At 68.9% G+C, this 208,937-nt stretch carries 197 protein-coding genes, 1 tRNA gene and 1 riboswitch (1 of these 199 only partly in view); of the genes, 83 read left to right on the top strand and 115 right to left on the bottom strand.

Annotated features, from left to right (window positions below):
* A protein-coding gene (locus tag ACLJK8_RS02010; protein WP_413148330.1) for an ABC transporter ATP-binding protein crosses the window boundary here: on the bottom strand, nucleotides 1-408 show its beginning. The gene continues 1,434 nt to the left of window position 1, outside the view; 408 of the gene's 1,842 nt are visible here — the first part of the coding sequence; its start codon is at nucleotides 406-408; its stop codon lies beyond the left edge, outside the window.
* 332 nt (nucleotides 409-740) lie between these two features.
* On the opposite strand from ACLJK8_RS02010, the gene hemF reads away from it, so the two are divergent.
* On the top strand, nucleotides 741-1,667 hold the full coding sequence (hemF, locus tag ACLJK8_RS02015; protein WP_413148524.1) for an oxygen-dependent coproporphyrinogen oxidase: 927 nt from the start codon (nucleotides 741-743) through the stop codon (nucleotides 1,665-1,667).
* A 38-nt stretch (nucleotides 1,668-1,705) separates the two neighbouring features.
* Here hemF and ACLJK8_RS02020 read toward each other — a convergent pair whose 3' ends face one another.
* Nucleotides 1,706-2,839, bottom strand: coding sequence for a CCA tRNA nucleotidyltransferase (locus ACLJK8_RS02020; RefSeq protein ID WP_413148525.1), 1,134 nt, complete (start codon nucleotides 2,837-2,839; stop codon nucleotides 1,706-1,708).
* 86 nt (nucleotides 2,840-2,925) lie between these two features.
* Nucleotides 2,926-3,573 (bottom strand): NUDIX hydrolase, encoded by a 648-nt coding sequence (locus tag ACLJK8_RS02025; protein ID WP_413148331.1) that lies wholly within the window; start codon nucleotides 3,571-3,573, stop codon nucleotides 2,926-2,928.
* 249 nt (nucleotides 3,574-3,822) lie between these two features.
* Between ACLJK8_RS02025 and glyA the strand changes: the two genes are divergently transcribed.
* Nucleotides 3,823-5,118: a serine hydroxymethyltransferase gene (gene glyA, locus ACLJK8_RS02030; RefSeq protein ID WP_413148332.1), complete on the top strand. Its 1,296-nt coding sequence runs from the start codon at nucleotides 3,823-3,825 to the stop codon at nucleotides 5,116-5,118.
* Nucleotides 5,118-6,485, top strand: a complete 1,368-nt coding sequence (locus ACLJK8_RS02035) for an alginate lyase family protein (protein WP_413148333.1) — start codon at nucleotides 5,118-5,120, stop codon at nucleotides 6,483-6,485. The genes glyA and ACLJK8_RS02035 overlap by 1 nt, the downstream gene beginning before the upstream one ends.
* Nucleotides 6,486-6,627: 142 nt before the next feature.
* Here the strand turns inward: ACLJK8_RS02035 and ACLJK8_RS02040 are convergent, their stop codons facing one another.
* On the bottom strand, nucleotides 6,628-8,664 hold the full coding sequence (locus ACLJK8_RS02040) for a PHA/PHB synthase family protein (protein WP_413148334.1): 2,037 nt from the start codon (nucleotides 8,662-8,664) through the stop codon (nucleotides 6,628-6,630).
* 112 nt (nucleotides 8,665-8,776) lie between these two features.
* Between ACLJK8_RS02040 and ACLJK8_RS02045 the strand changes: the two genes are divergently transcribed.
* Nucleotides 8,777-9,274: a hypothetical protein gene (locus ACLJK8_RS02045; protein ID WP_413148335.1), complete on the top strand. Its 498-nt coding sequence runs from the start codon at nucleotides 8,777-8,779 to the stop codon at nucleotides 9,272-9,274.
* A gap of 22 nt (nucleotides 9,275-9,296) precedes the next feature.
* Nucleotides 9,297-10,493, top strand: coding sequence for a multidrug effflux MFS transporter (locus tag ACLJK8_RS02050; RefSeq protein ID WP_413148336.1), 1,197 nt, complete (start codon nucleotides 9,297-9,299; stop codon nucleotides 10,491-10,493).
* Between the two features lie 35 nt (nucleotides 10,494-10,528).
* On the opposite strand, the gene ACLJK8_RS02055 is transcribed toward ACLJK8_RS02050, so the two are convergent.
* Both ACLJK8_RS02055 and ACLJK8_RS02060 read right to left on the bottom strand, forming a co-directional pair.
* Nucleotides 10,529-10,837, bottom strand: coding sequence for an antibiotic biosynthesis monooxygenase family protein (locus tag ACLJK8_RS02055; RefSeq protein WP_413148337.1), 309 nt, complete (start codon nucleotides 10,835-10,837; stop codon nucleotides 10,529-10,531).
* 139 nt (nucleotides 10,838-10,976) lie between these two features.
* Nucleotides 10,977-11,717: a DUF1013 domain-containing protein gene (locus ACLJK8_RS02060; protein WP_413148338.1), complete on the bottom strand. Its 741-nt coding sequence runs from the start codon at nucleotides 11,715-11,717 to the stop codon at nucleotides 10,977-10,979.
* 118 nt (nucleotides 11,718-11,835) lie between these two features.
* On the opposite strand from ACLJK8_RS02060, the gene ACLJK8_RS02065 reads away from it, so the two are divergent.
* Both ACLJK8_RS02065 and ACLJK8_RS02070 read left to right on the top strand, forming a co-directional pair.
* A complete protein-coding gene (locus ACLJK8_RS02065; RefSeq protein WP_413148339.1) occupies nucleotides 11,836-12,501 on the top strand; it encodes a ribonuclease T2 family protein in 666 nt (221 codons plus the stop codon).
* A gap of 217 nt (nucleotides 12,502-12,718) precedes the next feature.
* On the top strand, nucleotides 12,719-14,872 hold the full coding sequence (locus ACLJK8_RS02070) for a TonB-dependent receptor domain-containing protein (RefSeq protein WP_413148340.1): 2,154 nt from the start codon (nucleotides 12,719-12,721) through the stop codon (nucleotides 14,870-14,872).
* 53 nt (nucleotides 14,873-14,925) lie between these two features.
* On the opposite strand, the gene ACLJK8_RS02075 is transcribed toward ACLJK8_RS02070, so the two are convergent.
* Nucleotides 14,926-15,906, bottom strand: coding sequence for an NAD(P)H-quinone oxidoreductase (locus ACLJK8_RS02075; protein WP_413148341.1), 981 nt, complete (start codon nucleotides 15,904-15,906; stop codon nucleotides 14,926-14,928).
* Between the two features lie 168 nt (nucleotides 15,907-16,074).
* On the bottom strand, nucleotides 16,075-16,917 hold the full coding sequence (locus ACLJK8_RS02080; protein ID WP_413148342.1) for a COQ9 family protein: 843 nt from the start codon (nucleotides 16,915-16,917) through the stop codon (nucleotides 16,075-16,077).
* 134 nt (nucleotides 16,918-17,051) lie between these two features.
* Between ACLJK8_RS02080 and rpsU the strand changes: the two genes are divergently transcribed.
* Complete coding sequence (rpsU, locus tag ACLJK8_RS02085) at nucleotides 17,052-17,258, top strand: 30S ribosomal protein S21 (protein ID WP_140453348.1); 207 nt, start codon at nucleotides 17,052-17,054, stop codon at nucleotides 17,256-17,258.
* Nucleotides 17,259-17,457: 199 nt separating this feature from the next.
* Here rpsU and ACLJK8_RS02090 read toward each other — a convergent pair whose 3' ends face one another.
* Both ACLJK8_RS02090 and ACLJK8_RS02095 read right to left on the bottom strand, forming a co-directional pair.
* Nucleotides 17,458-18,072 carry a hypothetical protein gene (locus ACLJK8_RS02090; protein ID WP_413148344.1) on the bottom strand — a complete coding sequence of 205 codons (615 nt, stop codon included), beginning with the start codon at nucleotides 18,070-18,072 and terminating at the stop codon, nucleotides 17,458-17,460.
* A 25-nt stretch (nucleotides 18,073-18,097) separates the two neighbouring features.
* Nucleotides 18,098-18,250, bottom strand: a complete 153-nt coding sequence (locus tag ACLJK8_RS02095; protein WP_413148345.1) for an aa3-type cytochrome c oxidase subunit IV — start codon at nucleotides 18,248-18,250, stop codon at nucleotides 18,098-18,100.
* Between the two features lie 238 nt (nucleotides 18,251-18,488).
* Between ACLJK8_RS02095 and ACLJK8_RS02100 the strand changes: the two genes are divergently transcribed.
* Nucleotides 18,489-19,472 carry an L-threonylcarbamoyladenylate synthase gene (locus ACLJK8_RS02100; RefSeq protein WP_413148346.1) on the top strand — a complete coding sequence of 328 codons (984 nt, stop codon included), beginning with the start codon at nucleotides 18,489-18,491 and terminating at the stop codon, nucleotides 19,470-19,472.
* 70 nt (nucleotides 19,473-19,542) lie between these two features.
* On the opposite strand, the gene ACLJK8_RS02105 is transcribed toward ACLJK8_RS02100, so the two are convergent.
* The gene (locus tag ACLJK8_RS02105) at nucleotides 19,543-20,115 is read right to left on the bottom strand and encodes a YqgE/AlgH family protein (protein ID WP_413148347.1); all 573 of its coding nucleotides are present in this window, start codon (nucleotides 20,113-20,115) and stop codon (nucleotides 19,543-19,545) included.
* A 160-nt stretch (nucleotides 20,116-20,275) separates the two neighbouring features.
* Between ACLJK8_RS02105 and ACLJK8_RS02110 the strand changes: the two genes are divergently transcribed.
* The 6 genes from ACLJK8_RS02110 (at nucleotide 20,276) to ACLJK8_RS02135 (ending at nucleotide 26,377) form a co-directional block, all read left to right on the top strand.
* Complete coding sequence (locus tag ACLJK8_RS02110; RefSeq protein ID WP_413148348.1) at nucleotides 20,276-21,157, top strand: protein-disulfide reductase DsbD domain-containing protein; 882 nt, start codon at nucleotides 20,276-20,278, stop codon at nucleotides 21,155-21,157.
* A 121-nt stretch (nucleotides 21,158-21,278) separates the two neighbouring features.
* Entirely contained in the window at nucleotides 21,279-21,779 is a 501-nt protein-coding gene (locus ACLJK8_RS02115) for an N-acetyltransferase family protein (protein ID WP_413148349.1), read from the top strand.
* 114 nt (nucleotides 21,780-21,893) lie between these two features.
* Complete coding sequence (locus ACLJK8_RS02120) at nucleotides 21,894-22,904, top strand: TRAP transporter substrate-binding protein (RefSeq protein WP_413148350.1); 1,011 nt, start codon at nucleotides 21,894-21,896, stop codon at nucleotides 22,902-22,904.
* A 58-nt stretch (nucleotides 22,905-22,962) separates the two neighbouring features.
* Nucleotides 22,963-23,595, top strand: coding sequence for a TRAP transporter small permease (locus ACLJK8_RS02125; protein ID WP_413148351.1), 633 nt, complete (start codon nucleotides 22,963-22,965; stop codon nucleotides 23,593-23,595).
* Nucleotides 23,592-24,917: a TRAP transporter large permease gene (locus tag ACLJK8_RS02130; protein WP_413148352.1), complete on the top strand. Its 1,326-nt coding sequence runs from the start codon at nucleotides 23,592-23,594 to the stop codon at nucleotides 24,915-24,917. Before ACLJK8_RS02125 ends, ACLJK8_RS02130 begins: the two co-directional genes overlap by 4 nt.
* A gap of 53 nt (nucleotides 24,918-24,970) precedes the next feature.
* A complete protein-coding gene (locus ACLJK8_RS02135; protein ID WP_413148353.1) occupies nucleotides 24,971-26,377 on the top strand; it encodes a hypothetical protein in 1,407 nt (468 codons plus the stop codon).
* Here ACLJK8_RS02135 and ACLJK8_RS02140 read toward each other — a convergent pair whose 3' ends face one another.
* Nucleotides 26,378-28,588, bottom strand: a complete 2,211-nt coding sequence (locus ACLJK8_RS02140; protein ID WP_413148354.1) for a cyanophycinase — start codon at nucleotides 28,586-28,588, stop codon at nucleotides 26,378-26,380.
* 13 nt (nucleotides 28,589-28,601) lie between these two features.
* Complete coding sequence (gene cphA, locus ACLJK8_RS02145) at nucleotides 28,602-31,343, bottom strand: cyanophycin synthetase (protein ID WP_413148355.1); 2,742 nt, start codon at nucleotides 31,341-31,343, stop codon at nucleotides 28,602-28,604.
* A gap of 94 nt (nucleotides 31,344-31,437) precedes the next feature.
* Here cphA and ACLJK8_RS02150 point away from each other — a divergent pair, with 94 nt between their 5' ends.
* The gene (locus tag ACLJK8_RS02150) at nucleotides 31,438-32,604 is read left to right on the top strand and encodes a succinylglutamate desuccinylase/aspartoacylase family protein (protein WP_413148356.1); all 1,167 of its coding nucleotides are present in this window, start codon (nucleotides 31,438-31,440) and stop codon (nucleotides 32,602-32,604) included.
* A gap of 18 nt (nucleotides 32,605-32,622) precedes the next feature.
* On the opposite strand, the gene ACLJK8_RS02155 is transcribed toward ACLJK8_RS02150, so the two are convergent.
* Nucleotides 32,623-33,051 (bottom strand): Lrp/AsnC family transcriptional regulator, encoded by a 429-nt coding sequence (locus ACLJK8_RS02155; RefSeq protein ID WP_413148357.1) that lies wholly within the window; start codon nucleotides 33,049-33,051, stop codon nucleotides 32,623-32,625.
* 138 nt (nucleotides 33,052-33,189) lie between these two features.
* Between ACLJK8_RS02155 and rocF the strand changes: the two genes are divergently transcribed.
* On the top strand, nucleotides 33,190-34,212 hold the full coding sequence (gene rocF, locus ACLJK8_RS02160) for an arginase (protein ID WP_413148358.1): 1,023 nt from the start codon (nucleotides 33,190-33,192) through the stop codon (nucleotides 34,210-34,212).
* Entirely contained in the window at nucleotides 34,209-35,426 is a 1,218-nt protein-coding gene (rocD, locus tag ACLJK8_RS02165) for an ornithine--oxo-acid transaminase (protein ID WP_413148359.1), read from the top strand. The genes rocF and rocD overlap by 4 nt, the downstream gene beginning before the upstream one ends.
* Nucleotides 35,427-35,572: 146 nt before the next feature.
* On the opposite strand, the gene ACLJK8_RS02170 is transcribed toward rocD, so the two are convergent.
* The 6 genes from ACLJK8_RS02170 to ACLJK8_RS02195 form a co-directional block, all read right to left on the bottom strand.
* Entirely contained in the window at nucleotides 35,573-36,370 is a 798-nt protein-coding gene (locus ACLJK8_RS02170; RefSeq protein WP_413148360.1) for an amino acid ABC transporter ATP-binding protein, read from the bottom strand.
* Nucleotides 36,367-37,032, bottom strand: a complete 666-nt coding sequence (locus ACLJK8_RS02175; RefSeq protein ID WP_413148361.1) for an amino acid ABC transporter permease — start codon at nucleotides 37,030-37,032, stop codon at nucleotides 36,367-36,369. The genes ACLJK8_RS02170 and ACLJK8_RS02175 overlap by 4 nt, the downstream gene beginning before the upstream one ends.
* The gene (locus ACLJK8_RS02180) at nucleotides 37,029-37,670 is read right to left on the bottom strand and encodes an amino acid ABC transporter permease (protein ID WP_413148362.1); all 642 of its coding nucleotides are present in this window, start codon (nucleotides 37,668-37,670) and stop codon (nucleotides 37,029-37,031) included. The genes ACLJK8_RS02175 and ACLJK8_RS02180 overlap by 4 nt, the downstream gene beginning before the upstream one ends.
* 38 nt (nucleotides 37,671-37,708) lie before the next feature.
* Nucleotides 37,709-38,530 (bottom strand): transporter substrate-binding domain-containing protein, encoded by an 822-nt coding sequence (locus ACLJK8_RS02185; RefSeq protein ID WP_413148363.1) that lies wholly within the window; start codon nucleotides 38,528-38,530, stop codon nucleotides 37,709-37,711.
* Nucleotides 38,531-38,708: 178 nt separating this feature from the next.
* Nucleotides 38,709-41,447, bottom strand: coding sequence for a bifunctional lysylphosphatidylglycerol flippase/synthetase MprF (gene mprF, locus ACLJK8_RS02190; protein ID WP_413148364.1), 2,739 nt, complete (start codon nucleotides 41,445-41,447; stop codon nucleotides 38,709-38,711).
* Nucleotides 41,448-41,613: 166 nt separating this feature from the next.
* Nucleotides 41,614-42,315 carry a DUF1045 domain-containing protein gene (locus ACLJK8_RS02195; protein WP_413148365.1) on the bottom strand — a complete coding sequence of 234 codons (702 nt, stop codon included), beginning with the start codon at nucleotides 42,313-42,315 and terminating at the stop codon, nucleotides 41,614-41,616.
* Between the two features lie 34 nt (nucleotides 42,316-42,349).
* On the opposite strand from ACLJK8_RS02195, the gene ACLJK8_RS02200 reads away from it, so the two are divergent.
* The 3 genes from ACLJK8_RS02200 (at nucleotide 42,350) to ACLJK8_RS02210 (ending at nucleotide 44,861) form a co-directional block, all read left to right on the top strand.
* Nucleotides 42,350-43,534, top strand: coding sequence for an alpha-D-ribose 1-methylphosphonate 5-triphosphate diphosphatase (locus tag ACLJK8_RS02200; RefSeq protein WP_413148366.1), 1,185 nt, complete (start codon nucleotides 42,350-42,352; stop codon nucleotides 43,532-43,534).
* A gap of 102 nt (nucleotides 43,535-43,636) precedes the next feature.
* A complete protein-coding gene (rlmJ, locus tag ACLJK8_RS02205; RefSeq protein ID WP_413148367.1) occupies nucleotides 43,637-44,410 on the top strand; it encodes a 23S rRNA (adenine(2030)-N(6))-methyltransferase RlmJ in 774 nt (257 codons plus the stop codon).
* Between the two features lie 82 nt (nucleotides 44,411-44,492).
* Nucleotides 44,493-44,861, top strand: a complete 369-nt coding sequence (locus ACLJK8_RS02210; protein WP_413148369.1) for a VanZ family protein — start codon at nucleotides 44,493-44,495, stop codon at nucleotides 44,859-44,861.
* A 24-nt stretch (nucleotides 44,862-44,885) separates the two neighbouring features.
* On the opposite strand, the gene ACLJK8_RS02215 is transcribed toward ACLJK8_RS02210, so the two are convergent.
* The 6 genes from ACLJK8_RS02215 to ACLJK8_RS02240 all read right to left on the bottom strand — a co-directional run bounded on the left by ACLJK8_RS02215 (nucleotide 44,886) and on the right by ACLJK8_RS02240 (nucleotide 50,178).
* Nucleotides 44,886-45,707: an ABC transporter permease gene (locus ACLJK8_RS02215; RefSeq protein ID WP_413148370.1), complete on the bottom strand. Its 822-nt coding sequence runs from the start codon at nucleotides 45,705-45,707 to the stop codon at nucleotides 44,886-44,888.
* Nucleotides 45,704-46,471, bottom strand: coding sequence for an ABC transporter ATP-binding protein (locus tag ACLJK8_RS02220; RefSeq protein ID WP_413148371.1), 768 nt, complete (start codon nucleotides 46,469-46,471; stop codon nucleotides 45,704-45,706). The genes ACLJK8_RS02215 and ACLJK8_RS02220 overlap by 4 nt, the downstream gene beginning before the upstream one ends.
* 117 nt (nucleotides 46,472-46,588) lie before the next feature.
* Nucleotides 46,589-47,056 carry a hypothetical protein gene (locus ACLJK8_RS02225; protein WP_413148372.1) on the bottom strand — a complete coding sequence of 156 codons (468 nt, stop codon included), beginning with the start codon at nucleotides 47,054-47,056 and terminating at the stop codon, nucleotides 46,589-46,591.
* A 59-nt stretch (nucleotides 47,057-47,115) separates the two neighbouring features.
* On the bottom strand, nucleotides 47,116-48,084 hold the full coding sequence (locus ACLJK8_RS02230) for a YVTN family beta-propeller repeat protein (RefSeq protein WP_413148373.1): 969 nt from the start codon (nucleotides 48,082-48,084) through the stop codon (nucleotides 47,116-47,118).
* A gap of 17 nt (nucleotides 48,085-48,101) precedes the next feature.
* Entirely contained in the window at nucleotides 48,102-49,334 is a 1,233-nt protein-coding gene (locus ACLJK8_RS02235; RefSeq protein ID WP_413148374.1) for an ABC transporter substrate-binding protein, read from the bottom strand.
* Between the two features lie 382 nt (nucleotides 49,335-49,716).
* Entirely contained in the window at nucleotides 49,717-50,178 is a 462-nt protein-coding gene (locus ACLJK8_RS02240; protein WP_413148375.1) for a DUF1178 family protein, read from the bottom strand.
* Nucleotides 50,179-50,326: 148 nt separating this feature from the next.
* On the opposite strand from ACLJK8_RS02240, the gene ACLJK8_RS02245 reads away from it, so the two are divergent.
* The 3 genes from ACLJK8_RS02245 to phoB all read left to right on the top strand — a co-directional run bounded on the left by ACLJK8_RS02245 (nucleotide 50,327) and on the right by phoB (nucleotide 53,294).
* Nucleotides 50,327-51,685, top strand: coding sequence for a sensor histidine kinase (locus tag ACLJK8_RS02245; protein WP_413148376.1), 1,359 nt, complete (start codon nucleotides 50,327-50,329; stop codon nucleotides 51,683-51,685).
* 180 nt (nucleotides 51,686-51,865) lie between these two features.
* The gene (phoU, locus tag ACLJK8_RS02250; RefSeq protein WP_413148377.1) at nucleotides 51,866-52,567 is read left to right on the top strand and encodes a phosphate signaling complex protein PhoU; all 702 of its coding nucleotides are present in this window, start codon (nucleotides 51,866-51,868) and stop codon (nucleotides 52,565-52,567) included.
* Nucleotides 52,568-52,598: 31 nt separating this feature from the next.
* A complete protein-coding gene (gene phoB, locus ACLJK8_RS02255; RefSeq protein ID WP_413148378.1) occupies nucleotides 52,599-53,294 on the top strand; it encodes a phosphate regulon transcriptional regulator PhoB in 696 nt (231 codons plus the stop codon).
* 83 nt (nucleotides 53,295-53,377) lie between these two features.
* Here the strand turns inward: phoB and gfa are convergent, their stop codons facing one another.
* The 4 genes from gfa to ACLJK8_RS02275 all read right to left on the bottom strand — a co-directional run bounded on the left by gfa (nucleotide 53,378) and on the right by ACLJK8_RS02275 (nucleotide 58,228).
* The gene (gfa, locus tag ACLJK8_RS02260) at nucleotides 53,378-54,019 is read right to left on the bottom strand and encodes an S-(hydroxymethyl)glutathione synthase (protein WP_413148379.1); all 642 of its coding nucleotides are present in this window, start codon (nucleotides 54,017-54,019) and stop codon (nucleotides 53,378-53,380) included.
* Between the two features lie 97 nt (nucleotides 54,020-54,116).
* Nucleotides 54,117-56,339 carry a PAS-domain containing protein gene (locus ACLJK8_RS02265; RefSeq protein WP_413148380.1) on the bottom strand — a complete coding sequence of 741 codons (2,223 nt, stop codon included), beginning with the start codon at nucleotides 56,337-56,339 and terminating at the stop codon, nucleotides 54,117-54,119.
* Entirely contained in the window at nucleotides 56,339-57,517 is a 1,179-nt protein-coding gene (locus tag ACLJK8_RS02270) for an FIST N-terminal domain-containing protein (RefSeq protein WP_413148381.1), read from the bottom strand. The genes ACLJK8_RS02265 and ACLJK8_RS02270 overlap by 1 nt, the downstream gene beginning before the upstream one ends.
* Before the next feature lie 9 nt (nucleotides 57,518-57,526).
* Entirely contained in the window at nucleotides 57,527-58,228 is a 702-nt protein-coding gene (locus ACLJK8_RS02275; RefSeq protein ID WP_413148382.1) for a response regulator, read from the bottom strand.
* Between the two features lie 352 nt (nucleotides 58,229-58,580).
* Here ACLJK8_RS02275 and ACLJK8_RS02280 point away from each other — a divergent pair, with 352 nt between their 5' ends.
* Together ACLJK8_RS02280 and ACLJK8_RS02285 are read left to right on the top strand one after the other, a co-directional pair.
* Entirely contained in the window at nucleotides 58,581-59,429 is an 849-nt protein-coding gene (locus ACLJK8_RS02280) for a hypothetical protein (RefSeq protein WP_413148383.1), read from the top strand.
* A gap of 1 nt (nucleotide 59,430) precedes the next feature.
* Nucleotides 59,431-59,826 carry a hypothetical protein gene (locus ACLJK8_RS02285; protein ID WP_413148384.1) on the top strand — a complete coding sequence of 132 codons (396 nt, stop codon included), beginning with the start codon at nucleotides 59,431-59,433 and terminating at the stop codon, nucleotides 59,824-59,826.
* Nucleotides 59,827-59,926: 100 nt separating this feature from the next.
* Here the strand turns inward: ACLJK8_RS02285 and ACLJK8_RS02290 are convergent, their stop codons facing one another.
* Entirely contained in the window at nucleotides 59,927-60,808 is an 882-nt protein-coding gene (locus ACLJK8_RS02290) for a quinoprotein dehydrogenase-associated SoxYZ-like carrier (protein ID WP_413148385.1), read from the bottom strand.
* Nucleotides 60,809-60,945: 137 nt separating this feature from the next.
* Here ACLJK8_RS02290 and ACLJK8_RS02295 point away from each other — a divergent pair, with 137 nt between their 5' ends.
* Both ACLJK8_RS02295 and ACLJK8_RS02300 read left to right on the top strand, forming a co-directional pair.
* Nucleotides 60,946-61,962 carry a quinoprotein relay system zinc metallohydrolase 2 gene (locus tag ACLJK8_RS02295; protein ID WP_413148386.1) on the top strand — a complete coding sequence of 339 codons (1,017 nt, stop codon included), beginning with the start codon at nucleotides 60,946-60,948 and terminating at the stop codon, nucleotides 61,960-61,962.
* A 138-nt stretch (nucleotides 61,963-62,100) separates the two neighbouring features.
* Nucleotides 62,101-62,370 (top strand): hypothetical protein, encoded by a 270-nt coding sequence (locus ACLJK8_RS02300; RefSeq protein ID WP_413148387.1) that lies wholly within the window; start codon nucleotides 62,101-62,103, stop codon nucleotides 62,368-62,370.
* A gap of 22 nt (nucleotides 62,371-62,392) precedes the next feature.
* On the opposite strand, the gene ACLJK8_RS02305 is transcribed toward ACLJK8_RS02300, so the two are convergent.
* On the bottom strand, nucleotides 62,393-63,025 hold the full coding sequence (locus ACLJK8_RS02305) for a hypothetical protein (RefSeq protein ID WP_413148388.1): 633 nt from the start codon (nucleotides 63,023-63,025) through the stop codon (nucleotides 62,393-62,395).
* A gap of 163 nt (nucleotides 63,026-63,188) precedes the next feature.
* On the opposite strand from ACLJK8_RS02305, the gene ACLJK8_RS02310 reads away from it, so the two are divergent.
* From ACLJK8_RS02310 to ACLJK8_RS02355, 10 genes are all read left to right on the top strand, one after another.
* Nucleotides 63,189-63,392 carry a hypothetical protein gene (locus ACLJK8_RS02310; protein WP_413148389.1) on the top strand — a complete coding sequence of 68 codons (204 nt, stop codon included), beginning with the start codon at nucleotides 63,189-63,191 and terminating at the stop codon, nucleotides 63,390-63,392.
* A 181-nt stretch (nucleotides 63,393-63,573) separates the two neighbouring features.
* The gene (locus tag ACLJK8_RS02315) at nucleotides 63,574-64,704 is read left to right on the top strand and encodes an S-(hydroxymethyl)glutathione dehydrogenase/class III alcohol dehydrogenase (RefSeq protein WP_413148390.1); all 1,131 of its coding nucleotides are present in this window, start codon (nucleotides 63,574-63,576) and stop codon (nucleotides 64,702-64,704) included.
* A 499-nt stretch (nucleotides 64,705-65,203) separates the two neighbouring features.
* Nucleotides 65,204-67,009 (top strand): methanol/ethanol family PQQ-dependent dehydrogenase, encoded by a 1,806-nt coding sequence (locus ACLJK8_RS02320; RefSeq protein ID WP_413148391.1) that lies wholly within the window; start codon nucleotides 65,204-65,206, stop codon nucleotides 67,007-67,009.
* Between the two features lie 189 nt (nucleotides 67,010-67,198).
* Nucleotides 67,199-67,741 carry a c-type cytochrome, methanol metabolism-related gene (locus ACLJK8_RS02325; protein ID WP_413148392.1) on the top strand — a complete coding sequence of 181 codons (543 nt, stop codon included), beginning with the start codon at nucleotides 67,199-67,201 and terminating at the stop codon, nucleotides 67,739-67,741.
* Nucleotides 67,725-68,594, top strand: coding sequence for a substrate-binding domain-containing protein (locus tag ACLJK8_RS02330; RefSeq protein ID WP_413148393.1), 870 nt, complete (start codon nucleotides 67,725-67,727; stop codon nucleotides 68,592-68,594). Before ACLJK8_RS02325 ends, ACLJK8_RS02330 begins: the two co-directional genes overlap by 17 nt.
* Before the next feature lie 194 nt (nucleotides 68,595-68,788).
* A complete protein-coding gene (locus ACLJK8_RS02335; protein WP_413148394.1) occupies nucleotides 68,789-69,538 on the top strand; it encodes a hypothetical protein in 750 nt (249 codons plus the stop codon).
* 158 nt (nucleotides 69,539-69,696) lie between these two features.
* Nucleotides 69,697-71,079, top strand: a complete 1,383-nt coding sequence (locus ACLJK8_RS02340) for an aminotransferase (protein ID WP_413148395.1) — start codon at nucleotides 69,697-69,699, stop codon at nucleotides 71,077-71,079.
* 61 nt (nucleotides 71,080-71,140) lie between these two features.
* On the top strand, nucleotides 71,141-72,064 hold the full coding sequence (locus ACLJK8_RS02345; protein WP_413148396.1) for a DMT family transporter: 924 nt from the start codon (nucleotides 71,141-71,143) through the stop codon (nucleotides 72,062-72,064).
* Nucleotides 72,065-72,169: 105 nt separating this feature from the next.
* Nucleotides 72,170-72,514, top strand: a complete 345-nt coding sequence (locus tag ACLJK8_RS02350; protein ID WP_413148397.1) for a DUF952 domain-containing protein — start codon at nucleotides 72,170-72,172, stop codon at nucleotides 72,512-72,514.
* A 4-nt stretch (nucleotides 72,515-72,518) separates the two neighbouring features.
* Nucleotides 72,519-73,586, top strand: coding sequence for a quinone-dependent dihydroorotate dehydrogenase (locus ACLJK8_RS02355; protein WP_413148398.1), 1,068 nt, complete (start codon nucleotides 72,519-72,521; stop codon nucleotides 73,584-73,586).
* Between the two features lie 28 nt (nucleotides 73,587-73,614).
* On the opposite strand, the gene ACLJK8_RS02360 is transcribed toward ACLJK8_RS02355, so the two are convergent.
* From ACLJK8_RS02360 to ACLJK8_RS02370, 3 genes are read right to left on the bottom strand one after another with little or no spacing between them, the layout of a single operon-like run.
* Nucleotides 73,615-74,943 (bottom strand): MATE family efflux transporter, encoded by a 1,329-nt coding sequence (locus ACLJK8_RS02360; RefSeq protein ID WP_413148399.1) that lies wholly within the window; start codon nucleotides 74,941-74,943, stop codon nucleotides 73,615-73,617.
* Entirely contained in the window at nucleotides 74,940-75,512 is a 573-nt protein-coding gene (locus tag ACLJK8_RS02365; RefSeq protein WP_413148400.1) for a PaaI family thioesterase, read from the bottom strand. Before ACLJK8_RS02365 ends, ACLJK8_RS02360 begins: the two co-directional genes overlap by 4 nt.
* Nucleotides 75,509-75,961: a PaaI family thioesterase gene (locus ACLJK8_RS02370; protein WP_413148401.1), complete on the bottom strand. Its 453-nt coding sequence runs from the start codon at nucleotides 75,959-75,961 to the stop codon at nucleotides 75,509-75,511. Before ACLJK8_RS02370 ends, ACLJK8_RS02365 begins: the two co-directional genes overlap by 4 nt.
* 181 nt (nucleotides 75,962-76,142) lie before the next feature.
* Here ACLJK8_RS02370 and ACLJK8_RS02375 point away from each other — a divergent pair, with 181 nt between their 5' ends.
* The 5 genes from ACLJK8_RS02375 (at nucleotide 76,143) to ACLJK8_RS02395 (ending at nucleotide 82,555) form a co-directional block, all read left to right on the top strand.
* Nucleotides 76,143-76,559, top strand: a complete 417-nt coding sequence (locus tag ACLJK8_RS02375) for a MerR family transcriptional regulator (protein ID WP_413148402.1) — start codon at nucleotides 76,143-76,145, stop codon at nucleotides 76,557-76,559.
* A 13-nt stretch (nucleotides 76,560-76,572) separates the two neighbouring features.
* The gene (locus tag ACLJK8_RS02380) at nucleotides 76,573-78,333 is read left to right on the top strand and encodes an acyl-CoA dehydrogenase (protein WP_413148526.1); all 1,761 of its coding nucleotides are present in this window, start codon (nucleotides 76,573-76,575) and stop codon (nucleotides 78,331-78,333) included.
* Between the two features lie 35 nt (nucleotides 78,334-78,368).
* Entirely contained in the window at nucleotides 78,369-79,016 is a 648-nt protein-coding gene (locus ACLJK8_RS02385) for a glutathione S-transferase family protein (RefSeq protein WP_413148403.1), read from the top strand.
* A gap of 27 nt (nucleotides 79,017-79,043) precedes the next feature.
* On the top strand, nucleotides 79,044-80,252 hold the full coding sequence (locus ACLJK8_RS02390; protein ID WP_413148404.1) for an acetyl-CoA C-acetyltransferase: 1,209 nt from the start codon (nucleotides 79,044-79,046) through the stop codon (nucleotides 80,250-80,252).
* 98 nt (nucleotides 80,253-80,350) lie between these two features.
* Entirely contained in the window at nucleotides 80,351-82,555 is a 2,205-nt protein-coding gene (locus ACLJK8_RS02395) for a 3-hydroxyacyl-CoA dehydrogenase NAD-binding domain-containing protein (RefSeq protein ID WP_413148405.1), read from the top strand.
* Here ACLJK8_RS02395 and ACLJK8_RS02400 read toward each other — a convergent pair.
* A complete protein-coding gene (locus ACLJK8_RS02400; RefSeq protein ID WP_413148406.1) occupies nucleotides 82,528-83,619 on the bottom strand; it encodes an acyltransferase in 1,092 nt (363 codons plus the stop codon). The two genes, ACLJK8_RS02395 and ACLJK8_RS02400, sit on opposite strands and share 28 nt — an antisense overlap.
* A gap of 161 nt (nucleotides 83,620-83,780) precedes the next feature.
* On the opposite strand from ACLJK8_RS02400, the gene ACLJK8_RS02405 reads away from it, so the two are divergent.
* Entirely contained in the window at nucleotides 83,781-84,689 is a 909-nt protein-coding gene (locus tag ACLJK8_RS02405) for a hypothetical protein (protein ID WP_413148407.1), read from the top strand.
* 61 nt (nucleotides 84,690-84,750) lie between these two features.
* Here ACLJK8_RS02405 and ACLJK8_RS02410 read toward each other — a convergent pair whose 3' ends face one another.
* The 8 genes from ACLJK8_RS02410 to ACLJK8_RS02445 form a co-directional block, all read right to left on the bottom strand.
* Nucleotides 84,751-85,431 carry an ABC transporter ATP-binding protein gene (locus ACLJK8_RS02410; protein WP_413148408.1) on the bottom strand — a complete coding sequence of 227 codons (681 nt, stop codon included), beginning with the start codon at nucleotides 85,429-85,431 and terminating at the stop codon, nucleotides 84,751-84,753.
* The gene (locus ACLJK8_RS02415; RefSeq protein ID WP_413148409.1) at nucleotides 85,424-86,722 is read right to left on the bottom strand and encodes a lipoprotein-releasing ABC transporter permease subunit; all 1,299 of its coding nucleotides are present in this window, start codon (nucleotides 86,720-86,722) and stop codon (nucleotides 85,424-85,426) included. Before ACLJK8_RS02415 ends, ACLJK8_RS02410 begins: the two co-directional genes overlap by 8 nt.
* A 165-nt stretch (nucleotides 86,723-86,887) precedes the next feature.
* On the bottom strand, nucleotides 86,888-88,225 hold the full coding sequence (gene proS, locus ACLJK8_RS02420; RefSeq protein WP_413148410.1) for a proline--tRNA ligase: 1,338 nt from the start codon (nucleotides 88,223-88,225) through the stop codon (nucleotides 86,888-86,890).
* Between the two features lie 313 nt (nucleotides 88,226-88,538).
* Entirely contained in the window at nucleotides 88,539-90,065 is a 1,527-nt protein-coding gene (locus tag ACLJK8_RS02425) for an exopolyphosphatase (RefSeq protein WP_413148411.1), read from the bottom strand.
* Between the two features lie 75 nt (nucleotides 90,066-90,140).
* Nucleotides 90,141-92,327, bottom strand: a complete 2,187-nt coding sequence (locus tag ACLJK8_RS02430) for an RNA degradosome polyphosphate kinase (RefSeq protein ID WP_413148527.1) — start codon at nucleotides 92,325-92,327, stop codon at nucleotides 90,141-90,143.
* Between the two features lie 103 nt (nucleotides 92,328-92,430).
* A complete protein-coding gene (locus tag ACLJK8_RS02435; RefSeq protein ID WP_413148412.1) occupies nucleotides 92,431-93,129 on the bottom strand; it encodes an HdaA/DnaA family protein in 699 nt (232 codons plus the stop codon).
* Nucleotides 93,130-93,132: 3 nt separating this feature from the next.
* Complete coding sequence (locus ACLJK8_RS02440) at nucleotides 93,133-94,227, bottom strand: AI-2E family transporter (protein ID WP_413148413.1); 1,095 nt, start codon at nucleotides 94,225-94,227, stop codon at nucleotides 93,133-93,135.
* Nucleotides 94,228-94,365: 138 nt separating this feature from the next.
* Nucleotides 94,366-95,130 carry an NAD kinase gene (locus tag ACLJK8_RS02445; protein WP_413148414.1) on the bottom strand — a complete coding sequence of 255 codons (765 nt, stop codon included), beginning with the start codon at nucleotides 95,128-95,130 and terminating at the stop codon, nucleotides 94,366-94,368.
* Nucleotides 95,131-95,529: 399 nt separating this feature from the next.
* On the opposite strand from ACLJK8_RS02445, the gene mbhE reads away from it, so the two are divergent.
* The 8 genes from mbhE to ACLJK8_RS02485 all read left to right on the top strand — a co-directional run bounded on the left by mbhE (nucleotide 95,530) and on the right by ACLJK8_RS02485 (nucleotide 103,563).
* Nucleotides 95,530-97,770 carry a hydrogen gas-evolving membrane-bound hydrogenase subunit E gene (mbhE, locus tag ACLJK8_RS02450; protein ID WP_413148415.1) on the top strand — a complete coding sequence of 747 codons (2,241 nt, stop codon included), beginning with the start codon at nucleotides 95,530-95,532 and terminating at the stop codon, nucleotides 97,768-97,770.
* Entirely contained in the window at nucleotides 97,767-98,267 is a 501-nt protein-coding gene (locus ACLJK8_RS02455) for an MnhB domain-containing protein (RefSeq protein ID WP_413148416.1), read from the top strand. Before mbhE ends, ACLJK8_RS02455 begins: the two co-directional genes overlap by 4 nt.
* Nucleotides 98,267-98,614 (top strand): NADH-quinone oxidoreductase subunit K, encoded by a 348-nt coding sequence (locus ACLJK8_RS02460; protein WP_413148417.1) that lies wholly within the window; start codon nucleotides 98,267-98,269, stop codon nucleotides 98,612-98,614. The genes ACLJK8_RS02455 and ACLJK8_RS02460 overlap by 1 nt, the downstream gene beginning before the upstream one ends.
* Nucleotides 98,614-100,110 carry a proton-conducting transporter membrane subunit gene (locus ACLJK8_RS02465; protein ID WP_413148418.1) on the top strand — a complete coding sequence of 499 codons (1,497 nt, stop codon included), beginning with the start codon at nucleotides 98,614-98,616 and terminating at the stop codon, nucleotides 100,108-100,110. The genes ACLJK8_RS02460 and ACLJK8_RS02465 overlap by 1 nt, the downstream gene beginning before the upstream one ends.
* Nucleotides 100,107-100,448 carry a Na+/H+ antiporter subunit E gene (locus ACLJK8_RS02470; RefSeq protein WP_413148419.1) on the top strand — a complete coding sequence of 114 codons (342 nt, stop codon included), beginning with the start codon at nucleotides 100,107-100,109 and terminating at the stop codon, nucleotides 100,446-100,448. Before ACLJK8_RS02465 ends, ACLJK8_RS02470 begins: the two co-directional genes overlap by 4 nt.
* Nucleotides 100,445-100,831, top strand: coding sequence for a monovalent cation/H+ antiporter complex subunit F (locus ACLJK8_RS02475; protein WP_413148420.1), 387 nt, complete (start codon nucleotides 100,445-100,447; stop codon nucleotides 100,829-100,831). Before ACLJK8_RS02470 ends, ACLJK8_RS02475 begins: the two co-directional genes overlap by 4 nt.
* Nucleotides 100,831-101,160 carry a monovalent cation/H(+) antiporter subunit G gene (mnhG, locus tag ACLJK8_RS02480; RefSeq protein ID WP_413148421.1) on the top strand — a complete coding sequence of 110 codons (330 nt, stop codon included), beginning with the start codon at nucleotides 100,831-100,833 and terminating at the stop codon, nucleotides 101,158-101,160. The genes ACLJK8_RS02475 and mnhG overlap by 1 nt, the downstream gene beginning before the upstream one ends.
* 156 nt (nucleotides 101,161-101,316) lie before the next feature.
* A complete protein-coding gene (locus ACLJK8_RS02485; RefSeq protein WP_413148422.1) occupies nucleotides 101,317-103,563 on the top strand; it encodes a TonB-dependent siderophore receptor in 2,247 nt (748 codons plus the stop codon).
* 41 nt (nucleotides 103,564-103,604) lie between these two features.
* On the opposite strand, the gene ACLJK8_RS02490 is transcribed toward ACLJK8_RS02485, so the two are convergent.
* From ACLJK8_RS02490 to htpX, 11 genes are all read right to left on the bottom strand, one after another.
* Nucleotides 103,605-104,921 carry a DUF3422 family protein gene (locus ACLJK8_RS02490; RefSeq protein WP_413148423.1) on the bottom strand — a complete coding sequence of 439 codons (1,317 nt, stop codon included), beginning with the start codon at nucleotides 104,919-104,921 and terminating at the stop codon, nucleotides 103,605-103,607.
* 84 nt (nucleotides 104,922-105,005) lie between these two features.
* Nucleotides 105,006-106,163 (bottom strand): DNA recombination protein RmuC, encoded by a 1,158-nt coding sequence (locus ACLJK8_RS02495; protein ID WP_413148424.1) that lies wholly within the window; start codon nucleotides 106,161-106,163, stop codon nucleotides 105,006-105,008.
* A complete protein-coding gene (gene mutL / locus ACLJK8_RS02500) occupies nucleotides 106,160-108,064 on the bottom strand; it encodes a DNA mismatch repair endonuclease MutL (RefSeq protein WP_413148425.1) in 1,905 nt (634 codons plus the stop codon). Before mutL ends, ACLJK8_RS02495 begins: the two co-directional genes overlap by 4 nt.
* A 66-nt stretch (nucleotides 108,065-108,130) precedes the next feature.
* The gene (locus tag ACLJK8_RS02505) at nucleotides 108,131-109,474 is read right to left on the bottom strand and encodes a M16 family metallopeptidase (RefSeq protein ID WP_413148426.1); all 1,344 of its coding nucleotides are present in this window, start codon (nucleotides 109,472-109,474) and stop codon (nucleotides 108,131-108,133) included.
* Entirely contained in the window at nucleotides 109,471-110,976 is a 1,506-nt protein-coding gene (locus ACLJK8_RS02510) for a M16 family metallopeptidase (RefSeq protein WP_413148528.1), read from the bottom strand. The genes ACLJK8_RS02505 and ACLJK8_RS02510 overlap by 4 nt, the downstream gene beginning before the upstream one ends.
* 104 nt (nucleotides 110,977-111,080) lie before the next feature.
* Nucleotides 111,081-111,593 (bottom strand): DUF3035 domain-containing protein, encoded by a 513-nt coding sequence (locus ACLJK8_RS02515; protein WP_413148427.1) that lies wholly within the window; start codon nucleotides 111,591-111,593, stop codon nucleotides 111,081-111,083.
* A 56-nt stretch (nucleotides 111,594-111,649) separates the two neighbouring features.
* Nucleotides 111,650-112,165: a signal peptidase II gene (gene lspA, locus ACLJK8_RS02520; protein WP_413148428.1), complete on the bottom strand. Its 516-nt coding sequence runs from the start codon at nucleotides 112,163-112,165 to the stop codon at nucleotides 111,650-111,652.
* An 8-nt stretch (nucleotides 112,166-112,173) separates the two neighbouring features.
* Nucleotides 112,174-113,787, bottom strand: coding sequence for a bifunctional phosphoribosylaminoimidazolecarboxamide formyltransferase/IMP cyclohydrolase (purH, locus tag ACLJK8_RS02525; protein ID WP_413148429.1), 1,614 nt, complete (start codon nucleotides 113,785-113,787; stop codon nucleotides 112,174-112,176).
* A gap of 71 nt (nucleotides 113,788-113,858) precedes the next feature.
* Complete coding sequence (locus tag ACLJK8_RS02530) at nucleotides 113,859-115,595, bottom strand: heparinase II/III family protein (protein WP_413148430.1); 1,737 nt, start codon at nucleotides 115,593-115,595, stop codon at nucleotides 113,859-113,861.
* Between the two features lie 93 nt (nucleotides 115,596-115,688).
* On the bottom strand, nucleotides 115,689-117,050 hold the full coding sequence (locus ACLJK8_RS02535) for an RsmB/NOP family class I SAM-dependent RNA methyltransferase (RefSeq protein ID WP_413148431.1): 1,362 nt from the start codon (nucleotides 117,048-117,050) through the stop codon (nucleotides 115,689-115,691).
* Nucleotides 117,051-117,133: 83 nt separating this feature from the next.
* Nucleotides 117,134-118,078: a zinc metalloprotease HtpX gene (htpX, locus tag ACLJK8_RS02540; protein ID WP_413148432.1), complete on the bottom strand. Its 945-nt coding sequence runs from the start codon at nucleotides 118,076-118,078 to the stop codon at nucleotides 117,134-117,136.
* A 79-nt stretch (nucleotides 118,079-118,157) separates the two neighbouring features.
* Here htpX and ACLJK8_RS02545 point away from each other — a divergent pair, with 79 nt between their 5' ends.
* Together ACLJK8_RS02545 and ACLJK8_RS02550 are read left to right on the top strand one after the other, a co-directional pair.
* Nucleotides 118,158-118,370 (top strand): DUF1674 domain-containing protein, encoded by a 213-nt coding sequence (locus tag ACLJK8_RS02545; protein ID WP_413148433.1) that lies wholly within the window; start codon nucleotides 118,158-118,160, stop codon nucleotides 118,368-118,370.
* A gap of 4 nt (nucleotides 118,371-118,374) precedes the next feature.
* Entirely contained in the window at nucleotides 118,375-119,193 is an 819-nt protein-coding gene (locus tag ACLJK8_RS02550) for a glycosyl transferase (protein ID WP_413148434.1), read from the top strand.
* Nucleotides 119,194-119,226: 33 nt separating this feature from the next.
* Here ACLJK8_RS02550 and polA read toward each other — a convergent pair whose 3' ends face one another.
* The 5 genes from polA to ACLJK8_RS02575 form a co-directional block, all read right to left on the bottom strand.
* A complete protein-coding gene (gene polA, locus ACLJK8_RS02555; protein WP_413148435.1) occupies nucleotides 119,227-122,091 on the bottom strand; it encodes a DNA polymerase I in 2,865 nt (954 codons plus the stop codon).
* The gene (locus tag ACLJK8_RS02560; protein WP_413148436.1) at nucleotides 122,075-122,260 is read right to left on the bottom strand and encodes a zinc-finger domain-containing protein; all 186 of its coding nucleotides are present in this window, start codon (nucleotides 122,258-122,260) and stop codon (nucleotides 122,075-122,077) included. Before ACLJK8_RS02560 ends, polA begins: the two co-directional genes overlap by 17 nt.
* A 119-nt stretch (nucleotides 122,261-122,379) precedes the next feature.
* Nucleotides 122,380-122,793, bottom strand: a complete 414-nt coding sequence (locus ACLJK8_RS02565; RefSeq protein ID WP_413148437.1) for a VOC family protein — start codon at nucleotides 122,791-122,793, stop codon at nucleotides 122,380-122,382.
* A 43-nt stretch (nucleotides 122,794-122,836) separates the two neighbouring features.
* Nucleotides 122,837-124,156 (bottom strand): metalloregulator ArsR/SmtB family transcription factor, encoded by a 1,320-nt coding sequence (locus tag ACLJK8_RS02570; protein WP_413148438.1) that lies wholly within the window; start codon nucleotides 124,154-124,156, stop codon nucleotides 122,837-122,839.
* A 391-nt stretch (nucleotides 124,157-124,547) separates the two neighbouring features.
* Entirely contained in the window at nucleotides 124,548-124,934 is a 387-nt protein-coding gene (locus ACLJK8_RS02575) for an HIT domain-containing protein (protein ID WP_413148439.1), read from the bottom strand.
* A 185-nt stretch (nucleotides 124,935-125,119) separates the two neighbouring features.
* On the opposite strand from ACLJK8_RS02575, the gene ACLJK8_RS02580 reads away from it, so the two are divergent.
* Nucleotides 125,120-125,650 carry an isochorismatase family protein gene (locus ACLJK8_RS02580; protein WP_413148440.1) on the top strand — a complete coding sequence of 177 codons (531 nt, stop codon included), beginning with the start codon at nucleotides 125,120-125,122 and terminating at the stop codon, nucleotides 125,648-125,650.
* A 30-nt stretch (nucleotides 125,651-125,680) separates the two neighbouring features.
* A complete protein-coding gene (locus tag ACLJK8_RS02585; RefSeq protein WP_413148441.1) occupies nucleotides 125,681-126,073 on the top strand; it encodes a GFA family protein in 393 nt (130 codons plus the stop codon).
* Nucleotides 126,074-126,107: 34 nt separating this feature from the next.
* On the opposite strand, the gene ACLJK8_RS02590 is transcribed toward ACLJK8_RS02585, so the two are convergent.
* Nucleotides 126,108-127,103, bottom strand: a complete 996-nt coding sequence (locus tag ACLJK8_RS02590) for an adenosine kinase (RefSeq protein ID WP_413148442.1) — start codon at nucleotides 127,101-127,103, stop codon at nucleotides 126,108-126,110.
* Nucleotides 127,100-127,744 (bottom strand): endonuclease III, encoded by a 645-nt coding sequence (gene nth / locus ACLJK8_RS02595; RefSeq protein WP_413148443.1) that lies wholly within the window; start codon nucleotides 127,742-127,744, stop codon nucleotides 127,100-127,102. Before nth ends, ACLJK8_RS02590 begins: the two co-directional genes overlap by 4 nt.
* 273 nt (nucleotides 127,745-128,017) lie before the next feature.
* On the opposite strand from nth, the gene ACLJK8_RS02600 reads away from it, so the two are divergent.
* Entirely contained in the window at nucleotides 128,018-128,641 is a 624-nt protein-coding gene (locus ACLJK8_RS02600) for a methylated-DNA--[protein]-cysteine S-methyltransferase (RefSeq protein WP_413148444.1), read from the top strand.
* 4 nt (nucleotides 128,642-128,645) lie between these two features.
* Here the strand turns inward: ACLJK8_RS02600 and ACLJK8_RS02605 are convergent, their stop codons facing one another.
* From ACLJK8_RS02605 to ACLJK8_RS02645, 9 genes are all read right to left on the bottom strand, one after another.
* Entirely contained in the window at nucleotides 128,646-128,963 is a 318-nt protein-coding gene (locus ACLJK8_RS02605; RefSeq protein WP_413148445.1) for a TraR/DksA family transcriptional regulator, read from the bottom strand.
* Nucleotides 128,964-129,020: 57 nt separating this feature from the next.
* Nucleotides 129,021-129,854, bottom strand: a complete 834-nt coding sequence (gene thiD / locus ACLJK8_RS02610) for a bifunctional hydroxymethylpyrimidine kinase/phosphomethylpyrimidine kinase (RefSeq protein WP_413148446.1) — start codon at nucleotides 129,852-129,854, stop codon at nucleotides 129,021-129,023.
* Nucleotide 129,855: 1 nt separating this feature from the next.
* The gene (gene thiE / locus ACLJK8_RS02615; RefSeq protein ID WP_413148447.1) at nucleotides 129,856-130,518 is read right to left on the bottom strand and encodes a thiamine phosphate synthase; all 663 of its coding nucleotides are present in this window, start codon (nucleotides 130,516-130,518) and stop codon (nucleotides 129,856-129,858) included.
* Nucleotides 130,515-131,315, bottom strand: coding sequence for a hydroxyethylthiazole kinase (gene thiM, locus ACLJK8_RS02620; protein ID WP_413148448.1), 801 nt, complete (start codon nucleotides 131,313-131,315; stop codon nucleotides 130,515-130,517). The genes thiE and thiM overlap by 4 nt, the downstream gene beginning before the upstream one ends.
* Before the next feature lie 54 nt (nucleotides 131,316-131,369).
* Nucleotides 131,370-131,468: riboswitch (TPP riboswitch) on the bottom strand.
* Nucleotides 131,469-131,601: 133 nt separating this feature from the next.
* Nucleotides 131,602-132,093, bottom strand: coding sequence for an ATP F0F1 synthase subunit B (locus ACLJK8_RS02625; RefSeq protein ID WP_413148449.1), 492 nt, complete (start codon nucleotides 132,091-132,093; stop codon nucleotides 131,602-131,604).
* Nucleotides 132,094-132,097: 4 nt separating this feature from the next.
* Entirely contained in the window at nucleotides 132,098-132,634 is a 537-nt protein-coding gene (locus ACLJK8_RS02630) for a F0F1 ATP synthase subunit B' (RefSeq protein ID WP_413148450.1), read from the bottom strand.
* Between the two features lie 68 nt (nucleotides 132,635-132,702).
* Nucleotides 132,703-132,939 carry a F0F1 ATP synthase subunit C gene (locus ACLJK8_RS02635; protein ID WP_413148451.1) on the bottom strand — a complete coding sequence of 79 codons (237 nt, stop codon included), beginning with the start codon at nucleotides 132,937-132,939 and terminating at the stop codon, nucleotides 132,703-132,705.
* A gap of 84 nt (nucleotides 132,940-133,023) precedes the next feature.
* Nucleotides 133,024-133,776: a F0F1 ATP synthase subunit A gene (locus ACLJK8_RS02640; protein WP_413148452.1), complete on the bottom strand. Its 753-nt coding sequence runs from the start codon at nucleotides 133,774-133,776 to the stop codon at nucleotides 133,024-133,026.
* A gap of 48 nt (nucleotides 133,777-133,824) precedes the next feature.
* On the bottom strand, nucleotides 133,825-134,184 hold the full coding sequence (locus ACLJK8_RS02645; RefSeq protein ID WP_413148453.1) for an AtpZ/AtpI family protein: 360 nt from the start codon (nucleotides 134,182-134,184) through the stop codon (nucleotides 133,825-133,827).
* A 254-nt stretch (nucleotides 134,185-134,438) separates the two neighbouring features.
* Between ACLJK8_RS02645 and ACLJK8_RS02650 the strand changes: the two genes are divergently transcribed.
* Nucleotides 134,439-134,831: an ArsR/SmtB family transcription factor gene (locus ACLJK8_RS02650; protein WP_413148454.1), complete on the top strand. Its 393-nt coding sequence runs from the start codon at nucleotides 134,439-134,441 to the stop codon at nucleotides 134,829-134,831.
* Nucleotides 134,832-134,939: 108 nt separating this feature from the next.
* Here the strand turns inward: ACLJK8_RS02650 and ACLJK8_RS02655 are convergent, their stop codons facing one another.
* Nucleotides 134,940-135,632 carry a L,D-transpeptidase gene (locus tag ACLJK8_RS02655; RefSeq protein WP_413148455.1) on the bottom strand — a complete coding sequence of 231 codons (693 nt, stop codon included), beginning with the start codon at nucleotides 135,630-135,632 and terminating at the stop codon, nucleotides 134,940-134,942.
* A 119-nt stretch (nucleotides 135,633-135,751) separates the two neighbouring features.
* Nucleotides 135,752-136,720, bottom strand: coding sequence for a Gfo/Idh/MocA family protein (locus tag ACLJK8_RS02660; protein WP_413148456.1), 969 nt, complete (start codon nucleotides 136,718-136,720; stop codon nucleotides 135,752-135,754).
* A 145-nt stretch (nucleotides 136,721-136,865) separates the two neighbouring features.
* Here ACLJK8_RS02660 and ACLJK8_RS02665 point away from each other — a divergent pair, with 145 nt between their 5' ends.
* Nucleotides 136,866-137,459 (top strand): hypothetical protein, encoded by a 594-nt coding sequence (locus ACLJK8_RS02665; protein WP_413148457.1) that lies wholly within the window; start codon nucleotides 136,866-136,868, stop codon nucleotides 137,457-137,459.
* 50 nt (nucleotides 137,460-137,509) lie between these two features.
* Here the strand turns inward: ACLJK8_RS02665 and rpoH are convergent, their stop codons facing one another.
* Nucleotides 137,510-138,406, bottom strand: a complete 897-nt coding sequence (rpoH, locus tag ACLJK8_RS02670; RefSeq protein ID WP_413148458.1) for an RNA polymerase sigma factor RpoH — start codon at nucleotides 138,404-138,406, stop codon at nucleotides 137,510-137,512.
* A gap of 69 nt (nucleotides 138,407-138,475) precedes the next feature.
* Nucleotides 138,476-139,519: an RluA family pseudouridine synthase gene (locus ACLJK8_RS02675; RefSeq protein ID WP_413148459.1), complete on the bottom strand. Its 1,044-nt coding sequence runs from the start codon at nucleotides 139,517-139,519 to the stop codon at nucleotides 138,476-138,478.
* Between ACLJK8_RS02675 and ACLJK8_RS02680 the strand changes: the two genes are divergently transcribed.
* The 3 genes from ACLJK8_RS02680 to rpoD all read left to right on the top strand — a co-directional run bounded on the left by ACLJK8_RS02680 (nucleotide 139,518) and on the right by rpoD (nucleotide 144,273).
* The gene (locus tag ACLJK8_RS02680) at nucleotides 139,518-139,847 is read left to right on the top strand and encodes a DUF6476 family protein (protein WP_413148460.1); all 330 of its coding nucleotides are present in this window, start codon (nucleotides 139,518-139,520) and stop codon (nucleotides 139,845-139,847) included. The two genes, ACLJK8_RS02675 and ACLJK8_RS02680, sit on opposite strands and share 2 nt — an antisense overlap.
* 157 nt (nucleotides 139,848-140,004) lie before the next feature.
* Nucleotides 140,005-142,050: a DNA primase gene (gene dnaG, locus ACLJK8_RS02685; RefSeq protein WP_413148461.1), complete on the top strand. Its 2,046-nt coding sequence runs from the start codon at nucleotides 140,005-140,007 to the stop codon at nucleotides 142,048-142,050.
* 111 nt (nucleotides 142,051-142,161) lie between these two features.
* Entirely contained in the window at nucleotides 142,162-144,273 is a 2,112-nt protein-coding gene (gene rpoD / locus ACLJK8_RS02690) for an RNA polymerase sigma factor RpoD (RefSeq protein ID WP_413148462.1), read from the top strand.
* Here rpoD and ACLJK8_RS02695 read toward each other — a convergent pair whose 3' ends face one another.
* Nucleotides 144,274-144,585 (bottom strand): hypothetical protein, encoded by a 312-nt coding sequence (locus ACLJK8_RS02695; RefSeq protein ID WP_413148463.1) that lies wholly within the window; start codon nucleotides 144,583-144,585, stop codon nucleotides 144,274-144,276.
* Nucleotides 144,582-145,256: a hypothetical protein gene (locus ACLJK8_RS02700; RefSeq protein ID WP_413148464.1), complete on the bottom strand. Its 675-nt coding sequence runs from the start codon at nucleotides 145,254-145,256 to the stop codon at nucleotides 144,582-144,584. Before ACLJK8_RS02700 ends, ACLJK8_RS02695 begins: the two co-directional genes overlap by 4 nt.
* 280 nt (nucleotides 145,257-145,536) lie before the next feature.
* Between ACLJK8_RS02700 and sseA the strand changes: the two genes are divergently transcribed.
* From sseA to ACLJK8_RS02715, 3 genes are read left to right on the top strand one after another with little or no spacing between them, the layout of a single operon-like run.
* The gene (sseA, locus tag ACLJK8_RS02705) at nucleotides 145,537-146,388 is read left to right on the top strand and encodes a 3-mercaptopyruvate sulfurtransferase (protein WP_413148465.1); all 852 of its coding nucleotides are present in this window, start codon (nucleotides 145,537-145,539) and stop codon (nucleotides 146,386-146,388) included.
* Nucleotides 146,389-146,391: 3 nt separating this feature from the next.
* Entirely contained in the window at nucleotides 146,392-146,937 is a 546-nt protein-coding gene (locus tag ACLJK8_RS02710; RefSeq protein ID WP_413148466.1) for a GNAT family N-acetyltransferase, read from the top strand.
* Nucleotides 146,938-146,974: 37 nt separating this feature from the next.
* A complete protein-coding gene (locus ACLJK8_RS02715; protein ID WP_413148467.1) occupies nucleotides 146,975-148,156 on the top strand; it encodes an aromatic amino acid transaminase in 1,182 nt (393 codons plus the stop codon).
* 28 nt (nucleotides 148,157-148,184) lie between these two features.
* Here ACLJK8_RS02715 and ACLJK8_RS02720 read toward each other — a convergent pair whose 3' ends face one another.
* Nucleotides 148,185-149,036: a helix-turn-helix domain-containing protein gene (locus ACLJK8_RS02720; RefSeq protein WP_413148529.1), complete on the bottom strand. Its 852-nt coding sequence runs from the start codon at nucleotides 149,034-149,036 to the stop codon at nucleotides 148,185-148,187.
* Nucleotides 149,037-149,167: 131 nt separating this feature from the next.
* Between ACLJK8_RS02720 and ACLJK8_RS02725 the strand changes: the two genes are divergently transcribed.
* Nucleotides 149,168-149,599 carry a DUF1330 domain-containing protein gene (locus tag ACLJK8_RS02725; protein WP_413148468.1) on the top strand — a complete coding sequence of 144 codons (432 nt, stop codon included), beginning with the start codon at nucleotides 149,168-149,170 and terminating at the stop codon, nucleotides 149,597-149,599.
* Between the two features lie 233 nt (nucleotides 149,600-149,832).
* On the opposite strand, the gene ACLJK8_RS02730 is transcribed toward ACLJK8_RS02725, so the two are convergent.
* Nucleotides 149,833-150,039 carry a cold-shock protein gene (locus tag ACLJK8_RS02730; RefSeq protein WP_413148470.1) on the bottom strand — a complete coding sequence of 69 codons (207 nt, stop codon included), beginning with the start codon at nucleotides 150,037-150,039 and terminating at the stop codon, nucleotides 149,833-149,835.
* Nucleotides 150,040-150,241: 202 nt separating this feature from the next.
* Nucleotides 150,242-151,057: a 4-hydroxy-tetrahydrodipicolinate reductase gene (dapB, locus tag ACLJK8_RS02735; RefSeq protein ID WP_413148471.1), complete on the bottom strand. Its 816-nt coding sequence runs from the start codon at nucleotides 151,055-151,057 to the stop codon at nucleotides 150,242-150,244.
* Between the two features lie 100 nt (nucleotides 151,058-151,157).
* Here dapB and rbfA point away from each other — a divergent pair, with 100 nt between their 5' ends.
* The 3 genes from rbfA to ACLJK8_RS02750 are packed head-to-tail and all read left to right on the top strand — an operon-like array spanning nucleotide 151,158 to nucleotide 154,254.
* A complete protein-coding gene (rbfA, locus tag ACLJK8_RS02740) occupies nucleotides 151,158-151,562 on the top strand; it encodes a 30S ribosome-binding factor RbfA (RefSeq protein WP_413148472.1) in 405 nt (134 codons plus the stop codon).
* 17 nt (nucleotides 151,563-151,579) lie between these two features.
* The gene (gene truB / locus ACLJK8_RS02745; protein WP_413148473.1) at nucleotides 151,580-152,494 is read left to right on the top strand and encodes a tRNA pseudouridine(55) synthase TruB; all 915 of its coding nucleotides are present in this window, start codon (nucleotides 151,580-151,582) and stop codon (nucleotides 152,492-152,494) included.
* Between the two features lie 50 nt (nucleotides 152,495-152,544).
* Nucleotides 152,545-154,254 carry a phospholipase D family protein gene (locus ACLJK8_RS02750; protein ID WP_413148474.1) on the top strand — a complete coding sequence of 570 codons (1,710 nt, stop codon included), beginning with the start codon at nucleotides 152,545-152,547 and terminating at the stop codon, nucleotides 154,252-154,254.
* A gap of 32 nt (nucleotides 154,255-154,286) precedes the next feature.
* Here the strand turns inward: ACLJK8_RS02750 and map are convergent, their stop codons facing one another.
* Nucleotides 154,287-155,108 carry a type I methionyl aminopeptidase gene (gene map, locus ACLJK8_RS02755; RefSeq protein ID WP_413148475.1) on the bottom strand — a complete coding sequence of 274 codons (822 nt, stop codon included), beginning with the start codon at nucleotides 155,106-155,108 and terminating at the stop codon, nucleotides 154,287-154,289.
* 346 nt (nucleotides 155,109-155,454) lie between these two features.
* On the opposite strand from map, the gene ACLJK8_RS02760 reads away from it, so the two are divergent.
* Nucleotides 155,455-156,171: a competence/damage-inducible protein A gene (locus tag ACLJK8_RS02760; protein ID WP_413148530.1), complete on the top strand. Its 717-nt coding sequence runs from the start codon at nucleotides 155,455-155,457 to the stop codon at nucleotides 156,169-156,171.
* A 142-nt stretch (nucleotides 156,172-156,313) separates the two neighbouring features.
* A tRNA-Leu gene (locus tag ACLJK8_RS02765) sits at nucleotides 156,314-156,399 on the top strand.
* Nucleotides 156,400-156,405: 6 nt separating this feature from the next.
* On the opposite strand, the gene ACLJK8_RS02770 is transcribed toward ACLJK8_RS02765, so the two are convergent.
* The 3 genes from ACLJK8_RS02770 to ACLJK8_RS02780 form a co-directional block, all read right to left on the bottom strand.
* Entirely contained in the window at nucleotides 156,406-157,821 is a 1,416-nt protein-coding gene (locus ACLJK8_RS02770; protein WP_413148476.1) for an MFS transporter, read from the bottom strand.
* A 178-nt stretch (nucleotides 157,822-157,999) separates the two neighbouring features.
* Nucleotides 158,000-159,604, bottom strand: coding sequence for a cisplatin damage response ATP-dependent DNA ligase (locus ACLJK8_RS02775; RefSeq protein ID WP_413148477.1), 1,605 nt, complete (start codon nucleotides 159,602-159,604; stop codon nucleotides 158,000-158,002).
* On the bottom strand, nucleotides 159,604-160,620 hold the full coding sequence (locus tag ACLJK8_RS02780) for a ligase-associated DNA damage response exonuclease (RefSeq protein WP_413148478.1): 1,017 nt from the start codon (nucleotides 160,618-160,620) through the stop codon (nucleotides 159,604-159,606). The genes ACLJK8_RS02775 and ACLJK8_RS02780 overlap by 1 nt, the downstream gene beginning before the upstream one ends.
* A gap of 236 nt (nucleotides 160,621-160,856) precedes the next feature.
* Here ACLJK8_RS02780 and ACLJK8_RS02785 point away from each other — a divergent pair, with 236 nt between their 5' ends.
* Nucleotides 160,857-163,310 carry an EAL domain-containing protein gene (locus ACLJK8_RS02785; protein WP_413148479.1) on the top strand — a complete coding sequence of 818 codons (2,454 nt, stop codon included), beginning with the start codon at nucleotides 160,857-160,859 and terminating at the stop codon, nucleotides 163,308-163,310.
* A gap of 112 nt (nucleotides 163,311-163,422) precedes the next feature.
* Here the strand turns inward: ACLJK8_RS02785 and ACLJK8_RS02790 are convergent, their stop codons facing one another.
* The 7 genes from ACLJK8_RS02790 to ACLJK8_RS02820 form a co-directional block, all read right to left on the bottom strand.
* On the bottom strand, nucleotides 163,423-163,614 hold the full coding sequence (locus ACLJK8_RS02790; RefSeq protein WP_413148480.1) for a CsbD family protein: 192 nt from the start codon (nucleotides 163,612-163,614) through the stop codon (nucleotides 163,423-163,425).
* Between the two features lie 91 nt (nucleotides 163,615-163,705).
* Nucleotides 163,706-166,780: an efflux RND transporter permease subunit gene (locus ACLJK8_RS02795; RefSeq protein ID WP_413148481.1), complete on the bottom strand. Its 3,075-nt coding sequence runs from the start codon at nucleotides 166,778-166,780 to the stop codon at nucleotides 163,706-163,708.
* 10 nt (nucleotides 166,781-166,790) lie between these two features.
* Nucleotides 166,791-167,909: an efflux RND transporter periplasmic adaptor subunit gene (locus tag ACLJK8_RS02800; protein ID WP_413148482.1), complete on the bottom strand. Its 1,119-nt coding sequence runs from the start codon at nucleotides 167,907-167,909 to the stop codon at nucleotides 166,791-166,793.
* A 224-nt stretch (nucleotides 167,910-168,133) separates the two neighbouring features.
* On the bottom strand, nucleotides 168,134-168,559 hold the full coding sequence (locus ACLJK8_RS02805) for a MarR family winged helix-turn-helix transcriptional regulator (RefSeq protein ID WP_413148483.1): 426 nt from the start codon (nucleotides 168,557-168,559) through the stop codon (nucleotides 168,134-168,136).
* A 44-nt stretch (nucleotides 168,560-168,603) separates the two neighbouring features.
* Entirely contained in the window at nucleotides 168,604-169,482 is an 879-nt protein-coding gene (locus ACLJK8_RS02810; protein WP_413148484.1) for a carbon-nitrogen hydrolase family protein, read from the bottom strand.
* A gap of 9 nt (nucleotides 169,483-169,491) precedes the next feature.
* The gene (grxC, locus tag ACLJK8_RS02815) at nucleotides 169,492-169,752 is read right to left on the bottom strand and encodes a glutaredoxin 3 (protein ID WP_413148485.1); all 261 of its coding nucleotides are present in this window, start codon (nucleotides 169,750-169,752) and stop codon (nucleotides 169,492-169,494) included.
* A 37-nt stretch (nucleotides 169,753-169,789) separates the two neighbouring features.
* Nucleotides 169,790-170,623, bottom strand: a complete 834-nt coding sequence (locus ACLJK8_RS02820) for a ComF family protein (RefSeq protein ID WP_413148486.1) — start codon at nucleotides 170,621-170,623, stop codon at nucleotides 169,790-169,792.
* A gap of 49 nt (nucleotides 170,624-170,672) precedes the next feature.
* Here ACLJK8_RS02820 and ACLJK8_RS02825 point away from each other — a divergent pair, with 49 nt between their 5' ends.
* Nucleotides 170,673-171,605, top strand: coding sequence for a methyltransferase domain-containing protein (locus ACLJK8_RS02825; RefSeq protein ID WP_413148487.1), 933 nt, complete (start codon nucleotides 170,673-170,675; stop codon nucleotides 171,603-171,605).
* Nucleotides 171,602-172,675: a ferrochelatase gene (gene hemH / locus ACLJK8_RS02830; RefSeq protein WP_413148488.1), complete on the top strand. Its 1,074-nt coding sequence runs from the start codon at nucleotides 171,602-171,604 to the stop codon at nucleotides 172,673-172,675. The genes ACLJK8_RS02825 and hemH overlap by 4 nt, the downstream gene beginning before the upstream one ends.
* Nucleotides 172,676-172,850: 175 nt before the next feature.
* Here the strand turns inward: hemH and ACLJK8_RS02835 are convergent, their stop codons facing one another.
* From ACLJK8_RS02835 to ACLJK8_RS02850, 4 genes are all read right to left on the bottom strand, one after another.
* Nucleotides 172,851-173,048 carry a hypothetical protein gene (locus tag ACLJK8_RS02835; protein ID WP_413148489.1) on the bottom strand — a complete coding sequence of 66 codons (198 nt, stop codon included), beginning with the start codon at nucleotides 173,046-173,048 and terminating at the stop codon, nucleotides 172,851-172,853.
* A gap of 101 nt (nucleotides 173,049-173,149) precedes the next feature.
* Nucleotides 173,150-173,587 carry an 8-oxo-dGTP diphosphatase MutT gene (gene mutT, locus ACLJK8_RS02840; protein WP_413148490.1) on the bottom strand — a complete coding sequence of 146 codons (438 nt, stop codon included), beginning with the start codon at nucleotides 173,585-173,587 and terminating at the stop codon, nucleotides 173,150-173,152.
* Nucleotides 173,584-174,930 carry a bifunctional glutamate N-acetyltransferase/amino-acid acetyltransferase ArgJ gene (argJ, locus tag ACLJK8_RS02845; protein ID WP_413148491.1) on the bottom strand — a complete coding sequence of 449 codons (1,347 nt, stop codon included), beginning with the start codon at nucleotides 174,928-174,930 and terminating at the stop codon, nucleotides 173,584-173,586. Before argJ ends, mutT begins: the two co-directional genes overlap by 4 nt.
* A 71-nt stretch (nucleotides 174,931-175,001) precedes the next feature.
* The gene (locus ACLJK8_RS02850) at nucleotides 175,002-175,913 is read right to left on the bottom strand and encodes a peptidylprolyl isomerase (protein ID WP_413148492.1); all 912 of its coding nucleotides are present in this window, start codon (nucleotides 175,911-175,913) and stop codon (nucleotides 175,002-175,004) included.
* Nucleotides 175,914-176,235: 322 nt separating this feature from the next.
* Here ACLJK8_RS02850 and secA point away from each other — a divergent pair, with 322 nt between their 5' ends.
* The 7 genes from secA to ACLJK8_RS02885 all read left to right on the top strand — a co-directional run bounded on the left by secA (nucleotide 176,236) and on the right by ACLJK8_RS02885 (nucleotide 183,770).
* Complete coding sequence (gene secA / locus ACLJK8_RS02855) at nucleotides 176,236-179,055, top strand: preprotein translocase subunit SecA (RefSeq protein WP_413148493.1); 2,820 nt, start codon at nucleotides 176,236-176,238, stop codon at nucleotides 179,053-179,055.
* Nucleotides 179,056-179,149: 94 nt separating this feature from the next.
* A complete protein-coding gene (locus ACLJK8_RS02860) occupies nucleotides 179,150-179,728 on the top strand; it encodes an HD domain-containing protein (protein WP_413148494.1) in 579 nt (192 codons plus the stop codon).
* On the top strand, nucleotides 179,725-180,150 hold the full coding sequence (locus tag ACLJK8_RS02865) for a DUF1810 domain-containing protein (RefSeq protein WP_413148495.1): 426 nt from the start codon (nucleotides 179,725-179,727) through the stop codon (nucleotides 180,148-180,150). The genes ACLJK8_RS02860 and ACLJK8_RS02865 overlap by 4 nt, the downstream gene beginning before the upstream one ends.
* 215 nt (nucleotides 180,151-180,365) lie before the next feature.
* On the top strand, nucleotides 180,366-181,271 hold the full coding sequence (locus tag ACLJK8_RS02870) for a glycosyltransferase family 2 protein (protein ID WP_413148496.1): 906 nt from the start codon (nucleotides 180,366-180,368) through the stop codon (nucleotides 181,269-181,271).
* A gap of 69 nt (nucleotides 181,272-181,340) precedes the next feature.
* Nucleotides 181,341-182,327: an ABC transporter substrate-binding protein gene (locus ACLJK8_RS02875; protein WP_413148497.1), complete on the top strand. Its 987-nt coding sequence runs from the start codon at nucleotides 181,341-181,343 to the stop codon at nucleotides 182,325-182,327.
* A 103-nt stretch (nucleotides 182,328-182,430) separates the two neighbouring features.
* On the top strand, nucleotides 182,431-183,147 hold the full coding sequence (locus ACLJK8_RS02880) for an ABC transporter permease (RefSeq protein ID WP_413148531.1): 717 nt from the start codon (nucleotides 182,431-182,433) through the stop codon (nucleotides 183,145-183,147).
* Nucleotides 183,132-183,770, top strand: coding sequence for an ATP-binding cassette domain-containing protein (locus tag ACLJK8_RS02885; RefSeq protein ID WP_413148498.1), 639 nt, complete (start codon nucleotides 183,132-183,134; stop codon nucleotides 183,768-183,770). The genes ACLJK8_RS02880 and ACLJK8_RS02885 overlap by 16 nt, the downstream gene beginning before the upstream one ends.
* Before the next feature lie 10 nt (nucleotides 183,771-183,780).
* Here ACLJK8_RS02885 and ACLJK8_RS02890 read toward each other — a convergent pair whose 3' ends face one another.
* From ACLJK8_RS02890 to ACLJK8_RS02955, 14 genes are all read right to left on the bottom strand, one after another.
* Nucleotides 183,781-184,482: an RluA family pseudouridine synthase gene (locus tag ACLJK8_RS02890; protein ID WP_413148499.1), complete on the bottom strand. Its 702-nt coding sequence runs from the start codon at nucleotides 184,480-184,482 to the stop codon at nucleotides 183,781-183,783.
* Complete coding sequence (locus ACLJK8_RS02895; RefSeq protein WP_413148500.1) at nucleotides 184,457-185,554, bottom strand: choloylglycine hydrolase family protein; 1,098 nt, start codon at nucleotides 185,552-185,554, stop codon at nucleotides 184,457-184,459. Before ACLJK8_RS02895 ends, ACLJK8_RS02890 begins: the two co-directional genes overlap by 26 nt.
* A 62-nt stretch (nucleotides 185,555-185,616) precedes the next feature.
* Nucleotides 185,617-187,218 (bottom strand): glucose-6-phosphate isomerase, encoded by a 1,602-nt coding sequence (gene pgi, locus ACLJK8_RS02900; protein WP_413148501.1) that lies wholly within the window; start codon nucleotides 187,216-187,218, stop codon nucleotides 185,617-185,619.
* Nucleotides 187,219-187,225: 7 nt separating this feature from the next.
* Complete coding sequence (gene eda, locus ACLJK8_RS02905) at nucleotides 187,226-187,870, bottom strand: bifunctional 4-hydroxy-2-oxoglutarate aldolase/2-dehydro-3-deoxy-phosphogluconate aldolase (protein ID WP_413148502.1); 645 nt, start codon at nucleotides 187,868-187,870, stop codon at nucleotides 187,226-187,228.
* Nucleotides 187,871-187,884: 14 nt separating this feature from the next.
* Complete coding sequence (locus ACLJK8_RS02910) at nucleotides 187,885-188,535, bottom strand: pyridoxamine 5'-phosphate oxidase family protein (RefSeq protein WP_413148503.1); 651 nt, start codon at nucleotides 188,533-188,535, stop codon at nucleotides 187,885-187,887.
* Nucleotides 188,536-188,548: 13 nt separating this feature from the next.
* The gene (gene edd, locus ACLJK8_RS02915; protein ID WP_413148504.1) at nucleotides 188,549-190,357 is read right to left on the bottom strand and encodes a phosphogluconate dehydratase; all 1,809 of its coding nucleotides are present in this window, start codon (nucleotides 190,355-190,357) and stop codon (nucleotides 188,549-188,551) included.
* Nucleotides 190,358-190,452: 95 nt separating this feature from the next.
* Nucleotides 190,453-191,142, bottom strand: a complete 690-nt coding sequence (gene pgl / locus ACLJK8_RS02920; RefSeq protein WP_413148505.1) for a 6-phosphogluconolactonase — start codon at nucleotides 191,140-191,142, stop codon at nucleotides 190,453-190,455.
* Nucleotides 191,139-192,596, bottom strand: a complete 1,458-nt coding sequence (zwf, locus tag ACLJK8_RS02925) for a glucose-6-phosphate dehydrogenase (protein WP_413148506.1) — start codon at nucleotides 192,594-192,596, stop codon at nucleotides 191,139-191,141. The genes pgl and zwf overlap by 4 nt, the downstream gene beginning before the upstream one ends.
* 7 nt (nucleotides 192,597-192,603) lie before the next feature.
* Complete coding sequence (locus ACLJK8_RS02930) at nucleotides 192,604-193,554, bottom strand: carbohydrate kinase family protein (protein ID WP_413148507.1); 951 nt, start codon at nucleotides 193,552-193,554, stop codon at nucleotides 192,604-192,606.
* Between the two features lie 111 nt (nucleotides 193,555-193,665).
* Entirely contained in the window at nucleotides 193,666-194,757 is a 1,092-nt protein-coding gene (locus ACLJK8_RS02935; RefSeq protein ID WP_413148508.1) for an ABC transporter ATP-binding protein, read from the bottom strand.
* Between the two features lie 13 nt (nucleotides 194,758-194,770).
* On the bottom strand, nucleotides 194,771-196,432 hold the full coding sequence (locus ACLJK8_RS02940; protein ID WP_413148509.1) for an alpha-amylase family glycosyl hydrolase: 1,662 nt from the start codon (nucleotides 196,430-196,432) through the stop codon (nucleotides 194,771-194,773).
* A gap of 5 nt (nucleotides 196,433-196,437) precedes the next feature.
* Nucleotides 196,438-197,589 carry a carbohydrate ABC transporter permease gene (locus ACLJK8_RS02945; protein WP_413148510.1) on the bottom strand — a complete coding sequence of 384 codons (1,152 nt, stop codon included), beginning with the start codon at nucleotides 197,587-197,589 and terminating at the stop codon, nucleotides 196,438-196,440.
* A 1-nt stretch (nucleotide 197,590) separates the two neighbouring features.
* Nucleotides 197,591-198,601 (bottom strand): carbohydrate ABC transporter permease, encoded by a 1,011-nt coding sequence (locus tag ACLJK8_RS02950; RefSeq protein ID WP_413148511.1) that lies wholly within the window; start codon nucleotides 198,599-198,601, stop codon nucleotides 197,591-197,593.
* A 71-nt stretch (nucleotides 198,602-198,672) separates the two neighbouring features.
* A complete protein-coding gene (locus tag ACLJK8_RS02955; protein WP_413148512.1) occupies nucleotides 198,673-200,046 on the bottom strand; it encodes an ABC transporter substrate-binding protein in 1,374 nt (457 codons plus the stop codon).
* Nucleotides 200,047-200,269: 223 nt separating this feature from the next.
* On the opposite strand from ACLJK8_RS02955, the gene ACLJK8_RS02960 reads away from it, so the two are divergent.
* Entirely contained in the window at nucleotides 200,270-201,289 is a 1,020-nt protein-coding gene (locus tag ACLJK8_RS02960) for a substrate-binding domain-containing protein (protein WP_413148513.1), read from the top strand.
* A gap of 51 nt (nucleotides 201,290-201,340) precedes the next feature.
* Here ACLJK8_RS02960 and uppS read toward each other — a convergent pair whose 3' ends face one another.
* The 4 genes from uppS to ACLJK8_RS02980 form a co-directional block, all read right to left on the bottom strand.
* The gene (gene uppS, locus ACLJK8_RS02965) at nucleotides 201,341-202,075 is read right to left on the bottom strand and encodes a polyprenyl diphosphate synthase (RefSeq protein ID WP_413148514.1); all 735 of its coding nucleotides are present in this window, start codon (nucleotides 202,073-202,075) and stop codon (nucleotides 201,341-201,343) included.
* Between the two features lie 85 nt (nucleotides 202,076-202,160).
* On the bottom strand, nucleotides 202,161-203,267 hold the full coding sequence (locus tag ACLJK8_RS02970) for an MraY family glycosyltransferase (protein ID WP_413148515.1): 1,107 nt from the start codon (nucleotides 203,265-203,267) through the stop codon (nucleotides 202,161-202,163).
* Nucleotides 203,268-203,590: 323 nt separating this feature from the next.
* On the bottom strand, nucleotides 203,591-203,773 hold the full coding sequence (locus tag ACLJK8_RS02975) for a hypothetical protein (protein ID WP_413148516.1): 183 nt from the start codon (nucleotides 203,771-203,773) through the stop codon (nucleotides 203,591-203,593).
* 146 nt (nucleotides 203,774-203,919) lie between these two features.
* The gene (locus ACLJK8_RS02980; RefSeq protein ID WP_413148517.1) at nucleotides 203,920-204,216 is read right to left on the bottom strand and encodes an I78 family peptidase inhibitor; all 297 of its coding nucleotides are present in this window, start codon (nucleotides 204,214-204,216) and stop codon (nucleotides 203,920-203,922) included.
* A gap of 297 nt (nucleotides 204,217-204,513) precedes the next feature.
* Here ACLJK8_RS02980 and ACLJK8_RS02985 point away from each other — a divergent pair, with 297 nt between their 5' ends.
* Nucleotides 204,514-206,349 carry a response regulator gene (locus ACLJK8_RS02985; protein WP_413148519.1) on the top strand — a complete coding sequence of 612 codons (1,836 nt, stop codon included), beginning with the start codon at nucleotides 204,514-204,516 and terminating at the stop codon, nucleotides 206,347-206,349.
* 6 nt (nucleotides 206,350-206,355) lie between these two features.
* On the opposite strand, the gene ACLJK8_RS02990 is transcribed toward ACLJK8_RS02985, so the two are convergent.
* Both ACLJK8_RS02990 and ACLJK8_RS02995 read right to left on the bottom strand, forming a co-directional pair.
* Nucleotides 206,356-208,203 (bottom strand): alpha/beta fold hydrolase, encoded by a 1,848-nt coding sequence (locus tag ACLJK8_RS02990; RefSeq protein WP_413148520.1) that lies wholly within the window; start codon nucleotides 208,201-208,203, stop codon nucleotides 206,356-206,358.
* Nucleotides 208,204-208,719: 516 nt separating this feature from the next.
* Nucleotides 208,720-208,937, bottom strand: a 218-nt coding sequence (locus tag ACLJK8_RS02995) for an AMP-binding enzyme (protein ID WP_413148521.1), incomplete at its 5' end; no start/stop codon positions are given.

Consider the following 208,937-nt stretch of genomic DNA (forward strand, 5'->3'; position numbering starts at 1 on the left):
GTTCTGGAACCAGCCGACGGACTGGCGCAGCACATGGCGATGCGAGCGCCAGCGGGCGAGCGCGTCGACGTTCGGCATCAGCGCCTGGTTCAGCATGGCCGAGCCGAGCGTCTGGACGACCGGCTTGACGAAGAGAAGCAGCGCGGCGGCGAGGACGAATTCGACGCCATGCCGCGCCCAGACCTCGGCGGGCGCCCCCGAGCCCAGGAGATCGACGATGCGTCCAGCGTACCAGATCAACACGACCTCGCCGGTCCCGACGATGAGCACGGTCAGAAGCGTCCAGAGAATCGCGCTCCGCGCCGGGCGCAGGTACTCGGCGAGGAAGGGCCACAGCCGGTCAGGGGGCGCCGCGTCGCGGTCATAGGGCGCGTAGGGGTCGACCAGCGACTCGAAGAAACGGAACATGGGATGGCCTTCGGAGAAAACTTGCGGACGAGAATGGAGGCTGCGGGCCAGACGCCCGGTTTCGGGCGGCGGTCAGGCGCGCGCTGGGGTCCCGAAACGTTCCATCGTCATCTCCCTTGAAGGTCGGCGGTCTTTTACCGCGATCGCGCCGGAATGTCACGCCCCGATGCGTGCCCGATGACGCGCGGATTGATCGGGAATTGATCGGGCGCAAGGCGGGACGCCGGCGCTTCGCTCAGACCGGCCGCGCGACGCCTCCGAGGTGGTCGCGGCTGGACAGGAGCGCGAAGATGCCGGTAACGGAACGGCGGAAAGACTGGGACGAGGGTGCGATGGTCGGACGGGTGGAAGCTGAGACGGGCTCCGAAGCGGCGGCCGAGGCGCGCAAGGCGCGGGCGAGCGCCTGGTTCACGGAACTGCGCGACCGGATCTGCGCGGCCTTCGAGGCGCTCGAGGACGCGCAGGACGCGGGTCCTTTCGCCGATCTGCCGCCCGGCCGTTTCGAGCGCAAGGAGACGCGGCGCCGCGCTTCGGTCGAGGGCGAGGACGCGGGCGGCGGTGTCATGTCGGTGATGCGCGGGGGCCGGGTCTTCGAGAAGGTCGGCGTCAATATCTCGACCGTCCACGGCACGCTGGAGCCGATGGCGCGGAAGCACCTGACCGCGCGCAAGGAGATCCCCGGTCTCGACGAGGACCCGCGGTTCTGGGCGAGCGGCATCAGCCTCGTCGCGCACATGCGCTCTCCCCTGACGCCAGCGGTCCACATGAACACGCGCATGTTCTGGACCCCCGCGGGAAGCTGGTTCGGCGGCGGCGCTGATCTCAATCCGATGATCGAGGTGGCCGAGGACACCGCCTTCTTCCACGCGAGGATGCGCGAGGCCTGCGACGCGCATGATCCGGGCTATTACCCGCGGTTCAAGGCATGGGCGGACGAGTATTTCATGATCCGGCACTGGAACGAGCCGAGGGGCGTCGGCGGGATCTTCTACGACGATCTCGCGACTGGCGACTGGGAGGCCGATTTCGCCTTCACCCAGGATGTCGGCCGCGCCTTCCTCGCCGCCTTCCCCGCGCTCACCGAACGGCACATGCGCGAGCCCTGGACCGAGGAGCAGCGCGAGATCCAGCTTGTGAAACGCGGACGCTACGCGGAGTTCAACCTCGTCTACGACCGGGGCACCCAGTTCGGCCTCAGGACCGGCCACAATCCCGAAGCGGTGCTGATGTCACTGCCCCCGGTTGCCAAATGGCCCTGAGACGCGGGGCCAAGGGGGTTGACGCGGGTTGACCGGGGCTAATCGCCGGTTCCCGGCGCCTCGGCCCCGCCAAGTTGGCCAAGCAGTTCCTCCCGCGTCAGCGCGAAGTCCGACGCGATCCACGCGTGCTCAAGGCCGCGCAATGCCGCGCCGAGCGCCGGGCCCTGGAGGTCGAGATCGGCCGCGGCGACCGGAAGGCGCGCCGCGGCGCCCCGCGCGATCTCGGCGGAGAGACCCAGGTCCGGCGGCGCGCCGAGGCTCGCCGCGCGAATGAGCCCGGCGTCGAGCGCGGCTCGCGGCCCGAGGCGATAGGCAGCCTCCGCCGGCGCGGCCATGCCGAGCGCCGCCCGGATCGCCCGGAGATGCCGCGTCTCCGCCTTGGAGAGCCTCAGCCGGTCCCCCCAATCCTCTGCTTCGCCCAACGCCGCGAGCCGCCGCGTCCAATCCGGCGCGACGCCGGCGAGATCCTCCACCGTGACGAGCGGACCGAGCAGGCGCGGGTCGGCGCCGGGCAGGATGCGGGCGAGAATCCCGCTCGCCGCCATCGCCGCCACCGCCATCCCCGGCTCCGGAGCGGCGAGGAGCTTGCGCGTCTCCGCCCCGATCCGCTCGCGCGACAGGCCGTCGAGCCCCTCCTGCCCGGCCGCGCAGGCCGCCAGCCCCTCGGCGTCGAGCCCGCCGTCGGGATCGGCGTACCAGGCATGGAAGCGGAAGAAGCGCAGGATGCGCAGGTAATCCTCGGCGATGCGCCGCTCCGGATCGCCGACGAACCGGAGCCGCCGCGCCGCGAGATCGGCGATCCCCTGGCCGAGCGGATCGAGCACTTCGCCGGAGTCATCGGCGTAGAGGGCGTTCATCGTGAAGTCGCGCCGCGCGGCGTCCTCGGCGATCGACTCGGAGAAGGCGACGACCGCGTGGCGGCCGAAGGTCTCCACATCACGGCGGAAGGTCGTCACCTCATAGGGCGCGCCACGCAGGACCAGCGTCACCGTGCCATGGTCGATGCCGCTCGGCACCGCCTTGATCCGGTTCGCCTCGGCGAGTTCCAGCACACGCTCCGGCCGCGCGTCGGTCGCGATGTCGATATCCGTCGCCGCCGCGCCGATCAGCGCGTTGCGCACGCAGCCGCCGACGAAATAGGCCCGATGCCCGGCGCTGGCGAGCAGCGCCATGATCTTCGGGCCGCCGCCGCCGATCAGCCAGTCCGCCGCGACGCGCGTCCCCGGTGGCGCCCCCGCTCCCGTCGCCTCGGTCGCCCTCACGGCGCCCCGATCAGGTCGCCAAGCGTGATCAGCATCCGCGCCGTCGCCCCCCAGATGTAGTAGGGACCATAGGGGATCGCCACATAAATTCGCTCATGGCCCGACCAGACGCGGCGTTGCGTCCTTCGGTGCGCCGGATCGACGAGGAAGGCCAGCGGCACCTCGAAGACCTCCTCCACCTCGGACGGATCGATCCGGGGCTCGAATCCCGGGGCGACCAGCCCGACGAAGGGGGTGACGGAGAAACGCGTCACCGTCTCGTGCCGGTCGAAACAGCCGAGCACGCTCACCGACGCCGGGTCGAGCCCGATCTCCTCCCGCGCCTCGCGGAGCGCCGCGTGAAGCGGCGTCGGATCGCCGGGGTCCTGCTTGCCGCCCGGGAAGGCGATCTGGCCCGGATGATGCCTGAGCCGCGCCGCGCGCCGGGTCAGCACGACGCTGAGTTCCGCGCCGCGCTCGACCAGGGGCACCAGCACGGAGGCGGCGCTGAGCCGCCACGGCCCCGGCGGGCGCATGCCCGGATTGAGGTCGAAATCCGACGTGCCCGCGAACGCGCGGCCCGCGGGCGGACGAAGCGCCGCCGAGACGCGGGCGATGTTGAGCCGATGCTGGTCCATGCGATGACTGTCGAAATGCTTCGCCAAGAGGATGGTGTCCCGCCAACGGCGGTGCAACCCCCGCCCGCGCGGAATCCGCCCGGAGACCCCGCGCGAGACCCCGCGTCTGGGGCCCGCCGCGCCCGCGCCGCCCCTGCGCGAAATCCTGTCGCGAACGACGCGGCGGAGGGTGTAGTGTCGTACTAAAGCCGAGGGACGTTTTGCCGGGTTTCGCGCGATCCTTGATCGCGCTATCACCCGGGCAAGCCCGAACCCTCATGGCCCGGAGACCCGCCCGTGAAAGACACTCAGACCGACAGCGGCTTTTTCACCGAGAACCTCGGCTCACGCGATCCGGAGCTCGCCCAGGCGATCGGCAACGAGCTGACCCGCCAGCGCGACGAGATCGAACTCATCGCCTCGGAGAACATCGTGAGCCTCGCCGTCCTGCAGGCGCAGGGCTCGGTGATGACGAACAAATACGCCGAGGGCTATCCCGGACGGCGCTACTACGGCGGTTGCCAGTATGTCGATGTCGCCGAGGAACTCGCGATCGAGCGGGCGAAACGGCTCTTCGGCGCGGCCTATGCCAATGTCCAGGCCAATTCCGGCAGCCAGGCGAACCAGTCGGTGTTCCTGGCGCTGCTCAAGCCCGGCGACACCTTCCTCGCGATGGATCTCGCCTCGGGCGGCCACCTGACCCACGGCGCGAAGCCCAACATGTCGGGCAAGTGGTTCAAGGCGGTGCATTACGGCGTGCGCCAGCAGGACAGCCAGCTCGACTACGACCAGATGGAAGAACTCGCCCGGGAGCACAGGCCGAAGCTCATCATCGCCGGCGGCTCGGCGATCCCCCGCCAGATCGATTTCGCCCGCTTCCGCCAGGTGGCCGACGAGATCGGCGCCTTTCTCATGGTGGACATGGCGCATTTCGCGGGCCTCGTCGCGGGCGGCCAGCATCCGAACCCGATCGAGCACGCCCATGTCGTGACGACGACGACGCACAAGACCCTGCGCGGCCCTCGGGGCGGCATGGTGCTGACCAATGACGAGGCGATCGCGAAGAAGATCAACTCGGCGATCTTCCCCGGCCTGCAGGGCGGGCCGCTCATGCATGTGATCTCCGGCAAGGCGGTGGCCTTCGGCGAGGCGCTGCGCCCCGAGTTCTCGGAATACGCCGCGAGCGTGGTCGCCAATGCCAGGACGCTCGCCGAGACGCTGATGAAGGGCGGGCTCGACATCGTGACGGGCGGCACCGACACGCATCTGATGCTGGTTGACCTCCGGCCGAAGAACGTGACCGGTAAGGACGCGGAGACCGCGCTCGGCCGGGCGCATATCACCTGCAACAAGAACGGCATCCCCTTCGATCCGCAGCCGCCGACCGTGACCTCGGGCGTCCGCCTCGGCACGCCCGCCGGCACGACCCGCGGCTTCGGCGAGGCCGAGTTCCGCGAGATCGGCGAATTGATCGTCGAAGTGCTGGACGGGCTGGCGAAGAACGGCATCGACGGCAATGGCGAGGTGGAACAGAGCGTGAAGGCGCGGGTCCAGGCGCTCTGCGACCGTTTCCCGCTCTACCCGGGGCTCTGATGGGCCGGGCGCGCGACCCGCGCCCGAAACGCCCCGCGCGGCGGTTCGCCGCGCGGGCAGGCAGGGTGATCGGCACGACGATCTGCACGGCGCTTCTCGTCGCCCTGACCGCCGCGTCCGGCGGCGCGCTGGCGCAGGAGGCGCCGGACGCCGCGATGCCGAAGGCGATCAAGCGCTACACCGACACCCGCGCCGATTGTTTCCTGCCCGACGAGCGGCAGGATTACGACGAATGGATCGACCAGTTCCGCGAGACCATACCCGGCTGCGAGATCGGCGTGATCCCGCCGCAGCGCACGATCCAGTCCTACCGCGTCTACAAGCGGGGCTCGAACCGGGTCATCGACTGCTCGACGCTGCGCAAGAACGAATTCGGCACGCGCTTCCTCGACACCTATCTCGAGGAGGTCGTGTCGCGGAGCGAGGCGGCCGCCGACTCGCCCAAGGCGGCGGCCTGCGCCGCCAACATGCTCCACGCCTGGGCGGGCGCGGATGCGATGACGCGGCTCGGCGACGATGGCAACACGAACCAGAGTCAGCACAAGATCAGCTGGACGCTCGGCGGGCTGTCGGCGGCCTATTTCGCGCATCCCGAGGTGCGCGAGGCCGCGAGGGAGATCGCCACGGAGAACGGGACGGCCGATGACGAGATCATCGCCTGGTTCCGTGAGCTGACAGGCCCGGTCTCGGCGATGATCGACCGGGAGCGCAAGGCCAAGAACGAGGACAATCTCCAGTACTGGCGCGGCTATGCGATCCTGCCCACGGCCTTCATGGCCGAGGACGCGGAGCTGATGGCGCAGAGCCGCCGCGTCTTCGACGCCGCGCTCGACCAGGTGACGATGGGCTCGAAGGACCCGAGGAACGACGGCTTCCTGCCGCTCGAGATGGAGCGGGGCGACCGGTCGCTGCACTACCAGACCTATGCGAGCATGCCCGTTCTCGCCATGGCGATGATGTCCAAGGCGCGGGGCTGCGGCTTTCTCGAAAGCGACGCGCAGCGGGAACGCCTGACGCTGATGCTCAGCCGGGCGCTGGAGGGGCGCGCGCAGCCCCGGATCGTCGCCCGCCAGGTCGCGCGGTATTCGAAGAACGGCAAGGCGGTCGAACAGAAGAAGACCTCGACGGTGCGCGACGCCGCGCAGCTCATCTATCTCGCCTATCAGATCGACCCGGCGCTCTACGAGGCGGTCGATGCCAACCTCGCCGCCTTCATCGGCGAGCCCGCCCCGGTCTACAAACCCTCCGTTGGCCAGAAGGCGAGCTATGACCGGCTTGGCGGCGACTACCGGGCTCTGGCCAAGGCGGCGAAGCGCGACGGACCGCCACCGGCGCCACTCGCGGCGGTCTGCGAGGCCGGGGGCTGATCGGGCCGCGGGCTAAGGGCACCGGCCTGATGACCCCGGATCGGGACCCCGGAACCGAAAGCGCGGCGGGTGCGCTCGCGTGCAGATCCCGCCCCACTCTCAGCCCGATTGTCAGCACAGCCTGATATGGGCTCGGCGGAGCTTACTGGTCCTTGTCCGGCGCTTTCGCGCCGCGCCGCGCCCGAACGGTCCCAGCCGCGGATCTCGCAGCGGACTTCGGTCCAGGTTTGGCGGCCTTGGCGTCGGGCTTGGCGGCGGGTTTGGCGGCGGGTTTGGCCTCGGCCTTGACCTCGGGTTTGGCGGCCGGCTTGATCTCGGCCCCGACCTCCGCCCCCGCTTCCACCCTGCCCCCGGCCGCCTCGTCGTCGGCCTTGTCGAAGCGATGCTTCACGTAGCTGCCGGGAGCGGGTTCGACCACGCCATGCACCGCGCCGGGCTCCCGGGCCGGGACCATGCCACCCGAATGCTTCCCGAGCCAGGCGTCCCAGTCCACCCACCAACTGCCGGGCGTTTCCTCGGCGGCGGGCAGCCAGTTGTCGAGTTCCGCCCCGCTCATGTCAGGGTTGGTCCAGAACTGGTACTTGCCGAGCGCCGGCGGGTTGACCACGCCCGCGATATGGCCCGAGCCGGAAAGGACGAAGCGGAGGTCGGCCCCGGTCATTTCCTTCGCGCCGCGATAGACGGATGCCGCCGGCGCGATGTGATCCTCGCGCGTCGCCACGTGATAGACCGGCCCCTTGATGTCGGAAAGCGTCACCGGCACGCCGCGCACGCTGAAGGCGCCCTGCGCGAGCGCGTTCCGGACGTAGAACTGCTGCAGATAGAAGCCGTGCACCTTCGCCGGCATCGCGGTCGAATCCGCGTTCCAGTAGAGCAGGTCGAACGGAAACGGCTCCTTGCCGAGCATGTAGTTCGAGACGACATAGCCCCAGATCAGGTCATTGGCGCGCAGCATGTTGAACGCCTGCGCCATCTTGTCGGCGGGCATGTAGCCCTTGTGCATGTCCTCGTCGATCAGGCCGATCGTCTGCTCGTCGACGAGGATCTGCAATTCGCCGGCGTCCTCGAAATCGAGCTGGGCGGTGAAGAAGGTCGCCGAGGCGACGCGCTTGTCGCCGGTCTTGCCCATATAGGCGAGCATCGTGCCCGCGAGCGTGCCGCCGACGCAGTAGGAGGCGATGTTGAGGCTCTCCTGCCCGGTCTCCCGCAGCGCCTCGTCGATCGCCGCCGACATGCCGTTGAACATGTAGCTGTCCCAGGTCTCGCCGCCGTGCCGTTCGTCGGGGTTCACCCAGGAAATCATGAAGACGGTATGCCCCTGTTCCGTCAGCCATTTGACCAGGCTCTTCTTCGGATTGAGGTCCAGGACGTAGAACTTGTTGATCCAGGGCGGCACGATCAGGAGCGGCTTGGCGCGGACCTGCTCGGTCGTCGGCGCGTATTGTATGAGCTGAAGGATCTGGTTCTGCCAGATCACCGATCCGGGCGAGACGGCGGTGTTGCGCCCGACCTCGAAGGCGTCCATGTCGGTCTGGCGGATCAGGAGCTTGCCCTTCCCGCGCTCCAGATCCTCGAGCATCATCCGGAGCCCCCGGACCAGGTTGTCGCCCTTCTCGTTGAGCGTCGCCTCGAGCACTTCCGGGTTGAGCGCGAAGAAATTCGCCGGGTTCATCGCCTCGGCGAACTGGCGGGTGTAGAAGGTCGCCTTCTTGCGCTCCTTCGGGCTCATCTCGCCGACCGTCCCGACGGTGTCCTGAACGAAGCCCGAGGTCAGCAGATATGATTGCTTCAGATAGTCGAAGACCGCGTTCTCGCTCCAGTCCTTGTGGGCGAAGCGCTTGTCGGCCTTCATCATGTGCGGCAGGTCGATCTTCTCCGGCACGTCCTTCGCACCGAGCCAGCGCAGCATCGAATGCTGCCAGAGCGCGCTCTGCGCCGACCAGTATTCGAGCGTCTTGTCCGCGACCTGTTTGGGGTTGTCCCAGATCTGCCGGTAAAGCTCGGCGAAGGTCGGAAAGGTGTTGAGCGGGTCGATGTGGCGCGGCGCGCCTTCCTGCATCTGCGCTTCCAGGAATTTCTGCCAGATCTGACCCGAGATGTCGAAGACCTCGGCCATGTTCTGCGCGACATGCTGCCCCTGCTCGGCGAGCGTCTGATCGTCCTTGGCATCCGCGGGCATTGGTTTCCCCTTCTGGCATGATCCGGCGAGCTTGCCGCCCGGCTTCGGCATCGATAGTCTGCGCCGCCGATACTACTGGCACCGCCATGGGCGCGCCAGCGACGAAACACCAATGCGCGGGACCGACATGCCATCCTCCGGCACCCTTCCGGGCCGGTTTTCTCCCGGCTCCCGGCCCGGCCGCGGACGGACCCGTCCCGGCCCGGCCGGCCTCGCGGCGGTCGTCATCGCGGGTTGCCTCTCGGGGCTGCTCGCGGGCTGCGAGGCCCCGCCCGAGGCGCGGTTTCCGATCTCCGAGAAAGCGGCGGCGCTTCCGCATCCCGAGCTTGGCGAGACGGCGCGCTTCGGCCGTGTCGCCGAGCAATCGGGCACCACCGCGGAGAGCATCGACGCCGAGCGGGCCGCTCTCGCCGCGCGGGCGGAGAGCCTGCGTGCCCGGGCCGCCGAGCTTTCCGGCCCGATCATCGACGAGGAGAACCTCGCGCGACTGGCGACCGCGCGCGACGAAGGCATCGCGCCCCCGACGCCGTCCGAGGCGGCCCCATCCGAGCCAGCCGCGTCCGATCCACCGCCAGCCGAGCCCCTATCAGCCGAACCGCCAGCCGAATAACTCCCCAGCCGACAGGTTTCCGATGCTCTCCGATTTCGCCAAGAATGCGATCATCCTCGGCCTGCTCGGCGCCGTCGGCCCGTTCGCGATCGACATGTATCTCCCGGCGATGCCGACGATCGCCGCCGATCTCGGCACGACGACGGCGGCGACGCAGATGACGCTGATGGTCTTCTTCCTCGCCTTCGGCCTCTGCCAGCTGATCTACGGACCGGTCTCCGACATGACGGGCCGCCGCCCGCCGCTGCTCTTCGGGCTGGTGCTCTTCGGCTTCGCCTCGCTGGCCTGCGCGGTCGCGCCCTCGATCGAATGGCTGATCCTCGCGCGCTTCCTGCAGGGCGTCGGCGCCTCGGCGGTGATGGTGATCCCGCGCGCGATCATCCGCGACCGCTACCGCGGGATCGAGGCGACGCGGATGATGGCGCTCGTCATGCTGGTGATCAGCATCGGGCCGATGCTGGCGCCGCTGATGGGCAGCCTGCTGATTCTCGCCTTCGGCTGGCGCTCGGTCTTTCTCGGCATCCTCGCGGCCGGGCTCGTCAGCCTCTATCTGGTGATCTTCGTCCTGAAGGAGACGCATCCGAGCGAGAAGCGCGTGGCGCTCAGCTTCGCCGCCCTCAGGGCCGGTTTCGGCACGCTGATCCGCGATCCGGTCTTCATCGGCCTCAGCTGCATCGGCGGGCTCGGCATGGCGAGCTTCTTCGCCTTCCTCGCCGCGTCCTCCTTCCTCTACATCGAGCGTTTCGGACTGACGCCGCTCCAGTACAGCATCGCCTTCTCGACGAACGCGATCGGCTTCTTCGCCGCCTCGCAGTTCGCGGCGCGGCTCGGCGCGCGGCATGGCCCGGTCAAGGTGGTGAAGACCGCCGTCGCGGGCTACGCGGTGGCCATGCTGGCGCTGCTCGCGATCACGCTCGCCGGCGTCGACAGCCTGCCGGTGCTGATGGCGCTGCTGTTCGGCGGCTTCGCCTTCCTCGGCCTGGTGATCCCGACCGCGATGATCCTCGCGCTCGAGGAACATGGCGAGATCGCGGGCATCGCCTCGGCGCTCGGGGGTACGTTGCAGATGGTGCTGGGCGCGCTCTCGATCGTGGTGGTGAGCGCGCTCTCGAACGGCACGGCGCTGCCGATGGTTGGAACGATCGCCGGTTGCGCCACGATCGCCTTCATCCTGTCGCGAACCACCCTGCGCCGCCTCGGCACCGGCGCGGTCCTTTAAAGCGGCGCCCCGCCGAGCCGGCGATCAGGGAGCCGTCAGGACTCCATCACCGTCTCGAACCCCTCGAACCGGGGCCCGCCGACATAGAGCGGCTTGCGCTCGCCCGCGCCGGCATGGGCGTGGCGGAACTGCTCGGAGCGGGTCCAGGCCTCGAAGGCGGCGCGGTCCTCCCAGAAGGAATGCGAGATATAGAGCGTATGCTCCTCCGTGCTCGGCCCCTTCAGGAGCCGGAAGCTCCTGAACCCCGGCACCTCGTGAAGCCGGCTGTCGCGGTTGCGCCAGGCGTCCTCGAAGGCCGCCTCGGAGCCCGGGACGATCCGGAACCGGTTCATTGCCACGAACATGCTTCACCTCCTGACTTGACCCGCGCCCCTCCGCGGGGCGTCGCGCCCCGCACCATCGCCAAGCCGGGCCGTCGCCGCAACCCCGACGAAAAAGCCCCGCGCGACGCGGGGCTCTTCGGTGGATGCGCGGCGAGTGGGCTCAATCCTCGTCGTCATCCTCGGCGGGGGCGAGCCCCGCGAACAGGCTCTCGGCATCGGCCTTGGCATCCTCGCGCGTGCGCTCGCCGCCGCCGCCGATCTTGAAGTTCTCAAGCCCGGAGATGTTGGAGGGAATCCGCGTGTCCGCGTCCTGGCTGAGCGATTCCTGGGTCGAGACCAGCTTCATGCGCTCTGCGTCGGTCATCACCTCGTCCTTGCCCTGCTTCGCCACGGCCTTGGCGACCGCGATGTCGAGCTCGGACTGCTTGCACATGCCGAGCGCCACCGGATCGACCGGCGAGATATTGGCGATGTTCCAGTGCGTGCGCTCGCGGATCGACTCGATCGTCGGCTTGGTCGTGCCGACCAGCTTCGCGATCTGCCCATCCGAAAGCTCGGGGTGGAACTTGACGAGCCAGGCGATCGCCGCCGGCCGGTCCTGCCGCTTCGAGAGCGGGGTGTAGCGCGGACCCTTGCGCTTCTGCTCGCCCTCCGCGGCCGGGTTGCGCCAGAGCCTGAGGGTCGCACGCGGGTCCTTCTCGCAGCGTGCGATCTCCTCGGCGGTCAGCTGCCGGTTGGCGATCGGATCGAAACCCTTGATCCCCTGAGCCACCTCGCCATCGGCGATACCGTTGACCTCAAGCTCGTGAAGGCCGCAGAATTCGGCGATCTGCCGGAAGGTGAGCGTGGTGTTCTCCACCAGCCAGACGGCGGTCGCGCGTTGCATCAATGGAAGCGCCATGAGCCGAATCTCCTCCTGTCGAACAAAACTCTCCCCGAGCCGAAAACTCGGGGGTGCCGGAGCACGCGAAACGGTCTTCGTGGGGAATGCGCCTCGCTATATAGGGGTTGTCTCGCGAATGATAAAGGGGCTTCGCAGGCCAGCCGCGTCGAACCTGCTCGCGGGGCTTCTGATCGCGGGCGCGATGACGGCCCCGGCCGGGCCCGCGCGGGCGCAACCAGCCGGCGATTTCGACTATTACGTGCTCGCCCTCAGCTGGAGCCCGACCTGGTGCGCGAACGAGGTCGCCGCCGGCGATCCGCCGGAGCAGTGCGCCCCGGAGCGTAAGCTCGGCTTCACCCTGCACGGGCTCTGGCCGCAATACGCGGACGGCGGCTGGCCGGAATACTGCGACACCCATGCGCGAGACCCGTCCCGGGGCCAGTCCGCGGCGATGAGCGACATCATGGGCTCTCGGGGACTGGCCTGGTATCAGTGGAAGAAGCACGGGCGCTGTTCCGGCCTCGCGGCGGATGACTACTACGGCCTGTCGCGGCGCGCCTTCGAGCGGATCAGCCTGCCCGAGATCGGCGGCGAGATGCTGGCCAATGTGATCGAATTCGACTTCATCGCGCAGAACCCCTGGCTCCAGCCCGACGACCTGATCGTGACCTGCGCCGACGGCAAGCTTCGCGAGGTGCGGATCTGCCTGTCGCGCGATCTCGAGCCCCAGGCCTGCGCGCGCGACGTTCAGGAGGACGGCTGCCGGGGCGACCGCCCGCTGACCATCCCGCCGATCCCCTGATCCCGACCCCCGCGGCGATGCGTCGCCATCGCGCCGGTTCCGGCGGCCGGTCCCGTGCGCGGCCGGTAGCCATCCTGCCCATGATGCGTCGGTACAACAGTCCGAACCGTTTCGTCTCGATTTAAGTTGACTGTTTCAGTCATGAATCGCTAACGGGATCTGGTACCCACCCGGTCGCGGTCGCCGCCGCGCCCTCCCCTGAAAGGACTTCCCCCCCATGAGAGGAGACCACGGTCCCCGACTTCGCGATCTTCTGGGAGCCAGCCTTCTAGCCACCGGATATCTGTCCATTCCCGCCCACGGGCAGGATATCCCGCTCGAGACCACCCCGCTCGAGACCGCCCCCGTCGCGGACGAGACCTTCGTGCTCGACGAGATGGTCGTCACCGCTTCCGGCTACCAGCAGACCGTCACCGAGGCTCCCGCGAGCATCTCGGTGATCCCCCGCGAGGAACTGGAGACCGGCTCCTTCCGCGACCTGACCGACGCGGTGCGCCGCGCGCAGGGCGTAACCGTGACAGGAGTTGCGAACGAGAGCGACATCCTGATCCGCGGTCTGCCGGGCAGCTACACGCTGATCCTGGTCGACGGCGTTCGCCAGGGCACGCGCGAATCGCGTACCAACGGCAGCGCCGGCGTCGAGCAGCGGCTGATCCCGCCGCTCGAAGCCATCGAGCGCATCGAGGTTCTGCGCGGCCCGGCATCCACCCTCTACGGCTCCGACGCCGTGGGCGGCGTCATCAACATCATCACCCGCAAGGTGGCGGAAGAACCGGTCTATTCGCTGACCTTCGAACAGACCTTCCAGGAAGATCGCGACTACGGCGACACCACCATCGGGCGGGTCTACGCCTCGGTTCCGCTCGTCGGAGACAGGCTCGGCCTGCAGGTCTGGGGCAGCGCGCTCGGCCGCGACGAGGACGAGATCCTCGACGGCACCGCCGACCGCGAGGATTACGACATCGGCGGCCGATTGACCTGGGCGCCGAACGCGGAGAACGCCTTCATGCTCGACGCCGGCATCTCCCGGCTGCGGAACGAGTACAATCCCGGCGCCAGCCTCGACGAAACCTCGGGGCAAAGCACGAGCCACAACGAGCGCGACTACTTCCGGCTGAGCCACGAAGGTACCTATTCCTGGGGCCAGACCTTCCTCTCGGCGCAGACCGAAACCGGCGAGCGCACCAACTACGCCGAGGAAGTCCCGGGCGCTGGCCTCGTCGAGAACCTCCGCAGCCCCGAGGTCCGCAACAACGTCTTCGACGCGCGCACGGTGATCCCGCTCTCCTTCGCGGGCGACCACACGCTCAGCGTCGGCGGCCAGTATTTCGACGCGATCATCAACGACCAGAACCCGGGCCTTCGCGACCTGGAAGACCGGGAATACTCGGCCTATCAATGGGCGCTCTTCGCCGAGGACGAATGGTGGATCACCAACAGCTTCGCGCTGACCGCCGGCCTCCGGATGGACAACCACGAGACTTATGGCGAGCATTTCTCGCCCCGGCTCTACGGCGTCTACAACCTGTCGAGCAACTTCACGCTCAAGGGCGGCGTCTCGACCGGCTTCCGCGCTCCCGAGATCCGCAACGTGGCGCCGGGCTATGCCTATACGACGGGCGGCGGCGGCTGTTTCTACGGGCCGGAGGACGAGCTCCCCGAGGGCCTGAACCCCTGCGCCGTCATCCTCGCGAGCGACGATCTCGAACCCGAAACCTCGGTCAACTACGAGGCGGCGCTGCTCTATGACAACCTGTCGAACTTCTCGGCCGGCGCGACGCTGTTCTTCACCAAGTTCGAGGACAAGATCAGCAACGAGCGCGTCTACAACGAAGACGGCTCCTTCGCACGGTGGGAAGAGGACCCGAACTACACGCTCTTCCGCAACTTCAATATCGACGAAGCGGAGATCAAGGGCATCGAACTGACGGCGAGCTACAGCCCGACCGACACGATCGCGATCAGTGCGAACTACACCTACACCGATTCCGAGCAGAAGACCGGCACCTATGCCGGTCTGCCGCTGACCCGGACGCCGGAGCACGCCGGCAACATCCGGGTGGACTGGCAGACGCCGATCCCGGAGCTTTCGACCTACGCGGCCGGCTACTACATCGGCGATCAGCTGAACGCCGGGCTCCGGATCGGCGACGCGGGCGAGCCCGTCTACGCGGATGACGGCGTCACGGTGCTCGCGCGCGAGTATCCGGGATACTTCACGGGCGACATCGGCGCGACCTACCGTCTCAACGAGACCGTGACGCTGAACGGCGGCGTCTACAACGTCGGCGACGTCGCCGGCGCGCCCGAGGAGTACAACTCCATCGTCGAGGGCCGGCGCTACTGGTTCTCGGTCAACGCGACGTTCTGAGCGGGCCGATCCGACGCGGAAGGCCGGTCCATCGCGGGCCGGCCTTTCCCGTTTCAGACGACGCTGAGCACGATCTTCCCGACATGGGCGGAGCTTTCCATCCGCGCATGCGCCTCCGCCGCCTCCTCGAGCGGGAAGACCCGGTCCATCACCGGCGCGATCCGGCCCGAGGCGAGATGGGGCCAGACCTCGCGCTCCAGCGCCTCGGCGATCCGGGCCTTGCTCTCGATCGACTGGGGACGCAGCGTCGAGCCGGTGAGCGTCAGCCGCTTCGACATCACGAGCGCGAAGTTGAGCTCGACCTTCGACCCGCCGAGGAAGGCGATCATCACCATCCGCCCGTCGGGCGCCAGCGCCCGGACGCCGCGCGGGATGTAGTCGCCGCCGACCATGTCGAGGATCAGGTTCACCCCCTGCCCGCCGGTCGCCTGTTTCACCACCTCGACGAAATCTTCCTCGCGGTAGTTGATCGCGATCTCGGCGCCAAGATCGCGGCAGGCGGCGCATTTCTCCGCGGATCCCGCGGTCGCGAAGACCCGCGCGCCCCTGAGCGCGGCGAGCTGGATCGCCGTCGTGCCGATGCCCGACGAGCCGCCGTGGACGAGAAAGCTCTCGCCCGCCTGGAGACGCCCACGTTCGAAGACATTGCTCCAGACGGTGAAAAAGGTCTCGCAGAGCGCCGCCGCCTCGGTCATCGTCAGATCGCCGGGGACGGGAAGCGCATGGGCCTCGGACGTCACCACGTATTCGGCGTAACCCCCGCCCGGCAGCAGGGCGCAGACCGGATCACCGACCCGCCAGCGGGTGACGCCGGGTCCGACCTCGGCGACCACGCCCGCGCATTCGAGCCCGGGCAGGTCGGAGGCGCCCGGCGGCGGTGCATAGGCGCCCGCGCGTTGCAGCGCATCCGGCCGGTTCACGCCCGCGGCATGCACCGCGATCAGGATCTCGCCCGCGCCCGGCACCGGCGTCTCCCGCTCGGCAAGCCTCAGCACCTCCGGTCCGCCCGGCTCCGTGATCTCGATCACCCGCACGCCGTTCCTCCATTCCTCTGTTCATTCGCAACGGCGTAACACAGGGTGGCCGGCGCCCCCACTGGCCGTTGGTCGCAACTTTTCGACGTTCCGCCGATTTCCTCGCGGTGCCGGTCGCGGCTGGTGCCGTCGCGTTCCCTCCGGCCGCGTTCGGCGGATGCGCCCCCGTCAGTCTTTCTGCCAGCCCGGCAGATCGCGCGGCGGCAGGTCCACCGGCGGGCGCACATGGGCGAGCAGCTTCCGGGGGCCACTCAGCACGGCCTGTGCGAAGGGATTGGCGCGCAGCTTCGCCTTCGCCTTCTCAAAGCGCATCAGATCGTCGATCCGGCGCCGGGTGAAATCGCGGGTCCGCGGGAAACCGGGCTCGTCGTCGCCGAGCCAGTAGAGCAGCACCGAGGAATAGATCGCCGAGAGCGTCGCCCGCTTGGAGTACCAGTTGTAGTCGTCGCTGGTGTCCCCGAGCACGTTCCAGATCGTGTCCGCGGTGTGCCAGAGCGCGCGGGCGCCCTCGGCCGCGTAGGGCGGCAGGGCGAAAAGGGCGGCGCCCCGACGAACCGCGTCCTTCTCGGTCGCCACCAGATCGAGGCGGGTGTCGATCGCGACCGCGACCTTGTCGCGGAACCGGAGCCCTTCGAGGTCCATCGCCGCGATCCGTCCCGCGAGGGCCTTGTCGCGTGTGTTGTGGAAGGCGATCAGGAGGTCGAGGCCGCCCCGCGGAAACTCGAACCGCGCGAGCCCCGGCTCGATGCCCGCGTCCTGGGTGGCGAACCTCAGGGTTTTCTCGGTCCAGCCGTCGAAGGGAACATGCGGCAGCGCGGCGGCGATCAGCCGGGCACGCAGGTCCGCGCCCGCCCCCGCCTCATCGGCGCCATCGGAGGGTTGGGCCTTCGGATCACGGGACGAATCGCCAAGAGAATCACCAGGCGGCGCGTCGGTCGAGGCATTCGTAGAACCACTGGCCGGATCACCGGACGTCCGGGCTTCCTGGGGTTTCTCGGGCGAATCGGGCATGCACGCTCCTTCATCCGGTCGCTCCGACCGGCGCATCGAACTCGAGCTGACAGGTGGACAGAACCTGTCTGATCCCCTATATAGCGCGCTCCTGCCGATTTTCGAAACGCTAGACTGGAAGGTGGTGACTACACGTGCAGGTAATGGTTCGTGACAACAACGTCGATCAGGCGCTCCGTGCTCTCAAGAAGAAGCTGCAGCGCGAAGGCGTGTTCCGCGAGATGAAGCTGAAGCAGCATTTCGAGAAGCCCTCCGTCAAGAAGGCTCGCGAAAAGGCCGAGGCGGTGCGTCGCGCGCGCAAGCTGGCGCGCAAGAAGATGCAGCGCGAAGGTCTGCTCTGAGGCTACTCCAGACCATACGAATGCTCGCGCGGCCCGAACGCCGCGCTCCGCCAGAACCCCCGGGGCCCCGCCTCGGGGGTTTTTCGTCGAGGGGCGTCACGTGCGCCGGGCAGGTCCGCGCGTCAGGGTTTCGGGCTCTTCCGGTCGGTCCTCCGCGGGGAGGCGACGGCGCTCCCGATCCGCTCAGACCTGCTCCCCCTCACGCCTTCGGCCCCGGCGCCGCGGCGTCCTCCTGTTCCCAGACCTTGTTCTGCCCCTCGTCGGTTTCGTAGATCCGCCGCGTCTCCACGCCCGGAATGACGGCGAAATCCTCGCGAATCGATTCGGGGAAGAAGGTCGTGCCGACGCCCGTGAAGGGTGGCACCGTCTGGACAACGCGGCTGACGGCGATCGCGCATTCCATCTTCAGGCTCTGGCCGTAGGCCATCGCATTCGCGAGAATCCTGTCCGCCTGTTCCTTCGTCACCGACACGCGCTGGATCTCGACGAAATAGTCGAAACGCGCGTGATAGCGCTCGTAGTAATCCACGAAACGCGGCGTCATGCCGTAGTGGATGTCGCCCGCGCGGGGCAGATCCGGATGGGTGAAGGTCCCGGCGGGATCGAACAGCACCTGCTGGTCGCCGTTGATCAGGAGGCCCGAATGCGCGGAACTCCCCGAGCGCTCGTCCACCATGGACATGAGCGTGATCGAGGGCTGCTCGGAGCTCACATACCGGGCGCGCGCGATCTCGTCGGGGGTCGCGGGCGTGTAGATCTCGCAGCCGGACAGCACGGCCGCGGCGAGCACGGACAGCAGAAGTCGGATCAGCACCGTGAACGAACTTTCCCGGGATGGCTCAGCTGTTGAACAGCGCGAGGAAGATGAGCACGAGGATCGCGCCGCCGAAGAGATAGACCCAGAACCGCATGAAGGCCGCGAACATCCTTTCGTGCTCCTTGATGTCCATCGTCCCGGGAACATGCTCGGTCGTGGGGTGATGCTCGGCCATTCGTGAACTCCGTCGTCTTCGTACCCCTCGCCGGGGCTCGCGGCACTCTAGCGTCCCGAGGCGCCGCTGTCAGCGCCAATCGGTACCTCGCGCGCGGCCCCGGGACTCTCCATCACACGCGCGATTGTGCGCGCGCACGCGGCCTTCGCGCTTTTCGCGCGCGCGGCGAAAGGGTACACATACGAACGAGGCCAGCCCGGGGGCGGCGGGCTGCCACGCGGGGGACGCCTTGGACCTCATGAACACGATCATGCTATCGGACACGCCCCGCGGCGTTCGGGCGGCGGTGGGCATACTGCGTCAGGGCGGGACAGTGGCCTTCCCGACCGAGACCGTCTACGGCCTCGGCGGGGATGCGACCAATGATCAGGCGGTCGCGCGGATCTTCGCCGCCAAGGGACGGCCCAGCTTCAACCCGCTGATCGTCCATGTGAGCGACCTCGCCCAGGCCGAGGCGATCACCGAGATGTCGTCGGAGGCGCGCGCGCTCGGCGCCGCCTTCTGGCCGGGGCCGCTCACGCTGGTCCTGCCGCGTCGGGCGGCGTCCGATCTGTCGGAACTCGCCACGGCCGGCCTGCCGACGGTCGCGATCCGGGTGCCCGACCACGATCTCGCGCGGCGGCTCCTTGGCGAGTTCGGCGGTCCGCTGGCCGCGCCCTCGGCCAATCTCTCCGGCCGGGTCAGCGCGACGCGGCCCGAGCACGTGATGGACGGGCTCGATGGCCGGATCTCCGGCGTCTTCGACGCCGGTCCGACCCGGGTCGGGCTCGAATCGACGATTCTCGCCTTCGACGGCGACATCCCCGTGCTGCTCCGCCCCGGCGGCCTCCCGGTCGAGGCCATCGCCGAGGCGCTCGGCCGCCCGGTCGACACCCGCGCGGCGCGCCACATCACCGCGCCGGGCCAGCTCGCCTCGCATTACGCGCCGCGTGCGCGGCTGCGGCTCGAAGCGTCGGGTCCGGGGCCGGACGAGGTCTGGCTGGGGTTCGGTCCGGTCTCGGTGCTGCGGCCGGGGCTGAACCTGTCGCCGAGCGGTGACCTCATGGAAGCGGCGGCGAATCTCTTCGCGCATCTGCGCGCCGCGGATGCGCTCGCCACGGAGACAGGCGTCCGGCGGATCGCGGTCGCGTCCGTGCCGCGCACCGGCCTCGGTCTCGCGATCAACGACAGGCTCGAAAGGGCGGCGGCGCCGCGACCGGAGGATTACGCCGCGGCCCTGTGAACCCGCGGTCTTCAGGCCCTGTGGTCCGCGCGATCTCCGGGCGTGGCTTCCGCGGCGGCATACCCGACGATCACGCCCGGCCGCCCTCGGCTGAGAGAAGCCGCGGATCGATCGAGATCGAACGCAGCGCCCCGGCCCATTTCGCGTCGTCGTCGCTCCCGAAGACGAGATCCTCCGTTCCGGGCGCGGTCAGCCAGCCATTGGCCTGGATCTCGGCCTCGAGCTGCCCCGGTCCCCAGCCCGAGTAGCCCAGCGCGAGCAGGGCGCTGTTCGGACCCTGGCCGTTCGCGATGTCGCGCAGGATGTCCACGGTCGCGGTCATCGCGAAATCCTCGTTCACCCTGAGGCTCGATTCCTCGACGTGATACTCGCCCGAATGCAGCACGAAGCCCCGGCCATGCTCCACCGGGCCGCCGAAATGCACCCGCGTCTCGGGCATCATCGCGCCCTGGGGAATCTCGAGCTGTTCGAGCAGGTCGGAGAACCGCAGGTCGGTCGCGGGCTTGTTGACGATCAGCCCCATCGCCCCCCGCTCCGAATGCGCGCAGACGAAGACGAGCGCGCGTTCGAATCTGGGATCTCCCATGCCCGGCATGGCAATGAGGACCTGTCCCACGAGAAAGCTGGCTTCGGCACTGTTCATCGAGGCAAAGGTAAACCCAAGCCACGCTTTTACAATGGACAATCATCAGATCGCGCCCGCCGCGCCGGGGCGCGAATCCGCGGGGCTCGCCGCGATGTGACCGGTCCGTGCGTCGCCGGGGACTTCCGCTGGGCCGCGCGACGTGGAAAATGGGGGGATCATGTTTCACGCCGCCCCGCCATCGCTGATCCTCCCCGCCCTGGTCGCCGCGCTTCTCGCCGGAGGCGCCGTTCTGGCGCCGGGTGATGCCGGCGCCGCCCCCGCGGCACGTGCCGACCTCGCCGACGGCGTCGCGCGCGTGTCGCTGATCGACGGCTGGCGCACCCCGGAGGGCGGCGTCGTCGCGGCGATCGCAATCAAGCTCGCGCCCGGCTGGCACACCTACTGGCGCAACCCGGGCGACATCGGCATGCCGCCCAGCTTCGACTGGAGCGGGTCGCGCAATCTCGCGGGCGTCGCGATCAGCTGGCCGAAGCCGAAGGTCTTCGAGACCTTCGGCGACCGCTCGATCGGCTACGAGGGCGGTGTCGTCCTGCCGATCACGCTCACGCCGCGCGACCCGTCGCGCCCCGTCGATCTCGCGCTCGACCTCGTGATGGGCGTCTGCGCCGAGGTCTGCGTGCCGGACGGAGGCAGTCTGGCGGCGACCTTCGGGCCGGAACCGCGCGGCGATGCCGAGCCGGCGCCGATCCGCGCCGCCTTCGCCGACCGGCCGCGGACGGAGAAGGAAGCCGGTGTCGCGAGCGTGACCTGCGATCTCGCGCGAAGGCCGGAGGGGCTGGAAGTCACGGCGACGGTCAATTTCAACCGGCGCGCCGAGCCGGGGCAGGTCGCGGTGATCGAAAGTTCCCAGCCCGGTCTCTGGATCGGTGCTTCCGAAACCCAGACGCTGGAACGATCGCTGGTCGCCCGGGCGCCGATCGAAGCCGGATCGGGCGCGATCGATCGGGGCGATCTGCGTATGACCCTGGTCAGCGCGGAGGATGCGATCGACATCGAGGGCTGTGACGCTTCGACGCAACAGCTTTCCGCCGCGCGCTGAGCGGACCGTCCCGGGGCTCCGCCTTGCACGGCGATGACACCACGCACATCTTGCAAACCGAGGAGCCCGCGCCCGAACCGGCGCGCTGGAAGCCGCTCCCCGACGCGCGGAGGGATGTCTGGTGATCAAGATCCGCTGGTCGACGGCGGAGGACGCCGGCGCCCTGGCCCGGCTTCACGCCGCGTCCTGGCGCAACGCCTACGCGGGCATCCTCGCGCGGCCGGTGATCGACCGCATGATCTCCTACCGCGGCGCCAGCTTCTGGCGGCGGGCCGGCGGCGGCGGACGCGCGCTGGTCCTCGGGCTCGACGGCACGCTGCTCGGCTATGCGACGATGGGCTTCGACCGGCGCGCGATCCGGGCCGGGGACCGGACCACGGGCGAGATCTTCGAGCTTTACCTCGCCCCCGAGGCGCAGGGCCTCGGCCTCGGCCGCCGGCTCTTCCAGGCCGCGCGGGGCGAACTCGAGGCCTACGGTTTCAGCCGGCTGCGCGTCTGGGCGCTGGCCGAGAACGAGGTCGGATGCCGCTTTTATCGCGCCCTCGGCGGGCAGGAGCGCGAGCGGGCGGTCGAACGGATCGGCGGCCGCGACGTCGAGAAGATCGCCTTCCGCTGGGACTGAGGCGACGTGCCGCCGCGCCGGCCCGGCGAAACTCCGCCGTAGCCACGGCGTTCCGGAAATGGCAACAATTACCCCACAGCCGCCTAAGGAGGCGGCCAACGGGAGGTAAGATCCATGCTGACGCGTCGCAGCTTCAACGCCCTGACCGGGGCAGCCGCGGTCACCCTGTCGGCCCCCGGCATCATCCGGGCCCAGGGCACCGTCACGATCAAGTTCAGCCATGTCGTCGCACCCGACACGCCGAAGGGCAAGGGCGCGCTCAAGTTCAAGGAACTGGCCGAGCAATACACCAACGGCGCCGCCGTCGTCGAAGTCTATCCCAACAGCCAGCTCTACAAGGACAAGGAAGAACTGGAGGCGCTGCAACTCGGCGCGGTGCAGATGCTCGCGCCGTCGCTCGCGAAGTTCGGCCCGCTCGGCGCGCAGCAGTTCGAGCTCTTCGACCTGCCGATGCTCTTCGATGGCCGCGACCAGCTTCGCAAGATCACCGAGGGCGAGATCGGCGCGCAGCTTCTGGGGCTCCTGGAGGACAAGGGCATCTCGGGCCTCGCCTACTGGGACAACGGCTTCAAGATCATGTCGGCGAACTCGCCGCTCATCGTCCCGGACGATTTCCTCGGGCTGAAGATGCGCATCCAGTCCTCGAAGATCCTCGAGGCGCAGATGGAGGCGCTCGGCGCCGTGCCGCAGGTCATGGCCTTCTCCGAGGTCTATCAGGCACTGCAGACCGGCGTCGTGGACGGGACCGAGAACCCGCCCTCCAACATGTACACCCAGAAGATGCACGAGGTGCAGTCCAACGCCACGCTCTCGCGCCACGGCTATCTCGGCTACGCGGTGATCGTGAACAAGCCGTTCTGGGACGGGCTGCCCGAGGATGTCCGCGCCAATCTCGACAAGGCGATGGCCGAGGCGACCGAATACGCGAACGGCATCGCCGAGGAGGAGAACGACAAGTCGCTCCAGGCGATGATGGACGCCGGCACCACCGAGTTCCACGAGATGACCCCCGAGGAGCGGGCGGAATGGGCCGAGGTGCTTCGCCCGGTGCATGAGGAGATGTCCGACCGCATCGGCGCCGACCTGATCCAGCAGGTCTACGACGCGCTCGGCACCGCGAGCTGACCCCTTCCGCCGACGGCGCGCCTGATCCGGGCGCGCCGAATTTCATTCGGGGCTTGCCATGTTCCTGCGCATCCTCGACCGTTTCGAAGAGATCCTGATCTCGGTCCTGATGGCGCTCGCCGTCCTGCTGATCTTCGTCGCGGTCGTCCATCGGTTTTCCATCGGCTACGCCGCCGATCTGGTCGGCTTCGCCCGATCCAACGACATGCCGGGCCTTCAGGACACCGCCCGGTCCATCTTCCGCGCGATCAATTCGATCAAGCTCACCTGGGCGCAGGAAGCCTGCATCTACCTCTTCGTCTGGATGGCCAAATTCGGCGCCGCCTACGGCGTGCGGATCGGCATCCATGTCGGCGTGGACGTGCTGGTGGAGCGGCTGACCGGCAAGGCGAAAACGATTATCACCGTGATCGCCATGTCGGGCGGCATCCTCTTCACCGCGATCATCGCCTGGATCGGCACCGATTTCGTCTGGCATGTGCGAAAGGGCGGGCAGGTTTCGCCCGACCTCGAGATGCCGATGTGGATCATCTATCTCGCCGTGCCGCTCGGCTCGGCGCTCATGTGCTTCCGCTTCGTCCAGGCGCTCTGGCGTTACCTCCGGACCGGGGAAATCGCACATCACGACCTCGGCGCGGTCGAAGGGGTGAAGGAGGAGGCGCGCGACGTCTCCAAGGGGGGCCACGGATGACCGCGCTCATCATCTTCCTGATCCTCGCGGTCCTCTTGACCACGGGGATGCCGGTCTCGATCGCGCTCGGCCTCACGGTCTTCTCCTTCCTGTTCTTCTTCGCCGACATCCCGATGGATTCGATCGCGCTGAAGCTCTTCACCGGGATCGAGAAATTCGAGATCATGGCGATCCCGTTCTTCATCCTCGCCGGAAACTTCCTGACCCATGGCGGGGTGGCGCGGCGCATGATCCGCTTCGCGACCGCGATGGTCGGCCACTGGTACGGCGGCATGGGCCTCGCGGCGGTGCTCGCCTGCGCGCTCTTCGCGGCGATCTCCGGCTCCTCGCCCGCCACGGTGATGGCGGTGGGCTCGATCCTCATCCCGGCGATGGTCCAGCAGGGCTATCCGCCGCGCTTCGGGGTCGGCACGGTGACGACGGCGGGCGGGCTCGGCATCCTGATCCCGCCCTCGATCGTCATGGTCATGTACGCGGTCGCCACTTCCGGCATGGTCGTGACCGGCCCCGAGGGTCAGCCGGTCAGTTCCGCCTCGATCGGCACGCTCTTCATGGCGGGGGTCATTCCGGGCATGCTGCTGGCCAGCATGCTGGGCGGCACGACGATCTACCGCGCCTGGAAGAACGACTATCCCCGGATGGAACAGGCGAGCTGGGCCGAGCGCTGGAAGGCGTTCCGCGAGTCCATCTGGGGGCTCATGCTCATCATCATCATCATGGGCGGCATCTACGGCGGCGTCTTCACGCCGACCGAGGCGGCGGCGGTGAGCGCGGTCTATGCCTTCGTCATCGCCGTCTGGGTCTATCGCGACATCCGCCTCCGCGACGTGCCGCGCGTGCTGCTCTCCTCGGCGGCGATGTCGGCGATGCTGCTCTACATCATCACCAACGCGGTCATGTTCGCCTTCATCCTGACCTCGGAGCAGATCCCGCAGGCGATGTCGGCCTGGATCGTCGATCAGGGCATGGGCAAGATCGGCTTCCTGCTCGTCGTGAACCTGCTCCTGCTCGCCATCGGCATGGTGATGGAACCCTCGGCGATCGTGCTCATCATGGCGCCGATCCTCTATCCGGTCGCGGTGAAGCTCGGCGTCGATCCGGTGCATTTCGGCATCATGATGGTCGTCAACATGGAGATCGGCCTCTGCTCGCCGCCCGTGGGGCTCAATCTCTACGTCGGCTCGGCGATCTCGAAGCTCGGGCTGACCGAGGTGACGCGCGCCGCGCTGCCCTGGCTCCTCACGGCGCTGGTCTTCCTGATGCTCGTGACCTATGTGCCGGAAATATCGCTGCTTCTGCCCCGGCTCCTGGGGATGAACTGAGGCGGGGAGGACGGAGCGCGCGGGCGGCCCGCGCGAGGAGCGAAGGATCACGAATGCCCCTCGACGCGCGGTTCGCCGGACTGGCCGGTGTGCTCCCGGCGGGCGTCATGCTCGCCATGATCGCCTATGAATACACCGGCCATCCGGTCGCCGCCGCGATCGCGGGCGCGCTCTCCCTCGGCGCGGTCGCGGCCTTCGGGATCAAGGCCCCGCCGTCGCGCACGCTCTTCATCCTCGTGGGCCTCATCCTCACCGTCTGGGCCGCGGCGACCCGGTCCGACTGGCTCGCCGGTGTCGGCACCGCGATCCTGCGCGGCAGCTTCATCGTCGCGCTCTTCACCGCGCTGACCGCGATCCGGAACGCGGCGATGAGTTCGCGCGAGATCGTCGCCTGCGGCCGGTTCCTCGCCCGGCAGCCGCCGGGCCTGCGCTATCTCGCGCTGACCATGGGCGGGCATTTCTTCGGCCTCGTCCTGCTCTACGGCTCGATCTCGCTGCTCGGCGGGCTCGCGGCCGAGAGCGTGGCGAGGGAGCGTGATCCCGAGATCGGGCGGATCAGACTGAGGCGCATGCTGCTCGCGGTGCATCGCGGTTTCGCGGCGACGCTCTGCTGGTCGCCGATCGCCTTCTCGATGGCGATCACCACGACGCTCATCCCCGGGGCGACCTGGACCGAGGCCGCGATCCCCTGCGTCGTCAGCGCCGCGATGATGCTGCTCGGCGGCTGGGCGATCGACACGATCTTCAAGCCGCGGGTCTCGCGGACACCACCGGCCCAAGTCCCGCCAGAGGGCGGCTGGTTCGAGAACCTGCGTCCCCTGCTCCTCCTCCTGCTTGCGATCGGGACCGGGACCGCGGTCCTGCGCTGGGCAACCGGCGTCGAGGTGATCGGCGCCGTCATGTCGGTCGTCCCCGCCGTCGCGGTGCTCTGGATCTTCCTGCAGGGCTCGCCGATCGGGATCAACCGCGGCGCCTATACCGCTTCGCGGGTCGCGGATTTCGTGACCGGCGAGCTCGCCGCCTACCGGGGCGAGATCCTGCTGCTCTTCATGGCCGCCTTCATCGGCAGCCTCGGCGCCTTCGTGCTCGTACCGCTGATGGCCGACCACGGCCCGGATCTGACCGCGCCGCCGGCGGTCCTGATCGCGATCGCGATGGTCTGGCTCATCCCGCTGACCGGGCAGCTCGGCATGAATCCGATCCTTTCGGTCTCGCTCCTGATCCCGCTCCTGCCCACGCCCGCCGAGATCGGTCTGCATCCGGCGGTGCTCGTCACCGCGATCACCGGCGGCTGGGCGCTGAGTGGCAATACCTCGCCCTTCACCGCCTCGGTCCTGCTGGTCGGCGCGCTGGGCAAGGTGCGCCCGGTCCATGCCGGGCTGGTCTGGAACGGCGCCTACGCGCTCATCCTCGGCGTGGCGCTCTCGCTCTGGGTGCTGGCGCTGTCGCTCATGCTCTGATCAGTCGCAATCGTCGCGCGGCGACTCGAGGTCGAGCGCGGCGGTCAGGGTGCCGGTCGCGCGGAAGCTCACCCGCGCGCCGCGCGCGCCCCGGCGAGCCACGCCGCGGGCCAGATCATCCGCGAGCCGACCGAGCAGCACCGGCGAGGCGAGGCAGGGCTCGGCGCGGATGACCTCGCCACTCGCCAGATCCGCCGTGTCGCCCGGCCCGACCAGCGTGAGGCGGATGTCCCTCGCGACGAAACTGTCGCTTTGCAGTTCGAGCGCCGAGGCGCCGGTATCGACGAGGACGAAGCCATGTCGCCCGTGCGCCGTGAACCGCGTTCCCTGTCCGGTCGCGATCACGACGCTCTCCTCGCAGACGCCGATGCCGAAACGCTCGTTCTCCTCGGCGCAGGCGACCACGAGACGGCCGAGCCGTCCCGAGGAGATCAGGTTCTGATCGACGATACCCGCGCCGAGGAAGCCGATCCCCTCCTCGATCACCAGCCCCGGATGCCCCAGATCGGAGGCGACGCCGTAGCGCAGCGCCTCCTCCGAGGAGCCGCCCGCGATCATCACCGATGAGACCGCCGCCGCCGCCCCGCTCGGCGTGACGAGCGCCGCGCCGCGCGCATGGGCGCGCGCGATGGCGCCGAGCACGCCGCTTTCCTCGCCCCGGTGCAGCAGGGTCTCGACCAGGCGGATCTGGTTGCCGCCGCAGAGCAGGATCGCATCGAGCGCGGCGATCCGGTCGAGCCGCGCGGGGTCGGCGGAAACATACTCGACCGTGTCGATGGTGACGCTGAGGTCGATCCCGCGCAGACCCACCCGCCCCAGCGCCTCGATATGATCGGCGGCGGCGCGCGCGGGCTCGGCGGAGGCGGCGGCGATCACGCCCACCTCCACCGGCCCCGGAACCGCTGGCCCGGAGTCCGGTGGCCCGGACTCCAGTTGCCCGACGAGATCGCGCACCACGCCGAGCATCTCCGCGCCTCCGTCCCGGAGCGGCGAGGAACCGAGCAGGATGACCGGCGCCTTCGGGTTCGGCGCCTCCGTGCCAGCGCCGCGGCGGACGAGCGCGGCGGTCTCCGTCGCTCCCACGCGCTCGCGGATCAGCTTCGCCCGGAAATTGAGCGCGGTCATGCGAAGCCCGGTCTCCGGCGTCGCGATCATGCCGGCGGCGACCCGCGGCGTCTTTTCGAGCGCCACCGTCGCCCTGATCCCCGACCGCACCTCGAGCGCCTCCCCCCGGTCGGCCGCGTAATGCGCCGGATCGCCCAGCACGAGGCGCGCCATCAGGTCGTAAAGCGCATAGGCGCCGAAGACATTGCGCCGCGAATTCGCGGGCGCGCGATAGGCCATCTCGGAGCGCCGCACCCGTCGCTTCGCCGGGCCCGCGTGGGCGCGGTGCCGCGCGAGGTCGATCCAGTCGCCGTCATCGACGTAGGAGAGCCGGAACGCCTGTTCCGCCCTTCCATCCGGCCCGGCCGTCCGCCGGCGCAGATCCACGAGCATGACGCCATACTCGCCCCGGACCCGCGCGACTTCGCCTTCGACCAGCAGCGCGGTGTTCTCGTCCACCCCGAAGCCCCGGCGCACCCCGGCGGCCTCCATCCCCACGATCAGCCGGCCGAGCCGGCCGCGCTTGATGAAATGCTGATCGACCATGCCGAAGCCGAAGAAGCCGAGTCCGGTCCCCATGAGGAGGCCCGGGCGATCCGGGTCGGTGACGCACCCATGCACGACGGATTCGAGCGAGGTCCCGCCGAGGATCATCGGTCCCGACATCATCGCCGCCCCGGCGCTGGAACCGGCGATCAGCCCGCCGGCCCGATGCGCGGCGCGGATCGCCGCGAGGACCGGCGTCTCGGCGCCATCCCGGACCAGCGCCGCGACGATCTTCGCCTGGTCGCCGCCGGTGAAATAGACGCTGCCGAAATCCGCGACCTTGCCGAGATTGGCCGGATCGTAGGCGGCCTGCCCGGCGTTCTCCGCCGTCAGGTCGCAGACCTCCGCCTCGAACCCGTGGTTCTGGAAGGCGCGCAACGTCTCCTCGCCGACCTCGCGCGGCTCGCCGGAAGCGGTCGGGAAGACGAGGATGCGCCCGCCCGACATCCGGTGCATCTCGGCGTAGACCGCGACATTGTCGTCTTCGAGCCGCCCGCCAATCACGGCGAGCCGCCTTGCGCCGGCCTGGGCGGGCTCGGCCGGACCGGAGCCGGTGGCCATGCCTTCTGTCCGGTCAGTCAAGGGGCACGATGCGCACACCGCGCGCGTCGCTCAGGACGCGGTAGCCCTCGGGCACATCGAAGCCACCGGCCGCGACCAGCGCCTCCGGCGTCACCGGCTCGGCCTTCTCGACCGGATCGAAATAGATGATCCGCTTCCAGGATCGCGTGATCGCCTCGCAGAAGATCAGCACCAGATCCTGCGGCCGCGCCATGCCGAGGGCGGTCTCGATCGCTTCCTCCTCGCTCGGCACGATCCGGATACGCTGGGCCTCGACTCCCCGTTCGATCAGCCGCGCCCGGATGATCTCCGGCACCTCCTCCGGAGTTCGGCCGCGCGGGTCGTCGTCGGAATGGCAGATGTATTCGTCGAAATGCCCGGCGACCTTGTCGGCGATCGCCCGCGCATCCTCGTCGCGCCGGTCCCCCGGACAGGTCACGCAGACGATGCGCTTGCCGAGCGGCCTGAGCCGCTCGACCAGATCGACCATGGCGCCGACAGCGGCCTCGTTGTGGCCGTAGTCGAGGATCACGCGGAAACCATGCTCGTCATAGACGTTCATCCGGCCCGGACTCTGGTAGAAGGTATTGTCGAAGGTCCGGAGCCCGTTCCTGATCTGGTCGAGCGTCAGCCCCAGCGCATGGGCCATCGCCGCCGCGAACATCGCATTCTCGACGTTGTGCAACGCCTTGCCTTCCAGCGTCGCAGGAATGAGATGCGTCCAGATGAGCGGGATCTGCCCGCCGTGGGCGTAGATCACGATCTGGTCGCCGTTCATGCCCTGCTCCAGCACCACGGCGGGCTGGCCGAGCCGGATGTGCTCGCGCACCAGCGGATGATCGGCGCGGCGGGTGACGTAGCAGATCTCCCGCGCCTCCGTGAAGGCCGCCATCCGCAGCGTCTGCTCGTCATCCGCGTTCAGGACCGCGCAGTCCTTCGCCACCTCGACGACCAGCCGCTTCACCTTGGCGAGTTCCTCGACGGTATCGACGCCGCCAAGTCCCAGATGGTCCGAGGTCACGTTCAGGACCGCGTCCACGTCGCAATAGCGGTAGCCGAGCCCCGCGCGCACGATCCCGCCCCGCGCGGTCTCGATCACCGCCATGTCGACGGAGGGGTCGCGCAGCACCATCGAGGCCGCGACCGGCCCGGTCATGTCGCCGCGCACCGTCACGTTGCCGTCGATATAGACCGCGTCGGTCGAGGTCTGGCCGACCACATGCCCCGCCATCTTCAGCACATGGGCGAGCATGCGCGCCGTCGTCGTCTTGCCGTTGGTCCCGGTGAGGGCCGCGATCGGAATCCGGCTCGGCGTGCCGGGCGGGAACAGCATCTCGATCACCTTGCCGCCCACGTCGCGGCTCCTGCCCTCCGAAGGCGCGATATGCATCCGCATCCCCGGCCCCGCGTTGATCTCGCAGATCGCGCCGCCGGTCTCGCGAAAGCTCCGGGTGATGTCAGTGGTCAGGAAATCGACGCCGCCGATGTCGAGCCCGACGCCCCGGATCGCGCGCTCCGCCATCAGCTTGTTGTCGGGGTGGATCACGTCGGTCACGTCGATCGCCGTGCCGCCGGTCGAGATGTTCGCCGTCCGGCGCAGATAGATGACCTCTCCCTCGGGCGGGACGCTTTCAGGCGTGTAGCCCCGCTCGCCCAGGAGCGCCTCCGCCGTCTCGTCGAGCTCGAGCCGGGTCAGCATGTTCTCATGCCCGACGCCTCGCTGCGGGTCCTCGTTCACCTGATCCACGAGTTCGGCGATGGTCCGGCGCCCGTCGCCGATCACATGGCCCGGCATCCGCCGCGCGGCGGCGACAAGCTCGCCGTTCACGACGAAGAGCCGATGGTCGTCACCCAGGATCATGCTCTCGACCACGACGCCGGAGCCTTGCTCGGCGGCGCGCTCATAGGCCGCCGCGACCTCATCGTCGCTCCCGAGATCGACCGCGACGCCCCGGCCATGATTGCCATCGACGGGCTTCACCACCACCGGATAGCCGATGTCGCGCGCGGCATCGGCGGCGTCCTCCGCGTCGCGCACGAAGATCTGGCGCGGAACCGGCAGACCGAGGTCGGAGAGGAGCCGGGCGCAGAGTTCCTTGTCCGAGGCGATCTCGACCGCGATATGCGAGGTCTGGCTCGTCAGCGCCGCCTCGATCCGCTTGGCATATTTTCCCTGCCCGACCTGGATCATGCTGGCCTCGTTGAGCCGCGCCCAGGGGATGTCGCGCGCCTCCGCCGCGTGGACGAGCGCGAGCGCGGTCGGACCGAGCAAACGGCGGCTGGCGAAGCGTTCGAAACTCTCGATCTCGGCGGCGATCTCGCCCTCGTCGGCTCCCTCCTCCGGGGCGATAAGGTCGAGGATGATCTCGCGCGCGACCTCTCCGGCTTCGAGCCCGATTTCCCGGGATTCGTAGCCGTAAAGCACCTCGACGTGCCCCTCCCGGACCGAGGGGCGGGTGAAGGCGCCATCCGACGGCGCGCCAGCCCGGATCTGGAGCGCGAGGGCGACATGGGCGAGAAACTCGCCGAGATGACAGTCCGGAGCCTCGCGCAGCCGGGGAAGCAGCGGCTCGCCGGTCTCGGTCAGCGCGGTCGCCAGCGTCGGAAGCTCGCGCAGGAGCGGCGGCAGCAGCGTCTCGGCATAGTCGCGGACCGGCGTCTCCGCGCGGCGATGCAGATCCAGCGTGAGACGGATCATCGGCCGGCGCGAATGGATGTTCGGCCCGACATAGACCGAGGACGAGACGATCTCCATGGCTGCTCCTGTTGGCCCCGTCCGTCCAGTGGTAGTGCGGGGCGCGGCCCTCGGAAAGCTTCTTTTCCGAAGGATCAGCGAGGGAGGGCGGAGCATGGCTGGCACACCGACGACCGAAGGACCGGGCAGACGCGACAGGATTCCCCTGCCGCCGATCGCTCCCGGAACACGGAGGGAGCTGACGGTGCTCCGGTTCGGGAGCCCGGGCGCGCGCCCGAAGGCCTATCTGCAGGCGGGGCTCCACGCCGACGAACTGCCGGGCATGCTGATCCTCGCGATCCTCGCGGAGATGCTGGCCGAGGCGGAGGCCCGGGGCGAGATCGGGGGCGACATCGGGGGCGAGATCATCCTCGTCCCGGTCGCCAATCCGATCGGCCTCGCGCAGCACCGGACCGGTTTCCTGCTCGGGCGCTACGAGAACAACACGGCCGGCAATTTCAACCGCGACTATCTCGATCTCGCCGCCATCGTCTCGCCGCGGCTCGCGGGCCGTCTGGGGCGGGACGCGGCGGCGAATGTCGCGACGATCCGCGCGGCGATGGCCGAGGCACTGGCGGAGCAGGCGCCGCGGACCGAGGTCGCGGCGCTGCGCCACGCGCTGCTCACGCTCTCGCATGACGCCGACATCATGCTCGACCTGCACGCCGACAACGAGGCGGAGGTGCATCTCTACACCGGCACCCCGCTCTGGCCCGACGCGGCGGATCTGGCGGCGGAGATCGGCGCGCGGGCGGTGCTGCTCGCCGAGCTCTCCGGCGGCAACCCGTTCGACGAGGCGGTCGGCGGCCCGTGGTGGACGCTCGCCCGCGACCATCCCGACGCGGCGATCCCGCCGGCCTGCCTGTCGGCGACTTTGGAGATGCGCTCGAACGACGATGTGGACCTCACGCGCGCCCGCGCCGATGCCGAGGCACTCATGAACTTCCTCACCCGCCGGGGCGTGTTGCGTGGCGAGCCCCGGCCGCTGCCCGCCGCGCTCTGCGAGGCGACGCCGCTCGAAGCCATGCAGCAGGTCACCGCGACGACGGCCGGGCTCGTGATCTACCGCGCCGCGCTCGGCACCGAGATGCGCGTGGGCGACCTCGTCGCGGAGATCGTCGACCCGCTCGCCGAGACCCCGCCCGTCGAGATCCGCGCGCGGACCTCGGGCGTGCTCTTCGCCCGCCACAGCCAGCCCTACGCCTGGAGCGGCAAGATCATCGGCAAGATCGCCGGCGCCGATCCGCTCCCCGAGCGGACCGGCAGGCTTCTCCCCGGTTAGGGCAGGCACCCGCCCCCGTTACCGCAACTCCGCCAGCAGGATACTCGTCTCCGAATTCGCCACCGCCGGCAGCGCGCGGATCGCCGTCAGCGCCGCGTCGAGCGCCGCGAGATCGGCCGTCGCAAGCTCGGCGATCATGTCCCAGCGTCCGTTCGTCGAATGGACGCGCAGGACTTCCGGCATCCGCCGCAGTCCGGCCACGACGCGGCGCGCCTCGGCGGCGCGAAGCTCGATCGCCATGATCGCGCGCACGCCGGCGCCGATCTCCTCGTTCCGCAGCCGAACGGTGAAGCCGAGCAGCACGCCGTCGCGCGTCAGCCGGTCGATCCGGTTCTGCACCGTACCGCGCGAAACGCCGAGATGCCTCGCCAGCGTCGCCGTCGGCATCCTTCCATCGGCCCGCAGGAGGCCGATCAGCCGCGTGTCGAGATCGTCGAGGCCCATCATGCGGCGAAGTGTCAATCTGGTCTGACGATCTGTCAAGGAACCCCGCGGATCGTCCCGGATTGCCAACTTTTCGCTAACAGCCGCGCGATCTAGATTAGGGCGCGACACCTGACCCTTCTCACGATCATGGAGTGCGCGTTGTACGAGAGATCGCGTTCGGACGAGACCCTTGGCGCGGCGCGCCGGCACGATATCTCGATGCTCGGCATCGGGCTCGAACTCGGCGCGGCGACGCGCGGGACGCTGATGGGTCCCGACGCGCTCCGCACCGCCGGAATCGGGCCGATGCTGGCAGGTCTCGGCCACCGCTTCACCGATCGGGGCACGTTGCGCGACGTGGCGCCAGCGGATGTCGAGATGGACGAGCGATGGGCAGCGCGCTGCAACCACCTCGCCGCGATCGCGGGCTGGACCCGCGCGATCCATGACGAAGCCCATGCCATGAGCCGCGCGACCGGATCGCCGCTGCCGCTCTTCATCGGCGGCGATCATGCGATCTCCATGGGGAGCGTCAGCGGCGTCGCCCGCGCCTGCGCCGAACGCGGGCAGGAGCTGGCCGTGCTCTGGATCGACGCGCATGCCGACTACAACACGCCCGAAACCTCGCCCTCTGGCAACATGCACGGCATGTCGCTCGCCTTTCTCGCCGGCGATCCGATCCTCGCACCGCTACTCGACCCGAGCCGGCCGTTCCGCGCGGTGGCGCGCGAGAATATCCACATCTTCGGCGCCCGCTCGATCGACGCGGCCGAGCGGCTGCGGCTGACCGACCATGGCATCGACTGCGTGGACATGCGCGCGATCGACGAACAGGGCGTCTGCGCCTTGATGCGCGAGCGCATCGCCCGCTGGACCGAGCGCGGAGCGCACCTGCACGTCAGCCTCGATCTCGACTGTCTCGATCCCTCGGTCTCACCAGGTACCGGCACGATGGTTCCGGGCGGCGCCACCTACCGCGAGGCGCATCTCGTGATGGAGATGCTCGCCGACAGCGGCCTCGTGGGCTCGATGGATCTGGTCGAACTCAACCCCTTCCTCGACATGCGCGGCCAGAGCGCCGTCGTCGCGGTCGAACTCATCGCCAGCGCGCTCGGACGCACCGTGCTCGACCGCCTGCCGAACGCCCGCCGCTTCGGCGATATTGGCGACGCCCGCCCGTGACCGAGGAGAGAGACATGCTCGACGCCGCCGATCTGATCGCCCTCGAACAGCGGCTCGGGGCGCGGAACTACAAGCCGCTCGACGTGGTACTGACGAAGGGCGAAGGCGTCTGGGTCGAGGATGTCGATGGCAACCGCTACCTCGATTGCCTCTCGGCCTATTCCGCCGTGAACCAGGGCCATTGCCATCCGAAGATCCTCGCCGCGATGATCGAACAGGCGAGCCGCTTGACGCTGACCTCGCGCGCCTTCCGCAACGATCAGCTCGGCCTCTTCTACGAGGAACTGGCGGCGCTCACCAATAGTCACAAGGTCCTCCCGATGAATTCGGGCGCCGAGGCGGTGGAGACCGCGATCAAGGCGGTCCGCAAATGGGGCTACGAGGTCAAGGGCGTGCCCGAGGACCGGGCCGAGATCATCGTCTGCGAAAACAATTTCCACGGCCGCACGCTCGGCATCGTCTCCTTCTCGACCGATCCGGAGGCGCGCGGCGGCTTCGGCCCCTTCCTGCCCGGCTTCCGGGTGATTCCCTTCGGCGACGCCGTGACGCTCGAAGCCGCGATCACGGAGAACACCGTCGCCTTTCTCGTCGAGCCGATCCAGGGCGAGGCGGGCGTCATCATTCCGCCCGCCGGCTATTTCGCCAAGGCGCGCGAGCTCTGCACCCGACACAACGTCACGCTGATCCTCGACGAGATACAGACCGGGCTCGGCCGGGCGGGCAAGCTGCTCGCCGAGGAGCACGAGGGGATCGAGGCGGATGTTACGCTGGTCGGCAAGGCGCTCGGCGGCGGCTTCTATCCGATCTCGGCGGTGCTTTCGAACCGGGATGTGCTCGGCGTGCTCCAGCCGGGCCAGCATGGCTCGACCTTCGGCGGCAACCCGCTCGCCTGCGCGGTGGCGCGCACCGCGCTCAGAGTGCTGATCGAGGAGGGGATGATCGAACGTTCGGCCGATCTGGGCGATTACTTCCGCGAAGGGCTCGAAGCGGTGCGCTCGAACCGGGTGAAGGAGGTGCGCGGCCGGGGGCTGATGCTCGCGGTCGAACTTCACGCGGAAGCCGGCCCGGCGCGGCCGGTGGTCGAGGCGTTGCGCGAAAAGGGGCTGCTCGCGAAGGAGACGCATGAACGCACGATCCGCTTCTCGCCACCGCTCGTGATCACGCGGGACGAGGTGGACTGGGCGCTCGAGCGCATCGGCGCCGCGCTGCGGTAGCGCTTGGTAGCTGCGCGCACCCGCCCGGCACGAACAGCCCCGGGCGGTGGGTGCGAGCACCCACCCTACACGCGCGATCCCGTAGGGTGGGTGCGCGCACCCACCCTACGGGATCGCGCGTGTAGGGTGGGTGCTCGCACCCACCGTCAGAGCAGCGTCGCCGCTCCGCGATCGAGATAGGTTTCGAGAAACTGGTCGATCCGGGGCTCGCGGGGCTTTGCGAAGACCGTGCCGGGCGGGCCTTCCACGAGGATCTTGCCGTGGTCGAGGAAGGCGATCTTCGATCCGACCGATGCGGCGAAGCCGATCTCATGCGTCACGACCAGCATCGTCATGCCGCTCTCCGCGAGCCGGCGCATCACGTTCAGGACCTCGCCCGTCAGTTCCGGGTCGAGCGAGGCGGTCGGCTCGTCGAAGAGCATGATGCCGGGATCGAGCGCCAGCGCGCGGGCGATCGCCACACGCTGCTGCTGACCGCCGGAAAGCTCGCTCGGATAATGCCCGGCGCGGTGGCCGAGGCCGATCGCATCGAGTTCCTTCCTCGCCCGATCCTCCGCCTCCGCCCGGCTCATGCCGCGCACCGTCACCAGCGCCTCAGAGACATTGCCGAGCGCGGTCATATGCGGCCAGAGGTTGAACTGCTGGAACACCATGCCGATCCGGCTCCGTACCTTGCGGATCTGCCGGGCGGGGAGCTTCACGCGACCGCCCTTCGCGGCCCGGTCGAAGCCGAGCGGATCTCCGTTGATCGCGATATAGCCGTCCGTCGGCTCCTCCAGGAAGGCGACGCAGCGGAGCAGCGTGCTCTTGCCCGAGCCCGAAGGCCCGATCAGGCAGGTGACCTGCCCCTTCGCCACGTCGAGATTGATCCCGTCGAGCACCCGCGTGGTGCCGAAATCCTTGGCAAGCCCTTCGATGCGAACGGCGGGTGTGTCGATATTCATGCCGCGAACCTGTATTTGGAAAGCCGCGCCTCCGCCCGCCGGCCGAGCGCGCCGCAGATCTCGACGAGCGCCCAGTAGATCAGCGCGAGCACGGTGAAGCTCTCGACGAAGGCGTAATGCTGGGAGCCGATCGCGCTCACGCTCAAGGTCAGTTCCGGCAGCGAGATGATCGAGAGGATCGCCGTCTCCTTCAGGATAAGGATCGTCATGTTCACCATCGAGGGCAGGACCAGCACCGTCATCTCCGGCAGGATAATCCGCCGCAGCGTCTGCCACTGGTTGAAACCCACGCAATCCGCCGCTTCGAGATGGCCCTTGGGGATCGCGTCGAAACCGGTGCGCCAGAGTTCGGAATAATAGGCGGCGGCGTAGATCGTGAGCGAGAGGATGCCGGCGGGGATGTTCTCCAGCCGCAGGCCGATGAAGGGGCCGCCGTAGTAGAGCAGGAACACCTGTATCAGGAAGGGCGTGCCGCGGATTACCTCGACGATGCCGCGCAGGAGCCAGCCGAGCGGCGCCGGGCCGTAACGCCGCCCGACCGCGACGAGGAAGCCAACCGCGAGGCCGAGCGCCGAACCCGCGACCCAGAGCATGAGCGTGACGCCGAGCCCCGTCAGGATCTGGGGCAGGTAGGAGAGGATCAGGCCCGCGTCGAAACTCATATCCGCCCCCATTTCAACCGCGCCTCGAGCCCGGTGCCGAGCGCCGCGACGACGAGGTTGATGACGAGATAGATGAACCCCGCCGCCGCGTAGAGTTCGAGCGGGCGATAGGTCGAGGCCGCGAGATCCTGCGCCATCCGGGTGAGTTCGATGACGCCCACGACCGAGACCAGCGAGGAGCTCTTGAGCATCATGATCGCCTCGGAGACGAGCGCGGGCAGCGTGAGCTTGAAGGCGATCGGCAGCCTTATCCGGCGGAAGGTCTGCGAGGCGGAGAGGCCGGTCATCTCCGCCGCCTCGACGAGCCCGGTCGGGACCGAGCCGAAGCCGCCGCGCATGATCTCCGCCTGATAGGCGGCGGTGCAGAGCGCCATGCCGGTGATCGCGGCGACCTCGCTCGGCACGTCGAGGCCAATCGAGGGCAGGAGGTAGTAGATGAGCAGCAACTGCACGAGAAGCGGCGTGCCGCGGAAGAAGCTGACGAAGAGCCGGCCCGCGCCGCGCGCGACCGGGTTCTTCGAGAGCATTCCGGCGCAGACGAGGCAGGCGATGACGAAGCCGATCGCGATCGAGGCCGCCGAGAGCAGCACGGTCAGCCGCGCCGCCTCCACGAGCAGCCAGAAGAGCTTCCACGACATGCGCGCGCGCCCCGGGCCGGACGGTCAGACCGCGGCGATCAGAACGCCGCCTCGGTCACGGTGTCGGGCGTCTCGAAGGTCACGCCGAACCATTTCTCCTGCAGGGCGGCGAGCCGCCCGTCGGCCTTCATCTTCAGGATCGCCGCGTCGATCGCATCCATGAGCGACGCGTATTCCGGGTCCTTGCGGCCCGGATAGCCGAAATAGGTCTTCACGCCGAAGGGCGGCTCGACCAGCGTGAAGGTCTCGGGCCGCTGGCTCGCGACATAGGCGATGTTGGGATAGGAATTCGCGACGGCTGCGACCCGGCCGGCGGCGAGATCGGCGTAGGCTTCGTTGAAGCTGACGTATTCCTTGATCTCGGAGGGCGGGGTGGGAAGTGTCGCGGCGTATTCCTGAAGCTGGGCGAGCTGGGCGGTCGCCTTGCCGCTGCCGACCGCAAGGCCGCCGATCAGCGCCGGCTCCGTCAGCGTGTCGTCGCCCGCCTGTTTCAGGAGCGCCACCGTCGCCTCGGCGACGGGGCTCGACCAGCGGTAGCGCTCCATGCGCGCCTGGGTGATCGTCGCGGGACCTCCCACCATGTCGAACTTGCCGCTCTCGAGGCCGGGCAGCACGCCGTCCCAGGGCAGCATGACCCATTCGATCTCGACGCCGAGTTCCTTGCCGATCTCGGCGAAGAGCTCGACATTGAGTCCGGCGTGCTCGCCCGCGTCGATGAAATCGAACGGGGCGAAGGCCGTCTCGGTGCCGACCGTCAATACGCCGGCGGCCTTGATCCGCTCGAGCGCGTCCTCGGCCAACGCGGCGGTCCCGAGGGTAAGCGCGAGCGCGGCGGAGGCGAGAAAGGATTTGAGGAACATCGGTGCGATCCCTGGCTGGTGGTCAGGCTTGGCCGATCGCTGAACGGCCGGAGGCGCGCCCGCAATCGTTTCTCGCGATCAGGGGAGCCTGCCCCGGCGCCGTTGTCAATCGCTTGCGCGCCGGATCAACACCGGGCCGACGACCGCGGGGCCGAACCCGCGCGGGATCGCCCGCGGGTCAGCGCCGCCGGGCGCGGCCTCCCGCTGGAGGCGATCCCGCGATGAGCGCGGCGGCGTCGGCGAGCGGCGCGGTCGGCGCGAGGATCGAGCGCGCGCAAAGGTGCAGCGGCCGCCAGTCGGGCGCGAACTTCTCGCGGAACCGGCGCGCGCCCCCGAGATCGAGATCGCGGTCGCGCCGACGCAGGATCAGCGCGGCGAACCGCATCCAGACCTCGCCATCCGGCCGCCCCTCGATGCCGGCGAGCGGCGCGGGACCGAGGCTGAACTCGCGGTAGCCTTCGCGCGAGAAGATCCGCATCGCCTCGATCAGCAGGAAGGCCATCGTGTCGCGCGGCGCATCGGGGTGATAGCGCATCAGGTTGACGGCGACGCCGTCGCGCGAGCGTGTGGCGAAGAGTGTCGCGAAGGCCACGACGGCGCCCCTGTGACGCGCCACCACCACCGGGAAGCCCCGGAGATAGGCCGGGTCGAAGAAGCCGAAGGCGAACCGCCGCTCCCGCCGGCCGCGCGCGGCGAGCCAGGCGTCGGAGACCCGAGCCAGCTCCGGGAAGAGCTCCGGCGCATGCGGCGGACGCGACACCTCGACCTCGAGCCCCGCCCGTTCGCCGCGACGCGCGACGCGACGCAACTCCGCGCGCTCCGGCCCGTCGAGCGAGAAGCCCGGCAGCGAGACGACCGCCTCGTCGCCCATCCGGTGCAGTGCGAGGCCGAGTTCCACCGACTGGCGGATGAAGCGCTCGGGCGTTGCGAAGAAGATCGGCCGCGCCCCCGCGGCCCGGGCGGCGTCGTGGAACGCCCAGGCGAGACTGCCCCGCGCCTCGGGTGCCCCCACCGGAGCGCCGAGCGCGATCCAGGAGCCGCCGCGCACGCCGTAGGAGACGACCGCGTCGCCCTTCTCGGAGAACATCAGCATCTTGTCCCCGGTGACGGCGAGCAGGTCGATCGCCCGGCCATGGGTCTCGATGATCTCTCGCGCGCGTTCGAGCGAATCCGGATTCGGCGTCTGCGTCGGCCATTTCCGCGTCTGCATCGCCGCGAAGAGCAGCGCCAGCATCAGCGCCACGCTGCCGGTCAGCGCCGCGCGAAGCGCGCGTGGGCCGCTCTCCTGCATGGAGAACTGCCACCACATCTCGCCGGTATAGGGCGCGCTGCGGTGGACGGCGTAGTAGGTGAGGCCGATCGAAACGAGGATCGCCGCGGTGAAGAGAATCCACTGCGGCGAGAGCACCCCCTGGGTCAGCCGCGCATCGCGGTAGAATTCCCGCCGGCAGGGCAGGAGCAGCAGCATCAGCAGGCCGAGGACCAGCGCCCGGTCATAGTCGCCGCCATGCAGCAGCGAGGCGACGATCCCGAGTCCCATGGCGCAGAGCGCGAGCCAGAAGGCGGCGCGGGAGCGGCGGAACATGCCGAGCGCCAGGACGACCAGCGCGGAGCCGAGCACCGAGGTGAGCAGCGCCCCGCCTTCCAGCAGCAGGAGCGGCGTCATCTGCTGCACGGCATCCTCGACCGCGTCGTTGCGGATCATCGGCCCGCGCAGAAGACCCGAGAACATCATGAAGAGCCCGGCCGCCATCACCACCATCCCCATGGCGAGCGGGATGATCGACTGCCCGGCGAGCAGGACCGGCTGGAGCCGCGCGAGGGTCTCGCTCTTGCCGGTCGCGGTCCAGATCTCGGAGAGCGACAGCAGCACCAGGGCGAGGACGAAGGGCAGGATGTAGTAGATGAGTCGGAAGAGCAGCAGCCCGGTCACCGCGTCCGCCACCGGGACCGAGGAGCCGAGCGCCGCGATGATCACGCTCTCGAAGACGCCGACGCCGCCTGGAACGTGGCTCGCCACGCCGATCATCGTCGCGACCGCGTAGACCGCGACGAAGGTGACGAAGCCGATGCCGCCCGTCGGCAGCAGCACGTAGAGCGCGTAGGAGGCGGCGGCGATATCGACCGAACAGAACAGGATCTGCCAGCAGACATCGCCGAATTTCGGCGCGCGGATCGAGACGCGGCCGAGCCGGAACGTGCTCTGGCGCAGCGTCACGAACGTGATGATCCCGACCATCGCGACGAAGGCCGCCGTGGCCATGAGGCCGACGGTGCCGGGCGGCACCGCGCTGATCCCCTGGATCGCCGTCGGATGCAGCGCCAGCGCGCCCAGTCCGATCAGCGTGGCGCCGAGCCCGTATGCGACCGCGACATAGCCCGAGATCGCCGCCACGTCGTAGCCATCGAGCCCGAGCGAGGTATAGATCCGGTAGCGCACCGCGCCGCCCGAGAGCGCCGAGAGCCCGATCGTGTTGCCGAAGGCGTAGCCGAGGAAGCCGCCGAGCGCGACCGAGGGCAGCGGCAGCTGCTTTCCGATGTAGCGCGCCGCCGTCCAGTCGTAGCCGACCAGCGCCGCGTAACCGATGGCGGTGGCGCCGATCGCATAGACATAGATGTGGTTCGGCGTCGCGCGGAGGCTCCGCATCACGTCGCGGAAGTCGAGCGGCGCCAGCAGCCGGTGCAGAGCATAGATGCCGCCGGCGAAGAGAAAGAGCGTGATCAGGACCGCGGCGTGCTTGCGGAGAAACGCGAGCGGCCCGCCGCCGCTCTCGTCCGGATAGCCGCCGGGCAGGCCCGGCCCTTCCGAGGGAGCCTGGCTCTGGCGTCGGTCCGCGCCGCGCCCCTTGCTCCGGCGCCGGTCGGCCCGGGCCTTTGCCTTGTCGGCGTCCCGCCTCGGCGCGGCTTGGTCTCTCACGGACTTGTTCCTGTGCGCCCCTGTCTGTCGGCCCGGAATAGCCGAACTCGCAACCGAGAGCCAGTGCGCCGCGCGGCCCGCGCACCGATGCGCTCACCGACACGGGCGGCGTGACTTGACCTCACCGCCGCCGGGAGACAGACCGGGAGTGCCCGTCGCCGGATCTTCAGTCCGGGCGCGCGGCGGAGAGGGGAAAGCGCTTCAAGAGATGGAACAGCCCGTTCAGATCCTCGCCGAACAGGCAGATGTCCTCGACCCGGTTCGGCTTCGCGAGCGCCTCCGCGAGTTTCGGGGCGAGCGCGCGCGCCGTCGCCTCCCGCTCGGCCTCCGGAAGCGGTCCGCTCAGCGTCATGTGGAAGCGGAAGTCATCGAGAACGTAAGGATAGCCCCAGGTCTCGAGATTGGCCCGCTGGCGCGCCGTCAGCAGGCGCGGCCGGCGCCGGGCGATCTCGGAGGGCGAAGGCGGCGCGCGGAACCCGTCGAGCCAGGTGACGCAGGCGGTCGCGAGCCGGTCGAGCTCCGGCACGGGACCCGACGGGACGAGCGCGAGGAAGTCGCCGAGCGCGCCGGGGGTGAGCGGCAGATCGAAGGGCTCGAAATCGCGGACCAGCGTGGTGAGTTCCGCGTCGAGCTCCGCGGGCTCCCGCCCTTCCGCGAGGACGAAGGGCGGCTTCAGCGTGCCGTGGAACCCGTATTTGCGCGGGGCCGCGGTGATCTCCTCCCGGAGCGCGGGCAGCCCCTGAATCACGAGCCCGTCCCGCGCGCGCCCGGCCTGCGCGTCCCAGCCGAGCCAGTCGGCGCCGAAACGGGCCAGCGCGCTGCTCATCTTCGGGGCGCAGTAGACCGCCCAGCGCAGAATGTCCCGCATGTACTCGCTCTCCGGGCAGCCGAGAGCTAACGCCATGCCACATGAGACCGCCACGCCGCAACCGCCCTCGCTTCGCTTCACGAATGCCCGGATCGTGCTCCCGGAGGAGGTGGCGGCCGGCGACCTTCTGGTCCGCGACGGACGGATCGCCGGAATCGAGACTTCCGCTCCGCTCCGCCACGGAGCCGGGGCGGGATCGGCGGGGGATTCGCTCGATTGCGATGGCGATTACCTGATCCCCGGACTCGTCGAACTGCACACCGACAATCTCGAACGCCACCTGCGCCCCCGGCCGGGGGTGAACTGGCCCGAGGCACAGGCGATTCTCGCCCATGACGCGGAGATCGCGGGTGTCGGGATCACCACGGTCTTCGACGCGCTGCGCGTCGGCTCGCTCATGGAGAGCAAGGCGGGATATGCGAAATACGCCCGCGGGCTCGCCACCGCGATCGGCCGGCTTCGCGCCGCGCGCGCGCTCCGGGTCGAGCACCACCTGCATCTTCGCGCCGAAATGTGCTCCGAGACGCTGATCGAGGAACTGGGCGAATTCTTCCCGGAGGATGGAATCGGCATCGTGAGCCTGATGGATCACACGCCCGGCCAGCGGCAGTTCAAGGATCTGGGCCAGCTCCGCCACTATCAGCGGCGCACGCTCAGCGACGCGGAATTCGAGGGCCACGTCGAGCGGATGGTCGCGCTGAGCGCCCGGCTCGGCGCCGCGCATGAGGAAGCGGCGGTCGCCGCCGCCCGGCGCCTCGGCGCGGTCATCGCGAGCCACGACGACACCGACGCGGATCATGTCGCGACCTCGGCGGCGCATGGCGCGACGCTCGCGGAATTTCCGACCACGATGGCGGCGGCGGCCGCCTGCCGCGCGGCCGGGATCGCCGTGATGATGGGGGCGCCGAATCTGCTGCGGGGCGGATCGCATTCGGGCAATGTCGCCGCCGCCGAACTGGCCTTGGCCGGGCTGCTCGACATCCTGTCCTCCGATTACGTGCCCTCGGCGCTGCTCGCCGGGGCCTTCCGGCTCGCCGAACTCTCGGGCGACCTGCCCCACGCCATCGCCCGGGTCACCTCCGCGCCGGCCATGGCGGCCCGGCTCATGGATCGGGGCCGGATCGCCCCCGGGTTGCGCGCCGACCTCGCGCGGGTCCGGATGATCGACGGCTTGCCCGTCATCCGCGGGGTCTGGGTCGGGGGGGTCCGGGTCGCCTGATCCGCCGGGGCGCGTGAGCGGCGGCGATCGGGCGGCCTTGAAATCGCCGACCGGGCCTGATCGAATGCGGCGCAATGTGAATCGACTGGCGATCGCATCCTCATGCTCTCCTACCAGCACGTCTATCACGCCGGAAACGCGGCCGACCTGCACAAGCATATCGTGCTCGCGGAGCTGCTGAACGGGCTCGTGCGCAAGCCGCGGCCCATCAGCTATGTCGAGACCCACGCCGGCCGCGGCGTCTATGACCTCGCGGCGCCCGAGGCGCTGAAGACGGGCGAGGCGGCGCGCGGTGTCGACCGGCTGATGCTCGATCCGACCTCCGCCTATGGTGGGGCGCTCACGGCGTTCCGGGATCGCCACGGCCCCCGCGCCTATCCCGGGTCGCCCGCGCTCGCGCGCATGCTGCTGCGCCCGGACGACCGGCTCTGGCTCATGGAACTGCACCCGGCCGAACACGCGGCGCTCGACGCGGCGCTCGCGGGCGGCGGGGTCGCGATCCACCGGCGCGACGGCCGCGAAGGCGTCCTCGCACTCGCACCCTTCAGGCCGCGCCGGGGTCTCGTGCTGGTCGATCCGTCCTACGAGTTGAAGGGGGAATATGCGGAGACGGCGGCTTTCTGCCGGCGGCTGATCCAGAAATGGCCCGAGGCTGTGATTCTGGTCTGGTATCCGATACTCCCCGCCGGGCGACACGCGGAGCTTCTCGACGGTCTGGCGGCCCTGCCGTTCCGGGTCGACGAGACCAGGTTCCGCGACGAGCCGGGGCGGGGCATGACCGGTTCCGGCCTGATCCTGATCAATGGCCCGCATCGGTCGGAGAGCGCCTTCTCCGCCGCCCATCGCCTCGCCGCCCCGGTGCTGGTACCCGCCTGAGAGTTGTGGCAAGCGTGCCACCCGCGACAATTTGACGGAATCGCCCGCTTCCATTCCGCCAGCAAGCAGATAAGTTTTCGCGATGCAGTATCTCCTCTCGCTCAACCAGCGCTACTGGGCACCCCTGACCATCGTCCTGCTGATGATCGTCACGGCGGGCAGCCTCGAGCCGAATCACGGGCCGCTCCCCGAGGCGCTGCCCTGGGACAAGGCCCGGCATTTCCTCGCCTATGGCGCGCTCACGCTGCCGATCGCGCTGGCGCGGCCGCGGCACTGGGGGCTGCTGCTCGCCGGCATGGTCGGCTGGAGCGTGGCGATCGAATGCGCGCAGCCCTTCGTCGGCCGGGTCTGCGACATTCGGGACTTTCTCGCCAATGCGAGCGGGGTGATGCTGGCGCTGCTCGGCGCGGAGATCATGCGCCACATGGCTGTCTCGCACTGGCGCCGCTGAGCCGGCGCCGGCCCGAGGCCGGTATCAGCCGCGCCCTTTGCGCAGGATGAGCCCCTTCGACGGGTCGTAAGCGAATACCGCGAGCGCGAGAAAGACCGCGCCGCAGCCGAGCACGACACCGAGCGAAAGCCAGTTCATCCGCAGATAGAGCGCGAATCGGATCAGTTCGACCGCGTGGGTGAACGGGTTGAACCCGGCGATCTGCCAGAGCAGCACGCTCGATTCGCGAATCCGCCAGAGCGGATAGAGCGCGGAGGAGGCGAAGAACATCGGGAAGATGACGAAGTTCATCACACCGGCGAAATTCTCGAGCTGGCGGATCACCGAGGAGAGGAAGAGGCCGAAGGCCCCGAACATGAACCCCGAGACGATGAGCGCCGGCACCGCGGCGAGATAGCCGAGCGGCGGCGGCTCGACGCCCCAGGCCCAGGCGATGACGAGGAAGGCATAGACCTGCAGCACCGAGACCGCGACGCCCGCGATCAGTTTCGACGTGAGCAGGAACCAGCGCGGGAACGGGCTGACCAGCAGGGTCCGCATCGCCCCGGTCTCGCGGTCGTAGACCATCGAGAGCGAGCTCTGCATTCCCGAGAACAGCAGGATCATGCCGCAGAGCCCGGGCACGACATAGGTGTCGTAGAGCACATAGGTGTCGTAGGGCGGGATGATCGACATGCCGAGCACGGCGCGGAAGCCGGCGGCGAAGATGAAGAGCCAGACCAGCGGCCGGACCAGCGCCGAGAGGAACCGCTCGCGCTGCCGCGCGAAGCGCATCGCCTCGCGCCAGACGATGCCCCGGAGCGCGCGGAGCCGGCCGCGCCAGGAAAGATCGCCCGCCGGGATCATGGCGCACCTTCGGCTTCACGCCCCGATGCACCCCCGGATTCGGTCGGCGCGCCAGTCAGGTCGAGGAAGGCGGGCGCGAGGCCCCTGTCGCCGGCGATCTCCGCCGCGGTCGCATCGGCGAGCACCCGGCCCCGGTGCAGCACCACGACCTGATCCTCGGGCTCGATCTCCTCGAAGATATGCGTGGCCCAGAGCACGCCGACGCCGTCGCGCGCGACGAGATCGCGCACCAGCCGCCCGACCTCGGCGCGCGCGCGCACGTCGAGCCCCGCCGTCGCCTCGTCGAGCAGGAGGAGCGCCGGGCGGTGCATCAGCGCCCGCGCGATCTCGGCCCGGCGGGTCTGACCGCCCGAGAGCGTCGCCACCCGCGCGTCAAGCTTGTCGGTCAGCCCCACGGCGGCGAGCACCTCCCCCGCCCGCTCCCGCGCGACGGCGCGGGGCATGCCGTGGAGCGCGGCGTGGTAGCGCAGGTTCTGCGCCACGGTCAGATCGGCGTCGAGCGCGCGACTCTGGAACACCACGCCGAGCGCCGCGAGCGCCGGGCCGGGGTCCGAGCGCAGGTCGTGGCCGAGCACCGCGATGGTGCCGGAGCGGCTGTTGTAAAGGCGGGTGATGAGCGAGAAGAGCGTCGTCTTGCCCGCGCCATTGACCCCGAGAAGCGCCACGAACCGGCCCTCGGCAACCGTCAACGAGACATCATCGAGCGCCCGCAGGCTTCCGAAGGCGTGGCTGACACCGCTGACCCTGAGCGCGTTCCCCCGCACCTGACTCTCCCCGCCGATGACCGCCGCCGATGCCCGCCCTCGATGAACGAGCGCGGGCGACCTTCGCCGCCCGCGGGGCCGGGGGTCAAGCCCGGACGGCCCTCCAGGACCCGGGTATCACCTGATGACGAAGGTCGCCTGCTGCGTCTCGCCCGACGTGCCGCGGATGCGGATATGATACTGGCCCGGCGTGATCGCGATGAAGGAGATCTCGGCCTCGCCCTCGTCGTCGAACTCGATCGAATCGAGCCCGAGGGGGCGGACCTCGATCTCGTTGATGACGACCTCGTTGACCCAGACGTTGCGGAACAGGCCCGCGCCCTCGATCGCGCTCTCGGCGGTGCCGTCCGACTGGATGACGAGACGGTAGTAACCGCCCGCGTTGAGCTCATAGGTTCCGGGCGATGTCATCGAACCGGCGCCAAGCTGGATCGGGTCGAGATCGGTCCGGTTCGAACGGTCCATGAGCCCGGCGGCGCCGAGTTCCAGCGTGCGGGTCTGGGCCATGACCTGGCCCGCGCCAAGCGCGAGGCCAGCGGCGAGACCGGCGGTCAGACCGGCGGCGAGGACGGCTTTCAGCGGCATTCGAACATCTCCCGGGAATGCGTTGCGTGATTTCAACCTGATTTCGGTCCGGCCTGATGTCAGTCCGGCTTGACGGCGACGCCCCAGGGCTGTTCGCCGACCTGAACGGATTTGACGACCTTGAGGCTCTCGACATCGATCACCGAGACGTCGTTCGAGATGCCGTTCGTGGTCCAGAGCTGCTTCTCGTCGGGCGTGAAGGCGAGCTGCCAGACGCGCTGGCCGACGAGCAGGTAGTCCTCGACCTCGAAGCTCTCGCCATTCACCACCGCGACGCGGTTCGACGGGCCGAGCGCCACGAAGACCTTCGAGCCGTCCTTCGTCACCCGCACGCCGACCGGCTGCAGCGCCTCCTTCGGCACGCCGGGCACCTCGAAGGTGACCTTGTGCGTGACCTCATGCGTCGCCGGGTCGATCACGCTGACCGTGCCGCCGATCTCGGCGCTGACGTAGAGCAGCTTGCCATCGTCGGTGAACTGCGCGAAGCGCGGGCGCTGGTCGACGAGCACGTTGGCGACGATCTGGTTGGTCTCCGTGTCGATGAAATGCGCCATGTTCGTCGTCTCGGAAGTATTGACGATGAACTTCCCGTCGGGACTCACGCCCATCCCCTCCGGCTCGATCCCGACCGGGATCTCGGCCTTCACCGTGCCGCCCGCGGTGTCGATCGCGGTGACGAGATTGTCGTCCTCGTTCGCGACATAGAGCACGCTCCCGTCCGGACTCAGCACGCCAAGTTCCGGGTCGGGGCCCGAGGGCAGCGTGCCGAGGATCTCGTGCGTCGCGGTGTCGAGCACCTGCACCGTGTCATCGTCCGAGGCGAGGATATAGAGCCGCGTGCCGTCCGGGCTCATGTTGATGCCGCGCGGCCGCTGTCCGACCGGGATCGTTTCCGTGACCTCCATCGTCTCGCTGTCGAGCACGGTGATCGAATTGCCCCGCTCGTTCGAAACATAGACGGTATAGGCGGCGGCCGGTAGCGGGCCCGCGAGGGCGGCCAGGGCGGCGGATGCGAGAAGCTGGCGCATGGGTCGGCCTTTCCGGGTCAATTGAAGGCGCATTCGGTTTCGGGCTCGTCGGTCCCGAGCGTGTCGAGCAGGGAGACCTGATGCAGGAAGCCTTCCTGCGGCGAGACGGAGACGACGAGCTGGTCGGAGGCGAGGAGCACCGGCTGGCGCAGCTGATGATCCCAGGAACGGAAGTTGATCGGCTGCCCCTTGAAGGCCGCGAGTTGCAGTTCGGGGCTCGCGATATAATCGGCGAGCGATGCGAGATCGGTCTTCTGGGTGCGCGTCGCCGCCTCGCCCAGCGCCCGGACCGCGAGCCAGGCGTTGTAGTCGGGCGCGCGCATCGCCCGGTTCGCGAGTTTCTCGAAGCGGGAATGAAGCTGCGTGCCGCCCCAGGCCTCCTGCGCCGGGCTCCAGGTCGTCGGCACCAGCCCCGCCGAGCCGACCACGGGCCGCGGATCCCAGGTGTGATAGGGAACGTATCCCGCGAAGACCTCGTTCTCGTCGGCGGTGATCAGCACGTCGTAATCGGGCGCATCTTGCGTGAAGACCGGGATCTGCGCCTGAACCTGCGCGAGCCCGCTGTCAGTGCGGCGTGCGCCGCCGGTGTCCTCGAACACCCGGGTCTCGACGATCTTCGCGCCGAATTTCCGAGCCGAGCGTTCGTAGGAGTCACCGAGCGCCTTGTCTCCGGGGTGGGAGCCCTCGACAAGGAACCAGTCCGGCCAGCGCTTCCAGGCGAGAAACTGCGCCACGGCGTCGGTCGCCATCGACCGGCTGAGCGCGACATGGAAGACATTGGCGCGGCAATCCGCGTTGCGCAGTTCGTCATCAGGCGCCTGCGCGTTGAAGACGATGGCCTCCTCGCCCGCGGCCTCCGCGATCGCGAGCAGTTCGGGCGCGTCGGCGAGAGCGACGATGTAATCGACACCCTTCGCGACCAGATCCGCGGCCGTCTGCGCCGCCTCCTCCGGAGCGACCTCCACCGTCTCCAGAGTATAGGTCTGGCCCATGAAGCCGCCTGTGGTCCGATTGTCATTCGTGCCGAGTTCCGCGCCTGCGAAGCCGAGGTCGGCCGGGCGGAGGTCGATCCGCGAGATCGGCAGCGGCGGCTGGTAGTCGATGCGGATCACCGCCGCCGCGACGGTGTTTTCCGCCGGGGTCTCCTGCGCGTTCTCGGGCGCCCCCGTCGCTGGCGCTCCCGTCTGGGCGGAGGCCATCCCGGCGCAGCCGATGATGAAGACGGCCATGATCCCGCGAAACCCGCGCATTCAACCTCCCTCGCGCCAAGGCGCGCAACGCCGGGATCGATGCCCGGTTCATTGGGGGCATACCAGCAAGGCCAGCGAGTCCTTGTCCACCGTCAAAATGCCACCTCACGAAGTTTTCGGGCCTGTTCCGCCCGGTTCCGGGACATTTGTCCCGAGTGTCCGCTCAACAAATATCCCGGACCTTTCCGTGCCTTGCGACCTTGGTATGAGGGCATCGCGCCGACCAGCCCCTACGGCGGATCTGGCCGGCAAGTAAGTGATTCTCGCGGGCGCTCGGCACCTCGGCGCCCGGCGCGGTTGCCCGAAGACATCCGCGCGGCGATACCGGGTGGCGCTACCCCGGGATCGGCGTCTCCCGATCGCGGGCCTGGCGCGGGGTCGGTCAGTTTCCCTTCCGGCCGGACCAGGGCAGCGGGACGACCGGGATGCCGTCGTCCACCAGCGCGCGCGCCTCCGCCGGCCGCGCCTCGCCGATGATCGGCCGCGACGGCGCCTCGCCTTCGTGGATGCGCCGCGCCTCGGCCGCGAAGTCCCGTCCGACATTCTCCGAGCGCGCCTCGATGCGCGCGCGCAGATCCGCGAGCGCCTGCTCGGCGGGCGAGGCCGGCGCGGACAGGTCGGGGCTCCGCTCGGCGCGCTCCTTGCCCGTGCGCTCAGGCGCCGCCTTCGCTTCGGGAGGCCGCGCACCGATATTCGGCGCCATGAGATCCTTCTCGACCTTGTCGCAGCCGCAGATCGCACAGGAGATCAGCCCCGCCGCGCGAAGCCGTTCATAATCGGCGCCCGACCCGAACCAGGAGTCGAAGCGATGCGATTTGTCGCAGCGAAGCGAGAAGCGGATCATAGACTTACGCTCACGAAGGCGCCCGGGGTTCACAAGAAATCCAAGAACCAGACATATGTTGCGTTTCGACGAAAACAATCGTCCTTCGGAACCGTCGAGCGAAATGTTATGCCGGGGAGCGGCAGGGTCAGGAGGCACCGCGAACACCATGTCGAAGGCACTGGATATCTGGCTCGCGCTCGCGGCGGGTGCCCTGATGGCGGCGGCGGTGACCGCGCCCTTGCCGCCCCTCGTGGCCTTTCTGGTCGGCGCGGGTTTCGTCCTCGCCGTGGCGCTGTCGCGGCGACGATGGTCGGCCGCGACACCCGCGACCGCCGGGACGAGCACGGAGAACGGCGCGGCGGAGCTTCAGGGCGAGCCGGTCCAGGCGAGGGAGGAGATGTCCTCCGATTTCGCGGAGGCGCTGGTGGAGGCGCTTCCGACGCCGCTTCTCATCATCGCCCCCACCGGACGCGTCAGTTTCGCCAATTCCGCCGCCCGCGCCTCGCTGCCCCGCATCCGCGTCGGCGAGCATTTCGCCGGCGTTATCCGGGCGCCCGCCTTCGTGGAGGCGGTGAATGCGACCTTCCTCGATGGTGTCGAGCGGTCCGTGGAGTATTCCTCGCTCCGCGATCAGGAGCGTTTCTTCGAGGCACGCATCGTGCGCCTGCCCGACACCGAGGGGTTCGGACCCAGCCAGCATGTGATCGCCCGGATCGACGACCGGACCCGCGCGCGGCGGGCCGAGCAGCAGCGGTCGGATTTCATCGCCAATGCGAGCCACGAGCTTCGCACCCCGCTCGCGGCCATCATCGGCTATGTCGAGACGCTGCAGAACCACGCGCGCGAGGACGCGGCGGCGCGGGAACGGTTCCTGTCGATCATGGCGCGCGAGGCGGGGCGGATGCGCCGGCTGGTCGACGACCTGCTCTCGCTCAGCCGGATCGAGATGAACGAGCACCTGCGCCCGAGCGAATGCTGGTCGCTCAATCAGATCGCCTCCGAGAGCGCGACGGCGCTCCTGCCCGTCGCCGAGCAGGACGGGGTGGAGCTGCGTGTCGAAGTCCCGGCCGACGGCGCGCCGGTCATCTGCGACCGGGACCAACTCGCCCAGGTCTTCGCGAACCTCATCGACAATGCGATGAAATACGGCGGCAAGTCGTCGGTCGTTCGCGTCTTCCAGGCACCGCCGAGCCGCGCCTATCCCGGCCGGATCGGGATCTCGGTCTCCGACACCGGGCCCGGCATCCCGCGCGAACACGTCCATCGCCTGACCGAACGCTTCTACCGCGTGAACGCGAGTCAGAGCCGGCACAAGGGCGGCACGGGACTTGGCCTCGCGATCGTCAAGCATATCCTCAATCGCCACGGAGGGCGGCTCGAGATCACCTCCACCCCAGGCGAAGGCAGCGTCTTCACGGTCTGGCTCGGCCCGGCGGATACCTTGTCGAAATCCGATCATTCCTCCGCCGGCTCGGCTCCCGAGGATGTGGCGGAACCACCGGTCGCGGCGCTACGATCCGCATGAGGGTGAACATTCGCAGAAACGTCACACTACTGTCATCTCCCTGTTGCCAGCGGAACTATACTCCCGCCAACCGCGTTCCGGGCTGAGGAGTAGTGTGGCCTTCGCCACGGATGATCATAGAGAGAGCATTTTCGCGGCGCGGTTGAGATAGCCGCTCCGCCCGATGCCAAATAGGCGGATATGACACATATCGTGACGGGCTTCGACGAGGACCTTGTGCAGGTCCAGGCCCGGATTTCGGAAATGGGCGGGCGCTGCGAGGAACTGCTCTCGAAGGCGCTCGAATGCGTGCAGTCGCGCGATGTCGAACTCGCCCGTGTCGTGATCGAACGCGACCGCGCGCTCGACCGGATGGAGATCGCGGTCGAGGAATCCGTGGTGCGGATGATCGCACTGCGACAACCGGTCGCGGCGGATCTCCGGGTGCTGATCGCGGCGATGAAGATTGCCTCGACGCTGGAACGGATCGGCGATCTGTCGAAGAACATCGCCAAGCGCGCGATTCCGCTCTCGGCCGGCAAGCATGGCACGGTGACGGCGTCGATCGTGCGGATGGGACGGCAGGCGCTGGTTCAGCTTTCGGACGTTCTGAACGCGCATGCGGCGCGCGATGTCGATCTGGCGCTGCAGATCTGGAACCAGGACTACGAGATCGACGAGATGTACAATGCGATCTTCCGGGAGGTCGTCACCTACATGGTCGAGGACAGCCGGCTGATCGGGATGGGCGCGCAACTCATGTTCGTCGCGAAGAACCTGGAACGGATCGGCGACCACACGACGCATATCGCGGAAATGGTGTATTATATCGTGCGCGGCGAGCCGATCCGGGAGGATCGGCCGAAGAGCGAGCCAGCGGGCCTCGACTTCATGCGCGCCTGAGGATCGTCCAGAGTAATGTCGAGGAATGCCGATGTGCGCCAAGGTTCTCATTGTCGAGGATGAAGAGGCGATCAGCGATCTGCTGAGTTACAATCTCGAAAAGGAAGGGTTCGCGGTCTCCGTTTCCGCCGATGGCGACGATGCCATCATGTCGGTCAAGGAGTCGCGGCCCGATCTCATCCTGCTCGACTGGATGCTGCCGAATGTCTCGGGGATCGAGCTTTGCCGGCAGCTGCGCGGGCAGATGGAGACGCGCGAGATCCCGGTCATCATGCTGACCGCGCGCGGCGAGGAGGAGGATCGCGTGCGCGGTCTGACGACCGGCGCCGACGATTACGTCAGCAAGCCGTTCTCGATGAGCGAGCTCGTCGCGCGGATGCGCGCCGTCCTGCGCCGCGCCTCCCCCGCCGTCGCGGGCGACGTGGCGAGCTTCGCCGATCTCGTGCTAGACCGGCAGCTTTGCCGCGTGCGCCGGGGCGAGCGCGACGTGCATCTCGGCCCGACCGAGTTCCGCCTGCTCGACGTGCTGATGCAGCGGCCGGGCCGCGTCTTCTCGCGCGAGCAGCTGCTCGACCGGGTCTGGGGCCAGGACGTCTATGTCGAGAGCCGGACGGTCGACGTGCATGTCGGACGCTTGCGCAAGGCGCTGAACCGGCGGGGCGACCGCGATCCGATCCGCACCGTGCGTTCCAGCGGCTACGCGCTCGACGAGACCTACACCGGCTGAGCGACCCGCGCCGGCCGAGCCACGGCCGGGAACCGGACCAGGGGGCGGGGTCCATCCGGACCTCCGCCCCTTCGGCGTTCCGGTCAGGCGGGCAGCTTGCCGTTCTTCTTGCCGATATGCGTGGCGATCGCATCCATCAGCGGCGGCGAGAGGCAGTCATAGGGTTCCAGACCGAGCTCGCGCAGCCGACCGCGCACGCCGTCCATCTTCGACGGATCGAACCCCTGCTCGATGATCGAGGAGACGAAGGCCGCGAATTCCGGCGGGGACCAGCCCGGCTCGGCGCTGAGTTCGGTATGCACGAAGTCGAGCCCGTGGAACGGATGGCCCGTATCCTCGATCCGGCCGTACATGTGCACGCCGCAGTCCCGGCAGGCGTGGCGCTGGATCGCCGCCGAGGTGTCGACGATCTCCAGCTTCTCCGCGTTCTCGATCACCTCCAGCTGATCGCGGCCGACCACCGCGACCTGCGAGAAGATCGCCCCCTCGGGCTTCCAGCATTTCGAGCAGCCGCAGACATGATTGTGCGCCGTCTGCGCGCCGACCCGCACCCTGACCGGATTGCTCGCGCATCGGCAGGTCAGCGTCCCGCCCGCGAATCCCGCCGCCGCCGGTGGAAAGCCGTTATCGACCGAAGGATGGATCTTCACGCCCGAATAGCTGGGTGTCGGGGGACGCGGCGTCTCGCCCGAGCCGCCGCCAAAGAGACTTGCCAGCAATCCCATGATCTCTGTTCCTCCCGTTCCCGTAATGGCCCAGACGCTGCGCCCCGGTCAGGGCGAAATCAATAGCCAATAGGTCGTGGGGTCTTCGCCCGCGGAATCAGGCAGCGCCCCCGGCGATACTGGTCTTCACCCATTGCAGGACGGCCTGCAGGCGATGCAGTTCGAGCGGCTTGTGCAGCAGGGTGATGTCGTTCTGCGCCGCGGCGGCGCGCAACTCCATGCCACGGTCGGCGGAGACGATCACGGCGGGGATCATCCCATGCGCCGCGCGGAGCTTCAGGATCGCATCGAGCCCGGTCTCGCCATCGTCGAGCAGGTAGTCGGCGACGATCACGTCCGGCGCCGTGCCGAGGTCGTCGATCAGCGCCTCGGCACCGGCGAGATCGCGCGACTCGAGCGGGCTCGTGCCCCAGTCCTCGAGCAGCGCGACCATGCCCGCGCGCACCGCGTCGTCATTCTCGATCACCATGGCGATCATGTCGTCGAGCAGCGGCCCGCGGTGCGCGTCGCGGTCCTCCTCGCCCGCCAGCGTCGTCGGCTCGGCGACCGGCACCGAGACGCCGAACCGCGTGCCCCGGCCGACCTCGCTGTCGAGCGACAACGGGTGGTCGAGCAGCGCGCAGGCGCGTTCCACGATCGCGAGGCCGAGCCCCATGCCCTGCGGCGTGCCAGGAGAATGGTCGAGCCGGACGAATTCGTCGAAGATCTCGGCGCGACGGTCGGGCGGGATGCCCGGCCCGGTGTCGCAGACGAGGAAGCGCAGCCGGTCCCCCCGGCGGAGCGCGCCGACCAGCACCTTGCCCTGTTTGGTATAGCGCAGGGCATTGACGACGAGGTTCTGCAGGATGCGCCGCAGATAGGCCGGGTCGCTCTCGACCCAGAGCGAACAGGGAATGACCCGAAGCTCGAGACCGCGTTCGTGTGCGAGCCCCTGGAATTCCTGATCGATCGAGCGCAAGAGCGGCGCGACCGGCATCACGGTGACCTCGGTGCTGGCCTTGCCGATGTCGAGGTTCGAGATGTCGAGGAGCGCGCCGAGGATGGTTTCCACGCTCTCGAAGGCGCTCCCGATCCGGTCGGCGATGCCGCGCTGCTCGGCGTCGAGATCGGTATGGGTGAGCGACGAGACGAAGAGCTTCGCCGCGTTCAGCGGCTGCAGCAGATCGTGGCTCGAACTTGCCACGAAGCGCGATTTGGACGCATTGGCCCGCTCGGCCTCGTCGCGCGCGGCTTCGAGCTCGCGCGTCCGCTCGGCCACGCGCTGCTCCAGCGTCTCGTTCGCATTGTGCATCGCGGCGACGGCCAGGCGCTCCGCCGTCATGTCGGTGAAGCTGATCACGAAACCCCGGTCCGGCATCTCCTGGCAGAAGACATCGAGCACCGCGCCATCGCCGCGCCGCAGTTCGAGCAGCAGCGGCCCGGCGCGCGTGTCGCGCTCCGCCCATTCGCCGAGCGCCTCGAGCTCGGCCGTCGGCACGAAACGGGCGCCCGCGGTCATGTATTCGAGGATGCTGCGGAAGTCGCTGCCGGCCTGGGTGAGCTGCATCGGCAACGAGGTCAGCCGCCGCAGCCGGTGATTGCAGCCGGCGAGCCTGCGCCGGGGATCGAAGATCGCGACCCCCTGAGTGATGTGATCGAGCGTCGCGCGCAGGAGCCGCGCCTGATCGTCGAGCATCCGGTCCCGTTCCTCCCGCTCGCGCCGGACCATGTTCGTCACGTCGGTCTGGACCACGGCGGTGCCGTCGGAGGGGGTGCGATAGGCGCTGACCTGCAGCCAGCGGTCGTTGATCAGCCCGACGAGGAAGACGATGCGGGGGCTGCGGTGGTCGCGGAGCCGCTGGCGCGCCCATTCCTCACGGCTCTCGTCGTCATCGACCTGAAGATGCTGGCTCCGGGAGACCATACGCACGTAATCGACGAACTTGAGCCCCGGACCCAGCTTCGAGGCGACATCGGGGAGTTGCGCGGAGAAGCGGCTGTTGCAGAGGATGAGCGCGTCATCCTGCCCGAAGAGCGCGAAACCCTCCCGGACCGCCTCGATCGCATCGTAGAGGTCGTTGCGCGCCTGCTCCGCGTCCTGCCGCGCGACATTGAGCCGCGCATTGGCGATCGAGAGCATCTTCATGGTCTCGTCGAGATCCTTGGTGCGGGCGCGCACCTGTTCCTCGAGCGCGGCGGCGATCTGGAACTGGCTGTATCCCGCGCCGCCGCCGGAGCCGATCTCGCGCTCGATCCGCTCCATCAGCACATCGGCGATCCTGCGGAGCTTCAGGTTCTGCGTCGAGAGATCGTCCGAGGGATCGAGCAGCAGCGGCTTCATCACGTCTCTCCGAGCGGGGGATAGATCGCGACGCCGGTGAAGGTCTGGTTGACGTGCAGCATGTTGAGCTGCTCGCCATAGCTGTTGAAACCGACGACATTGTGGCGGGCCAGCGTCTCGGACATGACGCCCTTCACCTGGGTCTCCTCGACCTCGAGCCGGCGCAGGATGCATTCGCAGGCGAGGATCGTCTCCGGAGGCCCGTCGGGCGAGAGCGCCTCGAGCGAACGTTCGAGATGCGCCGAGATCTCCTGGCCCTCGGCCAGCGTCAGCACCTGGCCCGTGTCCACCGCCGAGAAGAGCCGCAGGTCGCCGTTCGGCTCGACCTGCTGGATCGCGCAGACGTGATGGGTATCACCGATGCGGATCGCCACGGGATGGGCCGCGAAGACGAAGGGCGAGAGCTGGTCCGGGTCGCGGCCGAGCGCGCGGGCATAGGCGCGGGCCGCCGGTTCGGCGTTGATCTCCATCAGGAGCCGGCGGGAGGGGTCCGCCGCCGTCACCACCATGCGCTGCTGGGTCGGGACCAGATGGTCGAAGCGGAAGACCTTGACCTGGCAGTTGGTGCGAATGAAGGCGAGAACCGCCGTGTTGGAGCGGAACGCACCCTCGGCGAGGACGAAGGTCCGCTGGAAGTTCACCCCATCCGCCGCCGAGCCGCCGAAGAGTGGCGCGCCGCCGAGCGCGGGGCCGAGCGCGCTGACGAACTGTTCCTCGCGCATGGAGAGCCCGTCGCAGAGCAGAAAGGCGAATTCGCTCGGCCAGGCCGGCGCGCTCGCCGCGAGACCGTTGCGGATGCGCAGGACATCCTGGATCGAGAGGTGGCGCGGGAACTGCTCGAGATCGGGGATCATCAGCGTCTGGGCGCGGAAATGCGCCGCCGGCAGCCCGACGCCGACGACGGCGCCCTCGAGATAGCCGTTCTCCCCGATCTCGCCGGCGGTCGTCGCGCCGATCACGGTCTGGCCGGGAAACTCGCGCATCACGGCGGCCGAGATCGCATCGGGCGAGCGGTTGGCGGAAACGAAGATCACGATCAGCGTGAAGGGCCCTGGACCGAGCATCGCGCGAATCTCGGCGATCGCGGCGTAGTCGTCGGTCCGCGACGACTGTGCGCGGCGAACCCGACCACGCGCCCCGCCCGATCTCTCCTGGACGACGCCGAATACTTCTCCCATCCGCCGAGTTTATTCGCCCTTGCTGTCCGAGCGCAAGATCGAGGCGAAGCTCGCCTTGTTCGCGACGAGCACCGCCTGGGTCCGGCTCTGCGCGCCGAGCTTGCGCAGGATCGCGGTGATATGCGCCTTCACGGTCGTCTCCGCGATCGAAAGCTCATAGGCGATCTGCTTGTTCGGCTTGCCCTCGCAGACGAGATCGAGGATGCGCGCCTGCTGCGCCGTCAGGTCGGAGAGCCGCGCCGCCGGATCGACCGCCTTGGCGGCCGCGGTCGGCGCCTTCGGCGGCACGTAGCTGTCGGGCGTGAAGGTCTCGCCGGCCCAGATCTTGGTGAAGGCCTTGACGAAGACCTCGCGCGCCGAATGCTTCGGAATGAACCCGGCCGCGCCCGCCTGGATCACCGAGGTGATGATCCGGCTGTCCTGGAAGGACGAGACGACGATGACCGGGATGCCCGGCGCGGCGGACTTCAGCCGCAAGAGCCCGTCGAGCCCGGCGACATCCGGCAGGTTCAGGTCGAGCAGGATCGCATCCGGCGCCTCGCCCGCGCGCACCTTCTCGAGCCCGTCGCCGAGGCAATTCGCCATGGTGATGGTCGAGACGCCGAGAGCGCCTGTCAGCGTCATGGCGAGAGCCTCGCAGAACAGCGGATGATCGTCGATCACCATCACATGCTGCGCGCCCTGACCCGGAGTGTTCGTCAATGAAATCACGGCAGACCGCATCCACGCATCCTCAAGCCCATGCTCTCGATGGTAGCAGAGAGATTCCGCCAGAGGATATTAGACCAAAGGTGAACGCGGCGCGCCGCCGCCGTTTCAACCGATGAGGGTGCCCGGTCTCGGAGTCCGAGGCCGGGTGTCGGGTGTTCGAGGCAGCCTCCGCCGCCTCGGACCTTGGGCTCACCGGCCCCGCGCACCTGTGCGAGAGGACCATACAAAGGTGCGAGAATCGCATGTCGCGGATTGTCGCGCCGCGTCGCGAGGTTAAGATCGGCGCCCGAACCCGGACCGCCGCGGGCCCTCCGGGCGCGCGAGCGGCGGAGACGTTCGTGGGAGGATGACGATGACAGGCCCATCGGGGACAGGCCCATCGGGGACAGGCCCATCGGGAAAGCGGCGCCGCCCGGCGCGGGCCGCGGCCGCCGCGCTTTCGCTCGCACTGGCCGCGCCCCTGCTCGGGACAGGCTTGGTCGGCTCGGGATTGCTCGGGATCGGTTTGCTCACGTCCGGTTTGCTCGGGCCCGGGGCGCGGGCGGGCGAGGCTCAGGACCGGCTCTTCGCACTCGGCGCGCTCGATGCCGTCGAGACCGGGGAGACGCTCGTCTACGACTATTCCCGCCGCGGCACCTGGCCCGGCGACGAGCCGGCCAGGCTCGATCACGGCGAAGCCCGGCTGACCGTCGAGCCGCCGGGCGCGGACGGCGCCCAGCGCGCGCGCGCCGAGGTCCGCGACGGCGAGACGGTGATCGGCCGGTTCAACCCCTTCCCCGTGGACGCCGGCAATCCGATGTTCATGGTCTTCATGGAGGAGGCGGTCTCGACGATGGCCACGCTGACAGGGGGCAGTTCCTTCTACATCCGCAACCGGATGCGCGAGGCGCTGGCTTCCCAGAACGCGGTCGAGGAGACCACGGTTTCCTTCGACGGCCGGTCGGTTCCGGCGCGCGTGCTGACCTTCCAGCCGTTCCTGAACGACAGGAACGCCAACAAGATGGGCCCGGCCTTCGTCGACCTCACGATCCGCTTCACCATGAGCGACGAGATACCGGGCGGCTTCGCGCGGATGGAGGCGGTGACCGGACCCGCCGCCGCCGCGCCGGCCCCGGCTGGGAGCGCGCCCGAGGCGGGCGAACCGGCGGGAGAGCCTCTCGTCGACATGAGCTTCAATCTCGCCAAGGTCGAGGAGGGCTGAGATGCACGGAAAGATCGCGATCCTCGCCGCGCTGGCAATAGGCGTCTCCGTCATTGGAATTTCCGCGCCAGCGCCCAGTCTCGCACAGGGCGCGCGTCCGGCGGACAGCGGCGCGGGCCTCGTCAACGACTACCCGACCGAGGCGCGGGCCGATTACGTCTTCACCTGCATGGCAGCCAACGGACAGACACGCGAGACGCTGCGCCGGTGTTCCTGCTCCGTCGACGTGGTCGCCTCGATCCTGCCCTATGAGCGCTATGTCGAAGCGGAGACGGTGCTGGCCATGCGGCAGGTCTCGGGTGAGCGGGTCGGCATGATGCGGACCGCGCCGATGGCGAACGACCTCGTGCGCGACCTGCGGCGCGCGCAGGCCGAGGGCGATGTCCGCTGTTTCTGAGCGCAGCCGATCCGCCTCCCGGGAGGCGACGCCCCGGGGGCCGGACCGCTGTGCGTCCGATCTCCGGGTGTTGGCTCCCCGGGCGTCGGCTCCTCGGGCGTCAGCTTCCGAGCGGGAAACTGCCCTCGAAACTTCCGCCGTCCGTGTCATGCGCCTCGACGCTGAGCGCCTCGCCCACGCCGCTGTCGACATAGCGGAAGCGGAAGGTCGGGTCCTCGCTGATCGAGATGCCGCCCTCCATGCGGAACAGCATCTCCTCTCCCCGCCGCACCTCGACCGTATCGATGAACCAGGCCGGCACGAAGAGATGGGTGATCTGGTCGCGCTGCAGCCCCGAATAGTTCGGGTGGCGGAGCATCACCTGCGCCGTCCGCCGCGTGCCCGACGCCGCCGGCTCCTGCTCGTACCAGCGCGCCTTCATCTGCCCGAGCGCCGCGAGCGCGGCCTCCGCGTCCTTCGACGCCGGCGCCGAGCAGCCGCCCGAGGCGCGGACGTAGGCGCCCACCATGTGAAGCGCCCCGTCCTCGGTCTCCGCGATCGCACGGATGTTGGAATAGGCATTGACGCGGACGCGGGTTTCGAGGTCGAGCGGCGCCATCGCCGGACCGAAGGTGAAGACCGCGGCGACCGGCGCCGGGTTCTCGTCTATGACGAGCGTCAGCTTGGCGATCCGCGCGGTGCCTTCCTTCTGGACCAGCCGCACCGGGACCGTCGCCGCGTCCTCGGCCCGGAATGGCGCTTCGAGGGCGAAGAGCCCTGCGCCGTCGAGAAGCTCGCCTTCGCCCACGACATCGCCGCGGATCTCGTCCCAGGCCTCGCTCGGCCGCATGGACGTGTCGCGTGCCATATCACCGGCCGCCTCGGCCGTCTGCGCGCGAACGCCCTGGCCGCCGGGCAGGGCGAGCAGAGGCAGGGCGAGGGCGAGTATCGCGGCGGCGCGCATGAAGGGCGCGGCGAGGCGCGCAGAGACGAATCCGGACATGACGGGCTTCCTCCCACGAAGCGGTCCGCAGCATACACCCGAAACGATCGGTTTCGTAGCGCGACATTCGTCGCTGGATTCATCCCGGGATTCGTGCCCGGCTTCGTCTCCGGGCGGTGCCGGGCGGGAAGGACAGCATGATCGAGCTCCTGATGGAAATCTGCCTGGCGGACCGTCCGGACGCCTGCGCCCGCCACCTGCTCCCCGGCCCCTGTGTCGAGCAGCGCGCGCTCGACTGGGTCGCGGCCCGGCCCGGCCTCACGCTCCGGGATTCGTCCTGCGATCCCGCCGGCCTGTCCGCGCTCCCGGTCACCGAAGTCGCGCCGGGCGTCTTCGTGCACGAAGGCCGGCAGGAACTCGCCAGTCCCGAGAACGCCGGCGACGAGGCCAACATCGGTTTCGTGATCGGCGAGGAAGCGGTGGCGGTGATCGACGCCGGAGGCTCGCGCCAGGTGGCCGAAGGGCTCCACGCCGCGATCCGGGCCCGGACGGAGCTGCCGATCCGCTGGCTCGTGCTGACGCACATGCACCCCGACCATACGTTCGGCACCGAGTTCTTCCGGGAGGCGGGCGCGCAGGTGATCGGCCACGCGCGCCTGCCAAACGCGCTCGCGAACCGCGCCGAGAGCTACACCGAGGCGGCGGAGCGGACGATGGGGCCGCTGATCGCCCGCGCCGCGGCGATCGTTCCGCCCGAGGAGACCGTCGCGGAGACGCGCGACCTCGACCTTGGCGGGCGCGTGCTGCGCCTGGAAGCCTGGCCGACCGCGCATACCGACAACGACCTGACGGTCCGGGATCTCGCGACCGACACCTGGTTCATGGGCGATCTCGTCTTCGACCGCCAGACGCCGTCGATGGACGGCTCGGTCCTGGGCTGGCTCGACCTGCTCGGCGATCTCTCCGGCCAGCCCGCCGCGCGAATCGTTCCGGGACACGGCGCGGCCGCGCTACCCTGGCCGGAAGGCGCCGATGCGACCCGCGGCTACTTTTCCGCACTGGTGGAGGAGACGCGCGAATCCCTCGCCTCAGGGGAGAGTTTGGGCGCGGCGGCGCCCAGGCTGGGCAAGGACTTGCGCGGCGACTGGCTGCTCTTCGACGCGTTCAATGCCCGCAATGCGACGGCGATCTATCGCGAGCTCGAATGGGAATGAACGAGCCCGCGAAAACCGGCTTCGTGGACGCGGCCTGATCGCGTAAAATGGACTTCGAGCACGGTATTGGTCCCGCGCTCGAAACAGAAAACCACAGACTTCCCCCGGGAGGGGAGCCCGTTGGCGGAAACAGCCGTGATGAGCACGGCTGTGATTCAGGTCATGGGGACGAATATGATCGAACTCGCATTCATTGTCTGCCTGATGTCGGCGCCGCACGATTGCCGCCAGAAGGTCATCAAGTTCATGCCCGGCCAGTCGGCCGCGCTCTGCATGTATCACGCGCAGCCGATGCTGGCCGCCTGGGTGGGACAGCGGCCCGATTACCGGGTGACGAAATGGCGCTGCCGCGAGATGGCCGACAGCCTCGCCGAGCGGAACGACCCGGACGCGGCCCCGCCGCTCTGAATCGCGCCACGCGGAGCGCGCCTCAGGTGAATTCCGCGAGAATCCGCGCGATCGCGAAGGCGCGCTGCTCCAGAAGCACCGGCGTCTCGCAGACATAGGTCAGCGACTGCGACCGCTCGCGAAAGACGCGGATATCCCAGTTCAGGTTGTCCTGCGCTTCCTCGACCTTGTCGAGATCGGGCTCCGGGGCCGCGCGCAATTCCGCGAGCGCGGCCTCCTTCTCCTTCACCGCGTCGGAGAGCGCGACCTGGCTGTGGGCGTAGCGGCTGATCCCGCTCATGATCTGGCGGCGCTCCGTGTCGATCCGGTCGAGCACGCCGGAGAAGAGCAGCGCCATCCGCGCCGGGCGCTCCGAAGCGTCGAGCCCGGATGCGTAGTCGGTCGCGAGCGCCCTGACCTCGTCGAGGCTGGTGCGCCGCGCGGCCATCACCCCGGCGAGCCGCGCGATCTCCGGATCGTCCTCCCAGTCTCCCTCGGCGGGCGGGCCGGCCCACATCTGGCCAGCCGACAGATTGGGCACCTTGCGCTGGACGCAGGGCCAGTCGGGATCGCTCTGATCCGCCGCGCGGACGGGGCCGGCGAGCGGCGGGAGCAGGCCGGCCGCCAGGACGAGGGCCAGCGCGGCCCGCGGTGCACGAGCGGGTTTCGCAGTCATGCGGGGTCCTCCATCGATGCGCCGCGCGTACCTTATTGACTTGTTGAAACCGTCGCGGGGGTCAAGACTGACCTTGGGATTCCGCCGGAAACCGACGCCAAGGTCGGGGGTGCGCCGATCCGTCGCGGTCGCGCCGGACGCCCGGCGGTCGAGGAGTCGAGCCATGATCGAACTCATCTTCATCGCCTGCCTCAAGGTCGAGCCAGGCACCTGCCAGCAGCGGGTCCTGGGCTTTGTCGGCGGGACTCCCGCCGCCTGCGCGCGCCGCGCCCAACCGGAACTCGCGGTCTGGGCCGACACCCATCCGGCCTTCGCCATCGCCTCCTGGAAATGCGCCGACGGCGAGACGCGGGAACGCGATGCCTGACCCGCGCATCCCCTCCGCGGGCGCCGGTCGCGAGGCCTGATGGCGATCGGGGCTGGACGGGGGACCAGCACCAAAGTCTAATCGGCTCCGGCGGCTTTGGGTTGTAAGTCGCCAGCAATCGGCCAGAGACGCGGCCAAGTCCGCGCGCACCGGCCGACCGGAAGGCCAATCGGAGGAAGCCATGAAAACACGCGCGGCCGTAGCATTCGAGGCGGGCAAGCCGCTTGAGGTGACTGAGGTCAACCTCGAAGGGCCGAAGGAAGGCGAGGTCCTGATCGAGGTCAAGGCCACCGGCATCTGCCACACCGACGAGTTCACCCGCTCCGGCGCCGACCCCGAAGGCCTGTTCCCGGCAATCCTCGGCCACGAGGGCGCGGGCGTCGTCGTCGAGGTCGGCCCCGGGGTCACGAGCGTGAAGAAGGGCGATCATGTCATTCCGCTCTACACGCCGGAATGCCGGTCCTGCCCGTCCTGCCTCAGCCGGAAGACCAATCTCTGCACGTCGATCCGCGCGACCCAGGGCCAGGGGCTGATGCCCGACGGCACCTCGCGCTTCACCACGCTCGACGGCGATCCGATCCACCACTACATGGGCTGTTCGACCTTCTCGAACTACACGGTCCTGCCCGAGATCGCGGTGGCGAAGGTTCGCGAGGACGCGCCCTTCGACAAGATCTGCTACATCGGCTGCGGTGTCACGACCGGCGTGGGCGCGGTCATCAACACCGCCAAGGTCGAGATCGGCTCGACGGCCGTGGTCTTCGGTCTCGGCGGGATCGGGCTCAACGTGCTGCAGGGACTGCGGCTCGCGGGCGCCGACATGATCATCGGCGTCGATCTCAACAACGACCGCAAGGAATGGGGCGAGAAGTTCGGGATGACCCACTTCATCAACCCGACCGAGATCGGCGAGGATATCGTCCCCTATATCGTCAACCTCACGAAGCGGGGCGCGGACCAGATCGGTGGCGCAGATTACACCTTCGACTGCACCGGCAATGTGAAGGTCATGCGCCAGGCGCTCGAATGCTCGCACCGGGGCTGGGGCAAGTCGGTGGTGATCGGCGTGGCGCCGGCCGGGGCGGAGATCGCGACGCGTCCGTTCCAGCTCGTGACCGGCCGGCAGTGGCTCGGCACCGCTTTCGGCGGCGCGCGCGGCCGCACCGACGTGCCGAAGATCGTCGACTGGTACATGGACGGCAAGATCCAGATCGACCCGATGATCACCCACACGATGCCGCTCGAGGACATCAACAAGGGCTTCGACCTGATGCACCACGGCGAGTCGATCCGGGGCGTCGTCCTCTACTGAGAGAATGCCCCCGACATCGGGCCCGGCGGACCGATCCGGTTCGGCGGGCCCAGACGCGCATGCCTCCCCTCGGGCGGGCAATTCTCCCGCGGACTTCGGGCCGCCGCGCCCGGGTTCGTCGCGCCGCGGACAGGCCTGCGAAGCCGGTACCGGCCCGGACAGCGCCCGGTGATCACTCCCGCGGCCGCTCCGCTCGGCGCCTCCAGAAAAATTTTCTGATATCAGATACTTGCACGGTACCGAGCCGCGTGCGCGAAGGACGACCGCGCCCTTGTGGATGGGGTACTACTTTATGCCAATCAGAACGGCTTTGTTGTTGACCGGCTCAACGGCCCGCCCTTTTAATGCCCTCAAAAGAAGCGTGATAAATATCCTCCTCAGGGAGGGAAGGCGTCTTTCAGGTGGAGGAGTTCGTGCCGGCCGCGCCGTCTTCGGTGTCGGTTGGCGGCTCGGTTCAATCTGCCAGTGACAGATTAAAACAGCCCAGTGGGAGGGTTAGATGATCAGATATGCATTGCCGGCGGCGGCCGCGTTACTGCTTTCGGGCAGCTGGGGCGCTTCCGCCAACGAAAGCACCCAGCAGGCGATCAGCGACGCCAAGAACTGGGCGATCCAGACGGGCGACTACGCGAACCAGCGCTATTCCACGCTCGAACAGATCACCAAGGCGAACGTGGGAGACCTGCAGGTCGCCTGGACCTTCTCGACCGGCGTGCTGCGCGGCCATGAGGGCTCGCCGCTCGTGATCGGCGACATCATGTATGTCCACACGCCGTTCCCGAACATCGTCTACGCGCTCGATCTCAAGCAGGACGGCAAGATCATCTGGAAGTACGAGCCGCAGCAGGACCCGAACGTCATCGGCGTGATGTGCTGCGACACCGTCAACCGCGGACTCTCCTTCGCGGACGGCATGGTCTTCCTGTCGCAGGCCGACACCACGGTCGTGGCACTCGACGCCGCGACCGGCGAGGTCAAGTGGAGCGTCAAGAACGGCGATCCGGCGAAGGGCGAGACGGCGACCGCGACCACGATGCCGTTCAAGGACAAGCTGCTCGTATCGATCTCGGGCGGCGAATTCGGCGTGCAGGGCCATGTGACGGCCTACAACATCGCCGACGGCTCGCAGGCCTGGCGCGCCTATTCCGTCGGCCCGGACGACCAGATCCTGTTCGACCCGGAGACCACCACGGAGCTTGGCAAGCCCGTCGGCGCGGACAGCTCGCTCAAGACCTGGGAAGGCGACCAGTGGCAGATCGGCGGCGGCACCACCTGGGGCTGGTTCTCCTACGACCCCGACCTGAACCTCATCTATTACGGCTCGGGCAACCCCTCCACCTGGAACCCGTCGCAGCGGCCGGGTGACAACAAGTGGTCGATGACGATCTTCGCGCGCGACGCCGACACCGGCGTGGCGAAATGGGTCTACCAGATGACGCCCCACGACGAATGGGACTTCGACGGCGTCAACGAGATGATCCTCGCCGACATCGAGATCGAAGGCCAGCAGGTGAAGACGCTGGTCCACTTCGACCGCAACGGCCTCGCCTACACGATGAACCGCGAGACCGGCGAGCTTCTCGTCGCGGAGAAATACGACCCGACGGTCAACTGGACAACCGGCGTCGACATGGACCCGAATTCGGAAACCTACGGCCGCCCGGCCGTGGTCGAGGAATACTCGACCGAGGCCAATGGCGAGGACGTGAACACGACCGGCGTCTGCCCGGCCGCCCTCGGCACCAAGGACCAGCAGCCGGCCTCCTACTCGCCGAAGACCGGCCTCTTCTACGTGCCGACCAATCACGTCTGCATGGACTACGAGCCGTTCCGCGTGAGCTACACCGCCGGCCAGCCCTATGTCGGCGCGACCCTCTCGATGTTCCCCGCGCCGGACAGCCACGGCGGCATGGGCAACTTCATCGCCTGGGACGCGGCGGCGGGCGAGATCAAATGGTCGCTGCCCGAGCAGTTCTCGGTCTGGTCGGGCGCGCTCGCGACCGCGGGCGACGTGGTCTTCTACGGCACGCTCGAAGGCTATCTGAAGGCGATCGACTCCGAGACGGGCGAGGAACTCTACAAGTTCAAGACCCCGTCGGGCATCATCGGCAACGTCTTCACCTATGAGCACGCCGGCAAGCAGTATGTCGGGGTCCTCTCGGGCATCGGCGGCTGGGCCGGCATCGGCCTCGCGGCGGGCCTCACCAATCCGAACGAGGGCCTCGGCGCCGTCGGCGGCTACTCGGCGCTCAGCGACTACACCGCGCTCGGCGGGCAGCTGACCGTCTTCGCGCTTCCGGACTGATTTCCGGAACCGGGGTTCGGACGCGGCCGCGCTTGGGGAGTAGCGGGGCGTCCGGGTCTCGAGGCCTTTGACCACCAGGGGGCGGGACACCTCGTGTTTCGCCCCCGTTGCTGGCCCGGCCTCGAATTCACTGCAAAGGGCGGAGACCCTGTCGAAGTCGAAATCATGTAGCTGGGTCTTGGGAGGACCATGATGATCCGCGCCAAATCACTCCTCGCCGTCACAACCGTGACAACAGCCGCCGCGCTCGGCATCGCCACGATGGCCGTCGCGCAGACCGCGGCGCTGACGCCGGAGCAGCAGGCGGCCAATGTGACGCCCGACTACGAAACCGACGGCAAATGGTTCACGGCCGAGGATGTCCCAACCTTCAAGGTGGAAGAGGACGGAACCGTCGACTGGTACACGTTCTCTGGCTTCCGGCGCTACAACGCCGAGTGCTTCGTCTGCCACGGGCCGGATGGACAGGGTTCGACCTATGCGCCTCCGCTCGCGAAATCGGCGCTGCGGATCGACTATTACGACTTCATGGGAATCGTCGCGGGCGGGAAGCAGTCGGGCAACCTCGTGATGCCGGCCTTCGGCGAGAACCGCAACGTGATGTGCTATCTCGATGACATCTACATCTATCTCAAGGCCATGGGCACGGAAACCATCGCCCGCGGCCGCCCGGCCAAGCGCGCCGAGAAGCCCGAAGCCTATGCCGAGCAAGAAGATGCCTGCATGGGCTAGCGCCGCGGCGGGTCCGGTGGCGGGTCTGGCGGCGGGCCTCGTGGCGGCGGTGCTGGTCGCCGGGCCGCTCGCGGCCCAGCCCACGGATCTCGTGTCGCGCGAGGCCTTCCGGGTCTGCGCCGATCCCGCCAACGTGCCCGAAAGCGTCGAGGACGGATCTGGCTTCGAGAACCGGATCGCCGAACTCATGGCGACGACGCTCGACCGCCCGCTCCAGTACTTCTGGTCGCCGATGGCGATGGGCTTCGTGCGCCGCACGCTCATGAGCTACAACTGCGACGTCATCATCGGTTTCGCCCAGGGCGAGGACATGGTGATGACGACGAACGCCTATTACACCTCGGGCTACACGCTGGTGACGCGCGAGGACAGCGACCTCGCCGATGTGACCACCCTCGCCGACCCGAGGCTGAAGGGGCGAAGGATCGGCGTCATCGCGGGTACGCCACCGGCGAGCTATCTCGCGCATTACGGGCTGCTCGGGACGGTGCGCGGCTACAACCTGCAGGTCGACCGGCGCGTCGAAAGCCCGAGCGAGGACATGCTGCGGGCGATCGACGCAGGCGAACTCGACATCGCCGTGATGTGGGGGCCGGTCGCGGGACCGCTCGTCAAGCAGTCGGAGGCGCCGCTGAGGCTCGCGGTCCTGATCGACGAGCCGAAGCCGGCCGGTGTGCCGCGGCTCTTCTATCGCGTGAGCATGGGGGTTCGGAACGGCGAGGACGTCTGGAAGCGCGAGCTGAATTCGACGCTGCGCAAGGTGCAGCCCGAGATCGACGCGATCCTGCGCGAGGCGGGCGTGCCGCTCCTCAACGACATGGGCACGGCTGAGAAGCCCGAGGCCGCGCAGTGACACCGGCCCGGCCAGCGGGATTGCCCGGCCTGGGCGTCCTCGCGGCCATGGTGCCTCTGCTCGCGCTGGCGCTCGTTGCTCCGCCGTCGCTTCCCTTCCTAGCCGCGGGAAGCGCGCGGGCCGCCGGGGCGGAGGACACCGCGCCGTCACCCGCCGAGGCACCGGCGGGCGCTGCGTCGGAGACGCCAGCGGAAATGACATCAGGAGCACCGGTCGAGCAGCCCGTGGAGCCACCGGTCGAGGCACCCCGTCCGCCAGAGGGACAGGCACTGGAAACGCCAACGCCGCCAGAGACCTCGCCCCCCGCCGCGACGCCCCTCCCAGCTCCCGCGCCCGTGACGAGCGCCCCACCCGAGCCCCGAACCGGCGTCGGAACCGCCGCCCCGCCGCCTTCGCGACCGCCCGGGCCTCCGGCGGCGCGGCCGGAAGCGGCTCCCGCGCCGGAGCCCGAAGGGTATCACGGTGAACCCTACCGCTCGCCGGTGCCCGCGACCCTGAAGGGCGCGGAGGTTGTCGGCGACGCGGCCGCCCATGCGCTCTGGCGCGCCGGGGTGCCCTTCGTCGACATGCTCCCGACCGCGGTCAGACCGGCCAACCTGCCCGCCGGCACGCTCTGGCGCGATCCGCCGCATGAGACGATCCCCGGAGCCGTCTGGCTCGCCAACACCGGCTATGCCGCGCTCGACCCGGAGACGGAGCGCTACTTCCTCGACGCTCTCGGCCGGATCAGCGAGGGACGCGTGGACGCGCCGCTGGTCTTCTTCTGTCAGCGGGACTGCTGGATGTCCTGGAATGGCGCGAAGCGCGCGGTCGAGAACGGCTATGCGCGGGTGTTCTGGTATCCCGCCGGCACCGACGGCTGGCGCGAGCAAGGCGGCGTGCTCGAAACGGTCAAACCCTACGCGCCGCCCGCCGCCTCGGAGGGATCTGAGCCAGCCCCCTGATCGCCGCGCCACATCGAAGCCGCGGTCCGAGCCCGCTCCAGAGGCGCGCCGCCTTGGCGACGAAACGGCGCGGGCGCACGGGACGGGCCCCGGTTGCCTTCCCTTGCCGCGCGGCCTAGGGTCGGCCCGTCCCTCCCACTACCATCGAGCGCGGGCCCATGAACCATCCGCTGTCCAATTCCCAGATGCGCGACGCCGATGCGCTCCTGCATCCGTATGCCAACGCCGTCGCGCTGCGCGCGAACGGCGTGCAGATGATCGACCGGGGCGAGGGGATCCGCGTCTATGACGAGAACGGCAAGGGCTACATCGAAGGGCTCTCGGGCCTCTGGTGCGCCGGCCTCGGCTTCAACAACGAGGAACTGATCGAGACCGCGCGGGAGCAGATGGCGAAGCTCCCCTACTACCACCTCTTCACCGGCAAGAGCCACGAGAAGGCGATCGAACTCGCCGAGAAGCTGAAGGAGCTCGCCCCCGGACGGATCGCCCGCGTCTTCTACCAGTCGAGCGGGTCCGAGGCGAACGAGACCCAGATCAAGATGGCCTGGTACTACAACAACGCGCTCGGCCGGCGAGAGAAGAAGAAGATCATCAGCCGGGTGAAGGCCTATCACGGAACGACCATCGTCTCCGCCTCGCTGACCGGACTGCCCTACAACCACCTCGATTTCGACCTGCCGGTTGATCGCATCAAGCATACGACGACCCCGCATTTCTGGAAGGGCGCGGAGCCCGGCGAGAGCGAGGCCGAATTCACCGCCCGCCTCGCCCGCGATTTCGAGGAGATGATCCTCGCCGAGGGGCCCGATACCGTCGCGGCCTTCATCGCCGAGCCGATCATGGGCGCGGGCGGGGTGATCGTGCCGCCCGAAGGCTATTTCCCGGCGATGGCGGAGGTCGCGCGGAAATACGACATCCTGATGATCTCGGACGAGGTGATCTGCGGCTTCGGGCGCACCGGCCAGTGGTTCGGCGCGCAGACCTTCGGCTATGAGGCGACGTCCTATTCCATGGCGAAGCAGCTGACCGGTTCCTACCTGCCGCTCTCCGCTGTCGGGATCAATCAGGACATGGCCGATGTGATCGAGAAGCATACGGGCCAGATCGGCACCTTCGGGCATGGTTATACCTACGGCGGCCATCCGGTCGGCTGCGCGGTCGGGATCAAGACGCTGGAGATCTATCACCGGATCGACGCGCCGGGCCGGGTCCGCGCGCTGGCCCCGAAATTCGCCGCGCATCTCGACCGGCTCGCCCAGCACCCGCTCGTCGGCGAGGCCCGGCATACGGGGCTGGTCGGCGCGCTCGAACTCGCACCGGAGAAGTCGCCGAAAGGGTTCGAGACCCCGGGCAGGGTCGGCCTCCGGCTGGCGCAGGAACTGCTTGAGCGCGGCGTGATCGTGCGCGCGATGGTCGATACGATCGCCTTCTGCCCGCCGATGATCATCACCGAGGAAGAGATCGACGAACTCTTCGCCCCCGTCGAGGCCGCGCTCGACGCGACCGAGGCCTGGGCCAGAGCGGAAGGCCACCTCGCCTGACATTCTCGCGGGGCGCCCGCCCGCCCCCCTCTCCGCTCCCACGCTCCGAGAAAGGCGCCGCATGACCGGCCCGCTGCGCGGCATCGCCTGCAAGATCGCATCCGTCACCTGTTTCGTCATCATGGCGGCGATCATCAAGGCGACGGCCTCCGTCGTACCGGCGGGACAGGCGGTGTTCTTCCGGTCGCTCTTCGCGATCCCGGTGATCCTCGTCTGGCTCACGGCGCGCGGCGAGTTGCGGCGCGGGCTCGCGACGGCGCATCCGCTCGGCCATGCCTGGCGGGGGATCGCGGGGACGACCTCCATGATCCTGATCTTCGCCGCGCTCGGCCTCCTGCCGCTTCCGGAGGCGACCGCGCTCGGCTATGCGACGCCGCTGCTTCTCGTCATCTTCGCGGCGATGTTCCTCCGCGAGCGGGTCCGCGTCTTTCGCCTGCTCGCCGTGCTCGTCGGCCTCGCGGGCGTGCTGATCGTGCTCTCGCCGCGCATGACGCTCGGCGTCGAAGGCGCCACATCGGCGGAGACGCTCGGCGCGGTGCTGGCGCTCGGCGGGGCGACCTTCGCGGCGCTGGCGCAGGTCTATGTGCGCAAGCTCGTGCGGTCGGAGGAAACGGCGGCGATCGTGTTCTATTTCTCCGTCACCGGCGCCTGTGTCGGCCTCCTGACCCTGCCCTTCGGCTGGGTCCTGCCCACGCCGGGCCAGACGGTGCTGCTCATCGCGGCGGGGCTGATCGGCGGCGTCGGGCAGATCCTGCTGACCGAGAGCTACCGCTACGCCGAGGCGAGCCTGATCGCGCCATTCGAGTACACCTCGATGCTGCTCGCGATCCTGATCGGCTATTTCGTCTTCTCCGAGATCCCGACCCGCACCACGATCGTGGGCGCGACGCTGATCGTCGCGGCGGGTCTCTTCATCATCTGGCGCGAACGCCAGCTCGGCCTGGCACGCGCCCGCGCGCGTCAGGCCATGACCCCGCAGGGGTAGAATCGGGCCATGACCCCGCGGGGGTAGAACGCGCATGACACGGCGAGGGACAGGAACGTGATTGATGTTGACCGCGCGCCGGAGCGCCGCCAAGCTGAGGACGCCATGCAGATCTTCAAGGTCTTCCGCGCGCCCGAATGGGCGGATCTGGTCGAGAACGGCAGCACCCCGGGCTCTCCTGTGGATCTGGCCGATGGCTTCGTTCATTTCTCGACCGCCGAGCAATTGTCCGAGACGATCCGGCGGCATTTCGCGGGCGAAACCGGGCTCGTTCTCGCCGCGATGCTGGCGAGCCGGGGCGGCGCCTGGCTGCGCTGGGAGGCCTCGCGGGACGGTGCGCTCTTCCCGCATCTCTACCGCGATTTCGAGATGGAAGACGTTCACTGGTCGCGGCGGCTGGACGACGACCCGGCCGCGCATGCGCTTCCGGCCGAAACAAGCTGCGCCTGACCCCATGCGCGCGATCGACCGACTCGGCCTGCCGGTTCTGCGGGGGCTCTTTGATCCTGAAACCGCGCATGGCCTGGCGCTCAAGGCCTTGCGCCTCGGGCTCGGGCCGGCAAGCGGCCTGCCGAGTTCGCCCCGGCTCCGGACCCGCCTCGCGGGGCTGGACTTGCCGAATCCGATCGGGCTCGCGGCGGGTTTCGACAAGAACGCCACCGCGCTGCCGGCGCTGGCGCACGCGGGCTTCGGCTTCGTCGAGGTCGGCGCGGCGACCCCGCTGCCCCAGCCCGGCAATCCCAAACCCCGGCTCTTCCGGCTGGACGCCGACCGGGCGGCGATCAACCGGTTCGGCTTCAACAACGACGGGGCGGTGGCGATCGCCGGCCGGCTCGCCGCGCGGCCCAGGGGAGCGGTGATCGGCCTCAATCTCGGCGCCAACAAGACGAGCATCGACCGGGCCGCGGATTTCGCGCGCGTGTTGACGCTCGCCGGGCCGCATGTCTCCTTCGCGACGGTGAACGTCTCCTCGCCCAATACCGAGAAGCTTCGCGACCTGCAGGGGCGCGACGCGCTCGACGCGCTGCTCGGCAGGGTCATGAAGGCGAACGCGGGCCTCGTCAGGCCGGTGCCGATCTTCCTGAAGATCGCCCCGGACCTGACCGACGCGGAACTCGCCGAGATCTGCGCCGTCGCCGAGGATCATGGAATCGCCGCGCTGATCGCGACCAATACCACGCTCTCGCGCGAGGGTCTGACCGATCCCCGGAAGGAAGAGGCGGGCGGCCTGTCGGGCCGGCCGCTCTTCGCGCGCTCGACCACGATCCTGGCCAAGGCGGCGCTTCTGACCGGGGGCCGCCTGCCGTTGGTCGGCGTTGGCGGCATCGCATCGGCGGAGGACGCCTATGCGAAGATCCGCGCGGGCGCCTCGGCGGTGCAGTTCTACACGGCCATGGTCTTCGGAGGCATCGGCCTCGCGGCGGAATTCGCCCGCGGCCTCGACGCGCTGCTGGCGCGGGACGGTTTCGCGAATGTCACCGAGGCGGTGGGGCTCGACGCGGAACGCTGGGCCAACGCCTGAAACCCGGCGAGCCCCCTGCGCGCGCGACTCAGGCGACGCGCGCCTCGATCTTCGGATAGCGCAGGCCGAGCGTGATCCCCCGGGCCGTGTTGAGAATCATGAGCCCGGCCCAGAGCCCGTGGTTGCCCATGAGCGGGATCAGCGCCGCCAGCGCCAGCGCATAGACCGCGACCGAGACCAGCGCGGCGTCGCGCATGTCCCGCGTCTGGGTCGCGCCGATGAAGATGCCGTCGAGCATCCAGGCGGCGATCCCGATCAGGGGCGCCGCGATCAGCCAGGGCAGGAACTCGCGCGCCGCCGCCCGGACCGGCTCCGAGGTCGTCATGACGTCGATGATCGGCGGACCGAGCAGGCCGAACGCGAGCGCCAGCGCCACGGCGAAGCCGAGCCCCCATTGCGAGGACAGGATCGCGGCGCGGCGGAGTTCCGCGCGTGACCCCTGCCCGATCGCCTGCCCGACCAGCGCCTCGGCCGCGAAGGCGAAGCCGTCGAGCGCATAGGCGGTGACGTGGAGGAACTGGAGCAGGATCTGGTTCGCAGCCAGCGGCACGTCGCCGAGGCCGGCGCCGAAGAACAGGAAGGCGGTGAAACAGGCCTGCAGCACCACCGAGCGGATCATGATGTCGCCATTGACCGCCGCCATGCGCCTGAGCTTCACGGGATCGAAGACCCGCGCCCAGTCCCGCCATTGCGCGCCCGAGAAGGCCGCGCGGCAGAGCCAGAGCCCGAGCGCGAGCCCGGCCCATTCCGCGATCAGCGTGGCGAGCGCCACCCCCGCGACTCCCCAACCGAGGCCGAGGACGAAGGTGATCGAGAGCGCGACGTTCAACCCGTTGGTGAAGACCTGAAGAAGGAGCACGCCGCGCGCCCGCTCCATCGCGATGAGCCAGCCGGTGAGCGCATAGGCGGCGATCGCCGCCGGCGCGCCCCAGACCCGGATCGCGAGATAGGTCCGCGCGAGCCCCTCCACCTCGTCGGAGGCGGGCGCGAGCCGGAAGGCCGCCCAGAAGATCCCGACCTGGCCGAGGATCATCACCGCGCCCGCGGCGAAGGCGATCATGATCCCGCGCGTGAGGAGCGCCCCGGTCTCGCCCGCGTCGCCCGCGCCCCGCGCCTGGGCCACGAGTCCGGTCGTGCCCATGCGCAGGAAGCCGAAGATCCAGTAGATCGAGAGCAGGATGATCGCACCGAGACCCACGGCGCCGATCGGCGCCGCCTGGCCGAGCTGGCCGATCACGGCGGTATCGACCGCGCCGAGCAGCGGCACGGTCGCATTCGAGACGACGATCGGGAGTGCGACGCCGAGCACGCGGCGGTGGGTCATCGGCGGAACGCGGACCCTGTCGGGAGCGCTCATTCGCCGCCGCCGCTCCCGCCGCCGCTCCCCCTGAGGCCCGGCGGCATGTCGGGCGCCCGCTCGCGCCCGACGAGCGTCGGCATCAGGAAATGCCCGGTCGCCTGCGCCATCGGACGGCCGCGGTTGTCCTGCCAGGCTTCGACATGGACGCTGGCGTAGCGCCGGCCCATCCGCGCGACCCGCGCCCGGGCATAGGCGTCGCGCGGCAGCCCCGAGCGCAGGTAGTCGATGGTGAAGTCGATCGTCTTCGGCCAGGACGGGAACTGGCCCGCCTCGATGGCGGCGGCTTCCGGCCCGCCACCCTCCATCCGCTCCCAGACCATCTGCCAGGCGAGTTCCATGAGCGCGGTGATCTCGAGAAAGGCTCCGATCGCGCCGCCATGCAGCGCGGGAAGCATGGGATTGCCGATCAGCTTCTCGTCGAAGGGCATCCGCGCCGTCAGCTCGTCGCCGCGCCGGTCGAACTCGACCCCGAGATGGCGGACATAGGGCACGGAGCGCGCGAGATGCCCGAGCGCGGTGTCGCGGCGCTGCTTGGCAACCTGAACCGGCTCGATCTTCTGCTTCACGCCGCGCCCTCCGCGTCCGGTTTCCGGGTTCCGTCGACCATGAAGGCTCCGGCCGCGGCGGCGACGGGTTCGTCGAGTCCGTCGGCATAGGCGAAGGCGCGGACGAAGGCGACGCTGCGGGTCACGCGGTAGCACTCCGCCCGGCCGAGCAGCGCCCGTCCCGGCGGCGCCGCGCGCATGTAGTCGATCCGGAGATCGATCGTGGCCGTGGTTTCCGGCCCGGCGGGGTGATTCATCACCGCCGCGCCACAGCAGGTGTCGAGCAGCGTGGTGACGACGCCGCCATGGAGGACGCCCGAGTCGGGGTCGCCGACGAAGCGGGGATCGTACTCCATGCGCAGGGCCGCCCGCCCGGCGTCGATTTCCACCAGCTTGATTCCGAGATCGCGCGCATGGGGCAGAACGTCGATGAACGCCTGCGCCTCCTCGATGCTCACTTTTCGCGTCATGGCGCTCTCCTTTCGGCTGCGACATGGCCACATTCGGCGGCCCGGCACAATGCCAACCGGCCTCCTGCGGCGGGGCGTTAATCGCATGACGCAACGTCACCCTTACGTAAACGTAAGATTTTGATTGCTTGATAACCCGGCCGGTCCCATGTTCCCGGCAAGCACTTGAGGGAGGCCAGCGATGACCGAGGACGAGGCCGAAGCCGCCGAAAAGGCGCGGAGCATCGGTGAGATGTGCGCCGAGTTCGGCGTTACGCCGCGGACCTTGCGTTTCTATGAATCGCTCGAACTGATCTCGCCGGTCCGGCGGGCGCAGCACCGGCTCTACACCCGCCGCTGCGCCACGCGCCTGCGGCTGATCCTGCGCGGCAAGCGCTTCGGCTTCAGCCTCGAGGAGATCCGCCAGCTCCTCAACCTCTACGATCTCGGCGACCAGCAGCTCACGCAGCTGAGCCGCACCCGCGACGCCGGGAGAGAGCGACTCGATGCGATGCGCGCCCAGCGCGAGGAACTCGATCTCGCCATCGCCGATCTCGAACGCCAGCTCGCCCTCATCGACGACATGCTCACCCGCCGCTCCGGCGCCGAAGCCAACTGAACAAACCGAGGCCATCATGACCTACGCCGCTCCGCTCGACGATCTCGCCTTCCTGCTGCACCGCCTGTTCGCGGTGGAAAAGGCCGACATTCCGGGCTACGACGAGCTTGACCCGGACACGACCGCCGCCGTCCTCGGCGAGGCGGGAAAGCTCGCCGCCTCGGCGCTCGCACCGCTGAACCGCGCCGGCGACCTCGAAGGCTGCCAGTTCGAGAACGGTGTCGTGCGCGCGCCGAAGGGCTTCAAATCCGCCTATGACGCGGTCTGCCAGGGCGGCTGGACCGCCCTCGACCTCGATCCCGACTACGGCGGCCAGGGCATGCCGACGCTGATGAATTCGCTGACCGGCGAGATCTTCGCCGGGGCGAATATGGCGCTCAACATGTACTGGGGCCTGACGCATGGCGCCTACGCCGCGATCCATACCCATGGCACGCCGGACCAGAAGGCGACCTATCTGCCGCATTTCGCCACCGGGGACTGGACCGGGACGATGAACCTGACCGAGCCGCAGTGCGGAACCGACCTCGGCCTGCTGCGTACCAAAGCCGAACCGCGCGAGGACGGAAGCTACGCGATCAGCGGCCAGAAGATCTTCATCTCGGCGGGCGAGCACGACCTCTCGGAGAACATCATCCATCTCGTCCTCGCCCGCATTCCGGGCGCGCCGGCGGGCGTGAAGGGCATCTCGCTCTTCATCGTGCCGAAGTTCCTGCCGACCGAGGACGGCGAGCCCGGCCCCCGCAACGGCGTCTCCTGCGGTGCGATCGAGCACAAGATGGGCATCCACGGCAATTCGACCTGTGTCATGAACTATGACGAGGCCACGGGCTTCCTGATCGGCGAGCCGCACCGGGGCCTGCGCGCGATGTTCACGATGATGAACGAGGCGCGGCTCGCGGTCGCGATCCAGGGGCTCGCCCAGGCCGGCGCCGCGCTCCGGAACGCCGCCGCCTATGCGAAGGACCGCCTTCAGGGCCGCGCGCTACCCAAGCCCGCCAATCCCGAGGCCGCGGCCGATCCCCTGATCGTCCATCCCGACATCCGCCGCGCGCTCATGGACATGCGCGCCTTCGTCGAGGGCGGGCGGGCGCTCATCATCTGGGACGCGATGCTGATCGACCGCGCCCATCACAGCGACGCCGAGGCCGAGGCGCTGGCCTCGCTCCTGACGCCGGTCCTGAAGGGCTTCCTGACCGACAAGGGCTTCGCGACCGCGGTCGAGGCGCAGCAGGTCTTCGGCGGCCATGGCTATACCGAAGACTGGCCGATGAGCCAGTTCGTCCGCGACGCGCGTATCACCATGATCTACGAGGGCGCGAACGGCATCCAGGCGCTCGATCTCGTCGGCCGCAAGCTCGCGGCGGATGGCGGCGCGCCGATGCGCCGCTTCTTCGAGGAGATCAGGACCTTCCTGCGCGAAGCCGAGGGCGAGACCGACGCGGAGTTCAAGACCGCCTTCCTCGATCCCCTGAAATCGGCCTCGAAGGATCTCGAAGCGGCGGTGATGAGTTTCATGCGCACGGGGATGACGAATCCCAACACGGCGCTGGCGGGCTCGACCGATTTCCTGCATCTCTTCGGTCTGACCTGCCTCGGCTACATGTGGGCGCGGATCGCGCGCGCGGCCAATGGCGAAACCGCCTTCGACCAGGCGAAACGCCTGACCGCGCGGCACTACATGACCCGCGTGCTGCCGGAGACGGCGCTGCGCCGGGCCCGGATCGAAGCCGATCCGGAGCCGCTCATGACCATGCCCGAGGAGGCCTTCTGAGGGCCTCTCCGGCCCGAGACGGAGGAACCAGACCCATGTCCGAATACCAGCTCTATTCGTTCGCCCAATCCGGCAATTCCTACAAGGTCGCGCTCATGCTCGAACTCGCGGGGGCGGAATGGGAGCCGATCTGGGTCGATTTCTTCCACGGCGGAACCAAGACGCCGAACTACCTCGCGATGAACGAGATGGGAGAGGTGCCCGTGCTCGTGCATCGTGAGGTCACGCTCAGCCAGTCGGGGGTGATCCTCGACTATCTCTCCGAGCGCTACCGCGACTACGCGCCACGATCGGAGGCGGAGCGGCGGGAGGTGCTGCGCTGGCTGCTCTGGGACAACCACAAGTTCACGAGCTATATCGCGACGCTGCGCTTCATGATGAACTTCGCCGCGCCCGAGAAGCGCGAACCCGCCGTGATCACATTCCTCGAGGGGCGGGTCCGGGCGGCGATGAAGGCGCTCGACATCCATCTCGGCTCCCGGGCCTGGATCGCGGCGGAACACATGACGATCGCCGACTTCTCCTGCGCGGGCTACGTCTATTACGCCGAGGAATTCGGCGCCGACATGGCCGGTGACTATCCCAATATCGAACGCTGGCGGAACGCGATCTCCGCGATCCCCGGCTGGAAACATCCCTATGACCTGCTGCCCGGCCATCCGACGCCGGGCGGGCCGGGTTGACGGGCCGGGCTGAAAGGACCCATCCACATGGCTGATGCTTACATCTACGACGCGGTCCGCACGCCGCGCGGCAAGGGGCGCCCCGACGGCGCGCTCCATGAAGTGACCTCGGTCCGGCTCTCGGCCGATGTGATGAACGCGCTGCGCGAGCGGACCGGGACGGCGACCGACGCGGTCGAGGACGTGATCTGGGGCAATGTGACACAGGTCGGCGAACAGGGCGGCTGCCTCGCCCGCTCCGCCGTCCTGCTCTCCGACCTGCCGGAGCATGTGCCGGGCCTCGCCATCAACCGCTTCTGCGCGAGCGGGCTCGAAGCCGTCAACATCGCGGCCGGGCTCGTCCAGGGCGCGGGCGGTGGCTATGTCGCCGGCGGCGTCGAAATGATGAGCCGGGTTCCGATGGGTTCGGACGGCGCCGCGATCGGCGTGGACCCGACGCTGACCTTCGGCACCCATTTCGTGCCGCAGGGGATCAGCGCCGACCTGATCGCGACCAAATACGGTTTCACCCGCGACGACTGCGATGCCTACGCGGTAGAGAGCCAGGCACGCGCCGCGAAGGCGATGGCCGAGGGGCGTTTCGACCGTTCCGTGGTGCCGGTTCGCGACGTGAACGGCCTGACCCTGCTGGAGCGCGACGAATACCCCCGCCCCCAGACCGACATGCAGTCGCTGGGCGCGCTGCGCCCGGCCTTCAAGGATATCGGCGAGACCATGCCCGGTTTCGACGCGGTGGCGCTGCTGCGCTATCCCGAGATCGAGAAGATCGACCATGTTCACCACGCCGGCAATTCCAGCGGCATCGTCGACGGCGCGGCGGCGGTCCTGATCGGCGACGCCGATTTCGGCGCCAGACACGGGCTGAAGCCCCGCGCCCGCATTCGTGCCACGGCGAAGATCGGGACGGAGCCCACGATCATGCTCACGGGTCCGGTGCCGGTCACGGAGAAGGTGCTCGCCACCGCCGGCATGAAGATCGGCGACATCGATCTATTCGAGGTGAACGAAGCCTTCGCCGCCGTGGTGCTGCGCTTCCTGCAGGCCTTCGACGCCGATCCGGCCAGGGTCAACGTGAATGGCGGCGCCATCGCGCTCGGCCATCCCCTCGGCGCGACCGGCGCGATGATCCTCGGCACGGCGCTCGACGAGCTTGAACGCTCCGACAGGGAGACCGCGCTCATCACGCTCTGCGTCGCCTCGGGCATGGGAGCGGCGACCATCCTGGAGCGGGTTTGATGCCCGGGGCGACGGACGCCCCTGAACTCGCCCGCCTGTCGAACCTCACCGCCGCTGGCACGCCCGGCGCGACGGCACACTAATCAAGGAGATCCGAGATGCCGATCTTCACTACCGAGATCGACGCCGATGGCGTCGCGACCATCACCTGGGACCTGCCCGGCCGGTCGATGAACATCCTGACCTACGAGGGGATCGCCGAGCTCGACGCCGCCTTCGACGCGGCGCTGGCCGATCCCGCGGTCAAGGGGATCGTGATCACGTCGGCCAAGCCCGATTTCGCCGGCGGCATGGACCTCGGCATCCTCGCGAAGATGAAGGAGGACGCCGGCCCCGATCCGGCGCGCGGGCTCTTCGAAGGGATCATGGGCATCCACAAGCTGCTCCGCAAGATCGAGCGCGCGGGCATGGACCCCAAGACGCTGAAGGGCGGCAAGCCCGTCGCCCTCGCGGCGCCCGGTCTCTGCGCCGGCATCGCGACCGAGATCGGCCTCGCCTGCCACCGCCGCTTCCTCGCCGATCAGCCGAAGTCGCGGATCGGCCTGCCCGAGATCCTGCTCGGCATCTTCCCCGGCGCGGGCGGTGCGACGCGCGTCAGCCGGATGCTCGGGCTGATGGGTTCGGCGCCGATCCTGCTCGAAGGCAAGATGCTGCGCCCGAAGGAGGCCCGCGCGATGGGTCTCGTCGACGAGACCCCGGCGCCGGAGGATCTGCTCCCGGCCGCCCGCGCCTGGGTGCTCTCGGCGAAGGACGAGGACATCGTGAAGCCCTGGGACAGGAAGGGCTACAAGATGCCGGGCGGCCTGCCCTACAGCCCGCAGGGTTTCATGAGCTTCGTCGGCGCCTCGGCGATGGCTCAGGGCAAGACCCAGGGCGCCTTCCCGGCGGCGAAGGCCATGCTCTCGGCGATCTACGAAGGCGCGCTCACCAATTTCGACACCGCGATCCGGATCGAGGCGCGCTGGTTCACCAATGTGCTGATGAACCCGTCGTCTTCCGCGATGATCCGCGCGCTCTTCCTCTCGAAACAGGCGCTGGAGAAGGGCGCGTCACGACCGAAGGGCGAGCCTGACCGGACGGTCGCCCGGCTCGGCGTCATCGGCGCCGGCATGATGGGCGCGGGCATCGCCGGTGTCGCGGCGGAGGCCGGGATCGAGACGGTGCTGATCGACCGTGAACAGGCCGACGCGGAGCGCGGCAAGGCGGGTGTCGCAGCCGGGCTCGAGAAGCGCGTCTCGAAGGGCCGGCTCGCGGCGGAGAAGCGCGACGAGATCCTCGGCCGCCTGACCGCGACCGCCGATTTCGCGGCGCTCTCGGACTGCGATCTGGTGGTCGAGGCGGTGTTCGAGGATCCCGAGGTCAAGGCCGATGTGATCGGTCGCGCAACCGCGGTCCTGGGGCCGGATGCGACCTTCGCCACCAATACCTCGACCCTGCCGGTCAGCGGCCTCGCCCGCGCGGCGGCGGACCCGGCCCGGTTCATCGGCATCCATTTCTTCTCGCCGGTCGAGCGGATGGCGCTCGTCGAGATCATCGTCGGCAAGGAGACGGGACCGGCGGCGATCGCCCGCGCGCTCGACTTCGTGCGCCAGATCCGCAAGACGCCGATCACGGTCAATGATGCGCGCTTCTTCTACGCGAACCGCTGCATCATTCCCTATATCAACGAGGGCGTGCGGATGGTCGCCGAGGGTATCTCGCCCGTGCTGGTCGAAAACGCCGCCAAGCAGCTCGGCTTCCCGCTCGGGCCGTTGCAGCTGACCGACGAGACCTCGATCGATCTCGGCCTCCGGATCGCCAAGGCGACCAAGGCCGCGCTCGGAGACGCCTACCCTGAGTCTCCCGCGGACGGCGTGCTCGAAAAGCTCGCGGGCGAGGGCCGGCTCGGGCGCAAGGCGAAGGCCGGGTTCTACAGCTACGACGGGAAGGGCAGGCGCGAGGGCCTCTGGCCCGGTCTCGCCGAGCACTGGCCGGTGAGCGAGGAGCAGCCGGAACTGACCGAGGTGAAGAACCGCCTCGCGATGGTGCAGACGCTGGAGGCCGTGCGGGCGCTGGAGGAAGGCGTGCTGAGCGATGTCCGCGAGGGCGATGTCGGCGCGATCCTCGGCTGGGGCTACATGCCCTGGTCCGGTGGCCCGTTCTCCTGGCTCGACATGCTGGGCGCCGCCCGCTCGGTCGAGATCGCTGAGGGCCTCGCCGCCGCGCACGGCCCCCGCTTCGCTCCGCCCGCGATCCTCACGGATCTGGCGGCCGAAGGCGGCTCCTTCTACGGGCGCTACACCCCGGCGGAAGCCGCGGCCTGACCCTCGGCGCGACCGGCGGCGCGACCCTCGCCCGCCGGACGCGCCCCGGTGCGATCGGGCAGTCGTCCATCCATCACGGCCCGCGCCGAGGGAAGGTACCGGCGCAGCCCCTCCGCGGCGGCGAGCGTCGCGAGAAGCGCCAGGGCGGCGATCGCGAGGCTCGGTCTCGCGCCGCCGCTCAGCCCCGCGACGGCCACTCCGGCCGCCGCGACGAAGAGCGGGTGCAGGATGTAGATCGCGAACGCGTGCTTGCGCCCCATCCAGACCATCCACTCCGGCAGCCGGATCGTGCCCTTGACGCCCCAGAGCAGAAGCCCGACCGCGACGAGGATCGCGCCCGGCGAGCACTGGCGCCAGCTCATGTGACCACCGAACCGCTCCAGCACGAACACGTCCAGGAATGTGAACGCGACGCCGCCGAGGACCAGCGCCGCGATCGCCGGGCCCGCGGGCCGGACCCGCGCCCGGGCCAGCCGGTATCCGAGCCAGACCAGCGCGATGCCCTGCGCCTGCCGCGCGAGATCGAGCGCGCCGGCGTAGCTTCCGTCGAGGCTCATCGCCACGTCGACGGCGACGAAGGCCGCGAGGATGATCCCCGCCGCGAGGTCGAGCAGCCGGCCACCGCCCGGCGCCTGCGAGACCGCCGCGATGACCACGAGCGCGAGGCAGAGCGCGGACAGGAACCAGAGGTGATACCAGGTTCCGGTCAGGAGCAGCGCCGGGCCGATCTCGCTGATCGGCGTCGCACCCTTGGCGATCATCAGGGGAAGATAGAGCAGCGATGCGACCGCGAACATCCGTGCGATCCGCGCCACCCGTTCCAGCGGGATCGCCGGCCCGCCCCTATCCGTCGCGCCCCTGCCGGCCCCCTCCCCATCCGCCTGCTCGGGCTCGCAGAGACAATAGCCGAATACGAGGAAGAAGAAGGGCACGCACCAGCGGACCGAAACCCGGATCAGCCCGCCCCAGCCGTCCGGCAGTTCCGGATATTCGCCCGTATGCCGCAGGATCACCGTGACCGCCGCGATGAAGCGCAACCCGTCCAGATCCCGCGCCCTGCTCATTCCACTGCTCCCTGATAGGTCGCGCGGGAGACTGACAGGCCCTGCTTTCCAGCCCGTTACGAGCATGAGAGGCCGGGGAAACCGCCGGGTGTCTCCCGGCCCTTTTCCGCGGGCGCTTCCTGGACTAGACCGGACGGGATGTCGCGTTTCCCCGGACCCAGATGACGGCGCTTCAGACCCGCTTCCGCCTGCAGGCACCCGGACTCTGGCGCGAGAGCGCCGGTGAGCCGCCGCGCGCGGTCACCGTCTCGCTCGGCTCCGCCACGCTGATCCTGCGCGGGGAGCGGGGGCAGGTTCTCGACCACTGGTCGCTCGCGGGGATTCGCGTGATCGGCGAGACCGAGGAGGCGACGCGCTACGCGATCCTCGCCGAGGATGGCGAGACGCTGGAGATCCGCGACGCGGCGATGACGCGCGCGATCGCCGACGCCGCGCTCGATTTCGACGCGCCGCACACCGGGACGCCGCCCGCCAATCGCGCGCGGCTGTCGATCTCGGGCGCGATCCTCGCGCTGCTCGCCTTCGCTCTGGTCCTCCAGGGGCCGGAACTCATCCGGACGCAGGCCGCGCGCATGGTTCCTCCCGCCCAGGCGCGCGAGTTCGGCGACCGGATGCTGCTCGCGATTCTCGAGGACAACGGCCCGCTCTGCGGCGAGCCCGAAGGGGCGCGGGCGCTCGCGAGCCTCGGCGCGCGGATCGCGCCCGGCACCACCTTCCGGGTGCTCGACCTCGGCTTCGGCAGGCTCGTCGCCGCGCTTCCGGGTCCGACGGTGCTCATCGACCGCGCCGCGCTCGCCCGGGCGCGGGGGCCGGAGCAGCTCGCGGGCTGGGTCGCGCAGGCGCTCGGGCCCACGCCAGGGGAGACGCAGACCCGCGCGCTCATCCGCGCCATCGGTCCGGTCGCGGCGCTCGGCTACGTCTTCCGGGGCACGCTCTCCGACGCGGCGCTCGCCCGGGCGGCCGAGGCCGCGCTCGCGCCACCCGCCACGCCCGAGACCTATCCGCCGGCGGCCGGCGCCGGGAGTTTCCCGGCGGGCGACTGGCAGGCGCTCCGCAGGATCTGCGGCTGAGGGTGACAGTTCCCGAAATTCAGGCGTTCAAGATCAGGCGTTCAAGGTCAGACGTTCAAGGTCAGGCCTCGACAATCCGCCCGTCGCGCAGCCTGAGCACGCGGTCCATCCGCGCGGCGAGGTCCGGATTGTGCGTCGCGACGAGCGCGGTCAGCCCGGTGTCGCGCACGCGCTCGAGCAGCATCGCGAACACCTGCTCCGAGGTCTCCGGATCGAGATTGCCGGTCGGCTCGTCGGCGAGCAGGATTCTCGGATGGTTCGCGAGCGCCCGCGCCACCGCGACGCGCTGCTGCTCGCCGCCGGAAAGCTCGGCGGGGCGGTGCGTGACCCGATGCGCGAGGCCGACGCCGTGTAGCAGGTCCCGCGCCCCCTCCTCCGCCGCGCGCCGGCCCAGCCCGGCGGCGCGCCGGGGCAGCGCGACGTTCTCAAGGGCGCTGAACTCGGGCAACAGGTGGTGGAACTGATAGACGAAGCCGATCGCATCGCGCCGGAGCCGGGTGCGGGCCTGATCATTCAGCCCTTGGGTCGAGCGACCGGAGATATGCACGACACCCGCCGTCGGCGTATCGAGCAGCCCCGCGATGTGGAGCAGCGTCGATTTCCCGGTCCCCGAGGCGGCGACCAGCGCGACGATCTCGCCCTCGCCGATCACGGCGGAGGCGCCATCGAGCACCACGACCGGCTCCGCCACGCCGTCGTGATAGCTCTTGGCGATGTTCTCGAAACGGAGCGCCTCATTCATAGCGCAGCGCCTCGACGGGATTGAGCCGCGCCGCGTTGCGCGCCGGCATCAGCGTGATGACGAAGGAGAGCAGGAGCGCCGTCCCCGCCACCGCCGCCACGTCCACGAGCCGCAACCGCGCCGGAATGTGCGTGAGATAGCGGATCTCCGGATTCCAGACCGAGCCGCCGGTGACCCATTCGACCAGCGCCTGAATCTCCTGGATGTAATGGGCGAAGAGGCAGCCGAGCACCACGCCGAGCACGGTGCCCACGACCCCGATCATCGAGCCGCAGATGAAGAAGACCCGCATGATCGCGCCCCGCGTCAGCCCCATGGTGCGCAGGATGCCGATGTCGCGGCCCTTGTTCTTCACGAGCATCACCAGCCCCGAGATAATGTTCATCGCGGCGATCAGGACGACGAGCGAGAGGATGATGAACATCACCCGCCGCTCCACGTCGAGCGCGGAGAGAAAGGCGCCGGAGGCCTGTTTCCAGGTCCAGATCTCGCCCCGCGGCGCCGTCGCGTCGAGAAGCGGCTGGCGCAGGTCGTCGACCTGATCGGGGTTCGCGACCATCACGTCGATCTCGTCCGCGCCCGCCTCGCGGTTGAAGTAACTCTGCGCCTCCGCGAAGGGCATGTAGACCCGGGTGCGGTCGATGTCGTAGCGGCCCATGCCGAAGATGTACTGGACGGTATAGTCGTTGATCCGGGGTTGCGTGCCGAAGGGCGTATCCATCCCATCGGGCGAGATCAGCGTCACCGCGTCGCCGACCGTGACACCCAGTTCCCGCGCGATGCCGGAGCCGAGCGCGATCCCCTCCGCGAAACTCGCGAGATCGCCGAGGCGCTGCTCCGGATCGACGAGGAGCGGCACCTTGTCGAGATCCTCGGGCCTCAGCCCCAGCACCTCGACGCCAAGCGCCCGGCCATGCGCGGAGGCCATCACCTGCCCCCGGATCAAGGGCGCCGCGGAAGTGACACCGGGAACCCCGGCGATCTTGCCCGTCCAGCCGTCATAGTCGCCGATCAGCCGGTTCGGGGTGCCGAACTCATCGAATTCCGGCGCCGCGTAGACGGTGACATGCGCGTTGGCGCCGAGGATCTTCTCGGTGAATTCCTCGCGAAACCCGTACATCACCGCCTGCACCACGATGAGCGTCGCAACGCCGAGCATCACGCCGATCAGCGCGTACCAGGCGATGACCGAGATACCACCCTCCTTGCGCCGCGCACGCAGGTAGCGCCAGGCGATCAGCCATTCGAACGGAGCGAAGGGCGGCGGGGATTTCGTGTCGGTTTCCGTCAATGCGCGACCTTCAGAACTCGGGCGGAATTCAGGCGCGCGGACCCTGCGGGCGGTGGCGCGCGAGGTCAAGCCACATTCGCGGGGGTGCGAGTTGAGGACGCGCACGGGTGTGGCGGACCGGAATCCGCCCTACGGGGCGCCGTGCCTGGGCCGCCGCGATCGGCGTCAGAGCCCGGCGTAGATCGCCTTGATCCGGTCCACCGCCGCTTCGGGAGACATCTCCTCGCTCTCGCCACTCCGGCGACTCGTGAGTTCCACCTTGCCATTCGCGAGGCCGCGCGGGCCGACGGTGATCCGCCACGGCAGGCCGATCAGGTCCATCGTGGCGAATTTCGCCCCCGCCCGCTCCTCGCGGTCGTCGTAGAGCGGATCGAGCCCGGCACCGGTCAGCGCCTTGTAGACCCCCTCGCAGGCGCCATCGACCGCGCCGTCGCCCTGCTTGAGATTGACGATGCCGACATGGAACGGCGTCACGCCCTCGGGCCAGATGATGCCCCTGTCGTCGTGGTTCGCCTCGATCAGCGCGCCGACAAGGCGGGAGACGCCGATGCCATGGCTTCCCATCTGCACCGGCACGCGCTCGCCCTGTTCGTTGACGACGACCGCCTTCATCGGCTCGGAATACTTGGTGCCGAAGAAGAAGATCTGCCCGACCTCGATGCCGCGACCCTCGATCCGCCGATCCTCCGGCACCTCGGCGAAAGCCTCCGGATCGTGGCGCTCGTCTGTGCGGGCATAGGGCGCGGTCCAGGTCTTGACGATCTCCGCCACCTGCTCGCGGTCGGCGAAATCGACCTCGCGGTCACCCAGCGTCAGATCGGTGACGGCACGGTCGTAGAAGACCGCGCTCTCCCCGGTCGGCGCCAGCACGAGAAATTCATGCGTGTGGTCGCCGCCGATCGGCCCGCCATCGGCGCGCATCGGGATCGCCTTCAGCCCCATCCGCTCATAGGTGCGGATATAGGTGACCATGTGGCGGTCATAGGCGTGCAGCGCGTCCTCGACGGTCAGGTCGAAGTTGTAGCCGTCCTTCATCAGGAACTCGCGCCCGCGCATCACCCCGAAACGCGGCCGCATCTCGTCGCGGAACTTCCACTGGATATGGTAGAGCGTGAGCGGAAGATCCTTGTAGGAACCGACCGCCGAGCGGAAGATGTCGGTGATCAGCTCCTCGTTCGTGGGCCCGTAGAGCATGTCGCGCTCGTGCCGGTCCTTGATCCGCAGCATCTCGGCGCCGTAGTCGTCGAAGCGCCCGCTCTCGCGCCAGAGATCCGCCGATTGCAGCGTCGGCATCAGGAGCGGGATATGCCCCGCGCGCTGCTGTTCCTCATGCACGATCCGTTCGAGCCGGCGCAGCACCTTGTAGCCGAGCGGCAGCCAGGAATAGATCCCCGCCGCCGCCTGCCGGATCATGCCCGCCCGCAGCATCAGCCGGTGGCTCACGATCTGCGCCTCGGCCGGATTCTCCCGCAGGACCGGCAGAAAATACTTGGTCAGGCGCATGCGACGGTCCTCCCGGCGGGCATTTCGAGCCCCGCCGATTTAGGCGAACCCCGGCGTCGGCGCAATGCCGCCGCTCGCCTTGCGCGGGGGAGAATTCCGCTATGCAATAGATGAACAACTTGGTTGCAATCTGCCCAAAAAAAAGGTTATCCCCTCTCTGCCGACAATGGATGCCCCGACGGAAAGCAGGAAACGGCGAAAAGCCGCCGCGAGACCGAAGGAGCGAAAGACGATCCATTGGCATGGCCCAAGTCTTGGGGGGATACATTGGAAACGGCCTGCGCCCGCAGGCCGTTTTCCTATTTTCGGACTTCTATTCGTCGATCAGGTCGATCCGCGCCTCGCATTGCAGGCGCGACGCGAGCGCCTGCAACCGGCGTTCGACCGCCTCGCCACCGAATTCACGCGCGGTTCCGCGCAAAGTGAGCACAAGATTGTTCTCTTCACGGCCAATCCGCGCATGTTCGAGCACGCCGCTCGAGGCGCCGGACAGCATCGCACCGAGCCGGATCGCACGCCCGAGCACCGCCGCCTCGGCCGCGCGTTCCTTCGTCAGCAGGTTGCCGTAGCGCGAGAGGTCGTCGCCGGGCCCGCTGCTCTTGTATCGATTGAGCAGCGCGACACCGAGGAAAACACGTTCCGCGTGCTCGATGCCGGCGATATTCGCGCGGGTCACTGATTCGTAGGAGACCTCGGCGCGGTAGTCCGGATGCGCCCGCCAGTTCACATCGTGCAATAGCGCGGCCGCGTGGATGAGCCGCTTCTCCCGCTCACCGGCTTCGGGGAAGAGCGGCAGCAGCCAGGCATGGAGCGCGTCACCGAATCCGGGGGCCCGGGCGGTCAGGCTTTCCATGTGGCGGCAGGCCTCGATCAGCGGATCGCGCCCGCGCATCTCCTCGGGCATCTGCCGATAGAGGAGACCTTCGCGAAGCCCGTAGGCCGAGATCAGCACCCGCTCCGGTTCGATTCGGCGCAGCAGTTCCTTGAGCACGAGGCTCGCGAGCGGGACGAGCGAGAGCCGCGCGGAGGAGGTGCCGGTCAGGTCCGACATCCGCGACTGTTCCTGCTCCTGAATCCAGTCGAGCGTCTCGACGAGCTGCGCGACCGGCGGCTCGTAGGCGTGCAGGACCTTCAGCGGATAGCCGACCCGCTCCATGTCGAGCCGCGCGATCGCCCGCCAGGAGCCCCCGACGAGATAGAGCCGGGGCGCGGGCTCGGGCACCGCCTTGCGCAGCGCCTTGGCCGTCTTGCGAAGGTACTTTTCCCGCTTCTCCGGATCGGTGAAATCCGCGAGCTTCAGCGGGCCGAGCGGCGAGGTCGCGCCATGGACCATCTCGCCCCCGGCGACATGGGCGAGTTCGACCGAGGCGCCGCCGATGTCGCAGACGAGCCCCTCCGCGTCCGGCCAGCCGAGCAGCACACCCTGCGTCGCGAGCCGCGCCTCCTCCGAGCCGCTGGCGATCCTGAGCGTCAGCCCGGTCTCCATCTCGACCTGATCGCAGAAGGCGCGGCCATCGCTCGCCTCGCGCACGGCCGCCGTCGCGACCGCGATCATGCCGGAGAGGTTCATGCGCTCCGCCAGCGCGGCGAAACGGTGCAGCGCGCGCATCGCGCGCTCCCAGCCCGAGGGGTTCAGCCGGCCGGTCTCGCTCATCCCGGCGCCGAGACCGCAGAGCACCTTCTCGTTGTAGAAATAGGCCGGGCTGCGGGCCATGCCGTCGAAAATGACGAGCCGGACCGAGTTGGAGCCGACGTCGATCACGCCGATCCGTTCGAGCCTGGCCTTCTCCGGCGAAGGCGCGCGGCCGGCGGCCGCGTCCAAGGTGCTTTGGCTGGTCATGAACGCTCCCCGGGTCGGTGTTGCCCAGGGACCGGTCTGGCATCCTCCCGCCAGACCGTCAATCAGGAGCGTCGATCAGTCGTGGCTATGGACGAGCCGGATCACATCCTCCGCCCCGGCCCGGCCCCGCCCGGAGAGCGAGGGATTCTCCATGAAGAAGCGGTGGCAGCTGAAGAGGTGCGCGCCGGGCTCGGCGTCGTGCCGGAGATAGCTCCCGTCCGGCTGCGCCACCCAGCTCTGCGCCTGATCCGCCATGTTCGCGGCCATGACCTGATCCATGATCTGCGCATGCACCGTCGGATTGGTGATCTCGACCAGCGTCTCGATCCTGCGGTTCAGGTTGCGCTCCATCCAGTCGGCCGAGCTGATATAGACCCGGGCCTCGGGCGAGGGCAGGCCGTGGCCGTTGCCGAAACAGACGATCCGGCTGTGTTCGAGGAAGCGGCCGATGACCGATTTGACCCGGATGTTCTCCGAGAGGCCCGAGACGCCGGCGCGGAGCGAGCAGATGCCCCGGATCACCATGTCGATCTTCACGCCTGCCCGGCTCGCGCGGTAGAGCGCATCGATGATCTCCGGTTCGGTGACCGAGTTCATCTTGATCCAGACCTGCCCCGGCCGGCCGGCGCGCACATGCTCGATCTCGGCTTCGAGCGATTCGAGGATGCGCGGCTTGATCATGTGCGGGCTGATCGCGAGATTCTCGAGGCTCTCGGGCTTCACATAGCCGGTCAGGTAGTTGAAGACCTTGGTCGCGTCCCGGCCGAGCGGCTTGTCACAGGTGAAGAGCGAGAGGTCGGTGTAGATGTTCGCCGTCCCCGGGTGATAGTTGCCGGTCCCGTAATGGGTATAGGTGACGAGTTCGCCCCCCTCGCGGCGCACGACCGTCGAGACCTTCGCATGGGTCTTCCAGTCGATGAAGCCATAGACCACCTGGGCGCCCGCCCGTTCGAGGCGCCGTGACTGCCGGATGTTCGCCGCCTCGTCGAAGCGGGCCTTGAGCTCGATCAGCGCGGTCACGGACTTGCCGTCCTCCGCCGCCTCGCAGAGCGCGGCCACGATCGGGCTGTCGCGGCTGGTGCGGTAGAGCGTCTGCTTGATCGCGAGCACGTTCGGGTCACGCGCCGCCTGCTGCAGGAAGCTCACCACGATCCCGAAGGATTCGTAAGGGTGATGCAGCAGCATGTCCTTCTGCCGGATCGCGGCGAAGATGTCGCCCTCGAAATCCTGCACCCGCTCGGGCATCCGGGGGCTGAACGGCGGCCAGAGCAGATCGGAGCGCGGAATCTTCGTCAATTGCGCGAGATCGGCGATACCGATCAGGCCCGGCACGGCGATCACCTCGTCCTGCCCGACGCCGAGCGATTCGACGATCATCGCGCGCAGGTCGGCAGGCGCGTCATCGGTCATCGTGAGACGGATCACCTGACCGCGGCGGCGGCGCTTCAGCGCGGTCTCGAATTCGCGGACAAGATCCTCCGCCTCTTCCTCGACTTCGAGGTCGCTGTCGCGGAGCACGCGGAACGCGCATTGCCCGTTCATCGTGTAGCCGGGGAAGAGCCGGTCGAGGAAGACCTGCAGCAGGCTTTCGAGCGGCAGGAAGCGGACCTCGCCCTTCGGCCCGTCCGGCAGCGGGATGAACCGCGGCACTTGCGCCGGCACGGGCAGCAGCGCCTCGAGGACGGTGCCGTCGGCATCGCGCGTCAACTGCAGCGCCATGGCGAAGCCGCCATTTGCGATGAACGGGAAGGGATGCGCGGGGTCGATGGCGAGCGGCGAGAGGATCGGGAAGACCTGCTCGAAGAAATGCTTCTCCATCACCTTCAGATCGGCACCCTTGAGCTCGGCCGGGCCGAGGATCTCGATCCCCTCGGCCTGCATGAGCTCTCGCAACTCGCCGAGGCAGTGATGCTGGCGCAGCATCAGCGCGCGGGCATCGGCATCGATCTGGAACAGCTGCTCCTTCGGCGAGAGCCCGTCCGCGCTCGAAGACGCGACGCCCGCGCGGGCGAGACCGCGCAGACCGGCGACGCGGACGGAATAGAATTCGTCGAGGTTGGAACCGGAGATCGACAGGAAGCGCATCCGCTCGAGCAGTGGCACGCTCGGATTCTCCGCCTCGTGCATCACCCGCCAGTTGAAGGCGAGCCAGCTCAATTCACGGTTGATGAAGCGCCCCGGCCCTTCGACATCGCGGTCGGGCAGGGCACGCCCCGGAGGCGCGACGGAATTGAGGAAATCGGCGTTGACACCCTCGGCCATCGCATCTTCGAGCACAGCGTTCCTCCTTGAGACCATGGCCCCGCATATTACGGCTGGATGGCGATTCTATGACACAGGGCACTCGGAAAAGACTTGAGCGAGATCAAGTGCGCCCGTGCAAGACCTCGGCGGCCAAACTTCGCGTGATGCGCCGCCGGCGTTCCAGCCCCGCCGCGTCGAGCCGCGCCACGAGCCTTTCCGCGGCGGCGAAGGAGCGGTCCATGCGGCTGACGAGATAGGTCACGACCTCGGGGGCCACCGGCAGCTGGCGATCGGTGAAGAGCTTCACCAGCACCGCGGCGAGAAGCGCGTCGTCCGGCGGCTCGAGCCGGGCGACCGGCGCGGCGCCGAGCCGGCTCGCGAGATCCGGGAGCGTCAGATCCCACTGCGCGGGCGCGCTCCGGCCGCTCACCATCAGCGAGCCGCCCGCCGCCGCGAGCCGGTTCGCGACGTGGAAGAGGGCCTCCTCGGCCGCGCGCCGCCGGTCATCTTCAAGCGTGGCGAGCCGGTCAGCGTCCTCGACCGCCAGCGCGGTCTCTCCCGGCAGGGCCGCGATATCGAGCGCGGGCAGGTCGACCGCCGGCAGGATGCGCGCGCCCGAACCCGCCGCCCAGACGTGGGCGAGATGGGTCTTCCCGGACCCGGCCGGCCCGGTCACGGCGAGCCTCCCCTCGGGCCAGCCCGGCCAGGTGTCGAGTTGGGCGAGCGCGAGCCGGTTCGACGGCGACACGAAGAAATCGGCGCGGCCGAGCGCCGGCCGCGTCGCGAGATCGAGCACGAGTTGCCGGGCGCGCCCTGCCAAGGGTCACTCTTCGTCGTCGGTGATCGGCTCTTCCTCGTCGATCACCGGGGTCGCCCCGCTGTAGAGCGGGCTTTCAAGGTACATCTCGAAGCCGAAACGCCCCAGCACGCCGAGCGCGGCGGCGAGCGGCACGGCGATCAGGAGCCCGGAGAAGCCGAAGAGCACCCCGAAGACCGAGAGCGCGAGCATCAGCGTCACCGGGTGCAGCCCGACCGACTTGCCGACCAGGAAGGGCGACAGGAAGTTGCCCTCGATGAACTGGCCGAAGAAGAAGATGGCGGCGGTGGCGACGATCCAGATCGGGTCCTCCCAGAAGTTGAAGACCGCGATCGAGACCGAGAGCACGAGGCCGATCCCCGAACCGATGAACGGGATGAAGGCGAGCATCCCCGCGACGAGCCCGACGAGAAAGCCGTAGGGCAACTGGATCACCATGAGCGCCACGGCGTAGAAGGTGCCGAGCAGGATGCAGACGAGGAGTTGGCCGCGCACGAACCCGGCCATCACCGCGTCGATCTCGCGCCCGAGGCGCCGCACGGTCGGCGCATGCGCCCTCGGCAGCGCGGAATTCACCCGGCCGACGAAGCGGTCCCAGTCGAGCAGCAGGTAGAAGGCGACGACCGGCGTGACGACCAGGACGTAGAAGAAGTTGAGCACGCCGAGCGAGGAGGCGACGACCTGCCCGAGCACGGCGCCGCCGCTCTCGCGGAGCGCGTTCTCCGCCGAATCGAGCCCGCGGCTCAGCGCCTCGCCTTCGATGTAGAGCTGCGGAAAGCGCCGCGCCAGGAAATCGGTGAGACCGGAGATGTAGTTCGGGATCGCATCCGCGAGCGCGCGGGCCTGTTCGATCAGCGCCGGGAGTGCGAGGACCAGCGAAAGCCCGATGAAGAGCGTGAGCCCGACCGCGATGACGGCGGTCGCGGAGACCCGGCCGAGCCCGAGCCGCTCCAGCCGGTCCGCGACCGGGTCGAGGAAATAGGCGAGCGCGGCGCCGGCGAAGAACGGCGCCAGCGTGCCTGCGAGGAGCCAGAGCAGAAGCAGGAGCCCCGCGATCACGAGGCCCCAGATTCGCCACTGCTGGCCGGCGGTAAGTGCCATGGTCTCTCTCTCCCAGATCCGGGCCTAGGTGCCGCGGGGCCGCTCCGCTGGCAAGCCCCGCGCGCACCAGCGGGACTGGCGGAGCGATTCCGGCCACGCGGCCCGGCCAGGCGCCCGTAGCGGCATGCCACCCGCGACTCAGGCGAACTGTTCGCGGATGAGCCTTTCCTCCAGACCGTGGCCGGGGTCGAACAGGATCGTATGCGCGATGTCGGGCCGGCTCTCGACCTCGACCCGCACCGCGTCCCGGACCTCGGTCGAATCGGCGACCGCGTTCACCGGCCGCTTTCCGGGCTCGCGCACCTCGAAGGTCACGCTCGCGGCCTTGGGCAGGAGCGCGCCGCGCCAGCGCCGCGGCCGGAAGGCCGACATCGGCGTCAGCGCCAGAATGTCGGCGCCGATCGGCAGGATCGGCCCATGGGCCGAATAGTTGTAGGCGGTCGAGCCCGCCGGGGTGGCGATCAGCGCGCCATCCGCGACGAGTTCCGCCATCCGTTCCTTGCCATCGACCAGAATCCGGAGCTTCGCCGCCTGCGGACCCGAGCGCAGGATCGAGACCTCGTTGATCGCGAGCGCCTCGACGAGCCCGCCCTCCGCCGTCGTCGCCCGCATCCGGAGCGGGTTCAGCACCGCGGGCTCCGCCGTCGCGAGCCGCGCCTTCAGCCCGCGCTCCTCGTATTCGTTCATCAGGAAACCGACCGTGCCCCGGTTCATGCCATAGACCGGGGCGGGGAGATGCTGGGTCGCGTGCAGCGTCGAGAGCATGAGGCCGTCGCCGCCGAGGGCGACGATCACATCCGCCTCGTCGACCGGGGACTGGCCATGCCGGGCGATCAGCCGCTCCATGCTCGACTGCGCCAGTTCGACCGCGCTGGCCACGAAGTGAAGTCGCTCGAATGTCAAGGAATGGCCTGCCTCGCCCAACGCCCGGACCGGCACTTTGGCGCGCGGCCATGGAAGTTTCAAGGCGGGCCTGCCGAAAGCGGGCGGCGGCGAGGCCGGGTGACGAGGCCGGGTGACGAGGCGGGGTGACGAGGCGGGGCGCCGAAGCCGGATCGCCACGTCCCGCGAGACGCCTCGGACGCCCGCGCCGAATCCGCCGGCTCGGGCGTGCGACAGGAGGTCGCGCGGTTCGGCTTGCAAACCGGCCCGCTGGACGCGAAGACTGTCGGAGTGAGATGTCACGGCGGAGAACAAGGCGGGCAACGACCCGCGGGGGGGACAAGATGAACCGCGTCGATACCGGCACGGCGGGACCGATGGGCGCCGGCTGGCGTTCCGCGACCGGGAAAGGGCGGCGGGTTGGCTGATCAGGATCGCCCCGCCCCGCCCCCCCGCCACTGGCGCTTCATTCCCGCGGCGATCGCGGCGGTCGCGACGCTCTGGTTCGCCCAGTTCATCGGACCGGTCGCCGCCGGCCTCAACCCCGAATGGGTGCTGCGCTGGGCGCCCTCGCTCGGCATCTCCTTCGCCTTCCGACTGGACGGGCTCGCGCTCGCGATGGCGCTCCTGATCTGCGGCATCGGCGCGATGATCTTCCTCTACGCCGCGACCTATTTCGAGAAGGATCGCCGCCTGCTCTCTCTGCTCGTGACGCTGGGCTTCTTCGCGATCTCGATGCTGGGCCTGGTCACGGCGGACGATTCCATCACGCTCTTCCTGTTCTGGGAGGGAACGACGATCACCTCCTGGCTGCTGGTCGGTTTCGACCACGAGCGCGCGGAATCGCGCGCGGCGGCGCTTCAGGCGCTGCTCATCACCGGCGCGGGCGGCCTGGCACTCCTCGCCGGGCTCCTGATGATGAACGGCGTCTCGGGCACGACGCGGCTCTCGGAGATGAACGCGGCGGGCGACATCTTCCGCGACAGCGCGCTCTACGTGCCGATCGTGCTCCTGGTGGTCTTCGGCTGCTTCACCAAATCAGCGCAGGCGCCGTTCCATTTCTGGTTGCCGGGCGCCATGGCGGCGCCCACGCCCGTCAGCGCCTACCTCCATTCCGCGACCATGGTGAAGGCGGGCGTCTATCTCCTCGCCCGCTTCACCCCCGCGCTCGGCGGCACGGAACTCTGGACCGGGCTTCTGGTGCCGGTCGGCGCGGTGACGATGATCCTCGGCGCGGTCTGGGCGGCGCGGCAGACCGACATGAAGCTCATGCTGGCGCAGACGACGCTGATGGGCCTCGCCGCGCTCGTCATGCTGATCGGGCTCGGCACAGAGGAGGCGGTCGTCGCGGCGATGACCTTCCTGCTGGTGCACGCCTTCTACAAGGCCGCGCTCTTTCTTACCGTCGGCATGATCGAGCGGGGCGCGGGCTCGCGCGACTACCGCAAGCTCGGCGGGCTCGCCCGGGCGATGCCGATCACCGCCGCCGCCGCCGCCGTCTCGGGCCTCTCGATGGCCGGGTTTCCGCCGCTCTTCGGCTTCGTCGGCAAGGAACTGATCTACGAGGCCGGCACGCTCGCGGGCGCGGCGGTCACGCTCGCCTCGCTCGTCGCCAATCTCTTCATGGTCATCTGCGCCGGCATGGTGGCGATCCGCCCGTTCCACGGCGGCCCGCGGCAATCGCCGAAGGACCAGCCCGCCGATCCGGGCTGGGGCCTCTGGCTCGGCCCGGTGCTGCTCTCGGCGCTGAGCCTGCTCTTCGGCTTCGCCCCGGCGGTCATCGGCGACTGGCTCGTCGCGCCGATGGTGGTGTCGGTGACGGGTGAGGAAATGCAGGGCCATCTCGCGCTCTGGCACGGGATCACGCCGGCCTTCGTGCTCAGCCTCGTCACCTTCGCGCTCGGCATCGTCGGCTTTCTCGGGCTCGACCGGCTGCGCGACGGGCTGGCGGGCGCGGAACCCGGGCTTCCCCGGATCGAAAACTGGTACGACGGGGCGCTGAAAGGCATCCTGACCTTCTCGCGCTCCCTCACCAACGCGTCGCAGAGCGGTCAGATGACGCATTACCTCCGGGCGACCTTCCTCGCCTCCGCCGTGCTGGTCTGGGGCGGGCTCCTCGCCGGAACCATGGAATGGCCCGGGATCACGCCCAGGCTCGGGCTCATCGACGTGATGGTGGTCGCGATCATCATCGCCTCGGTCGCCGTCGTCCTCGTCACCAATTCGCGGCTGACGGCGATCTGCGCCCTCGGGGGCGTCGGGACCGGGATCGCGATCGTCTTCGTGCTCTACGGCGCGATCGATGTCGCGATGACCCAGCTCTTCGTCGAGATCCTGGTCGTCGTCTTCATGGCGATCGCCATGGTGCGCCTCCCCTCCTGGGGCGAGATCCCGTTCCGTCCGGGCAACGCGCTCGTCGCGGCGCTGCTCGGCTCCGGCGTCGCGGTCGGCACGCTCGCGATCCTCGCGACGCCGCTCGACCCCTATCTCACCGAATTCTTCGAGGCCTCGAGCGTGCCCAAGGCGCTCGGGCATAACATCGTGAACGTGATCCTCGTCGACTTCCGCGGCTTCGACACGCTGGGAGAGACCTCGGTCGTCGTGATCGCCGGCATAGCCGCGATCGCGGCGTTGCGCGCGGGACGGAGGGCCAACCGATGAGATCCGTCATCCTCTCGACCGCGACGCGGACGCTCATCCCGATCATCCTCGTGCTCTCGATCTTCATCTTCTGGCGCGGCCACAACGAGCCCGGCGGCGGCTTCATCGGCGGCCTGCTCGCGGCGACGGCCTTCGCGCTGATGGCCAAGGCCGAGGGGACCGACCGGGCGCGCTACGCGCTCTATTTCCGCCCCCGCAGCATCGCGGCGACGGGCATGACCTGCGCGCTTTTCGGCGGCATCTGGGGCGGCCTGCAGTACGGCGCCTTCCTGAAGGGCATGTGGCCCTTCATCACGATCGACGAGTCGGGCGAGAAGCACGGGCTCCCCTTCGGCTCGATCATGCTCTTCGACTTCGGCGTCTATCTCGTGGTGCTCGGCACCGTGACCGGCATCCTCTTCGCGCTCGAGGATTCGCTCGCCGAGGACGCGGCCGGCGCCGAGGACGGACCGAACGAGACCGGCGCCGATGGCGAGGGAGACCGCCGATGGAGGTAATGCTCGCAATCACCGCCGGCGTGCTGGTCGCGGCCGGCGCCTATCTGATGATGACCGGCAAGACGGTGCCCTACGTCTTCGGCCTGACGATGATCTCGAACGCGGCCAACCTCATCATCTTCTCGACCGGGCGGCTCACCCTCGCCAAACCCCCGCTGGTGCCCGCGGACGAGAAGACGATCACGGGGGCGGCCAACGCGCTGCCGCAGGCGCTGATCCTGACGGCGATCGTCATTGGCTTTGGCCTTCTGGTCTTCGCCCTCGCGCTCGCCTACCGCTCCTACTACGCGCTCGGCACCGCCGAGATGGACGAGATGCGCGTGGCCGAGCCGGTGGAGGGCGATTGATGCTGCTGTTCTGGCCGCTGGCCATTCCCTTCCTGACCATGGTCGCGACGCTCTTCGCCTGGCGGTCGGTTCGCGGGCAACGCAAGCTGACGCTCGTCGGCGCGATCGCACTGCTCGCCGTCGGCATCGTGATCCTGCGCCGGGTGATCCTCGAAGGCCCCTTCGCCGAACAGGCCGGCGCCTGGGCCGCGCCCTTCGGCATCACCATGGTCGCCGACGGCCTCTCGGCCGCGATGATCGTGCTGACGGGCATCGTCGCCGTCGCAGTCGCCGTCTTCTGCGGTGACGACGTGACGCTCGGCGAATCGCGCAGCGGGCACTATCCGCTCTCGAACGCGCTGCTCGCCGGGGTCTGCGGCGCCTTCCTGACCGGCGACCTCTTCAACATGTACGTCTGGTTCGAGGTGATGCTGATCTCGTCCTTCGGCCTGCTCGTCATCTCCGGCAGCAAGGCGGCGCTCGACGGCGCGACGAAATACGTGGGCCTCAACCTCATCGCCACCGTCGCCTTCATCTCGGGCGTCGGCCTGCTCTACGGCACCACCGGCGCGCTCAACATGGCGGACCTGCACAACAAGCTCGCCGGACGCGCCGGCGAGGCCGGAATCCTGATGGCGACCGGGATGCTCATCTTCGCCTTCGGCGCCAAGGCGGCGCTCTTCCCGCTGCACTTCTGGCTCCCGGCCTCGTACCACACGCCGTCCTTCACCGTCTCGGCGCTCTTCGCGGCGCTGCTCTCGAAGGTCGGCGTCTACGCGCTCCTGCGCTACTTCACGCTGATCCTGCCGATCGAAGGCACACCGGCGCAGGCGGCGCTGCTCTGGCTCGCCGGCGCGACCATGCTCGCCGGCGCGCTCGGCGCGCTGGCGCAGAACGACATCCGCCGCGTGCTCAACTATTCGATCATGTCCTCGGTCGGCGCCATGGTGCTCGGCATCGCGCTCGGCACGCCGCTCGCGCTCATGGGCGCGGTCTTCTATCTCGCGCAGGACATGGTGGTGAAGGCCAATCTCTACCTCGCCGCCGGTTCCGCCGAGCGCCTCGCGGGGTCCGAGCATTTCTCCGACTCGGGCGGGCTCTGGCGGGCGAGCCCCTGGTTCGGCGTCCTGTTCCTCATTCCGGCGCTGTCGCTCGCGGGCATCCCGCCCTTCGCGGGGTTCTGGGGCAAGCTGATCCTCACCCGGGCGAGCCTCGAGATCGGCGGCTACTGGTGCGCGGCTCTGATCCTCGGGAGCGGCTTCCTTACCTTGCTCGCGATGGCGCGGGTCTGGAGCGAGGTGTTCTGGAAGGCCCATCCCATGGGAGACACCAGCGTCGAGGAGCCGCTCCCCATCGCCTTCTGGGCGCCGCTCGTCGGCCTCAGCCTGCTCCTCGCCCTCGCCGGCATCTTCGCGGCGCCGGGTATCGAAGCGGCTGGCGCGGTCGCGGACGGCCTGCTTGATCCGACCGCCTATATCGAGGCCGTGCTCGGCCCAAGCGAGGAGGCCAGTCCGTGAGAATCTTCAGCCAGATCGTCGCGCTTCCGTGGCTCGCGACCGTGTTCTTCTATGATCTCGCCGTGTCGAGCATCGCGGTCTCGCGCGCCGTGCTCTCGCGCCGCGACATCACCGCGCCGCGCTTCGTCGTCGTCCCGATCCAGGCGCGTTCCGACATCGGCGTGACCATCGTCGCGAACTACATCACGCTGACGCCCGGAACGCTGACCGTGGACGTGAGCCCCGACCGGTCCAAGCTGCTCATCCACGACCTCTTCGCTGGCTTCAGCGGCGACACCTGCCGCGAGGGTATCCAGAAGGGGATCGAGCCGCGCGTTCTGAGGGTGACACTGCGATGATGGGTCTGATCCTCGATACGAAGGTGGGCGGCGCGCTCGGCATCGCGCTGGAACTGACGGTCCTCTGCCTCGCCTTCGCCACCGCGGCGGCGGTCTTTCGCATCCTGCGCGGGCCGACACTCGCCGACCGGGTCGTGGCGCTCGACACGCTCTCGGTCCTGCTCGTGGTCTTCCTCGTGGTCTTCCGGATCGCGAGCGGGATCGAGGCCTATCTCTTCGTCGCGATCGGCCTGGCGCTCATCTCCTTCCTCGCCACCGTGGCCTTCGCCGGCTACATCGACCGCGCGCAGGGGGACGAGGTGCAGACGACGATGCGGGGCGGCCCGACCCACAGCGCCCGGCGCGACCGCGATCCCGTCATCAGCGAAACGGAGGGCGGATGATGAGCGACCTGATCGCCGCGCTGTTCCTGCTCGGGGGCGGCTTCTTCTGCTTCGTCGCCGGCCTCGGCCTGCTCAGGCTGCCCGATGTCTACTGCCGGATGCACGCGGCGACCAAGGCGGGCACCGTGGGTCTCGCGCTGGTCTGCCTCGCCGCGATCGTGAAGTCGACGAGCTGGACCGAGATCCTCCAGGCGCTCTTCGTCTTCCTCTTCATGATCGCGACCGCCCCGATCGGCGCGCATCTGATCGGCCGCGCCGCCTTCCGCAAGCACACCGAAACCGCCCCCGGAACCCAGTCCGATCCCGGCACCGAAGCGTTCGACGATTAGCTTCATCGCTCCGCGCGTAATTTCGTGGCAGAACCGCCACGCGCCGCGGGCGAATGCTCGCGGGACCGTGAAGTTGCTTGAACGCGGCTTCGGAAACGTATGATGGGCCCGTCAGCCAGCACCTGCCAGCCAGAATGAAACCCCGAACCTGGCTGCATGATGATCCTCACATTCCCTGACACCTGGGCCGCCCGCGCGCGGTTCACCACGGCGCTTGGCGCCGGCCTTCTCGGCATGGCCTCGGTCGGCCTGGCCCAGACCGCCCCGACTGAGACCGCGGAGACCGCCGCCGAGGAATTCGCACTCGAACTCCCCGCCGAGCCGGCGGAGGGCGCGACGGTCCTCGACGAAATCAACGTCACCGCGGCGCCCGGCACGACGACCGAGGACTCCGGGTCCTGGACCACCGAATGGATGCGCTCCGCGACCGGTCTGGTGCTCTCCCAGAAGGAGACGCCGCAGTCGACCAGCGTCATCACGGACGCGCAGATGAAGGACCGCAACATCACCACGATCCCGCAGGTGATGAGCGCGGCCACCGGCATCACCGTGCAGGCCTTCGAGAGCGACCGCGTCAACTACTACTCTCGCGGCTTCGAGATCGATTCCTACCAGTTCGACGGCGTGCCGCTGCCGCGGGAAGGCACCTTCGACTTCGGCGACAACGATCCCGACATGGTGCTTTACGACCATGTCGAGATCGTGCGCGGTGCGACCGGGCTGATGCAGGGCGCGGGCGAGCCCGGCGCCTCGATCAACTACATCCGCAAGCGCCCGACCGACTATTACCGGGCGGAGACCGCCGCCGGCATCGCCTATCCGCTCGGCGCCCGCGTCGAGGGCGACGTTTCCGGCCCGCTGAACGAATCCGGCACGCTGCGCGGCCGCCTGCTCGGCGCGGTCGACAGCCGCGAGGGCACGCTCGACGGTTACCAGAAGGACAAGTACATCGGCTTCGGCGCGCTCGAGTTCGACCTCACTGACCAGACGCTCCTGAACCTCGGGCTGAGCCACCAGGCGACCCGGACGGACAATGTCACCTGGGGCGGCATTCCTCCCTTCGACAGCGAGGGCGAGCTCATCGACTGGCCCTGGGGCTTCAACCTCGGCGCCGACTGGACCTATCTCGACACCGACCGGACGGAGGCCTTCGGCTCGGTCGAGCATATCTTCGACAACGGCTGGACCGGCCGCCTTACCGCGACCCATATCCGGAACGAATCCGACATGGAGCTCGCCTGGATCAGCGGCATCCCGGACGCGGAGACCGGCCTCGGCATGGGAAGCTGGGCGGCGAAATACGACGGCGACTCCGACACGACCTCGCTCAACGCGGTCCTGAACGGCGATTTCGAAGCCTTCGGCCGCCAGCACCAGTTCGTGCTCGGGGTCATGGGATCGAAAGCCGAGGGGACCTACCTGGGCTATCCGGTCGATGTCGCGACGCTGGCGCCGATCGGCAATGTCTTCGACTACGACCAGGACATGCCGCGTCCGGAGTTCGGCTCCGTCGCCAACTACCGGACCACCTCCGAGGCGAAGCAATACGGCGTCTACGGCACCACCCAGATCCGCGCCACCGACCGGCTCTCCGTCATCGCCGGCGCGCGCGTGAACTGGTGGGACGGCAGCCAGACCACCGATGGCGACACGTTCGAATACGACTATACCGCCGAGGTCACGCCCTATCTCGGCTTCACCTATGACATCACCGATGTCTATACCGCCTATGGCAGCGCCACGAGCATCTTCAAGCCGCAGCTCAATCAGGACATCGACGGCAATTATCTCGATCCGGCGTTCGGCTGGAATTACGAGCTGGGCGTCAAGGCCGGGCTGTTCGACAACGCGCTCTATGCCTCGGCGGCGGTGTTCCAGACCGATCAGAAGGATGTGGCGAACTATCTCTACTTCGACCCGACCCTGAACCGGAGCGTCTACGAACAGATCGACGGCACCACGACGCGCGGCTTCGAGCTCGAATTCGCCGGGGCGATCACCGAGCGCTGGAATGCCTCGCTCGGCTATACCTATCGCTACTCGACCGACGACGACGACAACGAGCTCTATACCGACCAGCCGCGCAACACGCTGAAGGCGGCGACCGACTACCGCGTCCCCGGCTTCCTTCAGGAGCGGCTCACCATCGGCGGTGCGATGCGCTGGCAGAGCGGCACGGACAGCCTGGTGTTCCAGTCCGAGTTCGAACAGCCGAGCGTCCGGCAGGACCCCTACGCGGTCTTCGACCTCAACGCCACCTATGACGTGACCGAGCAGACGGTGCTGTCGCTCTCGATCAACAATATCCTGGACGAGAAATACTATGCCACCACGGGCTTCTACGACACCGTCGTCTACGGCGACGGGGTCAGCGCCGAACTGATGCTCCGCGCCCGGTTCTGAGCCGCACCAGAGGAGACGCGCGGCCCGCCGGCCGCGCGTTGCTACTTGCCGTGCGCGCCGCCCGTCAGCCGGGCGCGCACCCGGTGCATCGCGTACCAGACGCCGAGCACGATCGGCACGACGAGGAGCGCGGTCAGCACGGGCTTGCTGATCCCGGCGAGTTTCTCCGCCGGCGGCCCGAGCAGATAGGCGCCGAGGCTGACCGCGTAATAGCTGATCGCCACCACCGACAGCCCCTCGACCGTCTCCTGCAGGCGAAGCTGCAGCGCCGCCCGTTCCGACATCTGCGCGAGGATCTCGTTGTTCTGGCGCTGGCTCTCGACATCGACCCGCGTCCTGAGCAGGTTCGCGACGCGCGCCGCGCGCAGCGACAACTCGTTCAGCCGGTCCTTCGCCGAGCGGCAGGTGCGCATCGCCGGGTCGAAGCGGCGCATCATGAACTCGCCGAAAAGCTGCCGGCCGCCGATCCGCTGCTCGCGCAGGACCTGGACCCGGTGGTTCACGATCGCCTCATAGGCCTCCACCGCGCCGAACCGGAACGCATTGGCGGAGGAGAGATGCTCGATCTCGGCGGAGACGCGCAGGAGTGCCGCCAGCGTCTCGGAATCCTCGCCCTTGCCCTGGGCCATGTCGCCGACGATCGCGGTCAGCTGCCGGTCGAGCCGGCTCACCGCCGCCGCGACGGTTTGCGCGCGCGGCAGCGTCAGGAGCGCCATGCTCTTGTAGGTCTCGATCTCGAGCAGCCGCTGCGTGATGCGCCCGAGCCTGCGCCCGCCGATGTCGGGTTGCGAGAAGATCGCCATCCGGGCATGGCCGTTCTCGTCGATGCGGAAGTCGGTCGCGATCACCGCCTCGCCATCGATCACCCGGCTCGCGGTCAGGCTCTCGGGCACGAACCACTGCTGGGCGGGACCGCGCAACCGCGATTCGGTCGTCTCCTGATCCATCCGCTCGACCCGGATCAGCGCGGAGGTCACGACCTTGCCCGGCGCCTCCGCCAGCCAGTCCGCCGGGAAGAGCGAGAAGAGCTCGCCCGAGAACGGCCGCTCCGCGACGCCCGGCGCGAAGATCGTGTAGGTCACGAACTCGGTGTGCATCTCCCATTTGAGAAAGCCTCTGCCGAGATCGCCGGAATAGTGATTGGCGCCCGGCGGCGGATGCGGCGCGCCGTAACGGTCGAGGAGCTTGATGAGATGGGCGAAGTCCTCCGACTTGTCCCGCTCCGAGGCGCGGGTCGGCTGCTTGATCGCGAGATGCGCGGCGCCGCAGGGCGCGGTCAGCTCCGGGAAGGGACGCGCGTGCAGCTCATTGGTGAGCCGGTAGCGGTCCGGATGGTCGTCCAGCGTAAGCTGGGTCATGCGTCTGAGTCCCCCGTGATCCTTTCCGCCTTGTGCCGCTGGAACGGGCCGCGTTTCAAGGGCGGTTTCGGAGCTTCGGGAGGTTCAGGACTCGGGAAGCCGCACGAGCCGCGGCGCGCCGCGCGCCTCCGTCTCGGCCTCGCCCGGCGTGAAGTCGATCGCCTCGAGCCGCCGCGCCCGGGTGCCGGCGCGCGAGGCGGAGATGCGGATCTCCTCGATATCCTTCTGCGCCTGCGAGAAATGCCGGTCGAGATTGCCGACGCGGGTCTCCAGCCGCTCGACATCCTTGTGCAGGAGCCCGAGTTCGCGGCGGATCTTGTGCGCCTCCTCGCGCATCCGCGCGTCCTTCAGGACGGCGCGGAGCGTGTGCAGCGTCGCCATGCAGGTCGTGGGCGAGACCGTCCAGACCCGGAGCCCGAAGCCCTCGCGCACCTGCTCGCCGAAATTCGCATGCATCTCGGCATAGACCGCCTCCGAGGGCAGGAACATGAGCGCACCCTCGGCGGTCTCGCCCTCGATGATGTATTTCTCCGCGATCGCCTTCATGTGCGTCCTGAGCGCCGCGCGCATCCGCCGCTGTGCCTCCTGCTTCTCGGCCGGCGTGCGGGCGGCGCGGATCTGCTCGTAAGGCTCCAGCGGGAATTTCGCATCGACCGCGATCGGCCCCGGCGGGAACGGCAGGTGGATCAGGCAATCCGCCCGCGTCCCGTTGGAAAGCTGCGCCTGAAAGCTCGCCGAATCGGGCGGCAGCGCGCGGGTGACGATCTCGCGGAGCTGGATCTCGCCGAAGGCGCCCCGGGTCTGCTTGTTGGCGAGGATGTCCTGCAGCCCGAGCACGTTGGAGGAGAGCTTCTCGATATTGGTCTGCGCCTTGTCGATCGCGTTCAGCCGCTCCTGCAATTCGCCAAGTCCCCGCGCGGTCCTGACCGCGCTCGCGCCGAGCGAATCGGTCATCGCGCGCGTCACCTCGGCGAGCCGGGTTTCGAGATTGGCGCTCACGCGGGCCTGGGCATGGGCCTGGGTCTCGGCGACGTGGGTCAGCCCGCCGTGGAGTTGCTGCTGTCCCTCGCCCAGCGCGCGGATCGCCGCGTCCACCTCGGCGAGATGCTGGACCAGCGGCTCCGCCGCCCGCCCCGCGCGGGAAACGGCGCGCAAGAGCAGAAGGAAGCCGAGAACCGCCGCGATGGCGATCCAGAGCCGGGGATCGTCCCAGCCGATCGAGAAGGAACCGATGCTGATCATCCGCGGCGTCCGAAAAGGCGTTCGATATCGGCGAGCTTGAGCTCGACATAGGTCGGGCGGCCGTGGTTGCACTGGCCCGAGAGCGGCGTGGCCTCCATCTCGCGCAGGAGCGCATCCATCTCGGCGGCGTTGAGCCGTCGCCCGGCGCGGATCGAGCCGTGGCAGGACATCCGGCTCAGCACCGCGTCGATCCGGCGGGCGATCCCCGCGCCCGCGCCTTCGATGAGCGCGTCGGCGACATCGCGGAGCAGAGCCCGGCCATCGACTTCGCCGAGGATCGCCGGCGTCTCGCGCAGGCAGACCGCGCCGCGCCCGAAGGGCTCGACCACGAGGCCCGACTGGTCGAGCGCGTCCCGCGCCTCAAGGATCGCCGCCTCCTGCCCGGCGTCGAGTTCCACCACTTCGGGGATCAGCAACCCCTGGCTCGGCACCCGGGCACCCTCCCGCGCGGCCTTCAGCTTCTCGTAGACCAGCCGCTCATGCGCCGCGTGCTGATCGACGATGACGATGCCGTCGCCGGTCTGGGCGATCACATAGGTCTCGTGCAGCTGCGCCCGCGCGGCGCCGAGCGGGCGCGTTTCGGGCGCCGCGCCCTCCGGTCCGGACTCGGGATCGGGCTCGATCCGCGCCGAATGGAGCGCCGGTCCCATCATCTCCTCCGCGAAGCCCAGCGCCGCGGCGGAGGGGCGCGGAGGCGGCGTATATGCATAGGCATATCGCGCCCGCGCCGGTGAGCTGGTCTGCGAATATGCATTGGCATATTCGGCCGCCGGGGTCCGGGCGACGCCAAGCATCCCCGCCCCCACGGTGGTCGAGCCTCGATGGCCCGCGCCCGCCAGCACCTGTTTCAGCCCGCCGATGACGAGGCCGCGCACGAGGCCCGGATCGCGGAACCGCACCTCGGCCTTGGCGGGATGGACGTTCACATCGACCGCCTCCGGCTCGCAGGTCAGGAACAGCGCCGCGACGGGATGGCGGTCGCGCGAGAGCACATCCATGTAGGCGGCCCGGAGCGCGCCGGTCAGCAGCTTGTCCCGCACCGCCCGGCCGTTGACGAAAAGGTACTGCGCCACAGCCGCGCCGCGCGAGAAGGTCGGGAGCGCGGCGAAGCCGCCGAGCCGGATGCCCTCCCGCTCCGCCGCGACGGGGAGCGCGTTCTCGGCGAAATCCGGGCCGAGGATGGCGCGGAGCCGGGCGGGAAGCCCGTCGAAGAGCTCGCCCGGCTCCGGATCGAAACGCAGGATCTCGCGCGGGCTGGCGGCGTCGGTCACATCGGTAAGCGTGAACCCCGTCCCCGGCGCCGCCATCGCGAGCCGGCGGAGCGTATCGCCGATCGCCTGCGCCTCCGCCCGGTCGGAGCGCAGGAACTTGAGCCGCGCCGGCGTCGCGGTGAAGAGCCCGGCGAGTTCCACCACCGTGCCCCGGGCGAGCGCCGCCGGACGCACCGCGCCGGTCTCCTCGCCGCGCACGCTGATGCTCGCCGCCTCCCCGGCACCCGCCGCGCGCGAGGTCAGCGTCAGCCGCCCGACCGCGCCGAGCGAAGGCAGCGCCTCACCGCGAAAGCCGAAGGAGCGGATATTGATGAGATCCGTCCCGTCGATCTTCGAGGTCGCATGGCGCGAGAGCGCGAGCGGCAGTTCCGCCGCCGGGATGCCGTGGCCATCATCGGTCACGCGGATCAGCGTCTTGCCGCCATCGGCGTAGGCGACCGCGATCCGCCGGGCGCCGGCGTCGAGCGCGTTCTCGACCAGTTCCTTGATCGCCGAGGCCGGGCGCTCGACCACCTCCCCCGCCGCGATACGGTTCGCCGCCGCCGCGTCGAGCTGCCGGATCGGCCGCCGTGTTTCGGGTCGCGCTTCGGGGCGTGCCTCTGGCTCTATATTGGGTGTCGGAGCGTTCATGCCCCAAGGTCTAGCATGACCCCCCGGGGTGGCGCCACCGATTATTGGTTAACGGCCCATGTCGGCCTACTCGTCGCCGGCGGCCTCCAGCCCCTCGGGCCTGCCGACGACGACGAAGCTCAGCTCCCCGGGATCGAGCAGCCGCTTCGCCACCCGCGCCACATCCTCCCGCGTCACCGCCTCGACCAGCGCGTTGCGGCGGTTCACATAGTCGAGCCCAAGCCCCGCCGTCTGGATGCCCAGCAGTTGCGCGGCGATCCGCCCATTGCCCGAGAACCGCAGCGGATAGGCGCCGGTCAGGTATTTCTTCGCCGCCTCCAGCTCGGCATCGGTCACGCCGCCCTCCGCCATCCGCTGCCATTCGGCGCGCGTGAGTTCGATCGCCTCGGCGACCCGGTCATTCGCGGAGGAAAAATGACCCATGTAGAGCGCGCCGAAATCATACGGCGCGAGCATCGTGTTGATGCCATAGGTCAGCCCGCGCTTCTCCCGTACCTCGGTCGAGAGCCGCGAGCCGAGCCCGCCACCGCCAAGGATGTAGTCCATCACGAAGGCCGGGATGAAATCCGGATCGTCGCGCGCGATCCCATGCTGGCCGAAGAAGACCAGCGACTGCGGCACGTCGAAATCGGTGACGCTGAGCGTTCCGGGAAGCTCCGGCTCCGCGACCGGCGGCAGGGCCGGACCCGTGGCGGGCAGGTCGCCGAACAGCCGGTCGAGCATCGGCCCGAGTTCCTCCGGCGTGATGTCGCCCACCACGGCGAGCCGCAGGCGATCCCGGGTCAGCATCGCCCCATGCGCGGCGCGGATCGCATCCGCGTCGAGCGCGCGGACGGCCTCGAGCGTGCCGTTGGTGGGCCGCGCATAGGGATGGCCGGGGAAGGCCTCGGCGAAGAAGGCCCGGCTCGCGGTCGCGCCGGGATCGGTGGCATCGTCCTCGAGCCCGGCGACCAGTTGCCCGCGCACCCGCTCGACCGCCCCCGCGTCGAACCGCGGATCGACGAGCGCCTGGCGCAGCAGATCGACCGAGGCATCGCGGTTCTCGCTCAGCATGTCGGCCGAGATCGAAATGTCGTCGCGGCCGCAATCGAAGCCGAAACGGGCGGCGAGATCCTCGCGCCGCTCGGCGAAGCCGGTCGAATCGAGATCGCCGGAACCTTCCTCGAGCAGCCCGGTCATCAGCACGCAGACCCCTTCCTCGCCCTCGGGATCGAGCGCCGCGCCGCCCTGGAAGCTCGATTCGATGGTGATCATCGGGATCGTGTGCTCCTCGTAGAGCCAGGCGGAGAGTCCCCCCGGCGAGGTCACCGGCGTGATGGTGATCTCGGCGCGAGCGGGCAGCGCGGCCGTTACGAGAAGCGGGGCGGCGAGGAGCGCGGCGGCGAACAGCACGAGGAGCGGGTGTCTCATCGCGCGGCCTCCTCGGCGGGACTCTCGGCCGGGTTGGCTCCGGGGTTCACGGCGGGGTTCGTGACGGGGCTGTCGGCCGGATTCGCGGCGGCGTTCTCGGGAGCCTTCTCGGGGACGTTCTCGGGGGCGTTCTCGGCGGGACCCTCGGTCGGCGACTCGGGCGGGCGCTCGGGCAGAAGCCATCCCGTGACCGAGGCGTCCGGGTCGAAGACCGCGCGCGCGGCGGCCTGGACATCCGCCGCGGTGACGGCGAGCAGCGCCTCCGGCCAGCCCTCCACATCCGCGATCGTCAGTCCGGAGGTCAGCGCCTGTCCGAATTCGTTCGCGCGGCCCTCCACGCTGTCGCGGGCGTAGATCTCGGAGGCCCGGACCTGATTGCGCGCCCGTTCCAGCCCGGCCTCATCCGGCCCCCCGGCGATGAAATCGGCGATCAGTGCGTCGAGCCGCGCCTCGGCCTCCGCCGGCTCGACCCCGGGCCTCAGCGCCATCCGCAGGCTGAAACTCGACGGATCGAGGCTCACGTCATTGTAGTAGGCGCCGGTACCGACGGCGATCGCCTCCGGCCCAAGCTCGAGCTCCCGTGTCATCTCCGAGGTCGCGCCCCGGCCGAAGAGCTGCGCGAGCATGGCGAGCGCCGCCGCCTCCCGCTGATCGCCGGACCGCCGCGGCGGTGCGAGATACGAGCGGGTCATGACGGGCAGCGTGACGCGGGGGTCGCTGTGCTCGATCCGCCGCGCGGCCAGCGGTTCGGGTTCGCGCGGCCGGTTCCTGGGCTCGATCAGATCGGAGGCGGGAATGGGCCCGAAATGTTCCGCCGCCAGTTCCTCGACCCGCGCCGGGGTGACATCGCCCGCGACCACCAGAACCGCGTTGTTCGGCGCGTAATGCGCCCGGTAGAAGGCCATCGCACCTTCGAGCGTGATCGCCTCCAGTTCCTGCGCCCAGCCGATGATCGGCCGGCCATAGGGGCTGTTGAGATAGAGCGTCGCGTTCTGCCGCTCGCGGAACGGGCCTTCGGGGGAATTGTCCACACGCTGCCGCCGCTCTTCGCGCACAACGTCGCGTTCCGAGAGCGCGCCCGCCTCGCCGGGGTCGAGATTGACCATGCGGTCGGCTTCCATCCTGAGGACCAGATCGAGCCGGTCGGCGGAGATGTTCTGGAAATACGCGGTGTAATCGGCCGAGGTGAAGGCGTTCTCGTCGCCGCCATTCGCCGCCACCACGGCGCTGAACTCGCCATCCGCGAGAGTGTCGGTGGCCTTGAACATCAGATGTTCGAGAAAATGCGCGAGCCCGGTCTCGCCATAGGGGTCGTCGGCGGCGCCGACCTTGTACCAGACCATCGAGGTGACGACCGGCGCGCGGTGGTCCTCGATCACGACGCCCATCAGCCCGTTCGGGAGCGTGAAGCTCGACACCGCGGGGTCGGCGGCGCCGAAGGCGAGCGTGGGCGCGAGAGCGAGGGGAGCCAGCGCGAACTGGCTCAGGCGGGCGAGGCGGATCAAGCGGGCATCTCCTTCTGGGCGCGATCAGCCTAGCCGTCTCAGCGCCGCGATCAACGCCGCCAGCGCCGGCCTTCCGAAATGTGATCGCCTCGCGAGGGAGCCTATTCCTCTTCCAGAAGCGTCGGCGGCGCGGGCGGCACGGCGACGCCGCGCGCGCGCATCGCCTCGTATTCCGCCGCCGCGTCGAGCGTGACCGCGCCATAGGTCACGTCATCCGGGTCGCGCGCGAGCAGCCTGGGCAGCAGCTTTCCCTGGTTCTCCTCGCGCCAGGTCGCGTCCTCGACGGCGAGCCGGGCGCGGATGTTCGGATCGGCGGGTCCGGCGCGGGCGATGAGCGAGCCGGCGCTCGCGGTGCCGGCGGGCGCCTCGCGGCCGGTCAGGCTCGCCACCGCCTCCGCCTTCGGGTTGTAATCGACGCGGTTCGGCGCACCCGGCGTCGGTGTCGGCAGCGCGGCGAAATTCCCGGGCATTTCGAGCGGCTTGGTCGGCAGTACCATGAATTCGTCGGGCGAGCCCGCCGAGCGCAGCTCGCCGTCGCTTCTCGCCTGACCGCAGCCGCCAAGCGCGGCGCCTGCCAGAATCAATCCCGCCCAGCGGAGGGCACGTGCCCGCATCTTGGGTCCTCGTCCGTCGAAACCGTTTCTTCCCCTACCGCGGAACGCGGGCGGCGTCACCTCCTCTTGCGCGCCTGCCCGCCGCCGGTCGGACGGTCACCCGCGGGTTCCCGCGCGAAGAGGAGCAGCAGCGCCGCGCCCGCGAAGATCGCCACGTCCCCGACGTTGAAGGCGAAGGGGTTGCGGAGGCCCGGCAGGCTGAAGTTCAGGAAGTCCATGACCGCGCCATAGCGGATCCGGTCCCAGACATTGCCGAACGCGCCCCCCATGATGAGCCCGACGCCGAGCGCCTCGACGAAGGCGGTGCGCCGCCGCGCCCAGTAGAGCAGACCGGCGCAGATCACGAGCGCGAGCGCGATCAGGAACCAGCGCCCGGCATCCGCGCCCATGTCGAGGAGGCCGAAGTTGATCCCCCGGTTCCAGGCCATCGCGAGGTTGAACCAGGGGTCCCAGACCGCGATGAAGCCACGCGCGCGGAGGTCCAGCACCTCGACCACCCAGAATTTCGTGGCGCGGTCGATCAGGAAGATTATCGTCGTGATCGTGGCCACGCGGGCCAACATCGGGTTCATGGCGCTCCTCAGTGCCGGAAATGACGCATGCCGGTCAGGACCATGGCGAGGCCCGCCGCGTCGGCGGCGGCGATCACCTCCGCGTCCCGCATCGAGCCGCCCGGCTGGATCACCGCCGTCACGCCATTGCCCGCCAGCACCTCGATCCCGTCGGCGAAGGGAAAGAACGCGTCGGAGGCCGCGACCGCGCCCTTCGCGGGTGAGCCGTCAAGGCCGAGTTCCGCGGCCATCCGCTCGGCCTTCAAGGCGCCGATCGTGGTCGAATCGACTCGGCTCATCTGCCCGGCGCCAATGCCGACCGTGGCGCCGTCCTTCGCATAGACGATCGCGTTCGATTTCACGTGTTTCGCGACCCGCCAGGCGAAGGCGAGATCGGCGAGTTCGCGGGCGCTCGGCGCGCGCCGCGTCACCACCTTGAGGTCGTCCGTCGCGACGCGGCCGGCATCGCCGTCCTGCACGAGAAAGCCGCCGGAGACCTGCCGGAACGTGCGCCGGGCGGCGCCCACGTCCGGCAGGCCGCCCGCGACCAGAAGGCGCAGGTTCTTCTTCGCCGCGAAGACCCGCGCCGCCCCGTCCGTCACCTCGGGCGCGATCACGACCTCGGTGAAGATCTCGGCGATCGCTTGCGCGGTTTCCGCGTCGAGCGGCTGATTGAGGGCGACAATGCCGCCGAAGGCCGAGGTCCGGTCGCAGTCGAAGGCGGCGCGATAGGCGTCGATCAGGCTCGCGCCGGTCGCGACGCCGCAGGGATTGGCGTGTTTGATGATCGCGCAGGCCGGGGCCTCGGCGGGATCGAATTCGGCGACGAGTTCATAGGCCGCGTCGGTGTCGTTGATGTTGTTGTAGGAGAGCTCCTTGCCCTGAAGCTGCCGCGCCGTCGCGACGCCCGGACGGTCGGAGCCATCGCGGTAGAAGGCCGCCGCCTGATGCGGGTTCTCGCCGTAGCGCAGCGTCTGGGCGAGCGTGCCCGCGAAAGCCCGGCGCCGGGGCGTCGGCTCATCACAGGCGCCCACCATCCAGGTCGAGACCGCGGCGTCATAGGCGGCCGTGCGACCGAAGGCGGTGAAGGCGAGACGCTTACGGAAGGCGAGCGTCGTGGCGCCACCGTTCGCATCCAGCTCGGCGGTCAGCGCGGCATAGTCCTCCACATCCGTCACCACCGCGACGAAAGCGTGGTTCTTCGCGGCGGAGCGCAGCATCGCTGGACCGCCGATGTCGATGTTCTCGATGCAATCGGCGACCGGGGCGCCCGAGGCGACGGTCGCCTCGAAGGGATAGAGGTTGACGACGAGCAGGTCGATCGGCCCGATCCCATGCTCGGCCAGCGCCGCCCGGTGGCTCTCGGCGTCGCGCACGGCGAGGAGCCCGCCGTGGACCACCGGATGCAGCGTCTTGACCCGGCCGTCGAGCATCTCGGGAAAGCCGGTCAGTTCGGCGACATCGCGCACGGGCAGGCCCGCGTCCCGGATCGCCGCCGCCGTTCCCCCGGTCGAGACCAGTTCGACGCCCCGCGCGGCGAGCCCCCGCGCCAGATCCAGGAGCCCGGTCTTGTCGGAGACCGACAGGAGCGCGCGGGTGACGGGTACGAGATCGGCGGGAGCGGATGCGGGCGCGGATGGCATGGGACGGGCGGCTCCTTCAGGACTCGGACGGCACTCGGACTCGGGGTTGGCCCCACGGGATGCGCCGACCCCTACGCGACCGGGTCGGACGCGTCCGGAGCCTCGGCGGCGCGCGCGAAGGACCAGGTGATCTGCCCCAGATACTCGACCACTCGCGCACGGACAACCACCTGTTTGGTCACACTCGGACGAGCTTGGCCCGGGTCGAAATAGACCGAATCCTCGAGATCGATCGTGCCGCCCGCCGCGCGGAACACCCAAGGTTCGCCGCTCGGCATGTCGAGAATGACGATCCCCCGATAGCTGTCGAGATCCGGCCGGATCGACGGGTGCAGGTGGAACCGCGCCGCCACGACGACAGGGCCGCGCGCCGCGGCGCGGTCGAACCGGCTCTGGGCGCGGGCGTCGATCACGCTCAGGATCTCCTCGCCGCGTGCCTCGCGCCCGCGCGCCTCGACGAAGATCCGCCGTTCGTGCAGGAGGCCGTGGGTGGCGACATAGCCGTCCTGCGTGGCCAGCAGCCACATCCCCGACGCATCCTGCGCCTGCCGCACCGAGACGAGCGTCGGGCCGCGCTCCAGCCGCTCGCCGAAGGTCCGGGCCGCGAAATCCCGCGCCTCGATTCGCGCCGAGGACCGGCCATCGACCTCGACGGTGCTCGCCGCCGCCGTCTGACGGCAGAGATGCGCCCAGGCGCCGCCGAAGGCCTGCCCCGGTCCGGCGTTCACCACGATTGGCTGGCGCCCGTCGTGCATCTCGAAGGCGAGCGCCGAGGCATGGGCGCCGAGCGCCGCCGGGCCGGTGCCCGGCGCGGCGCCGTCCATGATCAGCGTCACCCGACCGCCGCTCAGCCGGGCATAGCCCATGGCGAGCCGCGGCTTCACCTGCGTGCCGAGGCGCAGTTCGGCCAGCGCGAGGTCGAGCCGGTCCGGCGCGCCGGGACCACCGCCATGAAACCGCGCGAGCGCCCCGTCGCGGAAGCGGAGCGCGCGGATCACCGGTACCGCCCGCGCGATCGCCGCGAGATGGGCGGAACTCGCGCGATGGTCTCCCGCTTCGAGCAGGCGCGCGGTCCAGGTGAGCAGGATCAGCGCCTCGGCGAGATCCTCGGGCGCGCGCGAGGCCACGGCACCGTCGGCGTCGATCATCTCCGCCGCGACTTCGCCGAGAAGCTCGACCTGCGCGGCATGGTCGCGGCGCGGCAGCACCTGCCCGACCCAGACCAGCGCCGCGACCGCCCTGAGCCGCGGCAGCCCCGGGGCCGCGTCCTCCCAGGCATGGGCGAGGTAGCGACCCTGCGCGGCGAGCGCCCGCCAGAAGCGGTCCCGGGCGCCCGAATCCACGCCATGCACCAGCATCTCCGCGTTCGCGCTCCAGGCGATCGCGCGCAGGGCCGCGCTCTCGGGCGTCCAACCGGGGCCGGAGCCCGAGCCGAAGCGGCGGATCCAGTCCCAGGTCCAGGACTGCGCCAGCCCGCGCGCCGACCGGGTGCCGAGTGTCGCTAGATCCTCGAGCCAGCCGAAGGACTGCCGCGCGGGTTCGAGCCACATCGCCTCCCCCGCGGGCAGCGGCGCCGCCCAGAGCGAGCCGTCGCCGATCTCGATGTCGAGCCCGTCGAGCACCGGCCAGACACCCGCCACCATGCGCTGGCCGCGATCGGCATCGCCGTGCAGCGGCGGCTCCGGCAGCGTCTCGGCGACGACGGGCTTGGCCCCGAGCTTCGCGCGGCTGGCGCGGACCCGGTTGCGGAGCCGGTCGCCGGGGCGCGACATGCGATGCCCGAGAGCTTTCAGGAACAGGGTGGCCATGCCGGCTCGGAATCCGCTTCCAATGGGAATAATCTGTCGGCGTGGAGCCTAGAGCATCGCCTTCGCGCGGGAAACGGCTTTCGCAGGTCCCGGTTACCCGCGCGCGAGGCCTGCGGCGAAGAAGCCGTCCATTCCGCCCCGATCCGGCCAGAAATCCGGCCGCGTCCTCAGCACGCCTCCGGTGATCCACGCGGGCTCGATCCCCCCAGGCTCGATCCCCGCCAGATCGGGCAGCGGCGCGGGCCGGGCGTCGGGCGTCGCCGCGAGGAAGTCCGAGACGCGTTCCTCCCCTTCCGCGGGCAGGAGCGAGCAGGTGCAATAGACGAGCCGCCCGCCCGGCGCGAGCCACTCCCAGGCGCGCGCGAGCATCGCGGACTGGAGCGCGGTCAGCGCCGCGACATCGGCCGCGCCGCGCAGGCGCGGCAGGTCCGGGTGCCGCCGGATCGTCCCGCTGGCCGAACAGGGCGCGTCGAGCAGGATGGCATCGAAAGGCGCCTCCGGCTGCCAGGCGAGCGCATCGGCCGCGACGACCTCGGCCGCGAGTCCTGTCCGCGCGAGATTGTCGCTCAGCCGCGCGAGCCGGGCCTGCGAGACATCGAGCGCCGTGACCCGCGCGCCCGCCGCCGCCAGCTGGAGCGTCTTGCCCCCCGGCGCGGCGCAGAGATCGAGCACGCGAAGCCCGGCCACCGGACCGAGGAGACGCGCCGGCAGCGCGGCGGCCGCGTCCTGCACCCACCAGTCGCCGGTCGCATAGCCGGGGAGCGCCGAGATCTGGCCTCGCGCCCGGAGCCTGAGCGATCCGGTCGGCAGGAGATCGGCGCCGAGCCGTTCGGCCCAGAGCGCGGCGGTTTCGGGATCGCGCGGCGTGAGGTCGGTCGGCGGCGGCCCGGCGTGATGCGCGGCGCCGATCGCGGTGAGCGCTTCCTCTCCGTAGGCATCGCGGATCGGATCGGCGAGCCAGGCGGGCAGCTCCGCTTCCGCCGCCGCCTCCCAGAGTTCCGCGCCGCGCTCGCCGATCCGGCGGCCGACGGCGTTGACGAGGCCGGCGAGATGGCGCGCCCTGGCATGTTTCCGGGTAAGCCGCACCGCGGCGTCGACCGCCGCGTGCGCCGGCACCCCGTCGAGCCGCGTTTCGGCCACCGCGAGGCGGAGCGCATTGAGCGCGGGCGCGGCGGGAAGCTTGGTCAGGAAGGTCCCGAGAACCGCGTCGATCCGGCCAAGATGGCGCAGAGTCTCGGTCGCGAGCGTCTGGGCGCGGGCGCGGTCGGCCGGATCGAGATCGGCGAGAGGCCCCCCGGCTGCCCCCCGGCGCGGCCCCCCGGACGACCCGGAGGGCGCGGCGATCTGGTCGGCGAGGCTCACGCCCCGGTCGAGCACACCGGCGAGCAGCGCCGCGGCCGCCGCGCGGGCGGCGAGGCCGGGAACATCCTCCGGCGCGCCGCCGGGCGCTTCCACCGCCGTCTTCCCCGGCGCCTCCTTCGACGCCTTGCCGCGCGTGCGCCCCGCTCCGGGTCGCACCGTCTTCCGGGCCGAAGCGCTCACTGGAGGTCGCCGCGGCGGCCGGAACTCGGGATGCGGGTCGGACTGGTCTGGACATGCCGCTCCGGCATCGGCGCGCGCGGCGCGGGCCCTCCACCACCGGGCCGCCCGGTCATCGCTTCGAGCGCGCGAATCCGGTTCTCGACACTCGGATGGGTCGAGAAGAGATTGTCCATCCGCCGCCCCGAGAGCGGGTTGATGATGAAGAGCGGCGCCGTCGAAGGGCTGCGCTCGGCCGTGGGCATCTCGATCCGATGCGCGTAGCCCGAGATCTTGCGCAGCGCGCTCGCGAGCGCCAGCGGCTTGCCGGAGATCTCGGCGCCCAGCTTGTCGGCGGAATATTCCCGGGTCCGGCTGATCGTCATCTGGATGACCATCGCGGCCAGCGGCGCGAAGAGCACCGCGAGCAGGACCGCGATCGGCCCCATCGGACTCTCCCGATCGCGTGAGCCGCCGAAGAACATGCCGAACTGCGCCAGCATCGAGATCGCACCGGCGACGGTGGCCGCGACAGTCATGATGAGCGTGTCGCGGTTCTTGATATGGGCGAGTTCATGCGCGATCACCCCCTCCAGTTCTTCTCGGTTCAGAAGCTGGAGAATGCCCGTGGTCGCGGCGACGGCGGCGTTCTCGGGATCGCGGCCGGTCGCGAAGGCGTTCGGCTGATCGGCGCGCATGATGAAGACGCGCGGCATCGGCAGGTTCGCGTTCTTCGCGAGCCGCCCGACCATCTCGTAAAGCTCCGGCGCGCTCGCCCGCGTCACCGCCTCGGCGTTATGGGCGCGGAGCGCGAGCTTGTCGGAATTCCAGTAGGCGAAGGCGTTGGTCCCGATCGCGAAGACGAGGGCGATCAGCATGCCGCCTCTGCCGCCGATCAGGAAGCCCACGCCCATGAAGAGCGCGGTCAGCCCCGCGAGCAGCAGCATCGTCCTGAAGTAGTTCATCCTTCCTCCACCTCCCGCGTGCCCTTGCGACCAGCCGCGCCGGGACACTATGATCGGCCAACCGATCCGGGAGTTATATATGTCCAGCCAGCCGACTGAAAAAGAGGCGCGGGCCCAGGCAGAGGCGACTGCGCGGGCGGCGGCGCAGGCGGCGCGCGCGCTGGCGGAAGCCGAGGAACGCCGGGCCAAGGCGCCGGCGCGCATCTTCCCGGTCGAACACGGCGGGCCGAAGGGTCCCGAGCCGACACGCTACGGCGACTGGGAGAAGAAGGGCATCGTCAGCGATTTCTGAACCGATGGCGCACGATACGGTCAAGCAGGTCATCTGCATCAACTGGGGCACGAAATATGGCGCGCCTTACGTGAACCGGCTCTATGCCGGGGTGGCGCGCAACATCACGCCGCCGTTCAGCTTCAGCTGTTTCACCGATACCGACGCCGGGCTCCGCCCCGAGGTCCGGGCCTTCCCGCTGCCGCCGCTCGATGTCGCGATGCCGACCGGGACCAAGGGCATCTGGCCGAAGGCGCGGCTCTGGGGGGCGGAGCTTGGCGATCTGACGGGGCCGGTCCTCTTCATGGACCTCGACCTCGTGGTGACCGGGAACATGGACGGCTTCTTCTCCGAGGGAGCGCCGGAGGATGTGATCCTCGCGCGCAATCCCTCGACGCCGCTTGAAAAACTCGGCCAGACCTCGCTGTTCCGCTTCCCGGTCGGCAAGCTCCTGCCACTTCAGGAGCGGTTCCGGGCCGATCCACAGGGGATCGCCGACGCCTTCCGCTTCGAGCAGCGGTTCGTGACGCGCGAGGCGCCGGGCGGGATTTCGTTCTGGCCCTCGGGCTGGGTCAAAAGCTTCCGCAACGACTGCGCCCGGCCGTTTCCGCTCAACTTCTTCCAGCCGCCGCGGCTGCCGCCGGACGCGAAGGTGGTGATCTTTCCGGGCGGCCTGCTGCCCCCGCATGCGATCGCCGGGCATTGGGGGCGGCACTACAAGCCGCTCTCGCGGATGGAGCATCTGAAGGGACTCCTCAGCCCCGACCGCCCCGACCCGCCGCTGCGCTACCTGCGCCATTTCATCCTGCCGAGCGACTGGGTCGCGGGGGCCTGGGCTGAGTAGGGCGAACCTTCGCCCGCCTCCCGCTCCCGAGCCTCAGTGCGCCGCCGCCCAGCTCTCGCCGCTGCCCGCCTCCACGACGAGCGGCACGTCGAGCGCCACGGCCGGCAGCGTCGCGGCCTCCATCGCCGCCTTGACCCGCGCCGCCGTTTCCTCGACCGCGCCCTCCTCGACCTCGAAGAGCAGTTCGTCGTGCACCGTCAGCAGCATCTTCGCCGGAAGCCCTTCGAGCACCGGGGGCACGCGGATCATCGCGCGGCGGATGATGTCGGCCGCGGTCCCCTGGATCGGCGCGTTGATCGCCGCGCGCTGCGCGAAACCGGCGTGCGGGCCCTTGGCGTTGATCTCGGGCGTATGGATGCGCCGGCCGAACAGCGTCTCGACATGGCCGTTGGCCTTGGCGAAGGCGATGGTCTGGTCCATGTATTCGCGAATGCCGGGGAAGCGCTCGAAATAGGTGTCGATGAACTTCTTCGCCACGTCGCGCGGGATACGCAGGTTGTTCGCGAGGCCAAAGGCGGAGATGCCGTAGATCACGCCGAAATTGATCGCCTTCGCCTGCCGGCGGATGTTCGAGGGCATCCCCTCGATCGGCACGCCGAACATTTCCGAGGCGGTCATCGCATGGATGTCGAGCCCTTCGCGGAACGCCTCCTTGAGCGCGGGAATGTCGGCTATATGGGCGAGGATGCGGAGCTCGATCTGACTGTAGTCGAGGCTCAGCAGCCGGTGTCCCTCGACGGCGACGAAGGCCTCGCGGATGCGCCGCCCCTCGTCGGTCCGGACGGGAATGTTCTGCAGGTTCGGATCGGTCGAGGCGAGCCGCCCGGTATTGGCGCCCGCGATCATGTAGGAGGTATGCACCCGGCCCGTGCGCGGGTTGATCGCCGCCTGCAGCGAGTCGGTATAGGTCGATTTGAGCTTCGAGATCTGCCGCCAGTCGAGCACGCGGGCCGGCAGGTCGTGCCCCTGCGCCGCGAGTTCCTCCAGAATGTCGGCGCCGGTTCCATAGGCGCCGGTCTTGCCCTTCTTGCCGCCGGGCAGCGACATCTGGTCGAAGAGCACCTCGCCGAGCTGCTTGGGCGAGCCGACGTTGAACGGCCCGCCCGCGAGTTCGTGGATCTCCGCCTCCAGCCCCGCCATGCGCTGCGCGAAATCGCCGGAGAGCCGCGAAAGCTGGCCGCGGTCGACCTTGATCCCATGCGCCTCCATCTCGGCGAGGACGGGGACGAGCGGGCGTTCCAGCGTCTCGTAGACCCGCGTAACCTTCGCGAAGGGCAGCCGCGGGCGGAAGACGGCGCGGAGCCGCCAGATAACATCCGCCTCCTCCGCCGCGAAGGGCGCGGCGGCCTCGACCGCGACATCCTGGAAGGTCTTCGGGCCCCGCCCCCCCATCAGCGACTTGAGCGGGATCGTCGCATGGCCGAGGTACTTCTCGGCGAGCACTTCGAGCCCGTGCCCGTGCAGCCCGGCATGGAGCGCGTAGGAGATGAGCAGCGTGTCCTCGATCGGCGCGACCGCGATCCCGTGACGCGCGAAAAGCTTCACATCGGCCTTGAGGTTGTGGCCGATCTTCAGGATCGCCGCGTCCTCCAGCACCGGCCGCAACAGGGCGAGCGCGTCGTCGATCGGCATCTGCCCCGGAACGCGCGCATCGCCGTCGAAGAGATCGCCCGAGCCCGACATATGGGCGAGCGGGACATAGGCCGCGTCGCCCGGCGCGGCGGCGAGGCCGAGGCCGACCAGTTCGGCCCGCATCTCGTCCCCTCCGCTCGTTCTCGCGACGAGCGCGAGGGCACCCTGTTCCACGGCGCGGGCAAGCAGGGCTTCGAGTTCGGCGGGCTCGCGGATGATCGCGTATTTCTCCGCCTCGATCGGCGGCAGGTCGGGCCGCGCCGGGCCGGCCGAGGCCTCGCGCGGGGCGCTGCTCCGCGCCGGCGCGGCGGCGGCCACCGGGGCATCGACACCGAGCTTCGCCGCGACGCGCGCGGTCAGCGTCCGGAACTCCATCCGGTTCAGGAAATCGAGCAGCGCCTCGGGGTCGGGTTCGCGCACCTCCAGCGTGTCGAGACCCTCCTCGACCGGCGTGTCGCATCTGAGCGTGACGAGATCGCGCGAGACGCGGATCTGGTCGGCGTGGGTCAGCAGCGTCTGGCGCCGTTTCGGCTGTTTGATCTCCTCGGCGCGGGCGAGCAGCGTGTCGAGATCGCCGTATTCGGTGATGAGCTGCGCCGCCGTCTTGATGCCGATCCCCGGCGCGCCGGGCACGTTGTCGACGGAATCGCCCGCGAGCGCCTGCACGTCGATCACATGTTCGGGGAAGACGCCGAACTTCTCGAACACCTCGTCGCGGCCGATCCGGCGGTTCTTCATGATGTCGAACATCTCGACGCCGGGCCGGACCAGCTGCATCAGATCCTTGTCGGAGGAGACGACGGTGACGCGCCCGCCCGCCTCGACCGCCTGCACGGCATAGGTCGCGATGATGTCGTCGGCCTCGTAGCCCTCGAGCTCGACGCAGGCGAGGTTGAAGGCGCGCGTGGCCTCGCGGATCAGCGGGAATTGCGGGCGCAGATCCTCCGGCGGCTCCGGCCGCTGGGCCTTGTATTCGGGATAGAGGGCGTTGCGGAAGGTGACGGCGGAATGATCGAAGACGACGGCGACATGGGTCGGGGCATCGGCGCCCTTCGCATCCTCGACCATCTTGTAGATCATGTTGCAGAAGCCCGCGACCGCGCCCACCGGCAGCCCGTCCGACTTCCGCGTCAGGGGCGGCAGCGCGTGATAGGCCCGGAAGATGAATCCGGACCCGTCGATCAGGTGGAGGTGATGGCCCTCGCCGAACCGCGCCACATCAACGGCCCCCCTCGGGCCTTCGTTCCGGTCAGTGATGGCCGGCACCGGCGCCCGGCTTCAGCACGTAGCGCTTGTCGCAGTAGCCGCATTCGACGAAGCCCGTCGTCGGGTCGATCTCGAGCCAGACCCGCGGATGGCCGCCCGCGCCGCCACCGCCATCGCAGGCGACGCGGCTCTTGGTCACTTCGATGGTCTCCGGCTCGGGTGCTGGCATGGAAGAGGCTCCGTGATGCGGACGCTGGGTTCGCCTCTGATTAGCCTCATGCGCGCCGGGCGGCAATGGGCAGCGCGGCTCCGGCCCGCGAGCTGGCTCGAGCCCCGTTCAGGAACCGCTCAGGACGGGGGCTCGTCGGTGCCGACCATCCAGGGCGTGCCGAACCGGTCGATGAACATCCCGAACCCCGCCGCCCAGAAGGTCGGCGCGAAGGCCATCATCACCTGGCCGCCGTCCGAGAGCGCCTCGAAGATCGCCCGCGCCTCCGCCGCCGTCGGATAGGTGAGCGCGACCGAGAAGCCTTGCGGCTTCGAATACCAGTTCCCCGGGGCGTCCGCGCCGAAGATCGCCCGGTCGCCGATCCTGAGGCAGGAGTGCATGACCTGCTCCGCCTGTTCCGGCCCGACACCCATGTCCGCCGGCGCCTCCGCCCAGGTCGAGCGCATGGTCACCTCGCCACCGAGCACCGAGGCGTAGAAGTCGAACGCCTCGGCGCAGCGTCCGTCGAAGCTGAGGTAGGGGTCGATCTGCATTCCGGGATCTCCGCTGGCTGCTCTCGTCGTCGTCCTGCCGGGCTCAGGCCCCGCTCTCGAGGCGGGCGCCCAGCCGGGCGAGCGTCCGCTGTCCGCCCTCGATCGCGCCGAACGTCCGCGCGACATTGTTCCGCACCTCGACCGAGGCGAACCGCATCGTCAGCGTCAGCCGCGTCCCCCCGGCCACCGCGGCGAGAGTCACGTCGGTGTCGAAGACCGAATCGTCGGCCTCGTCCTCGCCCTGGTGATGATAGGCGAGGTGGCGGGGCTCATCGACGGTGACGAAGCGGATCCGGTTCGGATAGTCGATCCCGTCGGGGCCATGCATGGTGAAATGCCAGCCGCCTTCCTCGCGGAAGCTGAAGGCATGGGTCGTCGTCGTGAAACCGTCCGGCCCCCACCAGTGGCCGATGTGCCCCGGATCGGCCCATGCCCTCCAGACCCGGGCGGGCGGATGGGGATAGACGCGGACAAGGCGGATCACCGGCTCATCGGCCGGCGCGGGATGGGCGGCGATCATCTCGGGGAGGTAGGCGTCGAGCCCGTCGAAGGTCTCCGTCCATCCGGCCCGGTGCCCGTCACGATTGGTCCGCTCCTCGAACGGCCCCATCCTGAGCCCCAGCCGCGTGCCCTCGCCCTCGTCGATCAGCGTGACCTCGAGGCGCCGTTCGCGTCCCGACGCCCCGTCCACCCCATCCGTCGCGGCATCGGTGGCGGCCCAGCGGTGGCTGTGCACGATGCGGCGGCCGGGGTCGATCTCGAGATAGTCGCCTTCCGCGCGGAGCACGGTTCCATCGTCGCCGGTGAGTTCGGCGTGCCAGGCGCCGCCTTCGCGGAAATCGCCCGCGCCATCGGTCACGGTGAACCCCGCGGGCGCGCACCAGCGCCGCAGGTGCACCCCATCGGACCAGGCGGTGAAGACCAGACCACGCGGCGCGTCGAAATGGCGGGACAGGTCGAGCCAATGCCCGGCCCCGTCTTCCGTCCGGCTCTCGGTGGTCGCTTCCATCGGGTCCCCCTCTCGTAGTTCCAGCAGATGCGCGTCGAACTGGACAAGGCCCCGATCCCAGAAGTCCCGATAATCCTCCAGCCATTCGAAAACCGCGCGCAGAGGCTCGGGTTCCAGCCGACAGGGACGCCACTGCGCCGCGCGGCCCCGTGCGATGAGGCCGGCGCGTTCCAGCACCTTGAGATGCCGCGAAATGGCGGGCAGGCTCATGGCGAAGGGCGCGGCCAGTTCGTTCACCGTCGCCTCGCCCTGCGACAGCCGCGCGAGAATTGCCCGCCGCGTCGGATCGGAAAGCGCCGACAGCGTCGCTGACAGCGCATCCGGAGCGCGGGCCGGGACGAGCGGCATCGTCATCTATTTAGCCAACTCATTAATTAACGCGCTAGCTAAATACCTCATCCAGGGGTGTGACGTCAAGGAATGCGGGGTGCGTGACGCTCATATGATCGAACCGGCATATGAACCGCACCCGGCGATGCGGCAGTCCTCATCGATCGCTGGCTTCCGCAGGCGCATGAGATCGCGCAGAGGCGCTGTCTGTTCTTTCATCTCGAACCAGATCCCCACCTGCCGCTCCAAGTCGGGCGCATTTGCCTGCGCTTCCGCCGCGCGCCGCTCGGCGGCGGCTATAGCGTCGGCGATTCCACCCCGATCCGAAATTGAGCTACCTCCTCCGTCGCACAACGCGCATGGGAGCGAGCGCGCCGAGGGACGCCCGCCTGGTCGGTGCCAAACCTCATCCGGATCAATCAGCCGGTGCGACCAGCAGCCGGCCGAGCGGGCGGCCTCCGAGAATATGGAAATGCATGTGCGGCACTTCCTGATGCGAGTTGTCGCCCGAATTGGCGATCAGCCGGTATCCGGCACCGCCCTCGCCGGGCGTGACGCCAAGCTCGGCCGTGACCCGCGCGACCGCCTTGTTGAAATCGACGATCTCCTCTGCGCTCGCCTCGGCTGCGAAATGGTCGAAATTGACGTAAGGTCCCTTCGGGATCACCAGGATGTGCAGCGGCGCCTGCCCCCGGATGTCGTGGAAGGCGAGGCTGTGCTCGGTTTCGAGCACGGTCTCGTTCGGGATCTCGCCGCGCAGGATGCGGGCGAAGACGTTCTGCGGGTCGTAGTCGTAAGCCATGCGATTGCCTCCCCTTGGGCTCACGAGAAGCAAGAGGCAAACCGCGCCGAGGTCAAGCCCGACCTCGGCCCACGTCCCTCCACCCACGTCCCTCCGCCCACGTCCCTCGGCCCGCGTCTCTCGGGCCCTTGCCAAGCGCCTGGCGGTGGGACAGCCTCGGCGCGAAACATGGGGAGGAGACGCTGATGGTACTGAAGGCGGAGAGCTCGGAACTTCTGGTCATCGACGTCCAGCCGCGGCTGATGGCGGTGATCGACGGGGCCGAGGCGATGACGCTGAACCTGCGCCGGCTGACCGAGGCCGCCCGGCGGCTCGACGTGCAGGTGGCCTATACCGAGCAGAACAGCCGCGCCCTCGGCGCGACACTGCCCGATCTCGGCGCCCGGGCGGAGGAGGTGACCGAGAAGATGACCTTCGACGCGCTCGGCACCCCCGCCTTCGCCGAGCAGCTCGCGACCGAGGCGACCCTGGTCGTGACCGGCGCGGAAGCGCATATCTGCGTCACGCAGACGGTGCTCGGCCTGCTCGACCGGGGACGCAAGGTCGCGGTCGTGGCCGACGCGGTCGGGTCGCGGGTTCCGGCCAATCACGCGGCCGGCCTCGCGCGGATGGAGAAGCACGGCGCGGAGATCGTGACCACCGAGATGGTGCTCTTCGAATGGCTCGGCACCGCCGCCCATCCCGAGTTCAAGGCGATTTCCGCCCTGATCAAGTGAGAGTCGCGACGCGACCGAGGGAGGCCCGGAATGGAGAGAGTCACGGGAGGATGCCTCTGCGGCGCTCTCCGGATCACCGCCGCGGGGCGCCCGTACCGGGTGGGTCTCTGCCATTGCCTCGATTGCCGCAAGCATCACGGGGCGCTCTTCCACGCGAGCGCGATCTTCCCCGCGGAAGCGGTGACGGTCACCGGCGAGACGCGCGGCTACGCCGGCCGGTTCTTCTGCCCACGTTGCGGCTCGCCGGTCTTCGGGCGCTCGGGAGACGAGGTCGAGGTGAACCTCGGTTCGCTCGACGCTCCCGACCAGTTCCGGCCAAGCTACGAACTCTGGACCATCCGCCGCGAATCCTGGCTGCCGCCCTTCCCACTCGCGAAACGGTATGAGCGGAACCGCGACGCCACGAGCCGCTCCGAGGAATAGGCGGGGCCCGCCGGTCGCGCGCCCCGCCGGAGGCTCAGACGAGACCGTCGCTCGCGAAAAGCTCCCGCAGATCCGCCTCGGGCCGCGCGCCGATATGGCTGATCACCTCGCCGGCCGCGGCGCAGCCCATGCGGGCGCAGGTGAGCCAGTCCCGCCCGGTGACAGCGCCGAAGAGGAATCCCGAGGCGAAGAGATCGCCCGCCCCGGTCGCGTCGACGACATTGACCGCGGTCGCCGGCGCATGCACCCGGGCATCGCCGGTCAGCACATGCGCGCCCTTGGGTCCGACCGTGCAGGCGGTGATCGGCACCTCCGCCTGGGCCCGCAGCATCGCCGCCTCCAGATCGCCGGTCTGGTAGAGCGACTGAAGCTCGTGCTCGTTGGCCATGAGCAGATCCACGTCGTCGCGGATCATCCGCAGGAATTCGCCGCGATGCCGCTCGACACAGAACGGGTCGGAGAGCGTGATCGCCACCCGCCCGCCCGCGCTCTTGGTCGCGCGCACCGCCTTCTCGAAGGCCGCGATCGAATCCGGCCCGTCGAAGCGGTAGCCTTCGAGGAAGAGCCATTCGGCCGCCGCCATCTCCGCCTCGTTGATATCCGAGGGCGCGAGGAACTCGGAAACGCCAAGGTAGGTCGACATCGACCGCTCCCCGTCCGGGCTCACCAGCACCATGCAGCGCCCGGTCTCGGCGGGGTGATCCTTCGGCGCGAGCGGCGTCTGGTAATCGGCGCCCTGCGCGCGCAGGTCATGGGCGAAGATCGCGCCGAGCTGGTCGTCCTTCACCTTGCCGACATAGGAGGTCCGCGCGCCGAGCGCCGCGAGCCCCGCGATCGTGTTGGCGGCCGAGCCGCCGGACACTTCACGCGCCGGGCCCATCCTGCCGTAGAGCTCGACCGCCCGATCGGTGTCGATCAGCGTCATGATGCCCTTCTCGACATTGTTGGCGGCGAGGAAATCATCCTCGACGGTGGAAATCACATCGACGATCGCATTGCCGATGCCGACAACCTGGTAAGCCTTGTTCAAAGGTTCTTCTCCTCGAAGTCACAGAGGTCACGAATGAGACAGAGCCGGCAGGCCGGCGCGCGGGCGCGGCAGACGTAGCGGCCATGCAGGATCATCCAGTGGTGGGCGTGAAGCTGGAACGGCGCCGGCACCTGATCCTCGACCGCACGTTCGACCGCGACGACATCGCGTCCCGGCGCGATACCGGTGCGGTTGGCGACGCGGAAGATATGAGTATCGACGGCCTGCGCGGGCAGGCGCCACCACATGTTGAGCACGACATTGGCCGTCTTGCGCCCCACGCCGGGCAGGGACTGAAGCGCCGCGCGCGAGCTCGGCACCTCGCCGTCATATTGCTCGACCAGGATGCGCGACAGCGCCATCACGTTCTTCGCCTTGTTGCGGTAGAGGCCGATGGTGCGGATATGCTCGATGAGCCGCTCCTCGCCGAGCGCGATCATCGCCTCGGGCGTCCGCACCTCGCGGAACAGCGCCTCGGTCGCCCGGTTCACGCCCTTGTCGGTCGCCTGCGCCGAGAGCGCCACGGCGACGAGCAGGGTATAGGCGTTCACATGGTTGAGCTCGCCCTTCGGCTCGGGCTCGGCCGCCTGGAAGCGGCCGAAAATCTCCTCGATCGTCCGGTAGTCGAGCTGGGCCGCCATGGCGCCTCCCTTCGCATGGCCCGCGCGGGACGCGCAAGCGCGAAGGCGCGGGTACCGGAGCGACCCCATGCGATCCCCCCGTGCGATCCCCCCGTGCGATCCCCGCCGTACGATCCCCGCCGTACGATCCCCCATGCGATCCCGGCCCCGATCCGGCATGAAGCCGCCCGGAGCACCCTTTCCGGTCCCGCGAGGCCCATCCGAGTCCCGTCCCACGAGGAGGCTGGCGCCGCGCGCGCCTCGGGCCTAGGGTCGCGGCCCGGAGGTTCCCCGATGTTCAACGCCCGGCCGCCAGACTACCGATCCGCCCGCACCGACGCGGGGACCCGAGCCCTGCTCTCCGGGCGGCGCGCGCCCCTCGATCCGGCCCCCGCGCGCGAGATTTCCTTTCCGGCGACCCGATCAGGCGAAGGGCTCGCCATGCGCTGGGGTGTCTTCGGCACACCCTTCGGCGAGGCGGTCGCGCTCGGAACCGACGCGGGTCTCTGCGCGCTCGGATTCACCGCCGAGACGGGCCACGACGCCGCCTTCGCCGACCTGACCAGCCGCTTCCCCGCCGCCCGTCTCATCGAGGACCCGGACGCGCTCCGGTCCTGGGTCGCGGACCCCGACGGCGCGCCGCTCTGTCTCATCGGCGCCCCCTTCCAGCGCGCGGTTTGGCAGGCGCTGACCCGGGTCCGCGCGGGGAGCGTCGTCACCTATTCCGACATCGCCGAGGCGATCGGGCGCCCTTCGGCGCATCGGGCGGTGGCGACGGCGGTCGGGCTCAATCCGGTCAGTTGGCACGTGCCCTGCCACCGCGTGGTCCGCAAGGATGGCGCGCTCGGCGGCTATCACTGGGGGCTGTCGGTCAAGCGGGCGATGCTCGCGCGCGAGGCGGGGGCTCCGGCGGGCTAAGGCGTCAGCCGGCGCAATCCCGGCAGGTCGCGGCGTGGGGCACGGCATCGAGCCGCTCCTCGGGGATCGGCTCGCCGCAGACGGCGCAGATCCCGTAGGAGCCATGTCGGATACGGTCGAGCGCCGCCTCGATCATGCGGATCTCCTGCAGCCCGGCGGCGCCGAGATCCTCGAGCACTTCCTCATCCTCGCGCTCGACCGCCTGCTCGCCGGCCTCGACCGGTTCGTCGAGCGCCTCGTCGATGCGGTGCAGTCGCGCGTTCAGGTAGTCGAGCCGGGATCGAAGCTGGTTCTCGTGAGTCTCGACGCTGGTCTCGTTCATGGCCTTCCCGTCCCTCGCCTTCCCGTCCCTCGCGGGCGGCGAGCCCCGGGGACCCCCTCAGCGAACGCCCGAGCCCGCGTCGTTGTCAAGCGCCGGCCACAGCGCGTGGAAATGATGCACCGGCCCATGGCCATGCCCGACATCGAGATCCCCCGACGCCGCGATCGCCCCCGCGAGCCAGTCCTTCGCCCGGCGCGCCGCCTCTTCCGGCGTGGCCCCGCGCGCGAGTTCGGCCGCCAGCGCGCTGGAGAGCGAACAGCCCGTGCCATGCGTGTTCCGCGTCGGCACCCGCGCGCCTTCGAGCCAGGTGATCCCGGCCGCGGTCGCGATCACATCCGGGCTGGTGTCGCCTTCGAGATGCCCGCCCTTCAGCAGCACCGCCTCGGGGCCGAGCGCGCGGAGCCGCGCCGCCTGGCTCTCCATTTCCGCCCGCGTGCGCGCCTCCGCCTCGCCGAGCAGGGCGGCGGCTTCCGGCAGGTTGGGCGTCAGCATCGTCGCTCTCGGCAGAAGCGCCGAGCGCAGCGCCGCGACCGCCTCCGGCATCAGGAGCGCGGCGCCGCCCTTGGCGATCATCACCGGGTCGAGCACCACCGGGACACCGTTCAGGGGCATGAGCGCCCGCCCCACCGCCTCGGCGACCGAGGCCTCGCCAATCATGCCGATCTTGACGGCATCGACCCGGACATCGGCGAGGATGGTCTCGATCTGCGCCGCGACGAATTCCGCCGGGATGGGGTGGATGCCGGTCACACCGGTCGTGTTCTGCGCCGTCAGCGCGGCCAGCACCGCCAGGCCATAGCCGCCCCGCGCGGCGAAGGTCTTCAGATCGGCCTGGATGCCCGCGCCACCCGACGGGTCGGAGCCCGCGATGGTCAACAGATTCGGAATCACGTCAGTCTCTCCCCAGTTCCATCCGCGCGGCGGCGATCTCCCGAGCGAGGGCGCGGGCGGCGGCTTCCGGATCGGGCTGGCCGCAGATCGCCGAGACGACCGAGAGCCCGGCGGCGCCGCTCGCGAGCGTGCGGGCGGCGTGCCCCGGCTTCAACCCGCCGATCGCCACCGCGGGCACCGGGCAGGCCGCGACGATGCGCGCGAGCCCGTCGAACCCGGTCGCGGGCTTGTGCCCCGGCTTCGTCTCCGTGGCGAAGACCGGCCCGGCCCCGGCATAATCCACCAAGGCGGGATCGAGGCCGCGGGCGAGCGGCTCGGTCTCCACCGAGAGGCCGAGGACGCGGTCGGCGCCGATCAGCGCGCGCGCCTCGGCCGGGCCCATGTCGTCCTGCCCGATATGCACCCCGTCGGCGCCGATGGTCCGGGCGGCCTCCACGTCATCGTTGATGATGGGCGGGACGCCCGTGCCGGCGAGGGCATTCTTGAGCGCGCGGCCGGCGGCGATGCGATCCGCCGTGGTGCCCTCCTTGTCGCGGAGCTGGATCATGGTCACGCCACCCCGGACGGCGGCGCGGACGGTCTCGACGAGACCGAACCCCGCGCAGAGCCCGGGATCGAGCACCAGGTAGAGCGACAGCCGCGCGGGATCGAACCTCGGACTCATGCCGTGACGACGCGCCCGTCCGCGTCGAGATCGGCGGGTCCGACCGCGGCGAGCGCGTCAAGGAAGCGCCAGCCGAAGCTGCCGGGCCCGGCGGCCTCGCGCGCCGCCGCCTCGCCGGCCGCCGCGAACATCGCGAAGGCCGCCAGTGTCGCCTCGAAGCTCCGGTCCGGGCGCGTGGCGGCGAAGGCGCCCACGAGGCAGGTCAGCGCGCAGCCGAGCGCGGTGACCCTGGGCATGAGTTCGGAGCCGCCATGCACGCGCGCCGACCTCTCGCCATCGGTCACGAAATCGACGGCGCCGCTCACGGCGATCACCGCCCCGGTCTCGCGCGCGAGCGCGCGTGCGACGCTCTCAGCGGCGGCCACTTCGTCGCCGCTGTCGACGCCCCGGCCCTGGCCCACGCCACCGCCGAGCGCCAGGATCTCCGAGGCATTGCCCCGGACGATCGTCGGCCTCAGCTCCATCAACCCCTGCGTCGCGCGTCGGCGGAAGTCGGTCGCGAAATGCGCGACCGGATCGAGAACCCATGGGCGCCCCGCGCGTGTCGCCGCCTCCGCCGCCGCGCGCATGCCGCCCAGCCATTCGGGCGACAGCGTCCCGATATTGACGGTCAGCGCACCGGCGACCGCGGCGAATTCGCCGGACTCGCGCATGTCATGCACCATCGCCGGCGAAGCCCCGGCGGCGAGCAGCGTGTTGGCGGCGATGTTCATCGCCACGAAATTCGTGATGCACTGGACGAGCGGCGCCTTTGCCCGCATCTCGCCGAGCAGCGTCCCCGGAGTTGGTTCCGCCATCGCAATCCTCCCGCGCGAGGGAGCTGCCCGGCCATGCGCGCCCCTGATCACCCGGCGCCTGGCCCGAAACGGCTCCCTCCGCCAGCATGATCTGGTTCAGGTTCGAAGGGTGCCTCTCAGCCCGCGTCCGCGCGAGCGCCCCCGGTTTCCACGTTCGTCTGTCGCAGATCGCCCAAGCGAAGTCACGCCAAATCCGTCGCGTCCTCCATCCCGTGACGCCCGGCCGAACAGGAAAGGACCCGCTTCCAATCGGAAGCGGGTCCCAAGAACTCGCGCGGCGGCGCGATCAGTGAAGGCGCGTGCCGACCTCGGCGATCGCGGCGTCGATCATCGCGTTCGCGTCCTGCGCCTTGATCCGCTCGCGCAGCACATCGCTCGCGGCGGCGACGGCGACGGTGACGGCGCGGTCCTTGATCTGGCGGATCGCCGCCTTCTCGGCGGCGTCGATCTGATCGGTCGCGGTCGCGAGGCGGCGGGCCACCGACCGGCGGATCTCCTCCTTCGCCACCTCGGCCGCGCGTTCGGCGTCGGCCCGGGCGTTGGCGACGATCTCCTCGGCCTGGTCCTTCACTTCCTTCTGCTTGCGCTCGTAGCCCGCGAAGAGCGCCTGGGCCTCCTCGCGCAGCGCCCGCGCCTCGTCGAGGTCGGCCTTGATCCGCACGGCCCGCTCGTCGAGCTTGGAGGCCAGCAGTCCCGGAACCTTCAGATAGCCGAGAATGGCGATGAAGACCAGGAAGCCGATCGTGACGACGATGTCGGTGTTGTTGAGAAAGTCCATGACGTCAGCCCTTCAGCCTGTTGGCGACGGCGGCGTTGACCGCTTCCGCGTCCGCGGCCTTCGGCATGAAGGCTTCCACGATCGCCTGCGCGGTTTCGAGGGCGACTTCCTCGACGCTCCTGGCCGCGCTCTCCTGGATGTCCTGGATGCGCTTCTCCGATTCCGCCGATTTCGCGGCGATCTCGGCGTCGGCTTTGGCCATCAGCTGGTCGAGCTCGGCGTTGATCTCCGCCTTGGTGTCGGCGGCGATCTTCTGCGCCTGCTCCCGCGCCGCGGCCAGGGCCGCGTTGTAGGTGTTCTCGGCCTCTTCCGCCCGCCGCTTGTAGAGCGCGGCTTCTTCGAGGTCGTTGGCGATCGCGTCGTTCCGCTCCGCCAGCACGGCCGCGATGCGCGGCAGCGCGATGCGCGTCATGATGAAGTAAAGGGCGACCAGGGCGACGATCAGCCAGAAGATCAGGTTCGGATAGGTGGTGACATCAAGCTGCGGCATGCCACCTTCGGCTTGCTCCAGCGGAACATCACCCATTGTCTCGGTCGCCATGTCTCACTCCGGCAGGGGCTCGGGGCGCGCCGCCAGGATCGGCGGCGCCGTTCGGTCGATGCGCCGGATCAGACGGCGAACATCAGCAGAAGCGCGACGAGGAACGAGAAGATCCCGAGCGCCTCGGCGAAGGCGATGCCGATGAAGAGGGTCGCGGTCTGTTCGCCGGCGGCGCTGGGGTTGCGCAGGGCGCCCTGGAGGAAGCTGCCGGCGACGTTGCCCACGCCGATGCCCGCGCCGCCCATGCCGATGCAGGCAAAGCCGGCGCCGAGGTACTGACCGAGTTCCGCGATATTGCCTTCCATGTCGAACTCCTATGGATTGGGATGGCTTGTGACTGGTTCAAGGATCGGGTCCCGGCCTTCCCGGCCGGGACGCAGAGGCTGGCCTCAGTGGCCGGGATGCAGGGCGTCGTTGAGATAGACGCAGGTCAGGATCGAGAAGACATAGGCCTGAATGACCGCGACCATGACCTCGAGCGCGAACATCGCGGTGATGGCGAGGATCGGTACCACCGAGAGCAGCCCGAGCGCGCCCGCGAAGCCCGCGAACACCTTGAGCACCGCGTGACCCGCCATCATGTTGCCCGCAAGTCGGACGGAATGGCTGAGCGGGCGGACGAAATAGGAGATGACCTCGATCACCGCGAGGACGATCCGGAGCGCCAGCGTCGGCGCGCTCGACACCCAGAAGAGCTTCAGGAAGCCCGCGCCGTGCTTCATGAACCCGATCACCGTCACCGAGATGAAGACGGCGAGCGCGAGCACGGCCGTCACCGCGATATGCGAGGTCGTCGAGAAGCTGGTCGGGATGAGGCCGACGAGGTTGGCGAAGAGGACGAAGAGGAACAGCGTCAGGATGTAGGGGAAATACTTGAGCCCCTGCTTGCCGGTCACATCCTCGACCATCTTGTAGACGAAGCCGTAGATCAGCTCCGCCATCGACTGCCCCCGCGAGGGCACCGTCTGCCGCCCGCGCGACCCGAAGACCATGAGCAGCGAGACCGCCGCGACCGTCAGGGCGAACCACAGGGTCGCATTGGTGGGCGTGTACCACGACACCTCGTGGCCGCCGAAGAGCGGCTCGACCAGGAACTGCTCCATCGGATGGATGTTGAAACCACCGCCGCCGCCTTCCGCCATCGCGTCTCTCGCTCCCTAGCGCGGACCCTCGGGGTCCCCGTGTCCGATTTAGCGCGGACCCTCCGGGTCCGTGTCCGAATTCCCGGGGGGCGGGCCCATCAGCGCGCCTTCCCCCCGACGGTTCCTGACCTCGGTCGCCGTGCGCAGCATCGTGCGAACACCGGCGGCGAAGCCGAGCAGGGCGAAGACGACGAGGAACAGCGGTTGTGTCCCGAAGAGCGCGTCCAGCCCGTATCCAATTGCGAGGCCGAGGACCATGCCCACGACCAGTTCGATCACCATCCGCCACGCGAGCGAGCCCTGCTGGTACTCGTTCGGCCGGCGCTCCGGCTCCTTGCGCTGCTCATGAGCCGCCGCCAGGCGTTCCTCGAGCCGCTTCATTCTTTCGGCGAACGGATCCTCGGACATGCGAACATCGCCCCCCGGCAGTCCTTCGCGCCGGATCGTGGTAACGGATCGTTGAAAGGCGGTCAAGGGCGGGATTCGCTCTTCCGATCGGTTTAACATATTGATTTTGTTAAGATCGACTTCCACCCCCTGCCCTTCGCGCAGCCCGCGCGGTCAACCGGCCGGTTGACGATCGGCATGGCTCAGCGTCGTCGCCCGGGGGTTGCCGGGGTACCGCCATCGCCGCATAGTCCGGGCAAACCGGGAGGGTTGCGATGGCTGGCACGGAAGATCCGGACCTCGATCGGGTGTTCGCGGCGCTCGCCGACCCGACCCGGCGCGCGATCCTGACCGCGCTGCTCGACGGCGAGGCCAGCGTCAGCGATCTCGCCGAGCCATTCGAGATTTCGCTCGCGGGTGTCTCCAAGCACCTCAGGATATTGACCCTGGCGGGGCTCGTCAGCCAGGTCCGCTCCGGGCGCGAGAAGACCTGCCGGCTGGAACCCGATGCGATCAACGCGGCGCTGATCTGGATGCAGGGCTTCGGCGGATTCGAAGGCATCGACCTCGACGCTGTGGAGCGCATCCTGGCCGGGCTGATCGACGACGAGGATGAGGCCGGGGATGCGGGCGCGAGCGGCGAGGCCCGTCCGCCGGCTGGCGGGTAGTCCCGGTGGCTGGGTTGCGCGCCGGTCGCCGCCACGGGCGATCCAGCGGGCGTTCCGGGACCCCGCGGGTAATGCGCGAGGCACTCCAGCGCGGCGCGCGCCCCGTGTTCAGATGACCTTCACCGGAGCGCCCATCCGGACGCGGTCGTAGAGGTCGATCACGTCCTGGTTCAGCATGCGGAAACAGCCCGACGAGGCTGCCCAGCCGATGCTTCCCGGCTGGTTGGTGCCGTGGATGCGGAAACCTGAATCCGCGCCGTTGAAATCGATGTAGAGCGCCCGCGCGCCGAGCGGATTGTCGAGCCCGCCCGGCATGCCGCCCGCCCATTCCCGCAGCGAGGGATCGCGGACGATCATCTCGGGCGGCGGCGTCCAGCGCGGCCAGCGCGCGGCGCGCCCGATCGTGCCCTCACCGGTCCAGCCGAAGCCCTCGCGGCCGATCGCGATGCCGTAGCGGATCGCGCGGCCCCCGGGTTCGACGAAATAGAGGAAGGGCCCGCGCGTATCGATCACGATCGAGCCCGGCGCCTCCGTTCCCGCGTAAGCGACGTGATGGCGCAGCAGGCCCGCCGGGAAGGCGGCGACGTCGACCGCCGGCACCGTCCAGGCGCCGTCGGCGCGCGCGAGGTAATAGGCGGGATCGGCCGGCTCGAAATCGGGGGCGAGCGACAGGCGCGACGCCTCCGCCCCGCCCACCGGCACCACCACCGCCGGGCCCGCCGGCGCGCAGGCGGCGAGTGCCAGCAGGACGCAAGGCATCAGACGCGCCGAAACGGCGCGCAGGCGCGAAAAACCAGTCATGGTTACTCACCGAAGCGGAATACAGGGCCACCCCGATCATATCACGACCTGCGTGATTCCGCGGGGCGGCCGAGGATTTCTCGCCGGTATTTGTCGCCAATTGGCTAACGCCGCGGCGATCAGTCGCGCGCGGCGTCGTAGATCATGTCGATCATGCGCTGGTTGCCGCGGGAGAATTCGAGCGGGCAGATGTAGTCCGCGCCATCGAGCACGGTGGCGTTGAAGGCATCGATCTGCGCGCGGTAGTGATCGGCGGCGGGAAAGCGCTCGACGGTGCTCACACCATCGGCGGCGCGAAGCTCGATCTCCGCCTCGCCATAGACCCGGGTGTTGAAGGGCGTTGAGAGCGAGATGAAGCCCTTGTCGCCATGGAAGACCATCTGTTGCCTCGGCGCCATCCGCATCGAGACGTAGAAATCCATGGTGAAGCCCGGAAACTCGACCGTCGCCGTCGCCGTCGCATCGATGCCGAGATCCCAGTCGATCTTCGCGGTGGCGGCGACCGGCTCCTGCCCGGTCGCGAAACGGGTCGTGACACTCGGATAGACGCCGATGTCGCGCAGCGCGCCGCCGCCGAGGTCGGGCTGGTTGCGGATATTGCCGGCGTCGGCGTTGAAGAAGCTGAAGGCGCCCTGAACATGGCGAAGCTCGCCGATCGCGCCGGAGGCCAGCAGGTCGCGCACCCGGTGCCATTGCGGATGGTGCGTGACCATGAAGGCCTCCGCCGCGTGACGGCCAGCCTTGTCGCGGGCGGCGATCAGCCCGTCGATCTCGTCGGCGCGCAGCGAGATCGGCTTCTCGCAGAGCACATGCTTGCCGGCTTCGAGGCAGCGCCGCGTCCATTCGACATGCTGGCTGTTCGGAAGCGGCACATAGATCGCGTCGATCTCGGGATCAGCGAGCATCGCATCATAGTCGTCGAAGAGGCGCAGGCCCGGATAGACCGCGACGAACGGATCGGCCTTGCCCGCCGAGCGGCTCGCGACCGCCGCCACGTCGCCCCGGGCGCTCATGTGGATCGCCGGCGCCAGAAACTCGCGCGCGATCTTCGCCGCGCCGAGAATGCCCCATCTCACCCTGTCGGCCATCCGATCCTCCTGAACTGCCATCCGGCGCGACCCTACCGCAGCGGCGTCGGAGGGGTAAACAGGGAGGTGCGCGGATTCGTCGCTGCCCGCGGGGGCGGCCGGCCCATGGGCTTGGTCAAGTCGCCCATGCGAGAAAGCCGGGGCGATGGAACCGATCAGCCCCGCTCCGCCCGGAGCCTTCGAGCATGTCCGCGTCATCATGGGCGTCGTGACAAGCCTCGCGATGACGCGGCTGATCAGCGGGCTCGCGGGCTTCGTCCAGCATCCGACCCGCCGCAAGGTGCATCCGACGCATCTGCTCTGGTCGATCTACATGCTGCTCGGGGTCATGCACTTCTGGTGGTTCGAATTCGCGCTCGGCAGGACCGCGGTCTGGACCTTCGAGCTTTACCTGTTCCTCATCTCCTACGCGATCGCCTTCTACTTTACCTGCGCCCTGCTCTACCCCGACGGGCTGGACGAATACGGCGGCTATCGCGACTACTTCCGGGCGCGCCGCGGGTGGTTCTACGGCTTTCTCGCCCTGCTCGCGCTGCTCGATCTCGTCGATTCATGGGTGAAGGGGCCGGAGCACTTCCGCGCGCTCGGCCCCGTCTATCCATATCGCCAGGCAATGATCGCACTCGCGGCGCTGGCGGCGATCGGAATCCGGCACGACCGCTTCCACCTCGCCTTCGCGGTCGCGGCCCTGATCGCGGAAGTCTGGTGGATTCTCTCCCACTTCCGCGTTCTGAGCTGAACACATCCCGCGCGCGTTCGGCGGCGCCGAGCCGCGTCAGTTCAGCCGCGTCAGTTCAGGGAGGGCACGAGGCCCTGCTCGGCCGCGCGCTCGCGCATCTCCTTCTGCAGCTTCTCGAAGGCGCGGACCTCGATCTGGCGGATGCGCTCGCGGCTGACGCCATATTCCTGGCTCAGATCCTCGAGCGTCATCGGCTCGTCTTTCAGCCGCCGCTCGGTCAGGATGTGACGCTCGCGCTCGTTGAGGCTCTGCATCGCATCCATGAGCAGTTCCTGCCGCGTCTCGAGCTCGTCGCGCTCGGCGAAGGCGGCCGCCTGATCGGCGTCCTCGTCCTCAAGCCAGTCCTGCCATTCCGCCGTACCCTCGCCGTCACCCTTGATCTGGGCGTTGAGGCTCGCGTCGCCGCCCGACATCCGGCGGTTCATCGAGATCACGTCCTGCTCGGTGACGTTCAGGTCCTCGGCGATCTTGGTCACGTTCTCGGGGCGAAGCTCGCCCTCCTCGATCGCGCCGATCTTGTTCTTCGCCTTGCGCAGGTTGAAGAAGAGCTTCTTCTGCGCCGCCGTGGTCCCCATCTTCACGAGGCTCCACGAGCGCAGGATGTACTCCTGGATCGAGGCGCGAATCCACCACATCGCGTAGGTGGCGAGGCGGAAGCCCTTCTCGGGCTCGAAGCGTTTCACCGCCTGCATGAGACCGACGTTCGCCTCGGAGATCACCTCGGAGATCGGCAGGCCGTAGCCGCGGTAGCCCATGGCGATCTTCGCGGCGAGCCGCAGATGGCTCGTCACCAGCTGATGCGCCGCGTCCTTGTCGCCGTGATCGACCCAGGCCTTGGCCAGCATGTATTCCTGCTCGGGCTCGAGCATCGGGAACTTGCGGATCTCCTGCATGTACCGCGACAGTCCCTGCTCAGGCGACGGCGCGGGAAGTTTGGAATAGTTCACACGTCCTCCTCTCGCCGGGGCTGCCCCCGGGCCTTCGTCATTGAGTATAATGCGGCGGTTCCCGCGATGTTAAACATCCGCGTGACCGAGACGGCGCAGCCGCCCGATCAGGTCGCGGAAGTCCGCGGGCGGCGGCGCCTCGAAACGCATGCGCTCCCCCGTAACCGGATGGACGAAGCCGAGGGTCCCGGCATGCAAAGCCTGGCGCGGGAACTCCGCCTCGACGCCCGCCCGGCGCCCGTAGACCCGATCGCCGATCAGCGGATGCCCGGCGAAGGTCATGTGGACCCGGATCTGATGCGTGCGTCCGGTCTCCAGCCAGCATTCGACCAGCGCCGCGGCCGGCGCCGCTTCGGGTCCGAAACGTTCCAGTACCCGGACCCGTGTCACCGCGCGGCGACCACCGCGGCTCAGCACCGCCATGCGTTTGCGGTCGCCCGGATGCCGGCCGATCGCGCCCTCGATCCGCAGGACCCCGCCCGGCTCCCAGGAGATGCCCCGGAGGCCATTGAGCCGCGGGTCGCCCGGATCGGGGGCGCCGCGCACCACCGCGAGATAGCGCCGTTCGAGATCATGCGCCTTGAACTGCGCCGCGAGCCCCTGATGCGTGACATCGTCCTTCGCGACCACCAGCAGACCGGAGGTGTCCTTGTCGATCCGGTGGACGATCCCGGGGCGGATCTCGCCGCCGACGCCGGAGAGCGAATCGCCGCTGTGATGAAGAAGCGCGTTGACGAGAGTGCCGTCCCGCTGTCCCGGCGCGGGGTGCACGACAAGGCCGGCCGGCTTGTCGAGTACGATGAGATGGGAGTCCTCATGGACGATTTCAAGAGGGATATCCTGCGCTTCGGTCCGCGTGGGCACGGGTGCCGGCAGCGTCAGGACGAGCTCCGCCCCGGCGATCCGCGCCTTCGGATCGCGCAGCACCTCGCCACCCGCGCGCGCGACAGCCCCTTCGGCGATCAGCGCCTGGAGGCGGGAGCGGCTCAGCCCCAGCCCCTCTGGCACCGCCTCGGCCAAAGCCTTATCAAGCCGCGACTCGGGCCCCGTCGGCAGCGCGACCCGGATCACCCTCGGCGAGGGGTTGCGAGACGAAGGCGGAGGCGAAGTCATGGCCCGCGAGGCTCCCGATACCGAGGCATTGCCGGAGCCGCCGTCGCTGCGTCGGTTGAGGCGGCTCGTGACCACGCTGACGGTCACGCTGATCGTGGGGGTGATAACGGTCGTTGTGCTCCTTGTCATCCGCCTCGCGCGGATCGAGCCGCCGCCCGACCTGCCCGCCACCGTCGCCCTGCCGTCCGGTGAGGAGGCGACGGCGATGACGCTCGGCGAGGGCTGGGTCGCCGTCGTCACGGTGGATGCCGAGCGGCGCGAGCGCATCCGGGTGATCGACGCCGAGACGGGGGCGGACCGGGGCGTGACGGAGATCGCGCCACGTTGACCGCGCCACGTTGACCACCCCCGCGCTGATCACCCCGCGCTGATCCCGCGCGTTGCCCCCTCGGCCCGCGAGGTCACCGCCAGGGCGCCACGCGCGGCTTCCGCATCTCCCGCCGGTCTGGCAAAATGGCGCGCATTGCGAATCTCAGAAAGAGCCGATGTCGCTTCCCCCCGGTTTCATCGATGAACTGCGTGATCGCGTGTCGCTGGCGGCCGTCGTCGGGCGCAAGGTCAGCTGGGACCGGAAGTCGAACGCGGCGCGCGGCGACTACTGGTCGCCCTGCCCCTTCCATCAGGAGAAATCCGCGTCGTTCCATGTCGACGATGCGAAAGGGTACTACTACTGCTTCGGCTGCCACGCGAAGGGCGATGCCATCACCTTCCTGCGCGAGACCGAGAACCTCGGCTTCATGGAAGCGGTCGAGCATCTCGCCGGGATCGCCGGCATGCCCATGCCCGCCCGCGACCCCGGCGCCGCCGTCCGCGCCGAGAAACGCGACGCGCTCGTCGAGGCGATGGAAGCGGCGGTCCAGTTCTACCGCATGAACCTCAATGGCGCGCGCGCGATCGAGGCGCGGAGCTATCTCGAACGCCGGGGGCTCACGGCCGAGACGCAGGCGCGGTTCGAGATCGGCTACGCCCCCGACAGCCGGACGGCGCTGATCGAACATCTGACGGGCAAGGGCTTCGCGCGGGAGAAACTCGTCGAGGCGGGCCTCGCCGGCCTGCCCCGCGACGGCGGCGGCGCGCCCTACGACCGGTTCCGCGGCCGGATCATCTTCCCGATCCGCGACGCGCAGGGCCGCGCCATCGCCTTCGGCGCCCGCGCGCTCTCGCCAGGACAGGAACCGAAATACCTGAACTCCCCCGAAACCCCGCTCTTCGACAAGGGCCGGAGCCTCTACAACATCGCCCCGGCCCGGGCGGCCGCGCGCGAGGCGGGAACGATCCTCGTGGTCGAGGGCTACATGGACGCGATCGCGCTCGCGCAGGCGGGTTTCGCCAATGCCGTGGCACCGCTCGGCACCGCGATCACCGAGGCGCAGCTCCAGATCTTCTGGCGCATGGCGCCGGAGCCTCTCGTCATGCTCGACGGCGACGCGGCGGGCCTGCGCGCGGGCCAGCGGCTCATCGACCTCGCCCTGCCGCTCCTCGGCGCCGGGCGCTCGCTCCGCTTCGTCATCCTTCCCGCGGGGCAGGACCCGGACGATGTGCTGCGCGACGGCGGCGCACGTGCGATGGCGGCGCTGATCGAGACCTCGCGGCCGCTTCTCGACCTGCTCTGGACGCGGGAGACCGAGGGCGCGGTGCTCGACAGCCCCGAACGCCGCGCCGCGCTCGACTCGCGCCTGCGCGCGCATCTCGACAGGATAGCCGATCCGGGCCTGCGCGCGCATTACGAGGCCGAGATCCGCGAGCGCCGGGCCGAGCTCTTCGCGCGCAGGCGTGGCGAAACCGCGCCGCGCCGCCGGGGCGCCCGCCGCGACGTCCCGCCCCGGAACGGCGCGGCGCCGGCGGGCGGGCCGGTTGCGAGCACGCGCGCCTCGCTGCTCGCGCAAGGGATCGCTTCCAGGGGAGGTCCCGGGGGAGGTCAGGGGAGTGCCCAGGGGCTCGCTCAGGGCGAGGGCACGATCGCCGAGGCGCGGGTGCGCGAAACCGCGATTCTCCTCGGCTGCCTCAACCACCCGGAGATCGCGCTCGCGCATGAGGAACGGCTCGGCCTCGCCGAGTTCCACTGCGCCGATCTCGCGGAGATTCGCGACGCCCTCTTGTCCGCGCTCCTCACGCTCCTAAATGGCGCATCAGGCACTGACTCGGTGGCGGCTCTGGTGTCCCGGCGGCTTGGGCGCGACGTATTGTCCGACCTCGATTGTCTTGGACAGGTCCGGGCGAACCCGTATCTGCGCGCGGGCGCCGATCCGGAAAAGGCCGCCCTCGCGATAGAGGAAGAACTGACCCGACAGGCGGCGCTGGCCGGCTGGCGGGTTGAAACCCGTGAGGCGGCGGCGGGACTGAGCCGCGAAACGGTGGACTGGATCGGCCCGAGACTGCGGCGGGCCGCCGAGGCCGCGCATGAGGCGGGCATGAAGCCGCTCGCCGGCGACCAGACGGATCTGGGCCTCGAGCGCGAGGAATTCGCCTCGACGCTCGCGAGCGTCGAGGCGCAGCAAAGGGCGCACAGGAATCGGAAACGAAAATCCTGAGCATTTGAGGCGGATCGTCGCGAATCATTGCGAATCACCGATTCGTGCGAGACAAACCGAGGCTTCTTCCAACCGGGCGTGACTCCCGGTGCGCAAGGCATGGAGTTAGAAATGGCGAAAGACATGGAGCCGCGGAAGCCCGAGGACGGCCAGGACAACTCCGGCCCGATGCTGGACATGAGCCAGGCCGCGGTCAAGAAGATGATCGCCACCGCCAAGGCGCGCGGCTACATTACCTATGACGAACTGAACGAGGTCCTGCCACAGGACCAAGTCTCCTCGGAACAGATCGAGGATGTGATGGCGATGCTCAACGAGATGGGCATCAACGTCACCGAATCGGACGACAACGACGACGACGATGACGGCGACGAACCCGCCGAGCCCGCGGATTCCGACGGCGGTTCGCGCGAACTCGCGGTCACCTCGGCGGGCGGCGAGTCGCTCGACCGCACGGATGACCCGGTGCGGATGTATCTGCGCGAGATGGGCTCGGTCGAACTGCTGTCGCGCGAGGGCGAGATCGCGATCGCCAAACGCATCGAGGCGGGGCGCAACACGATGATCCTCGGGCTTTGCGAAAGCCCGCTGACGTTCCAGGCCATCACCATCTGGCGCGACGAGCTGCTCGACGAGGCGATCATGCTCCGCGACGTGATCGATCTCGAAACCACCTTCGGCGCCTCGATGGAGACCGACGAGGTCGACAGCGTGCTCTCGGCCCTGAAGGGGACGGCCGGGGATGGCTCCGACACGGTCCGCCCGGCGGCGCCCCGCGCTCCAATGGGCGCGCCGATGAACGCCGCCATGAGTTCCGGCGTGAATCCCGCCTCGGGGCCCGCTCCCGCACAGGCCACCGCCGCGCCGGTCGCCCGCGACGATGACGAGATCGAAGAGGACGAGGACGGCGGCTCCGCCCAGCCGGACGAGGAGGAAGAGGAGGATCAGGGCAACCTGTCGCTCGCCGCGATGGAAGCGGCGCTGAAGCCGCAGGTGCTCGAGACCCTCGACCGGATCGCCAGCGACTACGCCCGCCTCGCCGAGATGCAGGACAACCGCATTTCCGCGACGCTGAACCTCGACGAGACCTTCTCCTCGGGTCAGGAGCGCGAGTACCAGCGGCTGCGCGGCGAGATCGTCGAGCTCGTGAACTCGCTGCATCTCCACAACAACCGCATCGAGGCGCTGGTCGACCAGATCTACGGCATCAACCGCAAGATCATGTCGCTCGACGGCTCCATGGTGAAGCTCGCCGATCAGGCGCGCATCAACCGCCAGGAGTTCATCGACGAATATCGCGGCACCGAGCTCGAGCCCGGCTGGCTCGACCGCGTCGGCGCGCTTTCGACCCGCGGCTGGGACCAGCTCGCGACCCGCTATCGCGACAAGGCCGAGGAGATCCGCTTCGAGATGGCCGAGGTCGGCCAGTATGTCGGCGTCGACATCTCCGAGTTCCGCCGCATCGTCTCCCAGGTCCAGAAGGGCGAGAAGGAGGCGCGGCAGGCGAAGAAGGAGATGGTCGAGGCGAACCTCCGCCTCGTGATCTCGATCGCGAAGAAATACACGAACCGGGGCCTGCAGTTCCTAGACCTGATCCAGGAAGGCAACATCGGCCTGATGAAGGCGGTGGACAAGTTCGAGTACCGCCGGGGCTACAAGTTCTCGACCTATGCGACCTGGTGGATCCGGCAGGCGATCACCCGCTCGATCGCCGATCAGGCGCGCACGATCCGCATCCCGGTCCACATGATCGAGACGATCAACAAGCTGGTCCGGACGGGCCGCCAGATGCTGCACGAGATCGGCCGCGAGCCGACGCCGGAGGAACTGGCCGAGAAGCTGCAGATGCCGCTCGAAAAGGTCCGCAAGGTGATGAAGATCGCCAAGGAGCCGATCAGCCTTGAGACGCCGATCGGCGACGAGGAGGATTCGCAGCTCGGCGATTTCATCGAGGACAAGAACGCGATCCTGCCCTTGGACAGCGCGATCCAGGGCAACCTGAAGGAGACGACGACGCGCGTGCTGGCCTCGCTCACGCCACGCGAGGAACGCGTGCTCCGGATGCGCTTCGGGATCGGCATGAACACCGACCACACGCTCGAAGAGGTCGGCCAGCAGTTCTCCGTCACCCGCGAACGCATTCGCCAGATCGAGGCCAAGGCGCTCCGCAAGCTGAAGCACCCGAGCCGGTCACGCCGGCTCAGGAGCTTTCTGGATCAGTGACTACTCTCCAAGCTTGCCGATTTCAGTATCCACCTCGTCGATGAGACCGGCAAGCTTTTCTCTAATTTTCTTCAAGTTAGCCCTGGCTTCTTTGACCGACTTCATGGCAGTATAGGGGCCGGCAGGAGGCAAGTCCTCGCTTTTTGCCGCCACATCTTTAAATTTACTTCCATTCGAGATCTCAGCGATTCTGCCTCCATTGACGCCGAACCAAGCCGCGATGTCATGTTGGCGGTCGCCCCGTTCTAACATTCCCTTGACTACAGCCGCATCGTGTTCGTCCAGCTTGATGCCACTGGATGGCGCTTTCATATGGCAATCTCCATTTGAGACTCGTCCGAGACTCTCGCCTTATGTGGCTTTGTGTTAAGAAATCGAAGCTCAGTTGGACCCTCGAAACCCTTTTCCCAAACGAACCACGCGAAGTCCTTAGTGCCATTTCCCGGCTTCAATCCCGCCTGAATGACAGCACCGGGCGGCATGGAGGGCCGTGGCGAGATGGAGTAGATGCGCCTCAGGGGTGAATGTGGTAGCCAATCCCTCTTCGCCGAAAACCCCGCCATCCACACAAGCGGCAAGATCATCGCAATCTTACCTCCTTCTGGAGCGATCTGTATCGCCAATCTTACGAAATCTTCAGCCAATCCAAAAGGTGGATTTGAAACTATACTTTTAAAGAATGGAGTTTTTATTCCTAACAAAAAATCCATCTCAATTTCGCAATACGAACTTCTACGAATTATATCCGACCCAACCGTTTGTTTGTTATAGTTCTGAGCACACCGCAAAATTCTGCCAAGTCCACAGGCCGGATCCCAGATCGGCCCCGCAATGTCCTCCACGTCAAAGAGGGCCATCGAGCATTCATACGGCTCGACGTACCAATCATGTTCATCGCGTTCCCATATATGAGCCGCTTTCCCCTTAGTGATCGCCATGCCTGCCTCGATATCTAGTAGTGCCTCGACGGAAGTGTGCAGCATGATGATTCTTCTGACAAGGAGGGCTTAAGGTGCAGAGCCTTGCGCGTATCCTGTTCTCCAGCCAAGTGCGCGCCAGGTTCACCTATGTCATGGACCGTGTGAGCGACGATCGCGAGCCGGTTGTCACCACCCGAGCCAAGATTATGGCATCGCTAGATGACCGTGCGTCAATGGATGATACCACCTACCTGCAATCGGGCCCGCGCCCTTCGACGCCGCGCCTCTTGCCGCGTTCCCGAAACCCCGCTAATCCCAAACCGGTAGCGATGGAGTAGGGCCCATGACCACGAGCGATCCGCGTCTTCTGGTCTCCACGGAATGGCTCGCGGCGCATCTTGGCGCTCCGGACATGCGCGTGCTGGATGCGAGCTGGCACATGCCCGCGACGGGGCGTGACGCCTATGCCGAGTTCCGCGAGCGCCACATCCCCGGCGCGCGGTTCTTCGATATCGACGAGATTTCCGACGATCAGTCCGACCTGCCGCACATGGCGCCGCCGGTGGAGAAGTTCATCAGCCGGATGCGCGCGCTCGGCATCGGTGACGGGCACCGGATCGTCATCTACGACAGCGCGGGGCTCTTCAGCGCGGCGCGGGTCTGGTGGCTGTTCCGGCTCTTCGGCAAGACGGATGTCGCCGTGCTCGACGGCGGGCTGCCGAAATGGATCGCGGACGGGCATCCGGTCGAGGATGGGGCTCCGATCCTGCGCGACCGCCATTTCACCGCGCGGCGCCACGCGAGCCTCGTGCGCGACGTGACCCAGGTCGCGGCCAGCGCCAAGCTCGGCGACGCGCAGATCGTCGATGCCCGCTCGCCCGCCCGCTTCCGGGGCGAGGAGCCGGAACCGCGGCCCGGGCTGCGCTCCGGCCATATTCCCGGCGCGAAGAACGTGCACTACTCGACCCTCCTGAACGAGGACGGCACGATGAAGGAGCCCGAGGAGCTCCGGCGAATCTTCACCGAGGCCGGGGTCGATCTCACGAAGCCGGTGATCACCTCCTGCGGATCGGGCATCACCGCCGCGGTCCTGAGCCTCGCGCTGGAACAGATCGGCCATCGGCGGCATTCGCTCTATGACGGCTCCTGGACCGAATGGGGCTCCTACCCCGATCTCGCGGTCGAACAGGGTTAGGCCATGAGCCTGAAGGCCGGAGATACGGTCGAGGTGACGATCACGCATCTCGAAATGGACAGGCGCCCGGCGCATCCGATCCCGCACATGCCCGCCGGCGCGCCGTCGATGCTGGTCGCGGCCGAACATCCGCCCGTCTGGTACTTCCTGCAGCTCTACGGCGCGGTTGGCGCCGATTACGAATGGACCGACCAGTATCAGCGGAGCGCGGAGGAGCTTTCGGGCTTCCTCGCCGATCCGAAGGTCAAGCTCTGCACGCTCATGCGCGGCGGCTGGCCGCACGGTTTCTTCGTCCTCGACGCGCGCGCCGAGGGGATCTGCGAGATCGCCTATTTCGGCATGGTCGCTGAGGCGATGGGCCAGGGGCTGGGCACGTTCCTGCTCTGCACCGCCGTGCACATGGCCTGGGACCAGCCGGGCACGACCCGCGTCACCGTCAACACCAACACGCTCGATCATCCCCGGGCGTTGCCACTCTATCAGAAGGTCGGATTCCGGGCGGCGCGGCGCGAGGTCGTGACCCGGACCCTGAACCGAGACCGTCAGTGATGAGCCCCGGCGGGTCCGCCAGGTAGGAGGAAAACCAATGCTCGAAGCCCTGCAGGCGCCCGCGCCGGACAAGATCCTCGAACTGATGAGCCTCTACGCCGATGATCCGCGTGAGGACAAGCTCGACCTCGGCGTCGGCGTCTACAAGGACGCCGAGGGACGCACGCCGATCATGCGCGCCGTCAAGGAGGCGGAACGGCGGCTCCTGGAGGAGCAGACGACGAAGTCCTATGTCGCGCTCCTTGGGGACGCGACTTTCCTCGACCGGATGCGCGACCTGATCTTCGGCGATTCGGTGCCCGCCGACCGGATCGCCGCCTGCCAGACGCCGGGCGGAACGGGCGCGGTGCACCAGCTTTTCGAACTGATCCAGCGCGCCGACCCCGAGGCGGTGGTCTGGTACTCGGACCCGACCTGGCCAAACCATCCGGCGATGCTGGCCCATCTCGGCATTCCGGCGAAGACGTACCGCTATTTCGACACCGCGACCCGCGGCGTCGATTTCGAGGGGATGCTCGCCGATCTCGCCGGGGCGAAGGTCGGTGATGTCGTACTGCTGCATGGCTGCTGCCACAACCCGACCGGGGCCAACCCGACGCTGGAACAATGGCGCACGATCGCCGAGCTCTGCGTCCAGCGCGGTCTCGTGCCGATGATCGACCTCGCCTATCAGGGCTTCGGCGACGGGCTCGATTCCGATGTCGCGGGGATGCGCTACCTCGCGGGACAGGTGCCCGAGATCCTGGTCGCGGCCAGCTGCTCGAAGAATTTCGGCCTCTACCGCGACCGGGTCGGCGCCGCCTTCGCGGTCAGCGCGGCTCCGAACCTGACGCCGATCGCGCGCGGCAACCTCGCCTCGCTGAACCGGATGAACTTCTCCTTCCCGCCGGATCACGGCGCGCGGGCCGTCGGCATCATCCTCGCCGACGACAAGCTGCGCCTCGACTGGATCACCGAGCTCGAGGAGATGCGGCAGGGCATGCTGGTCCTGCGCCGGAATTTCGCCGAGGCGCTGCGGCGGGCGACGAATTCCGACCGCTACGATTTCGTCGCGAGCCACCGGGGCATGTTCTCCCGCCTCGGCCTGACGCCCGGACAGGTGGCGACGCTCAGGAGCGACTACGGCGTCTACATGACGGGCGACAGCCGGATCAACATCGCCGGCCTCCCGGCGGACGGCCTCGACACCTTCGCCTCCGCGATCGCGGCCGTCGATTGAGACATCCGCCGGCGGTCCGAGGCCGGGCTCAGTCCCTCGTGTTCGGACCACCCGGCGAAACCAGCCTCGCCATCGTCTCGGCCGTCCACCGGTCCGCCGGCAGGAAGGCCTCGATGGTTATATCCGACAGCGTCGTGTCGACCGCCGTCCCGAACACCGTCGTCGTGCTCAGGAAGGACAGCGTTCCGAACGGTCCGGTGATCTGGAACGGCAGAGCGATCGGCCAGTCGCGCGCCGTCCCCGCCCCGTCCGCGTCGCTCGGCTGGCCCGAGGGTGAACCGCGACGGGGGACCGGCGGGGCGGGCAGCGACTCCAGTTCCTCCCGCAGCGCGACGAGTTTCGGATCCGCCGAGATTTCGATCTCGTGCCGCAGCCGCGCCAGCGAGTGGGACCGCCATTCGGTGAGGTTCGGGATCCGCGGCGCGAGCCCGTTCGGGTGGAGCGCGAGGCGCAGCACATTGACCTCGCCCGAGAGCAGCGCGGGCGCGACCCCTTCAAGCAGCACCTGGACAGCTCGGTTGGCGGCGCGCAGGTTCCAGTTCCGGTCGATGGCCAGCGCTGGATGCGGGAGGTGGCCGTCGAGGATCCGCCCGATCATCCCGCGCGCCTCTTCGAAGCCCGGCGAGTCGAACGGCCGCTCGGGATACCGCGGCGCATAGCCCGCGGCGACGAAGATCGCATTGCGATCGCGAAGCGGCACACCGAGCGTCTCGGCCAGCCGCAGGATCATCTCCCGGCTCGGCAAGGACCTGCCCGATTCAAGAAAGCTCAGGTGCCGCTGGGATATCCCGGCATCCATTGCCAGCGCCAGCTGGCTGAAACGGCGACGCCGCCGCCACCACCGCAGCGCCTCTCCGAACTGGTTTCGTCGCCCGTCCATGGCTTCGAAAGTGGCGCCGGTGGCCGGTGGTTGCAATTACCTCCCGCGTAATCGACCGGAGCCGTGTTCCGTTGCGAAGATACCGGCGAGCCCAAGCTTGGGGACTCGTTGCGAAAGAGAAGGATCAGGCGATGTCGATTGTCTCAGATCTCGTCCGGAAGCGGACCGAAGAGCGGACCGGGCGGGCGCGACAGGGGGGCGGGAACGCGGCCTGCTATGCCGTGGCGCTGCTCCGCCATGTCACGATGGGTCCGGAAATCGTCTCGTATCTCGAAGCGATCGACGCGACGCTCGCACCCTTTCAGGGCCGCTTCATCGTTCACGGCGGTCCGTGTCATCGGTTGGAAGGCGCACCGCCGGGCGATCTCATCGTCATAGAGTTCCCCAGCTTGTCCGCCGCGCGCGACTGGTACGCATCGCCCGCCTACGCGGCCATCCTGCCCCACCGGCTCCGCAACTCCGAAGGCGATGTCTTCCTCATCGAAGGCGTCCCGGCGGACCACCGCGCGACCGATGTGCTGAACGGTCTTCAAGGCGAAGACACGCGAAGCGCGCGTTCCTGAGGCTCCGCGCGGCGGTACGGCGATCCGGGAGCGCGGGAGTCAGGCGGATCACCTCGAATTACCGCCGCCCCGGCGGGGTCGAACCGCCGCCGTCCCGGCGCGATGGCGGCCTCACCGAAAAGAAAAAGGCCCGCGAGGCGGGCCCAAGGTCGTGCCCCCCTGGGGCACAGGATCGCCGGACCTCCTTGGGTCCGGCATCTCCATCCATCGGCGGCGGAAATCCGCCCGCCGGGTCAGCGCAGCGCGATCTGGCCCGCCGAGGTGCGGCCGTCGCGGCCGGTCTCGAGCTCGTAGCTCACCTTCTGCCCATCGGCGATTTCGCGCAGTCCCGCGCGTTCCAGCGCCGAAATGTGCAGAAATACGTCCTTGCCGCCGGTCTCGGGCTGAATAAACCCGAAGCCCTTGGTTGCGTTGAACCACTTTACAGTGCCGTTCGCCATTCGATTCCGTCTCCAGTATTACCGCCCGCGAGATACGGCGGCAGCGGGTCAAGTCAAACCAAGATCAATAGTCTGACCGGCGAGACGACGAGCAGATAGTTCAAGATGTAACTTTACCACGTATCCCTCTACGACAGAATCGGCTGGCGCACAACGAGAATTGCGTGGCGCGCGCCGGTCGCGAAACGATCGTACCCGGCCGTCAGGACGCGAGTCCCAGAACATCTCGCATCGTGTACTCGCCCGGCGCCCGTCCCTGCCCCCAGAGCGCCGCGCGCACCGCGCCGCGCGCGAAGAGCATTCGGTCGGAGGCGACATGGCGGAGCGCCACCCGCTCGCCGGGACCCGCGAAGATCACCTCATGCTCGCCGATGACATCGCCGCCGCGCAGGCTCGCGAAGCCGATCGCGCCCTCGGGACGCGCCCCGGTCATGCCGTCGCGTCCGCTGACCCGCGCGTCGTCGAGCGCGACGCCCCGGCCCTCCGCCGCCGCCTCGCCGAGCATCAGCGCGGTGCCCGACGGGGCATCGACCTTGTGGCGGTGGTGCATCTCGACCACCTCGATGTCGTAGTCGGGACCGAGCACCTCCGCGATCTTGCGGGTCAGTTCCACGAGCAGGTTCACTCCCACGCTCATGTTCCCCGCCCGCACGATGACCGCGTGCCGGCCGGCCGCCCTGAGGTGCCCGAGATCCGCGGCGTCGAGGCCCGTGGTTCCGACCACATGCGTGAGCCGGGCCTGGGCCGCGAGTTCGGAGAAGGCCACGGTCGCCTCGGGCGTGGTGAAATCGACCACCGCCTGACAGCGCGCGAAGGTCTCCAGCGGATCGTCCTCGACCTTGACCCCCATCGGCGCGCCGCCCATTGCCTCGCCGAGATCCTGCCCGGCCCAGGGATGGCCCGGGCGGACCGTCGCGCCGCCGAGATAGGCGCCCGGCGCCTCGCGAACCGCCGCGACCAGCATCCGTCCCATGCGCCCGGCGACGCCGACCACCGCGATTCCGACCCCTGATGGCATCTCTCTTCCCTCTCTCGGCTCCCGTCCCCGGGGCGCGGCTCGGGGGCGGGGCCTCGCGGCCGCCCTTGACTCCGCGCGCGCGTGATAGGATGTGACCCGCATGGCAAAGACAAGACCCCTTTCCAGCGGTGGCCCCAGCCAGCGGCAGCTGCGCGTAGCCGAGGTGATCCGGCGCGCGCTGTCGGAGATTCTCGCGCGCGGCGACGTGCACGACCCGGACCTCGCCTCGGTCTCGATCACCGTCGCCGAGGTCAAGGTCTCGCCCGATCTGCGCCATGCCACAGTCTTCGTCCTGCCGCTCGGCGGGATCAACACCGAGGGCGTCCTGAAGGCCCTGACCCGCAACCGGCACGAGTTGCGCCGGCAGGTGACCAGCCAGATCGACCTGAAATTCTCGCCGGATCTGAGCTTCCAGCCCGACCGGCGCTTCGACCAGATGGACCGCACCCGCGCGCTGCTCGACTCGCCCGAGGTGCGCCGGGATATCGAGTCCGGGTCCGATTAACTCCGGAGATCCCCAAGATGGCCAGACGACAGCGCGGGCGGCCGGTTCACGGCTGGCTCCTGATCGACAAGCCCGCCGGCCCGACCTCGGCCCAGGTGGTGGCCAAGGTCCGCTGGGCGCTCGACGCGCGCAAGGCCGGGCATGCCGGCACGCTCGATCCCGCCGCGACGGGGCTCCTCGCCATCGCCCTCGGCGAGGCGACGAAGACGGTGCCCTATGTGACCGACGCCGACAAATGCTACCGCTTCACGGTGCGCTGGGGTGTGCGGACCGCGACCGACGACGCGGAGGGCGAGGTGATCGCGACGAGCGGTGCGCGGCCGGCGCGCGAGGCGATCGAAACCGCGCTCGGCGCCTTCCGGGGCGACATCCTGCAGATCCCGCCGAATGTCTCGGCGGTGAAGGTCGAGGGCGAGCGCGCCTATGACCTCGCCCGCGCGGGAGAGGTGCTCGATCTCGCGGCCCGCCCGCTGCATGTGGCGCGGCTCGACCTGATCGGGACGCCGGACGCCGACACGGCGATCCTCGAGATGGAATGCGGCAAGGGCGGCTATGTGCGCGCGATCGCCCGCGATCTCGGCGAGGCGCTCGGATGCCATGGCCATGTGATCGAGTTGCGGCGGCTCTGGTCCGGGCCGTTCGACGTGGACGAGGCGCTCGGTCTCGACGAGGTGGAGCGCCTCGCCCGGACCCCGGACCTAGACCGGCGCCTGCTCGGGCTCGAAGCCGGTCTCGGCGACCTGCCCTGCCTGCCCGCGACACCGCAGGGTGCCACGCGGCTTCGCAACGGCAACCCCGGACTCGTGCTGTCCTCGACCGTCGACTACGGCGACGAGGCATGGGCGAGTTATGAGGGCGCACCGGTCGCGATCGGAATCTACCGGGGCGGCGAGTTGCATCCGACCCGCGTCTTTCGGCTCGATGCGGACTGACGTTGCCCCATAATCCACCCCGGGGCGGCGACGACTGCCGGGGAGGCGACATGGACGGCGGCGAACAGGCGGAACAGACCCGTCGCGAGCAGGAGGCGAGTCGCGGAGAGCAGACTGGCGGCGAACAGACTCGCGAGGAACGGGCCGGTGGCAAACAGGCCGGTCAGGGACAGGCCGGAGAGGAACACGCCCGTAAGGAACCGGCTGACGAGGAACGGGTGGACGAATCGCTGACCGCGCGGCCGTTCATCACAGCCTACGAGGCGTACCCGGAGCTCGAAAGGCTGTTCCTCGGCGCGAAGACGGAAATCTGGGCCGGGTTCAGGATCTTCGACCTGCGGACCAGGCTGCGCTCACGCGAGGGACAGGCGATCGGGGCGACATGGTTCGATCTCATCGTTCACCGCCTCCGCGCCGGCGTGAAGATCCACCTCGTTCTCGCCGATTTCGATCCCGCGCTGGCCACGCCGCTGCACCGGGGGACATGGCGCACGGTGCAGCAGTTCTGCGCGGCGCGCGAGATCGCCGGCGGCGACGGGCTCGACCTGCTGCCGGTGCGCCAGCCCGCGCGGGCCGGACTCGTGCCCCGCATCCTGTTCTCGCCCGCCGTCCTCGCACGGGCGGCGCGCGAGCTTCGCGACCTCGACGACGCCGACGAGGACGAGCGGCGGGAGGCGCTGACCACCTCGGTCGGCCTGCGCCCCTGGGTCCGCGACCCGGAGAAGGGCGGGTTCCAGTTCCGCTTCTGGCCGATCCCCGACATCCACCCCGGGACGCATCACCAGAAGCTCGCGGTCTTCGACCGGCGCGTGCTCTTCATCGGCGGGCTCGACCTCAACGAGCGCCGCTACGACGACCCGAACCACGAGCGGCCGGGGGAGCAGACCTGGCACGATGTCGTGGTCGTGACGAAGGAGCCGGATTGCGTCGCCGCGGCGCAGGCGCATCTGGAGGCGCTGCTCGGCGGTCAGGAGCCGCCCCCGGCGCAGCGGGGCGGCAATCCGCGCTTCGTCCGCACCATCTCGCGCGACGGCTCCCACCGCCCGTTCCGCCTCTCGCCGATCCCCTTCATCCGCGAATCCGAGGCCGAGAACCGCAAGATCTTCACGAGCGCGCGGCGGCTCGTCTTCATCGAGACGCAGTATTTCCGGCATCGCCCGCTCGCCCGGACGCTGGCACGCGCGGCGCGGCTCAACCCGGATCTCGAGCTCATTCTCATGCTGCCCGCCGCGCCGGAGGAGGTGGCCTTCGACCCGAAGCCCGGCCTCGACGCGCGCTACGGCGAATATCTGCAAGCGCGCTGCATCCGGCGACTCGAACGCGCCTTCGGTTCGCGCGCCTTCATCGGCATGCCGCTCCGCCCCGCCCCGGCGCAGAGCGACGACCGCGACACGGCGCATGGTTCCGAGATCGTCTATATCCACGCCAAGGTGTCGATCGCGGATGATGCGATCGCCATGGTCGGTTCGGCCAATCTCAACGGGCGCAGCATGCGCTGGGACACGGAGGCAAGCGTGGTCTTCAACGACACGCATTCGGTCGCGCATCTGCGCCGCCGGCTCTTCGCGCACTGGCTGCCCGAGGACGCGCCGGAGGCGGCCTTCGATCTCGCGACCGCGCGCGCCACCTGGGCCGAGATCGCGCAGCAGAACCTCCGCCGCCCGCCGACGGAACGGCGCGGCTTCATCGTGCCCTATGATGTCAGTCCGGCGGAGGATTTTGGCAAGCCGGTGCCGGCGATCCCCGAGGAGGTCGTGTGACGCGGCTCTCGGGTCCGCCAGCCTGCCCGCGCTCAGGCCACGCGGTCCCAGGTCGGATGGAAGCGGCCGGCGGGTGACAGGGTGAAGATCTCGCAGCCGTCCTCGGTCACGCCGATCGAATGTTCGAACTGCGCCGAGAGCGAGCGGTCCTTGGTGACGGCGGTCCAGTCGTCGTCGAGAACCTTGGTCTCCGGCCGACCGAGGTTGATCATCGGCTCGATCGTGAAGAACATTCCCGGCTCCAGCACCGGCCCCGCGCCCCAGCGACCGTAGTGCAGCACATTGGGCGCCGCGTGGAACACCCGGCCGAGCCCGTGGCCGCAGAAATCGCGCACGACCGAGCAGCGATGCGCCTCGGCGAAACGCTGGATCGCGGCGCCGATGTCGCCGAATCTGTTGCCCGGCTTCACCTGTTCGATGCCCTTGAAGAGCGCGTCATGCGTGATGTCGATCAGCCGCTCCGCCTTGCGCGGCGGCGGTCCCGCGACATACATCCGGCTCGAATCGCCATACCAGCCATCGACGATCACCGTGACGTCGATGTTGAGGATGTCGCCTTCCCGGAGCCGCTTGTCCGAGGGGATGCCGTGACAGACGACATGGTTGATCGAGATGCAGGAGGCGTGCTGGTAGCCCTTGTAGCCGACCGTGGCGGAGATCGCGCCCGCCTCGCGGATCATGTCGTGGATCGCGGTATCGAGTTCGATCGTCGCGACGCCGGGCACCACCAGCGGCGCGAGCCGGTCGAGGATCTCGGCGACCAGATGCCCCGCCGCGCGCATGCCGGCGAAATCCTCTGGCGCGTGGATGCGAATGCCGTCCTTGTTGAGGCGGCCCGGCGAATAACCTTCCACGGGGGTATCTCCTGACAGTCTGATCTTCCTCGCATAGCGTGCGGCGGGCGGAACGCCAAAGACCGGGTTCACCGCCCGGTATCCACCACGGACCTCGCGCAACGGAGATGTAGGGTTTCGGCGGGCGGAGGGCAACCGCCGCCGCTCGGCCCCGCGGCCGCGCGCGCGACTTCGGCTGGGGTCGGCCGGGAGACGGCGGAGATGGCATTGCATCCGGAGGCGGCTTGGGTCTCTGATGGCGGCGACGCATTCCGGGAGACCGCCGATGACCCAAGCGAAGCCCGATCCGGAAACCGGGGAGACCACCGCTCCAACCGCCAATCCTACCGCCAATCCGACCGCCGCCATGATCACGATCGGCGACGAGATCCTGTCGGGGCGGACCCAGGACGCCAACATGCCCTTCCTTGCCCAGGCGCTGGCCGCGAAAGGCATTCCGATGCGTGAGGCGCGCACGGTGCCAGACGTGGCGGAGGAGATCGTCGCCGCCGTGAACGCGCTCCGGGCGAAATACACCCATGTCTTCACCTCGGGCGGCATCGGCCCGACCCATGACGACATCACCGCGGATTGCGTCGCGGCGGCGTTCGGCGTCGGGATCGACGTGCGCGAGGATGCCCGCGCGATCCTCGCGACAAATTACCAGAACCCCGATGTCGATCTCAACGAGGCCCGCCTGAGGATGGCGCGCATCCCGGACGGCGCCACGCTCATCGACAACCCGGTCTCCAAGGCGCCGGGGTTCAGCCTCGGCAATGTCCATGTGATGGCGGGCGTGCCGAAGATCTTCCAGACCATGGTCGAGCACCTGCTGCCGAAACTCGCGGACGGGCTCGCGGTGCTCAGCGACGCGATCCGGATCGATGAGCCCGAGGGGCGGATCGCCGGGCCGCTTCGAAAGGTCGCGGAGGCGCATCCGGAGGTGTCGATCGGCTGCTATCCGTTCCAGGTCGACGGCGCCTTCGGCGCGAATGTCGTCGCGCGGGGCACCGATCCGGAGGCGCTCGCCGCCGCGATGACGGCCCTGCGCGAGATGGCGGCGTCGCTGGCGGCGCCCGCCTGAGGCAACGGGCCTGAAGCAACGGGCTTGAGGCAGCGCGCCTGAGACTAAACAACTACCCGCCCGAGCCTGACCGTCGGCGCACAGCTTTCGCTTGCCTTCGCCCCGGCGGAGGCAATACCAGCGAGGGGCCGGGCTTGGCGAACGGGGCTTGGCGAAATTGGTAGACGCAAGGCACTTAAAATGCCTCGGGCTTGTCCCATACCGGTTCGATTCCGGTAGCCCCGACCAGACGCGCTATTCGCCCGGCGCGGGACGCGCCCGCCCCCGATGGCCGGACACCGCCGCGCCCGCGTCGCGCGGCAGGCGCAGGAAGACCAGCGCGCCGAAGAGACCCGGAATCGCGACGCCGAGGAAGGCGATATGGAAATCGCCGAGGCCGAGGCCGTCATGCCCCGCCAGCCGCTCGGAAATGTCGAGGATCGCGCCCGCGAGCGCGACGCCGACCGCGAGCGAGACCTGCTGCGCCACCGCGTTGATCGCGGTCGCCTGCGAACTGTCGGCATCCTCCACGTCGGCGAAGACGACCGCGTTCACTCCCGTGAAGCAGAGCGAGCGCAGCACACCCCCGACAAAGAGCGCGGCCATGATGAGCATCACGGGAGTCGCGGGCGTGAAGGCCGCGTTCAGGGCGATGAAGCCGGCCGAGGCGAGGATGCCGAAGCCGAGGATGTCGCGGAAGCCGAACATCCGGAACGCCCGCCCGACGATGAACTTGGCAAGGATCGCACCGGCGGCCGCGACGAAGGTGATGAGCCCGGACTGGAACGGATCGAGCCCGAAGCCGAGTTGGAGCATCAGCGGCAGAAGGAACGGCATCGCCCCGACGCCGATCCGGAAGAGCGAGCCGCCGAGGATGCCCGAGCGGAAGAGCGGATAGCGGAACATCGCCGGGTCGAGCAGCGGGAAGGTGGCCCGGCGCGCGTGCCAGAGATAGGCGGTGCCCGCCGCCGCGCCCGTCGCGAGCGTCGCATAGCCCACCGCGACGGGCAGCGCGGGCAGGCTGATGACCGAGAGGCCGAACACCAGCCCACTGAGGGCGAGCGCGCAGAGGAAGAAGCCGGGCAGGTCGACCGGACGCGGCGGGCGGGGCTCGCCCTCGGTGAGATACCGGGTCACGAGCGCGAGGCCGACGAGACTGATCGGGACGTTGATCCAGAAGATCCAGTGCCAGCTGAGATAGGTCGTGATGAAGCCGCCGAGCGGCGGCCCGAGCAATGGCCCGACGAGCGCGGGGATGGTGAGCCAGGCCATCGAGTTCACCAGCTGGTCCCGCCGCGTGGTTCGCACCAGGATGAGCCTGCCCACCGGGCTCATCATCGAGCCGCCCATGCCCTGCAGGAAGCGCGCGAGGACGAAACCCTCGATCGATCTCGCGAAGCCGCAGGCGACGGAGCCGATGACGAAGACCACGATCGCGACCCGGAACACGTTCTTCGCGCCGAACCGGTCGGCCATCCAGCCGCTGATCGGGATGAAGATCGCGAGCGCGACCAGATAGGAGGTGACCGCGAGCTTGAGCGCGATCGGCGAGGTCCCGAGATCCGCCGCGATCGCCGGCAGCGAGGTCGCGATCACCGTCGAATCCATCTGCTCCATGAAGAGCGCGACGGCGAGCACGAGCGGCGTAACGGGCGCGTTGAAACGGGGCACGGGTCTTTCCAGACGGGGTTCCAGACGGGCGGCTTCCGGCGGGCGGTTCCTGGCGGGTGCCCGGGCAAGCGCGGCCCTTGGCCATCCGCGAGATAGCCCGGTCGACCGCCGCGGGCAATGCTTCGGCGGCCCAAGCTTCCGCGGGACACGTCGCCGGCGCCTCGCGGACCCAGCGCGGCTATTCCTCCGGCAGCATCGCCTCCAGCGTCTCGATCCGGTCCGCCTCGGAGGGTGGCTTGTCCCAGCGCAAACGGCTGATCCGCGGGAAGCGCATCGCGACGCCCGACTTGTGGCGCGTCGAGCGGTTCAGCCCTTCGAAGGCCACTTCCAGCACCAGCCCGTGACCGGCTTCCGCGCGCACCGCGCGCACCGGGCCGAAACGGTCGGTGGTGTTGTCGCGCACATAGCGGTCGATCCGCGCCAGTTCCTCGTCGGTGAAGCCGAAATAGGCCTTGCCGACCGGGATCAGCGACCCGTCCCGCGCCCAGACCCCGAAGGTGTAGTCGGAATAGTATCCCGACCGCTTGCCGTGCCCGCGCTGGGCATACATGAGCACCGCGTCGATCAGCCGGGGATCGCGCTTCCACTTGTACCAGTGCCCCGCGGGCCGCCCGGCGAGATAGGGGCCGTCGCGGCGCTTCAGCATCACGCCTTCGATCACCGCCTCCGGCGGCTCGGCCCGTTCGCGCGCGAGCTCTTCCCAGCTTCCGAATGCAATGAGCGGCGAGAGGTCGAACCGGTCGGGATCGAGCGTCGCGACCAGCCGCTCCAGCCGGGCGCGCCGCGTCTCGAAAGGCTCGGGCCGAAGGTCTTCCTCCCCGTCGCGCAGCAGGTCGTAGAGGCGGAGGACGGCCGGGAACCGCTCGACATGCCGCGCGCTCACGGTCTTGCGGTTCAGGCGCTGTTGCAGGTCGCCGAAGGGTGCGACCCCGGCGCGGAGACCGCCGGGACGCGCCACCAGCAACTCGCCGTCGAGCGTCGCATCGAAGCGCATCGCCTCGGTGAGATCGGGAAAGGTCGCGGAGATATCCTCCCCGGTGCGGGAGTAGAGCCGGTGGCCGCCCGGGCCGGCGGAGACCTGGACGCGGATACCATCCCATTTCCACTCGGCGCTAAACTCGGCCGGGTCGAGCTTCTCGCGATCCGCCGCTTCGAGCGGATGCGCCAGCATGACCGGCCGGAAGCCCAGCCGGTTGTCCGGAACCGGGCGCGGGCCGTTCCCGGTCAGCCAGGCGAAAAGCGCCGTATAGGGCGGCTCCTGCCCGTGCCAGACCTCCTCGATCTCACTCACCTCCCGCCCGCCGAATTCGGCCAGCGCCTGTTTCGCCAGCCGCGCGGAGACGCCGACCCGGAGACCGCCGGTCACGAGCTTCAGGAGCGCGAAGCGGGCGGAGGCATCGAGCGTGTCGAGCCTCGACGCCACCACCCGCGGCGCCTCCCGCCGGGAGGTGTTCCGCAGTTCCGCGACGATCTCGCCGAGCGACGGATCGGCCGCCTGGGAGGGCGCCGTGGTCTCGGGCCACATGAGGGCGATCGTCTCCGCGAGGTCGCCGACGAAATCGTAGGACAGCGCGAAAAGCTCGGGATCGGCCCGCTCGGCGATCAGGCCCCGCAGCATCGCGGGTTTCACCGTGTCGAGCCTGAGGCCCCCGGTGATCGCGGCGAGCCCCCAGCCCCGGTCGGGGTCCGGCGTCTCGTCGAGATAGGCTTCGATCAGCCGCAGCTTGCCGTTGCGCGCGGGCGTCAGCGACAGGCGATCGAGCAGGGCGGCGAAGCGGCGCATCAGTCCTCCGCCTCGTCCTCGTAGCCCACCAGATGCAGCGGACGCGCCACCCGCCCCTGAAGTGCGCACCAGCGCACCAGCGCCTCCTCGCGGCCATGCGTCACCCAGGTCTCGGCGGGCGAGAGCTCGGTCAGGGTCCGCGTGAGTTCCGGCCAGTCGCAATGGTCCGAGATGATCAGCGCCAGTTCGACGCCCCGCTGCCGCGCCCGGGCCCGCACCCGCATCCAGCCGGAGGCGAAGGCGATCAGCGGATCGGCGAAGCGCCGGACCCAGGTCGCGGCGAAGGCCGAGGGGGGCCCGAGCACGATCTCCCCCGCGAAGCCCCTGCCCATCCGCCCCGGAACCGTCGCGGGTTCGAGCCGGCCGAGGTCGATCCCGCGCGAGACGTAATAGTCGCACATCCGCGCCAGGGCGCCGTGGATACGGATCGGCGCGTCATGGCCGAGGTCGCGCAGGAGCCGGATCAGCCGCTGCGCCTTGCCGAGCGAATAGGCGCCGACGAGATGCGCCCGGTCCGGGAAGAGCGCGAGCGAGTCGAGCAGCCGCCGTGCCTCGACCTCCGGCGGCGGGTGGCGGAAGACCGGCAGGCCGAAGGTCGCCTCGGTGATGAAGATGTCGGAGGGCACCGGCTCGAAGGGCGCGCAGGTCGGATCGGGGGTCCGCTTGTAATCGCCCGCCGCCGTGATCCGGAGCCCGCGCCATGCGACGGAGACCTGCGCCGAACCGAGCACATGGCCCGCCGGATGGAACGCGACGCTCACCCCGCCGAGGTCGAGCGGCACGCCCGGCCGGGCCTCCTGCCGCGTTCCCGCGAACCCGTCGCCGAGCCGGATCGTCATGATGTCGAGCGTCTCGCGCGTCGCGAGCACCGCGGCATGGCCCGCGCGCGCGTGATCGGAATGGCCATGCGTGATGAGCGCGCGCCGGACCGGGCGAACAGGGTCGATATGGAAATCTCCCGGCGGGCAGTAGAGCCCTTCGGGACGCGGAACGAGGAGGTCCGATGGCCGGATCATTCCGCCGGAACGCGGGAGGGCGCCGGAGAGTTCCGCCGCGCGTCCGGCATCGGGATGGGCCCGGTTTCGTCACCCGTTCCATCGCCGGTTCCATCACCGGCTTCATCCGCCGCTAACCATCGCCTGCGAAACACCGGGCCGTCGGGCCGATCGATCAAAAGCCGTCTTGTTCCTTAGCCACCCGTCAAGGGCGCCCGTGAGACTTCCGTAGGGTCACTCTGGAACGGTATCGCGCCATGATCGTCTCTTTTCTCAGCAAGACCCTCGAACAGAACTCCCTGGGCTATGTCCTGGCCGCGCTCATCGTCGCCACGGTGATGGCGGCGACGATCATGATCCTCGCCCGGCGCGTCACCAAGCTCAGGGGCACGCAGCGGACGCTCTGGGCCGCGCTCCTCGCCTCGGTCGCCGGCATCGGTGTCTGGACGACGCATTTCGTCGCCATGCTCGGCTTCCGCCCCGACATGATGCTCGCCTACGACTCGGGCATGACGCTCGCCTCGGCGATGGTGGGCATCCTCTGTGTCGGCGGCCCGCTCGCCATCAGCTGCCATCTGCGCTGGCGGGCGGCGCGGGTGGTCTGCGGCGTGCTCTCGGGGCTCGGCGTGGGCGCGATGCACTTCACGGGCATCCAGGCGCTGCGCGGCTGCGCGATCGATCACGACACGACGACCACCATCGCCGCGCTGGTGTTCGGCGCGGGTCTCATCGGCGCGGCCATGGCGCTGGGACCGGGCCGGCGGCGCGTGAAGCTCTCCATTGTGCTCACCGTGGCAGGCGTCTGCGCGCTGCATTTCACCGCGCTCTTCGGCCTGTCCCTGACGCCGCTGTCGATAGCGAGCCGAGCGGGCGCCGAGGCCACCGCGCTGTCGATCCTCGTGGTTTTCGGCGCGCTCGGCCTCTCCGGGGCTGCCTTCGCCGCCGTCTATGCCGAGGCACGGCTCGACAAGCAGCGCCGGCAGGCCGAGCACGCTCAGGCGCGGCAGAACGAGGTCTTCTCGCTCGCGCTCCGCAACATGTCGAACGGCCTCGTCATGGTCGACGCCGAGGGCCGGATCAGCGCCTTCAACCAGCGGGCGATGGAACTGCTCGGGCTGGAGGAAGGCGACGCCGAGCCGGGGATGGAGCTCTCGCAGATGCTGGGCGTCATGGGACGCCGCGGCGGCTGGAGCGCCGAGGAGGTGGTCGATTTCGTGGCCGAGCATTTCGACTGGCTGCAGGGCGGAGGGTCGAGCCGGGTCGAGCGCAAGTTCGAGAATGGCCGCGCGCTCAGCATCGCCTGCCGGCGGATGCCGGAGGGCGGGGCGATCCTGACCTATGACGACGTGACCGAGCACCGCGCCGCCGAGCAGGCCATGACCCATATGGCCTATCACGACGCGCTGACCGGGCTTCCGAACCGCCGCGGCTTCCGGGAGGAGATCCAGCGGGTGACCACGCGCGACGGCGCGGTCGCGGTGCTGATGCTCGATCTCGACCGGTTCAAATGGGTGAACGACACGCTCGGCCATGCCGTCGGCGACGCGCTGCTCGTACAGGTGGCCGAACGGCTGCGCCGGATCTGCCGGGCGGAGGACGGGATCTTCCGGCTCGGCGGCGACGAGATCGCGATCATCTCGCAGGGGACGACCACGGCGGAGGGCCGCATCCTCGCCGAGCGGGTCCAGACCGCGTTCCAGGAGAGCTTCCCGATCGACGGGCATTCGGTCGGCGTCGGCTGCAGCATCGGCATCGCCTCGACCGAGGACGGCGAGCGCCGCAAGATCGTCGAGAAGGCCGATCTCGCCCTCTACCGCGCCAAATCGCTCGGCCGGAACCGGGTCGAAACCTACGAGAGCGGCATGATGGAACGCGCCATCGAGCGGGGGCAGACCGAGATCGACCTGTCGCGGGCGATCGCGGAGCGGCAGCTCGAACTGCGCTATCAGCCGCTCTGCGAACTGCCCGAGGGCCGGCTGCTGGGGTTCGAGGCGCTGATCCGCTGGCACCACCCGCTTCGCGGCCTCGTCTCGCCGGCCGATTTCATCCCGATCGCCGAGGCCAACGGCATGATCCTCGACATCGGCGCCTGGGTTCTCGACGAGGCCTGCCGGCAGCTGGCGCGCTGGCCCGAGGATCTGCATGTGGCGGTCAACGCCTCGGCCGTCCAGATGCGGGCTCCCGACTTCCTCGCCCAGGTCAAGGGCGCGCTGACCCGGCACGGGGTGGCGCCCCGGCGGCTCGAGATCGAACTGACCGAGACCGCGATGGTCGAGGACGGCAAGCACATGTCGCAGGTTCTGGCGAGCCTGCGCGCGCTCGGCGTCCGCATCGCGATGGACGATTTCGGGACCGGGTACTCGTCGCTCGCCCATCTTCGCGACTTCGAGCTCGACCGGATCAAGATCGACCGCAGTTTCGTCGATACGGATCTCGACGACGTGGGCGCCCGCGCCGTCATCCGCGCGGTCACGAGCCTCGCCCGCGACCTCTCGATCATCACGATCGGCGAGGGGGTGGAGACGCCGGGTCAGCTCGACCGGCTGATCGAACTCGGCTGCGACGTCGCACAGGGGTATCTGATCGGCAAACCCGTCACGGCGGGCGAGGCGAACCGGCTCATCATGACACGGAGCTTCGACGAGGATCTCCGCGCAGAGCAGGCCGAGGCGGCCGCCTTCGCAGCCGGTCCCGTCCGCGCGGCGGGGTGAAGGTAGCCGCGGGGTGGTGCACGTGACGGCGGTGGATCGTCCGCGTGTGAAGAGCCAGGCATGCGAAGGGCCGCCCCAGGGCGGCCCTTCCCCATCCCGGCGATGGGACGGGTCAGGTGCGGTCGACGGCGTCCTTGACCGCTTCCTTCGCATCGCCCTTGGCTTTCTGGAGCTTGCCCTTGGCTTCCTGCGCGGAACCCTCGGCTTCCATCTCCGGATCGTTGATGGCGCGTCCCACCGCTTCGCGGGCCTTGCCGGCGAGTTCGTTGGCGGTGCCCTTGACCTTGTCCGTCGTGCTGCTCATCGCAGTGCCTCTCCCAAATGGTTTCCGCGATGGAAACGCCATACCCTTCGAATGGTTGCGGCGTCGGCCGATCACGGAAACCGGAGCGGGATCAGGCCTGCGCGGGTCTCCGCTCGGCCCCGCGGCGGGCCGCCATCGCCTCGTCGCTGTGGGAGATCAGGCTGTAGAACATCGGCACGACGAAGAGGGTGAACACCGTCCCGATCAGCATTCCCGTGAAGATGACGAGGCCGATCGAATAGCGCGCGGCGGCGCCGGCGCCATCGGCGATGATGAGCGGAACCACGGCGAGCGCCATCGCCGCCGTCGTCATCAGGATCGGACGAAGCCGGACCTTCGCCGCCGCGACGATCGCGTCGCGCTTCGACAGGCCGTGCTCCTCCCGCTGCTGGTTGGCGAATTCGACGAGCAGGATGCCATGCTTGGTGATGAGCCCGATCAGCGTGATCAGACCGACCTGGGTGTAGATGTTGAGCGTGCCGAGTCCGATGTTGAGCGGCAGGATCGCGCCGAAGATCGAGAGCGGCACCGACATCAGAATGATGAACGGATCGCGGAAGCTCTCGAACTGCGCCGCCAGTACGAGATAGATCACCACGATCGCCAGTCCGAAGGCGATCAGCAGCGTGTTGCCCTGGTTGATCTCGAGCCGTGACTGGTCGGCGTAGTCGATGAAATACCCTTCCGGCAGTTCTTCCTGCATGATCTGGCGCAGCGTCGCGAGCCCGTCGCCCGAGGTCACGCCGGGCAGCGGCAGCGCCGAGAGGGTGGCGGAGTTCAGCTGGTTGAACTGTTCGATCACCGCGGGCGACGCCCTGGTCTCGACGCTGACCACCGAGGACAGCGGCACCATCTCCCCGGTGGAGGCGCGCACGAAGAACTGCCCCAGCTGCTCCGGATTGGACCGCCAGTCGCGCGGCACCTGGGTGATCACATCGTAGCTGTTGGAATCGCGGTCGAACTGTCCGATGGACGCGCCGCCGACCAGAAGACCGAGCGTGTTGCCGACATCGGCCACCGAGACGTTGAGGCTCGCAGCCCGGTCGCGGTCGATCGTCACGCGGGTTTCCGGCTGATCGAAGGACATCGAATTCTGCACGACGATGAACATGCCGGTCGCCGTGGCCCGCTGCTCGATCCTCTCCGCGAGTTCGAACACCCGTTCCGGCGAATAGATCGACTGCAGCACGACCGAGATCGGCAGGCCGCCGCCGGCGCCGGGCAGGGTGGGTGGCGCGAAAACGAAGCCTTCCATGCCCGCGACCCCGCCCAGCATCGCCTGAAGCTCCTGCTGGATCTCGGCCTGCGAACGCTCGCGGTCGACCCAGTCGTTCAGCGCCCAGATGTAGAAGGCCGAGCTCGGCGTGCCGGTCGCACCGCCGATCGAGAAGCTGGTCCGGACCTCCTCCAGATCCTGCGACATACCGTAGATCTGGTCGGTGTAGAGCTTGGTGTACTCGTTCGTGGCGTAGAGCGGGCCGTTCAGGATCGCGAAGAGCGCGCCCGAATCCTCCTCGGGCGCCAGTTCCGATGTCGTGTTCAGGAACATGAACACCGTCGCGCTGAAAAGCGAGACCACCATCAGGAGCGTGACCGGGCGATAGTCGAGCGAACTCGACACCCGGCGCTCGTACCAGTTGGCGAGGCCGTCGAAACGGTTGTCGACGAAGCGCTGGAACCGCCCCGGCTCGCCGGAGGTCAGGAGCCGCGCCGACATCGCCGGGGTGATGGTGAGTGCGATGACCCCCGACAGGATCACCGCTCCCGCCAGTGCGAAGGAGAACTCGCGGAACAGCGCCCCCGTGAGCCCCGCCGTGAAGCCGAGCGGCGCCAGCACCGCGGCCAGCGTGAGGGTCATGGCGACGACCGGGCCCGCGATCTCCTTCATGCCCATGATCGAGGCCTGCAGCGGTGTGAGCCCCTCCTCGATATGGCGGTGGATGTTCTCGACAACCACGATGGCGTCATCGACGACGAGGCCGATGGCGAGCACCATCGCGAGCAGCGACAGGAGATTGATCGAATAGCCGAGCGCGAGCAGAACGGCGCAGACGCCGATGAGCGAGAGCGGGATGGTCACGATCGGCATCATCACCGACCGGAAGGAACCGAGGAACAGGATGATGACGACGACCACGATCGCCACCGCCTCGGCGATGGTCTTGAAGACTTCCTCGATGGAGGCCGAGATCGTCTCGGTCGAATCGTAGACGAGATCGATCGACATGCCGCGCGGGAGCGCGGCGTTGATCGCGGGCAGTTCCGCCACCACCGCGTCGGCGACTTCGAGCGGGTTCGACGCGGGCGTCGGGAAGACACCGATGAAGGTCCCGGACTCGCCGTCGATCGTCACGACCGTTTCGTGGTTCTCCGCTCCCAGCTCGATGCGCGCGACATCGCGCAGCCGCACGACCGCGTCGCCCTCGCCCCGGATCGGCAGGGTTCCGAAACCCTCGGGGCTCTGCAGCGTCGATTGCAGCGTGATCGCCGTCGCGGTGAATTCGTTCTCGGTCTTTCCCGGCGCGGAGAGGAAGTTCGAGTTCCGGACCGCTTCCAGCACCTCCGCCGCCGTGACCCCGCGCGCCGCGAGCGCCAGCGGGTCGAGCCAGATCCGCATCGAATAGTTCGCCGCGCCGATGATCTCGCTCTCGGCGACGCCCGGGATCGTCGACATGCGCGGCCGGATCACCCGTTCGAGATACTCGGTCAGCTGCTCCCCGTTCATGTTCGGGTTGCGCGCGACGAGATACATGAGCGCGAACTGCTGGCCGGTGCCCTTGACGATCGACGGGTCCTCGGCGCCCTCGGGGAGTTCGCCCCGGACCTGCTGCACCTTGGCGAGCACCTCGGTCAGCGCGGCATCCGGATCGGAGCCGAGCCGCATATGGACCTGGATGATGCTGACCGACGGCGTCGATTGCGAGGTGACGTAGTCGATGTTCTCCGTCGTGGCGACCGCGGCCGCGAGCGGCGCGGTGATGAACCCCTGGATGAGATCGGGCGGCGCGCCCTGGTAGACGGTGGTCACGGTGACGACCGTCTCCTCGACCTCCGGATATTCGCGGATCGCGAGGTTGAAGATGCCGTAGAAGCCGAGCAGCAGCATGAAGGCGGCGAGCACGCTCGACAGGACCGGCCGGCGGATGAAGAGCTCGCTCAGGTTCATGGCGCCGTCCTCACTGCCCGATCGGCTCGAAGGCGGCGGCGGTGGGGTCGATCGTGTTGTCGATCCGGACCGGCGCGCCCTGGAACAGGCGGTTCTGCCCGGCCGTCACGACGGTGTCACCCGGCGACAGCCCCCCGGTCACCTCGACGCGCCCGAGCGAGCGGCGGCCGATCTGGACGAAGACCTGCTCGACCGTCATCTTCTTTTCCTCGCCCTCACCTTCCTCATGCACGACATAGACGCTGTCGCCATAGAGCGTGGAGGTCACGGCGGTCTGCGGCAGGGCGATCACGTTCTGCTCGGCCGGAAGCTCGACGCGGACGCGGAGAAACTGCCCCGGGTTCAGCGAGGCGCCGGGATCGTCCACCTCGGCCCGCACCGTGACGAGGCGGCTGTTCGGGTCGATGCGCGGCTCGATCCCGATGACCCGGCCGCCGAGCGAGATATCGCCGACCTCCGAGGAGGCGGTCACCGGCAGACCGATACGGACCAGCCGGCCCTGCTGTTCGGAGACCGAGAAATCGACCCGCATCGCCTTCAGATCCTGCAGGGTCGCGTAGACCGTCCCGGTCGGGAGATACTGGCCGACATCGATCTGCGGAATGCCGGCGGTACCCGCGAACGGGGCGCGCAGCGCCTTCTGCCGCGTCACGGCCGTCAGCTTCTCGACCTCCGCCCGGGCGCTGGCCGCGCTCGCCTGCGCCTCGTCGAGATCGTTCGCCGCCGTGACGCCGCGCGCCTGCAGGGTCCGCTGCCGCTCGAGCTGGATTTCGCTGAGGTTCAGGGTCGCGCCGGCGGCGGCGAGATCGGCCTGTTCGATGGCGTCGTCGAGCTGAACAAGAATCTGCCCGGCCTCGACCTCGTCATTGGCCTGGAAGCGGATCTCCTTCACGATGCCCGGCGTCTCCACGCCGAGCTCAACCCCCTGTTTCGCCCGCGCGGTGCCAATCGCCTCGATGCCCGGCATCCAGCCGCCCGCCTCCACTTCCATGGTGGAAACCGTCACCGGGTCCGGCTGACGGTTGGCGAAGAACTCGCCGATCATCTTCGAGCGGAAGAGGTTGAAGCCGACGATGCCGCCGACGACGAGGCCAAGCAGGATGACCGCGATGATGAGTCTCTTGATCAACCGACGCCCAACCCCACCCGTCCACGCGAACCGCCGCTGGCGCGCCGGTGGCCGCATCGAAGACCCACAAACGGAACGCGAACTCGCGGGCGCTCGATCGCGCCGCGTCGCGGGCGTCGATGGCCCGCTCCCACATCCGTGGGCATTCCTGCGCGGTTTTGACCGCGCGGTCAAGCCTCCAACCACGTGACTGCGAACGCCCTGAGGTTGTCCGGACCCGAGACTCAGGTTTCCTCGGCGCCGAGCACGGCGCGGATGGCGCGCAGCGTCGGCAGGGCATCGCGCAGGCGGCCCGGCCCGAGTTCCTCGAGCAGGTCATCGAAGACCGGGGCCATCGCGAGTACTGCCCTATCGCGCGCCGATTGCCCCGCCGGGCTCAGGCCCACCCACTTGCGGCGTGCGTCGTCCCAGTCGGGACGGATGTGAACGTAGCCCGCCGCGTCGAGCTTGCGCAGCGTATTGGTCATCGCGCCCTTGGTCACATGGAAGATCCGGGCAAGCTGCGCCGGCGTCTTCTCGCCGCCGAGCCGGGCGAAATGGTTCAGCACCATGAAATGCGACAGCTCCATGCCGCGGGGCAGCGCGCGCTGGAGCCGACCCCTCGCCAGTTGCTCGATCATCACGATCTCGCTGAAGAACACGATCACCATCGGATCGCGCGGCGATTCGACGGGTGGGGCCCGGTTGCCCCGGCTCACGAGGTCGCGCGGTCGGTGGGTCCGTGACTGGCCGGACCCTGAGCGCCCGGCCGGGCGAAGCTCCGGTCGTGGCGGAGTTGCGGTACCATGTCCCGGACCTTCGCGACCTCGGTCAGGTCGAGCTCCCCGAAGATCACCCCCGGCCCGTCCGGCGCCTCGGCGATGATCTCGCCCCAGGGTCCGACGATCAGGCTGTGGCCATAGGTCCGCCGGTCCGGCCCCTCGGTCGTGACGTGGTGGCCCGACTGCGCGGCGGCGAGAACGAAACAGCCGGTCTCGATCGCGCGGGCGCGGAGCAGCGTCTGCCAGTGGGCGCGGCCCGTCGGCACGGTGAAGGCCGCTGGCACCGTGATGATGTCGGCTCCCTCCTGCGCGAGCACGCGGTAGAGCGCGGCGAAGCGCATGTCGTAACAGATCGTGAGCCCGAGCCTCGCCTCTGGAAGATCGGCGATCACCGCTTCGGTTCCCGGCCGGAAGGCGGCGGATTCGCGATAGGATTCGCCCTTCTCCAGCGCCACGTCGAACATGTGGATCTTGTCGTAGCGCGCGGCGATCCCGCCGTCCGGCGCGATCAGGAAGGAGCGGTTCGCGAAGCGGCCGTCCTCGTCGTGGGTCAGGATAGCGAGGCTGCCGATCACGAGCCAGATGCCGCGCTCCGCCGCGACGTCGCGGAGCCGCGCCAGCGTCGGGTCGTCCTCCTCGTGGCGCAGCATCGCCTTCTGACGGGCGCGGCTGGAGGAGACGATATTGGTGACTTCCGGGGTGACGACGAGGCTGGGGCCGCCACCCGCCGCCCTTCGCACCAGATCCTCGGTGACGCGGAGGTTCGCTGCGGGATCGTCGGAGGAACAGAGCTGGACGAGGGCTACGCGCATCGGATGACCTCAGCTCGCTTCGAGCAGCGGATCGAGTTCGCCCGCGCGCTCGAGGGCGTTCAGATCGTCGAACCCGCCGATATGCCGGTCGCCGATGAAGATCTGCGGCACGGTGCGGCGGCCCCGGGCGCGTTCGGTCATCTCGGCGCGCCGCCCGGGCTCGGCGGCGACGTTGACCTCCTGAAAACTCGCGCCCTTGGCGGTCAGGAGCCGCTTCGCGGCCATGCAATAGCCGCAGGTCGGAGTCGTATACATGAGGATCGCGGGCATCGGCGGTATCCTGACAGTCTCACGCAGCATGATGAAACTATATAGACCCGCCCTCCGCGAACGCAACGCGCGCGAGGACAAGGACATCGACCCGGGCGGCGCCCGCGGCGCGCAACGCCTCCGCTCCGGACGAGAGCGTGGCGCCGGAGGTGAGCACATCGTCGATCAGCAGGATCGATCGCCCATCGACTCGGGCGGCATGGCGGGGCGTCACGACGAAGGCGCCCGCCTGATTTCGCGCGCGCGCCGTCCAGTCCATCTTTTCCTGCGGCGTGGTGAAGCGCCGGCGCGTGAGAAGATCCGGCACCATCTCGCGATCCGAGCGGCGCGCCAGCGCACGGGCGAGTTCGGCCGACTGGTTGTAGCGCCGCCGCAGCAGGCGACGCCAGTGGAGCGGCACCGGGGCGACGATCTCGGCGCGTGCCAGCAGCGCCCGACCGGCGGGCAGCATCCATTGCGCGAGCGCGTCGCGCATGTCGAGCCGGTCGCCGTGCTTGAAGGCGAGCACCGCCCGCCGCGCCGCGCCGCCGTAGAGCACCGCCGCCGCCCCCGCGTCCCAGGCGGGCGGACGCCGGAGGCAGGGGTCGCAGGTGTCCACGGCATCGGAGACGAAGGCATCCGGCGCCGTCGCATCGCCGATCAAAGGCACGCCGCATTTCCCGCAGGCGGCGCCGGTGATGAAATGGGTATCCCGCCAGCAGGCTCCGCAGAGCCCCCGCGCGCCGTCCGTCCGGTCGCCGCAGGCGAGGCAGCGCGGTGGATAGAGCGTGTTCAGGAGCGGGGTGATGATCGGGGTGAGGACCGGCGTGAGCATCGCGCCGATCGGGTCCGTCACCGGCCCGATCACGGCGGATTTGAGCACCCGAAGCATGGCATTCCCTCCCGGTCTCGCCTATGGGTCGCCTTCGTGAGGTAACCCGATGCCAACGCCGCCAGCCCTGTTCGATCCCGAACTGCTCGCCCACCGACGCGCTCGCGCGGCGGCTGGGGAACCGGCCGAGTTCCTGCGCGAACTGGCCGCGGCGGAGATCTCAGAAAGGCTGAGCGAGGTTAACAGGCGCTTTCAGGCGCCGGTGATCATCGGGCCGCGGGGCGCGCTCTGGGCGGAGGCGCTCGGCCTGCCGGGCGCGCGGCTGATCCCGGACGCGGAGGTGCTCGATCTCGCTCCGGGCGAGGCGGATCTCATCGTGCACGCGCTGGCGCTGCACTGGGCCAATGACCCGGTCGGCCAGCTCGCCCAGGCGCGCCGCGCGCTTCGACCGGACGGGCTGTTCATCGGCGCGCTCTTCGCCGGGGAGACGCTCTGGGAATTGCGCCAGGCGCTCGCCGACGCGGAGGTGGCGGTGACGGGCGGGCTCAGTCCCCGCGTGGCGCCGATGGGCGAGATCCGCGATCTGGGCAGCCTCCTGCAGCGCGCCGGCCTCGCCCTGCCCGTCGCCGACTCGCAGCGCCTGCCGGTCAGCTACGCGACCATGATCCATCTGATGCGCGACCTGCGCGCCATGGGGGAGACGAGCGTGCTGCGCGACCGGAGCCGCGAGCCGATGTCGCGCGCGCTGCTCGCACGGGCGGCGGAGATCTATGCCGAGCGGTTCGGCGACGGGGGGGGCCGCGTGGAGGCGACCTTCGAGATCGTTTACCTGACCGCCTGGGCGCCGTCGCCCGGACAACAGAAGCCTCTCCGCCCGGGCTCCGCCGCCGCCCGGCTCGCCGACGCGCTCGGCACCGAGGAACGGAGCGCGGGCGAACACGCGGGCGGGACCGGCGCGGGCGGGACCGGCGCGGGTGGGACCGGCGCGGGTGGGACCGGCGGCGGGCGCCCGACGAAACCGGGGGAACAGGACAAGGCATGACCGAGACATCGAAACCCGGCGAGGGGACGCCCGGCGGCCGCCTCGCCTTCGCACCTTCGAACCATCCCACCGTCCCGCCCGCGCGGGTCGGGGTCATTCTCGCCAATCTCGGCACCCCGGATGCGACCGATTACTGGTCGATGCGGCGCTATCTCAACGAATTCCTGTCCGACCAGCGGGTCATCGATTACCCGCGCTGGAAGTGGCAGCCGCTCCTGCAACTCGTCATCCTGTCGCGCCGGCCGTTCTCCTCGGGCAGGAACTACGCCGGGATCTGGGACAAGGAGCGGAACGAAAGCCCGCTTCTGACCATCACCCGGGCGCAGACCGACGCGGTCGCCCGCGCGCTCCGCGAGGCACATGGCGAGCGGATCGTGGTCGATTTCGCGATGCGCTACGGCAATCCCTCGACCGAGTCGGTGATCGCGAAACTGGTCGACCAGGGCTGTGACCGGATCGTGTTCTTTCCGCTCTATCCGCAATACGCGGCGCCGACGACGGCGACGGCGAACGATCAGGCGTTCCGCGCGCTGATGAAGCTGCGCTGGCAGCCGGCATTCCGCACGGTTCCGGCCTATTACGACGATCCGCTCTATATCGACGCGCTGGCCCGGTCGGTCGAGCGGGCCTATGGCGGGCTCGCCAACCGGCCGGAGATGCTGCTCACCAGCTACCACGGCATGCCGGAGCGCTATCTCAGCGAAGGCGACCCCTATCACTGCCAGTGTCAGGCGACGACGCGGCTCCTGCGCGAGCGGCTCGGCTTCGCGGCGGAAGAGGTGCGTGTGACCTTCCAGTCGCGGTTCGGGCCCGAGGAATGGCTGAAGCCCTACACCGTCGAGGAGGTGGCACGGCTCGCCCGGGAAGGCACGAAGCGGATCGCGGTGGTGGCGCCCGCCTTCTCCGCCGATTGCGTCGAGACGCTCGAGGAGATCCAGGGCGAGATCCGCCACGCCTTCGAGGGCGCGGGCGGCGAGGAGTTCACCTATATCCCCTGCCTCAACGACGAGGAGGCCCACATCAGGGCGCTGGTTTCGATCCTCGATCGGGAACTCGCGGGCTGGTTGTGAGTTTACCCGTCAGTCATGGGATCAGGGCCATGGGGCCCGGGCATGGGATACAAGGCAAGCGGCCAAGGCCGCGGGAGGCGGACGCGCCTCCGAAACGAGGAAGCGGACCGAGGGGAACCGGTCCGCTTCCTTCTTTTCGGCATTCGGGTGTCGGAGGATTCCAGACGGAGAGACTTCAGACGGCCTCGGGCGCGGGCAGAGTCTCGACGTTGCGGATCATCCCGGCATGGAAGGGATGGTCGCCACGGCGGATCGGTTGCCCGCGGTAGAGCTTGCGCCCGTCGCGCACCAGCACATCGCCGTTCGCGAGCGATTCCACGAATTCACCCTGAATCGAAACACAACTGGAGACCCGGATCGTCTGGTACAGCATCTTTTTCCACCCTGGAAATCTTGTTCTTGAAGTTGAACTTACGGGAAGAGCGCACCAGTGTCACGGAAATTTCGCAGAATTTCCACCAAAGGTTGTACCGACTAAAGTAGGTCACGCAGCACGGGGACGATCGGCAGATCGGCCGGCGGCATCGGATAGTCGCCGAGATCGCGCGCGCGAACCCATTTGAGCGCCTTGTGTTCGTGGATGCTCGGAACGCCCTCCCAGCGGCGGCATACGAACAATGGCATCAGCAAATGAAACTCCGGATAGGCGTGGCTCACGAAAGTGAGCGGCGCGAGGCAACTGCTCCAGGTGCTGATCCCAAGTTCCTCATGCAACTCGCGGATGAGCGCTTGCTCGGGAGACTCACCATTCTCCACTTTTCCCCCGGGGAATTCCCAGAGGCCGGCGAAACTTTTTCCTACAGGCCGCTGGGCAAGCAGAACGCGTCCGTCCGAATCAACCAGCGCCGCCGCGACCACCAGAATCAGGCGCGTCGGCGTCGCGGCGCCGGGGGCCCCGGGGGCCGCGGTCACGACCGGTAGTCGGCGTTGATCTCGATGTAGCGATGCGTCAGGTCGCAGGTCCAGACCGAGGCCGCGCCCGCGCCAATTCCGAGATCGACCGAGATCACGAGGTCGGCCTGCTTCATGTAGGCCGCGCCGGCCGCCTCCGTGTAGCCGGGGCTGACCCAGCCGTTCTCCGCCACGAGAATGTCGCCGAAGCGGATCGAGAGCCTGTCGCGGTCCGCCTGTTCGCCGGCCTTGCCGACCGCCATGACGACGCGGCCCCAGTTCGGGTCCTCGCCCGCGAGGGCGGTCTTCACGAGCGGCGAATTGGCGATCGCGAGACCGACCGTCTTCGCCGCCTTGTCAGAAGCGGCGCCGGTCACGCGGATCTCGACGAACTTGGTCGCCCCTTCGCCATCGCGCACCACCTGATGGGCGAGATCGAGCATCACCCCGGAAAGCGCCTCGCGGAACAGCGCGGCGCGCGGGTCGGTCTCGCTCGTGATCCTCGCCATCGGCGCGCGGCCGGTCGCGGCCATGATCAGCGAATCCGATGTCGAGGTATCGCCATCGACGGTGATTCGGTTGAACGTCTCCTCGTTGATCGAGGAAACCATGCCCGCCAGAACCTCGCGCTCGATCGCGGCGTCGGTGAAGATGAAGACCAGCATCGTCGCCATGTCGGGCGCGATCATCCCCGATCCCTTGGCGAAGCCCGAGATCCGGACATCGGTTCCGTCTAGATCGACGAGCGCGGTCGCGCCCTTCGGGAAGGTATCGGTCGTCATGATCGCCCGCGCCGCGAGACCGGCGGCGGTCGGATCGAGCCGGTCGCGCAGCTCGCCGAGCTTCGCGGTGATCCGCTCGGCCGGCAGCGGCTCGCCGATGACGCCGGTCGAGGCGACGAAGACATGGTTCGCCGGAATGCCGAACAGCTCCGCCGTCGCATTCACCGTGCTCTCGACCGCCGCGCGGCCAACCCCGCCGGTAAAGGCGTTGGAATTGCCGGAATTGACCAGGATCGCATAGCCCCTGTCACCCGATCGCTTGCCGCCCGATCCCTTGCCGCCCGAACCGTCACGGGCCAGCGCGGCGAGATTGTCCTCGCACCAGAGCACGGGGGCGGAGCGCGTCGCGGAGCGGGTGAAGACCCCGGCGACGGTGGAACCCTCCGCCACCTCGGCCAGCATCACGTCGAGCCGGCCCTTGTAGCGCACGCCCGCCTCGACCGCGGCGAAACGCACGCCCTCGATCACGGGAAGGTCGGGGAAGCCGGACGCGGGCGCCAGCGGCGAGACCTTCGGACCGGCGGCGACCGGGGCCGACTTCTTCCTGTCCTTGGTCTTCTTTTTCTTCTTGTCCTTCGGCATCACCGGTCTCGCTTTCGTCGATCATCGTCACCGGACGCCGGGTACACCGGCCCCGCGCCCGGTGGAAGGGCTCAGTTCAGGAGGTCGGCGTCGCGAACCGCCGCCGCCGGGACCTCGCCGGCCTTGATCTCGATCTCCGCCTCGCCGCGAAGCGTTTCGAGCTTGCCCTGGAAGGCCTCCTGGCGCAGCTGCTGCTCGATCTGCGGGCGCGTCTCCTCGAGGCTCGGCGCCGCGCTCTCGCGCGTGTCGTTGAGCTTGATCAGGTGCCAGCCGAACTGGGTCTGGATCGGACCCGCGACGGCGCCCTTCTCCATGCCGACGACGGCCGTCTCGAACTCGGGAACCATCTGGCCCTGGCCGAACCAGCCGAGCGAGCCGCCCTGCCCGGCGGAACCGTCGGTCGATTTCTCCTTGGCGACCTCGGCGAAGTCCGCGCCGCCGTTGATCTCTTCGAGAACGGCGTTCGCCTCTTCCTCGGTCGCGACGAGAATATGCGAGGCATCGTATTCCGGCCGCGGCTGGAAGGCCTCCACCTGCGCGTCATATGCGGTCTGGATCGCCTCGTCGCTGACCGGCTCGCTCATGTATTGCTCGGCCACGATATTCGCGAGCGCGGCGCGGCGGTCGTTCTCGAGCTGAAGCTTGACGGCGACCGGGTCCTGGTCGGGGTCGGTCGAGAGGCTGTTGGCCAGCACCAGCTGGTCGGCGAGCTGCTGGATGAGGCCGGTCATCAGCGTCTCGTCGGGCAGGTTCTGGTACTGGGCCGGCAGCCGCTCGCGCATGGCAATCACATTGCCGAGCGTGATGTCGGTGCCGTTCACCGTAGCGACGACGGTATCGACATCGTATTCCGCGGCCGCCCCAGTGCTCTCGGGCGTGCTCTCGGCGGCGGCCTCGGGCGCCGTGGTCTCCGCGTCCTGCGCGTAAGCCGCCGGCACGAAGGCCGCGCCGGCCAGAAGGCCCGCGATCAGAAGGTTGCGCATCTGTAACTCCGTTGCTTGCCCGCTCGGGGAACGGGTCCACATGAAATCTCTCGGGGCGCGTCCCGCTACCCGGGGGGCGCCGTTGACAGGCACGGCCCACCCGCTTACATCCCTAGCCGGCTGAGCGGGGTCCGACCGCGCGCAGGGCGCAGACTTAGACGGTTCGCTATCAGTGAACAAGCTTGCCCGTCATGACAATTCGGTGGGCTGGTCGATGCGCCGAGCGGCGGGCCGGTCGGTGGCCCGGCCGGCAGGTCGGGGACAGAGGTCGGCCGGCGCGTTCGGCGCCCCGACGCCGCGATATATTTGAGGACTGAGGTTCATGCTGGGAATCGGCACGCTTGCCAAGAAGGTGTTCGGAACGCCGAACGACCGGAAGATCAAGTCCGTCCGTCACCTCGTCCAACGCATCAACGCGCTGGAGCCGGAATTCCAGGCCCTGGAAGACGAGGGGCTCATCGCCAAGACCGGGGAACTCCGCGAGCGGGTCGCCAACGGCGAAAGCCTCGACGCGCTGCTCCCCGAGGCCTTCGCCAACGCCCGCGAGGCGGCCCGCCGCGCGCTTGGGCTGCGGCCCTTCGACGTGCAGCTGATGGGCGGCATCTTCCTGCATCAGGGCAATATCTCGGAGATGAAGACCGGCGAGGGCAAGACGCTGATGGCGACGCTCCCGGTCTATCTCAATGCGCTGACCGGGCGCGGCGTCCATGTCGTCACGGTGAACGACTATCTCGCCCGCCGCGACGCGGAATGGATGAGCAAGGTCTATCACGCGCTCGGCATGAGCGTGGGCGTCGTGGTTCCGGGCATGCCCGAGACGGAGAAGAAGACCGCCTACGACGCCGATGTGACCTATGCCACGAACAACGAGCTCGGCTTCGATTATCTCCGCGACAACATGAAGTCCGATCTCGCGCAGGTGCTGCAGCGCGATCACTATTTCGCCATCGTCGATGAGGTCGACTCGATCCTGATCGACGAGGCGCGCACGCCGCTCATCATCTCGGGGCCGAGCCAGGACCGCTCCGATCTCTATCTCGCGATCGACAAGCTCATCCCCGAACTCGAGGCAAACCATTACGAGCTCGACGAGAAGGCGCGCTCCACGACGCTGACCGAGGATGGCAACGAATATCTGGAGGGCCGGCTCCGCGAGCTGAAGCTGCTTCAGGAGGGCGCCACGCTCTACGATCCGGAGAGCACGAGCCTCGTCCATCACGTGACCCAGGCGCTCAGGGCGCATGTGCTGTTCAAGAAGGACAAAGACTATATCGTCCGCGACGACGAGATCATGCTGATCGACGAGTTCACCGGCCGCATGATGTCGGGCCGGCGGCTCTCGGACGGGCTGCACCAGGCGATCGAGGCCAAGGAAGGCGTCTCGATCCGCCCCGAGAACGTGACGCTGGCGAGTGTCACCTTCCAGAACTACTTCCGCCTCTACGAAAAGCTCGCGGGGATGACCGGCACGGCGGCGACAGAGGCGGAGGAGTTCTTCGAGATCTACAAGCTCGGCGTGGTCGAGGTGCCGACCAACAGGCCGGTGATCCGCAAGGACCACGACGATCAGGTCTATCGCACCGCGCGCGAGAAATATGAGGCGATCGTCGCCGAGATCAGGCGCGCGCATGAGGCGGGCCAGCCGATCCTGGTCGGCACCACTTCGATCGAGAAATCCGAGATGCTGTCCGGCCTGCTCAGGAAGGACAACATTCCGCATAACGTGCTGAACGCCCGCTATCACGAGCAGGAGGCCCGGATCATCGCCGAGGCCGGCGTGCCCGGCGCGGTGACAATCGCGACGAACATGGCCGGACGCGGGACCGACATCCAGCTTGGCGGCAATGTCGAGATGCATGTGATCGACGCGCTCGAACAGGACGAGCGCGGGGCCGATCCGAGCGCGATCCGCGAGACGGTCGAGACCGAGGTGGCGCAGCGCAAGGATCAGGCGCTCGGCGCGGGCGGCCTCTATGTCCTCGCCACCGAACGGCACGAGAGCCGGCGCATCGACAACCAGCTCCGCGGCCGTTCCGGCCGTCAGGGCGACCCGGGGCGCACGAATTTCTACCTCAGCCTCGAAGACGACCTGATGCGGATCTTCGGCTCCGACCGGCTCGATTCGATGCTCGGCAAGCTCGGGATGAAGGAAGGCGAAGCGATCATTCATCCTTGGGTGAACAAGGCGCTCGAAAAGGCCCAGGGCAAGGTCGAGGCGCGCAACTTCGACATCCGCAAGAACCTCCTGAAGTTCGACGACGTGATGAACGATCAGCGCAAGGCGATCTTCGCCCAGCGCCGGGAGATCATGGAGGCGAGCGATGTTTCCGAGGTCGTGCTCGACATGCGCCATCAGGTCATCGACGATCTGGTGCACGAGCATATCCCGCCCCGCGCCTACGCGGACCAGTGGGAGACCGAGGGGCTCCGGACCAAGATCCGCGAGGTCTTCGGGATCGACGCCGACATTCCGGCCTGGGCCGATGAGGAAGGCGTCGATGACGAGCAGATCCGCGAACGCCTGACCCGCGCGGTCGACGATCTGATGCGCGAGAAGCTCGACCGCTACGGGCCCGAGACCATGCGCCAGATCGAGAAGCAGGTCCTTCTGCAGACGATCGATCAGAACTGGCGCGAGCATCTGGTCACGCTCGAGCATCTGAGGAGCGTGGTCGGCTTCCGCGGCTATGCGCAGCGCGATCCGCTGAACGAATACAAGTCCGAGGCGTTCCAGCTTTTCGAGGGGCTGCTGAACCGGCTTCGCACCGAGGTTTCCCGCATGCTCGCCCATGTGCAGATCATGACCGAGGCCGAGCAGCGCGCAATGGTCGCCGAGATGCAGAACCGCGCGCAGGCGGCGCAGGGCCAGCGGGCCGAGGGCGCAGCGACGAACCCCATGCCGGCCCCCGTGCCGAACCCCGCGTCGCCTCCCCCCGCGGAGCCCGCCTCCCCGGCGGAGAGCACGGCGGAAGCCGGAGCACGGCGCCAGCCGGCGCTCGCCGTGGCCGGTGGCGCCGAGGCGCAGACTCTCGCGAGCGGCATCGATCCGGAGGACGAGTCGACCTGGCATCGCAGCGGACGGAACGATCCCTGCCCCTGCGGGTCGGGCAAGAAGTACAAGCACTGCCACGGCCGGTTCTGATCCAAAAGCCGTGCGCGGGGAGTGTCGGGCGACGGAGGTTCGCCCCGCGCCCCTCGCGCCCCCGGGGACCGGCGGTCAGCCGAAGGAGCGCGCAATGGCCGAACCCTCGTCGGGCGACATCGACCGCTACCTCGCCTTCTTCCGCGCCGCCGAGGCGCTCAAGGACACGATGCGGAGCGGGCACACGCGTCTCGGACGCCGCGAGAGCACGGCGGAGCACAGCTGGCGGCTCTGCCTGATGGCCCTCGCGCTCGGACCCGAACTCGACGGGATCGACACGGGACGGCTGATCGAACTCCTGATCGTGCACGACCTCGGCGAAGCGGTCCGGGGCGACATTCCCGCGCCCGAGCAGACCGGCGACAAGAACGAGGAGGAGCGCCGGGATCTCCTCGCCCTGCTCGCTCCGCTACCCGAACCCGCCCGCGCGCGCATCCTCGCACTCTGGGACGAGTACACCTCCATGGAAACGCCGGAAGCGCGGCTCGCGAAGGGCCTCGACCGGCTGGAGACGGTGCTTCAGCACACGCAGGGTCAGAACCCGGCCGGTTTCGACATCGGCTGGAATCTCACCTATGGACGGGCGCATACCGACGCTCATCCGCTGATCGCGGCGCTGCGCGCGCCGGTCGACGCGGAAACCGAGCGTCTTGCGCGGGAGCAGGCCGGATGAGCGCGGAGCAGGACATGGATCTCGAACGCTTCATCGCCGCGCAGGCGCCCGTCTGGACCGCGGTCGAGGCGGAACTGACCCGGGGCGCGAAGCGGAGCCACTGGATGTGGTTCATCTTTCCCCAGATCGCCGGGCTCGGCCGCAGCGCGATGTCGGTGCATTACGCGCTCGGGAGCCTCGACGAGGCGCGCGCCTACCTCGCGCATCCGATTCTCGGCGCGCGACTGCGCCGGGCGACCGAGCTGATGCTGACCCACGCCGGACAGCCGGCCGAACGGATCCTCGGCGGGATCGACGCTGTCAAGTTCCGCTCCTCCATGACGCTCTTCGCCGCCGCCGCCCCGTCCGAGGCGTTGTTCGGGGACGCCCTCGACAGCTTCTTCGCCGGCGCGCCCGATCCCGCGACGCTCGCGCGCATCTGACCCGCGCGCGGGCATCCGGCGGAGCACTCGCGCAAGCTTTGGGCGGACCCCCGCCCACGGGGAAGTTTTTCGGCCTCACCCGCCACCCCGTTCTGGCCCCCGCGCGCCCCGAAATGGTATGGATCGGACGGGCTTCCGCCATCTGTCCCGGGGAAGCCCCGACGTCTTGGGGGTACAAGGTTAACGTGGTTGCTCGGTTCTCGACGGTTTCCCTCATGCGCGAGGAGCCCGACGTGGTGGCGCGATTCGTCAGCTACTACCACGACCTCGGCGCGGAGATGGTTCTCATCTATCACGACGGTCCGGCCGATCATCTGACAGCGCTCAATGATGCACGAACCCGGATCATCGCCTGCGACGACGCGTTCTGGGACCGGGTGGGCGGCCGCCCGCCGGGCCTCGAGGAACGCCAGGCGGCCGTCTTCGCCAATGGCACGGCGCATTGCGAGACCGACTGGGTGCTGCTCTGCGACGGCGATGAATTCGTCTTCGGCGACCGTCCGGTGGAACAGTTCCTGGACTGGGTGCCCGAGACGGTCGATTCGGTCAGGCTGCGTACCGCCGAGGCGGTCTGGGGGCCCGGCGACGACGTGGACACCCCCTTCGGCTGCACCTGGTTCCGGGTGCCCTGGACCAACCTCCGTCTCTGGAAGTTCGGCCGGCGCTTCGTCTACGGGCGCAAGAGCCGGTTCTTCCGCCAGGGGCTGGTCGCGCATGTCTCCGGCAAGCAGTTCCTGAGGACCGGCCGGCGCTATACCCGCATCGGCAATCACTATACCGAGCGCGACGGCGCACGGATCACCGTCTGGTCGCACGAACTCGGCCGGGGCGGCGAGGGCATGTACCTCGGGCATTTCGACGCGATCGGCTTCGGCCGCTGGCGGAAGAAATGGGCGCAGCGCATCAGCCGCGAAACCCAGACCAGCCGCATGGCGAATACCCGCGCGGCGCAGATGGACCTCGTCGCGAGGGCGATCCGCAAGGGCGAGGGCGCGGCGCGCAGGGTCTTCCTCGACCTCTACGCGCTGACGCCCTGGCAGGCGCGGATTCTGACCCGCCTCGGCTATGTCTTCCAGCGCGACATCTTCCGGCGATCGCAGCGCCGGGCCGACGCGGGCTGACCGGGACTTTCGTCGGGGGGCCGTTTGCGCGGCGGCGCGCCGGGTATAGGCTGCCGGCGGGAGGACGCCATGAGACACATCTTCGGATTCGCCGCCTGCCTCGGCGCGGCATTGCTCTGCGTAGGGCTGTCTGGCGCGGCCGCCCTGGCCGAGACGCCGGTGCTGCGCATCGCAGCTCAGAAATCCGGCACCGTGAACTGGGAGCTCGAGACCATTACCGCGAACGGGCTCGACGAGAAGAACGGGTTCGAACTCGAGGTCATGGACGTGGCCGGCAGCGCGGCGGGTCAGGTGGCCTTCCAGGGCGGCGAGGCGGATGCGATGGTCTCCGACTGGATCTGGGTCGCCCGCCAGCGCGCGGAAGGCGAGGATTACGTCTTCATCCCCTATTCGCGCACCGTCGGCGGTCTCATGGTCCCGGCCGACAGCCCGGCGCGCACGCTCGCCGATCTTCGGGGCGCGAAAGTCGGCGTGGCGGGCGGGCCGCTCGACAAGAGCTGGATCCTGATGCGCGCCTATACCGAGAAGGAATACGGCTTCGATCTCGCCGACGAGACCGAGCAGGTCTTCGGCGCCCCGCCGCTGATCGCCGAGGTGGCCCAGCGGGGTGAGGTCGGCGGGGCGATCAACTTCTGGCATTTCCTCGCCAAGATGAAGGTCGCGGGGATGCGCGAGCTTGTCGGCGTCTCGGAAGTCGCCGAGGCGCTCGGTCTCGATCCGGAGACGCCGCTGCTCGGCTATGTGATCCGGGGCGAACTCCTGCGCGACAATCCCGATCTCGTGGACGGCTTCGCCACCGCCTCGCGCGCGGCGAAGGACCTGCTCGCCAATGATCCCGCCGCCTGGGAAGGTATCCGCCCGATGATGAACGCGGCCGACGACGCCGAATACGAGGCGCTGAAGGCGGGCTTCATCGCCGGAATCCCGGCCGCGGGTCCGGTCAACGAGGCGGCCGCCGGCCGGATGCTCGGCCTCATGGCCGAGATCGGCGGCGCCGAACTGGTGGGCGGCGCGACCACGCTGCCAGAGGGGCTCTTTGTCCAGCCCGGCAGTTGACCGCGCGAAAGGGATCGCCGGAACCGGAACCGGGTCCGGACCTGCCGGGCGCGCCCGCCGTGCCGCCGGGGGGAGCGGCGGGCCCTGGGTCGCGCTCGGCTCCATCGCTCTGCTCCTCGCCGTCTGGTCGGTCGCGGCGCTCACGCAGGCCGACACGCGCATCCTGCCCGGGCCCTGGATCGTCGGGCCGCTCATCTGGCGCGAGCTCATCGCCGGGCCGATGCTCTTCGACATCGGCTGGACGCTCTGGCGCGTCGCGCTCTCCTTCTCGCTCGCCATGGCGATCGGCGCCGGGATCGGGATCGCCATGGGGCGCAGCCCGAGGCTCGACCGATGGCTCGATCCCTGGCTCATCTTCTTCCTGAACCTGCCCGCGCTCGTCCTGATCGTGCTCGCCTATCTCTGGATCGGGCTCAACGAGACGGCGGCGGTGCTCGCGGTCGCGGCGAACAAGGTCCCGACGGTGATCGTGACGATGCGCGAAGGCGCGCGGGCGCTCGACCCGAAGCTCGCCGACATGGCGCGCGTCTTTCGCATGTCGCGCCTCGCCCGCCTGCGGCATGTCGAGGCGCCGCAGCTCGCGCCCTATTTCGCCGCCGCCGGAAGGTCGGGGATCGCGCTCATCTGGAAGATCGTGCTGGTGGTCGAGTTCCTCGGCCGCTCCAATGGCGTGGGGTTCAAGATCCACATGTATTTCCAGCTCTTCGACGTGGCGATGGTGCTCGCCTACGCGCTGAGCTTCGTCGGGGTCATGCTGATCATCGAGGCGGCGCTGTTCCGCCCCTGGGAACGTTGGGCCACGCGATGGCGGCGCCGGTGATCGCGCTCGACCTCCGGTCGAAAGCCTTCGGCGCACGGGAGGTTCTCGGGCCGATCTCGCTCGCGATCGCGCCGGGCGAGACGGTGGCCCTCACCGGTCCCTCGGGCGCGGGCAAGACGACCCTGCTCCGCATCCTGGCCGGGCTCGACCGCGCGTTCGACGGTACGCTCACAGCGCCGGAACGGATCGCGATCGTGTTCCAGGAACCGACGCTGCTGCCCTGGCGCGATGCGCGGGCGAACATCCGGCTGACCACCGGGGTCGGCGCCGAGACGGCGGAACGGCTGCTCGGCGAGGTGGGGCTCCGGGGCCGGGGCGACGCCTACCCCGGCCAGCTTTCCCTGGGACAGCAGCGGCGGCTGGCGCTCGCCCGTGCGCTGGCGGCGGAGCCGGAACTGCTGCTGCTCGACGAGCCCTTCGTCTCGCTCGATCCGGCGCTGGTCGAGGAGATGCTGGAACTGACCGCGCGGGCGCTGGCGCGACGGGAGACGGCGAGCGTCTTCGTGACCCACGCCCGCGCCGAGGCCGAACGGCTCGCCGACCGCGTCCTGACCCTCGGCGGCGACCCCGCCCGCGTCGTCTCCGAAGAAATCGTAGGCGAAACTTCGGCCCACCGCCCCTAGGACTGCGCCCTCAGAACGGCACCGGCGAATCGAACTCGACCGGCGCACCGCCCTCCGGATGCCGGAAGCCGATCCGGGCCGCGTGCAGCTGCAACCGGTTCGCCGCCGCCAGCGCCTCCGGCGGGGCATAGAATCGGTCGCCGAGGATCGGGTGGCCGAGGCTCAGAAGATGCACCCGCAGCTGATGGCTGCGCCCGGTCAGCGGGTGGAGTTCGACCCGGGTCGCCGCCGCCTCGCGTGCGAGCACGCGCCATTCGGTCAGCGCGGGCTTGCCGCGGTCGTGGCAGACCATCTGCAGCGGCCGGTTCGGCCAGTCGCAGATCAGCGGCAGGTCGATCCGCCCCTCCTCCTCCGCGATCCGCCCCGCGACGCGCGCGACATAGGTCTTCGACACCCGCCGCCGCTCGAACTGCATGCCCAGATGACGCTGCGCGCGCTTCGTCCGGGCGAAGACCATGAGGCCCGAGGTGTCGCCATCCAGCCGATGCACCAGAAGCGCCTCGGGATGATCGGCCCGGAGCCGCGCTTCGAGGCAGTCCTGGGGCCCCGGCGGCTTCGCCGGAACCGAGAGCAGCCCCGAGGGCTTGTCAACGACCAGAAGCGCCGCGTCGGCATGGACGAGGCGATAGGTCTCGCGCGGCGGCTCCGGCGGGCTGAGCGCGAAGCCGCTGGCGCGTCCCGGCGCCTCAGGGGAGGAGCGCGCCGGTGGCATCCGTCCCCTCGGGATAGGGCAGGTCGGAGACCGCGACCGACCCCGGCTCGGTCGCGGCGAAGATCGCGTCGAGATCGAGCGTCGCATAGCCGGTGCGGTGCGCGTAGTCTGCGATCATCAGGCGGTTGTTGGTCAGATCCTTGAGCGCGGCCCACTGGGTGTAGTCCGACACCACCTGGTCGCCCACCTTGCTTTGCGCGACGCCCATCGGAATGTCGACCGTGTTCAGGATATGCGCGACGGCCTGAATCGCCTCCTCCCCGGTCTCGGGCTGCGAGATCGCCTGGCGCAGGAAGGCGGCGCGGATGAAGCGGGAGGGCGGCGTGTAATCGCCCGGCAGACCGCGAACGCCGCCGCCCTGCCCGAGCGCCGTCACATTCACATCGCCGATGGTCCGGCTCTGGACGCCCTCGGTCGAGAGATCGAGATAGTTGCGCGCGTTCAGGAGATGCCAGTCATAGGGCGGCGCGTTGGTCAGCACATGGGCGACATTGTCGTGAATCCGCAACTCCCCGCCCAGGTATTCGACCACGATCCCGTCGCCCGACCGGTCGGTGAAGATCATGTGCAGCGTCGGGGGCGTCGGCCCGGTCGGGAGCGACGGATCGGTCCAGAGCCTGATTTCCGGCAATGCCGCGCGCACCTCCGCGACGCTGCCCAGGGTCCCGAGCACCCAGGCCCCGAAGCCAAGGATCGAGACATAGGCGTCGTCCTCCGGCGTCACGGTCTGATATTCGGTGAAACCCGGCAGGAAGTTCCCGCTCACGCCGAGGCCGGCATCGTTCTGGCCCTCGACGATCGCGCCGCCCGGGATGATATCGGCGCTCACCCCCACGAAGGCATGCGTGGTCGTGACCTTGTGCTCCGGCAGGCCGAGGTCCGGGGGCGCGGTCAGCGTGAGCTCGGTCCCCTTCGGCACGCTCTTGAGCGTCCATTTCATGTCGAACGCCCATTCCATCGTGCGGCCCGCGATCACGGTGCGGTCGGCGGCGGTGATATCGACGGCGGTGCAGGCCAGGGCCTGACCCGCCAGGGCGAGCAGGCCGAGGCTGGCGGCGAGCGTTCGTAGCATCGGGCGTCTCCTTCGCACGTTCGTCATGCGATATACGACGACGACGCACGCGGGAGGAGCCGCTAGCCGCGGCCCGCGGCGAGAGAGCGCAGCAACCCGGCGGTGGAGCCGTCCTTGCCGGCGGCGTCCCCCTCGCCCTTCACGAGCGGCAGGAGCGCGGTGGCGAGTTCCTTGCCAAGCTCCACCCCCCACTGGTCGAAGGAGTTGATGTCCCAGATCACGCCCTCGACGAAGACCCGGTGCTCGTAGAGCGCCACGATCCGCCCGAGCGTATGGGGATCGAGCTTCGTATAGATGAGCGTGGTCGAGGGCCGGTTGCCCGGGAAGACCTTGTGCGGCGCGAGGGCCGGGTCCTTGACCGTCTTCTCGGCGGCTGCGAGATCGCGGCCGAGCATCAGCGCCTCCGACTGCGCGAGGCAGTTGGCGATCAGGAGCTGGTGATGCTCCGCGAGATCCTTCTCGTGTCCATTCGCCGCCACCATGAACTCGCAGGGGATCACATTCGTGCCCTGGTGGATCAGCTGGTAGAAGGCGTGCTGTCCGTTGGTGCCCGGCTCGCCCCAGACGATCGGGCCGGTAGGACGTGCCACCGGATCGCCCGCGAGCGTGACGCCCTTGCCGTTCGATTCCATGTCAAGCTGCTGGAGATAGGCGGGCAGCCGGCTCAGCCGCTGGTCATAGGGTAGGACGGCGCGCGAGGCGTAGCCGAGCACGTCGCGGTGCCAGATACCGACGAGCGCGAGCAGGACGGGCATGTTCTCCGCGAGCGGCGCCTCGACGAAATGCCGGTCCATCGCATGGGCGCCGGCGAGGAAGTCGAGGAAGTTCTCCGGGCCGACCGCGATCATCACCGGCAGGCCGACCGCGCCCCAGACGGAGTACCGCCCGCCGACCCAGTCCCAGAAGCCGAAGACGCGCGAGGAATCGATCCCGAAGGCCGCGGTCTTGTCGAGCGCGGTGGAGACGGCGGCGAAATGCTGGTCCGCCGCCGCCCCGAGGGTCTCGGCCGCCCAGGCCTTCGCGGTCCGGGCATTGGTCATCGTCTCGATCGTCGTGAAGGTCTTGGAGGCGACGATGAAGAGCGTGCGCGCCGGGTCGAGATCCTTCAGCACGTCATGGATATGCGCGCCATCGACGTTCGAGACGTAATGCGCGCGCGGCCCGTCGGCGTAGGGCGCGAGCGCGAGCGTCGCCATCACCGGGCCGAGGTCCGAGCCGCCGATGCCGATATTGACCACGTCGGTGAAGGGCCGCCCGTCGGAGGCCGCGATCGAGCCGTCGCGGACGCCGTTCGCGAAGGCGGCCATCCGGCCCAGCACCTCGTTGACGGCGGGCATCACATCCTCGCCGTCCACCATCACCGGCGTATCGGAGCGGTTGCGGAGCGCGGTGTGCAGGACGGCGCGATCCTCGGTCAGGTTGATCTTGTCGCCCCGGAACATCGCATCGCGCTTCGCCGGAACCCCGCTCGCCTCGGCGAGTTCGAGCAGGCGGCTCAGCCCTTGGGCGTCGAGATTGACCTTCGAGAAATCGAGCAGCATGTCGCCGAGCGACACTGAGAATGTGCTGAACCGGTCCGGATCGCTCTCGAAGAGCGTTGTGATCCGGCGATCCCCCGCCTCGGCGCCCGCCTTGTCGAGCGCCTCCCAAATCTTCTCGACCATCTTGGGCTTACCCCCTGCTGAGCTTGCTCGCGTCGCTGGCCAGGGACTCGATCTCGTCCCACTTGCCGCCCGCCATCAGTTTCTTGTCCACGACCCAGGAGCCGCCGACGCACATGACGTTCGGAAGCGACAGATAGTCGGGGGCGTTCGACAGGCTGATCCCGCCGGTCGGGCAGTAGTTCATCTGCGGCAGCGGGCCGCTGAACCCCTTGAGCGCCTTCGCGCCGCCGTTCACCTCGGCCGGGAAGAACTTCGCCACGTCATAGCCGCGCGCGAGCAGGCGCATCGCCTCCGAGATCGTCGCGGTCCCGGCGAGAAGCGGCAGTTCCTCCGCCTCGCAGGCCGCGAGCAGTTCGTCCGTCAGACCGGGCGAGACGCCGAATTTCGCCCCCGCCGCCTTCGCCGCCTTCACATCCGCGGGGCTGAGCAGCGTGCCGGCGCCGACCACGCCACCCTCGACATCGGCCATCGCCTTGATGACATCGAGCGCCACGGGCGTACGCAGCGTCACCTCGAGCACCGGGAGCCCGCCCGCCACCAGCGCCTTGGCGAGCGGCACGGCATGGTCGAGGTCGTCCACGACGATGACCGGGATCACCGGCGCGAGGCCGCAGATTTCCTTGGCATAGGCCGATGCGTCCTTCGGAGTCATGCGCCTTCCTTTCGTTACCAGAGTGTCTTGGCGGCGCGCTCGCGCCAGACCGCGTCATATTCGGCGCCGCCCTCGGCGCCCTTGCTCATCGCCGCCAGCATCTCGCCGGCGGTCGGGAGCCGTTCAGTCCTTGGCTCGGCCGGTTTCCAGAGGCCAGATCGCATGACCGCGCGGGCGCACTGGAAATAGACCTCCTCGACCGCGACCAGGATCACGCTGCGCGGCGCCTGCCCCTCGACGGTAAAGCGCGCGAGGAGATCGGGCGCCACGGAGACGCGGCCCTTTCCGTTCACGCGGATCAGAATGTCCTCGTCGCGCACGAGGAACATGAGCGCGCAGCGTGGGTCTCGGATGAGGTTCCGGAGCGAATCGACGCGGTTGTTCCCACGCCGGTCGGGCAGCGCGAGCAGCCCGGGTTCGAGCACTGTCGCGACCGCGCCGCGATCACCGCGCGGTGAAACGTCGAGCCCTTCCGGCCCCGCGGTCGCGAGCGCGCAGAAGGGCGATGCGTCGATCCATGCCTGATATTCGGGGGTGATCCTGTCGGCGACCTTGATGAGCGAGGTCGGGTTCGGCGCGCCGTAGATCGCCTCGAGCGCGCCGAGGCTCGTCACCTCGCCCTCTGGGTCAACACCGGGGCCGATCCCGTTTCCGTCCTCCGCCATCGCCACCTTCCCCTCAGAACAGCGGCGAGGCGCCCGCCTCGGCCGCGCCGACATTGGCGCGGAAGGCCGAGAACAGGTCGCGCCCGGTGCCATGCTGGTTCTGCGAGAGATCCGGGCGGACCACCGGCCGGTCGAGCGCGCCCGGCGTCAGCACGTCGAGCTTGCCGGAGGCCGCGTCCACGCGAACGAGATCGCCATCGGCGATGCGGGCGAGCGGGCCGCCATCGAGCGCCTCCGGGCTCACATGGATCGCCGAGGGCACCTTGCCCGAGGCACCCGACATGCGCCCGTCGGTGACGAGCGCGACGCGGAGCCCCTTGTCCTGCAGGACCGCCAGGACCGGCGTCAGGCTGTGCAGTTCCGGCATCCCGTTCGCCTTCGGCCCCTGGAAGCGGACGACGACCACGGTATCGGTGGTGAACTCGCCGGCCTTGAAGGCGCGCTTCACGTCCTCCTGGTCGGCGAAAACCCGCGCCGGCGCCTCGATCACATGGCGCTCGGGAGCGACGGCGGAGACCTTCATGACGCCGGTGCCGAGATTGCCGCGCAGCCGCCGCACGCCGCCGGTGGGCTGGAACGGATCGGAGGCGGGGCGCAGGATCTTGTCGTTCAGCGTCTCGCCCGAGCCCTCAGCCCAGACCAGTTCGCCGTCGATCAGCTTCGGCTCCTGCGTGTAGCGCCCGAGCCCGTCGCCCGCGATCGTGCGCGTGTCGTCGTGGAGAAGCCCGGCCTCCAGCAACTCGCCGATCATGTAGCCGAGCCCCCCCGCCGCGTGGAAATGGTTCACATCGGCGAGCCCGTTCGGATAGACGCGCGCCATCAGCGGCGTGACATCGGAAATCTCCGCGAAATCCTCCCAGTCGAGGATGATACCCGCCGCCCGCGCCATGGCGATCAGGTGGATGAGCAGGTTCGTCGAGCCGCCGGTGGCGTTCAAGCCCACGATCCCGTTTACGAAGGCCCGCTCGTCGAGCACGTCGCAGACCGGCGTGTACTGGTTGCCGAGCGCCGAGATCGCCATCGCCCGGCGCGCGCCCTCTACGGTCAGCGCGTCGCGGAGCGGCGTGTTCGGGTTGATGAAGGACGAACCCGGCAGGTGGAGCCCCATGAACTCCATCAGCATCTGGTTGGTGTTCGCCGTGCCGTAGAAGGTGCAGGTGCCCGGCCCGTGATAGGAGGCCATCTCGGCCTCCATGAGCTTGTCGCGCCCGACCTCGCCGGTGGCGAACTGCTGGCGGACCTTGGACTTCTGGTCGTTCGGGATGCCGCTCGTCATCGGCCCGGCCGGCAGGAAGACCGCCGGCAGGTGCCCGAAGGTCGCGGCGGCGATCACGAGGCCCGGCACGATCTTGTCGCAGACGCCGAGATAGACGGTCGAGTCGAACACATCGTGGCTGAGCGCCACGGCGGAAGCCATGGCGATCACGTCGCGAGAGAAGAGCGAGAGCTCCATCCCCGCCTGGCCTTGCGTCACGCCATCGCACATCGCCGGTACCCCGCCCGCGACCTGCGCCGTGCCGCCGGCCGCGCGCGCCGCCTGCCGGATCAGTTCGGGATACCGCTCATAGGGCTGATGCGCCGAGAGCATGTCGTTGAAGGCGGTGATGATGCCGAGATTCCCGGCCGAGCCGGTGGCGAGCGCGGCCTTGTCGTCGCCCGGCATCGCGGCATAGGCGTGGGCCTGGTTGCCGCAGGTCAGATGGGCGCGTTTCGGCCCCTCGTCCCGCGCCCGCGCCATCCGGTCGAGATAGGGGCGGCGGACCGGCGCGGAGCGGTCAGTGATGCGCTGGGTGACGCGGGCGATGGTGGCGTGCAGAGACATGAGGCTCCCTCCTCCGGGTCGTCGGGGCTCCCGTCACCCGCCGCCGTTCCTTCGTGACGGCGTGCGGGCATGCGGCGCGAGGGCCGCGCGGGGCTTCAATCGGCATAGTGAACGGTAACGGGACAGGGCGCGTCGAGGATCGCGCGGATCGGCGCCTCGTCCGGCGAGCCGGGTTCGAGGGCGCGGTCGAGCGCCGCGAGCTTCTCGGCTCCCGTCAGGAGAATGTGGATGACGCCGGACCCCCGGAGCACGGGGGCCGACAGGGTGACGCGCGCCTCCGGCTGGTCGGGCGGATGCACCTCGATCAGTTCCGGCGCGTCGGCGGCGAGCGCCTCGCCGAGCTCCGGCGCGTTCGGGAACAGCGAGGCGGTGTGCATGTCGGTACCCATGCCGAGCACCGTCACATCGAGCGGCAGCGCCTCCGCCACGCGCTCCCGGATCGCACCGATGATGTAATCGGCGCCGACGGCGTGGAAATGCAGCAGGTTGGCCTCCGCCGCGGCGTTCCTGAACAGCGTCTCGCGCAGGAGACGCGTGTTCGAGCGCTCGCTGAACTCGGGCACCACCCGCTCGTCCGTCAGCATGACGGTGATCTCGGGCCAGTCCAGATCCGCTTCCGAGAGCGCGGAGAGGAACGGCCCCGGCGTCGTCCCGCCGGGCACGGCGAGCGAGGCGCGGCCCTTCGAGGCATGGGCGGCGCGCAGCTGGTCGGCCACGAGCTCGGCGAGCCCGCGCATCAGCGTGTCACGGTCCGGATAGACCTGGCGCGCGATCTCCTGGCTCATGCCTCGATCTCGCGCCAGAGATGGCCGTCCGAACTCGTCAGCTTGTACGAGTGGATCGGCCCGGCGCTGCCCTGATCATAGGGCAAGGGCCGCGTTCCCGCCTCGGCCCAGGCCTTGATGATCGGGTCGGTCCAGGCCCAGGCGGCCTCCACCTCGTCGCCGCGCATGAAGAGCGTCTGGTCGCCGCGGATCACATCCATGATCAGCCGCTCGTAGGCCTCGGGCATCAGCCCGTCGGCGCCGAGCGCCTCGGCGAAGGTCATGTCGAGTGGTACCTCGGTCAGACGCATGCCCCCCGGCCCCGGCTCCTTGATCGTCACGCGCAACCGGATACCCTCGTTGGGTTGCAGTCTTATGATAAGCGCGTTGCCGCGATGATGTTCCACCTGCGGGAAGATCGTATGCGGCGGCGCCTTGAAGACCACCGCGATCTCGGAGAAGCGCGAGCCGAGCTTCTTGCCGGTCCTGAGGTAGAACGGCGTCCCCGCCCAGCGCCAGTTCGAGATATGGACCTTGAGCGCGACGAAGCTCTCCGTATGGCTGTTCGGATCGCCCACATGGTCGAGATAGCCGCCCTCCTTGCCGTTCGGCCGGTACTGCCCGCGCACCGTGTCGCCGATCGTGAGCGGCTCCAGCGCGCGGATGACCTTGAGCTTCTCGTCGCGCACCGCGTCGGGATCGAACTTCGACGGCGGCTCCATCGCGGTCAGGCAGAGGAGCTGCATCATGTGGTTCTGCACCATGTCCCGCATGGCGCCCGACTTGTCGTAATAGGCGCCGCGGCCCTGGACGCCGATCGACTCGGCCACCGTGATCTGGACATGATCGACGTAGTGCGAGTTCCAGAGCGGCTCGAAGAGCGCGTTGCCGAAGCGGATCGCCATCAGGTTCTGGACCGTCTCCTTGCCCAGATAATGGTCGATCCGGTAGATCTGATGCTCGTCGAAATTCTTCGAGAGCTGCGCGTTCAGGGCCTTCGCCGAGGCGAGATCCTTGCCGAGCGGCTTCTCGACGACGATCCGGCTCTCGGGCGTGGCGACGCCATGTTTCGCGAGCCGGTCCGAGATCTCGCCGAAGAGCGCCGGGGCGACCGAGAGGTAGAAGGCGCGGATATGGTCCGGCTTCTCGTCGAGCTTCTTGGCGAGCAGGCCCCAGCCGCCATCGCCGGTCGCGTCGATCGTGACATAGTCGAGACCGTTGATGAATTCCTCGACCACGGCCTTGTCGAGGCCCTTCTCGCCGATGAATTCGAGCAGCGCGTCGTTCACATCCTTGCGGAACTCGGCCCGGCTCATCTTGGCCCGGGCCGCGCCGATGATGCGCGACCCGTTGGGGATCTGGTGCACCGCGAGGCGGCGATAGAGGCTCGGCAGGATCTTGCGGCGGGCGAGATCGCCGGTGGCGCCGAAGATCACAAGGTCGAACGGCTGGACGGGGATGACACTCGAAACCAAAGCGATGCTATCCTTTCGCGGCCCGGGGAACGAGCAGATCCGCCGTGCGCGGCAGATCGGCCCCCCGCCGGGAGCAGGTAATGGCGGCCGCGCGCGCGGCATAGTCGAGAAGCTCCGCGAGCGCGGAACCATCGAGCCCTTCGAGGGCACCGAGCGCGCCCTCCTGAGTCTGGATCAACCGCGCGATCAGCGCGGCCTGGAATGTGTCGCCGGCGCCCACCGTGTCGATCACCGTGACCTTCGGCGGTTCGGCCGAGGCCGCGAGGCCGGAGCGGGTCCATCCGTGCGCGGCCTGCCCGCCGTCGGTGACGACGACGAGGCGGATGCCGTCGGCGAGTCGCGCCTGCGCGAAACTCTCCGCCTTCATCCCGGGATGCAAGAGCTCAAGATCCTCCGCGCTGATCTTCAGGAGATCCGCGTGCGGATAAAGCACACCGAGCCGCTCGCGCCAGACATCAACGTCCGGTTCGACATTTAGCCGCACGTTCGGATCGAGCGAGACGAGCCGGTCGGTCTGCGCGCGCGCGAGCCCGGCGAAGGCATCCGCCGTCGGAGGCGTCACCAGCGAATAGGAGCCGAAGTGGAGGCCCGTGACCTCGGGGCCGAGCTCGGGCAGGTCTTCGGGACGCACCCCGGTATCGGCCGAGCCGTTCTTGAAGAACTGGTAGGCGGCCACGCCCTCGGCGTCGAGCCCGACGAGGCTGATCGTCGTCGGGCGGCCGGTCTCTATCGCATAGTCGGTCGAGACCCCCTCGTCGCGCAGCACCCGGGTCAGGCGCTGGCCGAGAAGGTCGGTCGAAAGTCCGGTCAGGAGCCCCGAGTCCGAGCCGAGGCGGGTGATGCCGATCGCCACGTTGAAGGGCGATCCGCCGGCCCGCGCGGCGTAGGTGGCGGCCGCCGGCCCCTCGTCTTTTTCTAGGAAGAGGTCGAACAGCGCTTCGCCGCAAACAAGAAACATCGTCTCAATCCCTGCTGGTCGCGGGCGTAGCCACCGGGGGGTGGAGCCAGCGCGAGGAAAGTCGCGGATGGCCCCTCCCCACGCAAGCGCAAACCGCCCCGCTCTCGGTCATCAACGGTAGAGGTACGACTTTTCGTGGGAGTCGAACAGATGCAGCTTGGAGGAGTCCGCCGCGAGCCGCGCGGTCTGGCCGCGTTCGAGCTTGTGGATGCCGGGCAGCTTGGCGATGATCGGATCGGCCCCGCCCTCTGGCGTGAAGTAGAGAAGCGTGGTCTCGCCCAGCGCCTCGACGATCGAGATCTCGCCCTCGTAGAGCGCCGGGCCGTCGGTCAGCACCAGATCCTCCGGCCGGACGCCGAGCCTGACCTCGGAGCCGAGATCGCTCTCGCGGCCGGCGATCGGCACCTCGACCGCGCCGCCGCCGTCGATCGCGACGGTGGTGCCGGACGGGCCGGCGGCGGTGACGCGCGCCGGGAACATGTTCATCGCGGGCGAGCCGATGAAACGGGCGACGAAGATATTGGCCGGCCGTTCGTAGAGTTCGAGCGGGGTGCCCACCTGCTCGATGTCGCCACCGTGCAGCACGACGATCCGGGTCGCGAGCGTCATCGCCTCGACCTGGTCATGCGTCACGTAGATCATCGTCGAATCGGGCATGTTGTCCTTGAGCTGCGCGATCTCGATCCGGGTCGCGACGCGGAGCGCGGCGTCGAGGTTCGAGAGCGGCTCGTCGAAGAGGAACACCTTCGGGTCGCGCACGATCGCCCGGCCGATCGCGACGCGCTGCCGCTGCCCGCCCGAGAGCGCCTTCGGCAGCCGGTCGAGATAGGGCGTGAGCTGCAGGATGCGCGCCGCGTTCTCGACGGCCTTGTCGATCTCCGCCTTGGCGCGTTTCGCGATCTTCATGCCGAAGGCCATGTTGTCGCGCACGGTCATGTGGGGATAGAGCGCGTAGGACTGGAAGACCATCGCGATGCCGCGCTGCGCCGGCGGCACCTCGTTCATCCGCGCGCCGCCGATCTCGAGCGTTCCGCCGGTGATCTTCTCGAGCCCCGCGATCATCCGGAGCAGCGTCGATTTCCCGCAGCCCGAGGGGCCGACGAAGACGACGAGCTCCCCCTTCTCGATATCGAGGTTGATGTTTCGAAGCACATCGACGGAGCCGTAGGACTTGCTCACATCGGTCAGGGTGACGGCCGCCATTTCCCAGGGCTCCCTATCCGTTTGTTTCGAGTTCGGCGAAGATCGCCTGATAGGGCGGCAGATAGGCCCCCCGCTCGCTGAGGCTGCCCGAAAAGCTGGTACCCGGCGCGGTGTGCCAGTTTCCCTCGGGCAGGGTGACGGTATGATCCGTCTCGGAGAAGTTGAAGGCGCAGAACATGGCGCGCCCCTCGTGCTCGCGGATGAAGGCGAGGTAGTCGGGCGTGGTCGTGACCAGCCTGAACGAACCCTTGGCCAGCACCGGATGCGCTTTCCGGAAGGCGATCATCCGGCGGTAGAAGGACAGCATCGAGAGCGAATCGTGCTCCTGCGCCGAGACCGAATGGCCGAGGTGGTCCATCGAGATCGGAAGCCACGGCTTCACGTCGGAGAAGCCGCCGTTGAGATTGTCGGTGATCCAGACCATCGGCGTCCGGCAGCCGTCGCGGCCGCGGAACTTCGGCCAGAACCGCTTGCCATAGGGGTCCTGCAGGTCCTCGTAGGAGACATAGGCTTCCTGCAAGCCGAGTTCCTCGCCCTGGTAGAGACAGACCGAGCCGCGCAGCCCGAGCAGGAGCCCGAGATAGAGCCGCGCCTGCGCGTCGTTGAGGCCCCAGCGGGTGACGTGGCGCTCCACGTCGTGGTTGGAAAAGGCCCAGCAGGCCCAGCCATCGGATGCCACGCGGGCGAACTTGCCGAGCACCTTCGCCACACGCTCGCCGGTCGGCTTCTCGGCCGAGAGGAATTCGAAGGCGTAGCACATCTGCATCCGGTCGTCGCCGCGCGTGTACTCGCCCATGATCTCCATGCCGCGCTGCGCGTCGCCGACCTCGCCGACCGCCGCGATCGACGGGTATTCGTTCATGAGCGCCCGCATCCGCTGGAGAAACCCGATCATCTCCGGCCGGCTCTTGTCGTAGACATGATCCTGCCAGTTGTAGGGGTTCACTTCCGGCGCGGTCGAGAAGTCGCGGTGCTCCGGCGCGAGCGACGGGTTGTCCCGAAGCTCCGTGTCGCAGAAGTAGAAGTTGATCGTGTCGAAGCGGAACCCGTCCACGCCCCGGTCGAGCCAGAAACGCGCCACGTCGAGCAACTCGTCCTGAACCTGCGGCTCGTGGAAGTTGAGGTCCGGCTGCTCCTTCAGGAAGTTGTGCAGATAGTACTGCATCCGCTCCCCGTCCCATTCCCAGGCGGGACCGCCGAAGATCGAGAGCCAGTTGTTGGGCGGCGAGCCATCGGGCTTGGCATCGGACCAGACGTACCAGTTGGCCTTCGGATTGTCCCGGCTCGACCGGCTCTCGCGGAACCAGCGGTGCGTGTCGGAGGTATGGCTCAGCACGAGGTCGATGATGACGCGCAGCTTCAGGTCATGCGCCCGCTGGATCAGCGCGTCGAAGTCGCCGATCGTGCCGAACATCGGATCGACATCGCGGTAGTTCGTCACGTCATAGCCGAAGTCGAGCATCGGCGAGGTGAAGAAGGGCGAGATCCAGATCGCATCGACGCCGAGGCTCGCGACATAGGGCAGCCGGTTGATGATCCCCGCGAGATCGCCGATCCCGTCGCTGTTCGAATCCTGGAAGGACCGGGGATAGATCTGGTAGATCACACAGCCGCGCCACCAGTCCTGATCCGCGGGGAGCGGATGGTCCTCGTGGATCGGCATCTCGATATTCATGAGGCTCAGCCCCCTTTGACGGAACCCGCGAGCAGGCCGCGGACGAGGTACCGCTGCAGCGTGAAGAAGACGAGCAGGGGTACGAGAATTGTGATGAAGGCGGAGGCCGTGAGGATCTCCCAGTTGCCGCCCCGGCTGCCGAGCAGGTTCACGAGCCGCCCCGTCAGGACCAGACTGTCGTCCTGCGCGCCGAGGAAGACGATCGCGACGAGGAGGTCGTTCCAGACCCAGAGGAACTGGAAGATCGCGAAGGAGGCGAGCGCCGGGAAGCTGAGCGGCAGGATGATCTTCACGAAGATCTCGAAATCCGACGCCCCGTCGACGCGGGCGGATTCGAGGATCTCGCGCGGCAACCCGGCCATGTAGTTGCGCAAGAGATAGATCGCGAGCGGCAGTCCGAAGCCCGTGTGCGCGAGCCAGATCCCGAGATAGGTCTTCGCCGGCACGCCGAAGATCTCGGCGACGCCGTTGTAGAGCCTCAGCAGCGGAATGAGCGACATCTGCAGCGGCACGACGAGAAGGCCGACGACGGCCGCGATCAGCAGCGCCCGGCCGGGGAACTCCATCCAGGCGAGCGCGTAGGCCGCGAAGGCGGCGATCAGGATTGGGATGATGGTCGCGGGGATCGCGACGGTCAGGGAATTGATGAAGGACTGCCCGATCCCCTCGGAACTCAGCACCTCGCGGTAGTTGTCGAGCGTGAACCTCGGCGGCTGCTCGGCGGTGACGAAGACGCGCTGCCCGCGGTTCGAGTCGAAGGCCTCCGCGGATTCGAGCCGGTAGCTGCCGTCCTCGTTCACCGTGAGCCGGCCGCCGTTGTTGAGTTCCGCCGTGCTGCCCGCCTCGTATTGCGTGGGCTCGCGGCTCGTCACGCCGAAGGCGGAGACCTGGCCGGACGTGCCCTCCAGCAGGTTGCCGGTCACGACGAAGACGCCGTTCTCCTCCACCTGCGCGTCCGCCCCGCCGGTCCGGCCCTGCAGGTTCTGCGACGACGAGGAGAGCGCGGTCCACCAGCCGGAGACGGCGAGTTGATCCTTGTCGCGGAGCGAGGAGATGAAAAGCCCGGCCGTCGGCAGCGTCCAGAGCGCGACGAGCAGGAGTACCGTCAGGTGGACGACGATCGTCAGCGGCGATTTCGTGGCAGGTGTCGAGTCCATGTCAGCGCCCCTTCATCTCGGCGTTGGCGCGGCGGATGTTCCAGACCATGATCGGGATCACCAGCACCATGATCACGACCGCGATCGCGGCGCCGCGGCCGAAATCGCCGCCGCCCCGGAACATCCAGTCGAACATGAGATTGGCCAGCACCTGCGTCTGCCACTGGCCGTTGGTCATCGCGAGCACGATGTCGAAGACCTTCAGCACCAGGATCGTGATCGTCGTCCAGACCACGGCGATGGTGCCCCAGATCTGCGGCATCTTGATCTTGAAGAAGATCTGCAACGGGCTCGCCCCGTCGAGCACCGCGGCCTCGACCGTCTCCTCCGGAATTCCGCGCAGCGCGGCGGAGAGGATCACCATCGCGAAGCCGGTCTGGATCCAGACGAGGATCACCATGAGGAAGAAGTTGTTCCAGAACGGGATCGTCAGCCAGGCCTGCGGATCGCCGCCGAGCGAGGTGACGAGCGCGTTCAGGATGCCGATCTGCGGCTCGCCGGGGGCGCGATAGTCGTAGATGAACTTCCAGATCACCGAGGCGCCGACGAAGGAGATCGCCATCGGCATGAAGATCAGCGACTTCGCGATATTGCCCCACCAGATCCGGTCCGTCAGCGCCGCCGCCGCGAGGCCGAAACCGGTCGCGGCCGCCGGCACGAAGAGGAGCCAGAGCAGGTTGTTGAACATCGATTCCCTGAAGACCGGATCATTGACCATCCAGACGTAGTTCGACGTGCCCACGTAATTCTGGCCCGACCGATCGTGCAGCGAGAGCCAGACCGATTCGATCACCGGATAGACGAGATAGACGACGAGGGCGAAGATCGCGGGAGCGAGGAACAGCCACGGCCGGATCAGGTTGGCCCGGTTGATGTTGCGTCCCGCTCTGACCGGGTCCGGCCCGCGCGCCGGCAGCACCGTGTCGAGCAGCAGGTTCGAGAAGTAGAAATAGCCGGCGCATCCGGCGACGCCGATCACCACGGTGACGAGCGCCCAGAAGAGCTGTTCCATACCGAATGTCTCCCCTCATTCCCCCGACCCGGCCCTCTCGCGGGGCCGGGGCCGTCTTCAACGGGTGCCCGCTACTTGATCGCCTGCCAGGAGTTCTCGATCTGCGTCGCCGCCTCCTCGCCCGAGGCGCCGCCGACGAAGTTGACCATGCCGGTCCAGAACGCCCCCGCGCCGATCGCGCCCGGCATCAGGTCGGAGCCGTCGAAACGGAAGGTCGTGGCATCGGTCAGGATCTCGCCCATCGCCTTCAGCGTATCGTCGCCATAGGCCTCCGGGTTCGCCTCCTTGAAGGGCGTCAGGAAGCCGGTCTGCGCCATCCAGACCTCATGCGCGATCGGCGTCTTGAGGAATTCGATGAAGGCGCGCGCCGCCGGCGTGTCGCGGGTGATCATCGCGAGCGTGCCGGCGCCCAGGACCGGCTTGCCGAGGTCCGGCTGGCTCTCGTAGGGCGGCAGGTAGAAGAAATCGGCGTCGAGACCCATTTCCGTGCCCTCCGGGAAGAAGCTCGGAATGAAGGACGCCTGATGGTGCAGATAGCACATCGGTGGCGAGGCGAAGAGGCCGTTCGGGCTCTCGCGGAAATCCGTGGTGCCGACCGCCTGGGCGCCGCCGGCGACGAAGCCTTCCGTCTTGGCGAACCAGCCGAAATCCTCGATCGCGGCGACCACGCGCGGGTCGTTGAAGGGGATCTCTCCCGAGGTCCACTGGTCGTAGACATCCGCCGGCTGGGTGCGAAGCATCATGTCCTCGACCCAATCCGTCGCGGGCCAGCCCGTCGCGCCGCCCGAGCCGAGGCCGATGCACCAGGGCGTGCCGCCGTCCTCGACGATCTGCTCGGTCAGGGCCTTCAGGTCCTCCATCGTCTCGGGAACCTCGTAGCCCATCTCGTCGAAGTTGTCGGGCACGTACCAGACGAGGGACTTCACATCGATCTTGTAGGGGAAGGCGTAGAAGGCCTCGGTCCCATCCGGTCCCTCGTAGGTCCCGAGCTTCACCCAGCTGTCGCCGGCGGCGTAGTTCGCGCCGATCCAGTCCCGCGTCTCGTCGCCGAGCGGCGTCAGCCGGCCTTTCGCCGCGAGATCGGCGATGAGCCCGGGCTGCGGCAGGATCGCGACATCGGGCGGGCTGCCCGCCTCGGTGTCGATGACGATCTGCTGCTCGTAGTTCTCCGAGGACGAGTAGCGCACGGTGGCCCCGGTCGCCTCGGTGAAATAGGCGATGAGGTTCTCGGCCAGCGTCTGGTCCTCGCCGCGCCAGGGACCGAAGATGGTGAGGGTCTGTCCGTCGAGGGAATTCGCCGCGGCGAAATCCTCGTAGCTCTGCCAGTTGAAGCGCGAGTCCTCGCCCGGCGCGAACAAGAGATCCTGAGCCAGCGACGGACCGGCGAGCATGGGGCCGGCGAGCATGGCGAGCGTCGCCGCCCCGGCCAAGAGCGAAACCTTCATCGAAACCTCCCACTTGCCGGGCCCCGCGGGGCCGGCCGAGTCGCGCCCGAACCGTTCCTCAGCTCCAAAGCGCTTTGAGCGGCGGAACGATGCGCCGAGTGACCTTCGCTGTCAAGGCGGGAAAGCATGGCGTCAGGGCGGCAAGCATGGCCGAAAATTGCGGATTGTCACGGAAGCTCTTCTGGTACAGGACTCGAAGCGCTTCGAGGATAAGGGCGTATCCATGAACCTCAAGGAGCTCGCCGCGCTTCTGGACCTGTCGACCACGACGGTCAGCCGCGCGCTGAACGGTTATCCGGAGGTGAGCGTCGCGACGCGCGAACGCGTGGTCGCGGCCGCCCGGCGGCATGGCTACGCGCCGAATCAGGTCGCCAAGCGGCTCGCGACCGGGCGCACGCTCGCCATCGGCCATGTGATCCCGCTGGCCCGACACCAGATGATCAACCCGCTCTTCGCCGAGTTCATCTCCGGCGCCGGGGAGACCTATTCCATCGCCGGCTACGACATGATCGCCTCGGTGGTTCCGGAGGCGGAGGAGACCGAGGCCTACCGGACCATGATCGCGCAGCGCAAGGTCGACGGCATCCTGGTGCACACGCCGCGGCTCCTCGATACGCGGATCGACCTCCTCCGCGACCTCGGGCTGCCGTTCCTCGCCCATGGGCGCGATTCCAGGCCCGAGCGCGACTATTGCTGGATCGACATCAACAATCGCCGGGCCTTCCTGCGGGCGACCGATCTCCTGCTCGACCTCGGACACCGGCGCATCGGTTTCCTGAACGGGATGGAACATCTGCACTTCGCGCAGCGCCGGCGCTCGGGCCATGTCGCGGCGCTGAGCGCGCGCGGGATCGAGCCCGATCCGGCGCTGATGGCGCACGACGAGATGACGGAATCCTACGGCTATGAATCGGTGTTCCGGATGCTGTCCCTGCCGGACCCGCCGACGGCCTTCCTCGCCTCCTCGATCATCACCGCCTTCGGTGCGCTGCGCGCGGTGAGCGAGCTTGGCCTGCGGCTCGGCGCGGATATCTCGATCCTGACGCATGACGACGACCTCTCGCACATGCCGAATTCCGGCGCCGTGCCGCTCTTCACCGCGACGCGTTCCTCGATCCGCGCGGCCGGGCGGCGCGCGGCGGAGATGCTGATCGCGCTGATCGAGCGACCGGAAACGGCGCCCCGAAGCGAACTCTGGGAGGTGGATCTGACGGTCGGCCGATCCACGGGGCCGCGAAACTGACCGATCCCGGTCCCGGCGCCCCGGCTAGATCGGCCGGAGGGAACGCCGAAGTCAGTTCTCCGCGACGGCCCGCGCCGCGGGAGCCGCTCCGCCGATCTGACCGAACCGGCGCTGGCGGCGGTGATAACCTTTGACCGAACCCGCCAGCGTCTCGGCGGTGAAATCCGGCCAGGCGATCTTCAGAAACTCGTATTCCGCGTAGGTCGCCTGCCAGAGCAGGAAGTTCGACACGCGGCATTCACCGGAGGTCCGGATGATGAAATCCGGGTCCGGCAGGTCGCGGGTATCGAGCGCGGAGGCGAGCGCCTCCTCGCCGATCGCCTCGGGAGCCAGTGCCCCCTCCGCCACCCGTTCGGCGAGGCCGCGCACCGCGCGGCTCAGCTCGTCGCGCCCGCCGTAGTCGAGCGCGATGGTGAGGTTCAGCCCCCGGCAATTCCGCGTCCGCTCCTCCAGCATCTCCATGAGCTGACGCAGGTGGACGGGCACGCGGTGCCGCATGCCGATGAACCTCACCCGCACGTCATGGGCGCGCAGCGACTCCATCCTGCCGAGGATGTAGTTGCGGAAGAGCCGCATCAGCCCGTTCACCTCGGCGAGCGGTCGTTGCCAGTTCTCGGTCGAGAAGGCGTAGAGCGTCAGATGGGTGATGCCGAGACCGGGCGCCGCGCTCACGATGTCGCTCACGCGTCGCGCGCCGCGCGAATGGCCGGCGACCCGGTTGAGGCCGCGCGCCTCCGCCCAGCGCCCGTTGCCATCCATGATGATGCCAACATGAAGTGTGTTCATTCCGTCACGCAGCATCACAGGTTCCATATGGTCGGAATCGCAGGATACAGGGATGCCTTCGCACCTGCAACATGGAGATCGCAGGTCACAGCCGCCGCGCCAGCCTCAACGGCAGATTGGGCGTATTGAGCGACATGACCCGATAAAGCTGCCCGTAGACATAGGCGGTCAGGAAAAAGAAGACCGCGCTGAGGGCGCCATTCTGATAGCTCGCCATCACGAACAGCGTCGTCAGGACGGGAAGCGCCCAGGTGACGAGGCTGGTGGCGGGGTTGCGCAGGTGCGAAGCCCGCGGGGTCCGCACGATGCGGCGGGCGTAGTGGCGGTAGGCCAGCATGTGGAAATGCACCCGGTCGGGCTGCCCGACGCTGTGGCCTTCGCGCCGCGACTTGCGGCTCATCGAGGACAGGGTCTCGATCACCGGATAGGCGCAGATGAGGATCGCCGTCCAGGCAGAGATCTCGGGATTGCGGGCGGGAAGAAGCACACCGATCCCGGCGAGCAGATAGCCGAGGAAATAGGCGCCGCCGTCGCCGAGGAAGATCTTTCCGAGCGGGAAGTTCACGCAGAAGAACCCGAGCACGACCGCGCCGAACAGCAGGGAAAGCTGGAACACCAGGTCGTCGCCGACCTGATGCGCGACCCAGGCGAAGGTGCCGAAGAGGATCAGCAGCGTCCCCGCCGCCAGCCCGTTGAACCCGTCGATGATGTTGATCGCATTGGCGACCCCGCCCATGGAGAAGCCGGTGAAGAGGAGCGCGATCAGATAGAAGGACAGGAACCAGTCGACGCCGGGCAGGTCGACCTTCCGCATGACATAGCCGGTGAAGAGCGCGAAGATGATCCCCGCGCCCATGGTGGCGCCGAGCCGCCACTTGACGCCGACCTTGCGCGTCACGTCCTCCGCCAGCCCGGCCAGAATCGCCGGCACGCCCGCGAGGCCGATCATGATCCAGATCTCGCGAAGCTCGCCGCCGAGAAGCGGCGTGACGGCGGCGTAGCTCAACGCCAGCGCGAGTCCACCGATTCGGGGCACCTTGTTCTTGTGGAACTTCTGCGGCCCGTTCAGGTGGTCATGGGTGAAGCGCCCGTGCCACCGCTGCGTGACGACGAGAGCGAGGCATAGCATCAGGCTCAGGACAAAAGCCGCGAGCGCGGCGCTGTCGATCGCCTCCCAACCGATTTCTGTCACGACACTGCCCATATGCGGGGACGGTCCCCGAAGTTTTTTGTTGTCGCCAGATTTACCGTGTTTCGCGACGGTTTGCGAGCATTTTGGAGGCGCGGTCGATCAAATTCGCGCCCCGGGACCGAAACAGCCCGAAACATAGGCGAACAATCGCCGATCCCGCCCGCCGAATGGCTCCCGATTCGTCCGCGGGTCCATCGGGCGCGGCCGCGTCCGCGAAAGGCCGTCACGCGAAAACCGCGGCGCCTCGGGCTCGGGCGTCGCGGCTCTGACTTCCCGGCTTCCGCCGGTTCGGACCGCCTGTCTGGCGGCCCGGAATTCCTCGATCAGCTGGCGTTCGGCCCCCGGATCACACGGATCGCGGCGCGGACCTTGCGCCATTGCTCGGCGGCGCTCTCATCGCCCGCCTCCTCGCTGGCCTTGGCGCGCTGGGCCGCCTCATATTCGGCCTTGTCGCCATGCGCCGCGTAGAGCTTCTGCGCATAGTCTTCGATATGCACTGCCGACATGTTCTCCTCCAACGCCGATCATGCTTCTTCGATCAAGGAGCCTAGCATTTTCAGCGGGCTCCGTCAGCTTGCGAACGTCCGCCCGTCGATCGGGTTCCGCCGGGTCGTCCGATCACAACCAGCGCCGCCCCCCGACCGGGGCCCGTTCAACCGCAGACGACGCGCGCCACGGTGTCGCCGCCGCCCACTTCGACGGACATCCGATCCGGCCGGAAATCCGTGGTCGCGGGCATGCCAGGATAAAGCACCCGCGTGCCCTCCGGCAGCGCGGAGGCGTCGAGCGCGGCCGCGCTCTGCCCGACGAGATCCTGATGGTCGATCGCACCGCAACTGTCCCTGCCCGAGATGGCGGTCGTGCCCTCCCCGGTGGTCATGTTCTCGCAGGCGCCCAGCAGCAGCAGGACACCGAGGCCGAGACAGGCCGGGCGGAACGGGTGATTCATGATCGCTCTCCTCGCAAACTCGATCCCTCCGAGGGGATCACGGCGCGCTCGCGGAAACAAGCGCGCCGCGTGGTCCACCCGGGCCGCTCCATGCCTGACCCCATGGCGGAACTCGCGGCGGAACCCACACCGATATGCACGGCTGGCACCCGCGCCCCCCGCGGCGGAAGGTAGCACCCCAACATCCTTGGGTTGTAATTCCCCTTTTCCGACGCGGGAAATTGGCCTATGGTCTCACCATTCATCCGCCTTCGAACGCGCGGATTCACGCATTGCGAAAGGCACCGAGTCAGGGGCATGAACATTCGCCCGGCCCTCCGGATCGCACGCAATACCCCGCTGGCCGCCGCGGTCGGGGTCGGATTCATCTTGGGAATCTGGCTCACGGGCAGCGCGATCGGGGAATCCGGGACCGCCGCCGCCGCCGGTCTGCTCGCCGCGCCGATGTCCTGGCCCGCCGCGTCCGGCATGACGGCGGCCGGCGCCCTGGCCGGGACCGCCGGTATCGCGCTGCTCTCCTGGAGGTTGCATCGAGCGCGCCGGAAGCCGAAGCCCGTCCCGGCCGGAACCGTCGGCACGGGCTGGCAGCTCGATCTCGCGATGCGCGGCGCCGGCCTCGGATACTGGGAGCTCGATCTCCAGACCCGCGCGCTCTACTGCGACGCGCGTGCGCGCGCGTTGCTCGGTCTGCCTGACCGCCCCCTGCACAGCGAGGCCGACTGGCTTGAGCGGATCGTTCCCGAGGACCGCGCCACCGCCTTCGACGAGGCGCACCGCGCGCTTGAGCTTCGGGGCACGGTCACGCTCGAATACCGCGTGACGCATCCGGACGGGCGGGTCCGGAGGATCGAGGATTTCGCCACCGCCTGTGCCGGCCCCGACGGCTGCCGCCGCATCGTCGGCCTCGTGCGCGACATGACCGACCGGCACGACGCGGCCGAGGAGCTTCGCTGGCATCGGCGCCAGGCGGAGGTGACGGCGCAGGAGAAGGCCCGGTTCCTCGCGGTGATGAGCCATGAGATCCGCACGCCGATGACCAGCATCCTTGGCATGCTCGACCTGGCGATCGACGAACCCGACTCGGACAGCCGGACCGAGCGGCTGAGGATCGCACGCTCCTCGGCGCGTTCGCTGCTGGCGATCCTGAACGATGTGCTCGCCTTCTCCCGCCTCGAAGCCGGAAGATTCGAACTGCACCCCCAGCCGTTCCGGCCGGTCCGCCTGCTCTCCGAGGTCATCGAGCTGATGATGCCGCGGGCCGAGGCGAAGGGCGTCACCCTGCGCTCGGCCATCGCGCGGGACGTGCCCGAATGGGTGGTGGCCGATCCGGTCCGGACACGGCAGGTACTCCTCAACATTCTCGGCAACGCGGTCAAGTTCACCGACTCCGGCGAAGTCGCGGCGCATGTCGCCCTGGTCCGGGGAGACGGCGACACGGCGGCGCTCCGCTTCGAGATCCGCGACAGCGGCGTCGGCATGCGCCCCGAACTGCTGCCCCGCGCCTTCGACTGCTTCGTGCGGGACGAAGCCTCCGCCCCCGGGCGCGAGGAGGGCAGCGGCCTCGGCCTCGCGATCTCGCAGCATCTGGTCCAGTTGATGGGAGGCTCGATCGAAATGGAGAGCACGCTCGGCGAAGGCAGTGTGGCCCGTTTCGTGATCCCCATCGACCCGGCGCGCGCCCTGCCCCCGGACGAGACCGGGCCGGCGGTGGAAGGGCCGCCGCCGATGCGCATCCTCGTCGCCGAGGACAATGCCACCAACCAGTATCTGGTCCGCGCGCTGCTGGAGCGCGAGGGGCACCGCGTCACCACCGTCCGCGACGGCGCGGAAGCGGTCGAAGCGGCGCGGGCCGGCGCGTTCGACGTGATCCTGATGGATGTGCAGATGCCGGTGATGGACGGGGCAAGCGCCGCGCGCGCGATCCGGGCCTCCGGTGATGCCGGCGCCGGGACGCCGATCATCGCGCTGACCGCCAATGCGCTGGCGACCGACCGGCAACTCTACCTCACCGCCGGGATGAGCGACTACGTGACGAAACCGATCGAACTCGCCGCCCTGAACGGCGCGCTCGCCCGCGCGGCCCGGGCCCGGCGCGCGGCCACCGTCTCGGCCGAGGACGTGGTCATCGGCTGAGCGCGGTCACCGGCTGAGCATCGCGAGATTCGCAGCCGCGGCCAGCGCGGCGACGGCCAGCAGCGAGAGATAGATCCGGCCCGCCAGCGACCGCTTGCCGGTCGTCCAGACCGCGACGGCGGCGCAGAGCAACCCGAGACCCGCGATCCCGATCAGCGCCGGCAGACCGAGGATCCAGGCCCAGGCCCTCGGGATCGCGCCCATTCCGATCAGGTTCTGGTTGACCACGAGCGTCGAGCCGACCGCCCAGACCAGCCCCGCGAGACAGGCGACCGAGAGCACGCCCGCGAGGACGGCGAGCAGCGGCGCCGCGCGCGACAATCGCCCGGCGGCGTCGGAGGTCATCGGTGGAGCGGGCCGCCCGCGCAACCGCCGCGCGAGCGCGCCGAGCGGATAGATGAGGAACGCGCTTGAGAGGAACATCGCCGCCAGCACGGCGGGGATGGCCAGCACGCCCGAGAGGGCGATGCCCCGCAGACCCTCGCTCGCCATCAGCCGCCGGAGCGTGCCGAGGAAGATCACGTCATCCGCCGTCACGAACTGCCCCGCCGGCCGCGCGGCGCAGGCGGTATGGGGTGGCACGGATGGATCGTCCAGAAACGCGGCGATGATCCCGTTGGCGCAGGAATCCGTCATCGCCTGACCATGCGCCCCGGCGGGGAAGACGACATGCGTCGCATTCGGAAGATCCGGCAGCAGCTTCTCCGCGTAGGCGGGCGGCGTGATCGGATCGAAATCGCCCGAGAGCAGCAGGACCGGCAGATCGCTCCTGACCGGCGCCAGATCCGAGCGCGGCAGCAGCGGGACGCCCCAGTCGCGGCAGACGCGGGTGGCGACGGCGGCCTGGGCGCGGGTGCTTTCGGCGAGCCGCGGCAGAACGTCTGGAAACTCCATCGAAGCCGCGTCGACATCGCCATGGTCGGCGCAACTCACCGTCATGTGCATCCCCTCGGCGAGCGAGGTGTCGAACAGCGCCACCGGCAGCAGGAGCGTGGTCACGAAGGTGAAATCGCCCTTGTCGGCCCGGTCGATGATCAGAGGTACGAGGTCGTGCATGTCGGAATAGAGCGCGCCGTAGATCGCCTCCTCGAGCATGTCGCCGCTCAGCAGCACCGGGACCGGCGGGCCAAGCGCCACCTGCGCGTCTTCCGGAAGCGGCGCGACCATGACTTCCACCGGGTCGGCGTTCAGCCGGTCGATCAGCGCGGGATAACGCGCGCCGAGGTCGGGGAAGGCGCGGGCGCATCGCGGCGCGGCGGCGCATCCAAGGAGATATTTCTCTCCGATGCGTTGCTGGGCGAAGGCCGGCTCGGTGAAGAGGTCGTAGTCGAGCGGCACGACGGCGTCGAGCACCACGGCGGAGAGCGCCTCCGGATGGCGTCGCATCAGGAACTGGCCGAGTTCGGTGCCATAGGAGACGCCGTAGAAGGCGATCCGGTCGAAACCCAGCGTCCTGCGAATCGCCTCGATATCGTCGGCGCTCTCGGCGGACTGATAGCCCGACAGGTCCACGCCCGCCGCCCTCAGCCGCGCGCCGCAGGCCTGCATCGCCGCGAAGAAAGCCGCCTCCTCGGCCGCGGCCGAGGCAGCATCCGCCGCGCCGGCGCGTTCGGCATCCGCGAGTTCGGGGCAGGTCAGCGCCGGCTTCGAGAAACCGGTGCCGCGCTGGTCCCAGAGCACGAGCGCCCGGTTCCGCGCCGGGCGTAGCGCCGGATCATCGAGCAGGACCTGGCCGAACGAGCCGATCGTCCCCGCGCCGGGGCCGCCCTGCGCCATGAAGAGCGGCGCGGCCGCGTCCCCGGCGGTAACCCCGCCGCCCTCCCCGGCTCCCTCGACTGGCGCGAGAATCGCCACGGCGAGATCGATGCGCCGCGCCGCGCCGGCGCCGCGGCGTTCCGGGACACCGACGAAACCGCATTGGACGCCGGTTTGCGTCGGAGGCGAGAGGTCGAATATCGCGCAATCCGCCGGCGTCCAGCCGGTCCCCGGAACCGGCGGGCCGGCCGGGCCGGGCTGCGCGGCGGCGTGAAGGGCGGCGATGAGCGTCAGCGCCAGGGCAAGAAGCCCCCCGGGCAGCCACGNATATCGCGCAATCCGCCGGCGTCCAGCCGGTCCCCGGAACCGGCGGGCCGGCCGGGCCGGGCTGCGCGGCGGCGTGAAGGGCGGCGATGAGCGTCAGCGCCAGGGCAAGAAGCCCCCCGGGCAGCCACGGAGTTCCCCGTGTTCCGTTCGGAGGGGATGTCCCGCGACTGTCCGAGCCCATTGCAACCCGCCTGAATTCAAGGGGCCGGAGGGCGAACGCTCAGGAATGCGTGGGTCGCTCCGGACCCGGTCGATGCGCCGCCCGGCGAGGGGCGGCGGCGGTCTCAACTACTGTCGGTTCATTCGGTTGTCGATGAGTTCGTCGACGACGGCTGGGTCTGCGAGGGTGGATGTGTCGCCGAGGGCGCCGTAGTCGTTCTCGGCGATCTTTCGCAGGATGCGGCGCATGATCTTGCCGGAGCGGGTCTTGGGCAGGCCGGGCGCCCACTGGATGAGGTCGGGGGAGGCGATCGGGCCGATCTCCTTCCTGACCCACTGCACCAGTT

Origin of the sequence: Amaricoccus sp. W119 (assembly GCF_047275745.1) — a bacterium.
Lineage (GTDB): Bacteria > Pseudomonadota > Alphaproteobacteria > Rhodobacterales > Rhodobacteraceae > Amaricoccus.

Excerpts from the sequence above, each read along its gene's own strand:
- ACLJK8_RS02265 (WP_413148380.1), bottom strand. The coding sequence starts at position 56,339 with ATGAAGCCGCTGCTGCTCGATCCCTCGGACGATCTCTCGACGCAGAAC.
- ACLJK8_RS02345 (WP_413148396.1), top strand. The coding sequence starts at position 71,141 with ATGACCGGCCCGCTGCGCGGCATCGCCTGCAAGATCGCATCCGTCACC.
- ACLJK8_RS02485 (WP_413148422.1), top strand. The coding sequence starts at position 101,317 with ATGATGATCCTCACATTCCCTGACACCTGGGCCGCCCGCGCGCGGTTC.
- uppS (WP_413148514.1), bottom strand. The coding sequence starts at position 202,075 with ATGAACACACTTCATGTTGGCATCATCATGGATGGCAACGGGCGCTGG.
- ACLJK8_RS02710 (WP_413148466.1), top strand. The coding sequence starts at position 146,392 with ATGAGCCTGAAGGCCGGAGATACGGTCGAGGTGACGATCACGCATCTC.
- ACLJK8_RS02625 (WP_413148449.1), bottom strand. The coding sequence starts at position 132,093 with ATGGACTTTCTCAACAACACCGACATCGTCGTCACGATCGGCTTCCTG.
- ACLJK8_RS02655 (WP_413148455.1), bottom strand. The coding sequence starts at position 135,632 with ATGACTGGTTTTTCGCGCCTGCGCGCCGTTTCGGCGCGTCTGATGCCT.
- hemH (WP_413148488.1), top strand. The coding sequence starts at position 171,602 with ATGACCGAGACATCGAAACCCGGCGAGGGGACGCCCGGCGGCCGCCTC.
- ACLJK8_RS02060 (WP_413148338.1), bottom strand. The coding sequence starts at position 11,717 with ATGGCGCTTCCATTGATGCAACGCGCGACCGCCGTCTGGCTGGTGGAG.
- ACLJK8_RS02225 (WP_413148372.1), bottom strand. The coding sequence starts at position 47,056 with ATGCCGCTGAAAGCCGTCCTCGCCGCCGGTCTGACCGCCGGTCTCGCC.
- ACLJK8_RS02580 (WP_413148440.1), top strand. The coding sequence starts at position 125,120 with ATGGTACTGAAGGCGGAGAGCTCGGAACTTCTGGTCATCGACGTCCAG.
- ACLJK8_RS02985 (WP_413148519.1), top strand. The coding sequence starts at position 204,514 with ATGAACATTCGCCCGGCCCTCCGGATCGCACGCAATACCCCGCTGGCC.
- ACLJK8_RS02935 (WP_413148508.1), bottom strand. The coding sequence starts at position 194,757 with ATGGCGGCCGTCACCCTGACCGATGTGAGCAAGTCCTACGGCTCCGTC.
- ACLJK8_RS02330 (WP_413148393.1), top strand. The coding sequence starts at position 67,725 with ATGCCTGCATGGGCTAGCGCCGCGGCGGGTCCGGTGGCGGGTCTGGCG.
- dapB (WP_413148471.1), bottom strand. The coding sequence starts at position 151,057 with ATGCCATCAGGGGTCGGAATCGCGGTGGTCGGCGTCGCCGGGCGCATG.
- rpoD (WP_413148462.1), top strand. The coding sequence starts at position 142,162 with ATGGCGAAAGACATGGAGCCGCGGAAGCCCGAGGACGGCCAGGACAAC.
- ACLJK8_RS02425 (WP_413148411.1), bottom strand. The coding sequence starts at position 90,065 with ATGACCAGCCAAAGCACCTTGGACGCGGCCGCCGGCCGCGCGCCTTCG.
- grxC (WP_413148485.1), bottom strand. The coding sequence starts at position 169,752 with ATGCCCGCGATCCTCATGTATACGACTCCGACCTGCGGCTATTGCATG.
- ACLJK8_RS02780 (WP_413148478.1), bottom strand. The coding sequence starts at position 160,620 with ATGATCCGGCCATCGGACCTCCTCGTTCCGCGTCCCGAAGGGCTCTAC.
- ACLJK8_RS02080 (WP_413148342.1), bottom strand. The coding sequence starts at position 16,917 with ATGCCCGATTCGCCCGAGAAACCCCAGGAAGCCCGGACGTCCGGTGAT.
- ACLJK8_RS02055 (WP_413148337.1), bottom strand. The coding sequence starts at position 10,837 with ATGTTCGTGGCAATGAACCGGTTCCGGATCGTCCCGGGCTCCGAGGCG.
- cphA (WP_413148355.1), bottom strand. The coding sequence starts at position 31,343 with ATGGAGATCGTCTCGTCCTCGGTCTATGTCGGGCCGAACATCCATTCG.
- ACLJK8_RS02040 (WP_413148334.1), bottom strand. The coding sequence starts at position 8,664 with ATGCCCGCGGATGCCAAGGACGATCAGACGCTCGCCGAGCAGGGGCAG.
- ACLJK8_RS02155 (WP_413148357.1), bottom strand. The coding sequence starts at position 33,051 with ATGATGGGCCTCGACGATCTCGACACGCGGCTGATCGGCCTCCTGCGG.
- ACLJK8_RS02215 (WP_413148370.1), bottom strand. The coding sequence starts at position 45,707 with ATGATCCCGGCGGGCGATCTTTCCTGGCGCGGCCGGCTCCGCGCGCTC.
- ACLJK8_RS02475 (WP_413148420.1), top strand. The coding sequence starts at position 100,445 with ATGATGGGTCTGATCCTCGATACGAAGGTGGGCGGCGCGCTCGGCATC.
- ACLJK8_RS02890 (WP_413148499.1), bottom strand. The coding sequence starts at position 184,482 with ATGCCACCGGCGCGCTCCTCCCCTGAGGCGCCGGGACGCGCCAGCGGC.
- ACLJK8_RS02100 (WP_413148346.1), top strand. The coding sequence starts at position 18,489 with ATGAACACGATCATGCTATCGGACACGCCCCGCGGCGTTCGGGCGGCG.
- ACLJK8_RS02495 (WP_413148424.1), bottom strand. The coding sequence starts at position 106,163 with ATGATCAGCATCGGTTCCTTCTCGATCGGCTGGGACGATCCCCGGCTC.
- ACLJK8_RS02585 (WP_413148441.1), top strand. The coding sequence starts at position 125,681 with ATGGAGAGAGTCACGGGAGGATGCCTCTGCGGCGCTCTCCGGATCACC.
- ACLJK8_RS02725 (WP_413148468.1), top strand. The coding sequence starts at position 149,168 with ATGTCGATTGTCTCAGATCTCGTCCGGAAGCGGACCGAAGAGCGGACC.
- ACLJK8_RS02070 (WP_413148340.1), top strand. The coding sequence starts at position 12,719 with ATGAGAGGAGACCACGGTCCCCGACTTCGCGATCTTCTGGGAGCCAGC.
- ACLJK8_RS02955 (WP_413148512.1), bottom strand. The coding sequence starts at position 200,046 with ATGAAGGTTTCGCTCTTGGCCGGGGCGGCGACGCTCGCCATGCTCGCC.
- truB (WP_413148473.1), top strand. The coding sequence starts at position 151,580 with ATGGCCAGACGACAGCGCGGGCGGCCGGTTCACGGCTGGCTCCTGATC.
- ACLJK8_RS02185 (WP_413148363.1), bottom strand. The coding sequence starts at position 38,530 with ATGTTCCTCAAATCCTTTCTCGCCTCCGCCGCGCTCGCGCTTACCCTC.
- ACLJK8_RS02285 (WP_413148384.1), top strand. The coding sequence starts at position 59,431 with ATGCACGGAAAGATCGCGATCCTCGCCGCGCTGGCAATAGGCGTCTCC.
- ACLJK8_RS02660 (WP_413148456.1), bottom strand. The coding sequence starts at position 136,720 with ATGGCCGACAGGGTGAGATGGGGCATTCTCGGCGCGGCGAAGATCGCG.
- ACLJK8_RS02700 (WP_413148464.1), bottom strand. The coding sequence starts at position 145,256 with ATGCTGCACACTTCCGTCGAGGCACTACTAGATATCGAGGCAGGCATG.
- ACLJK8_RS02295 (WP_413148386.1), top strand. The coding sequence starts at position 60,946 with ATGATCGAGCTCCTGATGGAAATCTGCCTGGCGGACCGTCCGGACGCC.
- ACLJK8_RS02565 (WP_413148437.1), bottom strand. The coding sequence starts at position 122,793 with ATGCAGATCGACCCCTACCTCAGCTTCGACGGACGCTGCGCCGAGGCG.
- ACLJK8_RS02340 (WP_413148395.1), top strand. The coding sequence starts at position 69,697 with ATGAACCATCCGCTGTCCAATTCCCAGATGCGCGACGCCGATGCGCTC.
- ACLJK8_RS02210 (WP_413148369.1), top strand. The coding sequence starts at position 44,493 with ATGCAGTATCTCCTCTCGCTCAACCAGCGCTACTGGGCACCCCTGACC.
- dnaG (WP_413148461.1), top strand. The coding sequence starts at position 140,005 with ATGTCGCTTCCCCCCGGTTTCATCGATGAACTGCGTGATCGCGTGTCG.
- htpX (WP_413148432.1), bottom strand. The coding sequence starts at position 118,078 with ATGAACTACTTCAGGACGATGCTGCTGCTCGCGGGGCTGACCGCGCTC.
- ACLJK8_RS02150 (WP_413148356.1), top strand. The coding sequence starts at position 31,438 with ATGGCTGGCACACCGACGACCGAAGGACCGGGCAGACGCGACAGGATT.
- argJ (WP_413148491.1), bottom strand. The coding sequence starts at position 174,930 with ATGCCGAAGGACAAGAAGAAAAAGAAGACCAAGGACAGGAAGAAGTCG.
- ACLJK8_RS02395 (WP_413148405.1), top strand. The coding sequence starts at position 80,351 with ATGCCGATCTTCACTACCGAGATCGACGCCGATGGCGTCGCGACCATC.
- pgi (WP_413148501.1), bottom strand. The coding sequence starts at position 187,218 with ATGGTCGAGAAGATTTGGGAGGCGCTCGACAAGGCGGGCGCCGAGGCG.
- ACLJK8_RS02110 (WP_413148348.1), top strand. The coding sequence starts at position 20,276 with ATGTTTCACGCCGCCCCGCCATCGCTGATCCTCCCCGCCCTGGTCGCC.
- hemF (WP_413148524.1), top strand. The coding sequence starts at position 741 with ATGGTCGGACGGGTGGAAGCTGAGACGGGCTCCGAAGCGGCGGCCGAG.
- secA (WP_413148493.1), top strand. The coding sequence starts at position 176,236 with ATGCTGGGAATCGGCACGCTTGCCAAGAAGGTGTTCGGAACGCCGAAC.
- ACLJK8_RS02980 (WP_413148517.1), bottom strand. The coding sequence starts at position 204,216 with ATGAATCACCCGTTCCGCCCGGCCTGTCTCGGCCTCGGTGTCCTGCTG.
- ACLJK8_RS02170 (WP_413148360.1), bottom strand. The coding sequence starts at position 36,370 with ATGAATATCGACACACCCGCCGTTCGCATCGAAGGGCTTGCCAAGGAT.
- ACLJK8_RS02795 (WP_413148481.1), bottom strand. The coding sequence starts at position 166,780 with ATGAACCTGAGCGAGCTCTTCATCCGCCGGCCGGTCCTGTCGAGCGTG.
- ACLJK8_RS02240 (WP_413148375.1), bottom strand. The coding sequence starts at position 50,178 with ATGATCCGCTTCTCGCTTCGCTGCGACAAATCGCATCGCTTCGACTCC.
- ACLJK8_RS02650 (WP_413148454.1), top strand. The coding sequence starts at position 134,439 with ATGGCTGGCACGGAAGATCCGGACCTCGATCGGGTGTTCGCGGCGCTC.
- ACLJK8_RS02065 (WP_413148339.1), top strand. The coding sequence starts at position 11,836 with ATGATAAAGGGGCTTCGCAGGCCAGCCGCGTCGAACCTGCTCGCGGGG.
- ACLJK8_RS02975 (WP_413148516.1), bottom strand. The coding sequence starts at position 203,773 with ATGTCGGCAGTGCATATCGAAGACTATGCGCAGAAGCTCTACGCGGCG.
- ACLJK8_RS02035 (WP_413148333.1), top strand. The coding sequence starts at position 5,118 with ATGGGCCGGGCGCGCGACCCGCGCCCGAAACGCCCCGCGCGGCGGTTC.
- ACLJK8_RS02695 (WP_413148463.1), bottom strand. The coding sequence starts at position 144,585 with ATGAAAGCGCCATCCAGTGGCATCAAGCTGGACGAACACGATGCGGCT.
- lspA (WP_413148428.1), bottom strand. The coding sequence starts at position 112,165 with ATGAACCCGATGTTGGCCCGCGTGGCCACGATCACGACGATAATCTTC.
- ACLJK8_RS02870 (WP_413148496.1), top strand. The coding sequence starts at position 180,366 with ATGCGCGAGGAGCCCGACGTGGTGGCGCGATTCGTCAGCTACTACCAC.
- ACLJK8_RS02455 (WP_413148416.1), top strand. The coding sequence starts at position 97,767 with ATGAGATCCGTCATCCTCTCGACCGCGACGCGGACGCTCATCCCGATC.
- ACLJK8_RS02950 (WP_413148511.1), bottom strand. The coding sequence starts at position 198,601 with ATGGAACAGCTCTTCTGGGCGCTCGTCACCGTGGTGATCGGCGTCGCC.
- ACLJK8_RS02270 (WP_413148381.1), bottom strand. The coding sequence starts at position 57,517 with ATGGGAGAAGTATTCGGCGTCGTCCAGGAGAGATCGGGCGGGGCGCGT.
- ACLJK8_RS02105 (WP_413148347.1), bottom strand. The coding sequence starts at position 20,115 with ATGAACAGTGCCGAAGCCAGCTTTCTCGTGGGACAGGTCCTCATTGCC.
- ACLJK8_RS02665 (WP_413148457.1), top strand. The coding sequence starts at position 136,866 with ATGGAACCGATCAGCCCCGCTCCGCCCGGAGCCTTCGAGCATGTCCGC.
- ACLJK8_RS02195 (WP_413148365.1), bottom strand. The coding sequence starts at position 42,315 with ATGCGGGACATTCTGCGCTGGGCGGTCTACTGCGCCCCGAAGATGAGC.
- ACLJK8_RS02280 (WP_413148383.1), top strand. The coding sequence starts at position 58,581 with ATGACAGGCCCATCGGGGACAGGCCCATCGGGGACAGGCCCATCGGGA.
- ACLJK8_RS02385 (WP_413148403.1), top strand. The coding sequence starts at position 78,369 with ATGTCCGAATACCAGCTCTATTCGTTCGCCCAATCCGGCAATTCCTAC.
- proS (WP_413148410.1), bottom strand. The coding sequence starts at position 88,225 with ATGCGCCTGACCAAGTATTTTCTGCCGGTCCTGCGGGAGAATCCGGCC.
- ACLJK8_RS02940 (WP_413148509.1), bottom strand. The coding sequence starts at position 196,432 with ATGAATATCGAGATGCCGATCCACGAGGACCATCCGCTCCCCGCGGAT.
- ACLJK8_RS02550 (WP_413148434.1), top strand. The coding sequence starts at position 118,375 with ATGGCGCACGATACGGTCAAGCAGGTCATCTGCATCAACTGGGGCACG.
- eda (WP_413148502.1), bottom strand. The coding sequence starts at position 187,870 with ATGACTCCGAAGGACGCATCGGCCTATGCCAAGGAAATCTGCGGCCTC.
- ACLJK8_RS02045 (WP_413148335.1), top strand. The coding sequence starts at position 8,777 with ATGCGCGGGACCGACATGCCATCCTCCGGCACCCTTCCGGGCCGGTTT.
- ACLJK8_RS02245 (WP_413148376.1), top strand. The coding sequence starts at position 50,327 with ATGTCGAAGGCACTGGATATCTGGCTCGCGCTCGCGGCGGGTGCCCTG.
- mutL (WP_413148425.1), bottom strand. The coding sequence starts at position 108,064 with ATGAACGCTCCGACACCCAATATAGAGCCAGAGGCACGCCCCGAAGCG.
- ACLJK8_RS02530 (WP_413148430.1), bottom strand. The coding sequence starts at position 115,595 with ATGGCCACCCTGTTCCTGAAAGCTCTCGGGCATCGCATGTCGCGCCCC.
- ACLJK8_RS02290 (WP_413148385.1), bottom strand. The coding sequence starts at position 60,808 with ATGTCCGGATTCGTCTCTGCGCGCCTCGCCGCGCCCTTCATGCGCGCC.
- ACLJK8_RS02775 (WP_413148477.1), bottom strand. The coding sequence starts at position 159,604 with ATGCGCCGCTTCGCCGCCCTGCTCGATCGCCTGTCGCTGACGCCCGCG.
- ACLJK8_RS02465 (WP_413148418.1), top strand. The coding sequence starts at position 98,614 with ATGCTGCTGTTCTGGCCGCTGGCCATTCCCTTCCTGACCATGGTCGCG.
- ACLJK8_RS02885 (WP_413148498.1), top strand. The coding sequence starts at position 183,132 with ATGGCGGCGCCGGTGATCGCGCTCGACCTCCGGTCGAAAGCCTTCGGC.
- ACLJK8_RS02675 (WP_413148459.1), bottom strand. The coding sequence starts at position 139,519 with ATGACTTCGCCTCCGCCTTCGTCTCGCAACCCCTCGCCGAGGGTGATC.
- ACLJK8_RS02575 (WP_413148439.1), bottom strand. The coding sequence starts at position 124,934 with ATGGCTTACGACTACGACCCGCAGAACGTCTTCGCCCGCATCCTGCGC.
- ACLJK8_RS02910 (WP_413148503.1), bottom strand. The coding sequence starts at position 188,535 with ATGGCGGAGGACGGAAACGGGATCGGCCCCGGTGTTGACCCAGAGGGC.
- ACLJK8_RS02235 (WP_413148374.1), bottom strand. The coding sequence starts at position 49,334 with ATGCGCGGGTTTCGCGGGATCATGGCCGTCTTCATCATCGGCTGCGCC.
- ACLJK8_RS02820 (WP_413148486.1), bottom strand. The coding sequence starts at position 170,623 with ATGCTTCGGGTGCTCAAATCCGCCGTGATCGGGCCGGTGACGGACCCG.
- ACLJK8_RS02490 (WP_413148423.1), bottom strand. The coding sequence starts at position 104,921 with ATGACCCAGCTTACGCTGGACGACCATCCGGACCGCTACCGGCTCACC.
- ACLJK8_RS02315 (WP_413148390.1), top strand. The coding sequence starts at position 63,574 with ATGAAAACACGCGCGGCCGTAGCATTCGAGGCGGGCAAGCCGCTTGAG.
- ACLJK8_RS02300 (WP_413148387.1), top strand. The coding sequence starts at position 62,101 with ATGAGCACGGCTGTGATTCAGGTCATGGGGACGAATATGATCGAACTC.
- ACLJK8_RS02430 (WP_413148527.1), bottom strand. The coding sequence starts at position 92,327 with ATGGCCGAGGGTGTCAACGCCGATTTCCTCAATTCCGTCGCGCCTCCG.
- thiM (WP_413148448.1), bottom strand. The coding sequence starts at position 131,315 with ATGGCGGAACCAACTCCGGGGACGCTGCTCGGCGAGATGCGGGCAAAG.
- ACLJK8_RS02570 (WP_413148438.1), bottom strand. The coding sequence starts at position 124,156 with ATGACGATGCCGCTCGTCCCGGCCCGCGCTCCGGATGCGCTGTCAGCG.
- gfa (WP_413148379.1), bottom strand. The coding sequence starts at position 54,019 with ATGGGATTGCTGGCAAGTCTCTTTGGCGGCGGCTCGGGCGAGACGCCG.
- ACLJK8_RS02050 (WP_413148336.1), top strand. The coding sequence starts at position 9,297 with ATGCTCTCCGATTTCGCCAAGAATGCGATCATCCTCGGCCTGCTCGGC.
- ACLJK8_RS02355 (WP_413148398.1), top strand. The coding sequence starts at position 72,519 with ATGCGCGCGATCGACCGACTCGGCCTGCCGGTTCTGCGGGGGCTCTTT.
- ACLJK8_RS02750 (WP_413148474.1), top strand. The coding sequence starts at position 152,545 with ATGGACGGCGGCGAACAGGCGGAACAGACCCGTCGCGAGCAGGAGGCG.
- ACLJK8_RS02850 (WP_413148492.1), bottom strand. The coding sequence starts at position 175,913 with ATGCGCAACCTTCTGATCGCGGGCCTTCTGGCCGGCGCGGCCTTCGTG.
- ACLJK8_RS02350 (WP_413148397.1), top strand. The coding sequence starts at position 72,170 with ATGCAGATCTTCAAGGTCTTCCGCGCGCCCGAATGGGCGGATCTGGTC.
- ACLJK8_RS02125 (WP_413148351.1), top strand. The coding sequence starts at position 22,963 with ATGTTCCTGCGCATCCTCGACCGTTTCGAAGAGATCCTGATCTCGGTC.
- ACLJK8_RS02130 (WP_413148352.1), top strand. The coding sequence starts at position 23,592 with ATGACCGCGCTCATCATCTTCCTGATCCTCGCGGTCCTCTTGACCACG.
- ACLJK8_RS02310 (WP_413148389.1), top strand. The coding sequence starts at position 63,189 with ATGATCGAACTCATCTTCATCGCCTGCCTCAAGGTCGAGCCAGGCACC.
- ACLJK8_RS02515 (WP_413148427.1), bottom strand. The coding sequence starts at position 111,593 with ATGCGGGCACGTGCCCTCCGCTGGGCGGGATTGATTCTGGCAGGCGCC.
- ACLJK8_RS02730 (WP_413148470.1), bottom strand. The coding sequence starts at position 150,039 with ATGGCGAACGGCACTGTAAAGTGGTTCAACGCAACCAAGGGCTTCGGG.
- ACLJK8_RS02640 (WP_413148452.1), bottom strand. The coding sequence starts at position 133,776 with ATGGCGGAAGGCGGCGGCGGTGGTTTCAACATCCATCCGATGGAGCAG.
- rbfA (WP_413148472.1), top strand. The coding sequence starts at position 151,158 with ATGGCAAAGACAAGACCCCTTTCCAGCGGTGGCCCCAGCCAGCGGCAG.
- ACLJK8_RS02390 (WP_413148404.1), top strand. The coding sequence starts at position 79,044 with ATGGCTGATGCTTACATCTACGACGCGGTCCGCACGCCGCGCGGCAAG.
- ACLJK8_RS02930 (WP_413148507.1), bottom strand. The coding sequence starts at position 193,554 with ATGTTTCTTGTTTGCGGCGAAGCGCTGTTCGACCTCTTCCTAGAAAAA.
- ACLJK8_RS02645 (WP_413148453.1), bottom strand. The coding sequence starts at position 134,184 with ATGTCCGAGGATCCGTTCGCCGAAAGAATGAAGCGGCTCGAGGAACGC.
- ACLJK8_RS02180 (WP_413148362.1), bottom strand. The coding sequence starts at position 37,670 with ATGTCGTGGAAGCTCTTCTGGCTGCTCGTGGAGGCGGCGCGGCTGACC.
- phoB (WP_413148378.1), top strand. The coding sequence starts at position 52,599 with ATGTGCGCCAAGGTTCTCATTGTCGAGGATGAAGAGGCGATCAGCGAT.
- ACLJK8_RS02600 (WP_413148444.1), top strand. The coding sequence starts at position 128,018 with ATGTTCAACGCCCGGCCGCCAGACTACCGATCCGCCCGCACCGACGCG.
- purH (WP_413148429.1), bottom strand. The coding sequence starts at position 113,787 with ATGCCATCCGCGCCCGCATCCGCTCCCGCCGATCTCGTACCCGTCACC.
- ACLJK8_RS02630 (WP_413148450.1), bottom strand. The coding sequence starts at position 132,634 with ATGGCGACCGAGACAATGGGTGATGTTCCGCTGGAGCAAGCCGAAGGT.
- mnhG (WP_413148421.1), top strand. The coding sequence starts at position 100,831 with ATGAGCGACCTGATCGCCGCGCTGTTCCTGCTCGGGGGCGGCTTCTTC.
- ACLJK8_RS02945 (WP_413148510.1), bottom strand. The coding sequence starts at position 197,589 with ATGGACTCGACACCTGCCACGAAATCGCCGCTGACGATCGTCGTCCAC.
- ACLJK8_RS02020 (WP_413148525.1), bottom strand. The coding sequence starts at position 2,839 with ATGGCGCTGCTCGCCAGCGCCGGGCATCGGGCCTATTTCGTCGGCGGC.
- ACLJK8_RS02835 (WP_413148489.1), bottom strand. The coding sequence starts at position 173,048 with ATGCTGTACCAGACGATCCGGGTCTCCAGTTGTGTTTCGATTCAGGGT.
- ACLJK8_RS02360 (WP_413148399.1), bottom strand. The coding sequence starts at position 74,943 with ATGAGCGCTCCCGACAGGGTCCGCGTTCCGCCGATGACCCACCGCCGC.
- ACLJK8_RS02320 (WP_413148391.1), top strand. The coding sequence starts at position 65,204 with ATGATCAGATATGCATTGCCGGCGGCGGCCGCGTTACTGCTTTCGGGC.
- nth (WP_413148443.1), bottom strand. The coding sequence starts at position 127,744 with ATGGCGGCCCAGCTCGACTACCGGACGATCGAGGAGATTTTCGGCCGC.
- ACLJK8_RS02200 (WP_413148366.1), top strand. The coding sequence starts at position 42,350 with ATGCCACATGAGACCGCCACGCCGCAACCGCCCTCGCTTCGCTTCACG.
- ACLJK8_RS02720 (WP_413148529.1), bottom strand. The coding sequence starts at position 149,036 with ATGGACGGGCGACGAAACCAGTTCGGAGAGGCGCTGCGGTGGTGGCGG.
- ACLJK8_RS02785 (WP_413148479.1), top strand. The coding sequence starts at position 160,857 with ATGATCGTCTCTTTTCTCAGCAAGACCCTCGAACAGAACTCCCTGGGC.
- pgl (WP_413148505.1), bottom strand. The coding sequence starts at position 191,142 with ATGAGCCAGGAGATCGCGCGCCAGGTCTATCCGGACCGTGACACGCTG.
- phoU (WP_413148377.1), top strand. The coding sequence starts at position 51,866 with ATGACACATATCGTGACGGGCTTCGACGAGGACCTTGTGCAGGTCCAG.
- ACLJK8_RS02120 (WP_413148350.1), top strand. The coding sequence starts at position 21,894 with ATGCTGACGCGTCGCAGCTTCAACGCCCTGACCGGGGCAGCCGCGGTC.
- ACLJK8_RS02760 (WP_413148530.1), top strand. The coding sequence starts at position 155,455 with ATGATCACGATCGGCGACGAGATCCTGTCGGGGCGGACCCAGGACGCC.
- ACLJK8_RS02175 (WP_413148361.1), bottom strand. The coding sequence starts at position 37,032 with ATGAGTTTCGACGCGGGCCTGATCCTCTCCTACCTGCCCCAGATCCTG.
- ACLJK8_RS02230 (WP_413148373.1), bottom strand. The coding sequence starts at position 48,084 with ATGCGCCAGCTTCTCGCATCCGCCGCCCTGGCCGCCCTCGCGGGCCCG.
- ACLJK8_RS02635 (WP_413148451.1), bottom strand. The coding sequence starts at position 132,939 with ATGGAAGGCAATATCGCGGAACTCGGTCAGTACCTCGGCGCCGGCTTT.
- sseA (WP_413148465.1), top strand. The coding sequence starts at position 145,537 with ATGACCACGAGCGATCCGCGTCTTCTGGTCTCCACGGAATGGCTCGCG.
- ACLJK8_RS02790 (WP_413148480.1), bottom strand. The coding sequence starts at position 163,614 with ATGAGCAGCACGACGGACAAGGTCAAGGGCACCGCCAACGAACTCGCC.
- ACLJK8_RS02325 (WP_413148392.1), top strand. The coding sequence starts at position 67,199 with ATGATGATCCGCGCCAAATCACTCCTCGCCGTCACAACCGTGACAACA.
- ACLJK8_RS02680 (WP_413148460.1), top strand. The coding sequence starts at position 139,518 with ATGGCCCGCGAGGCTCCCGATACCGAGGCATTGCCGGAGCCGCCGTCG.
- ACLJK8_RS02860 (WP_413148494.1), top strand. The coding sequence starts at position 179,150 with ATGGCCGAACCCTCGTCGGGCGACATCGACCGCTACCTCGCCTTCTTC.
- ACLJK8_RS02410 (WP_413148408.1), bottom strand. The coding sequence starts at position 85,431 with ATGAATGAGGCGCTCCGTTTCGAGAACATCGCCAAGAGCTATCACGAC.
- ACLJK8_RS02375 (WP_413148402.1), top strand. The coding sequence starts at position 76,143 with ATGACCGAGGACGAGGCCGAAGCCGCCGAAAAGGCGCGGAGCATCGGT.
- ACLJK8_RS02605 (WP_413148445.1), bottom strand. The coding sequence starts at position 128,963 with ATGAACGAGACCAGCGTCGAGACTCACGAGAACCAGCTTCGATCCCGG.
- ACLJK8_RS02335 (WP_413148394.1), top strand. The coding sequence starts at position 68,789 with ATGACATCAGGAGCACCGGTCGAGCAGCCCGTGGAGCCACCGGTCGAG.
- edd (WP_413148504.1), bottom strand. The coding sequence starts at position 190,357 with ATGTCTCTGCACGCCACCATCGCCCGCGTCACCCAGCGCATCACTGAC.
- ACLJK8_RS02960 (WP_413148513.1), top strand. The coding sequence starts at position 200,270 with ATGAACCTCAAGGAGCTCGCCGCGCTTCTGGACCTGTCGACCACGACG.
- ACLJK8_RS02400 (WP_413148406.1), bottom strand. The coding sequence starts at position 83,619 with ATGAGCAGGGCGCGGGATCTGGACGGGTTGCGCTTCATCGCGGCGGTC.
- ACLJK8_RS02370 (WP_413148401.1), bottom strand. The coding sequence starts at position 75,961 with ATGACGCGAAAAGTGAGCATCGAGGAGGCGCAGGCGTTCATCGACGTT.
- ACLJK8_RS02440 (WP_413148413.1), bottom strand. The coding sequence starts at position 94,227 with ATGGCACTTACCGCCGGCCAGCAGTGGCGAATCTGGGGCCTCGTGATC.
- ACLJK8_RS02865 (WP_413148495.1), top strand. The coding sequence starts at position 179,725 with ATGAGCGCGGAGCAGGACATGGATCTCGAACGCTTCATCGCCGCGCAG.
- ACLJK8_RS02135 (WP_413148353.1), top strand. The coding sequence starts at position 24,971 with ATGCCCCTCGACGCGCGGTTCGCCGGACTGGCCGGTGTGCTCCCGGCG.
- ACLJK8_RS02560 (WP_413148436.1), bottom strand. The coding sequence starts at position 122,260 with ATGCCAGCACCCGAGCCGGAGACCATCGAAGTGACCAAGAGCCGCGTC.
- ACLJK8_RS02825 (WP_413148487.1), top strand. The coding sequence starts at position 170,673 with ATGCCAACGCCGCCAGCCCTGTTCGATCCCGAACTGCTCGCCCACCGA.
- ACLJK8_RS02405 (WP_413148407.1), top strand. The coding sequence starts at position 83,781 with ATGACGGCGCTTCAGACCCGCTTCCGCCTGCAGGCACCCGGACTCTGG.
- ACLJK8_RS02875 (WP_413148497.1), top strand. The coding sequence starts at position 181,341 with ATGAGACACATCTTCGGATTCGCCGCCTGCCTCGGCGCGGCATTGCTC.
- rlmJ (WP_413148367.1), top strand. The coding sequence starts at position 43,637 with ATGCTCTCCTACCAGCACGTCTATCACGCCGGAAACGCGGCCGACCTG.
- ACLJK8_RS02305 (WP_413148388.1), bottom strand. The coding sequence starts at position 63,025 with ATGACTGCGAAACCCGCTCGTGCACCGCGGGCCGCGCTGGCCCTCGTC.
- ACLJK8_RS02895 (WP_413148500.1), bottom strand. The coding sequence starts at position 185,554 with ATGCTACGAACGCTCGCCGCCAGCCTCGGCCTGCTCGCCCTGGCGGGT.
- ACLJK8_RS02505 (WP_413148426.1), bottom strand. The coding sequence starts at position 109,474 with ATGAGACACCCGCTCCTCGTGCTGTTCGCCGCCGCGCTCCTCGCCGCC.
- thiE (WP_413148447.1), bottom strand. The coding sequence starts at position 130,518 with ATGAGTCCGAGGTTCGATCCCGCGCGGCTGTCGCTCTACCTGGTGCTC.
- ACLJK8_RS02460 (WP_413148417.1), top strand. The coding sequence starts at position 98,267 with ATGCTCGCAATCACCGCCGGCGTGCTGGTCGCGGCCGGCGCCTATCTG.
- ACLJK8_RS02805 (WP_413148483.1), bottom strand. The coding sequence starts at position 168,559 with ATGGTGATCGTGTTCTTCAGCGAGATCGTGATGATCGAGCAACTGGCG.
- ACLJK8_RS02140 (WP_413148354.1), bottom strand. The coding sequence starts at position 28,588 with ATGGCCACCGGCTCCGGTCCGGCCGAGCCCGCCCAGGCCGGCGCAAGG.
- ACLJK8_RS02810 (WP_413148484.1), bottom strand. The coding sequence starts at position 169,482 with ATGCGCGTAGCCCTCGTCCAGCTCTGTTCCTCCGACGATCCCGCAGCG.
- ACLJK8_RS02095 (WP_413148345.1), bottom strand. The coding sequence starts at position 18,250 with ATGGCCGAGCATCACCCCACGACCGAGCATGTTCCCGGGACGATGGAC.
- ACLJK8_RS02545 (WP_413148433.1), top strand. The coding sequence starts at position 118,158 with ATGTCCAGCCAGCCGACTGAAAAAGAGGCGCGGGCCCAGGCAGAGGCG.
- ACLJK8_RS02715 (WP_413148467.1), top strand. The coding sequence starts at position 146,975 with ATGCTCGAAGCCCTGCAGGCGCCCGCGCCGGACAAGATCCTCGAACTG.